The organism is Leclercia sp. LSNIH1 (genome assembly GCF_002902985.1).
Lineage (GTDB): Bacteria > Pseudomonadota > Gammaproteobacteria > Enterobacterales > Enterobacteriaceae > Enterobacter.
On the sequence record NZ_CP026167.1, the window covers coordinates 2741956 to 2969403 of the forward strand.

Below are 227448 nucleotides of genomic sequence, written 5' to 3' on the forward strand. Positions count from 1 at the left end.
TCCTGAGCGGTCTCTTCGTCGCGATTCAGCGCTTTAACTTCCTGCTGGGCCTGACGTTTGTCATCGTTACGACGACGGTTACGTTCGCGGCGCGGCTGCTGCTCATCACGTTGTCTGCCTTTATCAGACTCTTCGCTGACCGGCTGGCGAATTTCACGCTCTTCCGCGTTCTGCTGCGGCTTCTCGCGGCGGTTGCGACGGTTTTCGTCACGTCCTTCACGGCGCTCGCGACCTTCGCGGTTATCACGATTGTCACGGCTTTCGCTGCCTTCACGGCCTTCGTTGCTCTCTGAACGGTTATCGCGGCGCTCATTGCGGTCACGACGGTTGTTCTGACGCTTACGACGATCCGGGGAACGCTCCTGTTTCTCTTCTTTCTTCTCAACCGGTGCCGGGGCAGGCTGCGGCTCTTCACCCGCGAACATCTTCTTCAGCGCACTGAGGAAGCGGCTCAGCAGACCAGGCTGTTCAGCCGGTTGGCTCACTTCTGCCGCCGGTTTGGCTGCAGGTTTAGCCGCCACGGTCTCCTGCGCTGGCGCAGGCGGTGCTTCTGGCATCACAAACGCTGCCAGTGCAGGCTGTTCAGGCAGTTTACGCTCTGAGTACTCTTCCTCGGACGGCAGCGCCATCGCCTCTTCATGCAGCTTAGGCAGCATGTAGCTCAGGGTGGAGGTCTCTTCGCCTTTGCGCACGCGCAGCACGGAGTAGTGCGGGGTCTGCATCTGATCGTTAGGCACGATCACGCAGCGTACACCGCCCAGACGGGCTTCGATCGCACTTACCGCGGCACGTTTTTCGTTCAGCAGGTAGGAGGCAATCGGCACAGGCACAATGGCGTGAACTTCTTTGGTGTTCTCTTTCAGCGCCTCTTCTTCGATAAGACGCAGGATAGAGAGGGACAGCGATTCGTTGTCACGCACGGTGCCGGTACCGCTACAGCGTGGGCAGACGTGGTGGCTGGATTCACCCAGTGACGGGCTCAGACGCTGGCGGGACATCTCCAGCAGGCCAAAACGGGAAATATGGCTGATCTGGATACGTGCACGATCCTGACGCACCGCTTCACGCAGGCGGTTTTCCACCGCGCGCTGGTGACGTACCGGCGTCATGTCGATGAAGTCGATAACGATCAGGCCGCCCAGGTCACGCAGACGCAGCTGGCGGGCAATCTCATCGGCCGCTTCCAGGTTGGTGTTGAAGGCCGTCTCTTCGATATCGCCACCGCGGGTTGCACGGGCGGAGTTGATGTCGATGGCGGTCAGCGCTTCGGTGCTGTCGATAACGATAGAACCACCGGATGGCAGACGGACTTCACGCTGGAAGGCGGATTCAATCTGCGATTCAATCTGGTAGTGGCTGAACAGCGGGATCTCACCGGTGTACAGTTTGATTTTGCTGGTGAAATCGGGACGACCCAGCGCAGCGATATGCTGGCGGGCCAGCTCAAGCACTTTCGGGTTATCAATCAGAATTTCGCCAATGTCCTGACGCAGATAGTCGCGGAAGGCACGCACGATAACGTTGCTTTCCTGGTGGATCAGGAACGGAGCAGGGCGGCTTTCAGCGGCTTTCTGAATCGCTTCCCAGTGCTTCAGACGGAAGCCCAGGTCCCACTGCAGCGCTTCGGCAGATTTGCCCACGCCTGCGGTACGGACAATCAGACCCATGCCGTCTGGCAGCTCCAGGCTTGCCAGCGCCTCTTTCAGTTCGGTACGGTCGTCCCCTTCGATACGGCGAGAGATACCTCCCGCACGCGGGTTGTTTGGCATCAGCACGAGGTAGCTGCCTGCCAGGCTGATAAAGGTTGTCAGTGCAGCGCCTTTGTTGCCGCGCTCTTCTTTATCAATCTGGACAATAACTTCCTGACCTTCGCGCAGAACATCTTTGATGTTAGGACGGCCATGGGCATTATAGTTGGAAGGGAAGTACTCGCGAGCGATCTCTTTCAGCGGGAGGAAACCATGACGCTCGGCACCGTAATCGACAAATGCGGCTTCAAGGCTGGGTTCAATGCGGGTGATTTTGCCTTTGTAAATGTTCGCTTTTTTCTGTTCGTGTCCGGGACTTTCGATATCCAGATCGTACAGACGCTGCCCATCCACAAGGGCGACACGCAACTCTTCTTGCTGAGTTGCGTTGATTAACATTCTTTTCATCGTAACTTACTCATTATTCTTACATTGACGACTAAGCTGCGGGCAAGGTGACGCTTTCCGGGGTATGAACCGATGGCCTCGTGTCTATTCACGTCGCCAACCTCACGGTTGTCGCTCGCTTAAGAGGCGCAAAGTGTCGGTTGCCTGTATTTCATACGGAAATACAGCGCGATTATCAGGGGAATAGCCTGGGTAAAACTCTCCAGAGAAGATTCCATTTACCGGTAAGTACTGCAACCCGCAGCCCGCTAACTGTCTGAAAGATCAATACGTCTTACGCCATTGCTGCGTGGATGATCGGTCAGACAAAATTGGTCATTCCGTCGAGATCCTTACAAAACCCGGATTTAACGCGGAAAACAGCAGCATTATTCCATTGCTAACCGGGTTATAGCAAGATGACTTTTGCCAATTATCACCCGGTTACTCATAGTTTTTTCACTTCTCTCATACGATTGGTTTAATAACCATCAAATCGATTGCGTGAATGAAACAGTAACCGGGTAAAACTAAATATAAGCATAGAAAAATGAGTGGCGCTAATGGCTGCCGATAATTAGAATCGCCCCCCATGAAAACAGAGACTCCAGCCGTAAAAATGGTTGCCATTACCGATGATGAAGCGGGGCAACGTATCGACAACTTTTTGCGCACCCAACTGAAGGGTGTGCCAAAGAGTATGATTTATCGCATCTTGCGTAAGGGTGAGGTGCGTGTGAATAAGAAGCGCATCAAACCCGAGTACAAACTGGAAGCGGGTGATGAAGTGCGCATCCCGCCCGTGCGCGTAGCTGAGCGGGAAGAGGAGGCGGTGTCGCCGCATCTGAATAAAGTCGCCGCGCTGACGGAGGTGATCTTATATGAAGACGATCATATCCTGGTGCTCAACAAACCCTCCGGCATAGCCGTTCACGGCGGCAGCGGATTGAGCTTCGGCGTGATCGAAGGCCTACGCGCGCTGCGTCCCGAAGCCCGCTTCCTTGAACTGGTTCATCGCCTTGACCGCGACACCTCCGGCGTACTGCTGGTGGCGAAAAAGCGTTCGGCGCTGCGTTCGCTGCATGAACAGCTGCGTGAGAAGGGGATGCAGAAGGATTACCTCGCGCTGGTGCGCGGCCAGTGGCAGTCCCATGTCAAAGTGGTCCAGGCGCCGCTACTGAAAAACATTCTGCAAAGCGGTGAGCGTATCGTTCGCGTGAGTCAGGAAGGCAAACCGTCTGAAACCCGCTTCAAAGTCGAAGAGCGTTATGAATTCGCTACCCTGGTGCGCTGCAGTCCTGTGACCGGTCGTACTCATCAGATCCGTGTTCACACCCTGCATGCAGGTCACCCCATCGCCTTCGACGATCGCTATGGCGACCGTGAGTTTGATAAGCAGCTGGCGGGTACGGGCTTGTCTCGTCTGTTTCTGCATGCCGCCGCGCTGAAGTTTACCCATCCGGGTACCGGCGAGGTGATGCGTATCGAAGCGCCTATGGATGAGCATCTGAAGCGCTGCCTTAAAGTTCTGCGCGGTTAATTGCCGGGTGGCGCTGCGCTTACCCGGCCTGGGAAACCGTAGGCCCGTGCAAGCGTAGCGCCGCCGGGCGAAGCAGTAGGCTAGGCCATTAACGGGTTGTAATGCTCCCGACGCAGCATCTGGCACAGCGCAATCAGCGGTAATCCCACCAGCGTGTTCGGGTCGCGCCCGTCCAGCCTCTCAAACAATGCAATCCCCAGCCCTTCGCTCTTAAAGCTGCCCGCGCAGTTTAACGGACGCTCTTTACGGACGTAGTCATCAATCTCTTGTTCGCTGAGATGGCGGAAGTGCACGTCGAAGGGCTCACATTCCGTCTGCAAATGGCCTGTTGAGCTGTTATAGAGAGCAAGGCCGGTATAGAACGTGACGATATTGCCGCGGGCTTTCAACAGCTGCTGACGCGCCTTCTCTTCGGTATGCGGTTTACCCGTGATAGCGCCATCCAGGACGCAAACCTGATCGGAACCTATAATAAGATGGTCAGGAAATTGCGCTGCCAGGCTTTTTGCTTTTTCCTGCGCCAGACGTACCACCAGATGCCGTGGCGATTCACCGGGTTGTGGGCTTTCATTCACGTTCGGCGCGGCGCATTCAAAGGGTACGCCAAGCTTTTCCAGTAACACGCGGCGGTAGGGTGAAGTCGAGGCGAGAATAAGATTTGGCATATTTTTTTCACCAGATATAGCGTATCGATGCCAGCCATTTTAAACTACAGGCCGCAATGTGTGCGAATAATTGGCAAAAGGCAGCCTGAGGTTGCCTTTTTCTTTGACTCTATGACGTTACAAAGTTAATATGCGCGCCCTATGCAAAAGGTAAAATTACCCCTGACTCTTGATCCGGTTCGTACGGCTCAAAAACGCCTCGATTACGAAGGTATTTATACCCGTGACCAGGCTGAACGTATTGCCGAATCCGTAGTCAGTGTGGACAGTGATGTGGAATGCTCCATGTCGTTCGCTATCGATAACCAGCGCCTCGCCGTATTAACCGGTGATGCAAAGGTTTCGGTTACGCTCGAGTGTCAGCGTTGCGGGAAACCGTTCCCACTTCATGTTCACACAACATATTGTTTCAGTCCGGTTCGTTCAGACGAACAGGCTGAAGCACTCCCGGAAGCGTATGAGCCGATTGAGGTTAACGAATTCGGTGAAATCGATCTGCTGGCGTTAGTTGAAGATGAAATCATCCTCGCTCTGCCAGTGGTTCCGGTGCATGATTCTGAACACTGTGAAGTGTCCGAGGCGGACATGGTCTTTGGGGAACTGCCTGATGAAGCGCAAAAACCAAACCCATTTGCCGTATTAGCCAGCTTAAAGCGTAAGTAATTAAGGAGTAAGGTCCATGGCCGTACAACAGAATAAACCAACCCGTTCCAAACGTGGCATGCGTCGTTCCCATGACGCGCTGACCGCAGTTACCAGCCTGTCTGTAGACAAGACTTCTGGTGAAAAACACCTGCGTCACCACATCACTGCTGACGGTTTCTACCGCGGCCGCAAGGTTATCACTAAGTAATCACGCGTTTGCGTGATTAGGCTTAGTGAGGGTTTCCCCGTGCAAACGGGGATATACCGAACCAGGCTGCGACGATACCTTGACACGTCTAACCCTGGCGTTAGATGTCATGGGGGGCGATTTTGGCCCTTCCGTGACAGTGCCTGCAGCATTGCAGGCACTGAACTCTAATTCGCAACTCGCTCTCCTTTTAGTCGGTAATCCCGACGCTATCACGCCATTACTCGCAAAAGCTGACTTTGAACAACGTTCACGTCTGCAGATTATTCCTGCCCAGTCAGTTATTGCCAGTGATGTCCGGGCCTCACAGGCGATCCGCAGCAGCCGCGGAAGTTCAATGCGCATCGCGCTTGAACTGGTTAAAGAGGGCCGCGCACAAGCCTGCGTCAGCGCCGGCAATACCGGCGCGTTGATGGGGTTAGCAAAATTACTGCTCAAACCGATTGAAGGTATTGAGCGTCCCGCGCTGGTGACGGTACTGCCGCATCAGCAGAAGGGCAAAACGGTAGTGCTGGATTTAGGCGCGAACGTCGATTGCGACAGCGTTATGCTGGCGCAGTTTGCCGTCATGGGCTCGGTGCTGGCAGAGGAAGTGGTGGGGATTTCTCATCCCCGCGTTGCCTTATTAAATATTGGCGAAGAAGAGACCAAGGGTCTCGACAGCATCCGTGATGCAGCGGAGTGGCTAAAAAAAGAGCACTCCATCAACTATATTGGATATCTCGAAGCCAACGAATTATTGACCGGGAAGACGGATGTACTGGTGTGTGACGGCTTTACAGGAAACGTTACATTAAAAACCATGGAAGGGGTGGTGAGGATGTTTCTTTCTCTGCTTAAATCGCAGGGAGAGGGTAAAAAAAGGTCATGGTGGCTGATTTTATTAAAGCGTTGGTTACAAAAGAGCCTGGCGCGGCGATTCAGTCACCTCAACCCCGACCAGTATAATGGCGCCTGTCTGTTAGGATTGCGCGGCATTGTGATTAAGAGTCACGGTGCGGCCAATCAGCGAGCGTTTACCGTCGCCATTGAACAGGCAGTGCAGGCGGTGCAGCGACAAGTCCCACAGCGGATTGCCGCTCGCCTGGGATCTGTATTAGCAAAAAGTGACTGAGCGTACATGTATACGAAGATTTTAGGTACCGGCAGCTATCTGCCAAAGCAAGTGCGAACCAACGCCGATCTGGAAAAAATGGTAGATACGTCTGACGAGTGGATCGTCACACGTACAGGTATCCGCGAACGTCGTATTGCCGCGCCAGATGAAACAGTTTCCACCATGGGCTATGAAGCCGCCCAGCGCGCGCTGGAAATGGCGGGTGTCGATAAAGACGACATCGGTCTGATTATCGTTGCGACCACTTCCGCCACGCATGCCTTCCCAAGCGCTGCGTGCCAGGTGCAAAACATGCTGGGCATTAAAGGCTGCCCGGCGTTTGACGTTGCCGCTGCCTGCGCAGGCTTTACCTATGCGCTGAGCATTGCCGATCAATATGTAAAATCTGGCGCAGTGAAATATGCGCTGGTCATCGGCGCGGATGTTCTGGCTCGCACCTGCGATCCAAACGATCGCGGGACGATCATTATTTTTGGTGATGGTGCGGGGGCTGTCCTGTTAGGACAATCTGAAGAGCCGGGCATCATCTCAACGCATCTGCATGCTGACGGTCGCTACGGCGAACTGTTAACGCTGCCAAATGCGGATCGTGTCAACCCGGACAGCGCCATCTACCTGACTATGGCAGGTAACGAAGTCTTCAAAGTGGCAGTGACCGAACTGGCACACATCGTTGACGAGACGCTGGAAGCCAATAATCTGGAGCGTTCCGCTCTTGACTGGCTGGTGCCGCATCAGGCTAACCTGCGCATTATCAGCGCCACAGCCAAGAAACTCGGCATGTCGATGGATAACGTTGTGGTGACGCTGGATCGTCATGGCAATACGTCTGCAGCATCAGTACCGTGCGCGTTTGACGAAGCGGTGCGCGATGGACGAATTCAACGGGGCCAACTGGTCTTGCTCGAGGCCTTCGGTGGCGGTTTCACCTGGGGTTCTGCGCTGGTTCGTTTCTAGAAAGGATAAAAAAAATGACGCAATTTGCTTTTGTATTCCCCGGCCAGGGTTCTCAGGCCGTGGGAATGTTATCTGGATTGGCGGAGCAGTTTCCGGTAATCGAAGAGACTTTTCGTGAAGCTTCTGATGCGCTGGGCTACGACCTTTGGGCGCTGACCCAGCAAGGGCCAGCCGAAGAGCTGAATAAAACCTGGCAGACGCAGCCTGCGTTGCTGACCGCATCGGTCGCACTGTGGCGCGTATGGCAGCAGCAGGGTGGCAAAACGCCAGCGCTGTTGGCCGGTCACAGCCTGGGTGAGTATTCTGCGCTGGTTTGTGCGGGTGTGATTGCGTTTGCGGATGCTGTGCGTCTGGTTGAGATGCGCGGCAAATTCATGCAGGAAGCGGTGCCGGAAGGCACGGGCGGCATGTCAGCCATTATTGGTCTGGATGATGCTTCTATCGCAAAAGCGTGTGAAGAATCCGCAGAAGGCCAGGTCGTTTCACCGGTGAACTTCAACTCCCCGGGCCAGGTGGTTATCGCCGGCCATAAAGAGGCGGTTGAGCGTGCAGGCGCAGCCTGTAAAGCCGCGGGCGCCAAACGTGCGCTGCCGCTGCCGGTGAGCGTACCGTCCCACTGCGCGCTGATGAAGCCTGCTGCAGACAAGCTGGCCGTTGAGCTGGAAAAAATCACCTTCAGCGCACCGACCATTTCAGTGGTCAATAACGTTGATGTGCAATGTGAAACCGCGCCTGAGGCCATCCGCCACGCGCTGGTTCGCCAGCTCTACAGCCCGGTTCAGTGGACGAAAACCGTTGAATTTATGGCAGCGCAGGGCGTAGAGCATCTGTATGAAGTGGGCCCGGGTAAGGTCCTCACCGGTCTGACTAAACGTATTGTTGATACCCTGACTGCATCGGCGATTAACGAGCCTGAAGCACTGTCAGCGGCACTTGCGCAGTAAGAAGAGGAATACCATGAGTTTTGAAGGAAAAATCGCACTGGTCACCGGCGCAAGCCGTGGTATTGGTCGTGCTATCGCTGAAACCCTCGTCGCGCGTGGCGCGACAGTGATCGGCACCGCTACCAGCGAAAATGGCGCGCAGGCTATTAGTGACTATCTGGGAGCGAACGGTAAAGGTCTGATGTTGAATGTGACCGATCCGGCATCTATCGAATCTGTTCTGGGAAATATTCGCGCAGAATTTGGCGAAGTGGATATTCTGGTCAATAATGCCGGAATCACTCGTGACAACTTACTGATGCGAATGAAAGATGATGAGTGGAACGATATTATCGAAACCAACCTGTCATCTGTGTTCCGTCTGTCAAAAGCGGTAATGCGAGCTATGATGAAGAAGCGTCATGGGCGTATTATCACTGTCGGTTCTGTGGTTGGTACCATGGGAAATGCTGGTCAGGCAAACTACGCTGCGGCGAAAGCAGGCCTGATCGGTTTCAGTAAGTCGCTGGCGCGCGAAGTTGCGTCCCGCGGAATTACTGTAAACGTTGTTGCTCCGGGCTTTATTGAAACGGACATGACGCGTGCGCTGACCGATGAGCAGCGTGCGGGTACGCTGGCGGCAGTTCCAGCGGGTCGTTTAGGCGACCCTAAAGAAATCGCCAGCGCGGTTGCATTTTTAGCCTCTGACGAAGCGAGTTACATCACTGGTGAGACTCTCCACGTCAACGGCGGAATGTACATGGTTTAATCACGATCGAAAATATTTGCGTTATTGGGGGCATTGGCCTCAAAATAACGTAAAATCGTGGTAAGACCTGCCGGGATTTAGTTGCAAATTTTTCAACATTTTATACACTACGAAAACCATCGCGAAAGCGAGTTTTGATAGGAAATTTAAGAGTATGAGCACTATCGAAGAACGCGTTAAGAAAATTATCGGCGAACAGCTGGGCGTTAAGCAGGAAGAAGTGACCAACAATGCTTCTTTCGTTGAAGACCTGGGCGCAGATTCTCTTGACACCGTTGAGCTGGTAATGGCTCTGGAAGAAGAGTTTGATACTGAGATTCCGGACGAAGAAGCTGAGAAAATCACCACCGTTCAGGCTGCCATTGATTACATCAACGGTCACCAGGCGTAAGTGAACATCTCCAGGCGGTCATTCGACCGCCTGAGTTTTTTCTTTTGTAGTCCCTCGTTTTTCTTTTTTTATCCCTCCCTGGAGGACAAGCGTGTCTAAGCGTCGTGTAGTTGTGACCGGACTTGGCATGTTATCTCCTGTCGGCAATACCGTAGAGTCCACCTGGAAAGCTCTCCTTGCCGGTCAGAGTGGCATTAGCCTAATCGACCATTTCGATACTAGCGCCTATGCAACGAAATTTGCTGGCTTAGTAAAGGATTTTAACTGTGAAGAGATCATCTCGCGCAAAGAACAGCGCAAGATGGATGCCTTCATTCAATATGGAATTGTCGCTGGCGTTCAGGCCATGCAGGATTCTGGCCTTGAAATTACGGAAGAGAACGCAACCCGTATTGGCGCCGCTATTGGCTCCGGGATTGGCGGCCTTGGCTTAATTGAGGAAAACCATAGCTCTTTAGTCAATGGTGGTCCACGTAAGATTAGCCCGTTCTTCGTTCCGTCAACGATTGTTAACATGGTGGCAGGTCACCTGACCATCATGTATGGCCTGCGCGGTCCAAGCATTTCGATTGCAACTGCCTGTACGTCTGGTGTGCACAACATCGGCCAGGCGGCGCGTATGATTGCCTATGGCGATGCTGACGCGATGGTTGCTGGTGGGGCAGAAAAAGCCAGCACCCCATTGGGTGTAGGCGGTTTCGGTGCAGCGCGTGCGCTGTCTACCCGCAACGATAATCCTCAGGCGGCGAGCCGTCCGTGGGATAAAGACCGTGATGGTTTTGTGCTGGGTGACGGTGCCGGTATGGTCGTACTTGAAGAGTACGAGCATGCGAAGAAACGCGGCGCGAAAATTTATGCAGAAGTCGTTGGCTTCGGCATGAGCAGCGATGCCTATCACATGACCTCTCCGCCGGAGAATGGCGCAGGTGCTGCGCTGGCCATGGTTAACGCTATCCGTGATGCGGGTATCGAGCCGGGTCAGATTGGCTATGTGAACGCGCACGGTACTTCAACGCCTGCAGGCGATATCGCTGAAGCGCAGGCCGTTAAGTCTGTGTTTGGCGATGCAGCCCGCCGCGTCATGGTCAGCTCCACCAAATCCATGACCGGTCACCTGTTGGGTGCGGCGGGTGCAGTAGAGTCTATCTACTCCATCCTTGCGCTGCGCGACCAGGCTGTTCCGCCAACCATCAACCTGGATAATCCGGATGAAGGTTGCGATCTGGACTTCGTTCCGCACGAAGCGCGTCAGGTCAGCGGTATGGAGTACACCCTGTGTAACTCCTTCGGCTTTGGCGGCACCAACGGCTCTCTGATCTTTAAAAAGGTCTGACGCTAACCAGTCGTTAGTGCAGTAAAAAAAGGTCCGCTTGTCGGGCCTTTTTTATTCGGTTTTCTTCCCTTGTCCAGAGCCATCCTTCCTGCCAGACTATTCGACCATCTTAAAGGAGCCACCATGTTCTTGATAAATGGTATAAAGCAGGCACAGCTTCCGGCGAGTGACCGGGCGATTCAGTTTGGTGACGGCTGCTTCACGACGGCCCGCATTGTCGAAGGCAGGGTCTGTTTGCTTGAGGCACATCTGCAACGATTGCGGACGGCCTGTGAAAAACTGTTCATTCCCTTTGTCCAGTGGGCAGCGTTAGAAGATGAAATGACAGGCCAGGCGCAGGGTGTCGATCGGGGCGTATTAAAAGTCATTATTACCCGGGGAAGCGGCGGAAGAGGATACAGCGCGTCTGGCTGCCTGGATCCGGCTCGCATTCTGTCGGTATCAGCCTGGCCTGCCCATTACGATCGCTGGCGCAAGGAAGGCATTACCCTGGCATTAAGCCCGGTGAGGCTGGGACGTAATCCGCAGCTTGCGGGGATAAAACACCTCAACCGGCTTGAGCAAGTGCTGATTCGCTCCCATCTTGAACAGACCGACGCCGATGAAGCGCTGGTTCTTGACAGCGAAGGGTTCATTACGGAATGCTGTGCGGCGAATTTATTCTGGCGGCAGGGTAAGGATGTGTTTACCCCCTGTCTGGATCAGGCTGGCGTTAACGGCCTGATGCGGCAGTTTTGTCTGCGGCAACTGGCGCACTCCGGATTTCGCGTGGTCGAAGTGCAGGCGCGCGAGGCTGCGCTGACCGATGCTGACGAGATCGTCGTATGCAATGCGCTGATGCCTGTTGTGCCGGTGCGCCAGTATGGTTCTCACCATTTTACATCGCGTGAGTTGTACTCGTTTTTAGCCCCTCTGTGTGAGCAAACCAGATAGTCATGAAGAAAATGTTGCGCTTTATTCTCCTCGTCGTTGTCGTGCTGGGCATTGCCGCTGGCGTGGGGATGTGGAAAGTTCGCCAGCTGGCGGAGAGCAAAATCCTGATCGCCGACGAGACGGTATTTACCCTGAAACCCGGTACCGGACGGCTGGCGCTGGGTGAGCAGCTGTACGGCGACAAGATCATTAACCGCCCGCGGGTATTCCAGTGGTTATTACGCGTGCAGCCGGAGCTGTCGCATTTTAAAGCCGGTACGTACCGCTTTACGCCAGGAATGACTGTGAAGGAGATGCTGGAGCTGCTTGAAAGCGGTAAAGAGGCGCAGTTCCCGCTGCGTTTTGTCGAAGGGATGCGTCTTAGCGACTACCTGAAGCAGCTGCGCGATGCGCCCTACATCAAGCATACGTTGCCGGACGACAGCTATGCCGCCGTCGCCGAGGCCCTGAAATTTGAGCATCCTGACAGGATAGAGGGTTGGTTCTGGCCCGATACCTGGATGTACACCGCGGGCACCACCGATGTAGCACTCTTGCAGCGTGCGCATAAAAAGATGGTTGCAGCCGTGGATAAAGCCTGGGAAGGGCGGATGGAAAACCTGCCGTATAAAGATCAGAACCAGTTCGTGACCATGGCCTCTATCGTCGAGAAAGAGACGGCGGTCGCCAGCGAACGCGATCAGGTGGCCTCTGTGTTTATCAATCGTCTGCGTATCGGTATGCGGCTGCAGACTGACCCTACGGTGATTTACGGGATGGGTGAGAACTACAAGGGCAACATTTCGCGTAAAGATCTCGAAACCCCAACGGATTATAATACCTATGTCATTAGCGGATTACCCCCGGGGCCGATCGCCACGCCGGGTCAGGCATCGCTGAATGCCGCCGCGCATCCGGCCAAAACGCCGTATCTCTATTTCGTCGCTGACGGAAAGGGTGGACATACTTTTAACACCAATCTTGCCGGTCATAATCGTTCGGTCCAGGACTATCTGAAGGCACTTAAGGAAAAAAATGCGCAGTAACTACATCGTCATTGAGGGGCTGGAAGGCGCCGGGAAAACCACCGCACGCGATACGGTCGTCGAGACGCTAAAACAGTGCGGCATCGAAGAGATGATCTTCACCCGCGAACCGGGCGGCACACAGCTGGCGGAAAAACTGCGTAGTCTGGTGCTGGACATTAAATCGGTCGGCGATGAAGTCATTACGGATAAAGCCGAAGTCATGATGTTCTACGCCGCGCGTGTCCAGCTGGTCGAAACCGTCATCAAACCTGCGCTGGCGCGTGGGTGCTGGGTCATCGGCGACCGCCACGATCTCTCCACCCAGGCTTACCAGGGCGGTGGCCGCGGCATTGACCAGACGATGCTCGCCACGCTGCGCGATGCGGTGCTGGGGGATTTCCGCCCGAACCTGACGCTCTATCTCGACGTGACGCCAGAAGTGGGCCTGAAGCGCGCCCGCGCCCGTGGCGAACTGGATCGTATTGAGCAGGAGTCGCTGGACTTCTTCAACCGTACCCGCGCCCGCTATCTTGAGCTGGCCGCGCAGGACAGCACCATCCGCACCATCGACGCCACCCAGCCACTGGAAGCGGTGATGGACGCCATTCGTAAAACGGTCACCGAATGGCTGAAGGAACAACAGGCATGAAATGGTATCCATGGTTGCGCCCGCACTTAGAACAGCTGGTGAACAGCTATCAGTCCGGTCGGGGGCATCATGCGTTACTGATCCAGTCGCTGCCGGGAATGGGCGATGATGCGCTGATCTACGCTATCAGCCGTTTTCTGATGTGCCAGCAACCCCAGGGGCATAAAAGCTGTGGCCAGTGCCGCGGCTGTCAGTTGATGCAGGCGCAGACGCACCCGGATTATTACGCGCTTGAGCCAGAGAAGGGCAAAACGACGCTGGGTATTGATGCGGTTCGCGCGGTCAGCGAGAAGCTCTACGAGCGCGCGCGGCTTGGCGGGGCGAAAGTGGTCTGGGTCAAGGATGCCGCCCAGCTGACCGAAGCTGCGGCCAACGCGCTGTTAAAAACCCTGGAAGAGCCGCCGGAAAATACCTGGTTCCTGATGGCCTGCCGTGAGCCCGGACGGTTGCTGGCGACTCTCCGAAGCCGCTGTCGCTTGCATCATCTCAACGTGCCGCAGGAGGCGTGGGCTATCAGCTGGCTTGCGCGAGAAGTGACAACGTCACAAGAAGCGGCGCTCAGCGCGCTGCGTTTGTGCGGCGGCGCGCCTGCAGCCGCGCTGGCGCTGTTGCAGCCCAACGTCTGGGGACAACGCGAACAGCTTTGCCAGGCGCTTGGGGCTGTACCTGACAGTGGTGACTGGATGAGTCTGCTGTCGGTGCTCAATCATGAACAGGCGCCCGATCGTCTGCACTGGCTGGCGGCATTGTTGCTGGATGCCCTTAAAATTCAGCAGGGGGCGACCTTGATCAGCAATGCCGATGCCTGGCAGCTGGTAAACAGCCTCGCCCGGCGCCTGCCAGGAGTGGCATTACGGGCTATCCTTCATGACGTATGCCAGTGTCGCGAACAATTACTCAGCGTAACGGGGCTGAATCGGGAGCTTGTGCTGACCGACCTGTTACTCACTATCGAGCATTACCTGCAACCGGGCACAACGCTGCCTGTATCCCATCTCTGAGAGAGACATTATGTTTTTAGTCGACTCACACTGCCATCTTGATGGCCTGGATTATCAATCCCTGCATAAAAACGTCGATGACGTGCTGGAAAAAGCCGCAGCCCGCGATGTGAAATTTTGTCTGGCGGTCGCCACGACGTTACCGGGCTACCGCACCATGCGTGAGCTGGTGGGCGTGCGCGACAATGTCGTTTTCTCCTGCGGCGTGCATCCGCTGAACCAGGATGAGGCCTATGATGTCGAGGATTTACGCCGTCTGGCGGCGGAAGAGGGCGTCGTCGCGATGGGTGAAACCGGGCTGGACTATTTTTACACTCCGGAAACGAAAGCCCGTCAGCAGGAATCATTCCGCGATCATATCCGTATTGGCCGGGAGCTGAACAAGCCAGTGATTGTCCACACCCGCGATGCCCGTGCCGATACGCTGGCGATCCTGTCAGAAGAAAAGGTGACGGATTGTGGTGGCGTACTACACTGTTTCACTGAAGACAGAGAAACAGCGGGCAAACTGCTGGATTTGGGTTTTTATATCTCGTTTTCCGGGATCGTGACGTTCCGTAACGCAGAGCAGCTTCGCGACGCTGCGCGATACGTCCCGCTCGATCGCCTGCTAGTGGAGACAGATTCCCCTTATCTGGCACCGGTACCGCACCGCGGTAAAGAGAACCAACCCGCGATGGTACGGGATGTGGCCGAGTATATGGCCGTTTTGAAAGGCGTCGATGTTGAAGAACTGGCACGCATTACCACTCATAACTTCGCCAGTCTGTTTCACATTGACCCCTCCCGCCTGCAATCAGTATGATTCGTCAGTTTTTTTTGGGCTCGTAATTAATAGCTAAAGCGAGTAAAGTTCACCGCCCAAACAGGGGCGGTGAATGCGTTTCTGGTAACATTTAGACATCTATTTTGTAAAAATCTGAAAGTTTTTCAGGTAACGAACGCTGAAACGTGATAGCCGTCAAACAAAGATCCGCAGATTTATTTTACTCTGCGTAATAAATAAAGGGCGCTTAGATGTCCTGTCCACGGCACGGTTCTCCCCCCGGGCCAATGCGTGAAAACGTAAAAAAAGCACAAATACTCAGGAGCACTCTCAATTATGTTTAAGAATGCATTTGCTAACCTGCAGAAGGTCGGTAAATCGCTGATGCTGCCGGTATCCGTACTGCCTATCGCAGGTATTCTGCTGGGCGTCGGTTCTGCAAACTTCAGCTGGCTGCCAGCCGTAGTTTCTCATGTGATGGCGGAAGCAGGCGGTTCTGTTTTTGCTAATATGCCACTGATCTTCGCCATCGGCGTTGCGCTTGGCTTCACCAATAACGACGGCGTATCTGCGCTGGCCTCTGTCGTTGCCTACGGCATCATGGTTAAAACCATGGCTGTGGTTGCACCTCTGGTGCTGCACTTACCACCGGAAGAGATCGCTGCTAAACACCTGGCTGACACCGGGGTTCTGGGCGGTATCATCTCGGGTGCTATTGCGGCGTATATGTTTAACCGCTTCTATCGCATCAAGCTCCCTGAGTATCTGGGCTTCTTTGCCGGTAAGCGTTTTGTTCCAATCATCTCTGGCCTGGCGGCGATCTTCACGGGTGTGATCCTCTCCTTCATCTGGCCACCGATTGGTTCCGCTATCCAGACCTTCTCTCAGTGGGCGGCTTACCAGAACCCGGTTGTGGCGTTTGGTATCTACGGCTTCATCGAGCGTTGCCTGGTGCCGTTTGGTCTGCACCACATCTGGAACGTTCCTTTCCAGATGCAGATCGGCGAATTCACCAACGCTGCGGGTCAGGTCTTCCACGGCGATATCCCACGCTACATGGCAGGCGACCCAACCGCAGGCAAACTGTCTGGCGGCTTCCTGTTCAAAATGTACGGCCTGCCGGCTGCTGCGATTGCAATCTGGCACTCTGCTAAACCAGAGAACCGTGCAAAAGTGGGCGGTATCATGATCTCCGCAGCGCTGACCTCGTTCCTGACCGGTATCACCGAGCCGATCGAGTTCTCCTTCATGTTCGTTGCGCCGATCCTGTACATTATCCACGCGATTCTGGCTGGCCTGGCGTTCCCAATCTGTATCCTGCTGGGTATGCGTGACGGTACTTCCTTCTCGCACGGTCTGATCGACTTTATCGTCCTGTCCGGTAACAGCAGCAAACTGTGGCTGTTCCCAATCGTTGGTGCGGGCTACGCGGTGCTGTACTACACCATCTTCCGTGTGCTGATCAAAGCGCTGGACCTGAAAACACCAGGTCGTGAAGATGCAACAGAAGACAGCAAAGCGGGTGCGACCAGCGAAATGGCTCCGGCACTGGTTGCAGCCTTCGGCGGTAAAGAGAACATCACTAACCTGGACGCATGTATCACTCGTCTGCGTGTTAGCGTTGCCGATGTTGCGAAAGTTGACCAGCCGGGTCTGAAAAAACTGGGCGCAGCTGGCGTAGTTGTTGCAGGTTCCGGTGTACAGGCTATCTTCGGTACTAAATCCGATAACCTGAAAACCGAAATGGATGAGTACATCAGCAGCAACTAAGTTGTGACCTGGGGAGACTAAGGCAGCCGAATGGCTGCCTTTTTTATATCTGTAGTTTGTGGCATGCCGGGTGGCGCTACACTTACCCGGCCTACAAAGGCAACAACCGCACGAACCGTAGGCCGGGTAAGGCGCAGCCGCCACCCGGCGAACAGCGCGCACAAAAAAGGGAGCCATTTGGCTCCCTTAGACGCTGCATGCTTTATCAGAACTGATAGCTTGCGGTCAGGCTCACGTTACGCGGTTCGCCATAGACAATTTCGCCCTCAATGTTAGTGTCGTATGTCTTATCAAAGAGGTTATTCACATTACCCTGCAGGGAGAAGTTCTTTGTGACCTGATAACGGGTAAAGAGATCCACCAGCGCATAGCTGCCCTGCGATGCACGCCAGGTGCCATAAGGGGTGTCCTGATAGGTGTAGACGCTGTTTTGCCAGTTAACGCCGCCGCCAACGGTCAGCTCAGGCATCGCCGGCAGGCGGTAGCTGGTGAAGAGTTTCACCGTGGTCCGCGGCAGTTGCGGGTTTACCGCCTTGCCATCGTTATCTTCCGCCACGTAACGCGTTGCGCCAAAGGTCATCTGCCAGTTATCGGTCAGCGCGCCGTTGATTTCAAACTCCACGCCTTTACTCACGGTACCGTCTACGCTCTCGTAAGCTGTATCCGTTGCTCCCTGAATCGTCCGGCCGGTGCTTTGGCCCAGATTATCCTGCTCAATGCGGAAGACAGAGAGCGTGGTGGTCAGACGGCTGTTCATCCAGTCAGATTTCAGGCCCGCTTCGTAGTTATTCCCGGTGATCGGATCAAGATACTTGCCCGAGCTGTCGCGGTAGTTCTGCGGCTGGAAGATAGAGGTATAGCTGGCGTAGGCTGACCAGTTGTCATTGATGTCGTAGACCAGACCGGCATAAGGGGTGGTATGGTTCTTCTCCATGCCGTAGGTCAGGGTTTCAATGCTCCAGTTGGTATAACGGGCGCCAAGAATTAAATGCAGAGGATCGGCCAGGGAAATGCGCGTCGCGGCGTACAGCGATTTCATATTCGTGGTGTCATCCTGGGCCAGCGACTGCGATCCCCAGTTGGTTTCCGGGAAGTAACCGTTGTAGTCGTAGAAACTGCCGAACTCCTCCGGGTAGACGTTGGCCCACGAGTTAGTGTAGCGGTTCGTCTGACGGCTGAAGCTGCCGCCGATCATCATGGTGTGCTGGCGACCCAATAGCTCGTAGCCGCCGTCAGCGAAGAGATCCACTGCGTCTACTTTACGCTTGCCGCTGTTCCAGCCGGTGCCGCCAATGTAGCCGTAGTCCGGACCGTAGTTCACGTAAGGGCCTTCCAGCATACCGGTGCTTTTATTGACGTAAGCATCGAGATACATCGCTTTACTGTCGAATTTCGCCTCGGTATGGGTCGCATTCAACGTGGCCTGCCAGTTGTCGGCAAAGCGCTGCTTCAGCGTGAAGAAGACCTTGTTGAACTCTTTGTCGTTGTAAGCCCAGTCAGGTGAGGTGCTGTGCGCGCGATCGTAATGTCTGACGCTGCCATCGGTGTTCCAGCGCGGCAAACCACCCCACGTCTGGTTATTGATGTCGATACGCTGGTATTCGTAGCCTGCCGACAGTGAAGTGCTGGTGGCCAGGTCCGCGTCCAGGATCCCGGAGAAGAAGGTGCGCTTCTGATTGTAGTTGTCGAGCCAGGAGTCGCTGTCCTGATAACCCGCCACAATACGCGCCCGTAGGTTGCCATCTTCCGTCAGTGGACTTTGCATGTCCATCACGTAACGTTGCTTGTTCCAGCTGCCGTACTCTGCAGACAGGTTGCCTTTAAATTCACGGCTGGTGGCATGCTTGCGCACCATATTGATGGCCGCCGACGGGTTACCCGTCCCGGTCATCAGCCCGGTGGCGCCGCGCACGACTTCGACGCGTTCAAACAGCGCCATATCTGACTGGGAATCACCCAGATTCCAGCGCGACTCAAAATAGGTTGGGATGCCATCGACCATGTAGTTGTCGATTTCGAAACCACGGGAGTAATAGTTGCTGCGATCGGAGTCAGTCGTGCTTTTGCTGATCCCCATCGTGCTGTCCATCACTTCGCCCAGGGTCTGAAGCTGCTGGTCTTCCATACGTTGTTCGCTGACGATGGTGACCGACTGCGGGATGTCACGTTGGATCATCTGCATTTTGGTGCCCACGGACGTGGCTTTTACGCTGTAGTCCTGGCTGTCATCAGCGGAGGCGTCCGACTGAGAAGAACCATCAACAATGACGGTATCTTCGGTGGAGGCGGCGAAAGCGGTGGTTGGCATCAATGCCATAGCAATGCAGGCTGCCAGCAACGAAGGTGTTGCGACAGACCGGGATTGCCCTTCCCTGGATTGAATGGTGAAAGACATCATTAAACCCTTATGAACGGTGAATGGTGTGCATCAGTCCCGTATCGACGGACTGAAATCATTTTTCTAGGTATAAATTGCGCATGAAAATGCAAATGCGAAATATACGCATTCGATTTATCACTGTAAACAGATGTTGCGGCGGTAAGTGAAATAATGTTTCAGAGCGGGTGGAGGGGAGGTGGTTACTTCGCGAGCAGATCGGGCCGCACACGCAAAGAATTCATGGGATAAGGTTGAAAGGACAGGAGAAAGTCGCTCATACTCTTTAGTCTTGCCACAAAATATTGCGCCTGCACCGGGCGGGTTGTTTCCGGGCTCGTCGCCAGACTAATGAATAAGGAAAACCTCATGGCTGAAGAAACCATTTTCAGTAAAATTGTCCGCCGCGAGATCCCGGCAGATATCATCTATCAGGATGAACTGGTTACCGCTTTTCGCGACATCTCCCCCCAGGCGCCTACGCACATCCTCATTATTCCTAATATTCTGATTCCGACGGTTAATGACGTGAAAACTGAGCATGAACTGGCATTAGGCCGTATGCTGACAGTAGCAGCGAAAATTGCTGAGCAGGAAGGCATTGCCGAGGACGGTTACCGTTTGATCATGAACTGCAACCGCCACGGTGGTCAGGAAGTTTATCACATTCATATGCATCTGCTGGGCGGTCGTCCGCTGGGCCCGATGCTGGCGCATAAAGGTCTTTAAGATGCAAAGAGGATGGATGGCGGCGCTGGTGATAGCGTTGGCGGGATGCAGTTCGCAACCGTCGATTCCCGTTAATGACGATCAAACGCTGGTTATGGAGTCATCGGTGCTGGCGGCAGGGATTACCGCCGATCAGCCTTCGCTGTCGGTCAGCGAAATTCAACCGTCCGCCTCCTCTGTGCTGTTCAATGAAAGAGATGCGCCAGTTACCGTACACTACCGTTTTTTCTGGTATGACGCCCGCGGCCTGGAAATGCATCCACTTGAGGCGCCGCGCAGCGTAACCATTCCGGCAAAATCGTCGGTTAAGCTATATGGCAGCGCAAATTATCTGGGTGCGCATAAGGTCAGACTTTATTTATATCTCTGAGGGGTGAATTTTGATTAAACAGATCGGTCGTTACGCGCTTGTCACGGCTTTTGCACTGTTCCTGTCGGGCTGTATTAGCCGCACTGAGCAACCACCAGCACCGGTGGAAGAGGTCAAACCGGGCGTCGAGCAGCCGGTTCAGCCAACCCAGCCGGTTCCTGTTGTTCCTACCGTGCCGAGCGTTCCCGCGCAGCCTGGTCCGATAGAGCATCAGGAAGAGCCCGCCCAGCCTGCACCGCGTGAACGTCACTACGACTGGAACGGCGCAATGCAGCCTATGGTCGGTAAGATGCTCCAGGCGCAGGGCGTTAACGCAGGCAGCGTGCTGCTGGTGGACAGCGTCAACAACCGCACTAACGGCAGCCTGAATGCTGGTGAGGCGACCGAAACGCTGCGTAATGCGCTGGCCAATAACGGCAAATTTACGCTGGTGTCTGCGCAGCAGCTTGCTGTCGCCAAGCAGCAGTTGGGCCTTTCCCCGCAGGACAGCCTGGGCTCACGCAGTAAAGCCATCGGCATTGCCCGTAACGTGGGCGCGCAGTATGTGCTTTACTCCAGCGCAACCGGCAACGTCAATTCCCCGGCGCTGCAAATGCAGCTGATGCTGGTTCAGACAGGTGAGATTATCTGGTCGGGTAAAGGTGCAGTTCAGCAACAGTAACCTGACGCGCGACACGCTGCTGTCGCGCTATTTTCCGCAGTTTCGCATCGTCGCGCCGCCGTCCCATACCGGGTTGAGCGGCGCGAGCTGCATTATTGAGCATGCTGCGCGTCGTCTGGTGCTACGCCAGCGTCATGATGCCCTGGCAACGCCTGCTCATTTTCGCCGTCAGTACCATGCCCTGCGCCATCTTCCCGCCGACATTGCTCCTCAGCCGCACTTTTACAGTCCGGGCTGGATAGCGGTGGACTATCTGGCGGGGGAGGTCAAAACCAGGTTGCCCGCTGAACCCGCACTGGCCGGGATGCTGTATCATCTCCATCAACAGCCCGTGTTTGGCTGGCGTATCACCCTGATGCCGCTACTGGAGCAGTACTGGCTCCAGGCCTCGCCCACCCGGCGCACGCCGCTATGGCTGCGATGGCACAAACGTCTGCAAAAACGGGGGGAGCCGCGCCCACTGCGGCTGGCGCCGCTGCACATGGACGTTCATGCCGGTAATATCGTGCATACGGATGCCGGTATCCGGCTGCTGGACTGGGAGTACGCGGGTGACGGAGATGTGGCGCTGGAGCTGGCAAGCGTCTGGACGGACAGTGACGCAGAGCGTCAGCAGCTGCTCGCCGCTTACGCCCATGCTGCTCAGCTTGACCTGACGCAGTTGCAACGCCAGGTGAAGCGCTGGCGTCCCTGGGTACTGATGCTGATGGCAGGCTGGTTTGAGCTACGCTGGCAGCAATCACAAGATAAACAATTTATGACGCTGGCCGATGAGATCTGGCGCCAGTTAGAAACAACAGAATAAGGGAGGTTCGTGTGGGTCCGGTCATGTTGGATGTGGAAGGTTATGAGCTGGATGCGGAGGAGCGCGAAATTCTGGCGCACCCGCTGGTAGGCGGCTTGATCCTGTTTACGCGTAATTATTACGATCCGGCGCAGCTGCGCGAGCTGGTTCGCCAGATCCGGGAGGCCTCCCGTCACCGGCTGGTGGTGGCGGTGGATCAGGAGGGAGGCCGCGTGCAGCGATTCCGCGACGGCTTTACCCGTCTGCCCGCTGCCCAGTCGTTTGCCGCGCTGCTTGGGCTGGAAGAGGGGGGCAAGCTGGCGCAGGAGGCGGGCTGGCTGATGGCAAGCGAGATGATTGCCATGGATATTGATATCAGCTTTGCCCCGGTGCTGGACGTCGGCCATATCAGCGCCGCCATCGGTGAGCGTGCATACCATGACGAACCGCAGAAGGCGCTGCAAATGGCGACCCGCTTTATCGACGGCATGCACGAAGCCGGGATGAAAACCACGGGGAAACACTTTCCGGGTCATGGCGCCGTTACGGCAGATTCCCACAAAGAAACCCCGCGTGACCCACGGCCACAGGCGGAGATCCGCACCAGGGATATGTCGATTTTTAAATCGCTTATCAGCGACAATAAGCTTGATGCCATCATGCCCGCGCACGTGATCTATGCCGACGTCGATCCGCGTCCGGCCAGCGGCTCGCCGCACTGGCTAAAAACCGTCCTGCGCCAGGAACTCGGTTTTAATGGCGTGATTTTTTCCGACGATCTGTCGATGGAAGGGGCGGCGATCATGGGGAGCTACGCTGAACGCGGTCAGGCATCGCTGGATGCAGGTTGCGATATGATCCTGGTCTGCAATAATCGTAAAGGCGCAGTAAGCGTGTTAGATAACCTGTCGCCGATCAAGGCTGAACGTGTTACACAATTGTATCATAAAGGTTCTTTTAGCCGTCAGGAACTGCGGGATTCAGCACGCTGGAAAGCCGTCAATGCTCAACTTGAAGCGCTTCATGAGCGCTGGGAAGCGCATAAAGCGGGGCAATGATCCCTCCTGACAAGCGTAGTGTGACGAGGATACGATGATCATCTATTTGCACGGTTTTGATTCGAACAGTCCCGGGAATCACGAGAAGGTCCTGCAACTGCAGTTTATCGATCCGGATGTGCGGCTGATTAGCTACAGTACGCGCCATCCGAAACATGATATGCAGCATCTGCTGAAAGAAGTGGACAAGATGCTGCAGCTGAACGTTGACGAGCGCCCGTTGATCTGTGGTGTCGGTCTGGGAGGCTACTGGGCGGAGCGCATAGGGTTCTTGTGTGATATCCGCCAGGTGGTGTTCAACCCTAACCTGTTCCCGAACGAGAACATGGAAGGCAAGATCGACCGGCCGGAAGAGTACGTTGATATCGCCACCAAGTGCGTGAGCAACTTTCGCGAGAAGAACCGCGATCGCTGTCTGGTGATCCTCTCCCGCAACGATGAGGCGCTGAACAGCCCGCGAGCCGCGGAGCTGCTGCACCACTACTACGAAATTGTCTGGGATGAAGAGCAGACCCACAAGTTCAAAAATATCGCCCCTCATCTGCAGCGGATCAAAGCGTTCAAGACTTTAGGATAAGGCTCATTTTTTCAACTAAGCCCGGCCACGCAGGTGAGCCGGGCTTTCTTTTTGCTAAGCTTGGGTGAATTTTAAGCGGCAAAACTTGATGCATATCAATTTTGGTATGACCAATGCACCGAACATGTTATTCTCATGTCCATTGAACGGTTTCAGCGATGTAACCTGTTGTTAATTAAAGGTTATTTTCATAACTTTTAGTTAACAATTGGTTAATAATTTAGGGGGTCACGTTGACTACGCCATTGAAAAAGATAGTGATTGTGGGTGGTGGTGCTGGCGGTCTGGAACTGGCTACGCAGCTGGGTAAGAAGCTCGGACGCGGTAAAAAAGCCAAAGTTACGCTTGTCGATCGCAACCACAGCCACCTGTGGAAACCGCTGCTGCATGAAGTGGCGACCGGTTCTCTGGATGAGGGCGTTGACGCCCTGAGCTATCTGGCGCATGCACGCAACCACGGTTTCCAGTTCCAGCTGGGCTCGGTGATGGATATCAACCGTGAAAGCAAAACCATTACCCTGGCAGAGCTGCGCGATGAGAAGGGCGAGCTGCTGGTGCCGGAGCGCAAGCTGGCGTATGACACGCTGGTGATGGCGCTGGGCAGTACCTCCAACGACTTTAACACGCCGGGCGTGAAAGAGAACTGCATCTTCCTCGACAACCCGCACCAGGCGCGTCGTTTCCATCAGGAGATGCTGAACCTGTTCCTGAAATATTCCAATAACCTCGGCGCAAGCGGCAAGGTGAATATCGCTATCGTCGGCGGTGGCGCGACGGGCGTTGAGCTCTCTGCGGAGCTGCACAACGCGGTGAAACAGCTGCACAGCTATGGCTACAAAGGCTTAACCAACGACGCGCTGAACGTGACGCTGGTGGAAGCGGGCGAACGTATTCTGCCTGCGCTGCCGCCGCGTATCTCCGGCGCGGCGCACAACGAGCTGACCAAACTGGGCGTGCGTGTTCTGACTCAGACGATGGTCACCAGTGCCGATGAACAGGGTCTGAACACCAAAGATGGCGAACATATCAAAGCCGATCTGATGGTCTGGGCGGCAGGCATTAAAGCCCCTGATTTCATGAAAGAGATCGGTGGACTGGAGACCAACCGCATTAACCAGCTGGTGGTTGAGCCGACGCTGCAAACCACCCGCGACCCGGATATCTTTGCCATTGGCGACTGCGCCTCCTGTGCCCGTCCGGAAGGTGGGTTCGTGCCACCGCGCGCCCAGGCCGCACACCAGATGGCCAGCCTGGCGCTGCACAATATTCTGGCGCAGGCGAAGGGCAAGCCTCTGAAGAACTATGTCTATAAAGATCATGGTTCACTGGTGTCGCTCTCGAACTTCTCCACCGTCGGTAGCCTGATGGGTAACCTGATGCGCGGTTCGATGATGGTAGAAGGACGTATTGCCCGCTTCGTCTACATTTCGCTGTACCGTATGCACCAGATTGCGTTGCACGGCTATTTCAAAACCGGGCTGATGATGCTGGTAGGTAGCATCAACCGCGTCATCCGACCGCGACTGAAGCTGCACTAATGCCTTTGCCCCTTCGCTCTCGCGAAGGGGCTTTTTCAGCATATCGTTCTGTAAATCGCCCTCACAGGGTTAAGAGTCCTCCTAAACCGGCTCATTTTGCGCTTGTTCCCACATTTTTAATCCTTTCTCTGATTTGCCTGCACACACCTTTAGTCGCAGAATTGTTACCAATAGCAATACAAAGGAGAACGTCACATGAATAAATCCATGGTGGCAGGTATAGGGATTGGCGTGGTCGCCGCATTAGGTGTGGCGGCAGTTGCCAGTCTTAATGTTTTTGATCGTGGCCCACAATATGCGCAGGTGGTTTCGGCTACGCCTATTAAAGAGACGGTGAAAACACCGCGTCAGGAGTGCCGCAATGTGACCGTAACGCATCGCCGTCCTGTACAGGATGAAAACCGCATTGCCGGTTCTGTACTGGGTGCGGTGGCCGGTGGGGTGATTGGTCATCAGTTTGGCGGCGGACGGGGTAAAGATGTCGCGACGGTCGTGGGCGCACTGGGTGGCGGTTACGCGGGGAACCAGGCGCAGGGTGCCCTGCAGGAGCGTGATACCTACACCACCACCGAGCAGCGCTGTAAGACGGTCTATGACAAGTCAGAAAAAATGCTCGGCTACGATGTAACCTACAAAATTGGCGATCAGCAGGGCAAGATCCGTATGGATAAAGATCCCGGTACGCAGATCCCCCTTAATGGCGACGGTCAGCTGGTACTGAATAACAAAGCATAAAAAAATCTGTTCTCTGCATTTAGCTCCCCATTCGCTCAGGCTGGGGAGCTTTTTTTGCGCATAAAAAAGACCTTAACAGCGGGGCGACTTGCGCCAGAAGTAAGGTCTTTCCTGGAGATGCTGCTGGGTGACGGGGTCAAAGGTCGAATTCATTATACTGGCGCAGTAACATAAATCCCGTTATCAGGACGGAAAGAAAAGCAAATAAAACTGACCCACCACATAAAACCCAGAGACCGAATAACAATGTAATGCCTATTAACACCTTAAAAAAAGGTAACAGCAAAACCATTATATTCTCCTTCTGAATGTGAATAGCCAGAACGCCTTCACCATAACTAATGCAACTAATCATTAGCACATCAATAATCACTGGTTAAGCATAGCAAGCGGTGAAGCCGTGGTGATAGTTTTTAACTATCTTTCTACGAAGTATAGCGGAAGCTGCGGCGAGAAAAGGGGGAGCAGGGCGGCAGAGCGCCCTGAAAATCAGACTTTCAGCAGTTCAGGCCATAACCGCAGGGTTATCTGGGTGACAGTCAGCAGTTTTTCCAGGCTGGCCCCTTCGCGGGCACTGATGGACATACCCTGCAAAATGCAGCTCAGATATTGGGCAAGTTTCTTCGGATCGCACTGCGCCGGGATCTCACCGCGCTGCTGACGCTGCTGTAAAAACTGGCACAGCGTCTCTTCCTGCATGGCATGGCGAGATTTAACCGTATGGGCAATCTCTTCAGAAGAGGCTGCAAGCGTGGCCGACGTGTTAATCATAAAACATCCCGCAGGGGTCTCTTTGCTGGTAAAGCAGGTCGCCACCGCGGTGAAATAGTCTTCCAGCGCCCGTTCAACGGGCTTCTCCTCGCAAAACAGCTGCGCTTCATGGCGGGCGGCAAAACGGCTGATATAGCGATCCAGCACCGCCCGGAACAGCCCCTCTTTATTGGTAAATTCTGCATACAGCGTAGGCGCTTTCGCCCCCGTCGCGGCAACCAGGTCAGTCAGTGATGTGGCTTCATACCCATGCTGCCAGAACAGCGTCATGGCCTTGTCCAGCGCCGCTTCCCTGTCGAACACTTTTGGTCGGCCACGGCTTTTCTTTTCGCAACGCGTGTCATCGGTTGTCATGAGCCGTTGTACCTCTGTTGGATTGTTGAACGACCATTATAAAAATAATCCCTTTCCGCAGCCAGCGCCGCATGAATAAAAATTTATTCATCATATCAATATGAATTTAAACGCTTTTAAAATTATTTTAATGATCGTTATAAAAATAAATTGACGTGTGATGTAGATCACATCTATCATTTTGTTATCGATCGTTAAGTTAATGCTTACGACATCCCGTTCACTTGCAAAAGGTCCTTATCATGAAAAACGTAAAAACAATCATCGCCGCTGCAGTACTCAGCTCACTCTCATTTGCCAGCTTCGCTGCGGTTGAAGTTCAGTCTACCCCTGCCGATCAACAAAAGGTGGGCACCATCTCTGCGAACGCCGGGACTAACCTGAGCTCTCTTGAAAGCCAGTTAGCGCAAAAAGCGGATGAAATGGGGGCGAAATCTTTCCGTATTACTTCTGTAACCGGCCCGAACACCCTGCACGGTACTGCAGTGATCTACAAATAAGCATGGCTTAACCCTCATTAATGCCACTGCGAAAAAAAACGCTCTGCCTGTGCAGAGCGTTTTTTTATCTGTTAAGGCTACAGCGCCTGGGTAGCGGGGTGAGGCGTCACATCTACCGGCATACCCGAACGCGCTTCCATGGCGCGCTCCATAACGACCTCGTCAGCGCTGGCTTTAAAGCCCTGCTGCGCAGCATTCAGGACAATCGGTAGGGTCTGGGGATCGTCATTCAGCGCTTTCGACAGCGGCTGATGTACCTCCACCAGGCGCACGCCGCCAGGCTCTTCTGACACCTTAATCGGCGTGTTCATGATATTCACTTTGGTACCGGGCTGGACCACACGGAACAACGTCTCGATGTCATTGTCCCGCAGGCGAATACAGCCGGAGCTGACGCGCATGCCGATGCCAAAATCGGCGTTAGTGCCGTGCAGCAGATAGACCCCACCGTAGGCAGCCAGGCGAATGGCGTGATGACCCATCGGGTTATCCGGTCCGGCGGGGACCACCGCTGGCAGATCGATACCCTGGGCTTTATAGCGGGCGCGGATGTTGGCGGTTGGGGTCCAGGTCGGATTGGCGCGTTTGTCCGACACCGTGGTGACCATAGTTGGCGTCAGGGTATCGCCCCCCAGCTGGCCAATACCGATGGGGTAAACCGTGACCTCGTTTTTACCCGGCGGATAATAGTAGAGCCGCAGTTCAGCCAGGTTGATCACAATCCCTTCCCGCGGGGCATCGGGGAGGAGGGTCTGAAGCGGGATGGTCAGGACACTGCCTGCACGGGGGACGTAGGGATCGACGCCAGGGTTAGCCTGCAGCAGCGCCAGGAAACCGACGTTATATTTTTTGGCAATCGCCTCCAGCGAACCACCATCGTTTTCCACCACATGAAAACGATTTTCGCCCACCAGCCGACTACCCGCCGGGGGCAGGGGCCAGGTATTCGCCTGGGCGGGCAGGGCAAGCGCTACGGTCGCGAGGAGCGCAACCACCGATATCCAACGGGTAAAACGCGACGTTTTTATCATCACCAGAATCCATAGCAATAAAGATTATTATTATCTGAACGTTAATTGATAATTATGGCGAATGAGTGTGTCGGGAAGTCCAGGGGGATTGCAAAGAGTTGTAAATTGCGCAGGGAAAATCATGCCGGGCGACCCGATGGTAGCCCGGCACAGGGTCAGGCTACGGCATTCTCTTCAAGCTGACGCATAAAGTTACGTACCCAGTCCATGCGGGTTTTGCGCTCCGCCAGATCCTGGGTGAATTTCAGGCGCGTCGGTCCATCGAGCCGGAAGTGCTGGGGCTGTTTTTGCAGCAGGCCGATCAGCCACATCGGATCGACATGGTTCTTCTCGGCAAACTCAATCATGCCGCCTTTATCATTCCCCTCCAGCTTGCGGATCCCGAGCTTCTGCGCCTGCTGGCGTAAACGGGCGATATCCAGCAGGTTACGCGCTGCATCCGGCAGCAGGCCAAAGCGGTCGATCAGCTCCACTTTTATCTCTTCCAGACTGGCTTCGTCTTTGGCGCTGGCGATGCGTTTGTAAAACGACAGGCGGGTGTTAACGTCCGGGATAAAATCATCCGGCAGCAGGGACGGCATCCGCAGTTCCACTTCCGTTTGCTGGCTGGTGAGATCTTCCAGCGACGGCTCGCGCCCCGCCTTCAGGGCATCGACGGCGTTTTCCAGCAGCTCCATGTAGAGCGAGAAACCGATGGTTTCCATCGAGCCGCTCTGATCTTCCCCAAGCAGTTCGCCCGCGCCGCGGATCTCCAGGTCGTGAGTGGCCAGCGCAAAACCGGCGCCCAGATCTTCCAGCGAGGCGATGGCTTCGAGACGCTTCTGCGCATCGGGGGTCATCGCTTTCGGGTGTGGGGTCATCAGCCAGGCATAGGCCTGATGGTGCGAACGTCCGACACGGCCACGCAGCTGATGGAGCTGGGCCAGGCCAAAGTGATCCGCTCGCTCAATAATAATGGTATTGGCGGTAGGGATATCGATACCGGTTTCGATGATGGTGGTGCAAACCAGCACGTTAAAGCGCTGGTGATGGAAATCGTTCATCACCCGTTCCAGCTCGCGCTCGCGCATCTGCCCGTGGCCGATGGCAATACGCGCTTCCGGCACCAGCTCCGCCAGACGGTCGGCCGCTTTCTGGATATTCTCGACATCGTTATAGAGATAATAAACCTGGCCGCCGCGCAGCACTTCACGCAGGATCGCCTCGCGCACCACCAGGTTATCGTACTCACGGACAAAGGTCTTCACCGCCAGACGGCGGGCAGGCGGCGTGGCGATAATCGACAGATCGCGCATGCCGCTCATCGCCATATTTAACGTGCGCGGGATCGGCGTGGCGGTGAGGGTCAGGATATCGACATCGGCGCGCATCGCTTTGATGCGCTCCTTGTGGCGCACGCCGAAGCGGTGCTCTTCGTCGACAATCAAGAGCCCCAGATCTTTCCACTTCACGTCACTCTGCAGCAGTTTATGGGTACCGATCAGAATGTCGATCTTGCCCTCGCTTGCCTGCTCCAGGATCTGCGCCTGCTCTTTGGCGCTGCGAAAACGCGACATCATCTCGATGCGCACCGGCCAGTTGGCAAAGCGGTCGCGGAAGTTATCGTAATGCTGCTGCGCCAGCAGGGTAGTCGGCACCAGCACCGCCACCTGCTTGTTATTCTCCACCGCCAGGAAGGTGGCGCGCATCGCCACTTCGGTTTTACCGAAGCCCACATCGCCGCAGACCAGACGATCCATCGCCAGCGGCTGACACATGTCGCTCAGCACGGCGTTAATTGCCTGGGCCTGATCCGGGGTGGTTTCAAACGGGAAGCTGTCGCAGAAGAGCTGATACTGCTCTTTATCATGCTTGAAGGCGTAGCCCGCCTTCGCCGCGCGCTGGGCGTAGATATCCAGCAGCTCCGCGGCTACGTCGCGCACTTTCTCCGCCGCTTTTTGCCGCGCCCGCGCCCACGCATCGCCGCCGAGCTTGTGCAGCGGGGCATTCTCTTCCGCACCGCCCGCGTAGCGACTGATCAGGTGCAGGGACGACACCGGCACATAGAGTTTGGCGTCGTTGGCGTACAGCAGCATCAGGTATTCACCCTTGATGCCGCCCGCTTCCAGGGTGGTCATCCCGGCGTAACGGCCTACGCCATGCTCCAGATGGACAATCGGCTGGCCGGGATGCAGCTCCGCCAGGTTGCGGATCAGCGTGTCCGGGTTGATGGTGCGGCGGCTGTCCTGACGGCGGCGCGCCACGCGCTCACCCAGCAGATCGCTTTCGCAGATCAGCGCCAGATTATTGAGCGTATCAATAAATCCATGTTCGGCGGCGCCGATCATCAGGTAGCGTCCGTTGCCGCTGGCGTCGTCCAGGCGCAGGATCCGCTTCGGTGCGACCTTAATGCGGCCAAGCAGCTCGCCCAGCGCCTCACGGCGCCCTTCGCTTTCCACAGAGAAGATCACCGGGCCGGTAAAGGATTCGAGGAACTTACGCAGGTTATCCAGCGGCGATTTGTTCTGCGCCTGCACCGCAAGATCCGGCAGCGGCTGGTAGGCCAGGTTGGTATTGGCAGCTTTCTCCGGCAGGCTGTCGGTTTTGAGCTGCATGCGCGGCCAGCGTTTCAGCTCGCTGAACAGCTCATCGGTGCGCAGCCACAGCAGCTCGGGCTCCAGCAGCGGGCGCATCGGATCAACCCCCCGGTTTTCAAAGCGGGCGCGAGTTTCACTCTCGAAACGGCTGGCGCTGGTCTCCAGATCGCCGGTGTTGAGCACCAGCGTGTTGGCCGGGAAATAGCTGAACAGGGCTGGCAGCGGCTCGCTGAAGAACAGCGGCTGCCAGTATTCGATCCCTGACGGCAGGGTGCCTTTGCTCACCTGCTGGTAGATATGTTCGGCGTCGCGCTTGACGTCAAACTTATCGCGCCACTGGCTGCGGAAGAGCTCAATAGCGGTTTTGTCGGTCGGGAATTCGTGGGCCGGCAGCAGGTTGATGGCCTCCACTTCCTCCAGCGTGCGCTGGGTATCGGCATCAAACAGGCGCAGGCTGTCGATTTCGTCGTCGAAAAAGTCCAGACGATAAGGTTGTTCACTGCCCATAGGGTAGAGGTCGAGCAGCGCGCCGCGGGTGGCGTACTCCCCGTGCTCCATGACCTGATCGACATGGCGATAGCCCGCGCTGTCGAGCTGCACGCGCAGGCCGTCCCTCGAGAGGCGCTGGCCTTTTTTCATCACCAGCGCGTGGCCGTGCAGATAGCTGTGCGGGCAGACGCGCTGCATCAGGGTATTGACCGGCACAATCAGCACGCCGCGCTGCATGGAGGGCAGCTGATACAGCGTGGAGAGGCGCGAGGAGATGATCTCCTGGTGCGGCGAGAAGCTGTCGTAAGGCAGCGTCTCCCAGTCGGCAAGGCTGGTGACCAGCTGATCGGTGAACTGGCGGATCTCATCATGCAGACGCAGGGCGTTTTGCATGTCCGGCGCGACCAGTACCACCGGGCCCTGATGACGCTCTGCAATTTCCGCCACCAGCGTGGCGCAGGCTGCCCCGGTCAGTTCACCTAACTGGCGTTGGTCGCCCGCTTTGACGGGCAGGGAAAAACGATTTTGTTCAGGCATGGCTTTGTCAGGATCTCGTATGGGCATATCACTGATACACAATGTCTTTATTATCCTTGATCGTTTTACATTAGCAAACCGTAACCGCACGCAGCGCAAAGCCCCCCTCTCACAGGCGCGCTAGCGTGTCGCCTGAACCAGCGTCAGCCGGGCGGGTGGGGTAAAGAAAATATCACCGGCCAGCGCGCGGGAGAGGTTACGCGCCCCCAGCCCCACCAGGGTGCAGATCAGCAGGCTGGCAAACGGGTAGAAGAGCACCAGCGTCAGCTCTGCCCACACCGGCCAGGTACCGCCATTCAACTGGTGGATCATTAACAGGCTGACCCCTTCGATCAGAATGCGGTGGGTGGTGTAAATCGCAATGGTATTGGAGCCAACCACGTTCAGCACATTGTCAGGGCCCACGGCGAAGCGCTGCTCCAGGCGGTAGAACAGGGCCATAATCAGCAGGATCGACAGCAGCGACAGCGGCAGGGGAACCCCGACGAACCACAGCACGACGGAGACCACCCCGAACGCCGCTACCGCCAGCGCGTCACGGCGCCACACCCGGCTCTGCATCCAAGCCATCAGCTGCACGCCGTACCAGGCCCCGAGGCTGTAATAGATCATATTGCGCACCACGCTGTTCATCCCCCACCACGGCAGCGGCATAAAATTGATGGCGATGCTGGCGAGCGCCAGCAGCACGACCAGCGGCGTCCGCCAGCGGCTCAGCAGCTTGCAGAGCGTAAAATAGACCACCAGAGCGTAGAGATACCACAGGCTGGTGCTGGCAGTGAGCATGCCGGTGATAAAGCCGCTTAACGAGTCGGCATAGGCGGCGTTCGACGCGGTATTGAGATCCCGCTCCGGCGCCAGCCACGCATTGAGATGGGTCAACGCCTGCCACTGTAATACTCCCCACAGCGCCAGCACCCAGATAATGCTCCAGAGCCGTTTGTCCAGGCAGGTTTTCCAGTCGACCTCGTCAATGTAGCGCCGGACCAGATACCCCGAAAGAAAGAAGAACACCGGCATGCGGAACGGGGCGAGATAGAGATTGAACGTTACCCAACATTTGGCGAGCAGCACCGAAAGGGGAGCATGCAGCACCTCGAGATGGGGATAAAAGGTGATCACCGAGTGGTAAATCACCACCAGGCAGATGCAGAGTCCTTTTATCTGGTTAATCCATAGTGCTTTTTGTTTCATCGCGTTCCGGGTCCTGTTATTACCTTAATCGAGCGGGTAAGTGTGTTGCGCGGCGGGCGGGATGTAATGGGTAAGAGTCTGTATCCGGATGTTTTTCAGAAAAGCTGCAAACACCTGCGCGGGGCAGGTCGTCTTACGAAAGGGGGGTATTACGCTGATTTACCGCGCTTTTTCAGACAAATGATAAGCAAAGCTTACGGTTCCAGTCATTTACCCTTAGCGGATTCGCTTATATACTCGTGGGTCTGCTATCAGCAAACAGACGGATTTCATGTACCAACCTGTCGCACTATTCATAGGCTTACGTTATATGCGTGGGCGCGCCGCGGACCGCTTCGGTCGCTTCGTCTCCTGGCTTTCAACCATTGGCATTACGCTTGGCGTGATGGCGCTGGTGACGGTTCTCTCCGTCATGAACGGCTTTGAGCGTGAGCTGCAAAATAACATTCTGGGGCTGATGCCGCAGGCGATCCTCTCATCCAGCAGCGGGTCGGTGAATCCGCAGCAGCTGCCACAAAGCGCCGTCAAGCTCCAGGGCGTAAGCCGCGTGGCGCCGATCACCTCCGGTGACGTGGTGCTACAGAGCGCCCGCAGCGTGGCGGTCGGAGTGATGCTCGGCATCGACCCGGCGCAAAAGGATCCCCTGACGCCGTTTCTGGTTAACGTCAAACAGAGCGATCTGGCTCCCGGCCAGTACAACGTCATTCTCGGCGAACAGCTTGCCGGACAGCTGGGGGTCAATCGCGGCGATCAGCTACGGGTGATGGTGCCGTCTGCCAGCCAGTTTACCCCGATGGGGCGGCTCCCGAGCCAGCGCCTGTTTAATGTGATCGGCACCTTCGCCGCCAACAGCGAAGTGGACGGCTATCAGATGCTGGTCAATATCCAGGACGCGTCGCGCCTGATGCGTTACCCGCTCGGCAATATCACCGGCTGGCGTCTGTGGCTCAACGAGCCGCTGAAGGTCGATGTGTTAAGCCAGCAAACCCTGCCGGAAGGCACCCAATGGCAGGACTGGCGCGAACGTAAGGGCGAGCTGTTTCAGGCCGTGCGGATGGAAAAAAACATGATGGGCCTGCTCCTGAGCCTGATTGTGGCGGTTGCCGCCTTTAACATCATTACCTCGCTGGGCCTGATGGTGATGGAGAAGCAGGGCGAAGTGGCGATCCTGCAAACCCAGGGGCTGACGCCGCGACAGATCATGGCGGTCTTTATGGTGCAGGGCGCCAGCGCCGGGATTGTCGGCGCGCTGCTCGGCGCGCTGCTCGGTACGCTGCTTGCCAGCCAGCTCAATAATTTAATGCCGATTATCGGCGCGCTGCTCGACGGCGCGGCACTGCCGGTGGCCATTGAGCCGCTGCAGGTAGTGGGCATTGCGCTGGCTGCGATGGCCGTTGCCTTACTCTCCACGCTTTATCCTTCATGGCGCGCTGCCGCCACCCAACCCGCTGAGGCTTTACGTTATGAATAAGATCCTGTTGCAATGCGACAACCTGTGCAAACGCTATCAGGAAGGCACGGTGCAGACGGATGTCCTGCACAATGTCAGCTTCAGCGTCGGGGAAGGGGAGATGATGGCGATCGTCGGCACCTCCGGCTCCGGGAAAAGTACCCTGCTGCACCTGCTTGGCGGGCTGGATACGCCGACCTCCGGCGATGTGGTCTTCTCCGGCACGCCGCTGAGTTCGATGTCTTCGAGCGCGAAGGCCGATCTGCGTAACCGCGAGCTGGGCTTTATCTATCAGTTCCACCACCTGCTGCCGGACTTTACGGCGCTGGAAAACGTGGCGATGCCGCTGCTGATCGGCAAAAAGAAACCGGCTGAAATCAACGCCCGCGCCAGCGATATGCTGAAAGCGGTCGGGCTGGGCCACCGCGGTAATCATCGGCCATCCGAGCTCTCCGGCGGCGAGCGCCAGCGTGTGGCGATTGCCCGTGCGCTGGTAAATAATCCGCGCCTGGTGCTGGCGGATGAACCGACCGGTAACCTGGATGCCCGCAACGCCGACAGCATCTTCCAGCTTCTCGGCGAACTGAATGCCTCCCAGGGCACCGCCTTCCTGGTGGTGACGCACGATTTGCAGCTGGCAAAACGCATGTCCCGCCAGCTGGAGATGCGTGACGGTCGCCTGAATACCGAACTGACCCTGATGGGGGCAGATTGATGGCTTCACCGTTATCGTTACTCATCGGCCTGCGTTTTAGCCGGGGTCGCCGCCGCAGTGGCATGGTGTCGCTCATCTCGGTCATCTCCACCGTCGGTATCGCGCTGGGCGTGGCGGTACTGATTGTTGGCCTCAGCGCCATGAACGGCTTTGAGCGTGAGCTGAACAACCGCATTCTGGCAGTCGTGCCGCACGGCGAAATTGAGCCGGTTAACCAGCCGTGGAATAACTGGAACGACGCCCTGAATAAAGTGGAAAAGGTGCCGGGCATTGCCGCGGCTGCGCCCTATATCAATTTCACCGGACTGGTGGAGAGCGGCGCAAACCTGCGCGCTATCCAGGTGAAAGGGGTGAACCCGCGCCAGGAAGATAAGCTCAGCGCGCTGCCGCAGTTTATCCAGAAAGAGGCCTGGGCCAACTTTAAAGCTGGCGATCAGCAGATTATCCTCGGTAAGGGAGTGGCCGACGCGCTGAAAGTGAAGCAGGGCGACTGGGTGTCGATCATGATCCCGAACGCCAGCGCCGATCATAAGCTGCAGCAGCCGAAGCGCGTGCGTCTGCACGTGACCGGTATTTTGCAGCTAAGCGGTCAGCTCGATCACAGCTTTGCTATGGTGCCGCTGGAAGATGCGCGCCAGTATCTCGATATGGGCAGCAGCGTCACCGGGATCGCCATCAAGGTTAACGACGTCTTCAACGCCAACAAACTGGTGCGCGACGCCGGGGAAGTGACCGACAGCTATGTCTACATCAAGAGCTGGATCGGCACTTACGGGTATATGTATCGTGATATCCAGATGATCCGCGCCATTATGTACCTGGCGATGGTGCTGGTGATCGGCGTGGCCTGCTTTAACATCGTCTCTACCCTGGTGATGGCGGTGAAAGACAAGAGCGGCGACATCGCGGTGCTGCGCACCCTCGGCGCAAAAGATGGTCTTATTCGTGCCATCTTCGTCTGGTATGGTCTGCTGGCGGGGCTGCTGGGCAGCCTGTGCGGTGTGGTTATCGGGGTGGTGGTTTCATTGCAGCTGACGCCGATTATCAACGGTCTTGAGGCCCTGATCGGGCATCAGTTCCTGTCGGGCGATATCTATTTTATTGACTTCCTGCCGTCTGAATTGCACTGGCTGGATGTTTTTTATGTGCTGGTTACAGCACTTTTACTGAGTCTGCTGGCAAGCTGGTATCCGGCGCGTCGCGCAAGCCGAATTGATCCGGCGAGGGTATTAAGTGGCCAGTAATTACGTCATGATCCGGTGAGCGTTGCCGCCGGGTCAAAAGAGGAATGCACTATGTATTACGGATTTGATATTGGCGGCACCAAAATTGCCCTTGGCGTATTTGATACCAACCTGAAATTGCAGTGGGAAACCCGGGTTCCCACTCCCCACGAAAGCTACGATGAATTTTTAACCGCCATTGCCGCGCTGGTGGCCCAGGCCGATGAACGCTTCGGCGTGAAGGGCACGGTGGGCATAGGCATTCCGGGGATGCCGGAAACCGACGACGGTACGCTGTACGCCGCCAACGTCCCGGCGGCAAGCGGTAGGCCGCTGCGCGCCGACCTGACCCGCCTCCTTGAGCGTGACGTGCGCCTCGACAACGACGCTAACTGTTTTGCCCTCTCCGAAGCCTGGGACGATGAGTTCCAGCAATACCCCCTGGTGATGGGGCTGATCCTCGGCACCGGTGTCGGCGGCGGGATTGTGGTGAATGGCAAACCGGTGACCGGACGCAGCTATATCACCGGCGAGTTTGGTCATATTCGCCTGCCGGTGGATGCGCTGGAGGTGGTGGGGCGTGATTTCCCGCTCCTCCGCTGCGGTTGCGGCCAGCACGGCTGCATTGAGAACTACCTCTCCGGCCGTGGATTTGCATGGCTTTATGAACACTTCTATCATCAAAAACGTCAGGCTCCGGAAATCATTGCCCTGTGGGAGCAGGGAGATGAACAGGCTGTAGAGCACGTTGAGCGCTATCTCGATCTGCTGGCGGTCTGTCTGGGGAATATCCTGACCATTGTCGATCCTGACCTGCTGGTGATCGGCGGAGGATTATCGAACTTTACGGCCATCGCCGAACGGTTGTCCGGTCGGTTGCCGCGTCATTTGTTGCCGGTTGCCCGTGTCCCGCGCATTGAGCGCGCGCGACATGGCGATGCCGGAGGAATGCGCGGCGCCGCATTCCTCCATCTCACCCGCTAGCCATACGAGGTTTTTATGCTGTCGCGACGGTCACTTCGACTCAGCCGTTTTCGCAAAAACAAACGCCGCTTGCGTGAGCGCTTACGCCAGCGAATTTTCTTCCAGGATGTGGCAATGCCGGAATTGATGGAAAAACCAAGAGTACTGGTCCTGACCGGGGCGGGGATCTCCGCCGAGTCGGGCATTCGAACGTTTCGCGCGACCGACGGGCTGTGGGAAGAGCATCGGGTTGAAGATGTGGCGACGCCGGAAGGTTTTGCCCGTAACCCGCAGCTGGTGCAGGAATTCTACAATGCCCGCCGCCGTCAGTTGCAGTCGCCGGAGATCGCCCCTAATGCGGCGCATCTGGCGCTGGCTAAACTCGAAGAGGCGCTGGGGGATCGCTTCCTGCTGGTAACGCAGAATATTGATAACCTGCATGAGCGCGCGGGCAACCGCAACGTACTTCATATGCACGGTGAATTGCTGAAGGTGCGTTGCTCCAGCAGCGGCCAGGTCTTTAGCTGGACCGGCGATGTCACCTCCGATGACAAATGCCACTGCTGTCAGTTCCCGTCGCCGCTGCGCCCGCACGTGGTGTGGTTTGGCGAAATGCCGCTGGGAATGGACGAGATCTACAACGCCCTGGCGATGGCGGATCTGTTTATCGCCATTGGCACCTCGGGGCATGTCTATCCGGCGGCGGGATTTGTTCACGAAGCGAAGCTGCAGGGGGCGCATACGGTGGAGCTGAACCTTGAGCCGAGCCAGGTGGGCAGCGAGTTTGAAGAGAAAACCTACGGACTGGCGAGCGAAGTGGTGCCGCAGTTTGTGGATAAGCTTCTTAAGGGATTGTAAGTGGTTCACTGCGCGAAGAGCAGACGCTTTTCGCGCAAATTTCCAGGGAACGACAGGAACAGGTTATGGATAACCCGCTAATTGTATCGGCCATTATTTTTATTGTGGCGGTAGGGATAGGTCTGTGGAGCCAGTGTTGCCTGCCTCGCCTTTCTGACAGCAGAAATATCCTGTTCATTCTCTTTTTATACCTCGGCATTGTCTCCGCTGGCTCGTGTATATTTAACCTGGTATATCTTCTGTTTACCGGACAACTTGCGCATGGCGATGTGCAGCTGTTCGGCACGATTGTTACGCTGGTCGTGCTGTGGAAACCGCTAATGTATGTGATTGGCAAAATTGATGACGCGTTGCAAAAAATATCGGAGTAAATAGTTGAGCGGGGCGAATCAACGCCAGATTACCCGCAAAGCCCTGACGACAACGCAGGACCTTACGCAGTTAAAATAAATAATTAATCTATTGTTTATCTGTTGTTGATTCGCCCTGTGCCTCATCAGACCACGGCGTCTCCGGCAGCCTGCGCATAATTTTCCTCATTGCCAGAGCGTCCAGTAAAATGGTTGGCACCATAATAAAAGAAATGAGCCAGAAAAAAGGATTCCTGACGGGAAAAATGGTTGTCCATTTATCCTGTTCATTGACTCGCGACAACATCCGGCTGCTCAATCTCGTCACGCAATATTTAAAGGAGTAGTTATTTTCTATCGATATTAAATGAACGGGTGTCATCAGGCCATTCATATAGTTTCTGCACCACGCCCAGGATTCCGCATAACTCAAAAGAGTATCTGCGATATCGGTAGAGAAGCGAGAGACTTGATAAAATAAAGGCGCGTTATCATCGCCGATGATTATCCAGTTTTTTTTCCCGTCAGTCGAGGGTGCTTGCCACTTATACCATGTCCGGGAACCCGCGGTTCCGGAACCGTTACTAAAATGGGCTTCAATGTTCTTCCAGTCATAAATCAGCGTTTCGACAGGCCATTTCGCAAAGATATTACGCGTGGGACGATACGTTTGAACATACACCCGTTGGCGCTTGCGATTCAGCCTGACGATTAACGTTTTGGGGTGGGTAATGACGACACGCAGTGCGTGGATGCTGCTATAGAACATCAGGATGAGTATAATCTCAACCAGAATAAATATGGGAGAATACCCAATAATTGGGCCAATAAATAAAATAGATAACAGAAATGGGAATATGGTCAGAAGCGGCATCGTTACGCCAAGCCATTCGCTTCTGGGGACGTTTCTTATGATATTGCAATAAATATCATTGACGGCGACTACACCGAATAGGGGCGGCGCTTTTCTCTGCGTTTTTTTTGACATAATGAGTCCTTTTATGATGTTGCCTGTAATCCTTTAAATCAGGAAAATCAATGCCTATGTCTTGTTAATGGTAGTAAAAATAATGTCGATGCAGAAAAAAGAGAATAAAGAACGTTATTGTTCAGCTTCATATGTACTTATCCTTGTACCATTGAGTTATGCCGGGTCGAAACCCGGCATAGTATTGCATTAACGACCTGCCTTCAACTTCTGGTAATACTCTTCATACAGGCGGCTGGCGTCGCCCACATCGTTCTGCCACTCGCCTTTACTGATGGTCTGCGCATCCGGGTAGAGCGACTTGTCATTTGCAACGGTCGGGCTCAGCAGCTTGCGGGCGGCGAGGTTTGGCGTCGGGTAGCCGATGGTCTCTGCTACCTGTTTTGCCACATCCGGGCGCAGCAGGAAGTTAATCAGCTTCAGGGCACCGTCCACGTTTTTAGCATTGGCCGGAATAGCCAGGCTGTCCATCCAGAAGATCCCGCCCTCTGCAGGCCACACCACTTCCAGCGGCGTACCGGCCTGACGCGCGACGTATGCCGACCCGTTCCACACCATCCCCACGTTGACTTCCCCTTCCATATACGGGTTCGCCGGATTATCGGAGTTGAAGGCGGCCACGTTAGGCATCAGTTTTTGCAGCTCATGGTAAGCCGCTTCAATCTCTTTCGGATCGGTGGTGTTGCCAGAGTAGCCCAGCTTACGCAGCGCAATCTGGAACACTTCGCGGGCGTCGTCGGTCAGCAGCAATTCGCCTTTATAGTCTGGTTTCCACAGGTCGGCCCAGCTCGTCACCGATTTAGGATCCATCGCTTCGCTGTTGATCCCGATCGCCGTTGCGCCCCAGATGTACGGAATAGAGTAATCGTTATTCGGGTCAAACGGCTTGTTGAGCATCTCCGGATCGAGGTTTGAAAAATTGGTTAGCTTCGATTTGTCGATCTTCTGGATCATGCCCTCTTTGCGCATCTTGTCGACGAAATAGGTCGACGGGACCACCAGGTCGTAGGCGCCATCTTTATAGGTTTTGAGCTTGGCATACATGGTTTCATTCGACTCGTAGGTCGAGTAGATAACCTTGATGCCGGTCTCTTTAGTGAACTGCTCCAGCAGGCCTGGCGGCACATACTCGGTCCAGTTATAGAAATAGAGCGTTTTACTGTCGTCCGCGTGCGCAGCGCTAATACCCATTGCGAGAGCGCCTGCCGCGAGCAGGTGGCGTGACCATTTTTTCATTAATACGTCCCCTGAGATTTTGTTTTATCACGAGCAATAAGCTGACTGGCGATCACCAGAACCAGCGATAACATCAACAGTATGGTCGCCAGCGCGTTCACCTCCGGTGAGACGCCAACTTTCACCATCGAATAGATCTTCAACGGCAGAATTTCATAGCTCGGCCCGGTGACGAATGACGAAACCACCACGTCATCCATCGACAGGGTAAAGCTGAGCAGCCATCCCGCGGCCACGGCGGGCATCGCCAGCGGCAGGATAATTTTGCGCAGGATGGTCATCTCGCTGGCACCCAGATCTTTTGCCGCCTCCAGCATCCGCACGTCAAAGCCTTTCAGACGGGAGTAGACCGTCACCACCACAAACGGCAGGCAGAAGGTGATGTGTGAGAAGAGCAGGGACCAGAAGCCCAGCTGTACCCCCAGCAGCATAAAGAGCACCAGCAGCGAGATAGCCATTACGATGTCCGGAGACATCATCACCACAAACAGCATGCCGCTGACGAAGGGTTTACCGCGAAAGCGGTAGCGATAGAGCGCCACCGCCGTCAGGGAGCCAATCAGGGTGGCGAGGGTGGCCGAGAAGATCGCCATCGTCAGGGAGTGCTGCGCCGCCTGCAGCAGGCTGTCGTTATTCACCAGCAGGCTGTACCACTGGGTGGTAAAACCCTGCCAGTTAATGCCAAAGCGCGAGCTGTTAAAGGAGTTCACGATCAGGATAATGATCGGAATGTAGAGGTACGCATAAATCGCGGTCATAAAACCGCCGCGGAGTAGTCGACCGATCATTCAAGTTCCCCTTTACTGTTAAGCAGCCGCGACGCGCGCCAGTAGACCAGCAGCATCAGGCCCATCACCAGGGTCAGGGTGATACTGGTGGCCGAACCGAACGGCCAGTCGCGAATATTGAGGAACTGGCTCTTGATGACGTTACCGATCAGCAGGTTTTTAGCCCCGCCCATCAGGTCGGAGACGTAAAACAGCCCCATCGCCGGCAGCATCACCAGCAGGCAGCCGGCAATGATCCCTGGCATGGTCAGGGGGATAATAATGCGGATAAAGGTCTGGAGTTTGCTGGCGCCAAGATCCCTTGCCGCCTCCAGCAGGGGTTTATCCAGCTTCTCAATGCTGGAGTAGAGCGGCATCACCATAAACGGCAGCAGGATGTAGACCAGCCCCACAATCACCGCGCCGGGAGTGAACATGATGCGGATCGGGGTGTCAATGACGCCCAGCCACAGCAGAAACTCGTTCAGGTAGCCTTTGGTGCTGAGAAAGATCTTCAGGCCGTAGATGCGGATCAGCGAGTTGGTCCAGAAGGGCACAATCAGCAGGAACAGCAGCAGCGGTCGCACTTTCGTCGGCAGCTTCGCCAGGAACCAGGCAAAGGGATACCCCAGCACCAGGCAGGCGACGGTGGCTATCAGCGCCATATTGAGCGAATGGAGCAGGACCTGGAAATAGAGCGGGTCCAGCAGGCGCGCGTAATTTTCCAGCGTAAAGACCAGCGAGACAAAATGGGCGTCGTCACGGGTCAGGAAGCTGGTCGCGATGATCATCAGGTTGGGTAAAAAGACAAATAACACAAGCCAACCGACGATAGTGGCGATCACCACATTCTGGAATTTACTTGTGTTCTTCATCAGCCAGCACAACCTCCCAGCTTTCTACCCAGTTAATGACCATTTTTTGATTGAGCGAGTGGTCGAAATCGGGATCGTCTTCGTTAAAGAATTCGCTGACCATCACCATCTTGCCGTTTTCCAGCTCAACGACCGACTCAAGCGTCATGCCTTTGTAGTTTCGCTCGCGGATATAGCCGATTAGCCCTTCGACTTCGGTTTCGTCGTGGATCTCTTCAACGCGCAGATCTTCCGGACGCAGCAGGACGTTCAGCTGCTGTCCCGGCTCAACGGCAAAATTGACGAAGATGTTGCAGGCGCGGCCCTCGACGTTAGCCAGCACCCGCTGGTCGTCGAGTCGTTCAATAACGGTAGCATTGAAGATGTTGATTTCACCAATAAAGCTGGCGACAAACAGGTTTTTCGGCTCTTCGTAGATCTCGCGCGGCGTACCGTCCTGCTCGATTTTGCCCTCGCGCATCACCACGATGCGATCGGACATGGTCAATGCCTCTTCCTGGTCGTGGGTGACAAAAACAAAGGTGATCCCGAGCTTACGCTGCAGCGCCTTTAATTCGTTCTGCATCTGCTTGCGCAGCTTGTAGTCGAGTGCGGAAAGAGACTCATCCAGCAGCAGCAGGCGCGGTTTATTAACCACGGCACGGGCGATGGCGACACGCTGTTGCTGTCCACCCGAAAGCTGGTGCGGTTTACGCTGGGCGAACGCTTCAAGCTGAACCATGCGCAGGGCCTCGGTGACGCGTGGCGTGATTTCGCTGGCGGGCGTTTTTTGCATCCGCAGGCCAAAGGCGACGTTTTCGAAAACCGTCATGTGCGGGAAAAGTGCGTAACTTTGAAAGACGGTATTGACGTGGCGCTGTTCAGCAGGAACCAGGGTAATGTCCTGATTGTCCAGATGGATGTGACCGCGATCGACGTTATCCAGCCCGGCGATAAGGCGAAGCACTGTCGTTTTACCACAGCCTGAAGGGCCAAGTAGTGTAAGAAATTCGCCGTTGTTGATCGTTAAATCCAGGTCGGAAATGACGGTTTTTCCGTCAAAGCTTTTACGAATTCCGGCCAGTTGCACCAACGGTGACAGTGAAGCTGGTTGTGTATTCAATTTTTGATTCAGTCCCATATCGACGCTGCAAATGCTTATCGCAGCGGGGTTTGTGGTTAACCACCTTGGTGAAACGTAATGAGGGCGGACATTCTACGGGAAAGCGCTGCAATCGCCAATCCTTGTTACCCATTGATAAGCTACATTTATTAGCAAACGATGAGAGAACCGGAAATATTCTCGTTTACGGGATAAAAGTGACCTGACGCAATATTTGGGTTTTGCTGCTTACTGATAATGTTGTCACGAAAAGTGAGGGTGACTGCATGGATAAATTACTTGAGCGTTTTTTACAGTACGTATCGCTGGATACCCAATCTAAGCCGGGTGTCCGCCAGGTGCCAAGCACCGAAGGGCAGTGGAAGCTGTTGCAGCTGTTAAAAAGCCAACTGGAGGAGTTGGGGCTCGTTAACGTGACCTTAAGTGAAAAAGGGACGGTGATGGGCACGCTACCTGCGAATGTGAGCGGTGATATTCCTGCCATTGGTTTTATTTCCCATGTCGATACCTCACCGGATTTTAGCGGCAAAAACGTCAATCCGCAGATTGTTGAGAATTATCGGGGCGGTGATATCGCCCTTGGCGTCGGTGACGAAGTGCTGTCGCCGGTGATGTTCCCGGTATTACACCAGCTGCTCGGCCAGACCCTGATCACCACCGACGGCAAAACGCTGCTGGGGGCTGATGACAAAGCGGGTGTTGCCGAGATCATGACCGCGCTGGCGGTGCTGAAGAACAAAAACGTGCCGCACGGCGATATCCGCGTGGCCTTTACCCCCGATGAAGAGGTGGGCAAAGGGGCGAAGCATTTTGATGTTGAGGCGTTCGATGCCCGCTGGGCCTACACCGTCGATGGCGGCGGCGTGGGGGAGCTGGAGTTCGAGAACTTCAATGCGGCGTCGGTGAATATCCGCATCGTTGGCAACAATGTCCACCCAGGCACCGCGAAAGGGGTGATGGTGAACGCGCTGTCGCTGGCGGCCCGCATTCATGCTGAAGTTCCGGCGGATGAAAGCCCGGAAAAAACCGAAGGCTATGAGGGCTTCTACCATCTGACCAGCATCAAAGGGACGGTGGACCGCGCGGATATGCACTACATCATCCGTGATTTCAACCGCGAAGGGTTTGAAGCGCGCAAACGCAAGATGATGGATATCGCAAAGAAGGTGGGCAAAGGACTTCACCCGGACTGCTACATTGAGCTGGTCATCGAAGACAGCTATTACAATATGCATGAAAAGGTGATCGAGCATCCCTACATCCTTGAGGTGGCACAGCAGGCGATGCGCGACTGCGACGTCGAGCCGCAGCTCAAGCCGATCCGCGGCGGCACCGATGGCGCGCAGCTCTCCTTTATGGGGCTGCCGTGCCCGAATCTGTTCACCGGGGGCTATAACTACCACGGCAAGCATGAGTTCGTGACCCTGGAAGGAATGGAAAAAGCGGTGCAGGTGATTGTGCGGATTGCGGAGCTCACCGCAAAACAATAGTCGCCGTTTGACGCCTTACCCGGTCTACGCGTAGGCCGGGCAAACAACGTGCCGCCCGGCATTTCCACACATGAGGAGGGAACCTCATATGTCAAACTACCGTCGACATTATGTGCCAGGCGGAACCTGGTTTTTCACCGTTAACCTGCAAAACCGGCGCAGCGATCTGCTGACGCGACATATCGATACGCTTCGTGCGGCAACGCAAGGTGTTAAACGCCGCAAACCCTTTCTGATTAATGCCTGGGTGATCCTGCCGGAACATATGCACTGTATCTGGACGTTACCCGAAAATGACGCGGACTACTCCGGCCGCTGGCGAGACATCAAAAAGACCTTCACCCGCGTGCTGGGGATGCCAGGCATCTGGCAGCCACGCTTCTGGGAACATACCATCCGGGACGACAACGACCTGCGGCGACATACGGATTACATCCATATCAACCCGCTGAAACATGGCTATGTGACGCGCGTGAAAGCGTGGCCCTATTCCACCTTTCATCGTGATGTACGGGAAGGGATATACCCGGAAGATTGGGCTGGGGAGATAGAGGATTTTGACACCGGAGAGCGGCGATAAAAAGCCGGGTGGCGGCTACGCCTTACCCGGCCTACGGTTGCGATTTTGTAGACCCGGTAAGCGAAGCGCCACCGGGCATTGTCACAGACAACGTTGTAGGCCGGGCAAACGCAGTGCCGCCCGGCAACCCACTAACGTCTCAGTCCTCGAAGAACCAGTACCCGCTGTTCACCAGGGCGGCCATCATCGCGAGGAACGACGGATCGTCCAGCGCATCGCCGAAATGATCGGCAGTCAGCACCATATGGCTGGCAAGGGCCTCCAGCGCCGGACGGTGCGGGGAATCCAGCTGCTCGCCATTGACATACACCGCTTCGCCAATACGTAACACCCGCAATCCACCCAGACGCGCCAGCTTGTCGCCCTGCTGAAGGGCATCGTAGATTTCATCCGGCTGATACGGCGGCTCCGGCAAGGAGACGTCCAGCTCGTGTCGGGACTGGCTGATAAACTCCCCGAACCACTGGTTGAAATGTTCCGGCTGGTTGATCATCTCCAGCATCATTCCGCGCAGCTGATCCAGCTCCTGCGGCAGAATATCGGCCGGATGTTCGCGGGAAGGGACCGCCGGATCGCTGAAACGGTGGCTGCCCAGTTCGCGCTGCAGGACGTAATCGGCAAACCCGCTGATCATCTCGCGACCGCTTGGGGCGCGGAAACCAACCGAATAGTTCATTGAGTTCTCAAGGGAGTAACCCTCATGCGGGAAACCCGGTGGAATATAGAGAATATCGCCCGGCTCCAGCTCTTCGTCGATGATGCCAACAAACGGATCGACCTGCAGCAGGTCGGGGTGCGGGCAGTGCTGTTTCATCGGCACCTTTTCACCCACGCGCCAGCGGCGGCGGCCGGTACCCTGGATAATAAACACATCGTACTGATCCAGATGCGGGCCAACGCCGCCCCCGGGCACGGAGAAGGAGATCATCAGATCGTCCATCCGCCAGTCGGGCAGGGCGCGAAATGGCAGCATCAGGGCTGCGGCGGGCTGGTGCCAGTGGTTAACCGCCTGCACCAGTAACGACCAGTTGCTCTCACCCAGGTGGTCGTAGCTTTCAAACGGGCCGTGGCTCACCTGCCATTTACCGTCCTGATGGCTGACGAGACGACTGTCGACTTCGCTCTCCATGGCCAGGCCAGCCAGCTCATCGGGAGAGATCGGATCGACGAAATTGGTGATGCCGCGTTTCAGGACAACCGGACGTTTTTGCCAGTAACGTTCGATAAAGTCGGGCCAGTTAAGGGCTAATTGATAATCCATATTTATATTCCGCAGGCTTTTAATGACTCGGATTATAACGGAAGCTCGGCAGCCTGCGTGTGAGAATCACGCTTTTTTCACCCTGGCGTTTAACTATCGTCGCTTGTCAGATGCTGGCGACCAAAAATTACCTCCATTCGGGCACCGCCCAGCAGGCTGTCGCTGGTTTCGATTCTGCCGCCATACTGCTCCACAATGTCCCGGGCGACCGAAAGACCGACCCCCTGACCCGGGCGCAATGTGTCGGCGCGCTGGCCGCGATCGAAGACCTGGTCACGTTTGCCCTGAGGGATCCCGGGGCCATCATCCTCAACGATAATATGCAGCTGGTCCTCTCCCTGACGGGCAGAGACTTCAACGAACTCCAGGCAATATTTACAGGCGTTATCCAGCAAGTTGCCCATCACTTCCATAAAGTCATTTTTTTCGCCGACGAAACTGATTTCCGGGGAGATATCGAGAGTAATGTTCACCCCCTTGCGCTGGTAAACTTTGTTCAGCGCCGAGGTCAGACTGTCGAGCAGCGGGGCGACGGGGTGCAATTCCCTGCTCAGCAGGGTGCTGCCGGTGCGCATGCTGGCGCGGTGCAGGTAGTAACCAATCTGCTGCGAGATACGGCTGATCTGCTCCAGCATCACGGGTTCTGCTTCCTCGGCGCTCAGCTTCGCGCTGCGCAGGGATCGCATCGTGCTCTGCATGACCGCCAGCGGGGTTTTCAGGCTGTGGGTCAGATCGGTGAGGGTGGTGCGGTACTTATCGTAACGTTCGCGCTCGCTTTTCAGCAGACGGTTAAGATTGCGCACCAGACTGGTGAGTTCCCGGGTGGTGTTCGGGTCGAGTTTTTCACGGTGATGTTCTTCCAGCTCGCGCACCTCTTTCGCCAGCGACTCGATAGGGCGCAGGCTCCACCAGGCGGCCAGCCAGAGCAGGGGGATCACCAGCAGCAGGTTGGCGGCGAGCACGTAGACGAACCAGTTCCACACCATATAGGAGCGTTTAAGCTCAACCGGAATGGTGTCGATGACCACAATGGTCAACTGGGGCATCTGGAGGGTCGCGGGGTAGATATTTACCGCCACCGAGTGGGTCAGCTCGCTGTCGTCGTCATCCTCGCGGATCTCGGCCAGCTCCCGCTGCATGTTCCGATCGTTACCGACCAGCACGCTGGTGGCATCAACATTGGCTTCCAGCTCATGAAAGCCGTTGGCTCTTAACCACTCCGGGCGGATGCTTTTAATCAGCCACGGCACGTCGCGCTGGGCCCACAGCAGCTTGCCTTTTTCATCATAAATCAGCGACATGGTTGGGCTCTGGCGATCCAGATGCTCCGGCATATCGATGCTGATTTTATTGTCTTCCCATCTGGCGAGGGTATAGAAGAGATTGCTTTCGCCGCGCAGCAGGCGGAAGGTGGTTTTGTCGAAACTGACGCTGTAGCCCACCAGCGCGACCATGCCGTAGGCCAGGGAGAGCACCAGCACCACTACTGCTGTCGCCAGCAGGAATCGAAACCGCAGCGACAGCGGCAGAAAGTGACGAAACAGTTTTTTCATTTAACGTAATTCGAAAAGATAGCCCTGCCCGCGCACGGTGGTGATGACATCCTCCGGGTACTGCGCCTGAATTTTTTTACGCAGACGGCCCATCAGAACATCGATGGTATGGCTTTCGCGCAGCTCTGCATCAGGGTAGAGCTGGAGCATCAGGGAATCTTTGCTCACCACCTTGCCGCTGTTACGGATCAGCGTCTCCATAATGGTGTACTCAAAGGCCGTCAGCTTAATCACCTCGTCATTTATCGCCAGTTCGCGACGGGAGAGATCGACCTGAAACGGCGGAATGGAGATCACCTGCGAGGCCAGACCGCTGTTGCGGCGCATCAACGCCTGCATGCGGGCGGCAACCTCTTCAATATGGAAGGGTTTGGTGACGTAGTCATCGGCACCGGCGCTGAGCACTTCAACCTTATCCTGCCAGCCTTCGCGGGCGGTTAACACCAGCACCGGCAAAGAGACATCGTGGCTGCGCCAGCGGCGGATCAGCGACAGACCATCTTCATCAGGCAGACCCAGGTCAACGATGGCGATATCGGGCAGATGTTCATTGAGATAGTAATCGGCTTCTTTGGCATCTTCAGCATCATCCACCTGATGCCCCATTTCCTGAAGCTGAACTTTCAGGTGATGACGTAGCAACGCATTATCCTCAACAACCAGTACGCGCATCATCGCTTCTCCCTAATATGAATGGTCAGAGTAGTTTAACGCTGATTATGTAACTTGAAACCAGCGTCCTGAAATTAAATAACTTTTTTCATACTCCCATGCCCTTTGGGGCGTCCTGGGGGCATTGCTGTCGGCATCTGATTGTTTAGCATGTTGACCTGATCCTGGTTCATATCCCCAATCCACTTCGAGTAAACCTCATACACCATACGTGCATCTTCATGGCCCATCTGGCTGGCTATGAACGACGGGTTAGCTCCGGCCATCAACGTCCAGCAGGCATATGTATGCCGTGACTGATACGGATTTCTCTCGCGGATACTGGCAAGTTTAGTTCCTCGCTTCCAACCGTAGGCGATCGAGTTCTTTGAAATGTAGCCACCCTTCGATGACGAACTCGCTGACGGTGTAAAAACGAAGCGAAGATTTTGCTGCTCAGTTTTTCCAATCTCACGATGATGAAAGCGTATTTCCTGCCTGGGATTGGAACCACTAATTTCGAATTGCTCCTTCAGTGCATCAAGAGCTGGTCTCAGCAGTGTTATCGTTCTTATCCCGGCGTCTGTTTTGGGTGGTACAAATACCCGCTTATTCGTCAGGCTTCTGGAAACGTGGATTTCACCTTTTACCAAATCAATGTCTTCCCATGCCAGGGCGCACATTTCCCCCGGTCTCATCCCCGTATGCACTGCCACAATGATGATCAATGCCAGCTGTCGGGGGAGGGCTGCTATCATAGCCTGGTACTCATGAAGCAATAGTGGGTCGGGATCAGACTTAGATAATTTGAGCCTCGACACGCCTTCATAAGGTGCATGCAATATAAACTGGCTTCGGTTCGCGAGCTTAAGCATTTCTGATAAAACTGCCATCTGTTTATTAACCGTTGAGGGCGCACGGCCTTGCTTTGCCACATTTGGCGTTGCCGGGTTGATTATTGTTCCGGTCAACAGCTCCTTTCGATAATGTAGAATGTCGGCATGCTGAATATCAGCCAGGCGGGTATCTTCTCCCACTATTCGTTTAAGCGTATTAACAACCGATATAATTGAAATCAACGTTGCGCCAGATACCTCCAGTGCTTTGGTATCTGTAAAAAAATCACTCAATTCCCTAAAAGTGGTGACCTTTTTGGTCGTTATGAATTTCTTCAGCGCTTTGGATTCCGGGAAACGCTCCGCATAATTAAACGTTCCGAGTTGTATTTCGCTGGTTATAAGCGCGCGAAGGTTTCCTGCTTTTTTTATGTTCCCGTTCGTGACAGACCAGCCGCGCAACACTTCGCGGCAACGAATGCCGCGATAAGTGAAAGTGATCCTTATTTTTCCGCTATGAAGTTCAACACCTGTGGGAAAGTCCATCACGCTTCCTGTACTAATTGGTTAATCTTTGGAAGGTTGTACCAGAGCAGACCTTTAGAGTTATCAGTTTCCCCGAGAGCAGTAAGGCGCTTGAAGTGCACACCTTCGATCCATAAGTTCAACCGATAGCTTTTAATTTGCCTTTCGGACAAGCCGGTCTTTTCACTGAGTCGCGCTTCAACCATCCACTCTTCGCCGAAAATGATTTGCGACATACATAACTCCGATGCCGCCAGCTACAACATTAGCCGCTGCAGCTGGCTGTTAGTGAAAACGGATAATCAGTTTTGAGTCAGACGTTGCCAGATAGCCGAAACGTATTTGACCTGGTGACGGGCGTCCGCCAGAGCGTTGTGCTGATCACCCTCAAAAGGGATTTCATAGCGAGAGTTCAGCCCAACAGCTTTGCCCAGTTCGACGACGGTACGCACGTCCCTGTAGTTCCAGTGAGGGATCGGGAAGGGCGTGTCGGCCAGCTCGAATGCTGCCTCCAGAAGAGAACAATCAAACGAACTACCATTCCCCCAGAGCTGAACAGTCCTCGATCCGTTAGCCGCGTTTTCAGCAATGAAGTCGAGGAACTGCTCCAGCGCTTCTACCAAACCGACCGTGTCATCCACCACGATTGCAGATCGTGCTTCCGGCGATTGCTTCAGCCACCAGAGGATGGTGCTGGCGTCCGGCCTTGCTCCGAAGGACATCGATGATTCGAGGTTAATCACCTGGTAAAATTCAGCGCCGGTTTTCCCGCTGGACGGGGCAAAGAATACGGCCCCAATTGAAACGATCGGTGCGCCCGGCTTTTTGCCCATGGTTTCGAGATCCACCATCAGGTGCGTGAACATGGTTTTCGTGTTTGAGGTATCATGGCCCAGCTCTTCCAGCTCCTCTTTCAGACCCGATTCCATCGCTGCATAGGTTGCGTCCCCAGCCACGGCGCCACAGTCCGGGCAGCCACCACAGCCGGTGCAAACAGTCTCAGCTACGGCATCTGTTTGCGGATCAACTGCATCAGCGCTTTCGCCTGGTGGAACCGGGTTACCAGCTTCTCCTTCCGCCGGGTTAGTCTCTTCCATCTGCACATCGCTGGTGGTCTCCTCTGTAACCGGTGAACGGTCATCCTTTTCTGGTTGGTTTTCGTTCATCAGACCTTCGATGGAGAACATGCCGCCGCCGAGGTTCTCGACCTGCGGCTGGCTGGCTAACGCTGCTTTTTCCGCTTCAATCTTCTCGTTAATTTCTTTTTCCCAGCTAACCTCTGGGGTGTGGCGAGCCGCCGCCAGCACTTCTACGGTAGGATTCTCGTGGTCTGTTTCGGTCAGGTTTGCATGGATGTATCCAACAAGACGCCCCGGCTGCTTGTAGTACTCAGGGTGAGCACTACGGATCAGCGCAAAAATTGCAGCGCGGGAATAATCCAGAATACCGGGCGTTGCGCGCAAAGCTTCAGACCATTCTTTAAACGGACTGTCATTCGCTGCGACGATAGCCTTTGCCTGGCGGAAAACATCACTTGGAATGTCGTAAATATTGAAATCCGCTGACAGCGTTGCCAGCGCAATCTCAGTATCGAGCCCGTCAAAGTCGGGTTTGTAGTTAGGGTTGCGATCGGTTTTTCCACCGCTGCCCGACTGGGCCGCTGGCACCTCAAGTTCAACAGTTGGCACAGGCAGCGGCATCAACTCAGTTGCCGCGTTGAACTCAGCCGTCATCGTCTGGTTCACGAACTCAAGGTGAGCAGCAGGAGTCAAATGGATGTTCTCCGGCGCGATGCGCACCAGGTTGAAGATGGCTGTGCGGTTCACTGCCAGAATGCCAGGCTGATTGCGCAGAATTTTGCTCCACGATTTCCATGGCTCTTCTTTTTTCTCGATGATTTCTTTGGCGCGGCGCGCGATGCCGCCGGGGATTTCCCGATAGTTGAAATCCATCGGCAGCAGAGCGCAGGCAATCTCGGAATCGAGAGTGTCCAGTGTGTGATACGCGCCTTCTCCACGGTCTGTTACGTACCCGCCGTCGGCATTAGTGCCAGCGTCGGTGCGCTGCACGTGATTGATGCGGTTGCCGGCGGCCCATTCACGCGTCAGGATGCCGCGGTCGATATACGGGGTGGCTACCCAGGCCTTAGTGAACTGCAGAAGCAGGCCAAGCTCATGGCGTTTGTCCATGCTGAACACTTTCCGAATGGCGTTCGTGTAACGCCACAGGTCTTTGGTATCGAAAGCCTTAACTTCTGCAAAGTTTTCAGCGGCGAGCAGCAGGTCCTGGACATAACCATTGTCGGTATCCATTTCCAGCGCATGCAGCTCTGCATTCTCGCTGCGGGTGATGTGGTGGCGCAGTTCGTCCACCGTCAGTTGGGCCAGCAGCTGTTTGCGGAATGGCATTTTGCAAACAGGGTAGTGGGCTCCTCCGGTATCGTGTTCGCTGATCTGCAGGCCATGTTCATACAGGGGTTTAGGGGCCTTATCCCTGGCTGGAAGCTTGCCGCTCTTCCAGTCCTCAACCAGCTGATTGCGATCATCGGCGTTAATCCAGCCCGACATGAAGGCGGCCAGCAGCGCGGGTTCGTGTTCTTTGTCCTGCGGGAAAACGTCTTTGATGGCCTGCACCAGTTTCCACTCAGCATGCAGGCTGAGATCGCCAATATCAGCAACGTCATTTTTGGCCTGCAGCAGGTTCCGGAAGTAAGCATGGCCCAGATCGATCGCCAGTTCGTTGGCAACAATCTGCTGCTCCTGGCTGATCTCCGAAAGGTACTTGTCACCCAACAGATGGACGGCGAAGCGGACAGCCGGGGTGCGATTTTCAAGCAGGGAGGTGTTGTCGGCGACTGCTGTGTCAGTAGAAGTTACAGGCGCGGCAGGCAGATCTGCATCGCTGGTGACCACCGGGGAGGGGGTGGTTTCACCCTGAGTTGCGGCGCCGGGGATCACCTTCCAGGTGCGCTGGTCGTCGGCCAGGGTGTAGCGCTTGCAAAACTCAAAGCAAACAACGCCTTCTTCGGGCAGATCATCCACAACCGGCATGTCTGTACGGATCGGCTTGAGGTAGTCTTTCCCGCGGCCAGTTTCAATGCCTGCATCTTCGAGTGCAACATCCAGTGCAAGATTGGCGCGGGCTTCTGTTTTAAATGTCCCCCAGTAGACGGCGTCGGGTTTACCTGATTTCTGGGTCGCCTTAATATGATAAAAAAATTCCATCTTGGAGCCTCGTTTGGGTGTAAGATACCCAACAGCTAATGAGCGCTGCTTAGGTAGTGGTCATTGGTCAAAACTCGATTCCGGAAAGCTTTGGTCGGCTGACCGGGTACTTAACCCGCCTTGCGCGGGTTTTGTGCTTATTGGGCGCCGGGCTTATTCGCCAGCTGAGAGATAAGCACTCCATCAAGTGCATCAAGCACCGGGTCGAACGTGGTGTTCGACGGGATCTTGCTTACTGCACGGATGACTGCTGAAACTGAGATATCACCTTCACGAAGGCTATATCCGCCGCCTGGTCCTCTTTGTGAGGTGACCAGCTTGCCGCTGCGCAGCCGCTTAAAAATTTGCTCCAGGTAGGAAACCGAGAGCTTCATTTCTTTGCTCAGTGTGGCGAGGGGTACTGGCGTGCCGCAGTAAATTCTGTCCAGAACCGCAACAGCCTGGACAGACGCCATCACTCGTTTCATTCCAAATTCCATGGTCTATCCCTTCACCGGATCCCGGCCGTAGCCAGGGTTATCTTCAATGGCATCCTGCAGAACCTGAATCGCTTCGCCGTATGGAAGGGTCAGTGCCAGCTTAATCGCCGTTCCGAACGTCTCCGCTACCAGTTCAAACTTCTTCGCCAGGCGGTTCGCTTCCTCGGTCTGTTCCTCAACAGCCTCCATTTCAAACTGGTGCTCCTGCCAGACTTCATCCATAACGTCTTCTTCAACTTCACCGCGCAGCGCTTCTTTAACTTCAAGAACAGGCAGGATGCCAATTAACTCCTCTGCCGGTGCGCTGCTGAATCGCAATGCCAGTTCGTTCGCTGACATAAATCCTCCGGAAAAAAGGCCCGCCACGGGCGACGGGCAAAGAGAACTTTTCCAGTTTAACCAGAACAGGTCATCGACTCCTGTCTGGTTGAGATGGCGGGATTACCATCACGATGCCATGTGCACCTGGCATCAGGCTGGCAACAGCCATTGGTCGAAACTCGATTAAAAATGTAACGCTGGCTGTTGGTCGTCAGCCGATTTGTACGGGTAACACTGTCCTTTCGCGTGCTGCTCTGCGGCAGCTGCTTCACAAACCGCCTCGGTGTTATAAACGCCGAGCATGATGTCTGAACATTCCCCGGTGAGGGCGCAGACGGTAACGATTAAGGCGAAAAGCGAGGTCATGCGTTGAGCTCTGGATTACCTTTCTGCGCCATGAAGTAGCAGAACTTACGGATCAGGACTTCAACGATGTTGAGGCGAATAGCCTGCTGTTTAACGGGATTACGTGCGTAGTCGATCATGGTTATCTCCTTGTTGCCCTTTGCGTCTGGCCGACGGAACGGTAAAGCCTGCTGCGCGATAGTTTTTGTCATCTCATCCGGTGTTTCATATGCCGCCGGCAGCTACTACGTGGGCGTCCTGCCTGGATGACTGAATTTGTGAAATCATTATAGACACGTTACGTGTCTACATGTCAACACAAAAAGTGACAGCAATGGGCGTGCGAAAAGGAGACTTAGCAAAGACGCTAAGAGAGCTATAAAAAAACCGGCTCGAAGCCGGTTCAGAGAGGATTATTCTTCTGCAGGTTTGTATCTGCCTTGGAGGTACTTAGCGACGTAATCGTCAATTTCCCTGAGGCGCACTTCGAAGAGGTCAATCATTTTATCTTGTTCGGTAGAAGGAAGCTGATCAAACAGCAAAAGCAGGCGCCGTTGTTTTTCTGGCAATTCCTGACCTTTGTTCTGCTCATCTCCGAAAAGAATAAAACTAGGCGTGGTATCAAGGTATCTGGCAAGTGTAATGGCGTCATCCACACCAATATTCCTGAGCCCTCCCTCGTAGTTCCCTACTCTTGAGGCAGTAGACCAGCCGCACAGCTTAGACAGCTGCGCCTGGCTTAACTTCTTTCGTTCCCGAAGAGACTTGAGTCTCTCACCAATAATTTCAGCCATCGATTTCATTCCGAAATATTACCACGCTCTGTGGCTAGCGAGGTGACACATTCTGAGGTTGACCTTAGACACAAAACGTGTCTAATATGGCGCATAAAATCTGTGTAGGAGTTAACCGTGAACAACATTGCCTTTGAGCGTCAGAAATTAGGATTGTCGCAATCGCAGCTAGCCGAAGCTCTTGGCTGGGGGCGCTCGCGATTATCTAACTACGAAGCCGATCTTAGAGAGCCCGGGCTGTCTGAATGCAGAACCATCGTTGAAACACTTAACGCTTTAGGAGCGGAGTGCACTCTGGACAGTGTGTTTCCAAGCGATCCCGTCACCAAACAGGAAGGATAATCATGCAATCAGTAGCGTTTGAACATCTTAACCGACTGAAACCCGCTTCGCTGAAAACGGAAAATCAGTATGAACCTCGCCGCAGAGACAACCTACGGCGCCAGGCGATCCTGACAGCCGTTCGTGAGTGGGAGCTTACTCTGCCCGGCCAGGCGCAGGACATTGTTACGCAGCTGGTGGCCGAGCAGTGGGCAAAAGAGGGTGGGCGTGGGATCACTGTGAACAAACAGAACCTTTATCGCTACCTGAAAAACGAAACCAATTCCAGCAAGTACACGGCTTATGTCATGCAACTCGCGGACGCGATCAGCATGGCAATGCCGATTGAGATCGCCAGAAAACATGGCCTCCGTCAGGGTAAAACAGATTTCGAGCTGGTGGCCGACGCAATAAAAGAGTGCGGCGAGCATCACCAGGCGAAGTTACTGGGCCTGCCAACCAAGAAGCAGGCGAAAGAGGGCTTTGAAAACCTTCTTGCCAACGCAGCCCTGCTGCCAGGAGAACTGGCTGGCGTGGTGATTGCTCACCTGCAGGCTCTGGCTCCGCTATTTACGTAATCGAGTTTTGACCAATGACCAATAAATCATCCACGGCAGGAGAGCGGTAATGGCTGGAGACTGGATCAAGATGCGTGCTGATTTGCACACACACCCCAAAGTCGTCCGCATTGCGTCCGCTTTGGATGCGGACAGATTGCGCGTTGTCGGCGCACTTCATGCGACATGGTGTCTGTTTGATGCCCACTCAGTAGATGGAGAGCTAGAAGGTTACTCCCCAAAAACTCTGAACGACATGATCGGATTTGAAGGTTTCGCTCAGGCTCTTATCACTGTCGGCTGGCTTGAGTCGACTGATGTAAGTCTTTGTATGCCAAGATTTTCTGAGCATAACGGGCAGTCCGCAAAACGGCGTGCGCAGGAGGCAGACAGAAAACGAAATGTCCGCAAGTTGTCCGCATCGGATGCAGACAAAAAGCGGACCAGAGAAGAGAAGAGAAGAGAAGATCTAAACCCCTCTCTTAACGAGGGCGCGGAAGAAAAATCGGAAGAGGGTCAGCCCCCAGCGGAGTCAACTGCAGCCCGATACCTTGAGGGTCTGGATGAGCCGATCGGTAAATTCACCATGACCAGGGCGTGGCTGCCATCCAGAGATTTTCGCCAGCGCGCGGCGACGTGGGGAATAGCTTTGCCTGACCCTGATTACCTTGTCACTGAACTCGCTGAGTTCGCGTCGTACTGGGAGTCAGAGGGAAAGATTTTCACCCAGGTTCAGTGGGAGCAAAAATTCGCACGGCACATCGTGCTGGTGAGATCGAAAAAACAACCGGAAACCGGAGGTAACGAGAATGCAGGAGTTCGGAGAGAGCCTACAGCATCCAGGGCTGTTCAGCAGATTCAGTCAGCCCACGCAGAGTGGAGACGCCGCCATGGACTTGATGGCAACGGAAACGGCATGGCGCCTGTGGCAGGTCATGGGGGAAATATTCTCGAACCGGTGGACGCAGAAGAATGGGGCGGAGCCTTCAGCTCTCTGGATAGCCCAGATAGGTTCGATGACTGAAAAGCAAATCAAGCTGGTCTGCCAGCAGTGCATGGAGCGTTGTGCCGCTGGAAACACATGGCCGCCAGATCTCGCTGAGTTTGTATCGCTCGTTTCAGAGAGCGGCGCTAACCACTTCAACCTGACTTCGGAATGTGTGATGTCGGAATACCGCCGCTGGCGTAACGAGTCCTACCGGTACTCAGGCAGCGATAAATACCCATGGTCGCAACCAGTCCTGTATCACATCTGCGTTGAAATGCGCAGAACGGGCGTGGAGCGCCAGATGACAGAGGGGGAACTCAAAAAACTGGCAGAGAAGCTGTTAACAAAATGGAGCAAGCACATCAGTAACGGCCTTTCGGTACCGCCGATACGCCGCCAGCTTGCCGCACCGCAGCACCCGGCAGGGCCAACTCCGGCGCAGCTGCTGATGGAAGAGTACAAACGCCGCAAAGCGGCAGGGTTAACCAACTAAATCGAGTGATGACCAATGACCAAACCATTAACGATGAAAGACCAGGTGGCGATCTTTGTTCGCTACCAGCCGAACTGCGACATCAAGGACGTTGCAGAAGCCCTAGACATGGCAAGCACCACCGCCGGAAAGCACCTGCGTGCGCTGACGGATGAGGGCGTGCTTATCCGCAATCACAACGGAACGCAATACAGTTACACCGTGGCGCCAGGCGCAGAAATTCCTGACGAGGTGCTGCCATGCATGGAACAGAAGGGCGATCCGGCAAAAATTCTCGCTGCTGAAACGAAGGCTAAAGAGCTGGAGAGCAAAGGTCTCTGGCGCCGGGCCGCAACTGTCTACGCCGACATGATGGCGATCGCCTGCAGTTCGCTCGAGGTGGCCCGCTTCGCGCAGTGCCGGGAAAAGTGTCTGCGGCAAGCCAAAAGATAATGAAGGACTACTATTGACTTCACTATTACTTAGCTAAAATCACTAAGTGAAGTATCATGAAAAAAGCTCAGTGCGTAGTGAGACCGAATTCACGAACAGGCATTTTCATTTCGATTATTAATTTAAATAAAACGGCACTAAAAAATTTGATAAAATTTCAACCTGAGGATGAAGTTAAGTTGCCAATATATTAACTGCCCGTAATGATACAATGTCATGCTTAAGTTCAACTATAACGAACTTAAGCATGATATACTTATGAGAATGAAATTCTTGGTGTTGTTAACTATATGAAAGTTATAGATTTATTTTCTGGAGTGGGTGGGCTGAGCTTAGGTGCGGCGAGGGCTGGATTTGAGGTTTCCGCTGCTATTGAGATCGATGAGCATGCAATCGCAACTCACCACGTCAACTTTCCAAACTCACGCCATTTTATGGAAGATGTATCTTTAATAAATGGGCGAGAGTTGCTAAATAGTATTAATATTGATTCTTTGGAGTGTCTGATAGGAGGCCCTCCATGCCAAGGTTTCAGTAGTATCGGTAAAGGCGATATTGAAGACGTAAGGAATGAATTATACTTTCATTTTTTTAGAATTATTAGTGAAATTCAACCATTATGTTTTTTGGCTGAAAATGTTCCCGGCATTATGAATAATAAATACGATCCTATAAGGAGCAAAGCATTCAGTCTCATTGAAAATGATTATTATATATTGCCACCTTTAAAAGTGAAGGCATCAGATTATGGTGCTCCTACCACAAGGACTCGTATTTTTTTTATTGGCTATAAAAAAAGCTTAGGACCAGAACTATTAAGTGTTGAGCATTTCTTACCAAGACAGAATGTCAACCCTATTACTGTTAGAGAAGCGCTAGCAGGTATAGATTTCAATGTCGATTCAAATTGGCAAACTGAAAGTGAAGGTTGGAGAAAAATAAATACAGACTTCAATGGAACATTTTACACAAAATTGTGGGGGGATATTCCATTAGGTGTTGGTGACGAAGAGTCCTTGAGATTGCTTAAGGATAATATTGTCTCGGGGTTTATGGGTACCAAGCATAGCATTGAAATTGAGAAACGCTATGGTAATTTAAAGTTTGGGGAGATGGATCGGATATCCAAGTCGAAAAGACTTGATCCTAACGGTTTTTGTCCGACTCTTAGAGCGGGAACAGGCAAAGAAAAAGGAAGTTTTCAGGCTGTTAGACCAATACATCCCTATCAGTCACGGGTCATTAGTCCTAGGGAAGCTGCAAGATTACAAGGTTTCCCTGATTGGTTCAGATTTCATAATACCAAATGGCACAGTTTTAGGCAGATAGGTAACAGCGTATGCCCATTAGTTGCAGAAGCAATGCTGTTACCATTAGCAAATTTTTGTACTGTAAATAGTCAGAACTGCACCTTAGAAAACCAAGGTATAGCTCTTTGATATTCAATAAACGTCTTTAATTGGTTTATTGTTTTGGGTTCTGTCTCAGAGAGATAGAACCCCATAGCTGCTATGATTTCCTCGGGAGAACTATCAGGTAATTTTGATTCGATTTCAAATCTTTCTTTTAAAGACATGGTGGGAATACTAATGTTTCTAGGTTTTTCCCATGTTTTATCAATAAAAGGCCAATGATCCAAGCGGCTTTTCTTGAAAAAACGCCTAGTCTTTGATTCATCAGATTCTAATATAATTCCAGTTGCGGTTAACATGGTTTGGCCATCGGCGTAAATAAATGATGACAACGGCTGGATGAAAACATCGCTTCTTGTGGACAAACCTCTATGCATAGCCTTCCTTATAGCATGCAATAAAGTTGTAGGATATTGCTTTGTTTTTGTGTGATCCGGTTCAATTGGATACGGGGCATATCTGTCAAGAATAGAACTCAAATTCGCAGCCCTATACTCATGCGGTGTAGATGAATAAGGGGCATTGCTATCGCGGCCAAGAGTTTCAGAATGAGCATTTACCGTTACTTTTATAATATCAAAAGCGTTGAGTTTATTGCAAAGTAACTCGATTTCACCAAGTTGGTCATTCAGCATTGAAGGGAGAGTATAATCTAGCCACACAATATGCCGGGTACGTTTTTTAAAATTGTAGTTAGTTAAAAAGTTTTGACTGGTTTGAGGTTTAGAACCGATATCAATACAGGAATTAGGCATGTTAAATTTTTGCCGCTTATGGGTGTTTTCAACCAATTCAAGCGATATCATTTTATTGATTTTTAATACGCTGTGCATCACTTTAAAATCTTCAAGGAATGGACCCCCAAACCCGGCGTAGACATAATCTGATATGTTTTTACAGTTATTTACCTTAGTAAGTAGATCTATAAAGAGGTTTCGATCAACAGCTTTATTATGCCTAAGATGATAGGGTATGCTATTTCCATTACTCATTTTCTGATGCCTCTTTCAGCATTTTTTCAAATGTTTTACGTCCTACATCCACTGCCGGTATATTTACATCATCAAATAAATACTCTGCAACTTGGTTAAATTCATCTAATTCAACACTATATTTTATCATTTTCGTTTTGGTTGAAATTTTTGGCAACGGTAATGTAGGTTTATAAATCTTGCCACCAAATGGTTTCGGGTTGGTTTTGAGTTCTTTTTTTGGTATTAAGTCGATTAATTCACTCGATGTAGCAGGTAATGATTTGTTACTCATAGATTTAATAGTATTATTGCTATTACCGTAAGATTTCCATTTGTTGGTAAAATGAATAAAAGTTTTTAGACCATCGCGCATATAGTCTTTCACCGCTAAATATAAGTCAGAATTACCATCAATTCCTCTTTTAGTAGTGGTGACGGGCAATAAACTAGCATCATTGGAGGTAAATTTGACTACACCAGCAATACCGATGAACTGGGTATGGTAAGCAGGAACGCCGGCTTCACCCCAGCCTGTAAGTCGTGTTTTATCGGCATAAATCACTACACGATCATTACATATAACTGTCCATCCTGCCTTTTCGCTTGAAGTTTTTGATTCCAAATACTCTTCGTCTTCATTATCAGTTGTTAGATCTCGATAAAAACCAACAGAAAGCTCAATTTTTACGCCATTTTGCTCATTGGTATAGATATAGGGAGTTATGCCATCACCATTTTTGAAGGCACTCTCATTAAATAACAATGAAGTCAAGCTTGGTTTTATTTCTTGACCATTAAGACTGATTTTAAAACCTTTGTTTATTACTATCGCAAAATGGTTCGAAATAATGTTCATAAGATCTGATTGGAATACATGTTTATCGTCCAACAGCTTAGAAATACCATCCCTTATTTTAGTGATGTGTATTCTTGTACCATTTTGACTCAAGTCGGTTGATTTTCTTGTTAGTGGCAAATGCCAGTTGTGATCATCGCTTAGCCATTGAGGGGTTATTTCTACCTCATATTCATCCTGATCAGTTTTAGTTGATACAATTGAATGGGCTCCCATTTTGAACATGGCCCTTTTCATACCGATACCGTAAACACCTATGGTTGGAATGTTGCGTTCTTTACCAAAATTTGTGTTGCCAAGTCTGAAAGCCTCTTCCGCGGCGCGCTTCGCTGAAATACCACCGCAGTTATCTTCAATTATAAATGTATCTTTATCCATAGTAAGATTAGCAAAGAAACCATTGTATTTTTTATCATTATTGAGATTTTTTTCAGATATGGATCTCATTGCACCATCTAGACAGTTGTCAACAAGATCTAAAATTGCATCCGTTAGTTCGATATCTCTTGTTAGCATATCTACGAAGAATTTTTTTGCTGGTGAAGCATTTACAGGATTGGTATTCAATTAATTTCCCTTAATAAACAAATTATAACATTGCAAGAATAAAATACATTACTATCTATGTGACTTTTCATCCATATGTTTTTTTTGATATTAATGCAAGCATTTAGAGTGCCTTGCTGCAACTTATTGTTTGTAAAGGTTTTTATCCAATTTCAACCGTTTGGATTATGCCATTTGCTTGCCTATACAGAGAGGTATCTGACATACGCTTATTAACGTGGCTTAATCATGTTGCTTTAGGAAGTTTACATTAATAGCTTATGTGGTGTGAAATTTTCCTAGACATCAATTGGTTAAAAGACATACAAAAGCAACAAATACCGATATGACACGATATGTCACCGACGCCATATTCTTCAGAATTCTAATCAAACCTTAACCATCATTATTACCTCAATAAAAAGTGTAAAGTAGCTACAGCAAGATTTATTTCAACAAAAACAATAGCATGTGTTTTAGTTTGAATAAATTTTGTGTGATTTATCAACTAATCACAAGGTCATTTCACTGTTTATTCATACAGTGTTTTGTTGTATTGTTTAGACGCTACAGGAAAAAATGAATTTTTCTTCCGGCGAACCTATTAGGAAATTTGCGCCGTTTGTTATTTTGGCTCTGTGAACAGGATTTCTCCCCGCCGGGAGAGGGTATTTGTGGATAGCAAAGTGAGGGGGTTTCGTGAGTGATAGTGAGGCACAGCAAAAGGGTTGGTACGATTTGGTGCGTCGTGACGATGGACTGGTTATGGCGTCATATCAATATGGTCCTGAGGACCGCGTACTGTTTTACCGATACGGCGATAAATTTAGTTGTAGGCCTATGGCTCCTGATGAGCTGATCGGCGATTTATCGATGTTCACCCAGATGCTCGTCAAGGCAGGTTACCGCCCCTCATCCCTTTCTGATATAGTCACCTCGTCAGCCTGAACAACTGACAGCCTGCTGCGCCACTGGAGAGATACCATGGCGCAAAAACCTTCCAAACAAGCACTTAAACTGGTTCCTTCCGGATTCAGCGATTTCTTTTTGCCCGCGCTCGAACAGGTGACGGCATGAAGAAAACCAGCTTCATTCACACACAGCTCACAACGAAAGAAGTGGACGAACTCGAGGCCCGCTATCGCGCCAATGGCGTGCGCACAGTGCGAAGCCTTGATGTCGATCTCATCCACTGGACGCTCACCGCTTATCTGCCTCAGGCCAACAGAGCCCCGCGCCAGGATAAAACCTTCCAGCAAAAGCTCTGGAGGGAAGCGTGAAGACCTACAACATCACTCCGATGGGCAAACCCAGGATGACGCGCGCTGATAAGTGGAAGAAACGCCCGGAGGTTCTCCGGTACCGCGCGTTCTGCGATCACGTTCGGCTGCTGGGCGTCGAGCTACCGGAAGCAGGCGCACACATTACGTTTATCCTCCCGATGCCACAGAGCTGGAGCAAGAAGAAGCGCCAGGAGATGACGGGGAAACCCCATCAGCAGAAGCCAGACAAAGATAACCTCGAGAAAGCCCTGATGGATGCCATCTATGCGGATGACGCCCATATCTGGGATTCCCGCGTGACGAAGCGCTGGGGTGAGGTAGGGCAGATCATCATCGGGGAGATCGCCTGATGCGCGCCTTGCTGAAACCGGTTATTGCCCGGGAGCTGGGCGTTGTGCTGCTGAAGCCCGGCAGCGAGCTGATGCCCATGTTCATTTCAGGGCGCGTGCTGGTGGAGAGCCAGCCTGCCAGCATGGCCAGCTTTGAGACCGGGCGAGTTCCCGATCTGCGGCAACCGCTGGCGGCCAACCCGGCGCTGCGTCCGTTCTTCCTCCACGAAAAGGTGATCACCGCTGCTGGTGGGCTGGCTGGCCTGGAATACTGGTTATTGCGCCACGGCGGCGGCACCTGCCAGTACCAGCACAGCGATTACCACTATCACGAACTGACCACCATGCGGCACGAGCCCGGCGCGATCCTTCTCTGTGGCCACTGCGACAACCGGCTGCGCGAGCAGTACACCGAACGTCTGGCGGAGCTGGCGCGTCAGAACGTCATCGACTGGGTGCTGGATATCGCTCGTGTAGCGCTGGCGCTCGACAAAGCCCGTGAACTATCACTGGCTGAATTGTGCTGGTGGGCTGTTCGTGCCGCTGTCACCGACGCGCTGCCTGAATCCGTTGCCCGCGAGGCATTGCGCCTGCCGGCGGAGAAACAAACGTACCGTGAGAGCGAGATAGTACCGTCGGTACCGGCCACCAGCATCATCGCCGACAAGGCCCGCGCGCTACCTGCAGCACCTGCAGGCGCACCACCAGCCATTAAGCCAGTCGTGGGCGTACTGGTGGATCCCGAGTCCCCGCAGACCCTGATGAAGCGGCCAAAGCGGACCCGCTGGGACAAACCCAAATATCTGGCATGGGTTAAGACGCAGCCTTGCGAGTGCTGCGGCAGGCCGTCAGATGATCCACACCATCTAATCGGCTGGGGCCAGGGAGGCATGGGAACGAAGGCGCACGACAGTCTCGTGATCCCCCTGTGCCGCCAGCACCATACCGAACTACATAACGATCCGGTGAAATTCGAGCGTAAGCACGGTACTCAGCCGGAAATGATAATCAGAGTGCTGGACCGGGCCTTTGCGCTCGGCGTTCTGGCTTAAGGAGCAGTACAGGATGACACCACGTCAACGCCGCATTCATATCGAAGGTCTGGGTAAAGCAGCTGCAGCGCCGAGAAAAAGTTACCTTGGGAAGTTCACACCATTGAAGAGCGTCCAGTCTGCCTGGATCAAATCTCTGCTGACGGTCTGGGGAGAATGCGTCGGCGGGAAAACCCGTGCGCAATACCGCCTGGAGAACTGCAGCCAGTTCTGGTCTGAGGTCAAGCAATCGGAGTGGTCGGACAGTCAGCTATCGCGTATCACTGAGGCGCTGGGGCAGGCAAGGGAAGAGGGGTTCCGTGGCGTACAGGCAGCATTGCGCGCCCGGTCCATTCTGTGGCCGGTAACACTGTCTGAACTGATAGAAGAGAGCGAGCGCCATGATGATGCCGACTTTATCGAACAGATCATGCTGAACACCTTCGACCAGCGCGATCCGGTTTATGTGGTCGGCCTGCAGTTTTACACCACCCGCAAGAAGATATCTGACATCACCCGGGAGTTGCAGCACGTAGCCCCCTGGCTTACTGACGGAGAAGCGCGTAAGCGGGTGCGCTGGTGCCTTGAAATCTTCCAGGCGAAGGTATTTCTGGCTGTTCGCCGACAGATAGAAGCCGGTCAAAAGTGAGATGTATGTTAAATATTTTTCAAATAGAGTTGAAAACGGGCCAGAAAAATGAATAATCCATTCATGCTTGGCAGAGCTGCGCCACGATGGCAGCGTCGAAAAGCCTAAACAAACAAATCCTGAAACCTCGCTCCGGCGGGGTTTTTCCTTTTCTGAGGTCACCGTTTGGTGGCCTTTTCTATTTCAGGCTCCCGGAACCCCCATCACTCGTCTCGTCGTTAATTCATCCGGAGAGCCTGATCTCCCTCTGATATGGAAACCATATGTCCGAACCACTTTCCGGCAGCGCCACGGCGCATGCTGCGGTTACGACTGTCACCTTTGCTGGATTCTGGGCAAACACTGAGGCTGGCGTAATCCTTGGGGCGCTGGCCGGGGCGCTTATCTACGTTCTCACGTCCCACAACCTCAGCATTCTTGAACGTTGCCTGTACGGTGTTGCTGCCTTCATCTCTGGCATCCTCGGGGCGGCGACCGCCACACGGGTAATCAACAAGGTCATTGGTAATTTTGTGCCAGGCATCGACGGTGCGGGAATTCCTGAATCTCTCGGCGCCATGGTCTCGGCGGCATCGGCGATCACCATCGTTCTTGCCCTCAAAAAGCGCGCTGAGAAGAAGGCGGCTGAGGAGGGGAAATGATTCTGACTCCATTCGTACTGCTTCAACTGCATGCGGTGGTCGCATTGATTACGGGCCTGCTAATTGCTGGCTTCAACCGTGGCGACCGCAAGCATAAACGTCATTTCTCGGCGCTGGCATATCTGCTGGCGCTGGCGTTCTTCTCGATCCCCATCCGTATCTGGGTTGGTGATTACCTCTACATCGACCGCTCAGAGCTGGTGGTCAACATCGGGTTTCTGATTGTGATGCTCCTCTCCCGGGGGAACATCACAGGCAAAAGGAGCTGACAGTGAATCAACAGCAATTCGAAAAGGCAGCTGGTGTAAGTGCCGGGCTGGCTTCGCGCTGGTATCCGCATATCGATGCGGCAATGAAAGAGTTCGGCATCACCGCAGTTAACGATCGGGCCATGTTCATCGCGCAGCTGGGCCACGAATCGGCAGGCTTTACCTCGCTGGTGGAGAGCTTCAACTATTCGGTCGACGGCCTGAAGAAAACCTTCGGTAAACGCCTGACGCCTTACCAGTGCGAGATGCTGGGCCGGGTTGACGGTAAGCAGAACGCCCACCAGCCGCAGATTGCTAACCTGGTATACGGCGGCCGCATGGGGAACGTCTTCGAGGGCGACGGCTGGAAATATCGTGGCCGTGGTCTGCTGCAGATCACCGGGCGTGAGAACTACACCAAATGCGGCACTGCCTTGAAGCTGGATCTGGTGAGCACTCCTGAGCTGCTAGTGCAGGAACGACACGCTGCCCGGTCGGCGGCCTGGTTCTTTGCGTTACGCGGCTGCCTGCTGTATTCCGGCGACATCGTGCGGGTCACGCAGATCATCAACGGTGGGCAGAATGGGCTGGCTGACCGCAAAGTACGTTACAGCCGGGCGCTGGCGGCGCTGTCATGAAGCTGCGTTATGTTCTGCTGGCGCTGGTGGTCATTGTCTCGGTTACCGGGGCGCTCGCCTGGCGTTCTGGCTGGAGTGCGCACGCTGACCATATCAACGCGCTGGCGGCAAAGAAGAAGGAAAAAGCCGAGAAGGCCATCCAGCCGGTTGAAGAGAAAGCCGCCGTGGCCACCGCCGAGTCCAAAGTGATTTACCGAACCATTACCCGCGACGTGGTGAAATATGTTCAGTCTCCGGATCGTATTGTGTGCCAGTTTGACGATGATGCTGTGCAGCTGCGCCAGCGTGCAATCGACGCTGCCAACTCCATCAGCGGATTTGATGCAGGCGCCGTGCAGGGGAAGTAACGCTGGCACCAACAGCGATGACGATCTGCAGGCTGATATTGAAACCGCCCAATGCCTGCGCCAGCTGCGCCTTGACAAGTACCGCTGGCAGGCCTGGTACAACGCTGTGAAATGAATATCCGGACTCCCAATAGCAAAATACATATGTGGGTTGGCTTAAAAAATATCTTCATGCAAAAAAGCAGAGCAATATGCTATAGCGGAAGCATATATGCCAATATATGTTCCATCCTGCGGTATAAATACAACCATTCCTTTTTTTTGAGTTTTTATTTTTTTTTAACGTATAGACTCAACCCACCTTATCTGAATAGTCATTCAGACTGGTGTATCGGTTAGCATTCAGTCCTTGCTCTCCCGGGTGGCTCCGGAGCATCAAGACTTGAACGATGAGCGGTACTTATAAAGGCCATGCATTTGCATGGCCTTTTCTAAAAATTAGCGTTTAGCGATGTCAAAAACACGTTTGCCTTAAGACAGACGTATGACGGGATTGAGGCAAATCTATGAAAAAGGTTCTGGTCTTCTTTAATTCAAGCCCTGCAGAGGTCGTTGAGACTCTGGAGGGTGTTACTACGATTGCGAGAAATTATCCTGGTGGCGAAGAAATGCATTTGCCAATATCACTTGCAGGCATTCACTCAATTACGGGCGATCAGATTGAAATATATGTCGCTTCTGACAGGGAGCTTTCGCGTGATGAAGTTGTAAATGCAGTGAATAAATTTCTGTAAAGTAGTTGAAACCTGGCTTTAAAAAGAAATTTTGTGTTGCAAGCGAGCTTTTACGGAAATGAAACAGGTTGGTGAGAATATTTCCGCTAACATCAAACTATGGTGAATCCCCCTAAGCGGTGGGGCTAATTAACCTGATGACTCTTCTTCACTGGCGCTCATCGTGAAAGTCTGAAGCAGCGGGTCACGGGTGGTTAACCCAAAGGCTCACCGGGAGGCACCCGGCACCATATGCCAAAAGCCCCTGTAAAAATTCAGGGGCTTTTTTTTGCCATTATTATGCGCAGTGACATCATAACGTCGAAATTTAACCTTAAGGATGTGGCTTAACGAGAATAAAAAATTGCCCTCTTCTTGAGGGCAAACGAGTCTACTTACTGTTCGTTCTTATGATTGAACTACACAACGTGGTATCAGTGCTCTTTCCTCCTGTAGATCCCCCTGTTGTTACAGGAGCCCTACCTCTAACTCCTTTTAATGCTGGCAAATAAGCTGTCAACAACAAGCGACCGCCTCTGGCTTTAAGACTAATCTCAATCGCGTGTACCCGAAATCAGTATTGCTCAACACCCTCATTAAGCCATTGGCATTAGCTGGTGGTTTTTTATTGCCATCACCGTGGGAAGCCCCATCGTAATGGCTGTAGCGGATAAATCGGGAATATACCCTATCGGGGATAAAAACAAGCCTCGCCGTGTCGGGGCTTTTTTATGAACTCTTATAGGTAAATCAAAATGGCAAAGAACTATTATCAAGACGGCAATACGATGGACTGGCACAACGGGACAACAAAGGCTGTGTTGTCGGGTCAGCCGGTCATTGTCGGTGCGATTATCGGCATAGCCCAGCATGATGTTGCAGTGGACTCAGACGGTGAGTTGATGATGACCGGTGTGTTTGTATTGCCGAAGGTTGCAGGTGAGACATGGCAGCGTGGCGCTCGCCTCTGGCTGACGAAGGATGGCAAGCTAACCAGCAGCCAGAAGGACGGGACGGATGATAATGCCCTGGCTGGTACTGCATGGATCACCACCAATCCAAACGACCCAGAGGGGCGCGTCCGCCTTGGCTTCTGACACGAAAAAATGGCGTAAATGGACGTTTAGACGTCTAAATAATGCCATTTTGTCATTAAGTGATAATCATTATCGTTTGGGTCCTCCCGGAGGGGTGGCCTGCCACGAGGCGGCGGGCACGCGGAAAACGGCTAGTTTTCGTGATCCAGGGTCATCATCATCATGTGCATAACTGTATGATTTTTATCAATGCCATTTTGCAATGATGTCGAATCGTTCAAAAAGTGTTCACCATCATGGACCAGGAGCTCTCCACCCTGAAGCTGAATATCAATCAGCTGGCAGGGATCACCGGCGTTCATCGCCAGACCGTTGCCGCCAGGCTTAAGCAAGTCGAGCCTGCACTGGGCAGCAACAACAAACTCAAACTCTATCTCATCACCGATGTGCTGACCGAGCTGATGGCGCCCGTCGTCGCGTCCAGCGCCGAAGATATGACGCCCTCGGACAGGCTCGCCCACTGGAAAGCGGAAAACGAGCGGCTCAAATTCGAGCAGGATACCGGTCAGTTAATCCCGGCTGATGAGGTGGCCCGTGAATTTTCTGTCATGGCAAAAGCTGTGGTGCAGGTGCTGGAAACGCTGCCGGATATTCTGGAGCGTGACTGCGCGCTTAACCCCGCAGCTGTCAGCCGCGTGCAGAGTGTGATTGACGATCTTCGCGACCAGATTGCGCAGCGCGTGCTGGACGCAGAACCGGAGGAGGATGAGCCAGAGGAGGACTGATGGCGAAGCGGGCATCTGCCCGGGGGATCCGAAAGGATGTCCCTGGAATACTTCGTGCCCCACGCCGCATGCTGGTGGCCGATGCAGTCAGTAAATTTATGCGCGTGCCAATGGGTGCCGGTAACTCCGTTCCCTGGGATCCGAACCTGGCTCCGTATGTACTCGAGCCAATGAACTGCCTGGCGTCGCGCGAGTATGACGCAGTGGTGTTTGTCGGCCCGGCGCGAACCGGGAAGACGATTGGCCTGATTGATGGGTGGGTAGTTTATAACGTGGTCTGCGACCCGTCTGACATGCTGATCATTCAGATGACAGAGGAAAAGGCCCGCGAGCACTCGAAGAAACGACTGGATCGCACGTTCCGTTGCAGTCCGGAAGTGGCAACCCGTCTGAGTCCCCGCAGGAACGATAATAACGTTTACGACAGGACATTCAGGGCGGGTAACTATCTCAAGATAGGCTGGCCGTCGGTCAATATCATGTCCTCGTCGGATTACAAGTGCGTCGCCCTGACCGATTATGACCGCTTCCCGGAGGATATCGACGGGGAAGGTGATGCATTTTCCCTGGCCTCCAAGCGTACCACCACGTTTATGTCGTCCGGCATGACGCTGGTGGAGAGTTCCCCAGGCCGGGACATCCGCGATACGAAGTGGCGCCGGAGCTCGGCGCATGAAGCCCCGCCAACAACCGGCATTCTGTCACTGTACAACCGCGGCGACCGCCGGCGCTGGTACTGGCCATGTCCGCATTGTGGTGAGTTTTTCCAGCCTGAGATGACGGCGATGACCGGTTACCGGGAAATCAGCGATCCGGTAAAGGCCAGCGAAGCGGCCTGCATCCATTGCCCTTCCTGCTCCGGGGTGATCACCGCCGACCAGAAACGTTCCCTGAATATGAAAGGTGTCTGGCTGCGTGAGGATCAGCAGATCGACAGCAGCGGAACAATAACGGGCACCGGGCGGCGGTCGCGTATCGCATCGTTCTGGATGGAAGGCCCGGCAGCTGCATATCAGACCTGGGCCCAACTGGTTTACAAACTGCTGACCGCTGAACAGGAGTACGAGGCGACCGGCAGCGAAGAAACGCTGAAGACGGTCATTAACACCGACTGGGGACTCCCGTATCTCCCGCGCTCAAGTATTGAGCAACGCAAAGGTGACGAACTGCTGCAGCGCGCCGAACCGGTTGAACGGCGGCGCGTGCCTGCTGGCGTCAACTTCCTGGTGGCGACCGTCGATGTTCAGGGCGGTAAAAACCGGCGATTTGTGGTGCAGGTTGTTGGCTACGGCGCCCACGGCGAGCGGTGGGTGGTTGACCGGTACAACATCATGCAGTCGATGCGCACCACGCCCGATGGTGAAAGCTACCACATCGATCCTGCCAGCTACCCGGAGGACTGGGATCTGCTGCGCACCGATGTGCTGGAGAAAACCTGGGCGCTTGATGGCGAACCGGGCAAGCGAATGAGCCTCATGGCCATGGCCGTCGACTCCGGTGGTGAAGATGGCGTTACCGACAATGCCTATGAGTTCTGGCGGCGCTGTCGCCGTGACGGTCTGCAGCGCAAAGTCTGGCTTTTCAAGGGTGACAGCCAGACCCGGGCGAAGCTGATTACCAAAACCTACCCGGATAACACCGGGCGTTCTGCCCGGCGCGCGAAGGCGGCCGGTGATGTCCCTCTCTACCTTCTCCAGACCAACGCACTGAAAGACCGGATCAATAACGCGCTGTGGCGCGATGTGCCGGGGCCGAACTACGTGCATTTCCCTGACTGGCTGGGAGGGTGGTTTTACGACGAACTGACCTATGAGGAGCGATCAGCTGATGGGAAATGGACGAAGCCTGGTAAGGGGGCTAACGAAGCGTTTGACCTTATGGTTTACGCGCATGCCCTGGTCATTCTTCATGGTTACGAAAAAATTAAGTGGCCTGATGCGCCTGTGTGGGCGCGCCGGGAGAGTTATCTGGTGGTTGAGCCATCGCCAGACGCGCCTCCAGTGGCACCGCCGCCGGTTGCAAAACCGCCAGTATCAGAGCCAAAGGCTACGAAGCCAGCCCGTGAATCGGCATGGTCATCATCATCAGGAGGCTGGGTGTGAATCTCAATGATATTCAGGACATGGTCCGCCGTTATACCGAAGCGGAAATGGCGGTCCTGCAGGGCAAGTCCATCACGTTTAATGGTCAGCAGATGACCATGGAGAACCTGAGTGAGATCCGGAAGGGCCGCCAGGAGTGGGAGCGAAAAGAGGCTGCTGCCGCGGCTGCCGCAACGGGCAGGGGTGGCTCGTTTAAACTGGCGAGGTTCCCGCGATGAGCGCCCTGGATAATCTGATAGGCATGTTTTCCCCGGGCTGGAAAGCGGAGCGCCTGAAGTCGCGCCTGATGATCCAGGCATATGAGGCTGTCATTCCTACCCGGACGCACCGGGCAAAACGCGAAAACCGCTCCGCGAATCAGTTGACGCAATTCGGCGGGCGATCGCTGCGCGAACAAGCCCGGTGGCTCGACTGTAACCACGATCTGGTGATCGGCATCCTTGATAAACTCGAAGAGCGCATTGTGGGGGCAAAAGGCATCATCGTGGAGCCGCAGCCCCTGATGAGTAACGGGGGCATCGCTACTGACCTTGCTACACAGATCCGCGCCAAATGGACGGAGTGGTCCGTTTCTCCCGATGTTACCGGGCAGTTCACCCGACCAGTGCTTGAGCGCCTGATGTGCCGGACCTGGTTACGTGACGGCGAGGTGTTCGCGCAGCTGGTCAGTGGCACCGGGAACGGTCTGTCGCCTGTGGCAGACATTCCTTTCTGGATTGAGGCGCTGGAACCGGATTTTGTGCCGATGGAGCGGACAGAGCCGGGTCAGAAGTTGTGCCAGGGCATTTACCTGAATGACTGGGGCCGCCCGACCCGATACATGGTCTACAAAAACCTGCCGGCGGAAGGCATGCGCCAGGGAGATACCAAGGATATTCAGGCGGAGAACATGCTTCACCTGAAGTTCATGCGCCGCCTGCATCAAATCCGGGGTAACTCACTGCTTGCCGGGGTGCTGATGCGTCTTTCGGCGCTGAAGGAGTACGAGGACGCTGAACTGACTGCTGCCCGCATTGCAGCGGCACTGGGCATGTTCATCAAGAAAGGCGATGGTCAATCCTATCCGGAAGATAGTGCGCAGGGCTCCCGGGAGCTGAACATTGAACCCGGCATGCTGTTTGACGATCTCCGCCCGGGTGAAGACATCGGCATGATCAAGTCAGACCGACCAAATCCCAACCTCGAAACTTTCCGTAACGGGCAGCTCCGTGCTGTGGCTGCCGGTTCGCGCGGTAGCTTCTCCAGTATTGCCCGCAACTATGACGGGACATACAGTGCGCAGCGCCAGGAGCTGGTGGAGTCAACCGAAGGCTATTTCATTCTTCAGGACGCATTCATCGCTGCGATCACACGACCTATGTACCGGGCCTGGCTCAGGATGGCGATTGCTTCAGGCGAGATCACGGTCCCGAAAAATGTCGATAAAGCCACGCTCTTTAGCGCCGTGTTCTCCGGGCCCGTTATGCCCTGGATTGACCCGGTCAAAGAGGCGAACGCCTGGAAAATTCTGCTGCGTGGCGGTGCTGCGACAGAGAGTGAATGGGTGCGCGCCCGCGGCGCAAATCCTGATGATGTTAAGCGCCGCCGTAAGGCGGAGGTTGACGAGAACCGTAAACAGGGGCTGGTGTTTGATACCGACCCGGCAAATGACAAAGGAGACACTCGTGTCCAGGAAGAAAAACCGGGTAAAGAACCGCCCGAAAGCCCAGGCAAAAAATAGCTGGTTCCGTATGCAGGCCAGTTCGGAAAACGAAGCTGAGATCTATATCTACGACGAGATCGGCTACTGGGGGGTAACGGCGAAGCAGTTCGTCGCAAACCTTAAGGCGCTGGGCGACGTCACTCACATCAAACTGCATATCAACTCCCCTGGTGGCGATGTCTTTGACGGTATCGCCATTTTTAATGCCCTGAAATTCCACGGCGCGGCGATCACCGTTTATATCGACGGTCTGGCTGCCTCAATGGCATCAGTTATCGCCATGGTAGGAAACCCGGTCATCATGCCGGAAAACACCATGATGATGATCCACAAGCCGTGGGGTTTTGCGGGTGGTGATGCTGATGACATGCGCGACTATGCCGACCTGCTCGACAAAGTGGAGTCGGTGTTGATCCCGGCATACGCGCAGAAGACGGGCAAAAGCACCGAAGAAATTGCGGCAATGCTGGAGGATGAGACCTGGCTCTCCGGCACTGAATGTCTGGAGCTGGGCTTCGCTGACCAGGTCACACCATCCTTGCAGGCAATGGCCTGCATCCATTCGAAACGTATTGAGGAATTTGAAAAGATGCCAAACAGCATTCGCAACATGGTCACCCCGCCGCGCAATACCGCTACGCGCGAAACACAGCAGCCAACTGCCACCCAGCCGGCTCCGGCGGCAGGTGCCAGCGAAACAGATATCCGTGCGCAGGTTATTGCGGAGCAAAAGGCACGCGTGAACGGTATTCAGGATCTCTTCGCCATGTTCGGCGGAAAGCATCAGGAACTGCAGGCTAAATGTATTGCCGATCCAGAGTGCTCGGTCAGCCAGGCGAAAGATGTTCTTCTGGCAGAGCTCGGTAAAAATGCCACGCCGTCCAACACCACTACGCAGGGGCAGGCCCATGTGTATGCCGGGAACGGTAACTTTGTTGGCGACGGGATCCGCCAGGCGCTGATGGCGCGTGCCGGTTATGAAAATGTTGAGCGTGACAACGTCTATAACGGTATGACGCTGCGCGAATACGCCCGCATGTCCCTGACCGAGCGCGGCATCGGGGTCTCCAGTTACAACCCGATGCAGATGGTTGGTTTTGCGCTGACGCACAGCAACTCCGATTTTGGCAATATCCTGCTCGATGTCGCCAACAAAGCGCTGTTGCAGGGCTGGGATGAAGCGGCAGAGACCTTTGAACTCTGGACCAAAAAAGGCCAGCTGTCTGACTTCAAAACGGCGCATCGCGTCGGCATGGGCGGCTTCCCGTCCCTGCGTCAGGTGCGAGAGGGCGCGGAGTATAAGTACATCACGACGCAGGATAAGGGTGAAACCATCGCGCTGGCCACTTACGGTGAGATCTTCTCCATCACCCGCCAGGCCATTATCAACGATGACCTGAACCAGCTGACTGACGTTCCGATGAAGATGGGCCGCGCTGCGAAAGCGACAATCGGTGACCTGGTCTACGCCGTGCTGACCGGTAACGGGAAACTTTCAGATGGCAAGGCGCTCTTCCATGCTGACCATGCCAACCTTTCAGCTGGCGCCATCAGCGTTGACAGCCTGGATAAGGCCCGCCAGAACATGCGCAAGCAGAAAGAGGGCGAGCGCGCCCTGAACATTCGTCCGGCCTACATGCTGGTTCCGGTGGGTCTGGAAACATTAGCCAGCCAGACCATTAAGTCAGCAAGCGTGAAAGGGGCTGATATCAATGCCGGCGTGGTGAACCCGCTGCAGAACTTTGCCGAAGTGATCGCAGAAGCGCGTCTGGATGACGCCGACCCGGCGGCCTGGTATCTGGCTGCCGCACAGGGCACCGATACCATCGAAGTGGCGTACCTCAATGGCATTGATGCCCCGTACATCGACCAGCAGGAAGGTTTCACCACTGATGGTGTTGCGACGAAAGTCCGCATCGATGCCGGTGTGGCGCCGCTGGATTATCGCGGTCTGGCGAAATCATCCGGTAAGTAATCACCCCGACATTGAACCGGCCCGTAAGGGCTTTTTTTATATCTGCAACATGGCCCCGGCAGGGGCCATACGGAGAGCTCATGAAGAATTTCGTACAGGATGGTCACACTATCGATTTGACCAACTCGGGGTCGGCGGTGATCGCCAGTGGCACGCCGGTTGCCGTGGGGGATGTTCTGGCGATCGCTATCGCTGATATTGCCGTCGGCGAAACTGGTACGGGCCTCACCAGTGGCGTCGTTCAGTTGCCGAAGCTGGCGGCGGATGATATCGCCCAGGGCAAGACCGTGTACTTCAAAAGCGGGAAAGTGCAACTGGAGGCCACCGGCGCGACACCGGCCGGGAAAGCCTGGCAGGCTGCCGGTGCGAACGTCGCCGCCGTACTGGTTAAGCTCAATGGCTAACCCCTTCGACGCGATGGTGGCCCGTATGGACGCGGCCACCGTCAATCTGATGGCGGATAAGGTCACGATCAACGGTGCCAGTTTTGATGCTGTAGAAAGCCAGTTTGTCGCAGAAATGGGGCCGCTGGTGGGGGATGGCCTGTCACTGGTGGTGTTCTCCCCGGCAGTGTCGCCACGCAAAGGCGATGCCATTCACTGGAAAGGCCAGGACTACACCGTTACCCGTAAGCAGTTGTTCAACGGTAAGCCACAGATCTGGATTGAGTAATGGAGGCTCTATGTCCATTAAAGGGCTCGAACAGGCGATCGCTAACCTGGAAAGCATCAGCAAAACCGCTGTGCCACGTGCATCCTCTCAGGCGGTGAACCGTGTGGCCACCCGGGCCATCTCCCGCAGCACCCGTCAGGTTGCGAAGGAAACCCGGGTGCAGCGAAAACTCGTCAATCAGCGTGCACGCCTGAAGAAAGCCACGGTACGTAAACCGCAGGCCACTATTCGGGTCAACCGGGGCAACCTCCCGGCGATCAAGCTGGGCGTGGCCAGCGTGCGTCTTTCCCGGCGAAAACGTGACAAGGCCGGTGTCCGAAGCGTTCTGGTCATCGGGCGGTTTCGCTTCCCGGGCGGATTCATTCAGCAGCTCAAAAACGGGCGCTGGCATGTCCTGCGGAGAACCACCAAAAGCCGCTACCCGCTCGAGGTGGTGAGCATTCCTCTGGCAGCGCCACTGACTGAGGCCTTTAAACAGGAAAGCACCCGCCTGACTGCCACCGATCTTCCAAAAGAACTCTCAGCGGCTTTACGCAACCAACTGAGGATAATTCTGACCAAATGAAACATCCCCTGATCCGCCAGGCGGTGCTGGATGCCCTGAAAGCGGGCGTTACTGACCCTGTCACGTGGTCTGACGGCCGTCCCGCTGTACTTGAGTCCGAAGATCTCCCGGCTGTCGCCGTCTATATCACTGACGCGCAGTCCACGGAGGAATCAATCGACGAAGATATCTGGCGCGCCACGCTTCATATCGAGGTGTTCCTGAAAGCGAGCGAAACGGATACCGCGCTCGATACCTGGATGGAAAGCAAAATCTATCCACAGCTCAATGCACTCCCCGGCCTTACCCCCTTAATCGAAACCATGTCTGCTCAGGGCTATGACTATCAGCGAGATGACGAAATGGCGACGTGGGGATCGGCTGATCTCAAATACTCAATTTCATACGTAATGTGAGGTAATCATGCCAACTCCAAGCCCGCTTGAACCCGTAAAAGGTTCAGGCACAACGTTCTGGATTTACACAGGCACAGGCGATCCCTATGCCAACCCGACCAGCGACACTGACTGGACCCGCACTGCCAAAATCAAAGACCTGACGCCAGGTGAACTGACAGCCGAGTCTTATGACGACACCTACCTTGACGATCCGAACGCGGACTGGGCCAATACAGCGCAGGGGGAAAAGTCAGCCGGTGAGGCTAGTTTCACCCTGGCGTGGAAGCCGGGGGAATCAGGGCAGCAATCTCTGGTGGACTGGTTCTATAACGGCGATGTGCGCGCCTACAAAATTAAATACCCTAACGGGACGATTGACGTCTTTAAGGGTTGGGTAAGCAGCCTCGGTAAAACGATCCCGGCGAAAGAGGTCATCACCCGTAGCGTGAAGATCAGCAACAACGGCAAGCCATCGCTGGCAGAAGAAAGCCGTACCCCGGCCGTGGCCGTCACCGGTGTAACGCTCGACAAGTCTACCCTTGCGGTTGCTGTCGGCGCTAAAAACACAATCAATGTTACGGTCACGCCTTCCGGTGCTACTGATAAAACCTTCCGTGTAGCCTCGTCTGATCCGGCTAAAGCGACTGTAACCGCCAGCGGTAACGTACTGACTGTGACGGGTGTTGCTGCAGGTACTGCTGAAATTATCGTGATGATGAACGATGGTCTGAAAGTCGCGATCTGCCCTGTCACCGTTTCCTGACCGGCGGGGCGCTTGCCCCGTCATTTTTACTGGAGCATCCCATGAGTTTTCTGAAATCAGAGCCATTTACTTTTAACGGCAACACCATTGAGTTGTTTGAGCTGTCCGCGCTGCAACGTATCGAGCATTTGCAATACCTGGCGCTGGATGAGAAATCCCTGCCAAAAGACGAAGGGGAAGAGGGTTATCTACCGTTACGGGTTGCCAGCAATATCCGGCGTGGTGCCCGGCTGATCGCGATGTCACTGTGGCAGGGAGACACCTCAAAGAATGTTGATTCTCTGCACCATGAAGTTCTCTCCGGGTGGTCGCCAGCAATGATTGGTGCCGGAGAACACTTCGTTAAAAATCTCTCTGACATGCTGCCTCTACAGGAGCCAGAGCTGACCAGCGGTGAGGAAAACGAAGACCGCGCTGCTGTGGATGAGGAAGTGAGCGCGGAAAAGCGTTAGCCGGTGAGCTGAGTTTTGTGATGAAACTGGCGCGTGAGTTCCGGCGCCCGGACTGGCGCGCGATGCTTGCCGGCATGTCTTCGACTGAGCTGGCTGAGTGGGGGCGTTATTATGAGCAGCAGTATTTTGAAAACGATTTGCTGGATGCGCATTTCTGCCGGCTCAGTCATCTGGTTGTGTCTCTGATGTGCCCGGATACTGAACTAACCCCGCTTAATTTCAGCCTCCTGAACCCGCCTGAGCCGAAAAATTTACCGATGGATGATGATGTAATGATGTCTGTGGCGGAAAGCCTGGGAGGAGTGCGCTATGGCACAGTCAGTGGGTGATCTGGTCGTTAACCTTGACGTTGATTCGGCTAAATTTACCGAACAGGTGAATTACGTAAATAAGCAGCTGAAGGGGACGGGTAAAGCGGCCAACGATGCCGCCCTACAGGTTCAGCAGGCATTTTCGAAGCAGGAGCTGGCCGCAAAACGAGCCGGGATTTCTGTAGGCCAGTACAGTGCCGCGATGCGAACCCTACCTGCGCAGTTTACTGACATCGCGACGCAGCTGGCTGGTGGGCAAAGCCCCTGGCTCATCATGCTCCAGCAGGGCGGACAAATTAAGGACCAGTTTGGTGGTCTCCGGCCCATGTTCAGTGCTTTGCTGGGAACGATCTCACCAACCATGATCGGAGTCGGGGCACTCGCCGCTGGCACCGCAGCGCTGATGTATTCGTATTATCAGGGATCGAGCACGCTCTCAGAATTTAATAAAACGCTGACATTGACCGGTAATACTGCTGGTCTCACAGCTGTTCGCATGCAGACCATTGCAGCGGCCGGAGAAAAAGCGGGGCTTACATTTAACCAGACCAGTCAGGCGCTGACCGCGCTTGTAACTGCAGGCGTTCACGCGGGTGCAAACTTCGAAGAGCTTGCGATCTCGGTTGCGAAATTTACGGATGCATCCGGTCTGCCGGTCGATAAGGTGGCTGAAGCATTTGGGCGCATGGCCAATGATCCGGCGTCAGGGCTGCTGGCGATGGCGCAGCAGTTTCACAACGTCACGGCTGAGCAGGTTGCATATGTTGCCGCTCTGCAGCGCGCAGGGAATGAAGCAGGAGCACTGCAGGCGGCAAACGAAGCAGCAACGACCGGGTTCAACAAGCAGACTGCCAGCATCCGCGACAACATGGGCACGATTGAATCCGCCGCAGATTCCCTTAAAAAAGCATTCAAATCCATGTGGGATGCGGCACTGGATATCGGCAGGCCGGATACCTCTCAGGAAATGCTGAGTAAGGCAGAGGCGGCCTTTAAGCGGGCGGATGAAATCTGGAATTTGCGTAAGGGTGATCGTTATGTCAACGATGACGCGCGCGCCCGCTTCTGGAATGACCGTGAGACTGCCCGCCAGGCGCTGGACATGGCTCAGCAACAGGCCCGCAATTCTCAACTCGCCCAGGAAAATGCCAGTCGTGAGGCAGGACTGGAAGCCGATCGCCTCAAGTACGCACAACAGGCCCAGGCGAATTACAGCAAAACGCAGACGGCACTGGAGAAGTACACCGATCGCCAGAACGAACTGAATAAAGCGTTAAAAGAGGGGCGGATTCTCCAGGCTGATTACAACATCAATCTGGCCGCGGCGAAAAAAGAATATGAGGACTCGCTTAAGAAGCCGACGAAAACGAGGACGCCGGGCGGGACGAAACTTACCGACAATACCAGCGCTCAGACCATCGAGTTGCAAACCCAGCTGGAGGTATTACGCCAGCACTCTGTAATCAACGACAAAATCAGCCAGCAGCGCCAGCAACTATGGAAAGAGCAGGCCAGATTTACGGTTCTTGAGCAGGCCGCCAAAACCCGCAACTTAACAGATGATGAAAAATCCCTTCTCGCCAGCAAGGACAAGGTGCTCGCCCAGGCGGAAATCAATGCAAGGCTCGGCGATCAGATTGTTACCCAGGAGCGCCTCAATCGACTGCAGGATACCTCGCAGAAGTACGTAACTCAGATGAGCGAGAAAACACGGGCGCTGGCAGAAAGTGCGGGTATGAGCAGCCGCCAGACCCAGCGTCGCCTTGAGGAAGCGCAGCTGCTGCAGGGCTGGAAAAATGCAGGGGGTAATGAAGGGGATCAGCAGTACCAGAACGAACTGAATGCGCTCAGGAATTACTATGGTGAACAGGACGCCCTCCGCCAGAACTGGCAGGCTGGCGCCAAAACGGCCTGGGCTGACTATGTTGATTCTGCTGACGATGCCTACGGGCAGGTGAAATCGCTGGCCGCCGCCACGTTTGACGGAATCGGACAGAGCATGGCCGACATGCTTACGACCGGTAAAGGAAAATGGTCAGATTTCACAAAATCCATTCTGTCGATGATGGCGCAGATCCTCGTGAAGCAAGCCATGGTCGGGGTGGTTGACTCCGCCTCTACAGCTCTTGGTTTTGCCACTGGCGGATTTACGGGTTACGGCGGCAAAAACGACCCGGCCGGTATTGTCCACCGGGGGGAATTTGTCTTCACCAAAGAGGCGACCAGCCGGATCGGCGTCGGAAACCTGTATAGCCTGATGCGGGGATATGCCAGCGGTGGCCTTGTGGAAGGTGGTAAGGGCATCGCCACGCCTCTGGGGGTGAGTGTTTATGCTCCCGTCACGGTTACCCCTTCCCAACAGAGTTCGTCGTCAAGTCAGGCGAGTAGTGACGCAGCCGGCAGGGCCTATCAGCAGGTGGTTGACCGATCTATCCGGGAGGGGATCGCCCGGGAAAGCGAACCTGGCGGAATCATCTGGAATCTGAACAACGGGAGGCGCTAATGGCTATCGAGAAATTCTCCTGGCCCATTCAGTCGGCCAGTCAGCCAACCACGAAAAGCAAAGACACCATCCGGAAAGCCCAGTTTGGTGACGGGTACACGCAGGTCAGCGGATCGGGAATCAATGACGAGACGTTAACCTATGAATATTCCTTTACCGGAAGACCGGATAAAGGGCTGCAGATTTACGCTTTTCTCAGGCGGCACAAGACGAAGTCATTTTCTTTTCAGCCTCCGTTCGGAGAGCTGGCGCTGTGGCGTGTTGAAGCTGACAGCCTGCAGAAAGTGGTGAAGGGAAAAACCGTAATGTACATTTCAGCCACATTTGAACAGGCCTTTGCTCCATGAGTCTTAATCGTGATTATCAGAAACTGGAGCCGGGTAGTGAGGTCCGTCTCTTTGAAGTTGACGGTACCGGCTTTGGGGTATCAGACGTTATGCGTTTCCACTCCCACAATATTGCGCATACGCCAGCGGAAATTGAGGCAGCGGGCGGGGATGAGACCAGGCTACCCGCCAAATCCATCTGGTGGCAGGGACAGGAATATAAAGCCTGGCCCTGCCAGATTTCCGGCATAGAAGCGTCCACCAGTAGTGGCAACGCCAAGCCTAAGCTGTCGGTCGCTAACCTGGACAGTTCTATCACAGCCCTGTGCCTGGCTTACGACGATATGCTGCAGGCGAAAGTGACGATCCATGACACGCTGGCGCATTACCTGGATGCCAGAAACTATTCAGAAGGCAACCCAACAGCCGACCCAACCCAGGAAAAGCTGAAGATATTTTATATCGATGCGAAGAGCAGTGAGACCAACGAGGTGGTTGAGTTCATTCTGACAAGCCCAATGGACCTGCAGGGGCTGATGATCCCCACCCGGCAGCTACATTCTCTTTGTTCGTGGTGCATCCGTAATAAATATCGCTCAGGGGATGGATGTGATTATGCCGGTACCCTGTACTTCGATAAAAATAACAATCCGGTAAGCGATCCTTCACGCGATGAATGCAATGGGACGCTGACTGCCTGCCAGTTACGGCATGGTGCCGATAACGAGCTGCCTTTTGGCGGTTTCCCGGGAACCTCTCTTATCAGGAGCTGACATGCGACAAAAGACGCTTGATGCCATCCTGGCTCATGCAGCTGCGGAGTATCCTCGCGAATGTTGCGGGGTGATTGCACAGAAAAGCCGGGTGGAGCGCTATTATCCCTGCCGTAATCTGGCCGTAAATCCTGAGGAGCATTTTCACCTGTCACCAGAGGACTATGCCGCCGCCGAAGACTGGGGGACTGTAATAGCGGTTGTTCACAGCCATCCTGACGCCACCACCCAGCCAAGCGAACTGGATAAAGCCCAGTGCGATGCAACCCTTTTACCCTGGCATATTGTAAGCTGGCCGGAAGCAGACCTTCGTACCATCCAGCCCCGCGGTGAGCTGCCCCTGCTGGAGCGTCCGTTCGTGCTGGGGCATTTCGATTGCTGGGGGCTGGTAATGAGCTATTTCCGGCAAACCCACGGAATTGAACTGATGGATTATCGGGTGGACTATCCGTGGTGGGAGGATCAGTACCCTGAAAATTTTTATCAGGATTGCTGGTATGAATGCGGCTTCCGGGAGTTCAGCGGTGCTCCGCGCGCGGGAGACATGGTGATCATGCAGGTGCAGGCGAATAAGTGGAACCATGCGGGGATTCTGCTCGAAGGAAACATTCTACTTCATCACCTGTACGGCCATCTTAGCCAGCGTGTTCCTTATGGCGGCTACTGGCAGGAGAGAACGATGAAGGTATTACGTTATAAATCTCTGTGATAATATTTCTCCAAATCAAAAGGAGAATTGACATGAAACTGACGATTTTATTTCTGGTTGCATTTGGTTTAGTGGGGTGTAGTGCGAACTCCTTACAAAAAGGTGAGCCTGTTTATATGGCGTACTCTTCAAAAAATGCAGGCCAAATTAACAAGTGTTTGGCTCCGAAGTGGCAAAACCTTCATCCTCAAGCAAATAGTATTGAAACAGAAACCGGATATAAAATATCGGCGGCTGATGATTTGTTTGGTGTGCTATCTATGGCTCTAATAGATAACGATGACCGTGGCGGGTCCAGCGTTAAAGTATATGCAGCCAGTAAAGGAATTGGAAACCCTTGGGGTAACGCTGCTAAATCGTGTATTTGATTATTCTCACTAATTAAGTATTCGAAGCTGGATTAAATTTTAAAGGTTGTCTACTGTCTGGTAATAAATGACACCATTAATATGGCCCGAAAGGGCCTTTTTTATTGAGAGGTGATATGACAGATGTTTATTCTGAAAGAATGATTAGTATTGAGCTTTACGGGCCATTGGCGAAAATATTTGGTAAATCGCATAAGCGATTAGTTAAGTCTAAATCAGAAGCGATTCATTCAATTTGTAAGACCGTTGATGGTTTCGAGAAATATCTTAATACTAGCAAGTCTCGAGGTTTGACTTACGCCATATATGAAGGCAAAAAAAACATTGGTGTAAATGATCTCGACTTTCCAATAACTGAGGATGTAATACGCATTGTTCCAGTAGTTATTGGAAGTAAAAAAGCAGGCCTACTGCAAACTGTATTGGGCGCTGTATTGGTAGCCGTTGGGGCATTAGGTGCAACATTCGGTCAAGCATGGGGCGGAGCTGCCTGGGGGCCTGCTGCTATGAAAATTGGCGCGGCCATGATGCTTGGTGGGGTAGTGCAAATGCTTTCGCCGCAGCCTGCAGGTTTAGCCAGTAAACAAAGTGCAGATAACCGCGCATCGTATGCTTTTGGCGGCGTAACAAATACTGCCGCTCAGGGGTATCCGGTTCCCTTACTATATGGCCGCCGGCGCATCGGCGGAGCCATTATTTCCGCTGGGATCTACGTAGAAGACCAGCAATAAAAATAATCCTTCTTTCAGGCCACCGTCGGGTGGTTTTTTTATGGGCGCAATATGGCTACAGCAAACGCGATTAAAGGCCGCAAGGGCGGCAGCTCCAGCTCAAGAACACCGACCGAACAGCCTGATGATCTGCAGTCCGTAGCGAAGGCAAAGATCCTTGTTGCGCTGGGAGAGGGGGAGTTTGCAGGGCAGCTCACCGGAAAGAATATTTATCTGGACGGTACACCGCTGGAAAATGCAGACGGCTCTCAGAACTTCGGTGGCGTTACATGGGAGTTCCGCTCTGGAACGCAGGCGCAGAAATACATTCAGGGTATTCCCGGTACCGAAAACGAAATCAGTGTGGGCACCGAAGTTTCAAGTGCCAATGCCTGGACGCGCACCTTTACCAACGGCAAGCTGTCGGCCATTCGTCTGCGTTTGAAATGGCCCTCTCTCTTCAAACAGGAGAAGGACGGCGATCTGGTTGGTAACTCAGTAAATTACGCCATCGATCTGCAGACCAATGGCGGTACATGGCAGACGGTACTCAATACGAGCGTGACCGGTAAAACCACCTCAGGGTATGAGCGCAGCCATCGCATTGACCTACCGCAGTCGGGCAGCACCTGGACAATACGTATTCGAAAGCTTACCGCCGATGCGAACAGCGCGAAAAGCGGCGACACCATGGTGCTGCAGAGTTTTACTGAGGTGATCGACGCCAAGCTGCGATATCCGAACACCGCTCTGCTGTACATCGAATTCGACTCGAGCCAGTTCAACGGCTCGATCCCCCAGATATCATGTGAACCCCGCGGGCGTGTGATTCGCGTTCCTGATACTTACGACCCTGAAAACCGGACGTATACCGGGACATGGACCGGGGCGTTTAAGTGGGCCTGGACCGATAACCCCGCATGGGTTTTTTACGATCTGGTGGTCACTGAGCGTTTCGGTCTGGGAAACAGACTCACGGCGGCGAATATCGACAAATGGACGCTGTATCAGGTGGCCCAGTATTGCGATCAGATGGTACCGGATGGAAAGGGGGGAAGCGGAACCGAGCCACGCTATACCTGCAATGTCTATGTTCAGGACAGGAATGAAGCCTATACCGTGTTACGTGACTTCGCGGCCATCTTCCGCGGCATGACATACTGGGGCGGAGATCAGATTGTGGCGCTGGCGGATATGCCCCGGGATGTGGATTACAGCTATACCCGCGCTAACGTGATTGATGGGCGTTTTACTTACGCCAGCAGTACATCCAAAACGCGTTATACCAATGCACTGGTCTCATGGTCCGATCCGGACAACGCCTACGCTGATGCGATGGAGCCTGTATTTGAGCAGGCGCTGGTGGCGCGGTATGGGTTTAATCAGCTCGAAATGACAGCTATCGGATGCACCCGGCAGTCCGAGGCGAACCGGAAAGGGCGCTGGGGTATTCTGACCAATAACAAGGATCGCGTCGTTTCCTTTGATGTCGGACTGGACGGCAATATTCCTCAGCCCGGGTACGTCATTGCTGTGGCCGATGAATTGCTATCTGGCAAGGTGACTGGCGGTCGCGTCAGCGCAGTAAATGGCAGGGTCATAAAGCTTGATCGCGTCCCTGGCGCAGTTGCTGGCGACCGCCTAATCCTGAACCTGCCTTCCGGAGCATCTCAGGCACGCACTATCCAGTCGATTAACGCTCAGCAGGTAACAGTCACGACTGCTTACAGCGAAACGCCAGAACCTGAAGCTGTCTGGATTGTTGAATCGGATGCACTTTACGCTCAACAGTACCGTGTGGTCAGTGTTGCTGATAACAATGATGGGACATTCACCATCAGCGCGGCCGCGCATGATCCGGATAAATATGCGCGTATCGATACCGGAGCTATCATCGATGAGCGTCCGATCAGTGTGATACCGCCGGGCAACCAGGCGGCACCCACAAACATTACCATCGACAGCTATTCAGTGGTTCAGCAGGGGATCAGCGTTGAAACCATGCGCGCCAGCTGGACGGCTGTGCCAAACGCCATTGCTTATGAAGCGCAATGGCGCCGCAATGACGGGAACTGGGTAAATGTGCCGCGCAGCTCTACCACCTCGTTTGAAGTTGCGGCGATTTATGCCGGGCGATATCTGGTGCGCGTCCGCGCCATTAATGCCGCTGAAATTTCTTCGAAGTGGGCCACCTCCCTTGAAGTAACGTTAAAAGGGAAGGTCGGCGCGCCGCCGGTACCCATCAACTTTCGGACGACGCCATTATTATGGGGCGTGCAGCTGGACTGGGATTTTCCTGCAGATACAGCGGATACGTTGCAGACCGAGATTCAGTATTCCACGGACGCCGCCGGCACGAATGCGATGTTGCTTACGGATGTGCCTTATCCGCAGCACATGTATCAGCAGCTGGGCCTGAAAGCCGGGGTAGGGTTCTGGTACCGCGCGCGGCTTGTCGACCGCACCGGCAACCAGTCAGCCTGGACTGACTTCATCCAGGGTAGTAGCAGCTCGGTTGCCGCGGATTACCTGGTGGATATCGATAACCAGATCAAACAGACCGACGCCTACAAAAACGTCGTAAAAGAAATAACTGACCTGGGTGATGACCTTCAGTCAGCGCGCGATGACATCACCACAGTCACTACAGAGTCGGCGGCGACCAAAGCGGGGCTGGCGCAGGAGGTCACGGACCGTAAGAAAGCCATCACCGACGAGGCAACGGCGCGCGGGCAGGCGCTACTGACCGAGAAGAACGAGCGTCTGGCAGATATCAGCAACGTCAACCAGACGATTCAGACCAGCACCGAATCGCTGGCGCAGCAGATCGCCCAAGTGTCAGCCGGCACCGGTTCGCAGTTCGACCCGGCCAAAATCTGGTACTTCGATTCGACGACAGAGGGCTGGTCCGGGAACGGGACGCCGACCATTGTTGATGGCTGGCTGCGTCCGGCAAACCATGCCTCTGACCCCTGGGTCGCGTCGCCGGGGTCGCTGGGCATAACAGCTGCGGCGTATCGCTTTCTGAAGCTTCGTATCAAGAAAGTGGGTAATCCCGCCTGGGTAGGGGAAATTCGCTGGCGCAATACGGCTGGTTTCAACGACACCAACCGGTTCACCGTGGCGGAGCCCGCTTATAACTCTGACGGCGTCGCCACTCTTGAGTGTGACGATATCCCCTGGCTGGCCGACACGACGATTAACCAGATTCGACTGGACCTGTCCATCAAGCAGGATGCGACGAACTACTACCTGATCGACTGGGTGGCGCTCGGGCGGCCAACGCCGGGGGCCGGGATGGCCGCGCTGCAGCAGGAAACGACAGCTCGTGTTGCTGGCGACCAGGCGGAGGCCACGGCGCGCGAGACGCTGGCGACGCAGATCCGGGGCGGCTATACCGGAGACGACCCGTCAAAACTGGCTTCGGGGCTGCTGTATACCGAACGCCAGGCGCGCATCACCGCGCAGGAAGCGGAGGTGACAGCGCGAACTCAGCTGGAATCGACAGTAAACGCCAACAAAGCCAGCGTGACGCAGGAGCTGGCAACGCTGACGACGGAGCAGGAGGCGCAGGCCACTACGCTCTCGGGCCTGCAGACTACTGTTGGTAAAAACTCCGGCGATATTACGCGCATCGATAAAGCCGTCGCTGATAACAACAAGGCGCAGACCACCGCGCTGGCTGCGGTGAAGGCCACGACCGACCAGAACACGGCGGACATCAGCACGGAAACCACGGCCCGCACGGATGGTGACAGCGCGCTGGGTCGTCGTATCGACAGTCTGAAAGTTGATGTGGATGGCAATACCGCAAGCCGGGACGCCGGTATCATCGGTAACATCACCAACGCGCTTGCCAACTTCACCGCTTTCTCTGATCAGCGAGTCACGTTTGCTGTAGCCGACATGAAAGCGATGGCCGAGATCACCGACGTCCGGAAGACCTCTGCGGATGCCACAAGCGCCGTTGCGGAGCAGGTCACCTCGCTTAAGGCCACGGTTGAACAAAACGGCCAGACCAACGCTGCAGCCATTACGCGCATTGATAAAGCCGTTACGGATCTGGAGAGCGCCACCGCGACCAGTATTGAGCAGGTGACGGCTGCGATCGGCGATACCAATGCCAACGTCCAGACGACCAGCCAGGCTGTAGCTGACATCAACGGTAAGCTGAGCGCGCAGTGGGGCGTTAAAGTCCAGGTGGAGGCGAACGGCATCAAGCGCATCGCGGGTATCCAACTGGGCATTGATGCCACAGGCTCCTCTAACTTCCTCGTCAGCGCCGACACGTTCGCGGTTTATAATCCGACGACCACAGGACAGGAGTTGGTGTTCGCGGCGACCGGCGGCCAAATGTTCTTGCGATCGGTGTTTATCCAGGATGGTTCCATTGATAACGCCAAGATTGGCTACCAGATAAGTTCTAATGACTGGAACGATCTCGGCCCATGGGACCCGAACGGGCGCGGCTGGTGTATCCGCAAGGATGGATCGGCTTATTTTAATAGCGTGACAGTCAGAGGGACTGTTTATGCCACCAACGGGAGCTTCAAAGGAAGCATCGAGGCAACCAGCGGGAGCTTCAGGGGCACGGTAGAGGCTACGTCTTTCATAGGGGACGTGGCAAACGTAGGTATAGCGCCGGATGCCTACATATCAGGCGCTGGCGTAGCATCAAGTTCAATTACCTTTACCGACTCATCCTCCTCATCGCTGGATAAATCGGCTCTGCTTGAGGCAATGGTTTATGTCACATCTATCTCTGGCACAACGTCCGTAAATATCACCCTTAACATTAACGGGAATGTTCGTGATATGGGCTCTATCAGCGTGCCTGCCGGGACGGGAGGACTCTGGGTGACCGTGCGTCATGCGGTTCGCAATCTCACGGCCAGCGTGATTACAGGGACCATTTCTGTTGTTGGTAACGGGACGGCAAGTAAGCGAATTGCCGCTCCGACACTGACCATTACCCGGGGCACCGGCTCCTTCTCCTGATCCTCATAACCTCAGACCATCTAACCCAGCTCCGGCTGGGTTTTTCATTTTAAGGACATCATGAATGGCCACACTTGATGACGATTTAGCAAAAGCCGTCTCGGAAGGGTTTCGCCTGGCGCAAAGCAGTATCATCAACCAGGATCTGATTTTATCCGGGACAGGTGACGTCACCGTAACCCTGGCTGACGGCTCGAAAAAGACCGGACCCAGCTGGTCGAAGCTGATCGCTGCAGCGACCGCAGCTGGAACCAGCGCTGCCGCAGCCAAAACTTCCGAAACGAATGCCCTTGCTTCAAAAAACGCAGCTGCAACCAGCGCCACGAACGCGGCAACGTCTGAGGGTAACGCTCTCGCATCGAAGAACGCTGCCAAAACCAGCGAAACGAACGCGAAAACGTCTGAGACGAATGCCAAAACGTCGGAGACCAACGCAGCCGCCAGCGCCAGCAGTGCCGCAGCATCACTGGCCGCCGCGCAGTTGCTGACTTCTGTGCCCTATGAGGAAGCTCCATTCCCTGATGTGTGGGCACCGCTCAATGATGACCTGCGGCTGCTGGCCGGTTTCGCGCCTTATGACCGGTTGACGATTTCCGGCCAAGTGCTGGAACTGCCGACAAAGTCACTAACGTTTAGTCGGGCAACTACAGCGACTTATATTGATAAATCCGGGGTGCTTAGAATAGCAGCAATTAACGAGCCGCGTTTTGAGAAGGAGGGTTTATTAATTGAAGGGCAGAGCACTAATTTAGCGGTTTATTCATCACCGACTCAGGATTATTCCAGTTACTTTCGTAGTGGCGCAAACAATACACGAACGTTTAAACCCGAGGGTGGCGTTCTGCTTACCACATTAACGGATACAGGTACCTGGTGGGAGCAGAATATAAATGTGGCTAATTATGACCCAACAAAGCCAGCGTCCGTGTCCTGTTATTTAGAATTTCCCGCAGCAGCCAAGGTTAGAGTAATGCTAATGCGCTACTCCAGCGAGGGCGATATTGCGGCAGCATCCATCACAGCAGCGCCTGGTGTTAATAAAGTTTCAGTGCCTGTTCTGGGTGGGGCTGTAAACCAACGCCTGGGCTTGCGAATTACGGTTGATGCCGGAACACCCGTTAGCAGTGTGATTTTCATTGACCGTATGCAAATAGAGGGATCCGCTCAGGCGACATCTTACATTCCTACAAATGGATCAGCTGTAACCCGAGCAGCTGACGATTGCACCCTGCAACGCTCAGGTAATGATAACTACTTTGGGCCTGTTACTTTTGCAATGGAAATCCACTGCAACGGGAAAACGGTATCGGGTGCAGATGCTAACAGCCGTAGGGGGATTTTCAGCTATTACCCATCGTCCACCGAGTGGGTTTTCGCCTCGCTTAACTCTACCCAAGGCGCCGCAGGAAGGCCCATGTTTTGTTATGCAAGCCCCGCGCTGGTGGGGGGAGCAACTGAAATAGACGATGGGGCGATCCATAATATGGCGTTCGTCTCTGACACCGTAAATAAAAAGATATTCACAGACGGCGCGGTTATCACATCGGACACCATAACCAGACCGACGCCAGGGAATGTTGGCGCATCTAACTCCACGATTTATATCGGAAGGGGGGCAGGGTCGGCTGCCCCAGGTGTTCGAATGCTTAACGGACACATCCGTAATCTCCGCATCTGGCATCGCGTACTTACAGACAATCAAATTAAAGGACTCCGCTGATGAGAGATTTATATCTGCGATTTGCAGACGCTGACGAAATGCGCACGCAATTAATCGCGGCGGGCTTTATGGATGATAAAGAACAGGGCGGTTTATATCACCCTGACATCAGTCTCGATGTGATCGGCATTATAGCTGTCCCCACAGAGATTAAAAATCCGGAGGCAGAAAACGAAATCATTAAGTACGTCAACGAACCCGGGTATCACGCCAATTTGCGCGTGACAGACGACTCGCTGGAGCTGGCGTCATTAGACGCCTTCGCAGTCTTCCCTGACAACCCGAACCGGGTATGGGCATAAGGAGCACAACATGGCAAACAGAACAGACAGCATTAGCCTGGCCGCTGCGGACATCGCCGGGCTGAAGTCAGGTGCGCAGCGGGATGTCGGAACGTCCTCAGGAAACGTGATGGAGGTTGGCGCTTTTGGACTGGGCACCAGTAATCTGGTGAGCATCAGCCAGGGTGATCGCAAAGGGTTTGGCGCTTATAACGCCAAGATGCTGCTGGGCGGCATCGACAACAATACTGCAGTACTGGGCATGCCCTTTGATGCCTCAACCGCATTTCAGTTTTGCTTCCCGGCACGCCTGGATGTGCCGCCTGAGTTATACCTGAGATTGCTCAGTTCATCTCCAACATATGACGGGAAAATCTGTAAGGTATACACCGATTCCAATACCACCAGAGCAGCTGATGGCACGTTAAAGTCAGCATCTCCGATCGTCAAAGTTTATGCCGACGGCTCTTCGGAAACGAACTATGAATCTGAGGGCGTGACCGTAACGCGCCAGGGGGAAGGCGTTTATCTCATCACGGGCTGTCTCGGGCTTAATGCGGATGCGGCGTGGGGTGGTATTGATGGAGGGTTTGATATCCCCAAAGACCGCAATCGCCAGCCGCTGATCTGGCTGGATTACAAGGTAAACCCGGACGGTTCGGTGCTTGTGAAAACGTATCATAGGACTCACCCGGGCGCGCCGGAGTTCGCCCGTAACGAACGGGAAGGTTTTAACGAAGGTGACCCAATCGACATTCCAGCGGATCAGTATGTCTCCATCCGTGTGGAGATGCCGGTGGACAGCATCTGGAATCAGCGCCAGCTGGAGGCCGCGACTGCTATGGCTGAAGCACAATCTGATGAGGGTCATGACGTTCAGCCGTAATTATCAATAGGCGTTGCCGTATTGATCTGCACTACCTTTAAAACTACTGTATATAAAAACAGTAATAAGGAGTGCAGATCATGCCCCGCCGTTCCGACATTCACGCCGCATTTGTGGCCGCAATACAGCTAAACCCCAAGGGCTATCGGTGCTTACGCACAGAAGACTTTATCCGCGAACTGGCAAAGGTCCACTGGCATTTCAGCCGGGCCGACGCCAACGAGTGGATAGAGCGCTACCAGCCCGACTTCACCGACAAGACAACTGACGGAACCGACAATCACTACTGGATCCTGCGCAATATGGGGAGGGTTCACTAATGGGCTTTCCTTCACCGGCGGCGGATTACACCTCCCAGCGGATGACACCGGAACTGATCTGTGGCGTAGGCATCGATACCCGCATACTCGAAACTTCATCCGGGTACGCACTGATCGAGCCAGTTACCCGGTTAGTGCAGGGACAGACTCTGCTGATCCTCATTGGCGGTCGAACGCAGTTTGCGAAACTCAGGGGAAGGGCATTAATCACGGATGATGGCGAAGCGATTGAGGGGGAGGCCGCAGAGGAAGTGGAGGTTCTGGGGCGCGTGACGTTCTTCATCAACAGCACTGATGCTGATGACATTCCGGTGTGAGAAGTAGCGTGTTTTTGGGGGCGAAATTGGGGGCAAAAGTCATTTTGGGGCGTATTTTGGGGCGAGGAATTGACCAACATTGCCCGATATTGTCCATTACTGTTCTTTTGCAACTAACTGATTTTATGATAATTAAATGAATTTTCTGAAATTATAAAATCAGTTTCGTAGTTTAACGCTGATTATGTTGCGGAGGGGATAAACATTTCGTAAACCGGGGGAAAGGAACCCTCTTTCCGGGCGGAAAGAGGGTAAAAGCGTTATTTCAGCTCATCAACCATCGCGATAGCGCGACCGATGTAGTTTGCCGGGGTCATCGCTTTCAGACGGGTTTTCTCCTCTTCTGGCAGGGCCAGACCGTCGATAAACTGCTTCATGCCTTCGGCATCGACGCGCTTGCCGCGGGTCAGCTCTTTCAGTTTTTCGTACGGCTTCTCGATACCATAGCGACGCATTACGGTCTGGATTGGCTCCGCCAGTACTTCCCAGTTGTGATCCAGTTCGTCGAGCAGACGCTCGCGGTTCACTTCCAGCTTGCTCACGCCCTTCAGGGTGGATTGATAGGCGATCAGCGCGTAGCCAATGCCCACACCCAGGTTACGCAGCACGGTGGAGTCGGTCAGGTCGCGCTGCCAGCGGGAAACCGGCAGTTTGCTGGCCATGTGCTGCAGCAGCGCGTTTGCCAGGCCCAGGTTGCCTTCGGAGTTTTCGAAGTCGATTGGGTTGACCTTGTGCGGCATGGTGGATGAACCGATTTCGCCGGCGATGGTCTTCTGCTTGAAGTGGTTCAGGGCGATGTAACCCCAGATGTCGCGGTCGAAGTCGATCAGAATGGTGTTGAAGCGCGCGATGCAGTCAAACAGCTCGGCAATGTAGTCGTGCGGCTCAATCTGGGTGGTGTACGGGTTCCACTGGATCCCCAGAGAGGTGACAAACTCTTCGCTAAACTGGTGCCAGTCCACTTCCGGGTAGGCGGCGATGTGGGCGTTATAGTTACCCACGGCGCCGTTGATTTTACCGAGGATCTCCACCTGCTCAAGCTGGCGGTACTGACGCTCCATACGGTAGGCGACGTTCGCCATCTCTTTGCCGATGGTGGACGGGGTTGCAGGCTGGCCGTGGGTACGGGAGAGCAGCGGGATATCGCGATACTCCACCGCCAGGGCTTTCACCGCGTCGATGATTTTGCGCCAGTAAGGAAGTACGACTTCTTCACGCGCGGTAGAGAGCATCAGCGCGTGGGAGAGGTTATTGATATCTTCTGAGGTGCAGGCGAAGTGAATAAATTCTGATACCGCGTGCAGGGCCGGAACGCTTGCCACTTTCTCTTTCAGGAAATACTCAACCGCTTTCACGTCATGGTTGGTGGTGCGCTCAATGGTCTTAATGCGTGCGGCATCTTCTTCATTGAACTCTGCGACGATTTTATCGAGGTAATCGTTTGCCTGGCTGTCAAAAGCAGGAACTTCCTTGATTGCTGCCTGCGCGGCCAGCTTTTGCAGCCAGCGTACTTCAACCTGTACACGGAATTTCAGCAGACCATATTCGCTGAAGATCCCGCGCAGCGCGCTGACTTTATCGCCGTAGCGTCCATCGACAGGGGAAACGGCGGTCAGTGAGGATAATTCCATAATTCGCAACTCCGGGAGGTTAACAATGAGCAAGAATTTGTTTTGCCTGAGTGGTCAGGCGATTACGAGAAAACATGAGCTGCAGGCGGCCACCGCCGACCTGTTGCCACAGTACCGCGGCACGAATACCGGCGAGCAGGGAGGCGCGTACTTTGGCCTGCACCTGCGGGCTTTGCAATACGGCAGGGGAGCCGGTCACCTGGATACGCGGCCCCAGTGGGCTGATGACATCCACATAGATGCCCGCCATGGCGCTGAGTAAGGTATCGGACTGCAACTCGAAATGGTCCAGCTGGCGCTGCAGGCCGGTAATGCGCTCGCCGAGAGTATCCATCGCCCCTTTGGCGGCATTCAGCTTGCGCTCCAGCACCATCATGCTGAGGGTATAACGCGTCAGTTCGGCGTTGAGCCCCTGACGGTTGCTGGCATTTAACACGCCGAGCAAGGTTTCCAGACCGAGACGAAGATTCGCTTCGCTACCACCAAACACGCCGAGGGTGGAGCTGGGGTTCAGATCCACGACGCTGTTGAGCGAAACGTGCAGCGCGTCAGCATCGCAGTGACCCTGATGCGCCAGCTGTTGCACCAGACGGGCAGACTGGCAAATTCCTGCCAGCGCCAGGGTGATGTCATAATAGTTCTTCGCCACACTTGCTCCTTTCTGTGTGTTATCGCATTAAACCGCGGTCAGCGGCAGGCGTTGTTCGATGATACCGCCGCCAAGGCAGATTTCACCGCTGTAGAAGACAGCAGACTGACCCGGGGTCACGGCGGCGACCGGCTCGTCGAAACGCACCTCAATGCGTTCATCATCAAGCGCAGTCACGGTGCAGGGGATATCGGTCTGACGATAGCGGGTTTTCACCGTGCAGCGCAGCGTGCCTTTCAGCGGCTCGCGGTCGACCCAGTGCAGCTGTTGGGCAATCAGCCCGACGGACATCAGACGCGGATGGTCATGACCCTGGGCCACAATCAGAATATTGTTTTCAACATCTTTATCGACGACGTACCACGGATCTTCGCTACCCTCTTTGATACCGCCGATACCGAGGCCCTTACGCTGGCCCAGGGTGTGATACATCAGACCCTGGTGCTCGCCGATGGTATCGCCATCCACGGTCACGATCTTACCCGGCTGGGCAGGGAGATAGCGGCCCAGGAACTCACGGAATTTGCGCTCACCAATAAAGCAGATCCCGGTTGAGTCTTTTTTCTTCGCAGTAATCAGATCCAGCTCTTCGGCGATTTTACGCACTTCTGGTTTTTCCAGCTCGCCCACCGGGAACAGGCTTTGGGCAATCTGTTCGTGGCCGAGGGTATAGAGGAAGTAGCTCTGATCTTTGTTACCGTCGAGCCCGCGCAGCAGCTGGCTTTTGCCGTCGACATCCGCGCGGCGCACGTAGTGGCCGGTGGCGATGTAGTCAGCACCCAGATCTTCAGCGGCGAACTCGAGGAAGGCTTTAAATTTGATCTCTTTGTTGCACAGAATATCCGGGTTTGGCGTGCGGCCGGCTTTGTATTCAGCCAGGAAATGCTCGAACACGTTATCCCAGTATTCTGCGGCAAAATTGACGGTGTGCAGTTCAATGCCGAGCTTGTCGCATACCGCCTGGGCATCAGCCAGATCCGCGGCGGCGGTGCAGTATTCCTCGCCATCGTCCTCTTCCCAGTTCTTCATGAACAGGCCTTCAACCTTATAGCCCTGTTGCAGCAACAGCCAGGCAGAGACGGAAGAATCGACGCCGCCGGACATGCCGACGATCACTTTTTTTTGGCTTTCAGACATTGGAATACTCACGACATTGAACTTCAAGGCGGCGTATTCTATCACGCGCCCCCGGCATTGACACCCTCTGTAAACGGCCAGTTAAATTCGCCGATGGTCTCCAGCGGCAGACGCTGGCCGGTCAGGTAGCTGCGAATGCTCTCCGCAACCAGCGGGGAGCGCAGATGTGTTGCGTTAAGGATGGTGTCGGCATCCACCCACAGGCAACGATCGATGTCGCTGTCGTGCGGCTCAGTGGCGCACGTTTCGTTAAGCTCAATGGCGAACAAAAAACGGATAAACGGCGTTTTGTCCGGCGCGATCCATTGATGGAGGCGGATGAAATGCTGCGGCCTAGCATGAATGCCGGTCTCTTCCCACAGCTCACGCTGCGCCGCCTGGACCAGCGTCTCGTCGGCTTCCAGGTGGCCCGCAGGCTGGTTCCAGAGCGCTTTGCCGTTGATGGTCTCTTCCACCACCAAAAATTTGCCCTGGGCGTGGACAATTGTGGCCACTGTGACATGCGGTTTAAACATGAGGCTCTCCTTGTTCGGTAACGTCCCGCCACTCACCGTTGGCGAGGTTATCCAGCGTGTAACTGCCCATGGCGTAGCGGATCAGGCGCAGCGTCGGATGGCCGACATGCGCCGTCATGCGCCGTACCTGGCGGTTACGGCCTTCATAAAGGGTGACTTTGATCCACGAAACGGGAATCGATTTGCGCTCGCGGATCGGCGGATTGCGCGGCCAGAGCCACTCTGGCTCATTCACCAGCTCAATGCCTGCGGGCAGGGTAGGGCCGTCGTTCAGCGTAACGCCGTTACGCAACGCCGTTAACGCCGCGTCGTCCGGGACGCCTTCAACCTGCACATAGTAGATTTTGCCGGTGCGTTTGCCGGGCTGGGTGAGCCTGGCCTGGAGCTCGCCGTCGTTGGTGAGCACCATCAGCCCTTCGCTGTCGCGATCGAGTCGGCCTGCGGCATAGACCCCCTGAACGGGGATGTAATCCTTCAACGTGCTGCGTCCGGCTTCGTCGGTAAACTGCGGCAGGACATCGTAAGGTTTATTGAACAAAACGACGCGTGTTGGCGCGCGTTGCTTGCGCGGTCTGGACGCTTGTCGGGTGCTGAATCGTTCAACCCGGTGATTTCTAAAAGAAGTTTTCTGCATGGTATTTTCAGACGTTATCAATTGCCGCATTATAGCCTAATAACGAATGCCTTTCATGGCGCCAGACATTCAGGTACTATCGGTGGGCTCATTACAAATTATTAACATAAGATCAGTAACAACCAGAAGCGCTCGAAGGAGAGGTTAATGGAAAGCAAAGTAGTTGTTCCGGCGGAAGGTAAAAAGATCACCCTGCAAGACGGTAAGCTGAACGTTCCAAACAATCCGATTATCCCGTTCATCGAAGGTGACGGTATCGGTGTTGATGTAACCCCAGCGATGCTGAAAGTGGTGGATGCCGCTGTTGAGAAAGCCTATAAAGGCGAGCGTAAAATTTCCTGGATGGAAATTTACACCGGTGAAAAATCTACCCATGTTTACGGCCAGGACGTCTGGCTGCCAGCTGAAACGCTGGACCTGATTCGTGACTACCGCGTTGCCATCAAAGGCCCGCTGACTACCCCAGTTGGTGGCGGTATTCGCTCCCTGAACGTTGCTCTGCGTCAGGAACTCGACCTGTACGTCTGCCTGCGCCCGGTACGTTACTACCAGGGTACCCCAAGCCCGGTTAAACACCCAGAACTGACCGACATGGTTATCTTCCGTGAGAACTCCGAAGATATCTATGCGGGCATCGAGTGGAAAGCGGACTCCGCAGAAGCCGAAAAAGTAATCAAGTTCCTGCGCGAAGAGATGGGCGTGAAGAAAATTCGCTTCCCTGAACATTGCGGTATCGGCATCAAGCCGTGTTCCGAAGAAGGCACCAAGCGCCTGGTTCGTGCAGCGATTGAGTATGCAATCACCAACGACCGTGACTCTGTGACCATCGTTCACAAAGGCAACATCATGAAGTTCACAGAAGGTTCGTTCAAAGACTGGGGTTACCAGCTGGCGGCGGAAGAGTTCGGTGGCGAGCTGATCGACGGCGGCCCATGGCAGAAGATCAAGAACCCGAACACCGGCAAAGAGATCATCATTAAAGATGTCATCGCCGATGCGTTCCTGCAGCAGATCCTGCTGCGTCCGGCTGAATATGACGTTATCGCCTGTATGAACCTGAACGGTGACTACATCTCCGACGCCCTGGCGGCGCAGGTTGGCGGTATCGGTATCGCACCAGGCGCGAACATCGGTGACGAGTGCGCCCTGTTCGAAGCGACCCACGGTACCGCACCGAAGTATGCTGGCCAGGATAAAGTGAACCCAGGTTCTATCATCCTCTCCGCAGAAATGATGCTGCGTCACATGGAGTGGTTCGAAGCCGCAGACCTGATCGTTAAAGGTATGGAAGGCGCGATTAACGCCAAAACCGTAACGTATGACTTTGAACGTTTGATGGAAGGCGCTAAACTGCTGAAATGTTCGGAGTTTGGTGACGCGATCATCGAAAACATGTAATCCATATTCTGGGTTGTATGCGAACGGGAGCCTGAGGGTTCCCGTTTTTTATTATTAGCTTTCGAACGGTTATCAAAAATTTATCAAAACAAGTTATCAAAACCACAACGGATATGTCTTTTATGATGTTCTTTTTTTTGATGTTAGCAACAGTGGTAATGGCTACGGTGTACGGAAGTGCCATCCTAAATGGGACCTGGCCGTTCGAAGGAATGCAGTTAGCTGATACAGGGATTTTCGGTGATTCTTGGGGGGCATTTACTTCTATTTTTTCTGCTCTCGGCTTTTGCGGTGTTTTATGGACGATTAAATTACAAAGAGATGCTACTAAGCAGATTGAATTGGACTCAAGAAAGCGTGATAAGTCGGAACAGATTAGGGATTTCGAAAACTCTTTTTTTAATATGTTGAATATATTGCAAACAATCATCAAAGACATGCGCGTTGGTGATGATGGCAAAAAAATAAATAAAGAAGGGCGCTCAGTTTTTACTTACTATTACTCAAGATTTAAGAATGAATGTATCAAAAAAGAACCAATTGAGATAATTGCTTTTTTGGATAAAGCTGATTTTTCCTTAAAGAAAGAGATGGAAATGTTATCCAGATTTTATGGATATTATTTCAGAGGGCGCTCAGGTAATCTTTCTCATTATTATAGATTTATATATAACATGTTCAAGTTTATACATGAGTCAACTCTTAATAACTCAGAAAAGAAAAAATATGCTAACATCCTCAGAGCTCAAATTTCAAACTATGAGCTTTTGATGTTATGCTATAATGGTAACACTCGGCACGGCCTGAAGTTCAAAGAATATTTTAATGAGTATGCTGTTTTTGATAATTTACCTGTCGATAAGCTTGTAAGCGATGTACATGTTTTGTTTTATGATAAAAAAGCTTGGGGAGAAAACGAAGACGCATTATCAATATTTCGACAGGCTTTAAATAAAGGTTTAGAGTGAAATGTAGAGGGCATACTATATGTATGCCTTAGGTTTATACTGTTACTGCAATCCAATCTTTTCCACGGTCGTCATTGTATCTATCTGTCTGCTGCTGTGACTTGTGGCCGAGCAACTTTTTAGTGTCAATTCCCTGTTCCTTATAAAGACGTTCCGATAGCGATCGCTGCTCATGGAATGTCGCCGGCGTTCCTTCCCTCCAGTCGATCCCTGCCTTATCCCGGGCCTTACTAAAATTCATTGTGAGCGTGTTCGATTTAACTTGGGCACCACGCTCTGCTTGCGACGTTGCCCTGAAAAAATGGACTAGGTAAGGGCTAACCGCATAATCACGACAGCGGGATATAACATCCCGCAAACTCCAGTTGATGGCGTTCAGGCGGAGCGATAACGGGATCGCGATTTTGCTTCCTGTTTTCTCCTGAATAATGTGCAGCTGGTCATCCCAGACATCGCTAAATTTCATCCTCGAAATATCACCCAGGCGCTGACCGGTTACCAAAGCCAGCAACATAGCGTTACCCATATATTGGTGGTTGGCGTCTGCAATCTCGAATATCTGCTGCCATTCCTCAAGGCTAAGTCGTTGCCGGGTAATTCTGCGTCTGGGCTTTTTCGTCGCAGACGCAGGATCATACCCAGGGGGAACTTCCCCTGCGTGCTGAGCCTCTTTAAAAATATCAACCAGGACTGTTCGAACTACCTGGGCCATTCGCGGTTGGCCAGCTGTGACGTACACGTCAAGCAACTGGGCAATATCACGAACATCCACTGAAGGTAGCAGCTTCATTCCGACTCGCTCTCGCAGCAACGAAACAGGCTTATTTTTCTGTTTGAAAGTGTTCAGCTTGATATCGCCCGATGCCAGACGCTCTTCCTGAATTTTCCAGTATCGGTCGAGCCATGTTGAAACCGTGATTGCTTTGCCTTTGCTTGTGGCGATCCTGTCACTGATCGCCAAAATCTGCCGGGTTCTCTGTTCCGCTAGGCGCGCGTTAGCTTCAGTAGCGATCGCGATAGCTTCTGCCTCGTCGGTGCCGAGCGCATGGAACTTACCGGTGACGGGATGTTTATAGCGCCAGTAAACCTTATTCACCTTCCTGCTGTAGAGAGGGTAAAGGTTCGGTACAGAAACATTGTTTTTACGTGGTCGGGCTGCCATCAGCAAGAATCCTCTGAAGTATTGGCGAGTCAGTCTTTAGGATATTCGGCTTAGCCAGTTCGCCTACAAGTTCTGCATCTTCCCTTACCCGCCACTTGCGACCCTGTTTCATTGCTGGTGGGGAAAACAGATTTTGCTTAGCGTATCGGCGCAGAGTATTCAAAGCTGGTGGACTACTCCGGTATTTCTCTGCTGCCCATTCCTCAAGCGTGAGCATTTGCTTCATGGCTTATTCTCCACTTTACCGGCTGCACCCGGTCACTCTTTAAAAATACAGGTCCCGCAACCATTGCGGGCCCAGTCACAACAGTTACCACACATGTTTACTTTTTTGGTTGAGAACCCTCAATCAGAGAGGATGGTGTGCCGTGAACAGAGCAGGCATTAAGTACATTCGAGCATGCTCCACATCACTATCACCATATACGTTGTTTTTCAGCACCGTATTCTCTGCAACCAACGCTTCGACAATGTCACGAGTACGACAAAGTTCCATAACAGCAACCTGAACTGCATAGGCGAAGTTTGCAGAAGGGAAGTTACGATCAGCTTCAGCGTCGCGCTGCATAAGAACCGCAACGGCCATCAATTCATCCAGCTGTTCGCCGGTCATGGGTTTACTGGTTGTCATGATTCGCTTCTTGCTGAAGTTTATGCTGCTTAACAAAGTGGGCTACGGCTTTGGACTGGCTGGTAACGACACCGTTGAGGTTCACGTTCTTGCCGCGATAGATAGGTGCCGACCCGATCTCTTCGCCATCGAGTGAAACGTAAAGGATTTTCCCGCGTACCTCAGCGGAAGGGATTGGCTGAGACAGACGATATGTTTCACGGGCTTCAGCAATCGCTTTGTGTTCGTCGATAATGGACAGAGCTTCAGCCAGCGCTGCACCCTGGATGGTGAACACACCTTCTTCACTGATTTCAGCCTGGGCCATCAGCTCTACGAAACGACGTGCATTCTTAATGCTAATTTCTGGGGCTATAGCGCTGCGGGTAACTTTCTTTTTACCCTGAGCGGCCGCAACAGCTTTATCGTGCTGCAGCACCTTTCCAGCTTTTTCGCCGTACTCTTTTACGCGATCAACAGCAACATCAACTGAGACGGCCCCGGATTTAACTTCTTGCTGAACGTCATAATTCGCAGTGCTGAGAGTCAGTAACTTTTCAACGGTACCGACTGACTTATTGACCAGCTTCGCAATCTCGCTGGTGGTTTGGTTAAACGCGTTGTGCAGTTCCTGAATAACTGCAGCCTGCTCAATATCGGAAAGCGGAAGCTGATTATTGCTGGTCATGATCCGCGCCAGGCGCTGCACATCGTTACCGTTAAACGGCATGATGTGAATTCTGCCTACTGGCTTACCGGCTGCACGGCAACGATCATAGCAGCGGCGACGGCGGTGGCCTTCAACGACCCAAACACCACCTTCATCACGTGCGATAACTTCCAGCGGAGGAACAGAACCACCGTTCATCAGGTAGGTGAACAGTTCGTCGTCAGCCAGGATGGTGCGCTCATCGTCGTCGTAACGCTTGTTGAAACCCTCACGAACGTGGATATCGTCGAGGCTGATGAACATGCCAGTGTCGGTACGCTTGATAGTCCCGTCGCGGGACATCTGCTTGAATGAGTTAGCCATCAGAGCGCTACCTCGTTATTGAGGAAAATGACCACAGCAGGCAGTTCACGTAATTCTCGCTGCGCTTCCAGTAAATGCATATTGGTTGGTGTTTTGGTGTGACGTTCTTCGATACGGTCACACTCTTTGGCCCAGCTCGTTACGTCTTCACGGAGAGTGGAATTCTGTGTGGCCAGCTCTTTACGCTGTGCCATCGCTTCACAAAGAGCGATGCTGGTATAGTCCAGACGGTTAGCCAGTTCGGTCATGATCCCGCGATAAGCCGGGGGAAGGAGAGGGGTCGCTTTACGGGCAGCGTCGATCAACTGCTCTCTGGTCATGCGTGGTTGTAACTCGGTAACGGTATGTGCGTTCGTCATGGTTAGTTTCTCCGTTATATAAGCGTCCTGCACGACGCTGAATTTTGGTTGCATGAATCCCGCGCCTTACGGCGAGAGAAAATGATTTTGGTTCGCTTTAATAAGCACCCAAGGTAGGGCGCTTAATGAAGCGGACGACTGCCATCGCCGGTTAGTTCTCCACACAGCTGGAAGCGCACTCCAACGTTTCGCACCTGTCACCCATAACTGATGGATTAAGGAATGCGCTTTCATGTTGTATGCCTTTCTAATGAGTACATCAGGCTATGTGGATCCTGCTATTCCCCAACAATAAGGATTCGGTTAATCTGGTTATCCCCAACAATACTAAGAGTATCTACGATGATCGCTGAATTATCTGCGGCTATGGCCGCCCTAAAAGAAACTGCAGGACTTGCGAAATTGATTGGTGAGGCAAAAACTGATTCTGAAGTTAAGGCGGCCACGTTTGAACTTCAAAACAAACTACTGTCACTCCAGGCGGACTGCTTCACTCTGGGAGATGCAATACGTTCAAGAGATGATGAAGTCGCAAAACTCCAACAAAAACTTGCGAAATATGAGGATTTCAAAGCTCAGGTTGAAGGCTATGAACTCGAAAAGCTCGACACTGGTGCTTATGTATACTGTAAAAAAGTAAAATTTGGCTCAGAAGAAAACAAAATCTATTTATGCTCTCAGTGTTATAACAATCGTGTTTTTTCAATTTTACAGCCAAGTTCGCATACCTTTTACCATGGCGCTACTGAGCAGCATTTCTCACAGATTGAATGTCATGTTTGCAACTCTGTTTATGGACAAAGTCGAATTCATTTCTCAAATATAAATTACTCATCCAGTAATGGTTGGGACTAACCTGATTATTAAAGAGCAAGCGTCCAACTGGGTACTTTTTTATTGCCAGTGAATCATCCCCTTATTCATACGCATGGTGCGCCTACATCATGGGCATCCATCCTGCCCGTTCGCTTCCTTCACTCAAATCTAAAATAACTTAGATTAAAGGTCAAGCAGAAAACCTAAATTAGTTTAGATTTTCTGTTGGGATAATTACTTGCGGCGCATCATGCGGCGGTGTTCAACAACCACCCCAACGACATGAATCTTTTCTTTTGCAGAGTTGCGAATAGCGTAGTCTTCGTTTAATGGCACGAGTTCAAATATTTCTTCGCCAGTCTCACTGATACCGCGTGCCCGGTATTTCTTAAATGTAGCTTCATCACCGCCGTTCTTTGCGACCACGAAATCGCCGGGGCCGGGACGCAGCTCAGGATCTATGATGATTACATCGCCTTCGACAAAATCGGGTTCCATTGATTTTCCTTTAACCTTGAGGGCAAAGGTAGAATAAGAGTGAAACTCTGACGTCAAAATATACTCCACCGTTCCATCGAGATTTCTTGCGTCGCACTCAGGTGACCAGGCACCAGCCTGCACATAACTGATGATTGGGATTTGCTGAGCTGCTACTGGTGCTGGTCCTACGTTTGCTTCATCCTCTCGACCATATAAAAGAAACCCTTCAGTAACGCCGAGGTATTGTGCGAGTTTTGTAAGCGATTTACCGCCTGGAACATTCAAATCCCTTTCCCAGTATCCAATTGTTACATCAGAAACCCCAAGCGCTTTACCAAGTTGGCCCTGTGTTAGCTTTCGTTGTTTCCTTAATTCCTTTAACCGAGTACCAAGTGTTCCCACGATTCAAACCCTTAGAAATGAAAACCTAAGTAATCTTAGTTTTTATTGACCTAAAAAAGATTAGATAATAATATCTAAATATTCTTAGGAGGACATCATGACTACGACTGAACTTGAACAGCACTTCGGTTCGCCAAACAAGGCGGCTGAATTTTTTGGTGTATCGCCAGAAGCCTTTTATCAATGGCGTACTCGCCCTGGCCAACTGATCCCTAAAGGTCGCGCAGCAGAGGCTGCTGCACGCACTAAAGGGAAACTCAAATTCGACGCTTCGCTTTACCAAAAGCGTAATGAGAAAGCGGCATAGCAGAAACCACAGATTCGAGGAATTAACCGTGGGTAATCAACACTGGCAAGTAGAGAAACAACCTGCCTGGCTGGTGGCAGCCATTAAGCGAACTATTTCCAGTCTTCCTGGTGGTTATTCAGAAGCAGCTGAATGGCTGGGAGTTACTGAAGATGCGCTGTTTAACCGCCTGCGAAGTGGCGGTGATCAGATCTTCCCGATGGGGTGGGCAATGGTGTTACAGCAAGCCAGCAGTACAAAGTACATCGCTGAAGCAGTGTCCCGACAGTCGAACAGCGTGAACGTCCCGCTGGTGGATGTCGATGACGTGGAGAACGCAGACATCAACCAACGCCTAATGGAGTCCATTGAATGGATTGGTAAACATTCAACCTACATCCGTAAAGCAACAGCTGATGGTGTGATCGACGATGCTGAACGGGCGCAAATCGAAGAGAACAGTTATCAGGTCATGCAGAAATGGCAGGAACATTTAACGCTGCTGTATCGCGTTTTCTGTGCGCCAGAAAAGAATGACGCCCGCGAGTGTGCAGCTCCGGGCGCCTTGGCGTGTCGTATCAGTGGAGAAACTAACGCATGAACAGTTTAACGGTAAATCACCGCCTGCCGCAACTACGTGGCGTTCCAGTGCATGGGGCCTCGTCGTTTCGGTATGAGCGCATGGTATCAGGCCGCTGGGTTCCGTGTAACCACAGTCGGGCGATGGCAATCGTGGGGGTATGGCGTCGTAAAGCGGAGGTCTTATGCCAGAAGTTGACCACAAGTTCAGAGACCACTACGGCGTCCCGGTGCGGGTTATCCGGTGGGAGCCAGAGAGTCAACGCGTTATATACCTGCGCGAAGGCTACGACCATGAGTGCTTCAGCCCAATTGAGCAATTCCAGCGCAAATTTACAGAGTTAAAGGACTGCCATGAGCCTGTTAATGCCATCCCGGCCAATAGTGATAAACCCTGACCTTGCGTACAGCATTGGCCTCAATGAGGCGATTGCGTTGCAGCAGGTGAACTACTGGCTGAAAGAGACAAATTCCGGCCTGGAGCGCGACGGCGTGCGCTGGATCTACAACACCAATGAGCAGTGGCTGGAGCAGTTCCCGTTCTGGTCAGAGTCCACCCTGAAGCGCACTTTCACCCGCCTGAAGACTCTCGGCGTGCTCAAAATTGAGCAACTGAACAAGTTCCAGCGTGACATGACGAACTACTACACGATCAACTACGAAAGCGAGCTTTTAGACGAGGTCAAAGTGACTAAATCCATGAGTTCAAAATGCGCTCATCCATCAGGTCAAAATGAACCGATGGAACAGGTCAGTGTGAAACGCTCCATCGGGTCAAAACGAACCGCTGTCATCAGGTCAAAATGCACTGATGTTCTTACAGAGAATACAACAGAGAGTACTACAGAGAATAAAACCCTTTCTTGTCCGGTTGCGTCGCAACCCGACCGTGATGTGTTGATCACCGATCAGGCGAAACAGGTTTTGGTTCACCTGAACCAGGTCACCAACTCACGTTATCAGGTTTCAACCACCTCGCTGCAGAACATCCGTGCCCGTATTAGCGAAGGGTTCACCGTGGAAGAACTATCGCTGGTGGTGGATTACAGCAACGCCAAGTGGGGTGACGATCTGAAAATGTCCGACTATCTCCGGCCACAGACACTTTTCCAGCCTTCAAAGTTTCCTGGCTACCTGAAATCAGCGAACAGCTGGGATAAGGCTGGCCGACCGAAGCGCGTTAACGGCGAATGGGCTCGTGAAGATCCATTGTTCAAGTCAAGTTACAAAAACACTGACTACGGCCAAATTCCTGCAGGTTTCAGAGGGGCAAATTCATGAGCCTGATGAAAACACTCGAAATGTTCATCGCTGATAACCCTGGCTTAACCAGCCGTGAGATTGCTGATGCTTTCTCCAATTTCAGCATCGACTCTGTTCAGCGCACCGTTTGCCGGCTGCATGATTTCAACTTCACCACCCGCGAACTGGTTGGCTCTCACTACCGCTACTTCGCAGTGAATGCTTCAGCTGGATGTGGTCAGCCGACTCAGCGTATAGACACCGGAGCCTCCGATTTGATTAAGAACGCCAAAGCTCTGCAGGAAAAGGGTCTGTACCGCCGGGCAGCATCACTCTGGTTTGAGGCATTCCAGTGTTCAGACCTCCTCACCGAGCGCGAGCGTTGCCTGAAAGAACGCCAGCGTTGTCTGCGTCAGGCCAAGTCAACGGCAAAGCCAGAGGGTCAGTGGTTCCTGGCTGGTCAGTTCAATGGTGGCCACTGATGAAATACTCACTGATTTATGCCGATCCAGCCTGGGAGTACGGGAATACCATCAGCAACGGCGCTGCCACTAACCACTACGGGACCATGAAGCTTATCGACATGAAGCGCCTGCCTGTCTGGGATCTGGCTGCTGAGGATGCTGTTCTGGCTATGTGGTTCACCGGCACCCATACCCGCGAGGCCATCGAACTGGCTGAGGCGTGGGGATTTAAGGTCCGAACCATGAAGGGATTCACTTGGGTGAAGTTCAACCCTCTTGCAGAACAGCACATCAATAAAGCGCTGGCATCCGGCAATGTTGAGGACTTTTACGACTTCCTCGATTTGCTGAACGGTCAGACGAAGATGAACGGCGGCAACTACACCCGAGCCAACACCGAAGATCTTCTCATCGCCACCCGTGGTAAGGGGCTGGAAAGGCTGAGCGCCAGCGTGAAGCAGGTTATCTACAGCCCACTGGGTGAGCATAGCGCGAAACCGGAGGAGGCCCGCCTGCGTCTGGAGAGGCTTTACGGTGACGTTCCACGCATTGAACTGTTCAGTCGTTGCGGCGCACCTGGCTGGCATCACTGGGGTAATCAGGCCGAACGATCAGCGGTTCAGCTGGTTCCAGGAGTTGTGATGAATAGCGGCTATGCCAAAGGGGATGTTGTATGAATCAGTTAACAACACGACAGAGCGAGGTGCTCGATGCTATCAACCTCTACAAGGAGCGTACTGGGTTTCCCCCTACGTTATCAGAGCTTGCGGAGCTGATTGGATGCTCATCCGGTAACACAGCTGCAGGTCATGTGAAGTCACTACAGAAGAAGGGCTATATCTCCGTTGCGCCAGGCGCAGCTCGTGGAATAACAGTCTTAAAGAGCGAGTGGGATATGGATGCTGTATCGATCATCAAGTCGCTTGTGACGGGGGAGGAGGGCGCCAGAGAGTATGCAATCACCTGGCTTGAAGAACGTGGAGTGAAACCATGAAATTAACCCTGCCTTTCCCGCCGAGCGTAAATACTTACTGGCGCGCGCCAAACAGCGGCCCGCTTAAAGGTCGCCATCTTATCAGTGCACAGGGCAGGGCGTATCAGAGCGCAGCGTGTGTGGCTATTGTTGAGCAGCTTCGACGACTGCCAAAGCCCTCATCCGCCCCGGCCGCAGTTGAGATCCTTCTTTTCCCACCAGATGCGCGCCGCCGTGACATCGACAATTACAACAAAGCGTTGTTCGATGCGCTAATTCATGCCGGTGTTTGGGAAGACGATAGCCAGGTTAAACGCATGCTGGTGGAGTGGGGACCGCAGGTGCCGGGTGGAAAGGTTGAGATATCTATCTCCAGTCATGAGCTTAAGACGGAGTTGAGACCGTGAGGGCATTACTGACACCTGAGATTGCCCCCATTGCCGGGGTCGTGCTCTTTCGCCCCGGTAGCGAACTGATGTGGCTGTTCCGTCAGGGACGCGTTGTGATAGAAACTCCCGGCGAGCAGCTGGCAAACATGCCATCAGGAGCATTACCGCAATCCCATCAGCCGCTGGCCGAGGATGCCAGTTTGATGACTGTTTTCGAAAACCCCAGGGTGATTCAGCGCGCTGGTGGCCTGTCTGTTCTTGATGCCTGGCTGATGAAAAGACGCGAATGTCAGTGGCCTCATAACGACTGGCACGCGGACGACTTCACCATCATGCGGCACAAACCCGGCAGCATTCTCCTCTGCTGGGGATGTGATAACCAGCTGCGTGATCAATCCACTGAAAGGCTGGCAGGCATTGCCCATAAAAACCTGGTATCCTGGCTGTTGAAGGCCGTAAGCGGTCAACTTGGCTTCAGTGAGGACCACGTGCTTACGCTGCCGGAGTTCTGCTGGTGGCTAGTGAAGAACGGTCTGGCAGATGTTATCCCGGAAAGCATGGCCATTAAGGCCCTGAGGCTACAGCCAGAACTTATGCAATCGGTAATGCGCGAAAGTGACATTACTCCATCGTTACCAGCGACAGAACTGCTGCTGGAGAAAGCAAAAAAGATAGTGGCGGTGAAGGTTGATCCAGATACCCCTGAATCCTTCATGCTGAAACCCAAGCGCCGCCGCTGGGAAAATGAGAAGTATACCCGTTGGGTGAAGTCGCAGCAGTGCATGTGCTGTAACAACCCGGCAGACGATCCCCACCATCTGATAGGCCACGGGCAGGGTGGAATGGGTACAAAGGCGCATGACCTGTTTGTGATACCTCTGTGCAGAGAGCATCACGACGAGTTGCACGCTGGCCCTGTGGCATTTGAAGCGAAATACGGCGACCAGTTAACGCTGCTGTTTCGGTTTTTAGATCGTGCGCTGGCAATCGGCGTATTAGCATGAACAGTGGAGATAACATGCGCGATATGTATGAAGTTATGGATCTCTGGGGAGCTTGGGCATCTTCAGACAATAGCGGCGTTGACTGGCAACCCATTGCGGCAGGCTTCAAAGGTCTATTGCCTCATGGTAAGAAATCACGTCTTCAATGTGATGACGATGAGGGAATCATGATTGACGGTTGCGTGGCACGTTTGCGCAAATATAAGCCTGATGAGTATGAACTGATTATTGCTCATTTTGTAATCGGGATTTCTCTTCGAGCAATTGCAAGAAAACGTAAGTGTTCAGATGGAACTATAAGGAAGGAAATGCAAACCGCGTTAGGTTTTATAGAAGGAGTGCGTTCACTCATTCCGTAGGTTTATATTTTAAGAAAATTATTATTATACCGACTACGGTCGGTATCCAGCACAAGAAATAAAATAGGCATAATACTTTTTTTGAAAATCTCTCATTTTTATTGAGCTCTTCAGTTGCACGTGAGATGTCATTTTGAAGCTCTTTAGGATAATTTTTCAACTTCAAGAGAAATGGAGAAAAAACCATATCTCTGGAATGAATGATGCGTCTTAACTGTTTGCTTTGACTTAAAATAATCAAGTTTATTATAACAGAGGTAAAGATTACGCCAGAAAGTGCGACTAATTGCTCTGTTAAATTGTCAAGTTTCCATAATCCTACTGCGGCCAATAAGGAAATAGGTACCGCAAAAATTTTTGTTGTTAATTCATTAATGGTTTTAGCGGTTTTTTCTGCAAACTCAAGCTCAGCAGCAGCGACTTCTTTTCTCGATTTATGAAAGCTAAAACCACTTAGATAAACAGATAAATTGTTATCATAAGCGAGTCTTAATTCGGTCCAGTGCTTTATTAGTTGTTCAAAATCATATCCATTATCATTAACAAATTCCACCAGTGTGTTACGGAATATGCCACGTTTTTCAACATGATGATTTACATCATCTGCAGAAAAATCATCTTGAAGCTGTTCAACAATCGAACAGTCAACATCAGTGTAAGATAGCATTTCCTTTGTAATGACAGGTTGTAGGAGAGCAGATTTTGACCTTCCCTCAGACCCTTGAATGAAAACCAGGCGTGGCTCTCCATCAGTGGCTTTTTTATCATGGTAATGTGCTAATTTTGAAAGGGATTTTATCAGCTTACATATGTTTTCTACCTTTCGAATAGATGCAGGGACATTCGTATCTGCGGAGTGGTAGTCCTCATCGCATATATAGAAATCATCGGGGAAGTCACCATTTCGTACTGATGAAAATTTTATAAGCTCAGTCACAGATTGATGGAATCGATGAACACTATCTCTGGGTAATTTTACAGTTAATTCGATTTCTACCCAAGTGTCTGGCAGTTTTGTGTCCTGTATTTCGATGCCATCAATAAAGAATTCACCCTCAGCTATACATTGTTGAAAGTAATTGGCAGACATGAAATGAGTAAGAATAGTCTTGGCTTCTAAAGAATAAGACAGGGATAACGTCAAATGAAGACCATCAATAGCTGGTTTTCCAGCTAATCGATATAAATCAACAAGAGTTTTTAATGACGTATTATCCTTCATCCACATCACCTGTTGTTTGCTTTTCCTTTAATGCTAACTCTATAGCTTCTATGGCATTAATCGGAAGATTTGTAAATGTTAGTGATTTATTTGAAATATTATAGCAGATATCAGCATCAGCAGTCGTGCCAAGAAGTGCTTTTTCGAAATTGAAACTATAACCATCTCCCTTATATTTGACGTTAAGTATTTTGTTAAGCTCTGCACGACTTACATTGAACTCAACAGGGATGCGAAGCTCTTCACTATTAAGGTGACTAATTAAGTCGGAGGATAATTTTTCTCTAACTTCGTCGTCTACATAGGTCATGTGCTTAAATGCCATAGCAGAAATATCAGATAACTTAGCTGGTTGGATGTTTTTTGCTTGAGTTTCCAGATAATTTAGCACTTCATTTTTGAAGTCACGAGCATGCTTTTTTAGTTGGTCATGTTTCTTAAAGAACAGCATAACTTCATTTGGAAGGCTTTTTGTGGCTTTATTGGATGTAATGCCTTTATCACAGCCAAGCGATAAGATGAAATAACCCGAAGCTGCCTGCTGTCCGGTTGTACTGATAAAGCTTAAATAGCTTAGATCTTGTTTATCAATATCACTGGAATTCTGATAGTAATGGAATTTATCAAAATTAACTCTGGCTGCTTGGTTAATCTTTGTCAGATCCAGTTGTTCGAGAAGTTCTGGTTCCAGTTTCGCGCTTAGTTTTATCCCGTCTTTTTGCTTAATCATTGTTACTAAGAAGAAGTGAGTTCCATCCCGATGATAATCAGCAAAAACGATTACGCCACCTGAAGCCCATAGTTGTTTTTCTGCCTCGTCAGCTAATTTATTCATAACTTCAACAGTTAGATCTATGAACTGCTGAGGTGTGGGTTTTAAAGTACTAGTGTAACTTTCTATTGCATCTGGAACGGGACCGCGTTCAGTCAGTTCCTCTTTGAACACCCCATAATAAGCTGAATTACCTTTCTTACCATACAGTCCATTAATTTCATTAATCAATTTCAATACGATATGATTAGCGGGATCAAGAATCGTATCTCTAAATTTGATTTTATTTGCCGGATTGATGGGCTTCTTAGCTTCTTTTAAAAGTTCATGGACAATTACATAATTTAATGTGATATCTGTCACGTTAAAATTCCTTAAATGATTGTTTTGTTGTAGCTTACAAAAACGCTAACGCGTACGCAAAAAATATCTTAATCTGTTAAGGGTGGTTTATACGAAATCGACTTAAAACGATACCTAAGCCTCGCTCCGGCGGGGTTTTTTATTATTAATAAATAGTAAATAAAATGTATCTTTTAAGGTGCAAGCCACGTAGAGTGCGCGTGTGGTGAATCCCCCTCAGCGGTGGGGCGGCTAGGCAAAACGAGTCGGGTTTGTAAACGCGATTCTGTGGTCTAGCACAGGGTCACCGGGAGGCACCCGGCACCACAACCTCAGTATCATCTATTTCCAGGGCTGTCGATTGGCGGCCTTTTTGTTTTACATGATTCTGGTCTTCATAGTACCGCCGATCTTTTTCGTTCTTACCGAATAAATAAACAGATAAAGTTAGCTTTATTGCAGGAAAGCGATTAGGCTGCGTCTGTGGTGAATCCCCCTAAGCGGTGGGGCGACTAGACTGGGAGGTGAATGACGCGATTCTGTGGTCTAGCATAGAGTCACCGGGAGGCACCCGGCACTACAGTTCCATTACCACAGTTTTTAAGGCTGCCGATTGGCGGCCTTTTTGTTTTACCTGACCCTAACCTGCACAGCACTGCTGGTCTTTTTGTTCATACTGAATATATAAACAGATAAAAATAGCTTTATGGCAGAAAGAAGACTAGGCTGTGCCTGTGATGAATCCCCCTATGCGGCGGGGCGACTAGACTGGCAGGTGAGTAGAACGCGGTTCTGTGGTCTGGCGCAGGATCACCGGGAGGCACCCGGCATCACAACCAGTTCGCAACTACTTTTCCCTTATTTGAAAAGTCATATAATGCCGCTTTGATAAGTTCTATCAGAGTTTGAAGAGGGCGTTATGTATGAAAGAAGGCTTCTATTGGATACAGCACCAAGGGAAGATCCAAGTTGCTTATTACAGCAACGGCGAAACTGAAGACCTTGAAACGGGCCGAACCATAACAGGTATCTGGCATCTAACCCAAGGCGATGACATTTGCGATAACGGAGAAGCAGAAGTTTTAGAAGGTCCTTTGCCTCACCCGTAATATTGTCGGCCGGCTAGCTAATCGCTAAATCTTGTTATTATTCGAATTCGTTACCTGTATATGCCAGTTAGGCAAATTTGGAATAACGATATCTTCTATTGGCATAATCGCATTCAGGTAACCAGGCTTAATTTTCTGCTTACGACTGAAAGGAGCGAATTATGCCAATTAACCATGCTGAATGCATCGAGGCCTGCTACAAATGCGCGGCTGCCTGTGATTATTGTGCTGCTTCATGTCTGAAAGAAGAACAAGTGGATATGATGCGTGAGTGCATAAGACTCGATATGCAGTGCGCGAATATTTGTCGGCTCGCAGCGCAATTTATGACCTTTGATAGTGAATTTGCCAAATCGCTATGCCGGGTCTGCGCAGAAGTCTGTCAGAAATGCGGTGAAGAATGTGGGAAGCACGAAGCAGAACATTGTCAGAAATGCTCTGAAGCTTGCCTTCGTTGCGCAGAAGCGTGCCGCTCGATGGCTTAATGGAACTTGCTTCCAGTTTTCTGTTTGAGCATCGACACTTTAGAATTCTGACAAACTTTTGCTATTGTTAAGAGTCAGGTGAATCCCCCTGTGCGGCGGGGCAATCCAGTTAACTGCTAAGTGCAGATATGCTTGCGGCTCGTATAACTGGTAACGAGTCACCGGGAGGCACCCGGCACCTGTCTTAGTATCAATACCTGGGTTTAGTATTGCCTGCTTGCAAAAGCAGGCTTTTTTTATATGCGCTTCGTTAGTAGTGCTATTATTTAATCGTAACCAAGCCATAACCATTAACCGGAGCTCCTGACCGGTCAGTAATGCTGCTCGACACAGTTGCAATACGGATGGTGGCTGGGGAACATGCCTACCTACTTAGATTTAAACTCAGTTAGGCCCGCTGAAAATGCGGGCCTTTTTTTATCTCAGGCTCCCGGAACCCCCATCACTCGTCTTGTCGTTAATTCATCCGGAAAGCCTGAACCCTACCCAAACAACACCCGCATCCCAGCGAGGTGAGAGAAATGTCCCGTATGAGCAAACTTGTCACCGGAGTCGCCCTCGGCACCTCAGGAGGAACCATCCTGAACGGCGTCCTCACAAAACTGAGCCCTGACGAATGGAGCGCCATCGGCGTACTGGCTGGTATTGCCGGGATCATCGTTACAGGGCTCATTAACTGGTACTTCAAACGTAAAGTCGCCAATGCGCAGGTAAAGGCGCTTGAGAAGTACGGTCCAGCAGTCAAAGTCGGAGATGATTAAATGCCAATGCCCAGTAGCCTGCGTAACAAACTCATCGCCGCTGCTGGTGGCGGTGCAATGCTGATCGCCTCGCTGTTTCTCGGTGGGCAGGATGGTGTCGAAGGGCGGAAGTATGAAGCCTATAAAGACGTCGCCGGGGTGTGGACTGTCTGCGACGGCCATACAGGTCGGGATATCGTGAGAGGCAAGAAGTATACCGATCGCGAATGTGACCAGCTGCTATGGAAAGACCTCCAGCCAGCCAAGAGTACGGTAGACAATCTGGTCAAGGTACAGCTGGGCGAATATCAGCGCGCCGCCCTTTACAGCTTTGTCTTTAACGTTGGTTCTGATGCGTTCTCGAAGTCCACGCTACTGCGCAAGCTGAATAAAGGTGATCATGACGGAGCGTGCGACGAAATGCGGCGTTGGGTTTACGCTGGTGGCATGAAATGGAAAGGCCTTCAGAACCGGCGAGAGATGGAACGATCGATGTGCCTGGCGGAGAGCAGCAATGACTTTTGAATGGAAACCTCTGATTCTGTTTGCCGTGATGACGGTAGCCGGTGCTCTCGCGTTCTGGTTCTATGGCATAGCTCAAGACGAGCGTCAGCGCGCCGACACTGCCGAACACAGCCTGAAGCTTGCGAAAGATGTGATAAGCAATATGCAACAGCGTCAGCGCGACGTTGCAGCTCTGGATGCGAAATACACAAAGGAATTAGCCGATGCAAAAGCTGAAAATGATGCTCTGCAGCGCAAGCTTGATAATGGTGGCCGGGTGCTCGTCAAAGGCAAGTGTCCTGTGTCAGCCTCAACCGAAGCCAGCACCTCCGGCGTGGGCCATGATGCCACCATCGAACTCTCTGACGCTGCTGGACGAAACGTTCTCGGTATCCGAGCCGGGATTAAGCAAGACCAGTCAGCGTTAAGGGTGCTGCAGGAATACATCAATACGCAGTGCCTGAAGTAGCTGCTAGAAACTATACCCCATGTGAAGCTAACAAAAGAAAACCCTTATAAGCAGGAAATCCGGCCTGCTTATAAGGGTATGCAAATGCATATCGTTACCCTATTACCATAGTTGCTTCACTGAAATATCATTATGGGAACAGTCTTAGAAGCGAGGCTGCTTTATTCACTGACAAGTAAGTGGTTGCACTCATCAATTCAATTGGAAATGTTCGTTTAAATGAAGGAAGGATAAAACGTTGACGGGTTGCGATTGTGAGACGAGGTGTGATTCTAAAAACAAAAAAAGCCCCGGTGTGGGGCAACTTTGAGTCAAACTATTTTTCTTCTTATGTGCTTCTAGCTTTCGTAGCGCGGGGACAATAACACTTTCGTTAGAAATTGCAATTATTTTACAACTTTAAGTGATTTTTATCCATTCCTCTGGCTTACGCCTTGCTTTGAAAGTATCCCCCGGCAGTGGATGATAGCATTGATTTATCCACCTGAAGGTAACCGCGTGAAGCACTAACGCGCCAGATCGAAGCAGCTGAATGGCGGCAAATGCAAGCAATGGCCTTCTCCTGAATCTCTGATTACAGAACCGGCTGTATATCTGGTAAGGATTGATGAGATAAAATTATAGAGCGCGCCAATCCCGAACTGGCTATGGGTGACTACAGAACGATGAAATCTCCAGACATGAGCGCGACCAAAGCATGAGTATGGTTGCCATTACAGAGTACAGTTGATGATGAAAACGATAAAGACTTCACCTGATCTTCATGCATGATTCCAGTTTATCATGCTACCTTTCTGGGTTTGTCGCGTTAAATTATGCCAGCAGGCAGCACATCCCAGCACTTTTTCTTTTTAATGGATGCTTAACTTTTTTTTATGTATAGACTCAAATCACCTCTCCTGAGATGGTTATGAGGAAGGTGTATTGCTTGTATATGAAAGACAGTTCGCTTGGTGGCACCAAAGTAATATGGTCTGGAAGATAAGCAGTGCTAATAAAGGTCATGCAGTAACATGGTTTTTTTCTAAGTGTCAGCGTTTTTTTGAAGACAAAGCGAAAATTGCCTTAAAACAGACGCACGGGGATTGAGGCAAATCGATGAAAAAGGTTTTGGTCTTCTTTAACTCCCAACAGGTAGAAGTCGTAAATGTGCTTAAACCTGTAACAGCTATTATACGGAATTACCCAAACGGTGATGAAGTATCGTTAAAAATAATGCTTACCGGAATACATTCATTAACAGGTGATCACGTCGAGATTTGTGTTGCTTCCGATCGGGAGCTGACTAAAGAAGAAGTGATAAATGCAGTGAATAAATACCTTTGACTGTACGTAAGCGGCATCAAAAGTTATTTCAGTCTGTGAATGAGTGAGATGATATCAGAATCAACACTCTAAAAATTATGGTGTATCCCCCTCAGCGGCGGGGCTAAGTAACCTGAACGCTCTTCTTCACGGGCGCTCATCATGAAAGACTGAAGCAGCGAGTCACGGGTGGTTAACCCAGGACTCACCGGGAGGCACCCGGCACCATATGCCCAAAGCCCTTGTACAGTTACAGGGGCTTTTTATCGACTTCAACGTGAGCAGAACTAACATGGCGAAGTCGCTATATAATTGATTATGCAGGAAATTTCCTTGTGCATGCAGCGTCTGCAATATTGATGGTCTATAATTTATATACAGTTATGGTTAAGGACTGTTAATCAAAAACTGTCACCTTGCTGGAGAATGGAAACTGTAAATGAATCAGAAGAGGTTAAAATGAAAATTGAAGCTCTGACGCAAAAGGCTGAGGAAGACATTGCCGCTCTGATAGCCAAAAAAATTTCAGAACTAAGAAAAAAAACCGGAAAAGAAATTTCTGAAATTCAATTTGTTGCTCGCGAAACGATGACAGGCCTTGAAGGTTATGACATAAAAATTAAACTAATTTAATCTCACCTTCCAAACACAAGGTCGCAACAGCGGCCTTTTTTATTGCGCATCGCATGCGCATTAATGCAATTGACATCCATTATCGTTTGCGGGTCCTTTCTGGCATATCGGCTTGGTACGGGGCGGCGTCCGCGCAGATTCTCGCTATTTATGAAAATTTTCAGGTATTTGCCGTTTCCGTTCTTCTTCTGGCTATCTCGCTGTTTTTACTGAAAACACCCCTTCAAAAGAAAGGAAATGGTGAAGCCCAGGAAATGGTGATTTGGCGTCTGTCGTTTCCTTTCTCTGTTTTATGCAAGGAGTGAGCAATGGAGGTTAACAAAAAAATCTTATCCGAGATTTTCGGCGTCAGCGTTCGCACGATTCAGAACTGGCAGGATCAGGGGATGCCGGTAGCGCGTGGAGGCGGGAAGGGAAATGAGGTGCTGTATAATTCCGCCGCCGTTATCGAATGGTATTCAGCGCGTGACACTGCGATTGAAAATGAAAAATTACGGAAGGAGGTCGAAGACCTGCGGATTGCTTCAGAGTCTGACCTTCAGCCAGGAACGATTGAATATGAGCGGCACCGTCTCACCCGAGCACAGGCTGACGCTCAGGAACTTAAAAATGCAAAAGAGTCCGCTGAGGTGGTGGAGACCGCATTCTGCACGTTCGTGCTGTCGCGGATAGCCGGAGAAATTGCCAGTATTATCGATGGAGTGCCTCTGTCGGTTCAGCGGCGCTTCCCGGAACTGGAAAACCGACATATTGATTTCCTCAAGAAGGACGTCATTAAGGCCATGAACAAAGCAGCTGCGCTGGATGAAATGATACCGGGGTTGCTGAGTGAATATATCGAACAGTCAGGCTAAGGGGTTGCAGCACTCTGTGAGTGCGGGACTCCGTTCGCTTTTCCGGCCCGAGCCGCAGACAGCTGTTGAGTGGGCAGACGATAACTATTACCTCCCGAAAGAGTCTGCTTATCAGGAAGGGCGCTGGGAAACCTTACCCTTCCAGCGTGCGATCATGAATGCCATGGGCAACGACTATATCCGTGAAGTAAATGTCGTGAAATCTGCCCGTGTTGGCTACTCAAAAATGCTGCTCGGGGTTTACGCGTATTTCATCCAGCATAAGCAGCGAAATTCTCTGATCTGGTTGCCGACTGACGGCGATGCCGAAAACTTTATGAAGTCGCATGTCGAGCCGACAATCCGTGATATTCCCTCGCTCCTGTCCCTTGCTCCCTGGTATGGCAAGAAACACCGTGACAACACGCTCAGCATGAAACGTTTTTCAAACGGGCGTGGATTCTGGTGTCTGGGGGGGAAGGCCGCAAAAAACTATCGTGAGAAATCCGTCGATGTGGCGGGCTATGACGAACTGGCCGCCTTTGATGAAGACATTGAGAAAGAAGGTTCTCCAACTTTTCTGGGCGATAAGCGAATTGAAGGCTCGGTCTGGCCCAAGTCTATCCGTGGATCCACGCCAAAAGTCAGGGGCACCTGCCAGATTGAGCGTGCCGCGAAAGAGTCGCAGCACTTTTTGCGGTTCCACGTTCCTTGCCCGCATTGTGGTGAGGAGCAGTACCTGAAATTCGGCGATAAAGAGACGCCGTTCGGCTTCAAGTGGACGCCGGGTGAGCCTGCCAGTGTGTTTTACCTTTGCGAGCATAACGCCTGTGTGATTAAGCAGCAGGAGCTCGATTTTGCGCAGGCCCGTTACCTTTGCGGGGAGACGGGGATCTGGACGCGGGACGGCCTGTGCTGGTTTTCATCATCCGGTACCGAAATTGATCCACCTGACAGCGTCACTTTTCATATCTGGACCGCCTACAGTCCCTTCACGACGTGGGTGCAAATCGTCAAAGACTGGATCAAGACCAAAGGGGACACCGGCAAGCGCAAGACTTTCGTGAACACCACGCTTGGTGAGACATGGGAGCCGAAAATTGGCGACCGTCCCGATGCTGACGTAATGGCCGAACGTAAGGAGCACTTTGGCGCCGCGGTACCGGACCGGGTGGCCTACCTGACTGCCGGTATCGACTCCCAGCTTGACCGTTATGAAATGCGGGTCTGGGGCTGGGGGCCCGGCGAAGAAAGCTGGCTTATCGACAGGCAGATCATCATGGGCCGTCATGACGATGAAGCCACTCTGCTCAGGGTTGATGAGGCTATCAACCGGACATACACCCGGGAAAATGGGGTGCAAATGTCGGTTTCACGCATCTGCTGGGATATCGGCGGTATCGACCCGACCATCGTTTACAACCGCTCGAAAAAGCATGGCCTGTTCCGCCTGATACCCATTAAAGGGGCATCTGTCTACGGTAAACCCGTTGCCAGCATGCCGCGCAAACGCAACAAAAACGGTGTTTATCTCACGGAAGTGGGAACCGATACGGCAAAAGAGCAAATCTATAACCGTTTCACCCTCGTGCCAGAGGCCGGTGAACCCCTCGCCGGGGCAGTGCATTTCCCGAATAACCCTGAAATCTATGATTTAGCTGAAGCCCAGCAACTGACAGCTGAGGAGCAGGTCGAAAAGTGGGTGGACGGTAAGAAAAAGATCGTCTGGGACAGCAAAAAGCGACGAAATGAGGCGCTCGACTGCTTTGTCTACGCACTTGCAGCCCTGCGGATCAGCATTTCGCGATGGCAGCTTAATCTCGATTCTCTTCTGGCAAGTCTGCTGGAGGAAGACAGCGGGCGTAAAAATCACAAAACCCTGGCGGATTACGCCCGGGCATTATCCGGAGAAGAATAATGGCGACACAGGCTGACCTGGAGGCAGCACGCGCTGCATTACATGACCTCATGATGGGTAAACGGGTGGCAACGGTACAGAAAGATGGTCGAAGGGTGGAATTTACAGCTACCTCAGTCAGCGAGCTGAGAAAATACATTGCTGACCTTGAATCTCAGGTTGGCTCCACTTCACGGCGCCGGGGACCGGCAGGGTTTTATGTATGAAATTACCAGCTTTAGTGGGGCCGGACGGTAGAACATCCCTGCGCGAATATGCCGGGTATCACGGCGGTGGCGGCGGCTTTGGCGGCCAGTTGCGATCCTGGAATCCGCCCATCGAAAGTGCTGATGCGGCGCTCCTGCCTAATTTCTCACGTGGAAATGCCCGTGCTGACGATCTTGTACGAAATAACGGCTACGCAGCAAACGCCGTGCAACTTCACCAGGATCACATAGTCGGGTCATTTTTCAGACTGAGTTACTGCCCGAGCTGGCGTTATCTTGGCATTAAAGAAGAGGAGAGCCGCGCGTTTGCCAGGGAGGTGGAAGCCGCCTGGTATGAGTATGCTGAAGATGACTTTTGCGGAATTGATGCCGAGCGCAAGCGAACGTTTACGATGATGATCCGTGAGGGGGTCGCGACGCATGCATTCAACGGTGAGTTGTGCGTGCAGCCCACCTGGGACAGTGATTCAACGCGGCTTTTCCGCACGCAATTCAAAATGGTCAGCCCGAAGCGCGTGAGCAACCCGAATAACATGGGGGACACCCGGAACTGCCGTGCCGGTGTCAGCATAAACGATGCTGGTGCAGCGCTGGGCTATTACGTGAGTGAGGACGGTTACCCGGGCTGGATGGCACAGAAATGGACGTATATTCCCCGGGAACTGCCCGGGGGCAGACCATCGTTTATCCATGTGTTCGAGCCGCTCGAAGACGGGCAAACCCGCGGCGCTAACGTGTTTTACAGCGTGATGGAGCAGATGAAGATGCTCGACACCCTGCAAAACACGCAGCTGCAGAGTGCGATCGTGAAAGCGATGTATGCAGCCACCATCGAAAGCGAACTGGATACGCAGACGGCAATGGACTTTATCCTCGGCTCTGACAGTAAAGACCAGCAAAGCAAAATGACAGGGTGGCTCGGTGAGATGGCATCGTATTACACCGCGGCGCCGGTTCGGCTCGGTGGTGCCAAAGTCCCGCACCTGATGCCTGGTGATTCACTGAATCTGCAGTCAGCACAGGATACGGATAACGGTTATTCAACCTTTGAACAGTCACTGCTGCGCTATATCGCCGCCGGGCTGGGGGTGTCATACGAGCAGCTCTCGCGTAACTATTCCCAGATGAGTTACTCCACCGCACGCGCCAGCGCCAATGAATCCTGGGCGTTCTTTATGGGTCGCCGCAAGTTCGTCGCAGCCCGGCAGGCCTGTCAGATGTTTGTCTGCTGGCTGGAAGAGGCGATTGCTCGCCGGGTTGTCACGCTCCCATCCAAAGCCAGGTTCAGCTTCCATGAAGCGAGAACCTCATGGGGTAACGCAAACTGGATCGGTTCGGGGCGTATGGCTATTGATGGCCTGAAGGAGGTGCAGGAGGCTGTAATGCTGATCGAGGCCGGTCTCAGTACCTATGAGAAGGAGTGCGCTAAACGCGGGGATGACTATCAGGAAATATTTTCTCAGCAGGTACGTGAAACTATGGAGCGCCGGAGTGCGGGCCTAAAACCTCCGGCCTGGGCGGCAGCCGCTTTTGAATCCGGGCTGAAAAAATCAAACGAGGAGAATAAAGATGACGCCAGAGCTGCGTAATCTCCCGCATATTGCCAGCATGGCCTTTAATGAGCCGCTGATGCTTGAACCCGCCTATGCGCGGGTTTTCTTTTGCGCACTGGCAGGTCAGCTGGGGATCACCCGACTGACGGATACGGTGTCGGGCGCAACGCTCGGTGCCGAGCAGATTGCCGAGCCGCTGGCGCTATTTGGTGATGATGAGGAAATGGGACCCCGGACAGCGCGCAGTTACCAGATAACGAACGGCATCGCGGTGCTGCCCGTTTCCGGGACGCTGGTCAGTAAAACCCGGTCGCTGCAGCCTTACTCCGGCATGACGGGATACAACGGGATCATTGCCCGCCTGCAGCAGGCCATGAGCGATCCCGGCGTCGACGGCATTCTCCTCGATATGGATACGCCTGGCGGGATGGTGTCCGGTGCATTCGACTGCGCCGACATTATTGTGCGGATGCGCGATATCAAGCCTATCTGGGCGCTGGCAAACGATATGAACTGCAGCGCCGGGCAGCTTATCGCCAGCGCCGCTTCCCGCCGTCTGGTCACCCAGACCGCGCGTACGGGCTCAATCGGCGTGATGATGGCGCACAGCAACTACGGCGCTGCCCTGAAAACGCAGGGCGTCGAGGTGACCCTGATTTACAGCGGCGATCACAAGGTTGATGGCAATCCCTACGAAAAACTACCGAAAGACGTTCGCGATGATTTTCAGACGCGAATAGACGCCACGCGCCGGATGTTTGCCGAAAAGGTTGCTGCTTATACCGGCATGTCCGTTCAGTCCGTGCTGGATACCGAAGCGGCTGTATTTTCCGGTCAGGAATCGGTGGATGCCGGTCTGGCTGAAGAGCTGGTCAATAACACTGACGCGCTGAACGTGATGCGCGAGTCACTTAACAAACGAAAAACAATCTCCCCTGGAGGAAATATGGAAAAAGTAACCACCGCATCAGCTGCGGATGCAATTCAGGCCACCGCGTCAGCAGAACAGACAAATACCGTCGAAACCGCTGCTGCAGTTGTTGCTTCACCGGCAGAGGTCAGTGCCCGGGTCGCCGCAGCGGTGAGTGCCGAAAATGGCCGAATTATGGGGATCCTGAACTGCGAAGAGGCGAAAGGACGTGAGTCACAGGCGCGTGCACTGGCCGAAACGCCGGGTATGACGGTCGAAAGCGCACAGCGCATTCTGGCCGCTGCACCGCAAAGTGCCCAGGCGCGTTCCGATACGGCACTGGATCGCCTGATGGAAACAGCACCTGGTGCGTTGTCCTCAGGTAATGCATCTGCTGAAGCAGGTGAAGATTTGTTAAACACCCCCATTTAAGAGGCTCTTATGGCAACGACTGAAGTTTTTACCCATCAACAGCCGCTGGGCAACAGTGATCCGGCACATACTGCATATGCACCTGGTGAACTGACAGCATCCACCCCGGCAATGACCCCACTCATGCTGGATGCCGCTACGGGCAAGTTAACGGTCTGGGACGGTACTCACGCTGGCGCGGCATGCGGTATTCTGGCCGTAGCGGCAGACCAGAGCAGCGTGGAACTGGCATTTTATAAATCCGGCTCATTCCGCATTGAAGATGTTCTCTGGCCTTCAGCTGTGACCGATGAGCATATCAAACGTAACGCGTTCACCGGCACGGCCGTCAGCATCATCTGAATCCTTTCTTATCACTCACATTCATCCATAAAAGCCGCCTGCGCGGCTTTTTTTACGGGAAAAATCTATGTCGATTTATACTACTGCCCAGTTGCTGGCGGTCAATCAGAAGAAATTTAAGTTCGATCCGCTTTTCCTTCGCATCTTCTTCCGCGAAAGCTATCCCTTCAGCACTGAAAAAGTGTACCTGTCGCAAATCCCGGGCCTGGTGAACATGGCACTCTATGTCTCGCCTGTTATTTCCGGCAAGGTCATCCGCTCCCGCGGTGGCACAACCTCAGAATTTACGCCTGGCTATGTCAAGCCGAAGCATGAAGTAAACCCGCAGATGACCCTGCGTCGCCTGCCGGATGAAGATCCACAGAACCTGGCTGATCCTGCCTATCGCCGCCGCCGCATCATTCTGCAGAACATGAAAGATGAAGAGCTGGCGATTGCACAGGTAGAAGAAATGCAGGCCGTATCCGCCGTGCTCAGCGGTAAATATACCATGACCGGGGAGGCGTTTGAGCCGGTGGAGGTGGATATGCAACGCAGCGCCAGAAACAACATTGTTCAGGCGGGTGCTGCGGCCTGGTCCGCCCGGGACAAAGAAACCTATGATCCGACCGATGATATCGAGACGTATGCGGTGAATGCCAGTGGCGTGGTCAACATCATCGTGTTCGATCCAAAGGGCTGGTCACTGTTCCGCTCCTTCAAGGCCGTCAAAGACAAGCTGGATACCCGCCGCGGCTCTAACTCTGAGCTGGAAACCGCACTCAAGGATCTCGGTCAGGCGGTTTCCTACAAGGGTATGTATGGCGATGTGGCAATTGTCGTGTATGCCGGTCAGTACGTTGAAGGGGGCGTGCAGAAGAATTACCTGCCGGATAACACCATGGTACTGGGTAACACACAGGCGCGCGGTCTGCGGACCTATGGCTGTATCCAGGATGTGGACGCGCAGCGCGAGGGCATTAACGCCTCTGCTCGCTATCCAAAAAACTGGGTGCAGACCGGTGACCCGGCCCGTGAATTCACCATGATCCAGTCCGCGCCGCTGATGCTGCTGGCAGACGCGGACGAGTTTGTGTCCGTCAAACTCGCGTAACTTCCACCCGGTGGCCCTTCGGGGCCAATTTTTCGGAGTAGCTTCCATGACTGAAAAAGAGACACTCATCGCCCGGCTGAAAGAGCTGGGCAAAATGCTTGGCCGTGACGTAAATACCAGCGGCACCATCCAAGAGCTGTCGATGCGTATTGCTGAGCTTGAAGAGGAGCTGGATGGAGATGCCGGTTCGGTTGACGGTGAAAATGGAGAGGAGAATGCTTCCGGCAGCACCGGCAGCACCGACGGTGATATTGCTGACGCGGCGAAAGAAAAAAAGAAAGCGACCACAACCGATGACCGGATAACAGTAGAAACGCTGGCAACCCTGCATATTGACGCGCTGCATGCCACGCGTAACGAACCGGTCTCCATCGCTGAGCCCGGTGTGATCATTCGCGTATCCGAACAGGATGTAGACGAGCTGATCGCAAAGGGGCTGGCCAGAGAAGTCTGAAGGGGACCGCATGGCTGTTTTCGATAATCTCTTTGACGAGGCCATGTCGCGAGCGGATGGCGCTATCCGCAGTGTGATGGGCGCAGAGGCAAAGGTGATGTCAGGCGCTTTGTCAGGTGTCACCCTGATGGGCGTTTTCGATGATCCGGAGAATATTGGTTATGCCAGTGTGGGGATTCGGGTTGAAGGTACCAGTCCGACCCTGTTTGTGGAAACCGCCACTGTTCAGCAGCTGGAACGCATGGACACCCTGATGATTAACGGGCGGGCTTTCTGGGTTGAGCGAATTGGCCCTGACGATTGTGGATCCTGCCATATCTGGCTGGGTAACGGGAGCCCGCCCGCCGGTACCCGCCGTCGTTAAGGAGGCTGCATGTCCATTAAAGGCCTTGAGCAGGCGATAGAGAACCTCAACAGCATCAGCAAAACGGCCGTCCCGCGAGCGTCGGCACAGGCCGTTAACCGCGTGGCAAACCGGGCCGTCAGCCGCAGCGTGGCAGTCGTGTCGAAAGATACCCGGGTCCCGCGAAAACTGGTAAAGCAACGCGCCAGGCTGAGACGTGCGACGGTTAATAAACCCCGCGCGCTTATCCGTGTAAACCGTGGCAATTTACCGGCCATAAAACTGGGTACCGCCAGCGTGCGCCTTTCCCGCAGAAAACGGGATAAGAAAGGGGCCAACAGCGTGCTGCGCATAGGACCGTTCCGTTTCCCGGGCGGATTCATTCAGCAGCTTAAAAACGGTCGCTGGCACGTCATGAGGCGAACAGCAAAGCCCCGTTATCCGATCGAAGTGGTCAGCATTCCTCTGGCAGCCCCTTTAACCACGGCATTTAAAGCTGAGCTGCCGAAGCTCATGGACTCGGATATGCCCAAAGAGCTCCGGGCATCCCTTACAAACCAACTCAGGTTGATTCTGACAAAATGAAACACAGTGATATCCGACAGTTGATTCTTGACGCGCTGGAAAGCGCGATGGGTACTGACGCCATTTATTTTGACGGCAGGCCAGCAGTGCTCGAAGAGGGAGATTTCCCGGCCGTCGCCGTTTATCTCACCGACGCGGAGTACACCGGGGAAGAACTGGATGCCGATGTCTGGCAGGCCACTCTTCATGTAGAAGTCTTTCTTCCTGCCCAGGTGCCTGATTCGGAGCTGGATGAATGGATGGAAGCGCGTGTTTACCCGGTTCTGGCGGAGATCCCGGGGCTTGCATCCCTTATCACCAACATGGTGCAGCAGGGCTATGACTACCAGCGCGATGATGATATCGGACTCTGGAGTTCAGCCGATCTGAAATATTCCATCACCTACGAAATGTGAGGACGTTATGACCACACCTAACCCGCTGGCACCGACGAAAGGGGCCGGCACCACCCTCTGGATTTACACCGGAAGCGGCGATCCCTACGCCAGTCCCCTTTCGGATGTTAACTGGCTGCGTCTGGCAAAGATCAAGGATCTGCAGCCAGGCGAACTCACCGCCGAGTCAGAGGACGACACCTATATCGATGACGACAACGCCGACTGGGCTTCATCCATGCAGGGTCAGAAATCAGCAGGCGACACGAGTTTTACTCTGGCATGGCTGCCGGGTGAAAGCGGTCAGCAGGACCTGGTGAACTGGTTCGATGACGGCACGGTTAAAGGATACAAAATCAAGTACCCGAATGGCGCCGTCGATGTCTTTAAAGGCTGGGTGAGCAGCCTTGGAAAGACCGTTTCGGCTAAAGAAGTTATGACCCGAACGGCAAAGATCACCAATAACGGCAAACCCTCACTGGCAGAAGACAGCGGTACCGCGGTAATTGGCGTGACGGGTATCAGCCTGGATAAATCCACTGCAGCGGTTGCTGTCGGTGCGACCACGCAACTGGCAGTGACGGTCCTGCCAGCCAGCGCTTCAGATGCTTCCTTCCGCGTGGCGACTTCTGATCCGTCGAAAGCAACAGTGACGGTCAGTGGTTCAACGCTGACCGTCACCGGCGTGGCGGCGGGCACCGTTGAAATTATTGTCATGACCAATAGCGGTAACTTTGCGGCAATCTGCAAGGTGACCGTTTCCTGAATCCCGGGGCGTGAGCCCCGTACTCCGGAGTAAATATGTTTCTTAAAACTGAACTGCTCGAGCATAACGGCAGCAGCGTGACGCTGTACCAGCTGTCGGCGCTGCAGCGCATTGAACACCTTGAGTACCTGAAAAAGCTGGAAGCGGTTGAAGAAGGTGATTTCCAGACCGCTATCACTCTCACCGTGAAAAATGGTGCTTACCTGGTGGCATTGTCGCTCTGGCATGGTCATGCGCTGAAAGGTACGCTTCCTGAGGGGGCGCCAGCGGAAGTATCCAAAATTCAGGATGAAGTCCTGCAGACCTGGCCGACGGAGCTTATTGCAGAGGCGGATTTTAAGGTGAAGCTCCTCTCCGGCATGATTGAGCCGCAGTCAGAGGGCCCGGAGGGAGAGATTAGCGAACCTGCGGAACCTGTTACTGCGGAAAAGCCCTCGCCAGTGAGCTGACGTTTGTCCTGAAACTGGCGCGTGAGTTCGGTCGCCCTGACTGGCGCGCCATGCTTGCTGGCATGTCCTCTACGGAGTATGGCGACTGGAAAATCTTCTACCAGGATAACTTCTTTCATGATGCGCAGCTGGACGCCCACTTCTCCGGCCTGCTCTACACCATTTCAACCCTGTTTTTTGCCGATCCGGAGCTGACGCCTGCCAGCTTCAGCATTGTTTCACCTGCATCTGAATCCATTGAGGTAGCAGAGACGGACGACGATGCGCTGATGGCGAAGGCGGAAGGTATTTCTGGAGGTATACGCTATGGCCCAGACGGCAGTCGGTGATCTGGTCGTTAATCTTGACGTCAACTCGACGAAATTTAACGAGCAGATCAACTACGTCAAAAAAGAATTTAGGCAAACGGGGGACGCGGCGAACGATTCAGCTTTGCGGATCCAGCAGTCATTCAGCCGCCAGGAGAGCGCTGCCCGCAAGGCAGGCATCTCTGTCGGTCAGTATACCGCGGCGATGCGCATGCTCCCGGCGCAGTTTACTGATGTGGCAACGCAGCTGGCAGGTGGCCAGAACCCCTGGCTTATTTTGCTCCAGCAGGGTGGACAGGTAAAAGATTCCTTTGGCGGTGTTATTCCAACGTTTCGTGCGCTGTTGGGTTCTATCTCGCCAGTTATGCTTGGTATTGGTGCACTTTCGTCCGCGACGGGGGCGCTGTTATATACCTGGTATGCCGGCTCGTCCACATTATCCGATTTCAACAAAACACTGGTCCTCTCCGGTAACACTGCGGGGCTGACTGCCGATCGGATGCTCACGCTGGCGCGAAGCGGCCAGTCCGCCGGACTTACGTTTAATCAGACGAGCAAGGCACTGACGGAGCTGATCAACGCTGGAGTGCGTGCCGGTGCCCATTTTGATGACATGAGTCAGGCCGTGGCCCGCTTCACCGAAGCATCGGGTGTACCAGTCGATAAGGTTGCCGCTGCGTATGGCAAGCTGACAACTGACCCGACATCCGGGCTCATTGCAATGGCCCAGCAATTTCACAACGTCACCGCCGAGCAAATCGCACATGTTGCCCAGTTGCAGCGTGCCGGTGATGAAGCTGGGGCACTTAAGGCGGCAAACGACGTGGCCACCGCCGGATTCAACGATCAGACCAAATCCATTCGCGACAATATGGGGTCGATTGAAACTGCTGCCGATACGCTGAAACGCGCGTTTAAGTCGATGTGGGATGCGGCGCTTGATGTTGGTCGGCCTGATACCGCGCAGGAAATGGTGACAAAAGCAGAAGCCGCTTTCAAAAAGGCCGATGAAATCTGGAACCTGCGAAAGGATGACCGTTATGTAAATGATGAAGCACGTGCGCGGTTCTGGAATGACCGCGAAACGGCCAGGCTGGCGCTGGACATGGCGCAGCAGCAGGCGGGGATTTCCAGAGCGAACGAGGAGAATGCCTCCCGCGAAGCGGCTGCGGAATCTGATCGCCAGAAGTATGCTGCGCAGGCACAGGCAAACTATGCCAAAACGCAGACTGCACTGGAGAAATACACGGCCAGGCAGGGCGAGCTTAACAAGGCTCTGAAAGATGGGCGGATCCTGCAGGCGGATTACAACATCAACATGGCGGCGGCCAAAAAGGAGTATGAGGACTCCCTGAAAAAACCGACGAAAGGCAGGGTGCCCGGTGGCGCAAAACTCACCGACAGCACCAGTGCGCAGACACTGGAGCTGCAGACTCAGCTTGAGGTTTTGCGTCAGCACAGTGATATCAATGACACGATTAGCCAGCAGCGCCAGCAGTTGTGGAAAGCGCAGGCCAGATTCACGGTCCTTGAACAGGCTGCCAGAACCCGGGCGCTGACGGGTGATGAAAAGTCCCTGCTCGCCAGCAAGGATAAGGTGCTCGCGCAGGCTGAAATCAATGCAAAACTGGGTGACCAGATCGTCACGCAGGAACGTCTCAATCGACTGCAGGACACATCGCAAAAATACGTTACCCAGATGGGTGAGAAAACCCGGGCGCTGGTGGAAAGCGCGGGGATGAGCAGTCGTGCGGCACAGCGGCGCAATGAAGAGGCTCAGTTACTACAGGGCTGGAAAAACGGTGGCGGGTCTGAAAAAGATCAGGGCTACCAGAAAGAGCTGCAGGCGCTACAGGGATATTATCAGGAACAGGATAAAGTGCGCGGTGACTGGCTCTCTGGTGGAAAATCCGCCTGGGCTGATTACGCCGATTCTGCGGGTGACGCGTACGGCCAGATGAAAAATGTCGCGGCCAGTACCTTTGACGGAATGACGCAGAATCTTGCGGACATGCTGACCACCGGTAAAGCAAAGTGGGGTGACTTCACCCGCTCAACGCTTTCGATGCTGGCGCAAATCGCCCTTAAACAGGCGGGAGTAGGGATCGTGGGCGCTGTCAGTTCGGCTATCGGATTTGCCGGGGGCGGCTATACCGGATCGGGCGGTAAATATGAACCTGCCGGGGTGGTGCATCGCGGGGAGTTCGTTTTTACAAAAGAGGCGACCAGCCGGATCGGGGTGGGGAATCTGTACAGCATGATGCGCGGTTACGCGCCCGGCGGGCTGGTCGGTGGCGGCAGAATGCCCGCTGCGGCCACGGGAGGGATCAGCGTTTATGCACCGGTCAGCGTCAGTCAGCAGGGTGGTGGCGAGTCCAGCCAGGCAGACACCATCGGAACGGCGCGGCAGCTTCAGGGCATTGTTCAGCAGACCATCACTGACCGGCTTAAAAAGGAGATGGGGCCGGGGGGTGTACTTTACCCAAGGAGGTAGCAGTGACAGACACATTCAGCTGGCGCACCCGTAAATCAGCCCGGGGAACAGAAAGCGCCCGGACGCTTCAGTCCCAGTTTGGCGACGGGTATAAACAGGTCGCCGGAATGGGGCTCAATGACAGGTCCGAAGTCTGGGATCTTGACTGGACGGGAACACGAAACGAGGCCGCAGTGCTGCGTGCGTTCCTTATGTCGCACATCACAAAATCGTTCTGGTGGACGAACCCCTGGGGGGAGAAGAAGCTCTACCGGATGAGGGCTGATTCCTTCAGTGTTTCGTTCCCCTCCGGGAAAAAAGCGACTGTAGCGTTCACGTTCGAGCAGTCCTTTGCTCCCTGATTATCTTCAAAACCAGAATGACTGACCGCCTCCGGGCGGTTTTTTTATGGGGTGAATATGAGTTTCACGCAGGATATACAGCAGCTGGAGCCGGGCCAGCTAGTCCAGTTGGTTGAAATAGACGGCACCGAATTTGGCATGGATACCGTCCTGCGCTTCCATGCCCACAATATTGCTTCTGCAGGCTGGGCTGCATTCGCGGCTGACAACCTCCCTGCCATTATCTGGCAGGGTCAGCAGTACGACCCTTACCCTTACGAGCTGAAAGGCCTGGAGTTGTCCAGCACCGGGGCGCAGCCCACACCCACGCTTTCCGTGTCGAACGTCGGCAACTACGTGACTGCGCTGTGTCTCGAGTACGACGACCTGGCGAGGGCAAAGGTGAAGATCCACACCACGCTGGCGAAATATCTCGACGCGGCCAACTGGACAGCCGGCAACCCGAACGCCAGCCCGGCGGACGAGCGCGTGCAGCTTTTTTACGTCAACGCCAAAACCGCTGAAACGCGGGTGCAGGTCGACTTTGAACTGTGCTCACCCTTTGACATACAGAACCTGCAGTTGCCCACCCGGCAGATCACGCCAGTCTGTACCTGGTGCACGCGCGGCTGGTACCGCACCGGCACCGGATGTGACTACAACGGGAACCGCTATTTTCTTAAGGATGGCACCCCCACGGACAACCCGGCGCTGGATATGTGCGGCGGCCAGATGCAGGACTGCGAAGCGCGGTTCGGGACGGGTAACCCGCTGCCGTTCGGCGGCTTCCCGGCGGCAAACCTTCAGGGTAAATAACCATGCGAAAAAAACTGATGGAAGCGATCCGCGCCCACGTCGCCGCGGAATATCCGAACGAGGCCTGCGGCGTGGTGGTGCAGGCCGGGCGGGCGCAGCAGTACATTACGTGCCGCAATATTTCAGCAACGCCCACTGAGGCCTTCACGATCTCGCCAGAGGATAAGCTGGCAGCGTCGGAGCAGGGCGAAATCATTATGGTTATCCACTCCCACCCGGATGTGGTCCAGCTTGTGCCGTCCGAAATGGACAGGGTGCAGTGCGACTGGTCCGGGGTGGAATGGGGCATCATGAGCTGGCCGGACGGTGATTTCTGCACGCTGGCACCCCGTGAGGACCGGGACTACGCCGGGCGGCGCTGGGTACTGGGCTTTGCTGACTGCTGGGCGCTGATCCGTGAGTGGTACCAGCGCGAGCACGGCATTACCCTGGGCGATTACTCGGTACCGTACGAGTGGTGGGAGCAGGGCGAAAATCGCTACGACGATAACTGGGAGGCGGAGGGCTTTATCCAGGTGGACCCCACTGATATGCGTCACGGCGATATGATCATGATGCGCATACAGGCGTCGGTAACCAACCACGCGGCCATTTACCTCGGTCGCCACGAGTACCAGGACAATATCATGCTGCATCATAATTTCGGCAACCTGTCTGCCCGGGTGCCGTACGGCAAATATTACCGCGACCGCACCGTTCGTGTGGTCCGACACAGGGAGCTGATGAATGCTGAAAACACTGATTCTTGAAGGCCGTATGGCGAAAAAGTTCGGGCGCGAACACCAGTTTCACGTTGAGGATCTGCGCGAGATGCTGCGCGCCATGTCCAGCCAGGTCCCGGGCTTTAAACGCTACCTGTCAGAAGGACATATGCAGGGGATCCGCTTTGCCTTCTTCAATGGTAAAAACAACATCGGTCTTGATGAATTCGACATGACCCGCAGTGGCACGGTGTACCGGATTTCGGCCATTACCGAAGGTTCAAAGCGCGGCGGTGTGCTGCAGATCGTTATCGGGGCGGTGGCTCTCGTGGCCGCGTATTTTACCGCGGGTGCCTCGCTGACGGCGATAGGTCTGAGCACGGCTGCCGCAACTGCGACAACAACGGCCCTTACGGGTCTCGGCCTGTCGATGATGCTGGGCGGAGTGGTGCAGTTGCTTACCCCACAGCCGAAATACAACGTCGGTGCCTCGTCCAGCACGGACAACAAACCCAACTACGCCTTTGGCGCGCCGGTGAATACCGTGGCTGTGGGTTATCCGGTACCTGTGTTTTTTGGTGAGCGCGAGATCGGCGGGGCCGTCATCAGCGCGGGGATCTTCTCCAGCGACCAGCAGTGAAATTTATTGTCAGCTACAGGTCACCTCCGGGTGGCTTTTTTTATGGGTGAAATATGCGACTTCCCGAAGATGAAACCCTTATTCAGGGACGTAAAGGCGGTGGCGCTAAACAGCACACTCCTGTTGAGGATCCGGATGACCTGCTGTCGACAGCAAAATTAAAAATGCTGCTGGCGATCGCTGAAGGTGAAATTCAGGGTGAGCTGACGGCACAGAACATCTTCCTTAACGACACCCCGCTGGCGAACGCCGACGGCAGCTACAACTTCACCGGCGTGAAGTGGGATTTTCGCCCGGGCACTCAGGATCAGGACTACATTCAGGGATTGCCTGAGGTCGACAACGAAATGTCGGCCAACGTGACCGTCACCACCACCGCGTCGTGGACACGCCAGTTCTCAAACCTGATGCTGGATGCCGTGCGTATTAAGCTGAGCCTGCCCGTCCAGTACACCTATAAAGACAACGGCGATATGGTCGGCACGGTCACGGAGTACGCCGTTGATCTCTCGACTGATGGTGCTGCCTGGCAGACGGTGGTTAACGGCAAATTCGACGGAAAGACAACCACGGAATACCAGCGCGACATCCGCATTGACCTGCCAGCAGCAACCACCGGCTGGGCGGTGCGGGTACGTCGCATCACACCTGATTCAGTGGGTAATTCAAAACTGATAAACGCCTTCAAGGTGTTCTCGTTCGCTGAGGTGATCGACAGCAAGTTACGCTATCCCAATACAGCGCTGCTATATATCGAGGTCGATGCCAGCCAGTTTACCAGTGGCGCGCCGAAGGTGACCTGCAGGCCGAAGGGCAAACTGGTACATGTCCCGGACTCCTACGACCCGGTTACGCGCACCTACAGCGGCACCTGGTCCGGTGGCTTCAAAATGGCCTACACCAACAACCCGGCCTGGGTATTTTACGATCTGGTGCTGGATGAGATTTACGGCATGGGCACCCGCATCGATGCAGGCATGATCGATAAGTGGGAGCTGTACGCCATTGCGCAGTACTGCGATCAGAAGGTATCGAACGGGGCGGGTGGGACCGAGCCGCGCTTCACCTGCAATGTCTACATCCAGAGCCAGCAGGACGCCTACACCGTTCTCAGCGATCTGGCGGCGATATTCCGCGGGATTACCTTCTGGGGCAACGACCAGATTTACGTGCGCGCGGATGTGCCACAGGATGAAGTGGATTTTACCTACCATGCCTCGAACGTGATCGACGGGTTGTTTACCTACGGCGGCGGCAGCTACAAAAACCGCTACTCGTCTGCCCTAGTGTCGTGGTCTGATCCTCAGAACCATTACAGCGACACGGTTGAGAGTGTCTACGATTCCGACCTGGTGAAGCGGTACAGGGTCAACCAGATGTCGATGACGGCGATTGGCTGCACATCCCAGAGCGAAGCGCACCGCCGGGGCCGCTGGGCGCTGCTGTCTAATGCGCGCGACGGAACGGTGTCATTTGGCGTGGGACTGGACGGTTATATTCCCCTGCCCGCAGAAATTATCGGTATCGCGGATCCGTTCCGTGCCGGCAAACAGAACGGCGGGCGTATCCGGGCGGTGAGCGGGCGTAATGTCACGCTTGATCGTCCTGCTGACTATGCCGCTGGCGACCGCCTGGTGGTCAACCTGCCGGACGGCAAGGCGCAGACGCGGACAATCGCGTCCGTCAGCGCAGACAAACAGACGGTGACGGTCACCACCCCCTTCAGGCTGCCGCCTGAGTCCGGTGCAGTGTGGGCCATCGACAGCGATAACCTGGCTATCCAGTATTTTCGCGTGACATCCATCCGGGCTAACGACGACAGCAACGGTGGTTTCACGATCACCGCGGTCCAGCATGACCCGAATAAATACCGCTATATCGATGACGGCGTGCGCATCACCCCGGCACCGGTCACCGTCACGCCGGTAAGTGTTCTGCCGGCACCGAAAAACATTACCCTCACTGAAACCGACCACATTGAGCAGGGACTTACCGTTGCCACCATGAATGTGTCCTGGAACAGGGTGGATGGCGCTATCCGGTACCAGGCGCAGTGGCGCAAGGATAATGGCGACTGGATAAACGTGCCGGTGAGCAGCGCCCAGGGATTTACCGTGCAGGGGATTTACACCGGGAGTTATGACGTGCGGGTGCGTGCGCTTAACGCTCAGGATTCAGGCTCTCCGTGGGGCTACGCCGATACGACTTACCTCACGGGCAAAACCGGCAAACCTGGCACGCCGCAGAGCCTGCTGGCGAGCGACGATGTCGTCTGGGCTATCGACATCACCTGGGCTTTCCCGGATGGCTCAGGTGATACGGCATACACCGAGATTCAGCGCACCACCACCGAAGACAAAGCTAACCCGCAATTACTGGCGCTGGTGCCGTATCCGGCCACGCATTACCAGCATGGCCCGATGCGGGCGGGCGTCAGTCAGTGGTACCGCGCCCGTCTGGTGGATCGTATCGGCAACACCGGCGACTGGACGACTTGGGCGGCAGGGCAGTCCAGCTCGAACGCCGGTGATTATCTCGACATGATCGGCGACACGCTTGAACAGACCGAGGGCTATAAAAACCTCGTGTCGGATATTGCCGATCTCAGCGACGATATTCAGTCAGCGCGCGACGACATCACCGCAGTTACGACAGAGTCGGCGGCAACCAAAGCAGGCCTGGCACAGGAGGTCACGGACCGTAAAAAAGCCATCACCGACGAAGCGGCAGCACGTGGCCAGGCGTTGCTGACCGAAAAGAACGCGCGCGTCGCGGATATCAGTAACGTCAATCAGACGATCCAGACAACCACCGAATCACTGGCGCAGCAGATTGGGCAGATTTCTGCAGGTACCGGCTCGCAGTTCGATCCGGCCAAAATCTGGTACTTCGATTCGACAGTAGAGGGCTGGACCGGGAACGGGACACCGACGATTGTTGACGGCTGGATACGCCCGGCGAACCATGCTACCGATCCGTGGGTGGCGTCTCCCGGCTCACTGGGTGTTAACTCGTCGTCCTATCGCTTCGTTAAAATGCGCATCAGGAAGTTCGGGGCGCCGGGCTGGGCGGGGCAGCTGCGGTGGCGGGGTACCGGTGGCTTCAACGACACCAATATGGTCACCGTCGCCGAGCCTGCTTATGACGCGAACGGGATCGCCACGCTGGAGTTCGACAATATCCCCTGGCTTACTGAAGCCACGATGAATCAGTTCAGGCTGGATCTGTCCACTAAGCAGGATGCGACGAACTACTTCCTGATTGACTGGGTGGCGCTCGGACGGCCTACCCCCGGCGCGGGTATGGCGGCGCTGCAGCAGGAAACGACAGCCCGTGTCGCTGGTGACCAGGCTGAAGCCACCGCGCGCGAGACGCTGGCGACGCAGATCCGGGGAGGTTATACCGGTGATGACCCGTCGAAGCTGGCCTCGGGCCTGCTCTACACCGAACGCCAGGCGCGCATCACGGCGCAGGAAGCGGAGGTGACAGCCCGGACGGCGCTGGAAGCGACCGTTAACGCCAACAAAGCCAGCGTGACGCAGGAGCTGGCAACGCTGACGACGGAGCAGGAGGCGCAGGCCACCACGCTGTCGGGCCTGCAGACTACCGTCGGGAAAAATACCGGCGATATCACGCGTATCGATAAAGCCGTCGCTGATAACAACAAGGCTCAGACTACCGCGTTGGCTGCTGTAAAAGCCACAACAGACCAGAACACGGCTGAAATCAGCACGGAAACCACGGCCCGTACGGATGCAGACAGTGCGCTGGGGCGTCGTATCGACAGCCTGAAAGTGGATGTGGACGGTAATACTGCCAGCCGCGACGCCGGTGTTGTCGGTAGTGTCAGTAACGCGCTCGCCAACTTCATGGCGTTCTCTGATCAGCGCGTCACGTTTGCCGTTGCCGAAACGAAAACGATGGCCGAGATCACCGAGACCCGGAAGACCGCCGCGGATGCCACAAGCGCTGTTGCTGAGCAGGTCACGACGCTTAAGGCCACGGTTGAGCAAAACGGCCAGACTAACGCCGCAGCCATCACGCGCATTGATAAAGCCGTTACTGATTTATCAAGCGCAACGGCCATCAGTATTCAGCAGGTCACGGCTGCAATTGGCGATACCAATGCCAGTGTGCAGACGACCAGCCAAGCTGTTGCTGATATCAACGGCAAGCTCTCCGCGCAGTGGGGCGTTAAAGTCCAGGTGGAAGCGAACGGTGTCAAACGCATCGCGGGTATTCAGCTGGGCATTGACGGTACAGGGGCCTCAAACTTCCTGATTTCTGCCGATACCTTCGCGGTTTATAACCCGACGACGAACGGGCAGGAGCTGGTGTTTGCTTCGACCGGCGGCCAGATGTTCATGCGTTCGGTGTTCATCCAGGACGGTTCCATCGACAACGGCAAGATTGGCAATTATATCCAGTCCAGCAACTGGGACGGGACTGGTAATGTCGGCTGGCATATCAATAAATCCGGGTATGCCACGTTTAACGGCGTGACCGTTCGCGGGACGATTTATGCCACCGACGGGAGTTTCAGAGGCAGGGTTGAGGCGACCAGCGGGAGCTTCAGGGGCACGGTTGAAGCGACATCTTTCATTGGAGATGTCGCCAACACAGGGGTGTATCCCGACTCCAGCAACCGGTCTAACAATGCCGTTTCTACCAGTGTAGCCATGGCATACACCGACTCCAGCAATAACGGGCTGAATAAAAACGCCGTCGTGGAGGCGTTGATATATGTCAGAGGGACTACAGGCGCGGTCGGGAGTACAGTTAACATAACTATCGCGGGTAACGTTCGCACGTTCACTTTTGACGTTCCTGTTGGTGGGCTTTGGTTCACTGCACGTCATGCTGCGACTGGGTTGACCGGGCAACGTATCGACGCAAGCATTTTCGTTTCTTCCAGTAATGCAACCGTGGCAATTTATGCGCCAACTATCACTGTGACCCGCGGTACCGGCTCCTTCTCCTGATCCCTACAACCTCAGACCATCCAACCCAGCTCCGGCTGGGTTTTTCATTTTAAGGACATCACGAATGGCCACACTTGATGACGATTTAGCAAAAGCCGTCTCGGAAGGGTTTCGCCTGGCGCAAAGCAGTATCATCAACCAGGATCTGATTTTATCCGGGACAGGTGACGTCACCGTAACCCTGGCTGACGGCTCGAAAAAGACCGGACCCAGCTGGTCGAAGCTGATCGCTGCAGCGACCGCAGCTGGAACCAGCGCTGCCGCAGCCAAAACTTCCGAAACGAATGCCCTTGCTTCAAAAAACGCAGCTGCAACCAGCGCCACGAACGCGGCAACGACTGAGGGTAACGCTCTCGCATCGAAGAACGCTGCCAAAACCAGCGAAACGAACGCGAAAACGTCTGAGACGAATGCCAAAACGTCGGAGACCAACGCAGCCGCCAGCGCCAGCAGTGCCGCAGCATCACTGGCCGCCGCGCAGTTGCTGACTTCTGTGCCCTATGAGGAAGCTCCATTCCCTGATGTGTGGGCACCGCTCAATGATGACCTGCGGCTGCTGGCCGGTTTCGCGCCTTATGACCGGTTGACGATTTCCGGCCAAGTGCTGGAACTGCCGACAAAGTCACTAACGTTTAGTCGGGCAACTACAGCGACTTATATTGATAAATCCGGGGTGCTTAGAATAGCAGCAATTAACGAGCCGCGTTTTGAGAAGGAGGGTTTATTAATTGAAGGGCAGAGCACTAATTTAGCGGTTTATTCATCACCGACTCAGGATTATTCCAGTTACTTTCGTAGTGGCGCAAACAATACACGAACGTTTAAACCCGAGGGTGGCGTTCTGCTTACCACATTAACGGATACAGGTACCTGGTGGGAGCAGAATATAAATGTGGCTAATTATGACCCAACAAAGCCAGCGTCCGTGTCCTGTTATTTAGAATTTCCCGCAGCAGCCAAGGTTAGAGTAATGCTAATGCGCTACTCCAGCGAGGGCGATATTGCGGCAGCATCCATCACAGCAGCGCCTGGTGTTAATAAAGTTTCAGTGCCTGTTCTGGGTGGGGCTGTAAACCAACGCCTGGGCTTGCGAATTACGGTTGATGCCGGAACACCCGTTAGCAGTGTGATTTTCATTGACCGTATGCAAATAGAGGGATCCGCTCAGGCGACATCTTACATTCCTACAAATGGATCAGCTGTAACCCGAGCAGCTGACGATTGCACCCTGCAACGCTCAGGTAATGATAACTACTTTGAGCCTGTTACTTTTGCAATGGAAATCCACTGCAACGGGAAAACGGTATCGGGTGCAGATGCTAACAGCCGTAGGGGGATTTTCAGCTATTACCCATCGTCCACCGAGTGGGTTTTCGCCTCGCTTAACTCTACCCAAGGCGCCGCAGGAAGGCCCATGTTTTGTTATGCAAGCCCCGCGCTGGTGGGGGGAGCAACTGAAATAGACGATGGGGCGATCCATAATATGGCGTTCGTCTCTGACACCGTAAATAAAAAGATATTCACAGACGGCGCGGTTATCACATCGGACATCATAACCAGACCGACGCCAGGGAATGTTGGCGCATCTAACTCCACGATTTATATCGGAAGGGGGGCAGGGTCGGCTGCCCCAGGTGTTCGAATGCTTAACGGGCACATTCGCAACTTCCGTATCTGGCATCGTGTATTAACCCCTAATCAAATTAATGGGCTTCGCTAATGAGAGACTTATATCTGCGCTTTACTAACCCTAGCGAAATGCGCACGCAATTAATCAAGGCGGGGTTTGTGTTTGATGAGGAACAGGGCAGTTTCTATCACAAGGGTATAAGTCTTGATATCATCGGAATTATTGCAGTCCCGTCTGGAATTAATAATGCCGGTGAAGAAAACGAATATATCCAATACATCAACCTTCCCGGGTATCACGCCAATTTGCGCGTAACAGACGATTCGCTGGAGCTGGCATCGTTAGACGCCTTCGCAGTCTTCCCTGACAGCCCATACCGGGTATGGGCATAAGGAGATAAAAAATGGCAAACAGAATAGATACGGTTGAATTAAGCAGGGCCATTGCTGCCTGGACATCCACCATCAATGACGCGTCTCTGCCGGGGGTCGGGAGTACGGTTTATGGCGGATACATGAAGTCACAGTACACTGTGAACAACGTCGAGAAGATGTACGCCCAGCTCCAGGCCGTAAAACGCATTGAATGGGACTACGCAATCGCCAGATTAACGGTGATGCAGGCAGCAGGCGGTACGGATACGGCCCAGAACAACTACTTTGACTTTATGTCTAACGGCAACGTTCAGTTCGGGGGTAAGCTGGTGGTGGGTGCCCCCGCCGTAAACTCGTGGTGGAACGCTGCCCAGCCGCATTACTCGGCCTATTATGCCCAGACGGCGACTGACACCCCAGGTAATGGGGCCATCGGCGGGTTATCGTGGGGCTACCGTCACAGTGGGGGGTACGACCTCCGGTCTATGTGGGGTAACGTGGGTAACGGGACAGTGTCGTGGGCCAACACGTCTCTTACCCAGTTCGGCGACAGTGGAGCCAAGATACGATACTGGTACTTCACACCCGCCAACGGCGACCTGGTCACCTCAACCAGCGGGGATGGCGGCTTTGTGGGCAACTATACGTATCAGAAGGCCGCAACCTCAGATGCGACGTTGAAACACGATATTGCATATGACGACGGAAAGGCCTCTTACGAAAACATCAGGAAGCTGAAACCCTGTACGTTCGTGTATAACGGCGATTACTTAGAGCGTGTGCGCCGGGGGATCATAGCCCAGGACGCTTTGCGGGATATCGACAGCGAGTATGTGAAGCTGGTTCCTGCGGCGCCTGAATTTGACGAAGAGGGAAATCGTTGTGATAAAGATGACACACTGGCTTTGGATAACAACGTCGTCATGATGGATACGGCGCTGGCGCTGCATCACGCGATTGCCAAAATCGAAACACTGATCGCGCAGGTCGCGCAGTTGCAGGCTGAGGTTCAGGCGCTGAAAGCATAACGGCAGCCGGATGTTCAGATGTAATTATCATTAGCCGCATTCTCGATCACTCTGAAGTAGAGAAAAAAAGCCCGTACGGGAACGGGCACAAATCTCTTAGTTTTGTTATCAACCCCGCGCTCATGACGCAGGTCGTTAACATATCGGCAGCATCAGCCATTACTTTAGGTAGGTAGCATCAACACTTCGTTTAAAATCATCTACCTTTAATGAAGGTGAATCCCCCTTTGCGGCGGGGCAATCCAGTTAACTGCTAAGTGCAGATATGCTTGCGGCCCGTATAACTGGTAACGAGTCACCGGGAGGCACCCGGCACCTGTATCAGAGTAAGCTGTTTGTGTGTGCTGATTTCATTTGCCTGCCTAATCAGCAGGCTTTTTTTTACGGCCTGGATGGGGAGTCCCGGATGGCAAGTGTTGCGTTTTTAGCTGTTTGGTTTGTGCTGAACGTGTCAGGTCTTATCAGTCTTTTGAGAACGTTATTAAATATCTGGTGCGATCAGGAGCAAGTCTAAATACCGCTTAAAATGATGTCTGGTCCGACCATGGTTACCGGAACATTGAGGAATATTAAACTATCGTTTAGCTAAAAGGATGAGGTGTATTGGATCAGCTAACAGCCTGGAGGCATCATACCTGCTATGAAATTCATCTGTCCTATTTGCAGAAGCAACCGGTTCTTTTACACTTCCTTCAATCCCGTGCTAAACCTGCCACACGGCGCGGTATGTTCCGTATGCGGAACCCGACTTACTACGCGCTCCATTCGTCCAACGCCACGTAGAAGACGCTGGCCTAAACAGGTGGTTTAAGCCCCTGCTGACACGAAGCGGGCTCCGGCCACCGCTACAGCCCTCTGGGCCTTACAGAGCTCAATTTTATACCGGAAGTTCTGGTATACCCGCTTGGTCAATTCGGCAGAATAGCTGGATATTCAGCAGTAATTATCAATAGGCGCTGCCGCATTGATCTGCACTCTCTTTAAAACTACTGTATATAAAAACAGTAAAAGGAGTGCAGATCATGCCCCGCCGTCACGACATTCACGCCGCATTTGTGGCCGCAATACAGCAAAACCCTAATGGCTACCAGTGTTTACGCACAGATGACTTTATTGAAGAACTGGCGAAGTTACACTGGCATTTCAGCCAGGCCGATGCCAACGACTGGATAGAGCGATACCAGGAGTGCTTCGTCGACAAGACGCCGGACAACAGCGAGAACAGGCTCTGGATGCTCCGCAACATGGGGAGGGTTCTCTGATGGGATTCCCTTCACCGGCAGGCGACTACGTAGAGCAGCGGTTAACTCCGGAGCGTATCTGCGGGATCGGCATGGACAGCCGCATCCTCGAAACCTCTTCTGGCTTTGCGGTCATCGAGCCGTGCACCAGGTTGGTACAGAATCAGGTTCTGCTGATTTTGTCGGGCGGCCGCACGCAGTTTGCCAGGGTCATGGGCAGAGCGCTGATTTGTGATGATGGCGAGGCGATCGAGGGCGAAGCTGCGGAGGAGGTCGAGATTATGGGGCGGGTTACATTCTTCATCAACAGTACAGACGAGGGTGGCAGGCCGGTGTAAGGTGCCGCTCATATATGCCCGGTCAAGAGCCAAACGATGGATCCTCATACGAAGCAGCGACTATTTTACTTATTTTACATGACTTTCACAGAATAGTTCGAGACCTATGTCTTTAAAGCTTAAACTGAATGATGATATTGTGATTAAGATATTTTCGACAATGGTATCTGCGGATCGGTAGGACTTAACCTAAATTAAAATGTGTCAATGTACACGTTCGCATTTACTTTTAACGATAATTAATAGCATTGCACTTCTCTGAGGGTTGTTACAGAAATGGAAGAACTTAAATCAAATTCAGTTTCAGGTCGCGATTATAATCCCGTCTACGCATCTGCCTCTTCGGGCGATGTTGACGCCCAAATTAAACTCGGAAAAATGTACCGTGACGGCGAGGGAGTTGAAAAGGACGGTAAAAAGGCCGTTGAGTGGCTGACAAGAGCTGCAGAACAGGGTAGGTCAGATGCCCATTACCTTTTAGGCGACATATATGCTTCGGGTAACGGAGTCCCTCTGAGCTATTCAAAAGCCCTGGAGTGGTTCAAATTTCCGTTAGATCAGGGCGACTCGGATACTCAGGTTTACGTAGGGTGGCTACACGAAAAAGGATTTGGGGTCCTTAAAGATAATTCAAAAGCCGCAGAATATTACGCTCTTGCCGCAGAACAGGGTAATAGCACTGCCCAACATAATCTTGGAAACTTTTACGAGCAAGGACTTGGGGTGCCCAAAGATGAGAATAAGGCATTCGAATACTATTCATTGTCAGCGCAACAAGGGGATAGCGATAGCCAGGCGAAATTGGGGGCGATGTACATTGCACGTCATGACTATGAAAAAGGCAAAGACTATCTTCGCATGGCTGGTGAAAATGGCAACCAAAGGGCTCTCGAAACGCTAAAGAAAATTGAAGCGGTTCAAGAAAAACACAGAATCGAAGACAGTGTCAGGAAAATCACTTGTCCTTTCTGCGGGAAAAAAAGTGTTTGGAAGGCAAAATTTTGCCACGGCTGCACAGCCCGGATTACGTACGAACCTATAAGAGAATATGAATGGATAGGTATAGGTCTCGGTATTATTTTCGCTGTAGTTGGTATTGCAATCGATCCGAATCATATCGGCATGGTACTATTCTATGCCTTCATTATATGGTGGCTATCCATCATGCTCGGTAAATTTTTTGGTAAACAAAGAGCCATGTTCAGCAAAGACTAAGTCTTCGGCCTCACAAATCGATTTTATTTTTCTCTGATTTGAGTAGTGAGTTGCAGGCTGGCAAAATTTCTGAAGTAAAATTTGTTGCTCGAAGACAACAAGTAAAAACTTACTGAGCATAAACGTGCGCCACGTTTTTCGTCGTCACTGTTCCGGCGAAAAATGGTTCCAGCCGTGGAGAACTCCCTCCACGGCTACTTTTCAGAAAATATCGTGACGCCTTAACAAAGAAAATTTCTCGAATGGTCGCTCGCCCTCATGACAAAAATGGAGCGAGACAAACTTTTATTTGCTGATGTGTATTTTTTGCCCACTTCTGGCACCAAACGCCCTACCGTGGGCGCTACAGTTACAGACCTAATCCGCAACCATTCACATATCGATCTCTTCAAACATCATTTCTAAAATGCGATTCAGCTTTTCAAGGTAGCTTTTACTGGCATCTCTGTATAAGCCGTTCGCTTGCATCGATTTGTCCGGCTGTCGAACGCAATTCGCTAAGCACAGGGGTAAGGCGTTAATCACGGGTGATGGTGAAGCGATTGAGGGAGAGGCTGCAGAAGAGGTCGAGGTGATGGGGCGTGTTACGTCCTTCATCAATAGCGCAGACGCTGATGAGCTTCCTGTGTAAGAAGCGGTGCGTAGCTAGATATCATATGATCTTCCCTAATGAGTTTTAACGTCCGATCTGAGCAGTCTGCGGGCATTATTGTCAGTATTGTGTATGAAAAAATGGGCGGCAGGTTAGCTGATATGAAAATCGCCACGCTGTTAACGTGGCGACTGAAAGCTTGTGCTACCCGTTGTCTCTCTCGTCTAGGGCTTTACGGTATCTTGCTCGCTCGACTTCATCCAGATTTGGATCTGACAACACAGATCTGCCTTTGATGGCTAAATCCGTATCTATTTCTGTCCGGGTAGCATAAGCCTTAGATACATTTCCGTTTGGATATGCAGCACCTTTAGTCGATGGCCCACCAAGACCTCGGGCGAAAGCTAATGAAAGAACAGCCACAGCCAATAATACTGCTATCAACGGATAAAAAAACGTAGGTGAGACCTGTTCCAAAAACAATCGCAGCCTTACGAATGGAATAATCGAACATAGAATAAGAGCGGCACTTGCGAGAGACCATGACTTCAGTCTATTCCCTTCACGTCTGAGTATAGAGGCAAGACAAATCACACCTGCGATTACTAAAATGGTGAACGTGATAATCAACGTCAAGTCAACGTGGTTAGAAATCCAATACACGGAATTTCCCACTGAGTAAATAATTGAAAGGAGGACTAATGGGACCAATTGTATAATATTCTTTCTGACGACAAAGTACAGCACTAATACAGGGATAGCGTTGATGATGCTGCCTATTAATATAGGCATGAAAGGTATAGGCATATTGAACCTCGAGAAAGTTATTTGAAAATATATTATGAAGTGACTCAGGGTGCGAATGACTAAATCTAGCATACCATTAACATTCTCAACTGCTACCACTGAAGCACAACCACTGTCAGCCTAGACAAACCGGTATTATTGCGCAGGTCTGTGGTATTTATCTTAGTAAGAACTGAATCAGTTCAACAAAGATATACGACGTCGCTGCGATTTGTATTGCCCGGAATCCTTCAGCTGAAAAGCGCTATTCATGGCATTCTCTGGAACCACCTTCTTCAAGGCAGGTTTAGAGTGTATTTGTTTCTTTGTCCTGAATTCATCCATTCCCCTCAGGACGAGATTAAGAATTATGATGGGTTTCTGAAGTATGGGATTATCCACAAAGAGTGACTACGATCCGCTCGCTGATAAAGGTAGAATAGATGAATAACTTTTACGTAACTACTACTAAATGTAGTGGTAACGTTCATTTTTGTCCTATTCGGACTTTGAAATGATTCTGTAAATATCCCTGCAAAACGAACCATCAACTTTTAGGGAGTCTCTGACACTTCCGCTTCTGGCACATAACAGACCAATAATTGTAAGTGGGCAAGGCACATTTAGCCTCGATAAGCGGTTATCAAAACTCTATACTAATATCGTAAAAACAAAGGGTTATAAAGCAGGCCAATGAAGCCATAAAAAAAGATATTACGATATCATTGTATTTTAAATCAATGGGTTGCAAGGTTTGTGTGGAACTACTGCTGCGTCACATGGAATGGTTCGAAGCCGCAGACCTGATCGTTAAAGGTATGGAAGGCGCGATCAACAACAAGACCGTGACCTATGACTTCGAACGTCTGATGGAAGGCGCTAAGCTGCTGAAATGTTCAGAGTTTGGTGACGCGATCATCGAAAACATGTAATCCGGATTTCGGGTTGTATGTGAACGGGAGCCTGATGGCTCCCGTTTTTTATTAGCATTCTTGCGCTGCTGCGGATGCCCTACCTTCTTACTCCCTCTTTGTCTCTTTTATTGATGCCATGAATGGCTAATATCGCAACGTCCGGACAGACGTGCTGATGCACATCCGTCGTCGCGGCTATGTTTGATATTTTAATAACAAACACAGGCTTACCCGAACATCGCAAAAAAGGAGATATGCATGAAGCGTCCAAACTGGTTTCAGATTTCTGCTGAGGGTGGAAAGGCTATGGGAGCACTTCATCATTACGCTACTACCGGGACAGATTTGCCTGCCGATCTGATTCATCTGGTTTTTTTACGTGTTTCACAGATTAACGGTTGTGCGCACTGCATTGATATACATACGCGCGACCTTATCAAAAGCGGCATGTCCGTCGAAAAATTGGTCCTGGTGCCGGTGTGGCGAGAAGCGACCTACCTTTTCTCGGATGTGGAGCAAGCTGCGCTTGCATGGGCAGAAGAAGTGACCCTTATCAGTGAAACACACGCTTCTGATGAAGCCTATTCCGCAGCGCTTGCTCTATTTGGTGAAAAAAATCTGGTTGAACTGACCATTGTGATTGCCACCATGAATGCCATCAATCGGATGGGCATCAGTTTCCGCATGAAGCCGCTCGCTAAAGCATGAAATCATACCCGTTGGTTTAGTTTCACTTTGTGCGTACAGCAGATCTTAAGCCAGACCGCAGAGGGCTCAAATAAATGAGCCCTGAATTGAGCTTGAGGCCGATAAATCCCGGTTATTTTAATTTGAAACCGCGCTGCATGACCGTTTCGCGTAAATTGATTCGCCCGCCGAGATAATCCATGCTGGTCGCGGAATCAACGACGGAGCCGGTCCAGGTTTTGTCGCGCATATTCTGGCGACGACGAAATGCCTGATATGCATTTTCATAGCCTTCAAGATAGGTGCGATAGCGATCCTGTTGGTAGCGATTGTAATGGAGCACCATTGGCTGAGCCGGTCGCGGGCGAATGCTGCTGGTTCTGGCTCTGTCGGGCCACCCGGTTGCCATGCCAAACGTGACAAAGCTGTACTCAGGCAGGTTGATGATTTCCGCCACCTCTTTGGCAATATTACGCATCACCCCGAGATAGACTATTCCTAAGCCTATGGATTCCGCTGCAACGGCAGCGTTCTGGGCGGCAAGGGCGGCATCAATCGATGCCATCAGGAAAGAGTCGAGGTAGTCGAGCACAACAGGCTCTTTACCGGCATCTTTTGTTATTCCTGCCCCTCGCGACAGATCTGCCACCCAGAGGAGCAGGGCGGGTGCTTCCTCAATCCACGGGATACGATCCACGGGCACTGAACGTGCTACGGTATCTGAAATACGCTGTTTAAGCGCCGGGTCCGTAACGGCTACCAGGCTCCACTGATTCAGGGCAGAGGAGTTTGAGGCTGATTGCGCTGCAGCGACCATGGTCTCTATTGCCCCATCCGGGAGAGGTTCAGGCAAAAATGTCCTGACAGATTTATGGCCCAGCAGGGCTTCGACCTGCGGCGTCCAGATAATGTTGTCTGGTTTGGGTTGCTCAACACCGTATCGGGCTTCCAGCAACGCCTGTTGTTTTGCAGTAACGTCAGTCATGGTTTTACTCTCCTTCGGCAAATTTCATGACCGCAGGATAGCGGGAGTTGCCACACGGATAAGCCCCCCATTTACGACTTCAGTTTCCATATGTGTGCACAATCAGATGGCATACTTTAAAATAGAGTCATGGATCATCTGTTAGCTATACGTATATTCCAGCGCATCGTAGAGACGCGCTCTTTCACAAAGGCCGCAGCACACCTGGATTTGCCGCGCTCCACTGTCAGTAAGAATCTCAAATTATTAGAGGAACATATAGGCACAAAGCTGATACAGCGCACGACACGTACTGTCACCTTAACGACCGAGGGGGCCGAGTATTACAGAAGGATCAGTAAGCTCGTCACTAAACTCGATGAAACCGAAGGCGCCATTCGGGATATGGGCGCCGCCGCGAAAGGAAGGCTGCGCATCGATCTTCACTCCTCGCTGGCGAATTTTGTCCTGATGCCGGTACTCGAAGAGTTTCGTGAACGCTATCCCCATATACAGCTGGCGCTTGGGGTGGGCGATCGCCCGGTTAATCTTATAGAGGAAGGTGTAGACTGCGTCATTCGCGCAGGTGAGCTGACGGATTCTTCTCTGATTGCGCGAACGCTGTATAAAGATCTCTTAATTACCTGTGCAAGCCCCGGCTACCTGAAACAGTATGGCGTGCCCAAAAAACTGACTGACCTTGAAAATGGACATAAAATCGTCGGCTATTTCAGTGCTGCAACCGGTGAGGCCTGGCCTCTGCGTTTCATGAGCAGGGGAGGCGAAAAACAGTTGGCAGCATTTGATATCGCCGCGAATGATAGTGCCGCGCTGATAAGTATGCTTGTCCACGGCATGGGCATAGGGCAAACACATGCTTCCGTAAGCCGTCGCTTTATAGCATCGGGTGAACTTGTTCCTGTTCTTGAAGAGGTTACGCACAGACAATTTCCTGTCTCTATTATTTTCCCGCCAACAAAGCCGTTAAATGGCCGATTGAGAATATTCATCGACTGGATGATTGAGAGATTTTCTGGAAATAGTACCTGGTAGGAAGCCGATGGGTGCCCGTTTTTTATGGTTACGCAGGAGGAATAATGCTTGATGAGACAGCGCTTCGCCGCATTGCCGCAGGTGAACTCTTGGCGGCAACACCAGCAGAGCTTGCCGCCGAACTTCTGACTATCCGTCAGGAGAACGCCCGCCTGAAGCAGCTTCTCGCAACCGAAGTGAAGCTCCCTTATGTCAGCGCCAGCCCGGTGTGTGATATCGAGGCCGGATACGCGGCAGGCGTCACCGACTGTAAAGAGGCGATACGTCGGGCAGGATTTTTAATCGAAGGGGATGATTAAAAGATGAAACCCGACGGATGCCGGGCCTGCTCACGTTAAAACCAGTTAAATTTGTCCGAGAGTATAAGCAACAAGGAACTGGCACAAACAAGGTTAATACAAATCACGAATCTGCTGGAAACATTCATGTTATCAATACCATTATGGCTGTACTGGGATTGTGCTAATAAGCGTAATCGCAAATCCCAGAACGTCAAATCGCAGGATAACAGGCAAAAAAAAGCCCACGAAACGTGGGCAAGTAATACTGGAAGCAATGTGAGCAATGTCGTACTGAATACCTGAGTGATTTGCTCAACTATTCAGTATTGAGAAAGATAATGTTTCTCATTAACGATTACAACCCCATCTTTTGTGTGGGACGCCGTTTGTGGACTTAATCTTAAAATATTCACGTGATGGCTATCACAAACTTGCATTTCTGAATCCTGTGCTAAGCTTTCTGTGTACTTGATTTGACGACAAAAACCATACAGAGAGGAAAGCAGTTATGGGAATCATATCCTGGATTATCTTTGGGCTTATTGCAGGTATTCTGGCGAAGTGGATCATGCCGGGCAAAGATGGCGGTGGGTTCATCGTTACGGTCATTCTGGGCATCATCGGTGCCGTAGTGGGTGGCTGGATCAGTACCCTGTTCGGATTCGGCAGAGTCGATGGCTTTAACTTCGGCAGCTTTATGGTTGCAGTAATTGGTGCGCTGGTGGTGCTGTTTATTTACCGTAAGGTAAGAAGCTAACCCGACACACTTCAGAAAAAAGACCGCCAATAGGCGGTCTTTTTCCGCGATTCGCCACCAGCCTAACTGGCTTCCGGCCACGGCCACAATGGCGACAATCAGCATAATAATCGTCGTTTTTCTCATTTATCCCCCAGGCGCAGCGTAGCCGCCGATAAAAAACCACGTTAAAAACACCACCGCCGTGATAAAAATCACGATCGGGAACAGAATACCAAGCCGCATGCTATCACCTGTCCTGAAATACAAAACCCGTCGAGTGTACGGGGTTAATCGATATTGAGAAAGGGCGTTTTCCGTTTCCCTTTTTTATCGCTGTACATGGCGGCGTCGGCTACCCGCAGTGCGCTATCTGCATCCAGTCTGGCAGGATCCACCTCAATCACCCCCAGGCTGGCGCCCGGGTAGACCAGATGCACATCCCCCAGCCAGTACTCCCCGGCGATCTGTGCGCTCAGCTGTCTCTTCAGCACCGTCAGCGACGTCTGCTCGCCGCTTTCGCTATCATGACTCAGGCAGGCCACCAGGAACTCGTCGCCACCCAGCCTGCCGACGATATCATCCTCGTCGCGTCCTTCATTCAACCGTTTACCCACTTCCACCAGGAACCGATCGCCAGCCTCATGGCCAAAGCGATCGTTAATAAGTTTGAAATTATCCAGATCGATATAGGCGATAATGGCATTGCGGTTCAGATGACGCGCCAGCGAGAAGAGGGTGGTGAGATTTTCAAAAATCGCGCGACGGTTAGGCAGCCCGGTCAGGGCATCGGTATAGGACCAGGTAATCAGGGCGGCGTTAGCTTCACGCAACTGCCGGACAAGCGACTCTTTCTCAATGTACTGGGCGATGAGCCCGGCGAAGAGCTTTAAGACCTGCTCGCCGCGTTCGCTCAACGGTTGTTTATGGGTGCTGGTGGCGCAGAGGGTGCCATAGAGCGAACCATCCGTCAGATGAACCGGTATGCTCACGTAGGTGGTGATACCCAGCGCTTTTGCCGCGTCGCAGTCTGCAAAGCGTTCGGGGACGTTATCGCTATAGAAGCAGTCGGAATCGATCGCCCGTTTGCACAGCGTGTCGCCCCAGGGAACGCTGAGCCCTTCCGGGATTTGCATCTGTTTGCTGTTTCTGGCGTAGAGAATATGCTGCAGACGGGCGTTGATATCAATTTTGGTAAGGTAGGTGGACTCCATGTCCGTCACTATCTCAAGCATTTCGAGCAGCTGACGCACCAGGCCCTCAAGTGATTGCTCAGTGCTGAGCGTTTCTGAAACACGGGCAAGAATAATATCCGACATGACGCTGCTCAACTCCCCTTACAGATGATCTCTGTACCTGTCTGATTTGCTCAAAGATTGACGGCGGATAGTAAAACATGAATTAACAACATTTCATATATTCAGGCGAGGAAGGGCACATTCTGGCAGGAAAAAGCCCCGGCGCAGGGCCGGGGAAAATAACAGCTTGATTACGGAATGATGTTCTCTGGTCTTTGCGAGAACGATGGCACTATAGCGAGGAAAGATGTCGGCAGAATGAAGAAATCATGGAGAAAGATTAACCGCCTCCCCTGGTGACAGGGCAGACCGGCTGGGATAAACTTTGCTAAGATAATTCTTAAACTCTCTGTATCCAGCACGAGGAAGTATGTTCCAGTTAAATCCGGGCAGCCTGGCGATGGTTATCGGCGCCCGCACGCCAGCAGGTCGTCGCAATATTGGTAAATCTGTGGAGCTGTTTAGCCTCTGTCAGCCGGGGCAGCGTTTTTTAAACCCGGTCAACGGCGTGGTGACCGAGCTGCCGCGAGGGGCAGAACGTCCCCTGTGGCTGGTGACCGGTGATGTCTGGTCGGTGGATAACCAGCACGGTTTTGCCTTTGTTCGCCCGGAACACCTGATGCCGCTCACTCCTGAAGAGGCGCCTGAAACTCTCGACGCGCTGATGCTGGACTGAATTACAGCTTACGCAGCCAGTCGGCTAACACCAGCGCGTGATTTTGCTCCCGGTCTTTCGCGCCGTAGAGCAGCGTCACGGGCTGGTTGTCTGCCAGACGGGCAATGCGCCGCCCCTCATCTTCCTGCAAGGCCAGCTCCTGACGATAATGTTTGCTGAAGCTGGCGAAATCGATGGTCTCACTGTGAAAGTCCTTGCGCAGTGCATTGGAAGGCGCCAGCGTTTTACACCACTCATCGCACGCTAACGCCTCCTTTTTCATGCCCCGCGGCCAGAGTCGATCCACCAGGATACGGTAGCCATCGTCCTGGCTTGCCTCGTCATACAGTCGTTTGCACTGAATCATTCTCTTGCTCCTTAATCCGGGTGACGCGGTGCTGGCGGTCACGATCGTAACGCTATCACAGGTTGGCTTTCCGCTTTTGCCCACTTATTTTAAGGTGTTGTGATATCAACGAAAGATCGGTAGTCTGACGCGCCTTATGTTATCTGATATTTATCTGGCATAAGGATCACTGTATGGAACTCTCTGCCCTAAAAGATACCCTCCGAATTGCGCTGGTCGGCGACTACAATCATGACGTGCCGGCTCACCAGGCGATTCCTCTCGCCATTGATGATGCCGCCGCGGTGCTGGATATTACCGCCGACTACGACTGGCTGGCCACCACCGAATTAACCAGCCCGGAAGACCTGGTCGGCTACGACGCGATCTGGCTGGTTCCTGCAAGTCCCTATAAAAATGCTGACGCTGCGTTCATTGCGGCGCGGTATGCCCGGGAGAACAGCGTGCCGTTTCTGGGCACCTGCGGCGGATTCCAGCATGCGCTCATTGAATATGCGCGTAACGTTCTTGGCTGGCAGGATGCCGCCCACGCAGAAACCGATACCGCAGGGCGAATGGTCATTGCCCCCCTGACCTGCTCGCTGGTGGAGGTCGCCGATACCATTGAACTACGCGCTAACACCCTGATCGCTAAAGCCTATGGTCAGGAGGAGATCGAGGAAGAATATCGCTGCAATTATGGCGTTTCGCCTGAATTTGCGCAGGAGCTGGAGAAGGGCGATATGCGCGTCACCGGCTGGGACGCGCAGGGGGAGATCCGTGCCGTAGAGTTGGTCACCCATCCATTCTTTGTGGCGACGCTGTTCCAGCACGAGCGCGCTGCCCTTGCAGGGCGTCCTGCGCCGCTGGTGCAGGCGCTGCTTCGCGCGGCACAGAGTTACTGAATAAAGGGCTTAGCCGGGTGTGATCTCCCGGTCACGCCCGGCAAGGATCCCGCACACGGCCATGATGACTGACACCAGCGCACAGGCCAGCAGCGGGATCCGCCAGTCGCCGTTGGTATCATGGATTTTACCCATCAGCGGCGGGCCACAGGCGGCAAGCAGATAGCCGACCGATTGCGCCATCCCGGAAAGGGCTGCCGCCTGATGGGCCGAACTGGCGCGCAGGCCAATAAACGTCAGGCCGAGGATCATCGTCGCACCGGAGCCAAAGCCAAAAATCAGCGTCCACATCACCGCCATCGCTGGCATAAACCACAGCCCGGCAGCACTTACCGCACACATCATCGCCGCCAGTCCGGCGATACCGCGCTGATCTTTCAGGCGAAGCAGGATCAGCGGCACGACAATTCCCGGTGCCGCGGTCGCCAGCTGTAACAGCCCGTGCAGGGAACCCGCCTCGGTTTCGCTGTATCCGTGACTCTGCAGGATCGCCGGAAGCCAGCCAATAATCACATAGTAAATCAGCGAGTTAATCCCCAGAAACAGCGTCACCTGCCAGGCCAGTGCGGAACGCCAGATACCCCGGCTGTGCAGGGCGCGGGCGCCGCTCAGGGAGCCGGCAGGGCGCTGACGCCATTGCGGGAGCCACAGCAGCAGGGCCAGCAGAGGAAATACCATCAGCATTAACAGCGCGCCGTGCCAGCCCGCGCCGCTCAGGGCAACCGGCACCACCAGCGCCGAGCCCAGCGCGGCGGCAGCTCCCATGGTCAGGGAGTACGCCCCGGTAAGTTTCGCCACCTGGCCGGGGAAATCGCGTTTGATCAGCCCCGGGAGCAGGACGTTGCCCAGCGCAATACCGCAGCCAATGATGGCGGTGCCGCCAAACAGCAATGCCGAAGAGGGAAGTGAACGCAGGGCAATCCCGGCGATGATCAGCAGCAGGGCGATAAACAGGCTGCGCTCCATCCCGATGCGCCGGGCGAGGCCGGCCGCCAGCGGCGAAATCAGCGCAAAGGCCAGCAGGGGAAGGGTGGTAAGCAGTCCGGTCTGGGCGGTGGTCAGGGCATAATCTGTACGAATAGCATCCAGCAGCGGCGCTGCACCGGTAAAGGTCACCCGCAGTGAGGTGGCAATCATCAGGATCCCGGCAATCAACAGCGCTCGCTGTTTGCCGGTAGCAGAAAGGGCAAGGGTCATGGGAATCTCTTACGTCGAAATGAGGCTACAGGATACGCATTTTCACCGTGGTTGAAATCAAGCTAAAATGACAGATTATCGCTAATATCGGACAAAATGATGCCTGGACTCGGCCTTGCGGGATACGATCCCGACAGCCAGCACGATCCTGCGGTGGCGTTTCATGTGCGCGTGGTGGAAGACGAGCAGCGCATTCCGTTCCACCAGCACCGCAAAGGTCAGCTGATCCTCGCCCTGCACGGAGCCATTACCTGCGAGGTGGAAAATGCCATGTGGATGGTGCCCCCGCAGTTCGCCGTCTGGATCCCCGGCCTGCTGCCGCACAGCAATAAGGCCACGCCCAGCGCCCGCCTCTGCTTTTTGTTTATTGAACCCGGCGCGGTATCGATGCCGGACCGCTGCTGCACCCTGAAAATTTCACCTCTGGTGCGGGAGTTGATCCTGACCCTGGCGGAGCGCAGCCCCGCTGAGCAGGAGCCTGCCACCCGGCGGCTGGTGCAGGTGCTGTTTGATGAGCTGCCCCGACAGCCCCAGGAGCAGCTGCAGCTCCCTGTATCCACGCACCCCAAAATCCGCCTGATGAGTGACACCATGGCCGAATCGCCTGCCGCCTGGCAGACGCTGCACCAGTGGGCGCGCCATTTTGCGATGAGTGAGCGCAATCTCGCCCGGCTGGTGGTCAGCGAAACCGGGCTCAGCTTTCGCCGCTGGCGGCATCAGCTCCAGCTGATTGTCGCCCTGCAAGGGCTCATTAGCGGGCAGTCGGTGCAGCAGGTGGCGCAAAACCTGGGTTATGACTCCACCACGGCATTTATCACGATGTTCAAAAAAGGGCTGGGCCAGACCCCGGCCCGGTATGTCGCCAGCCTCGCTACGACTTCCCGATAAACAACGACACCAGCCCGGCGGCGATCAACGGGCCGACCGGGACGCCGCGGAAGAGCGCCACGCCTAACACCGTACCCACCAGCAGGCCCGCGACCAGCGTGGGCTGGGAGCTCATCAGCGTAACGCCGCGACCACCAAGCCAGGAGACAAATACCCCCACGGCAATGGCGATCAACGATTTCCAGTTCATAAAGGCATGGATAAGCGTGGAAGCCGGTAAAGTGCCGCTGGCGATGGGGGCCATCACCCCGATGGTCAGGATGATGATCCCCACCGTCAGCCCCTGTTTTTCAATCCACGGGAAAAAACCGCTAAGCGGCGTCACGCGAACGATGATCAGAACCAGAATTGATATTGCGACCGTGGTGTTATGGCTGATAAAGCCCAGCGCGGCCAGGCCCAGAAGAATGAGCAGGGTAGGGTCAAACATAGGGTATTCCTTGCCAAAATAGAAAAGTAAGCCTGCTTACTTTACGTGCTCGCGTGCCGGTAAAAAGGATTTTGTGCAAAAAAGAGTGTGATTTGGGCGATTGCCTGAAGTGGAGAGACGGTGCGGGTTAACGCCACGGACAGGCGGTTCAGCCGGGAAAAAATGGCGTTATTTTGAATATTCGCTGCTGGCGTTGAGTATCAGCAAAACCAACAACATGACAATTTTCAACTTTTTTCTACCGCTCTTATTCTCCTCACGCAACGTTGTTCCGGTTTACCCCCTTCGGCAAACTTTATGTAGTTTATGTGCCTGCTCGTTAAGCGCTTTCGTTATCGAAAGGATTCGGTTTCGCAGCGGTACACCACGCCACTCTTCAATCAGGCACAGCAATGAAAAAATTTACGTTTCCCCCCCATCCTCTGGCTCTGGCACTGCTCACCGCCTTTTCCGGCGCAGCGCTTGCCGCGGGGACTATCAGCACAGCACCGGTGAACGATCAGGATGTGATCACCGTGACGGCACCGGTTCTTTCTCCACTTGAAGTGGTCACGTCGCCCAAAACCCCGCGCCAGCCGGTGCCGGCCAGCGACGGCTCGGATTACCTCAAAACCATCCCCGGCTTTAGCCAGATCCGTAATGGCGGCAGCAATGGCGATCCGGTATTTCGCGGCATGTTTGGCTCACGTCTGCGCCTGCTGACCAACGACAGCGAAATGCTCGGCGCCTGTCCGGCGCGAATGGATGCGCCAAGCTCGTACATCTCGCCGGAAAGCTACGATCTGCTGACGGTCACCAAAGGGCCGGAAACCGTACTCTGGGGGCCGGGGAACTCCGCCGGGACGGTACGCTTCGAACGTGAACCGCCCCGTTTTGACAGCGCCGGCATCAAGGGCGACGCCAGCTTTCTCGCCGCTTCGAATGACCGCTTCGATGAAAATGCCGATGTCAGCTTCGGTAACGACACGGGCTATGTACGCCTCAACGGCAATAAATCGAAAGCGGGCGACTACAAAGACGGTAACGGCGATCGCGTGGCCTCGAAATGGGACAAGTGGAACACCGATCTGGCCATCGGCTGGACACCGGATGCGGATACGTTACTGGAACTCACCGCCGGTCCAAGCTATGCCGGGCGCGGCATGGACGGATCCCAGTTCAAGCGCGAAAGCCTGGGCCTGCGCTTTAAGAAAGAGAATATCGGCGACATTTTCGATTCCCTGGAGATGAGTGCCTATTACAACTACGCCAACCACATCATGGACAACTACTCCATGCGCTCCCCCGGCACCCCGGACTCCGGCTCCATGAACGGCATGCCGATGGGATCGATGGATATGTCGATGCCGATGGAAAAACAGGTCGATCGTCGCACCGTCGGCGGCAGGATGTTGGGGACCTGGCTATGGTCAGATTTCCAGCTGCAAAGCGGGCTGGATATGCAGACCAACACCCATCGCAGCAACGAAGATGATGAGGACAAAGGCTGGCAGGAAGATGCACGTTTTCACGATTATGGCGCGTTCGGCGAGCTGACGTGGAATGCGACCGATCTGAGTAAAGTGATTGGCGGCGCGCGTCTGGATAAGGTCGAAGTGGATAACTATACCGGCATCGGCAGCGACAGCCGCGAGGATACCCTTCCGGCGGGCTTCCTGCGCGTGGAGCATAATCTGGGCGCGGCACCGGCGATGGTCTACGCCGGGCTCGGTTATACCGAACGATTCCCCGATTACTGGGAGCTTTTTTCGCCCACCTATGGCCCGGACGGCACCTCGGATGTCTTTGATAATCTCAAACCAGAGCAAACCACCCAGCTTGACGTCGGCGCCCAGTATAAAGGCGAGCGTACCACCGGGTGGATCTCCGCCTATGTCGGGCGCATCAACGACTTTATTCTGTTTAGCTACGATCCGGACGATTCCCACGTCAGCCAGGCCGACAACGTGGATGCCACCATTATGGGTGGGGAGATGGGCGCCTCCTGGCAGCTGAGCGATCAGTGGAAAACCGACGCTACCCTTAACTACTCCTGGGGGGAGAACACGGACGACCACCAGCCGCTGCCGCAAATGCCGCCGCTGGAGGCTCGTCTTGGCCTCACGTGGGAGCAGGGCGACTGGAGTTCAACCGGCCTGCTGCGCATGGTGAGCCCGCAGCATCGGGTGGCGATGAACGAAGGTAACGTGGTCGGCAAAGATTTCGATCAGAGCGCTGGCTTTGCCATTCTCTCCGCCAACGCGGCATGGAAGGTGAATAACTACCTGAAGCTGAGCAGTGGGGTCGATAACCTGCTGGACAAAAACTACAGCGAACATCTTAACCTGGCGGGGAACAGCAGCTTTGGCTACTCCTCCGACACGCCGGTCAATGAACCGGGTCGGACCGTGTGGGCAAAAATGAACGTTACGTTCTGACAGAAAGCTAACGTAAAACCGCCGGTCAATGACCGGCGGTGGCGTTAACTGTTGCTGGTGGCAGATTGCTTATGGAAAAGCTCTCTGAATACCGGATAGATATCGTCCTGGTCGCGAATGTGCTGCATCGCGAAGTTCTCAAACGTGCTTTGCAGATGTTCATACTCACGCCACAGCGTCTGGTGAGCGCGGCGGGTGATCTCAATATAGCTGTAGTAACGCACAACCGGCAGCAGTTTTTTCGCCAGAATTTCATGGCACAGCGGCGAATCGTCTGCCCAGTTATCACCGTCCGACGCCTGAGCAGCATAGATGTTCCACTGCGCCGGGTCGTAACGCTCTTTCACCACCTCATCCATCAGCTTCAGGGCACTGGAAACGATAGTCCCCCCCGTCTCCTGTGAGTAGAAGAACTCATGCTCATCCACCTCCTTGGCCTGGGTGTGATGGCGAATATAGACCACTTCCACGTTCTTATAGGTTCGGCTCAGGAAGAGATAGAGCAGAATATAAAAGCGCTTGGCCATATCTTTGGTAGCCTGATCCATCGAGCCGGAAACGTCCATCAGGCAGAACATCACCGCCTGGCTTGAAGGCTCAGGACGCTTTTCATAGTTCTTGTAACGCAGGTCAAAGGTGTCGATAAACGGCACGCGCTCGATTTTGGCGCGCAGTTCGGCGATCTCTTTGCGTAAACGCTCCTCTTCCAGCAGCTGCGCTGGCTCGCTTTTCGCCACAATATCCAGGCTTGCTTCCAGCTCGCGCAGTTCACGCCGTTTGCCCGCGGTCATGGCGGTACGGCGCGCCAGTGAGTTCTGCAGCGAACGCACCACGCTGATATTTGCCGGCACGCCGTTGGCGGTAAAACCGGCCCGGTGGGTTTTGTATTCGTTCAACTGACGATGCTGGTTCTTCTTCAGATTCGGCAGGGCCAAATCCTCAAACAGCAGATCCAGGTACTCATCCTTGGAGATCTGAAACACAAATTCGTCCTGACCTTCACCGTCCTGGCTGGCCTGGCCCTGACCACTGCCGCCTCCACCGCCGCCCCCCTGTGGACGTTCAATACGGTCATTCTGGACAAAATGGTCATTACCGGGATGAACGCGATGGCGCAAACCACCGCGCCCCTGATGGAACATCGGTTCGCTAATATCATCCGTCGGGATAGAGACGGACTCCCCACTGTCTACGTCGGTCACCGAACGCTTGTTAATGGCCTCGGAGATCGACTGTTTGATTTGCGCTTTATAACGACGCAAGAAGCGCTGGCGATTCACCGTGCTCTTGTTTTTGCCGTTAAGACGCCGGTCAATAAACCAGGTCATATGCCCCCCGTACTGCATTTGACAACTTTCAGTGCCCGTAAGTGCCGGACAGCGCTGACGCTTATCCGGCCTACGGAACATTGTTGTAGGCCCGGCAAACCACACGCCGCCGGGCTTTTTGGGCTGTTAAGATGACTTACGCACGCGCAGGTACCATTCGCAGAGCAGGCGAACCTGTTTGCGGGTGTAACCTTTCTCCATCATGCGGTCGACAAAATCGTCGTGCTTTTTCTGCTCGTCGGTTGAGGTTTTGGCATTGAACGAAATGACCGGCAACAGCTCCTCGGTATTGGAGAACATTTTCTTCTCAATAACGGTGCGCAGTTTTTCGTAGCTGGTCCAGTTTGGATTCCGTCCGCTGAAGTTCGCTCTGGCGCGCAGCACGAAGTTGACGATCTCGTTACGGAAGTCTTTCGGGTTACTGATCCCGGCAGGCTTCTCGATTTTTTCCAGTTCCGCATTCAGTGACTCGCGGTCAAACAGCTGGCCGGTATCCGGGTCGCGGTACTCCTGATCCTGGATCCAGAAATCGGCATAGGTGACGTAGCGGTCAAAAATGTTCTGTCCATACTCGGAGTAAGATTCCAGATAGGCGGTCTGGATCTCTTTGCCAATAAACTCGGCGTATTTCGGGATCAGATAGCCTTTCAGGAACTCCAGGTAACGTTCAGCCTGTTCCTGCGGGAACTGTTCACGTTCAATCTGCTGCTCCAGCACGTAGAAGAGGTGTACCGGGTTAGCGGCCACTTCGGTGTGGTCAAAGTTGAACACACGGGAGAGGATTTTGAACGCGAAACGCGTGGAGAGACCGTTCATCCCTTCATCGACACCGGCGTAGTCACGATACTCCTGATAGGATTTCGCTTTCGGGTCGGTATCTTTCAGGCTTTCACCGTCGTAAACACGCATTTTCGAGTAAATGCTGGAGTTTTCTGGCTCTTTCAGGCGCGACAGGATTGAGAAGCGCGACAGCGTCTCCAGGGTTCCCGGGGCGCAAGGGGCATGAACCAGCTCACTGTGGTTAAGCAGTTTTTCGTAAATCTTGATCTCTTCGGAGATCCGCAGGCAGTAAGGCACTTTGACAATGTAAACACGGTCAAGGAACGCCTCGTTGTTTTTATTGTTTCTGAACTGAACCCATTCAGATTCGTTGGAGTGCGCCAGGATAATGCCGTTAAACGGCAGGGCGGAAATACCTTCCGTCCCGTTGTAGTTACCTTCCTGGGTTGCCGTCAACAGTGGATGCAGCACCTTAATCGGCGCTTTAAACATCTCGACGAACTCCATAATCCCCTGGTTGGCGCGGCACAGCGCACCGGAATAGCCGTATGCGTCAGGATCGTTTTGCGCGTGGTTTTCCAGTTTACGGATATCCACTTTACCGACCAGAGCAGAGATATCCTGGTTGTTCTCATCACCCGGTTCAGTTTTGGCAATCGCAATCTGCTCCAGAATGGATGGCCATACTTTTACCACACGGAATTTAGTGATATCACCGCCAAATTCGTGCAGGCGTTTCGCTGCCCACGGCGACATGATCGTCCCGAGATAGCGGCGAGGGATGCCGTACTCTTTATCCAGTATCTGCGCATCTTCCTGCGGGTTAAACAGGCACAGCGGATGGTCGTTCACCGGGCTGCGTTCACCGTTGGCGCTCAGGACGTAGATCGGTACGCGCTGCATCAACGATTTCAGCCTCTCGGCCAGCGAGGATTTACCGCCGCCAACGGGACCCAACAGATACAAAATCTGCTTCTTCTCTTCCAGACCCTGAGCAGCATGTTTCAGATAAGAGACAATCTGCTCGATGGCATCTTCCATGCCGTAAAATTCTTCAAACGCAGGATATCGGGCGACGACCCGATTCGAAAACAGACGGGAAAGCCGTGGCTCCTGGGCGGTATCAACCATATTTGGCTCACCGATAGCCATCAATAGTCGTTCCGCCGCATTGGCATAAGCACTGCGATCTTGCCGGCAGATGGTAAGAAACTCCTGCAGTGTGAACTCTTCGTCCTTGGCAGCTTCATAACGCTGGCGATAGTGATCGAATATATTCATGGCATGCCGTCCTTTCGTTTTTTAGCACAGGAAAAGAGCCGTTCATATGAATAGTAGAGGCTCCCGGAAGCGGGATCCGTTGCACCTCACTGCCAGAGCAGCAACCCGTGTGCCAGGTCGGGCGGCTGAAACTGCGGGGTGATCAGGTATTCAGCTTCTTAAAATTAAGCGTAGATGGCATTTGCAAAACTTGCATGTATGCCAAAACTAATTTCAATGACATATCAATAACTCATCCAAAAAAATAGCCAAATCTTAAACGTCAAACACACTTATTTCACTGAACGGTAATGCGCGTGACAGCGTTTCGTCATCTGCCGCAAACAAAATATTCTGTTAATCAAATTGATTAGCAGACAAAAAATTTTGAGCAATGGGGGAGATGACGGTTACACTTCACTCGCTGATTATTTGACTACAGGAAAGAATGGATTGTGACCAAACTCAAACTTCTGGCACTGGGGATTATCGTTGCCACCTCAGTAAGTACAGCATACGCGGAGAATCAGTGGTCAATTGGTGCTGGTGTCGGCGTAATCAATAGCCCTTATAAACAGTACGATCGTGATTTCTACCCGGTTCCGGTTATCACCTATGAAGGTGATAACTTCTGGTTCCGTGGGCTGGGCGGTGGCTACTATCTGTGGAACGACCAGACCGACAAACTCTCCATCATGGCTTATTACGACCCGACGCACTTCAAGCCGGGCGACAGTGACAACCGTCAGCTGCGCCAGCTGGACAAGCGTAAAAGCACCATGATGGCGGGGATTTCCTGGGTACATAACACGCAGTACGGTTTCCTGCGTACCGCGCTGGCAGGCGACACGCTCGACAACAGTAACGGTTATATCTGGGATCTGGCGTGGTTGTATCGCTATAACAACGGTGGTCTGACCCTGACACCGGGTATCGGTATGGAGTACAACAGCGACAACTACAACGACTACTATTATGGCGTTTCCCGTAACGAAGCACGACGCAGCGGCCTGCGCAGCTACGATGCAGACGACAGCTGGCAACCGTACCTGGAGCTGACGGCCAGCTATAAATTCGCCACGGACTGGAACGTCTACGGTACCGGCCGCTATACCCGTCTCAGCGATGAGGTGAAAGACAGCCCGATGGTTGATAAATCGTGGACCGGTCTGATGTCGGTGGGTGTGACCTACAGTTTCTGATTGTGCATTTGTACTGCGCAATTTGTGCATCATAACGGGGCCCTCGGGCCCCGTTTGTTTTAGGGTGGTGCAGACAAACAGGAGCGTATTATGAGCGAAAAAACCGTCAACTTTGGCGACAACAGGGTGCTTCCGGCCATCGGTCAGGGCACCTGGTATATGGGTGAAAAGGCAAGCCAGCGCCGCCAGGAGAGCGATGCCTTACGGGCAGGCATTGAGCGGGGGCTGACCCTGATCGATACCGCCGAGATGTATGCCGAGGGCGGTGCGGAAGAGGTGGTTGGCGAGGCAATCAAAGGCCAGCGCGATAAGGTCTTTCTGGTCTCCAAAGTCTACCCGTGGAATGCCGGTGGCAAAAAAGGGATTGCCGCCTGCGAAGCCAGCCTGCGCCGTCTGGGCACCGATCATATTGACCTCTATCTGCTGCACTGGCGGGGAAATTATTCTCTGGCAGAGACTGTCGAACTGATGGAGACGCTGCAACAGCAGGGCAAAATTGGCCGCTGGGGCGTCTCGAACCTTGATTATGCGGATATGCAGGAGCTGGGACAGGTGCCGGGCGGGCAGGCCTGTGCCACCGATCAGGTGCTCTACCATCTGGCCTCACGCGGGATCGAATATGATCTGTTGCCCTGGTGCCAGCAGCAGTCGATGCCGGTGATGGCCTATTGCCCGCTGGCGCAGGCCGGGCGACTGCGCGCCGGGCTGATGAGTCACCCGGTGGTCAATGCGATTGCCAGAGATTACAACGCCACGGCGGCCCAGGTGCTGCTGGCGTGGGTGATCGGTCACCCCGGGGTGATGGCGATCCCGAAGGCGTCATCAATCATGCATGTGGAAGAGAACGCGGGCGCGCTGGGCATTACCCTCTCAGCAGAGGCGTTACAGAAGCTGGATGCCGCCTTCCCGGCGCCGAAAAACAAAACGGCATTAGACGTGGTGTGAAGTGTGCGTCATGCCCTCTCAGCATGGAGAGGGCAAGGGCAGGGCATTAACGCTTCACAATGTGAATGGTCTGTCCCAGACGGGTCGGTTTCTCTTCCGTCGCTTTTTGCGGTTCGCTGACGCAGGCGGTCTCTACGCAGACAAAGGTTTTATAACCGTCATCCGGCATATCGCCCATGCTGACTGACAGCGCCGGGCCAGGGTTCCAGCCAACCACGTTGCTGTGGTGGTGATGAATTACTTCAATGGCGCGGTTCAGGGAGGTATCTTCGATAACGCTGCACGCTTCCGGGTTCAGATAGACGCGGTCGGTACGATCCGGGAAGGTTTGCGCGCCGTCGGTCAGTCGGCCTTCTTTCGCATTATCCACTTTGTCGATAAAGGTATCGCCAAGGCCGTTCACGGTGACGGCAGCGATATCGCCGACGTTGAAGTAAGTGTGCAGGGCGGAAGTGGTTTCAAATTCACCGTGCGCTTCCAGTTCGATCTCGCAGGTTTTACCCAGCTTAAAGCGGGCATAGAGAGTGAAGTCGTGCGGCCAGAGTTTGCGCGTTTCGTCATCGCTCTGCAGTTCAAAGGTTAACACCACACCGGACTCATCTTCGTTGTGGGCTTTCAGCGTCCACGGCAGGTTGCGGGCAAAACCGTGCGACGGCAGACCCTCCTGCGCCGCCGGGCCAAACCACGGCCAGCAGATTGGTACACCGCCGCGAATAGCGGCCCCTTTTTTGAAAGAGGTGTTATCGCTTAGCCACAGCGCTTCCATTTCACCTTCCGGCTGCCAGGAGAGCAGGTGCGCGCCGTGCAGGGCAACAGAAGCCTGAACCTGCGGATGGTCAACTACGATCACTTCAACATCGTCAATCTGACGGCGGGAAAGCACAGGAGTAAGCTGTTCGACTACCGGAAGTGCAAAAATTGTTTTAATCATTACGCAATCCTCTGTCTTTAAAGCAAAAAAAAGGCGACCAGGGGTCGCCTTTTTGGATCAATTTCTCATCTCACTTATTTGGAGATGTGAGCGATCAGGTCCAGAACTTTGTTAGAGTAGCCGGTTTCGTTGTCGTACCAGGAAACCAGTTTCACGAAGTTGTCGTTCAGTGCGATACCTGCTTTAGCATCGAACACGGAAGTGCACACTTCGCCGTTGAAATCGGTAGAAACAACGTCGTCTTCGGTGTAACCCAGAACGCCTTTCATTGGGCCTTCAGAAGCCGCTTTGATTGCTTTCTTGATTTCTTCGTAGCTTGCTGCTTTTTCCAGACGAACGGTCAGGTCAACAACAGATACGTTTGGAGTTGGAACGCGGAACGCCATACCAGTCAGTTTGCCGTTCAGTTCTGGCAGAACTTTACCTACAGCTTTAGCTGCGCCGGTAGAAGATGGGATGATGTTCTGAGCTGCGCCGCGGCCGCCGCGCCAGTCTTTGTGAGACGGGCCGTCAACGGTTTTCTGAGTCGCGGTGGTTGCGTGAACAGTAGTCATCAGACCTTCGACGATGCCGAAGTTGTCGTTGATAACTTTTGCCAGCGGTGCAAGGCAGTTGGTGGTGCAGGATGCGTTAGAAACGATGTCCTGGCCAGCGTAAGTTTCGAAGTTAGCACCACGAACGAACATTGGGGTGTTGTCTTTGGAAGGACCGGTCAGAACAACTTTTTTCGCGCCAGCGGTGATGTGCTTACGCGCAGTTTCGTCGGTCAGGAAGATACCGGTTGCTTCAGCAACAACGTCAACACCGATTTCGTTCCATTTCAGGTTAGCTGGGTCTTTTTCAGCAGTAACACGGATGGTTTTGCCATTAACAACCAGGTGGCCGTCTTTCACTTCAACGGTGCCGTTGAAACGACCGTGAGTTGAGTCGTACTTCAGCATGTATGCCATGTACTCAGCGTCTAACAGATCGTTGATGCCAACGATTTCGATGTCAGAACGTTCCTGCGCAGCACGGAAAACAATACGGCCGATACGGCCAAAACCGTTGATACCTACTTTGATAGTCATATATTCCACCAGCTATTTGTTAGTGAATAAAAGGTTGCGTGTAAAATTACAAAAACCTTACGCAGCGTCAAGCGGAATCGTGTCAATCATTGCGACAAATCAATCCTTAGCATTAGCTTTGCTCGATTGACCTACCTCACATTCCCTTGGAGCTTGCACCCATATGGGGCCTGCGCACGGAATTTTAAAGGGCTGCCCACATAAAAACGTGGAGTAGATCACATTTGTCTGACCGCCTCTGCGCAACGAGTAAGTTTAGATCAAAAGTACATACTTCAGTGTTAATGTTTTGTTAGAATCGACAGTAAAAGTTGTCTGTTTCAACTGCGAGATGTAAGCCTATGTCGAATCAACATAACTCCGATGAACTGAAAAAAAACCTCACCGAAATGCAGTTCTACGTGACGCAAAATCACGGGACGGAACCGCCATTCACCGGGCGTCTGCTGCATAACAAAAGGGACGGTGTTTACCACTGCCTGGTCTGTGACGCTGCGCTGTTTAACTCCCAGAGTAAATACGATTCTGGCTGTGGTTGGCCAAGCTTCTATGAACCGGTCAGTGAAGAGGCTATTCACTATCTGAAGGACCTCAGCCACGGTATGGAGCGCATCGAGATCCGCTGCGGAAACTGTGACGCCCATCTCGGTCACGTCTTCCCGGATGGCCCACAGCCGACAGGCGAGCGTTTTTGCGTCAATTCCGCCTCCTTAAGCTTCACCGACGACGAGAATGGCGACCAGACGAAAGGCTGAAAAATCGATTCAGCAAATTATTCCTTCGGAGCCCGATTTAACATGAATATTGAAGAGATGATCAATGGCATGACGCCGGAAGTGTATCAGCGTCTGGTCACGGCGGTAGAGCTGGGCAAATGGGCCGATGGCGTGGCCCTGACCCCGGAGCAGAAAGAGAATTGCCTGCAACTGGTGATGCTCTGGCAGGCGCGCAATAACACCGAAGCGCAGCATATGACCATCGACACCCAGGGCCAGATGGTGATGAAAAGCAAACAGCAGCTGAAGGAAGATTTTGGTATTGCACCGAAGCCGATTGCGACGCTGAAGGTCCAGTAATCAGAACCATTGCAGCCCGGTGATGGCTCACCGGGCCTGTTTAACCCTACGGGTGTTTTATCCCCAGCGACTCGGCCAGCTGCTTTGCCAGCTGGTTGTTATCATCCGCCCCGTACTCCCAGAACATGGCCCCGGCCAGACCTTTCTCTTTGATATACTCGGCTTTGATCGCCACCGAGCGCGGATTTTCATACGACAGGGCAAACAGCGGATTGCCGTTATCGGACTTCACCGACAGCCACGGCACTTTCGCCTCATCGTCCCACTGTTCGGTAAACCGTTTCTGCGGATCGTTTAAAAACGTCTTCACAATGTCGTTGTATTTCACGTAGGTATCTTTGGTCAGATCGTAGCCCAGTGATTTGAACAGGGCGATCTGCTGTGCGCTGAAGTAGGGCTGGGTCGCGGGATTTTTCTGCGCGTCCGGTTTGCTCCAGTCGATACCCGGCTCGACGGCACGTTTCGGCACGCGACCATAGAAGCCGATACCAAGATTCATCTGCTGCGGCTTCAGCCCGGCGGCCAGATAGTTGTTCACCACAAAGTCGACGCTATATTTATCCGCGGCGGCAACGGTCGGCCAGGCGCTGGAGTCATACAGATTGGCGTTAAAATACTGGGTGCCATACGCCATGTCGTAGGTCATCAGGTTGATGTAATCGAGCAGGGGCGCCACTGCCTTCACGTCCACCCAGCTTTTTGGGCTCTCGGCGTTGGCGCCCACCGCGATGGTCACCAGTTTTTTATGTCCGAACGCGGTACGCAGTTCTTTCAGCAGGGCGGTAAAGTTAGCCCGGTCTTCTGGCTTGCTGGCGACCAGCCCCCATGCGCCGTTAACCGGGAACTCCCAGTCGAGATCGATCCCGTCGAGGCCATATTTCTCTACGATCGCCTGAGCTGAGCGGATAAACACCGCGCGGGTCTCCGGGGTGGATGCCGCGCCCGAGAAGCCACGAGCCCCCCAGCCGCCGACAGAGAGGAGCACCTTAAGGGCAGGGTTCTGTTTACGCAGGACAGGGAGCAAAGCCAGATCGGCTTCAACCTTAGGAGATAACCAGATTTGATGCAGTCTGGCCGGGTCTTTTAAGGCCGGATTGGTTTCGTCTTTCTCGTCGTTATAGATCAGGCCAAAGGAGTAGTTCAGGTGGGTGATCTGGCGCACGTCCAGTTTATTGATATCCCCGCCCGGCCCGGCAGTGACGTCGCCGCCACCGTTAAAATAGCCGACGGACATCAGCGAACTGGCGGAAGCAATGGATGCGCAGAGCAGGGGTAAAGCTGCCAGCAAGGGCAAACGTTTCATAGCAATTCCTCTTCAATTTTGACGGTAAAAAAAGCACGCCACGTAAGGGCGTGGCGAAAAAAGTGCCAAAAAAGAATAACATTGCCGTCTCGCTGAGAGTGCGAGGCAGTTCACTTTATGAGACTTAATGAGAATTATGCCCGGTGGCGCTGCGCTTGCACGGGCCTACGGTTGGCGGGGTTTTGCCCGGCGGCGCTGCGCTTGCACGGGCCTACGGGTGACGGGGTTTTGCCCGGCGGCGCTGCGCTTGCACGGGCCTGGGGGTTTTGTAGGCCGGGTAAGGCGTAGCCGCCACCCGGCACAAGGCTATCAGGCCTGCGTCTCCTGCCAGTCCGCCAGCGTATACAGCGTCGCACCTTCCGCCGCCATATCCATAAACGCCTGGGCGCTGTCCTGGCGCTGAATATTCACCCCGCGACAACCGTCGGTAATGACGTTCACCCGGTAACCCAGCTGCAAAGCATCCAGCACGGTAAATTTCACGCAGTAGTCCGTCGCCAGCCCCATCACAATCAGCTCCACAATTTCGTGATGGCGCAGCCACTGATCCAGCCCCGTTTTTTGCCGGTGCCCATTGTCGAAAAAGGCGCTGTAGCTGTCGATGTCAGGGTTTTCACCCTTCTGGAACACCGCGTCAATGGCTTTGCTGTTAAGCAGGGGATGCAGCTCTGCGCCTTCGGTATGCTGCACGCAGTGATCGGGCCAGAAGGTCTGCGGCAGGCCGTCCAGTTCGCCCTCGGTAAAGGGCTCAACGTCATGCTGGCTGGCAAAACTGCCGTGATCCGCCGGGTGCCAGTCCTGGCTGGCAACCACCGCTTCACCGCGCGCCTTACACCACGCAATCAATTCGTTGGCGACGTCTACCGTACTGTCGCCTTCGGCCACCGCCAGCGCGCCGCCCGCGCAAAAATCATTCTGTAAATCGACCAGTAACAGGGCTCGTTGCTTCATAGGAACTCCTTATTCGTCTGGCGTCAGTTCGCCACGCAGGTTTTGCATCATCGCGGTGCGGATCGCCTGCACATCCAGATCCTGACTGAGTAAGTAGTGAAGTTTAGTCAGCGTGGCCTCGACCGTCATATCGAATCCGCTCACTACCCCCGCTTGCGCCAGGGCGTTACCGGTGGCGTAGCCGCCCATATTTACTTTACCGGACATACACTGGGTCAGGTTCACCACCACAATCCCACGGCTGCTCGCCTCCTGAAGTTCTTTCAGGAACTCGCCGTTCTGCGGGGCGTTACCCACGCCGTAGGAGCGCAGGATCAGCGCTTTCACCGGCTGACGGAGGAAGTTACGTACCACCTCGGCGGAGATACCGGGGTAGATCGTCACCACGCCAATGGGCTGCGGGGTGATCGGATGGACCACCAGCTCGCCGGAGGTGTGCGGCGCCGGAGGCGTACCGAGGCGGCGAATATGAATACCCGCTTCCAGCAGTGGCGTGAGGTTCGGTGAGGCAAAGGCGTCAAAGCCGTCGGCGTGGGCCTTGGTGGTGCGGTTTCCGCGGTAGAGCCGGTTATTGAAGAACAGGCTCACTTCGTTGATCGGGAAATTGGCCGCCACGTAGAGGGAGTTAAGCAGGTTGATCTGCCCGTCGGAACGCAACTCCGCAAGCGGGATCTGCGACCCGGTGACGATCACCGGCTTACTGAGGTTTTCCAGCATAAAAGAGAGCGCCGAGGCGGTAAACGCCATGGTGTCGGTGCCGTGCAGGATCACAAAGCCGTCGTAGTCGTCGTAATGCGCTTTAATGTCGTCGGCGATGTGCTGCCAGTCTTCCGGGGTCATGTCGGAAGAGTCCATCAGCGGATCATATTCGTGAATGGTGAAGTCCGGCATCTCCGGGCGATGGAATTCAGGCATTAATGCCAGCTGGCGCTGCAGATGGCCAGATACCGGGATGTAGCCATTTTCCGAACGCTGCATACCGATGGTACCGCCGGTATAGGCCACATAAATTGATTTCTTTTGCATGATGTAAGGTTCGTTTGCTTCAAAGAAAAATCCCCTCTTCGAAGAAGAGGGGATGGGATTTAACGTACGTTAGCGCAGGTGAGGCAGAACGCGTAGCGGTTTTGCGGATCGTTGAAGGCGGCCAGCTTGTCGCCCTCGGCTTTGACCGCTTTCGCCGCCGTGGCGACCGGAGCGGGCAGGTAAGCCTGCAGCGCGTCTGGCAGCATGGCTTTTACCGAGCCGGAGACGCTGTCCATCACGAGATCCATGAAGGTCGGCTCATCCTGATAGAAATCGACGTGCCACTGCTTCAGCTTCGCCAGTTCAGCGGCTTTGGCGACGGCATCATCGAAGTCGCCCAGGTTATCCACCAGACCGTTGCTCTTCGCATCCTGACCTGTCCAGACGTGACCCTGGGCAATCTGGTCGATCTGTTCCGGGGTTCGCTTACGGGAGTCGGCCACCAGGGTGATGAAGCGCTTGTAGCCATTCTCAATGCTGAGCTGCATCATCTGCGACACTTCCGGCGGTAACGCTTTGGTTACGGCAATGTCGGCCAGCGGCGACGTGGCGACGCCATCGGTATGCACCCCCAGATAGTCGAGGCTGTTTTCAACGGTGTTAATCACCCCGAAGATGCCAATCGAGCCGGTAAGGGTGCTCGGGTTCGCCACGATGTAGTTCGCCGGGGTGGAGATCCAGTAGCCCCCGGAGGCCGCCATGCCGCCCATGGAGACCACCACCGGTTTCCCGGCGGCGCGCGCGGCTGCCAGCTCAGCGCGGATCACTTCCGATGCGCTGACGCTGCCGCCCGGGCTGTTAACCCGCAGCACAATCGCTTTCACTTTCGGGTCGAGGCGCGCGTCGCGGATTTGTGCGGCAGTGGTATCACCCCCGACGTTGCCCGGCGTCTCTTCGCCATCCATGATCGCGCCGTTCGCGAAGACCACGGCGATGCTGTCCCCGGTATCGGCACGTTTTTTCGCCTGATAATCATAGAAGCTGATGGCGCTGTAGTTCTTCTCCTCTTTGCTCCAGCCGAACTGTTTGGTCAGGGACTTTTCAATTTCGGCGCTTGAGCCCAGGGCATCCACAAGCTTGTTATCCAGCGCATATTTCGCGGTATCGCCATCAACCTTACGCAGCCCATCCAGCACGCCCTGGGCGCCCGGGAAGACCTGCCCGGCGGTGATCTGGCGGTTAGCGGCCACGGTACTGAGGTAGTTCTGCCACAGTTCGCCAATCCAGCGGCTGTCCGCTTCACGGGCGGCAGGGGACATATCGTCGCGGATAAACGGCTCAACGGCAGATTTATAGGTCCCGACGCGGAAGACGTGGGTGGTGACCTTCAGCTTATCGAGCAGCGATTTGTAATAGAGGCCGTTAGTGGCAAAACCATGCAGATCGACGGCGCCCTGCGGCGAGAGCCACACTTTATTGGCAAAGCTCGCCAGATAGTACTGCCCCTGGCTGTAGTTATCGCCCACCGCAATCACCGGTTTGCCGCTGTCGCGAAATTCCCGCAGCGCTTTACCGATATACTGCATCGAAGGCTGATCCGCCCCGGCAAAGTTCTTCAGATCCAGCACGATGCCGGTGATGTTGCGATCGTCCTTCGCCTGACGGATGGCGTCGACGATATCGAACAGTGAGTTTTCCTGCAGACGGTCACCGCTGGCACCAAACAGCTGGCGGCCCAGCACGCCAAGGCGATTGCTGGTGGACGGTTTATCCACCACCACGCCGGCGATATCCAGCAGCAGCGCGCCACGCCCGGCGCTCTGACTCTGGCTGGAGGCGCTGAGGTGCATCCAGACACCGACGCAAACTATCACAAACAGGATGAAAAAGAGGTTCATCACCAGGTTGCGGACGAAATTGAGCAGTCGCCACGTCCATTTAAAAAAGCCGGCAAACAGTCGCCAGAGGGTTCGCATGTATTCTCCCTGTCCAGATAATTACCTATTCCGTCGCTACTGGACGGCGTTGTCGGGCTATCGTAATGACCCGACCGTCACTTGTCAGCAGGAATCGCCTGCTACGCTGTAACAAAATCTGCCGTCGTGTTAATTTTGAGTAAATTTCAAGACAGGAGTTAACCCAATGGATGCACTCGAACTGCTTGTTAACCGTCGTAGCGCAGCGCGTCTGGCGGAGCCCGCGCCAGCAGGCGAACAGCTGGAGAATATTCTTCGCGCCGGAATGCGCGCCCCGGATCACGGTACCTTGCAGCCGTGGCACTTCTTTATCATCGAAGGGGAAGGGCGCGAGCGCTTCAGCACCCTGCTGGAGAAGGGCGCTGTTGCCGCCGGGCAGGATGAAAAAGCGATTGAGAAAGCCCGTAACGCACCGTTCCGCGCCCCGATGATCATCGCCGTGGTCGCTAAATGCCAGCCGCAGCACAAAGTGACGGTGTGGGAGCAGGAGATGTCCGCGGGCTGCGCGGTCATGGCGATGCAGATGGCGGCAGTCGCCCAGGGCTATAACGGTATCTGGCGTAGCGGCGCACTGACCGACAGCCCGGTCGTGCGGGAAGGCCTCGACTGCGGCGCAGATGATAAAATCGTCGGTTTCCTCTATCTGGGCACCCCGCAGCTTAAAGCCTCCACCACCGTTTCCGTGCCTGACACCGCGCCTTTTATCACCCGTTTCTGATTAATGGCATAAAACTGTCTGGATCCTGAGCAAGTGCAGCAGAATTCAGACAGTCATACTTATCACTTAATGGAATGAGCGCTAACATAGTGCAATTGTAATGAAAGGAGATTGTCATGAGCGAGCAAGCTATTCGTTTAACGCAATACAGCCATGGAGCCGGTTGCGGTTGTAAAATTTCCCCCAAAGTGCTGGAAACCATTCTGCACAGCGAGCAGGCGAAGTTTATCGACCCGAACCTGCTTGTTGGCAATGAAACCCGCGATGATGCTGCCGTCTACGATCTGGGTAACGGCACCAGCATTATCAGCACCACCGATTTCTTTATGCCGATCGTCGACAATCCCTACGATTTCGGGCGCATTGCGGCCACGAACGCCATCAGCGACATTTTTGCAATGGGCGGCAAGCCGATCATGGCGATTGCGATCCTTGGCTGGCCGATTAACACCCTGGCCCCGGAGATCGCCCGCGAGGTGATCGAGGGTGGGCGTTTCGCCTGCCAGCAGGCGGGGATCGCCCTGGCGGGTGGCCACTCCATTGATGCCCCGGAGCCGATTTTTGGCCTGGCGGTGACCGGCGTGGTGCCAACGGAGCGCGTCAAGCGTAACAGCACCGCGGAAGCCGGCTGCAAGCTGTTCCTCACCAAGCCGCTGGGCATTGGCGTGCTCACCACCGCCGAGAAAAAATCGCTGCTGTTGCCTGAGCACAAAGGGCTGGCAACAGAGGTGATGTGCCAGATGAACCTTGCCGGTGCTGCCTTTGCCGACATCGAGGGGGTGAAGGCGATGACCGACGTCACCGGTTTTGGCCTGCTGGGCCACCTGAGCGAAGTGTGCCAGGGCGCAGGCGTTCAGGCGCAGGTCTGGTATCACGAGGTACCGAAGCTGCCGGGCGTGGAAGCCTACATTGCGCAAGGCGCGGTCCCGGGCGGCACGCAGCGTAACTTCGCCAGCTACGGCCATCTGATGGGCGAGATGCCTGCCGAGTGGCGCGATCTGCTGTGCGACCCGCAGACCTCCGGCGGCCTGCTGCTGGCCGTGACGCCAGACGCCGAAGAGGCAGTGCGCGCGACCGCCGCCGAGTTCGGTATTACCCTGACCGCCATTGGCGAGCTGGTGACCGCCCGCGGTGGCCGTCCGATGATTGAGATCCGTTAATTCAATGCGGTTATTTATTGCCGAAAAACCCAGCCTCGCCCGGGCGATTGCGGACGTATTACCCAAGCCGCATCGCAAGGGTGACGGCTACATTGAGTGCGGAAACGGGCAGGTGGTCACCTGGTGTATCGGCCACCTGCTGGAGCAGGCCCAGCCGGATGCCTACGACAGCCGCTATGCGCGCTGGAATCTTAACGATCTGCCCATCGTGCCGGAGAAGTGGCAGCTGCAGCCGCGCCCGTCGGTCACCAAACAGCTCAACGTCATTAAGCGGTTGCTGAACGAGGCATCCGAGGTGATCCACGCCGGTGACCCGGACAGGGAAGGGCAGCTGCTGGTGGACGAGGTGCTGGATTACCTGAGTCTGGCGCCGGAAAAACGCCAGCAGGTGCAGCGCTGTCTGATTAACGACCTCAACCCGCAGGCGGTAGAGCGGGCCATCACCCGTCTGCGCGCCAACAGCGAGTTTGTTCCGCTGTGCGTGTCGGCGCTGGCCCGCGCCCGCGCCGACTGGCTCTACGGCATCAACATGACCCGCGCCTATACCATCCTCGGGCGCAACGCGGGTTACCAGGGGGTGCTCTCCGTTGGCCGGGTGCAAACGCCGGTGCTGGGGCTGGTGGTGCGTCGCGACGAAGAGATCGAGAACTTTGTCGCCAAAGACTTCTTCGAGGTGAAAGCCCATATTGTCACCCCGAAGGATGAACGCTTTACCGCAGTCTGGCAGCCGAGTGAGGCCTGTGAACCCTACCAGGATGAAGAGGGACGCCTGCTGCATCGTCCGCTGGCCGATCACGTGGTGACCCGCATCCAGGGCCAGCCCGCCGTCGTCACCAGCTATAACGATAAACGGGAATCAGAACCCGCGCCGCTGCCGTTCTCCCTCTCTGCTTTGCAGATCGAGGCGGCAAAACGCTACGGCCTGAGCGCGCAAAACGTACTCGATATCTGCCAGAAGCTGTACGAGACGCACAAACTCATTACCTACCCGCGTTCCGACAGCCGCTACCTGCCGGAAGAGCATTTCGCCGGGCGCCACGCGGTGCTGAACGCCATTGCCGTACACGCCCCCGATCTCGTTCCACAGCCGGTGGTCAACCCGGATACCCGCAACCGCTGCTGGGACGATAAAAAGGTGGATGCCCACCACGCCATCATCCCCACCGCGCGCAGCAGTTCCGTCAACCTGACGGATAACGAATCGAAGATCTATACCCTCGTGGCCCGCCAGTATCTGATGCAATTCTGCCCCGATGCGGTGTTCCGCAAGTGCGTCATTGAGCTGGAGATCGCCAAAGGCAAGTTTATTGCCAAGGCGCGTTTTCTGGCGGAAGCAGGGTGGCGCACGCTGCTGGGCAATAAAGAGCGGGATGAGGAGAACGACGGTACGCCGTTGCCGGTGGTGAAAAAAGAGGATGAATTGCTGTGCGAGAAGGGCGAAGTGGTGGAGCGACAGACCCAGCCGCCGCGGCACTTTACCGACGCCACGCTGCTCTCCGCGATGACCGGTATCGCCCGCTTTGTGCAGGATAAAGATCTGAAGAAGATCCTCCGCGCCACTGACGGCCTGGGAACCGAAGCGACCCGCGCCGGGATCATTGAGCTGCTGTTCAAACGCGGTTTTCTGCACAAGAAAGGGCGTTATATCCACTCGACGGATGCCGGAAGGGCGCTGATCCACTCCCTGCCGGAGATGGCCGCGAGGCCAGACATGACCGCCCACTGGGAGTCGGTGCTGACTCAGATCAGCGAAAAGCAGTGTCGCTACCAGGACTTTATGCAGCCACTGGTGGGTACGCTGTTCGATCTGATCAACCAGGCGCGAAATACGTCGGTGAGGGATTTTCGCGGCATGGTGGCACCGGGCGGCGACAAGAAGAAAAAGTTTAAGAAGAAGAGTGCGGCGTAAAAAATTGCCGGGTGGCGCTGCGCTTACCCGGCCTACGGTTCGTACTTTTGTAGGCCGGGTAAGGCGTAGCCGCCACCCGGCACAGCCACAAAATCAGATCACACCCTGACCCATCATCGCATCGGCGACCTTCACAAACCCGGCGATGTTCGCGCCGCGAACGTAGTTGGTCTGTTTCTCTTCCCCACCGTACTCGACGCAGGCGTGGTGAATATCCAGCATGATATGGTGCAGACGCGCATCCACTTTCTCCGCCTTCCAGCCCATGCGAGCGGCGTTTTGCGCCATCTCGAGGCCAGAGGTCGCCACGCCGCCTGCGTTAGCCGCTTTACCCGGGGCAAACAGCACGTTCGCTTCCAGGAACAGGTCGGTGGCTTCAATGGTGGTGGGCATGTTGGCCCCTTCAGCTACCGCTTTCACGCCGTTGGCGATAAGCTGGCGCGCGGCATCAACATCCAGTTCGTTCTGGGTGGCGCACGGCAGGGCGATATCCACCGGCACTGACCACGGCTGTTTGCCTTCAAGGTAGGTCAGACCGAATTCACGGGCATAGTCGGCCACGCGACCGTCGCGGCTGGCTTTGATTTCGCACAGGCGCGCCAGTTTTTCGGTTGTAAAGCCCGCTTCATCCACCACGGTGCCGCTGGAGTCGGAGGCGGTGATGACGCGTGCGCCGAACTGCATCGCTTTTTCGATAGCGTACTGAGCCACGTTGCCGGAGCCGGATACGGCGACACGCATGCCCTCAAAGCTCATCCCATGACGCTTCAGCATCGCTTCAGTGAAATAGACCAGACCGTAACCGGTGGCTTCCGGGCGGATCAGGCTGCCGCCGAAGGAGAGGCCTTTCCCGGTAAAGACGCAGGCGCTGTTGTTGGAGAGTTTTTTCATCATCCCGGCCATAAAGCCCACTTCGCGTCCGCCAACCCCGATATCGCCAGCCGGTACGTCGGTGTCGGCGCCCAGGTGACGATAGAGTTCCGTCATCAGCGCCTGGCAGAAACGCATCACTTCACCTTCGCTTTTGCCTTTCGGATCAAAATCGCTGCCGCCTTTGCCGCCGCCCATCGGCAGGGTGGTCAGGGCATTTTTAAAGGTCTGTTCAAAGCCGAGGAACTTCAGAATCGACAGGTTTACCGACGGATGGAAACGCATGCCCCCCTTGAACGGGCCGATCGCCGAGTTGAACTGTACGCGCCAGGCACGGTTAACCTGTACCTGGTTGCGGTCATCAACCCAGACCACGCGGAACTGGATCACGCGTTCAGGTTCAACCAGGCGCTCAAGCAGGGACATCTGACGATAGCGGGGATTTTGTTCCAGGAATGGCCAGAGGGTGGTCATTACTTCGCGGACGGCCTGAGCAAATTCGCTCTGGTGCGGGTCACGCTGCTGAACACGATTCAGAAAGGAGTCAAGGGAGCAAGCCTGGTCCATAACTATAAGTTCCTCTAATATATTGGGATTATTTAATTTGTAACAAATATCTTCGTGATGTTGTGTTTTTCGACTATACCACCCGACAGGCTTTGTGACGCAAGCTAAATTTCGTCCTCAAGTTAAATTCATTAAACGCGCCGGGTCATAATAAAAAACGATGACCGAAGGGGGGATTAAAGCTTCGCGCTGTTTTTACCGTTATAGTGAATATCAGGACATAACAGGAAGAAGCGTCGATGAAGCGTATTGTGATGGCTGTTTTGCTTGGGGTTTTCGCGGCTGGCAGTCAGGCCGATCAGCGGTTTGGAACCGGGGTGGATGTGAATATCCCGCCGGAGATCTTCAGCTCCAGCGGTCAGCGTCCACCGCCGTGTAACCAGTGCTGTATCTATCAGGATCAGAACTATTCAGAAGGGGCGGTGGTAAAAGCCGAGGGGGTATTGTTGCAGTGCCAGCGCGAACCTAACGCCCTGAGTACGAATCCGCTGGTGTGGCGTCGCGTAAGAGAATAAACGCCTGTAACAAAGGGATATCTGCCGGGGCGAGGTCGTAATCCAGCGCCTCGTGCGGTGAACACCATACCAGCTGGCTGTGATAGCGCGCTTCCGGCGTGCCGGTGAATTCCGCGACGTGCCAGGCGTGTAGGTTAATCAGTCGCTGGGACACTTCCCGTTGATGGCTGGCGATATACTCTGCGGGGCAGGCCTCAATGCCCAACTCCTCGCGCAGTTCACGCACTAATGCCGCGGGCTGGGTTTCCCCCGCCTCCACTTTTCCCCCGGCAAACTCCCACAGACCGGGCTGATCCGCATGCAGCGGGCGTTGCGCCAGTAAAATTTTGCCATCCCGTTCGAGAATAGCGCAGACAACATCGAGTGTTTTTAGCATGGTCGTCAATAATGAATAAAAGAAAAAGAGTTAGGATCTGCGCACTTAACACGCCAGGAGCATCCTGTGAACGAGAGACCACCCGTCTGGGTTAAACCCATCGAATCCATTCCCACCATTCTAACGCCTGTCGCGGCAATGCAGAAAAAACATTATGGCGCAGTGCTTAATCCGCTGCGCTGGTGGGGAAGAATGCCCCGGCTGTTCTGGCTGGTAGCGCTGTTTGTAGGCTTTCTGGAACGCAAAAAATCGCCCCTTGAGCCGGTACTGCGTTCGCTGCTGATGACCCGCGTCTCGCAGATCTGCCACTGCGCCTTTTGCATCGATGCCAACGCGCTGCGCCTGGCGGAACGCAGCGGCGGGCTGGATAAGGTGCAGGCCGTCGCGACATGGCGCGACAGCAGCCTGTTCAGCGATAAGGAGCGCGCCGCGCTGGCCTATGCGGAAGCCGTTACCGCCACGCCGCCGGTGGTGGATGAGGCCACCAAAGCGGCGCTGCGCCAGTACTTCAATGACGAGGCGATTACCGAGATGACGGCGCTGATTGGTTTTCAGAATTTATCCGCCCGCTTTAACGCGGCGCTGGATATCCCCTCCCAGGGGTTGTGCGCGATAAGAGGAGAAAAACAGGATGCTTGACCGCCACCTTCATCCGCGCATCAAGCCGCTGCTCAACCGGCTGGTCGCAACCCTGGATAAACCGGGCATCACCCCGGACGGTATTACGCTGATGGGCTTTGCCATCGGGGTACTGGCGCTGCCGTTTCTGGCGCTGGGCTGGTACCTGGCGGCGCTGGTGGCCATTGCGCTGAACCGCTTGCTCGATGGGCTGGACGGCGCGCTGGCCCGGCGGCGCGGGCTGAGCGATGCCGGAGGCTTTCTCGATATCTCCCTTGATTTCCTCTTCTATGCCCTGGTGCCCTTTGGCTTTGCCCTGGCGGATCCGGTTAACAATGCGCTGCCTGCCGCCTGGCTGCTGTTTGCCTTTATCGGCACCGGGAGCAGTTTTCTGGCGTTTGCTGCCCTGGCCGCGAAGCATGAGATAGACAATCCAGGCTATGCCCACAAGTCGTTTTACTATCTGGGTGGCCTGACGGAGGGGACGGAAACGCTGCTGCTGTTCGTGCTCTTTTGCCTGTTCCCGGCGCATTTCGGGTGGCTGGCGTGGGTGTTTGGCGCGTTGTGCTGGCTCACCACCACAACGCGCATCTGGAGCGGGTATCTGACGCTGAAGGAGGTTCAGCGCCAGCCGTGATCACCGCGAGCTGTCTGGCCCGCGTTCCCCAGCCACTACCGGGTTCTGCGGGTTGCTGCTCCACTCATACCAGCCGCCGTCATAGACGCCGATATGTTTCCAGCCCATCGCCCGGGCATACATAAAGGTTTCTGATGCCCGCCAGCCGGTGCCGCAGTAGAAGGCCACCTGCTGATCCGGCAGAATGTTCCACTGCTTCCACATCCTGGCGATATCATCCGCGCTGCGCATGGTGCCGTCCGGGTTATGGAAATCCTCCATATGGGTCGAGTCGCTTCCGGCGTGGCCCCAGCGGGCGCCCTGGATCTCCCCTTTAGGTTTGATGTAGCTGTAGCCGCTGGTGACACCGGTAAACTCCGGCCACGAGCGAACGCTCACCAGCGAAGCGTCCTGACGATGCAGCAGGCCGCGGGCCTGTTCGGTGCTCAGCATCAGCTGCGGCTGACCGGGGATCGGCGCGCCAAAGTCGGCGGCGGGTTTGACATCGTCGGGCGTGCCGCGCTCGACCGGCAGCTTCGCGTCATCCCACGCTTTCCAGCCGCCGTCCAGCAGGCGTACATCTTTCACGCCGGCATACAGCATGATCTGCGCCACGCGCGCGGCGGCGTAGACATCGCGTCCGTAGAGGATCACTGTGGTGTCATGGCGGATGCCGTGTTTCGCCAGCATCGCCTTCAGATCGGCATCAGAGACCTTGTTCCACAGCGGCTCGCTTTCCACTTCGTTGGTGTCGATATAGTCCGCGCCGGGAATGTGGCTCAACAGATAAAATTTCGGCGCACCCCAGGCGGCCTCAATCACTTTCCACTCGCCGGCAGGGGCGGCAGGGACCGTTTTTCCCTGCTGGAGCTGATGCAGCCACTGGGGATAGACCAGCTGTTCGAAATGGGCGAGACGCTGCAGGCGAGACGAGGTTTGCAGGGCATCACCGAGCAGGGTGATGTGGCTGAAGCCTGCCTCAGTCAGCCGCGCCTTCACGGCCTGGTTATCGCTCTCGCTGCCATATAATGCGATGGGGGTGGTCAGCGTCAGTTGATGCCGCATGGCCCAGGCTTTCAGCTGCGCCTCAGACATGGCACCCAGCCAGCTGGCAGAGAGGTTAAGAGCCGAAGGCTCATGTCCGGATGGGCCGTTCAGCCTCTGGGGCCAGCCGTTGTAAAAGGCGCTGATGCGGGTATCGATCACCGCGCCTTTCTGCTGCTGAAGCTCTTTGAGCGTGAGGGAAGGCGCCATATCAGCGGCAAAAGAGAAGAAAGAGGCGAGACCTAACGCGGCGGTCAGCGCGGTCAGTTGAGAAACACGTTTCATCGAAATGCCCGTCGTAAGAAAAAAGAGCGGTGATTGTGGCAATCCTCCCGACAAAAAACGTTGCGTTTGCGCAGGTTGCCATGGGATTCATTGCCACTTCTCCATCGCCAGCACCCGACCCGCAGCAGGGATATCCTCTTCATCGTGGGTCACCTGAACGACGGGAATGCGCCGGGCGCGCACTTCGGCAAATACCCAGCGGCGAAACTGGTCGCGCAGCGTTTTATCCAGTCGGCTAAAGGGTTCATCAAGCAGCAGCGCCTGGGGCCGGGCCAGCAGGGCGCGCAGCAGGCTGACCCGGGCGCGCTGCCCGCCGGACAGCGTGGCGGGATCGCGCTGAAAAAAACCGGGCAAATCGGCGGCATCCAGCGCCGCGATTACCTGCTGTTTACGCTGCTCCCCTTTGATGGACGCCGGAAGCGCCAGCAGCAAATTCTGTCCGACGCTGAAATGATCAAAAAGCAGTGCATCCTGAAACAGCAGACCCAGGCCGCGCTGTTCGGTGGGCAGCGTGTCGCAGCGACGGGCGTTGATCCACAGCTCCCCTTCGGCGCGAAAATCAGCGGGCAGGGCACCTACCATCCAGGCAAACAGCGACGATTTGCCGCTGCCGGAAGGGCCCATCAGGGTGAGAATTTCGCCGGGCACCACCGAAAAACTGACGTTGTGCAGCAGCGCCGTCTGACGCAGAGAGAGCGAAACATCCTTGACCACAAGCATTAACGTAACCCCTGTCGAAAACGGCCAACCAGCCGGGAAAGCAAAATGCAGGCGGCGAAAATCAGCATCGGCAGCAGCAGTTGCCAGAGCGCCTGGGCTGCCAGCACCGCGCTACTGCCGCCGCTGCTAAGCGCCACCGCGTCGGTGGTGAGGGTGGCAAACCGTCCGCTACCCAGCCACAGGGTGGGCAGATACTGCGCCACGCTGACGGAAAAGCCGACGGCAAACGCCGTCAGTGCCGGGCGGATCATCTGCGGGCATTTGATCAGCCAGAAAATTTTAAGCGATCCCCAGCCGAGGGTGCGAGCTGTCAGGATCAGGCGCGGATCGAGCCTGCGCCACGCCGGTTGCATCACCAGCAGCATCCACGGCAGCACCCACAGTAAATGTCCCCACAGCACGGCGACAAACTGCCCGTCCAGCTGCAACAGCAGCGCCAGCCGGTACTGCCCGGCCACCAGCGGCAGGGCGGGAAGGGCCAGCGGCAGCCAGACCCAAAATACCCCGCTCTGCGGGCCCCATTCGAGCCAGAGCAGGATCATCCCCAGCGCTATCCCCGCTGAGAGCAGCCCCAGCGTCAGACTCACCCCGGCCGTCTCCCGCGAAACGCTGGCATTGCCCGCCACCAGAACCAGCACCGCGATGCTGGCGATCCCGGCCAGGGGGAGCAGCAGGCCGCAGGCGCGCCCCAGAAGCAGCGGACGCGGCATCGGGCGCTCCCCGGAGATGGCCGGAATGGTGGTTCGCCAGCGCCGCCAGCTGATAAATATTGCGATGGCAATCAGCTCCAGCAGCAGAAGCAGGATCACGCAGACCAGCATTCCCTTCGCCTGCTGGACGCTGTCCCCCTGCGTCAGCCACTGCCACGCCAGCACCGCCAGGGTGGGGGGATTACCCGGCCCGAGGATCAGGGCCACATCCACCACCGACAGCGACCAGGCGATCACCGCCAGCATCACAGCCCCCAGCGCATGCGCAATGGCGGGCAGGATCAGCCAGCGCAGCGCCTGCCAGCGTCCGTAACCCAGCGATCGCAGGATCGTCACCTTTTGCGCCAGCTCTTTTTCCGGCAGCGAGGCGTAAATCGCCCAGACCACAAAGGCGCTCTCCTTGACGGCGAGGGTCAGCCCCAGCCCGATCCCGTAGCGATCCACTATCGGTGAACAGAGAGAACAGAGGCGGTAGAGTTCTCCCCCTTCGGCAAATATCAGCAGCACGCTGACGGCAAACGCCACGTGGGGGATCGCCAGCAGCCACGGCAGATGGTTGCACAGGCGTCGCCAGCGGCTGCCGGGCCACAGCGCGGCCACCACCGCCAGGGCCAGCATTAGCGCCCCGGCGGCGGCAATCAGAGTGGAAACCAGCGTGGCGGCCAGCGCCTGCGGGATCTGCGGATCGGCGGCCAGCGCCCGCCAGTTCTCAAGGGAGATGATCGGGGGCAGCAGCAGGCCGAAGGCGGGCAGCAGCGGCAGGTACACCGCCGCCATCAGCAGCCAGGCAAGCCCGCTTAGTGGGTGCCGTAACGACGCAGCCATTCCTGCTCCAGCGCGTTCACCCAGGCGGCATGTGGTTCAGCGAGCGTTGGCGGAAGCTCAGCCGGCATAAACTGGCGCAATTTATCCGCCGCTGCCGCCGGGAGTTTTTGAGGATCCAGCACAGTGGGATCGCCCCAGTTAGCCGGGTCCGCCTTGCGGATCTGTGCCTGCGGCGAGAGCAGGAAATTCGCGACGACTTTCGCCCCCGCGCTGGCGGAGGCGTTGGCCGGGATCGCCACAAAATGTACGTTGCCGATCATCCCCTGTTGAAAACCAAAGCTGTAGCTGTCTGCGGGCAGCGCTTTGCTGGCCACTTTCTGCCGGGCGTGGGCCGGGTTAAAGGTGATCGACAGGTTTAAATTGCCGCTGGCCAGCAGGGCATCCATCCGCGCCGGTGAAGGCGGGAAGTCTTTGCCCTCGCGCCACAGGTACGGATGTAGTTTATCGAGATAAGTCCAGAGCGGCGCGGTCACCCGGGCAAAGGTGGCGCTGTCCGGCGGCTGTTTCAGCGCCTCCGGCTGGGGGGTTTGCGTCAGCAGAAGCTGTTCCAGAAACGCGGTGCCGGTAAAGTCGGGCGGGCGCGGATAGGTGATGGTGCCGGGATGTTGCGTGGCGTACGCCAACAGCGCCTGCGGGTCAGCCAGCGGCTGCGGCAGGCTCTTGCGGCTGGCGATAAAGGTCAGCTGGGCGCTGCCCCACGGAGACTCGGCTCCCTCGGTCGGGATGGCAAAATCTTCCGTCACTGGTTTCGCGGTATCCACATAGCGCCAGTCAGGCAGCATTTGCGCCCAGCCGGTCTGCAACAGCCCGGCGGTTTTGAGGGTGCGGAAGTTCTCGCCGTTGACCCACAGTAGATCTACCGAACCGTTGGTTTTGCGCCCGGCGCTGGCCTCGGTCTGGATGCGCTTCACCGCGTCGGCGGCATCCGCCAGACGGACAATCTTCAGGTTTATGGCGTAGTGGCTTTTCATCTCCCCGCTCACCCAGTCCAGGTAGCGGTTCACCGCCTCATCGCCGCCCCAGGCGTTAAACCAGACGGTCTGGCCCTGGGCCTCCTCTTTGATTTTCTGCCAGCCGTCATCGGCCAGCGCGTGTCCTGCCATCAGCAGGCCCGTTAACAACATGCAAAAACGCACACGGCGCATAGTGCCTCTCTGTTATGAAGAAGTGCGGGAAAAGCGGGCGAACAGCCAGCGGGTGATAAGCGGCAGCAGCCCCAGTAGCGTAAAGGCAATGACCACGCCGGATGAAAGGATATCACGCAGCGCGGCGATCTGCCCCAGCTGGTGTCCGGCATTAAGATAGACGATTGCCCCTGGCAGCATGCCGAGCTGACTGACCCACCAGTAGCGCCACAATCCGATCGGGGCGATCCCGGCCAGCAGGTTGACCATAAAGAACGGGAACAGCGGCATCAGGCGCAGGGCAAAGAGGTAGAACGCCCCGTCCCGCGAGACACCTTCGTTAACCGTGCGCATTGGCCCGGCAAAACGGCGCTGCACCCAGTCCCGCAGCAGGTAGCGGCTGCTCAGCATCGCCAGCGTGGCCCCCAGCGTCGAGGCGAACGACACCAGCAGGATCCCCGGCCACAGGCCAAACAGCGCCCCGCCGAGCAGGGTTAACACCGCGGCGCCCGGCAGCGACAGGGTAGTGACCAGCACATAGAGAAGGAAAAAGAGTATGGCGCTTTTCAGCGGCGCCTGCTGGCAGTATAGCTGCAGGGCCTGATGCTGCGCCTGAAGGTTTTCCAGCGTCAGCGTGCCGGGCGGCAGTAGCCTAAAAAGAAGGGTAAAAGCGCCCAGAAGGGCGCAAATAAGCAGAACTTTACCGGGACGTACAGCCATTTATTTCACGTCGAAGGTCGCCCAGACTGGGGCATGGTCGGACGGTTTTTCCATGCTACGGATCTCATAGTCGATCCCGGTTTCGATGCAGCGCTCCGCCAGCGGGCTGCTTGCCAGCAGCAGGTCAATGCGCAGGCCGCGGTTATCATCAAAACCTTTAGAGCGGTAGTCAAACCACGAGAAGCGATCGTGGGTTTCCGGGTTGGCGTTGCGGAAGGTATCCACCAGACCCCAGCCCAGCAGACGCCCCATCCACTCGCGCTCTTCCGGCAGGAAAGAACATTTCCCGCCGCGCAGCCAGCGCTTACGGCTCTCTTCCCCGATACCGATGTCCAGATCGGTCGGGCTGATGTTCATATCGCCCATGATCAGCACCGGATGATCTTTTTGCAGCTCCGTTTCCAGCAATGACTGCAGATCCTGGTAGAACTTCTCTTTGGCCGGGAATTTCAGCGGATGGTCGCGGCTCTCGCCCTGGGGAAAGTAACCGTTGATCACGGTGACATTACCCAGCGGGGAGGGCACTTCCGCCATGATGATACGGCGCTGGGACTCTTCGTTATCCCCCGGGAAACCGCGACGTACCGAGACAGGCGCCGCTTTGGTCAGCAGGGCCACGCCGTAGTGACCTTTCTGGCCGTGATAAAAGACGTTGTAACCCAGTTTTGCCACCTCTTCGAGGGGGAACATATCGTCGTGAACTTTTGTCTCCTGCAGGCCAATGACGTCAGGCTGATGTTTTTCAACGATAGCCTGGAGTTGATGAGGGCGGGCGCGCAGGCCGTTGATATTAAAAGAGACAAATTTCATAGTCGCTGCCAGTGCAAGGTGAATAGTGCAAGGATGGTAGCAGAATTTCCTCCCGCTGACTGCCGCCGCTGCGTATGTTCCACCCATTACTGCAACAGATCCTGCCGATAGTGCAATTTCTGCACCGTTCTGGCGCGTTACGCCCTCCGATGGCGCACAAAAGCTACACAAATTTCGCGAGCGATCACAATTCCAGAATTATATTTGGCCTATGCATAATATTTCTGTTTTTCCTTCGGTAAAGCTGCGCTTGTTGTAAAAATATTCACTTTTTATGCAATAACAGTGAATAACTCCATGTTGTAACCTGTTGATATTTCGTTACCCCCTCCCGTTTATGCATTTTTATCGCTGGCTGGCACGAACGCTGCAATCTACATTCACAGGGCAAACACATAAATATTTAACATTTTATCAACCTTTTATTTACCGGATGAGGTCGCTATGTCTCTGTCAATTACGCGTGAAAACTTTGATGAATGGATGATGCCGGTTTACGCCCCGGCGGCTTTTATTCCGGTACGGGGAGAGGGCTCGCGCCTGTGGGATCAGCAGGGCAAAGAGTATATCGACTTTGCTGGGGGCATTGCGGTTAACGCCCTGGGACATGCCCATCCGGCGCTGCGTCAGGCGCTGAACGACCAGGCGGCAAAGTTCTGGCATACCGGGAATGGCTACACCAACGAGCCCGCGCTGCGCCTGGCGAAAAAACTGATCGACGCCACCTTTGCGGAAAAAGTGTTCTTCTGTAACTCAGGCGCTGAGGCCAACGAAGCGGCACTGAAGCTGGCGCGTAAATATGCCCACGACAATTTTGGCAGCCACAAAAGCGGCATCGTCGCCTTCAAAAATGCCTTCCACGGCCGCACCCTGTTTACCGTCAGCGCGGGCGGGCAACCCTCTTACTCCCAGGATTTCGCGCCGCTGCCGCCGGATATCCGCCACGCGGTCTATAACGATCTGCAGTCCGCCAGCGAGCTGATAGATGAGTCCACCTGCGCGGTGATCGTCGAGCCGATGCAGGGCGAAGGCGGCGTTGTGCCTGCCGACAAAGCGTTCCTGCAGGGGCTGCGCGAGCTGTGCGATCGCCACAACGCGGTGCTGATTTTCGATGAAGTCCAGACCGGCGTCGGCCGCACCGGTGAGCTCTATGCCTATATGCACTACGGCGTGACGCCGGATGTGCTCTCCACCGCCAAAGCGCTGGGCGGCGGCTTCCCGGTCGGGGCAATGCTCACCACCGATAAATTTGCCCGGGTGATGACCGTCGGCACCCACGGTACCACCTACGGCGGCAACCCGCTGGCATCGGCGGTGGCCGGTCAGGTGCTGGATATCATCAACACGCCGGAAGTACTGAACGGCGTGAAGCAGCGTCACGACTGGTTTGTTGAGCGTCTTCAGGCCATCAACAGCAAAACCGGCCTGTTTAAAGAGATTCGCGGCCTGGGGCTGCTGATTGGCTGCGTGCTCACGGATGAATTCGCCGGAAAAGCTAAACTCATTTCACAGGAAGCGGCAAAAGCGGGCGTGATGGTGTTGATCGCCGGGGCTAACGTGGTGCGCTTCGCGCCTGCGCTGGTTGTCAGCGAAGAAGAGGTGCGGACCGGGTTAGATCGCTTTGCGCTGGCCTGCGAACAGGTGAAGTCCGGGGTGTCATCATGATGGTCATCCGTCCCATTGAGCGCGGGGATCTCTCCGCCCTCATGCAGCTTGCCGGTAAGACGGGAGGCGGGCTGACCTCGCTTCCCGTTGACGAAAACACGCTCTCGGCGCGCATTGAGCGCTCCATCGAGACCTGGCAAGGGACGCTGCCGAAAGGCGAACAGGGCTACGTGTTTGTGCTGGAAGATACCGTTACCGGCACCGTGGCGGGGATCTGCGCCATTGAGGTGGCGGTAGGCCTGAACGATCCCTGGTATAACTACCGAGTGGGCACCCTGGTGCATGCCTCGAAAGAGCTGAACGTCTACAACGCACTGCCCACGCTGTTTCTCAGTAACGATCACACCGGCAGCAGCGAGCTCTGCTCTCTGTTTCTCGACCCGGAGTGGCGCAAAGAGGGCAACGGCTATCTGCTCTCCAAATCGCGCTTTCTGTTTATGGCCGCCTTCCGCGATCGCTTTAACGAAAAAGTGGTTGCCGAGATGCGCGGCGTCATCGACGAAACAGGCTTCTCGCCGTTCTGGAAAAGCCTGGGCGAGCGCTTCTTCTCCATGGAGTTCAGCAAGGCGGACTACCTGTGCGGCACCGGGCAGAAAGCTTTTATCGCCGAGTTGATGCCAAAACATCCCATCTACACCCATTTCCTCAGCCCCGAGGCGCAGGCGGTAATTGGCGAGGTCCATCCGCATACCGCGCCGGCCCGCGCGGTGCTGGAAAAAGAGGGCTTCCGCTACCGTAACTATGTCGACATCTTCGACGGCGGCCCGACGCTGGAGTGTGATATCGACCGGGTGCGGGCGATCCGCAAAAGCCGTCTGGTGGAGGTGGCCGAGGGGCAGCCCGCGCCGGGTGAGTTTCCGGCCTGCCTGGTGGCGAACGAACAATATGACAGCTATCGCGCCACGCTGATCCGCGTGGACCCCGAATGTGAACGTCTGGTGCTGACCGCAGCGCAACTGGATGCCCTGAAATGTTGCGCTGGCGATCGTATTCGCATGGTGCGTCTGTGCCCCGAGGAGAAAACGGTATGAACTTATGGATTAACGGTGACTGGGTAACCGGCGAAGGTGAACTTCGCAGCAAACATAACCCGGTGGGGCAGGAGAGATTATGGCAAGGGGCGGATGCCAGCCCCGGGCAGGTTGAGCAGGCGTGCCGCGCCGCGCGCGCCGCGTTCCCCGGCTGGGCGAAGCTGCCGTTCAGCGCTCGTCAGGCGATCGTGGAGAAATTTGCCACCCTGCTGGAGGCAAATAAGCAGGAGCTGACCCGCGTTATTGCCAGCGAAACCGGAAAACCGCGCTGGGAGGCGGCGACCGAAATTACCGCCATGATCAACAAGGTCGCCATTTCAATTAAGGCGTACCACACCCGCACCGGCGAGCAGCGTACCGAGATGGCGGACGGGGCCGCTACGCTGCGCCATCGTCCGCACGGCGTGCTGGCGGTGTTTGGCCCCTATAACTTCCCCGGCCATCTGCCGAATGGCCACATCGTGCCCGCCCTGCTGGCGGGTAACACGGTGATCTTCAAGCCGAGCGAGCTAACGCCCTGGAGCGGCGAAGCGGTGGTCAAACTGTGGGAGCAGGCCGGGCTGCCGCCGGGGGTGCTCAACCTGGTCCAGGGCGGGCGCGAAACCGGTCAGGCGCTGAGTGCGCTGAGCGATATTGACGGGCTGCTCTTTACCGGCAGCGCCGGAACCGGCTATCAGCTGCACCGCCAGCTGGCCGGGCAACCGGAGAAAATTCTCGCCCTTGAGATGGGCGGCAATAATGCGCTGATCGTTGACGATCCGGCAGATATCGATGCCGCGGTCCACCTGACCATCCAGTCAGCATTTATTACCGCCGGGCAGCGTTGCACCTGCGCCCGCCGTCTGCTGGTGAAACGCGGCGCTGAAGGGGATGCATTCCTGGCCCGTCTGGTTGAGGTGAGCGGGCGGCTGCTGCCTGGCGAGTGGGATGCCAGCGAGCAGCCGTTTATCGGCGGGCTGATTTCCGAACAGGCGGCAAAAAATGTCTATCACGCCTGGCGGGAACATGTCGCCCGCGGCGGCCAGTCGCTGCTGGAGCCACGGCTGGTGAAGGCGGGAACCTCTTTATTAACCCCGGCAATCGTCGAGATGACTGGCGTGAGCGGTGTGCCGGACGAAGAGGTCTTTGGTCCGCTGCTCTGCGTCTGGCGCTATGACGATTTTGACCAGGCCATCGCGATGGCAAATGCCACACGCTACGGCCTGTCGTGCGGGCTGATCTCCCCGGATCGTGAGAAATTTGACCAGCTGCTGCTGGAGGCGCGCGCCGGGATTGTGAACTGGAATAAACCGCTCACCGGCGCGGCCAGTACCGCCCCGTTTGGCGGGGTGGGCGCCTCCGGTAACCATCGTGCCAGCGCCTGGTATGCGGCGGATTACTGCGCCTGGCCGATGGCGAGCCTGGAGACGCCGGCCATCGTCCTGCCGGAGCAGCTGAATCCGGGCCTCGATTTTACACGGGAGAAGCGTCATGAAAGCGCGTGAAGTTAACTTCGACGGGCTGGTGGGGTTAACCCACCACTATGCCGGGCTGTCGTTCGGCAATGAGGCCTCCACAAAACACCGCTTTCAGATCTCCAACCCGCGGCTGGCGGCAAAGCAGGGGTTGTTAAAAATGAAGGCGCTGGCGGATGCGGGTTTTCCTCAGGCGGTGATCCCGCCGCAGGAGCGGCCTAACGTCGCCGTCCTGCGCCAGCTCGGGTTTACCGGCAGCGACGAGCAGGTGGTGGAGAAAGCGGGCACCCAAATGCCGCAGCTGCTCTCTGCCGCCAGTTCGGCCTCCTCCATGTGGGTTGCCAACGCCGCGACGGTGGCCCCCTCCGCAGATACCCTCGACGGAAAAGTGCATCTGACGGTGGCGAACCTGAACAACAAGTTCCACCGCGCCAGTGAAGCTGGTACCACGGAACAGGTGCTGCGGGCTATTTTTCGCGATGAGTCCCGGTTCAGTGTCCATACAGCGCTGCCGCAAGTGGCGATGTTCGGCGACGAAGGGGCGGCCAACCATAACCGTCTTGGCGGCGATTATGGCGAGCCGGGTTTGCAACTGTTTGTCTATGGTCGTGATGAGGGAACAGGTCCCGCGCCTGCCCGTTACCCGGCCCGTCAGACTCTGGCCGCAAGCCAGGCCGTTGCCCGCCTGAATCAGGTCAATCCGGGCCAACTGATGTTTGCCCAGCAAAACCCGCTGGTGATCGACCAGGGGGTGTTCCATAACGACGTGATTGCGGTCTCGAACCGCCAGGTGCTGTTCTGCCACGAGCAGGCGTTTGTTCACCAGTCAGCGCTGCTGCACGCCCTGGGCGATCGCGTGCCCGGATTTATGCCGATTGAGGTGCCGACGGAAGCCGTTTCGGTGCAGGATGCGGTGGCAACCTATCTCTTTAACAGCCAGCTGCTGAGCCGTGACGACGGCAGCATGATGCTGGTGCTACCCCAGGAGTCGCAGAACCATCCTGGCGTCTGGCGCTATCTGAATCAGCTGGTGGCCGAGGATAACCCCATCAGCGAGCTGCGGGTGTTCGATCTGCGCGAAAGCATGGCCAACGGCGGCGGTCCGGCCTGTCTGCGCCTGCGCGTGGTGCTCACCCCTGAGGAGCAGCGGGCGGTTAACCCGGCGGTGATGATGAACGATACCCTGTTCAACACCCTTAATGACTGGGTGGATCGCTACTATCGCGATCGGTTGACCCAGGCCGACCTGGTCGATCCGCAGCTTTTACGGGAAGGACGCGAAGCGCTGGATGCCCTGACCCGCATTCTGCAACTGGGCTCCGTCTACCCGTTCCAGCAATAAAGGAGGCGTTATGGAAAATTTTCTGGCGCTGACCATGGCGAATGAAACGCCCGCCCGACGGGAGGGCAAAGGGGCTTCGTTTCACTGGCGCTGGCTGGCACGCGGCGTGCTGGAGCTCATCCCGGAGGCAGACAGCGAGCGAGCCCTGGTGCTCTCTGCCGGGATACACGGCAACGAAACGGCGCCGGTGGAGATTGTCGACCTGCTGGTCAGGGCGCTCTTTCGCGGCGAACTCTCGCTGCGCTGCCGTCTGCTGATTATCCACGGGAATCCTCCGGCGCTGCGAGCCGGCAAGCGCTACCTGACCTGCGATATCAATCGCCTGTTCAGCGGGCGCGGGACGCAGTTCCCGGCCTGCGAGGAGACCGAACGGGCGGCGCTGCTGGAGGATCTGTTAGCGGCCTTTTACCGGCAGGCGGGTTCCGATCGCTGGCATCTGGATCTGCATACCGCCATCCGCGCCTCGTATCATGAGCGCTTTGGCGTGCTGCCCCAGCGCAATCAGCCCTGGGATGAGGCGTTTATTCAGTGGCTGGCGGATGCCGGGCTGGAGGCGCTGGTCTTTCATCAGGCACCCGGCGGTACCTTCACCCATTTCACCTGCGAACGCTTTGGGGCGCTGGCCTGCACCCTGGAGCTGGGAAAAGCGCTGCCGTTCGGGCATAACGATTTAACGCGTTTTGCCACCACCCATCAGGCGCTGCGCGCGTTGCTGTGTGGTGAGGTATCGACGTCCCATGCCGGGCCCGTGGCGCAGTATCGGGTGGTGCAACAGATCACCCGCCGCAGCGAGGCCTTTGTGCTGCACATGGCGAGTCATACCCTGAACTTTACGCCGTTCCGCCAGGGGGTATTGTTGGCAGAGGATGGCGAAGAACGCTATGAAGTACAAAAGCCAACCGAGTATGTTCTTTTCCCGAACCCCGCCGTGGCCTTTGGTTTGCGCGCCGGGCTGATGCTGGAAAAAGTTGCCTGAAAATTACCTGACCCCATCTGCGTAACGCGGTGGGGTTGTTTATTTTCTCAGCCATTTCACTCGACTGCCGTTTTATTACGGATTATTCCTGGTTGTTTGCTTTATTATTAATCTGTTTGTCGGTATACTTCTCCACAATCTCTTTAAAATCATCTGCATGCATATTTTTGTTTCAACTCTCCACGCTTTATCCTTATTTTCTCCATATTTGACGATAATTTGTTTTTTACACTTTCACTGTTTTACCGTTGCTCTGACTAATTGACGATAAACCCCGTAAAGTTAATCTCGTCAACACGGCATAGCGCCGAAGAATAACTGAAAGGAAGGACAAAATTATGCGTAAATTAACTGCACTGTTTGTTGCCTCTACCCTGGCTCTGGGCGCTACCAGCGCGGCGTTCGCCGCTGATACCGCCACCACCACCACGGCTGCACCGACCGAAGGCAAAATGATGCATCACAAAGGTAAGCCGGGCATGCATCACGACATGATGTTTAAAGACCTGAACCTGACGGATGCGCAGAAAGAGCAGATCCGCGACATCATGAAAAGCCAGCGTGACCAGATGAAGCGTCCGCCGGTAGAAGAGCGCCGCGCAATGCATGACATCATCGCCAGCGACGCCTTCGATAAAGCGAAGGCCGAAGCGCAGGTTGATAAGATGGCTGAGCAGCATAAAGCCCGCATGCTGGCGCACATGGAAACCCAAAACAAGATTTACAACATCCTTACCCCGGAACAGAAAAAGCAGTTTAATGCCAATTTTGAGAAGCGTCTGACAGAACGTTCCGCGGCGAAAGGTAAAATGACCACCTCAGCCGAATAATCGGTTCAGCTATTCAAGACCGCCGGAGTCTTGTCCACTCAAGCAGATTTGCTGTGGGCAGGTCCGGCGGTTTTTTCTTTTCCAGCCTCTTGCCAGCCGCCGCCATCCCGGTATTCTCCTGTTATCGATTTGCAGAATGTGTTTGAAATTTCTGACGTTACTTTTTTTGTCGTCAGACTAAGGCCCACTCGCACATCTGCCGATACTGTTCTGCAGCGACCTAACGATAACAAACAAAAAGCGACCGCCCTGGGCGGGGTGCTTTGGCGTGTATTGCGCCATTTGGAGTGGTGATGGAATTCTTCGATATCCGCAAAATGCCGGTTAACCTCTGGCGCAACGGCGCGGGAGAGACGCGCGAAATATGTTGTTTCCCTCCTGCAACCCGGGACTTTAACTGGCGCGCCAGTATTGCCTCCCTTGCCAGCAACGGTGATTTTTCTGTTTCCCCCGGTGTTGATCGGGTGATCACCCTGCTGGAAGGGGGAGAAGTGCATCTGGATGGTGGAAAGGCGTTTAATCACACGCTGCGGCGTCATCAACCCTTCAGCTTTGCCGGAGAACTGCCGGTCAAGGCGCAGCTGCTGGAAGGGCAGATGTCGATGGACTTTAACATTATGACCCGCCGGGATTGCTGCCGGGCTAAGGTGCGGGTGGCGGATCGCACCTTCACGACATTCGCGTCACGCGGCGGCGTGGTGTTTGTGCTGGGCGGCGCCTGGCAGCTGGGTGATAAACTGCTGACCGCCGATCAGGGGGCGTACTGGCATGAGGGCGACCATACCCTGCGATTGCTTAAGGACGAGGGCACCCTGCTGTTCAGCGAGATTTTCTGGCTTCCGGGCCACTGAGCGGAATGATCTCATACTTGCCCGCCAGCAGCGGCTTGCAGAGTATTTTATACCCATCCTGATCAAAACCGGCGGGCGTGCGCAGCAGTTCCGCCGCCTCGTCCAGGCTTTCGACCGCGCCCAGCCAGAGCCAGTTATGGATAATGTGGTAGTGGGTCATCTCCGGGCGCGACTCTTTCAGCGCCACGGCGCAGTCCCACGGCCAGCAGGTGACGCCTATCGCCTGCAACCCTTCAACCAGCCGCTGCTGATGCTCCTCCACGCTCTCTTTCCCGCAGCACGCCCCTGCACAACGCTTCAGGGCGGAGCGGAAACAGGCCCGCCCGCGGCTTAACGACTCCAGCCCCAGCAGGCCGTAACAGAGCTGTCGCTCGTCGGCCAGCGTCTGTAAGGTTTGCAGCGCCGCCCGGCGGTTAGCGAACAGGCCATACAGGTTCGGGGTATGCGAAAAATCGACCTCGCGGGCATAGACGATCTGCGGTTTACCCTCGGTGATCTGCAGCGAGCAGAGCTGGCGGTTGCGACGTAATCGTTTATTGAACAGCGGCTGCTGCTCCTTGATTAAACGCGCTTCCAGCAGCAGGGCGCCCAGCTCGCCCGCGGTTTGCGTCCAGGTGATGCGCCGGGACTGGCGCAGCATAGCGGCTTCGTCCGGCGTGCGCAGATGCGACAGCACCCGGCTGCGGATATTGACGCTCTTGCCGATATAAAGCGGCATGGCATCGCTTTCGCCATGAAAGAAGTAGACGCCTGGCTGCCTGGGAAGTGCCTCAAGCCACGGGCGCAGATGTTCGGGATATTCATAGATTGCTGCCGCTTCAAATTCAAGCCGCGGTGCCGATTGACGCCTGCTCACAACATACTCCTGATACTGTTCAGGCATACAGTGTAGCAGCAGTGGTGCGGTTAAAAAAGAGGCGGCATAAGCCGCCCCGTCAGATTACGCTTTCCAGAAGTCGTCAAACACCGTGATCGGCGGGCGACGTTTGTGCTCGGTCTTCAGGTACCAGCCTTCGATAATGCGGGCGGTGCCTTCGTCCAGCGTCTTACCTTCCAGATAATCATCAATATTTTCATAGGTCACGCCCAGCGCAGCTTCGTCAGGCAGGGAAGGGCGATCGTCTTCCAGATCTGCGGTAGGGGCTTTTTTATACAGATGCTCCGGACAGCCCAGCGCGGCCAGCAGCTGTTTGCCCTGGCGCTTGTTGAGACGAAACAGCGGATTAATGTCGGTACCGCCATCGCCATATTTGGTGAAGAAGCCGGTAAGGGCTTCTGCCGCATGGTCTGTCCCCACTACTACGCCGCTGGTCATCCCGGCGATGCTGTACTGCGCCTTCATGCGCTCGCGGGCTTTTTCGTTACCGCGGACGAAATCGCTCAGCTCAATGCCCGCCTCGCGCAGCGCTTTTTCGCTGGCCAGCACCGCTTCTTTAATATTGACGGTCAGCACGCGATCGGGCTGGATGAACGCGATGGCATCCTGACAATCCTGCTCGTCGAACTGCACACCGTAGGGCAGGCGCACCGCGATAAACTGCAGGTCGTTATTCCCCGTTTCGGCACGCAGTTCGTTGATCGCCATCTGGGCGAGCTTCCCGGCGAGCGTAGAGTCCTGACCGCCGCTGATGCCCAGCACCAGCGTTTTCAGAAACGGGAAGCGGGTTAAGTAGGATTTCAAAAAATCGACGCTACGGCGAATCTCTTCTTCCGCGTTGATAGTGGGTTTTGCACCCAGTGCCTGGATAATCTCTTGTTGCAGAGCCATCTAGCCCCTCCGTTACACAAATTTGCCTGATGAATGTACTGTTAAAGCTAACCTGTGATGGGTAAAACGACAAGGATCACAAATTTGAATGGAGCGAAATAGAGCGATTTAGCAGGTTTTTTTTGTTTTGCCGGAATTTTCCGAAAAAACTTTGCCGTCACGCTTGAGGTTGAAAAATGTGGTTTTCTATTCCAGGCTTACTTAACACGCTGATAAACAAGAGGACGGAATATGAACAAGAACGTAGCAGGAATGTTAGGCGCAGCGGCTGTACTGACTTTACTGGCGGGCTGTACCGCTTATGACCGCACAACCGATCAGTTTAAAGAGCCTGTGGTCAAAGATGTTAAGAAAGGGATGAGCCGCGCTCAGGTCGAGCAGCTGGCCGGTAAGCCATCCTCTGAAGTGACGATGATCCACGCTCGCGGTACCTGTCAGACCTATATCCTGGGTCAACGGGATGGTAAAACCGAAACCTATTTTGTTGCATTAGATGACACAGGTCACGTTATGAACTCTGGCTACCAGACCTGCGCGGAATATGACACCGATCCGCAGGCACCTAAAGCCTGATAACCCTTTTGCCTGAGCAGATCCAAACCGGCCAACTGGCCGGTTTTTCTTTTTCCCCCCTATAATCTTATTTCTTATCGCGAATTATTTGCCTGAAATGTGAAGGTTGTCATAACCGCAGGTCAATGAGAGACAATTCCAAAACATCCTGGATTACCACAGCCTTTTCGCTTGCCGTATACTCATCCCATCAGACCAGCCTGCGAGAAGAACGCCCGGTAACGGTGCTGAAGTCGCAGCTAACGCGGTGGCTATATAAGAGGGAAGTCATTATGGAAAAGAAACATATCTATCTGTTTTGCTCAGCAGGCATGTCAACGTCACTGCTGGTGACAAAGATGCGCGCGCAGGCCGAGAAGTACGAAGTTCCGGTTATCATTGAAGCCTTCCCGGAAACGCTGGCAGGCGAAAAAGGCACCAGTGCCGATGTGGTACTGCTGGGGCCGCAAATTGCCTATATGTTGCCAGAAATTCAGCGTCTGTTACCGAATAAACCGGTTGAAGTGATCGACTCTGCCCTGTACGGCAAAGTGGATGGTTTGGGTGTTCTTAAAGCTGCAGTAGCGGCGATTAAAAAAGCTGCTAATTAATTTAATTTTTATTTTTCCCGTCAAAGAGCAATTTCACACATTTACGCCGCAATATTATTGCGGCATTTAAGGGTATTTTCTATGAGTAGATTTATTGCTGCGCTTGAAAAGGTACTCCTTCCTTTTGCAGTTAAAATAGGAAAGCAACCGCATGTCAACGCCATTAAAAACGGTTTTATTAAAGTAATGCCGTTAACACTGGCCGGGGCCATGTTCGTTTTAATTAACAACGTTTTTCTTAGCTTCGGTGATGGTTCATTTTTCTATTCATTAGGCGTGCGTTTAGATCCCTCAACTATTGAAACATTAAATGGTTTCAAGGCCATCGGCGGCAATGTGTACAACGGTACGCTGGGTATTATGTCGCTGATGGCACCTTTCTTTATCGGGATGGCGCTGGCAGAAGAGCGTAAAGTCGACTCACTGGCCGCCGGTTTATTATCTGTCGCTGCGTTTATGACCGTCACCCCTTACAGCGTGGGCGAAGCCTACGCAGTGGGCGCCAACTGGCTGGGCGGGGCAAACATCATCTCCGGCATTGTGATCGGTCTGGTGGTGGCGGAGATGTTCACCTTTATTATTCGACGCAACTGGGTGATTCGCTTACCGGACAGCGTTCCGGCATCGGTATCGCGCTCGTTCTCGGCGCTGATCCCCGGCTTCATTATTCTCTCCATCATGGGGACTATCGCCTGGGCGCTCTCACACTGGGGCACCAACTTCCACCAGATCATCATGGACACCATCTCCACACCGCTGGCATCCATGGGAGGCGTGGTAGGCTGGGCTTACGTGATTTTCACCTCCCTGCTTTGGTTCTTCGGTGTTCACGGCTCTCTGGCGCTGGCTGCGCTGGACAGCGGCATCATGACCCCATGGGCGCTGGAAAACGTGGCGCTCTACCAGCAGTACGGCTCCGTTGACGCAGCGCTGGCGGCCGGTAAAACCTTCCACGTGTGGGCGAAACCGATGCTGGACTCCTACATCTTCCTGGGCGGTACCGGGGCAACGCTGGGCCTGATCATCGCGGTATTTATCACCTCCCGTCGTGCGGATCATCGTCAGGTGGCGAAGCTGGCCCTGCCGTCAGGCATCTTCCAGATTAACGAGCCCATCCTGTTCGGTCTGCCGATTATCATGAACCCGGTGATGTTTATTCCGTTCGTCCTGGTGCAGCCGCTGCTGGCGGCCATTACCCTGACGGCTTACTACCTGGGCATCATCCCGCCGGTCACTAACATTGCACCGTGGACCATGCCAGCCGGTCTGGGCGCCTTCTTCAACACCAACGGCAGCGTAGCGGCCTTCCTGTTGGCGATATTTAACCTGGGTGTGGCAACCCTGCTCTATATGCCATTCGTTGCCATCGCCAATAAAGCCCAGACCACCATTGATGAAGAAGAGAGCGAAGAGGATATCGCCCTCGCACTGAAATTCTGATGTCGTATGACGCGGGGCGACCCGCGTCACTACAGGAGAGAAAACATGTTTGATTTAGAGAATGTAGTTGCAGAAGCGGAAGAGGTCGCAGAGAACGATCTTGAAGAAGTGGTGATGGGGCTTATCATCAACTCCGGTCAGGCGCGCAGCCTGGCGTACGCGGCGCTGAAAAAAGCCAAGCAGGGCGATTTCGACACCGCGAAAGAGATGATGGCCCAGTCGCGCACCGCGCTCAATGAAGCGCACCTGGTGCAAACAAAACTGATCGAAAGCGATCAGGGTGAAGGTAAAATGAAGGTCAGCCTGGTGCTGGTACATGCTCAGGACCATCTGATGACCTCCATGCTGGCGCGTGAGCTGGTGGCGGAACTCATCGAACTTCACGAGAAAATGCAGTAGATCAGACTGATAGCAGGAGGTCAGCGCCATGGAAATCACTACCGCCCGGGAACAACAGCTGTTTAATGGTAAAAATTTTCATGTGTTTATCTACAACAAGGTGGAGAGCATCAGCGGTCTGCATCAGCATGACTACTATGAGTTCACCATCGTGCTGACCGGCCGCTATTTCCAGGAGATCAACGGCAAGCGGGTGCTGCTGGAGCGTGGGGATTTTGTTTTTATCCCGATGGGTTCTCACCATCAGAGCTTTTACGATTTTGGTGCCACGCGCATTCTCAACGTCGGCATCAGTAAACGCTTCTTCGAAACCCACTACTCGCCGCTGCTGCCGTTCTGCTTTGTTGCATCGCAGGTTTATCACGTTAAAAGTGAATTCCTGAACTGGATCGATACCGTTATTGCCTCACTCAACTTCCGCGACAATGAATTCGATGAATTTATTGAAACGGTGACCTTTTACGTCGTCAATCGGCTACGCCATTATCGCGAAGAGCAGCAGGCAACCGACGATATTCCGCAATGGCTGCGCACGACCGTTGAAATGATGCATGACAAGCTGCGTTTTGGTGAAAACGCGCTGGAAAATATGGTGGCGCTGTCGGGAAAATCCCAGGAATACCTGACCCGTGCCACCCAGCGTTATTACCAGAAAACGCCGATGCAGATTATTAATGAAATACGGATCAATTTCGCCAGAAAACAGCTGGAAATCACCAACTATTCGGTGACGGATATTGCTTACGAATCCGGTTATAGCAGTCCGAGTCTGTTTATTAAAACCTTTAAGAAATTGACCTCATTTACCCCTAACAGCTACCGGAAAAACCTCACAGTTATTAATTAACGTCCGGCGGGTTTACCGCCGGGAATATCGATTAACAGGCTTGCCCAATATAAATGGGACGGGATCGCTATACTTAAAAAGCGGATCTCCAGGGAGAATATTATGCAAAAGAAACTTAAAGTAGTGACCATCGGCGGCGGAAGCAGCTACACCCCGGAATTACTGGAAGGCTTCCTTAAGCGTTATCATGAACTGCCGGTCAGCGAATTGTGGCTGGTTGACGTGGCCGAGGGCCAGGAGAAGCTCGATATTATTTTCGACCTGTGCCAGCGTATGGTGAAAAAAGCGGGTGTGCCGATGACCGTGCATAAAACCCTCGACCGTCGTCAGGCGCTGAAAGATGCCGATTTCGTGACGACGCAGCTGCGTGTCGGCCAGCTGAAAGCGCGCGAGCTGGATGAGCGTATCCCGCTGAGCTACGGCTATCTGGGCCAGGAGACCAACGGTGCAGGCGGCCTGTTCAAAGGGCTGCGCACCATTCCGGTGGTGTTCGACATCATTAAAGATGTACAGGAGATCTGCCCCCAGGCATGGGTGATTAACTTCACCAACCCGGCCGGGATGGTCACCGAAGCGGTCTATCGCCATACCGGGTTCAAACGCTTCATTGGGGTCTGCAATATTCCTATCGGCATGAAGATGTTTATTCACGACGTGCTGGCCCTGACCGACAACGACGACCTCTCTATCGACCTGTTTGGCCTGAACCACATGGTCTTTATCAAGGATGTCCTGGTCAACGGCAAATCACGTTTCCCGGAGCTGCTGGATGGCGTTGCCAGCGGCACTCTGAAAGCAAGTTCGGTGAAGAACATCTTTGACCTGCCGTTTAGCGAAGGGCTGATCCGCTCCCTGAATCTGCTGCCATGCTCCTATCTGCTCTACTACTTCAAGCTGAAAGAGATGCTGGCGATCGAGATGGGCGAATACTACAAAGGCGGTGCCCGCGCGCAGGTGGTGCAGAAGGTGGAAAAACAGCTGTTCGAGCTCTATAAGAACCCGGATCTGGACGTGAAGCCGAAAGAGCTGGAGCAGCGCGGCGGAGCATACTACTCCGATGCGGCCTGCGAAGTGATCAACGCTATCTACAACGACAAGCAGGCGGAACACTACGTCAACGTGCCGCACCACGGCCACATCGATAACATCCCGGCGGACTGGGCGGTGGAGATGACCTGCATCCTGGGCCGTGACGGGGCGAAGCCACATCCGCGACTGACCCATTTCGATGACAAAGTGATGGGCCTCATCCACACCATCAAGGGCTTTGAAGTGGCGGCAAGCCAGGCGGCCATCAGCGGCGAGCTGAACGACGTGCTGCTGGCGCTGAACCTGAGCCCGCTGGTGCACTCCGATCGTGATGCCGAGAAGCTGGCGCGGGATCTGATCCTGGCCCATGAAAAATGGCTGCCGAACTTCGCCGCCACGATCGATAAACTGAAAAGCGAGCAGCACTAAGAGGGATCGCTATGGAATATCTGCTGATCGTCAATGCCGATGATTTTGGCCTCTCAAAAGGGCAGAACTACGGCATCGTGGAAGCCTGTCGGCACGGCGTGGTGACCTCCACCACCGCGATGGTGAACGGTGAAGCCATTGAGCACGCCGCGGCGCTCAGCCGGGATCTGCCCGATCTGGGCGTGGGCATGCACTTTGTTCTGACCCTTGGTATGCCGCTGACCGCTATGCCAGGGCTGACCCGGGAGGGGGTGTTGGGCAAATGGATCTGGGAGAGGGCAGAGGAGGGGACGTTACCCCTGGAGGAGATCGCCCGCGAACTGGACTGTCAGTTCAATCGCTTCGTCGATCTCTTCGGGCGCGAACCGACCCATATCGACAGCCATCATCACGTGCATATGATCCCGGCCATCTTCCCGCTGGTGGCCGAGTTTGCCCGCCGCAAAGGGGTGGCGCTGCGTGTGGATCGTCAGGCCGACATGCCCGGCGAAATGGGGGGCGATCTGCCGCCCACGACGGACGGTTTCAGTAGCGCATTTTATGGCGATGAAATCAGTGAAGCGCTGTTTTTAAGCGTACTGGACAGGTCCGTACAGCAGGGAGAGCGGTCGCTGGAGGTGATGGCGCATCCGGCCTTTATCGACAATACGATCCGTAAAAGCGCTTACTGCTGGCCACGACTGACGGAGATGGAGGTGCTGACCTCGACGTCGCTGAAGTATGTGATTGCCGAACGCGGGTATCGTCTGGGAACGTTCGGGGATCTGTGAGGAAATGCCGGGTGGCGGCTTCGCCTTACCCGGCCTACAACTTCAATGGAACCTTGCGCCGGGTTTTATCCGGTTAGCAAATTACACGGAACCGTAGACCGGGTAAGCGCAAGCGCCACCCGGCTTTTTTACGCAGGTATTTGGTCAATCTTACTGCTGCGCGACCATACCCGGTGCGCCGCCATCAGCAACGTCAGTTCATCCATAAATGTACCCGCAGCCGTATCGCCTTCGACGATACCCTCTTCGCCCTGATCTGCCACCTTCAGCAGCGGCTTAAACTGACGGGCATCGCCAGCCAGCGCAATCGGCTTGAGATGCTTGTACGCTTCCAGAAGATAATAAGCAGCGTCGCCGTTATTCAGCAGGCTCTGAATATCGCCGCACGGCACGACGACCGCATCGACGGTCAACGACGGTGAACCGGCGAAGGTGGCCGCCACTGGCAGTACCGAGCCGTCATCGGCGGTGACTTCACCCATGCGCGAATAGAGCAGTTTGGCATGGACGCCTTTGGCCTTGAGCGCCTGGAGCACCGCCAGCACGTCGCTGGCCCGTGGAGTATCGTTCAGCAATACCGCCACCACACGGCCTTTGATATCGCCGCCAGGAACTGCATACAGGCTGAGGGAGGGATCCTTTTGTACGCCGTTCACATCCTGCGGCGGAGCCAGGTTACGCTGCTCGTCGGTAAGGGTGATGCCCAGATTGTCCGCCACCTTCTGGGCCAGCGTGATATCAATATGGGCCAGCTGATCGACCACCCGCTCGCGGATATAGGCCCGCACCACTTTGCTCAGCTCAAAGCTGAAGGCGCCCACGATATGATCCTGCTCAACGGGCGTCTGGCTCTGCCAGAACAGGCGCGGATGGGCATAGTATTCACCGAAAGAGGGGCTACGCTCGCGGATCTTCGATCCCTCCACGCGCTCCTGATAGGACTCGAATCCGCCCCGTTTTGGCCCCGGCGGCGTTTCGCGCGGCCAGTTGTCGTTGATCGAGTTTGGCTCGTAGTTCGCCGGATTGGTGTCGATCTCCATGCGGTGCATCCCGTCCCGCTGGAAATTATGGTACGGGCAGGTTGGTCGGTTGATTGGGATCTCGTGGAAGTTAGGCCCGCCCAGACGACTGATTTGCGTATCGGTATAGGAGAACAGACGACCCTGCAGTAATGGGTCGTTGGTGAAGTCCATCCCGGGGACAATATGCCCTGGGTGGAACGCGGCCTGCTCGTTTTCGGCAAAGAAGTTGTCCGGGTTACGATTGAGCACCATTTTGCCCACCAGCTGAACCGGCACCAGCTCTTCGGGAATGAGCTTGGTCGGATCGAGGATATCAAAATCAAACTTGAACTCGTCCTCTTCCGGGATCAGCTGGAAACCGAGCTCAAATTCCGGGAAGTCGCCCGCTTCAATGGATTCCCACAGATCGCGGCGATGGAAGTCTGGATCGCGCCCGGTGAGCTTTTGCGCCTCATCCCATACCAGAGAGGCTTTACCGGCGACCGGTTTCCAGTGGAAGCGCACAAAGGTGGCTTTGCCTTCGGCGTTAATCAGCCGGAAGGTATGAATGCCAAAGCCCTCCATGGTGCGGTAGCTGCGCGGAATGCCGCGGTCGGACATCGCCCACATCACGTTATGCAGGGTTTCCGGCTGCAGCGACACGTAATCCCAGAAGGTATCGTGTGCGCTCTGGCCCTGGGGAATAGCCCAGTGAGGTTCCGGTTTTACGGCGTGAACAAAATCGGGGAACTTGTGTGCGTCCTGAATAAAGAAGATCGGTGTGTTGTTGCCCACCAGATCAAAAACGCCTTCATCAGTGTAAAACTTGGTGGCGAAACCGCGAATATCGCGCACCGTGTCGGCGGAACCTGCCCCGCCCTGTACCGTGGAAAAGCGTACAAAAACCGGCGTGATTTTATCCGGATCCGACAGGAAATCGGCTTTAGTAATCTCTTTCAGGCTTTTGTAAGGCTGGAAATAGCCATGTGCGGCGGAGCCGCGGGCGTGTACGATGCGCTCCGGGATACGTTCATGGTCAAAGTGGGTGATCTTCTCCCGCAGGATAAAGTCTTCCAGCAGGGTGGGGCCGCGCGTACCGGCACGAAGGGAGTTCTGATCGTCACTGATACGCACGCCCTGGTTGGTGGTCAACGGGAAGTTTTCCCCCCCTTTGCGAACCCCCTCCAGCGCATTCAGTTTCTGGTTGCCGGTATCAGGTGCCTTCATGCTGCCGGGGGCCGTCGGCTCCTGGCCTGGCGGAGTAGGGACTGGACTTGCGCGGTGAGAACCGTCTGCCGGGGCCAGCGAGTCCATTCCGGGTTTCGCTTCGCTGGCATCGTGAAGCGGGGATTGTTCAGGTTTATGGGTCTTATCATTTTGCGACATTGCACTCGTCTCCTTTTCATTGCTGAAATGCGGCCGTTTTTGCGTCAAAACTCAATAACTATAGAACATTACGGGTTATAAACCGGGTGAAAGGCCGATCTAAGGTCAGAGCTTATGTTGCATAAGACACGTGAGGCGCGACGCAGGAGGGGCAATCGGCTATGATAAGAATTTGCTGATTTTTATGTATGTTTAGTGAAACTGCTGCTTATGAAACCTCTTCGCCAACAAAACCGCCCTGTGATCAGTTACCAGCCTCGCGTTGAACCTGCGCCGCCAGAACATGCCACCAAAATGGATGGCTTTCGTGACGTCTGGCTGTTACGCGGCAAATATGTGGCCTTTGTGCTGATCGGGGAGCGTTTTCGTCGTTCTCCAGCTTTTACCGTACCGGAATCAGCCCAGCGCTGGGCGCTACAGGTCCGTCAGGATGAAGAGGTTGAGGATTAACAGAGATAAAAAAACCGCCGTCATTACGGAAGGCGGTTTTTTTTAACTCAGAAGGCGATTAACGGTGCGCGAGCTCCGCGTCATCTTCACTTGCCAGGATAGTTTTGTCGGTCTGCTTCAGCCACTGGCTGGTCAGCGTCCCGGCGGTCATGGAGCCGCTGACGTTCAGTGCGGTACGCCCCATGTCGATCAATGGTTCAACGGAGATCAGCAGAGCCACCAGCGTTACCGGGAGACCCATCGCAGGCAGAACAATCAGTGCCGCGAAGGTTGCGCCGCCGCCCACACCGGCCACACCGGCAGAGCTCACGGTGACAATCCCCACCAGGGTCGCAATCCATACCGGATCCAGCGGGTTAATCCCAACCGTTGGGGCAACCATCACCGCCAGCATGGCAGGGTAGAGACCCGCACAACCGTTCTGGCCAATCGTTGCACCGAAGGAGGCAGAGAAGCTGGCAATCGATTCCGGCACGCCCAGACGACGGGTCTGCGCTTCCACGTTCAGTGGAATGGAGGCGGCGCTGGAGCGGCTGGTAAAGGCGAAGGTCAGTACCGGCCACACTTTGCGGAAGTATTTCAGCGGGCTGACGCCGTTTACGCTGAGCAGAATGGCGTGAACCACAAACATAATGCCCAGACCGAGATACGAGGCCACCACGAAACTACCCAGCTTAATGATGTCCTGGAGGTTCGAGCCCGCAACCACTTTGGTCATCAGCGCCAGAACGCCATACGGGGTCAGCTGCATCACCAGACGCACCAGCTTCATCACCCAGCTCTGCAGGGTATCGATGGCGGTCAGTACGCGCTGGCCTTTCGGCGCATCATCTTTCAGCAGCTTCAGGGCAGCTACGCCCAGGAAGGCGGCAAAAATTACCACGCTGATGATAGACGTCGGGTTGGCACCGGTCAGATCGGCAAACGGGTTTTTCGGGATAAAGGAGAGCAGCATCTGCGGAACGGTGAGATCCGCCACTTTACCCGCATAGTTGGTCTCGATGGCGGTCAGGCGCGCGGTCTCCGCGGTGCCCTGCACCAGGCCTTCTGCCGTCAGGCCAAACAGGTTGGTGACCAGCACACCGACCAGCGCCGCGATAAGCGTAGTAAACAGCAGCGTACCGATGGTCAGAAAGCTGATTTTCCCCAGCTGGGAGGCGTTATGCAGACGGGCAACCGCGCTCAGAATAGAGGCGAAGACCAGCGGCATGACGATCATCTGCAGCAGCTGGACGTAGCCGTTGCCGACAATGTTAAACCACTGAATAGACTCTTTCAGTACCGGATTGCTGGAACCGTAAATGGCCTGCAGCGCCAGGCCAAAGACCACGCCCATGACCAGACCGACCAGCACTTTTTTAGCCAGGCTCCACTGTTTATGACGCGCCTGCGCCAGCAACAGCAGTAGGCCGACGAACACCATAATGTTCGCGATTAATGGAAAATTCATCCCCGTTCTCCTGATTTAATATCAGATCGGTATCAGTCCGACCTTGTTGGCGCAAGGTTAGCAGAAGTGTGATCCAGTCGCTTATATCCAAATGGAATGGGTTATGCCAAAACGGTTAAGTTTGTCCAGTTACTGCTCACTTTGCAGATGAATAAAGCGGTTGAACTGAAATTGCAGCGAATTGATCATGTGCGAAGACCAGCGCACGGCACCGTTTTCAGGCAGCGTCTGAGGCATCCAGACGGCCCAGGCAAACAGGGCCATGCACAGCGCACGCTCCAGCTGGTTACCTTTTTGCGGGCGGAGGATAGGCAAACGAAAACGCCAGCGGCAGGGCCAGAGGAGGGGAACCCCTGCCGGGGTGAGCATGTCGGCCAGGATATGGCTCAGGTAACCCAGCACCATTCCCTGAATGGCGTCTGCGGGGATAAGCCAGCTGTCGGGCACTTTTAAATAGAAGAGGGTCAGGGCGGCGAACACCGCCAGCAGGCTGTGGGTAAACCCACGATGGCCGCAGGCGCGGGCAATGGGTTTGGAGATCCACTTCAGCCGCTGCCCGAGCAGCGACTTAGGATGATCGATATCCGGTAACAGGCAGGTCAAAACCGCCGATGGCACAATATGCCACCAGTCACCCTGCGCCAGCACCGGTGTAAGCTCAGCGTTCTTGGCAAACACTGCGCAGGCGAGAGAAAAAAGCAGATGACCTTCCGCCGTCATGATAAAACCCACTAAACTGTCGATGCATCCAGTATAGGGATTTTATACAGTATACGGAAGTAGTGACGGTGTAACTCTTTGTCACAAAGCTGTTAACGCGCCAGCCAGCCACCATCGACGGCAAGGGTATAACCGTTCACATAGTCCGAGGCGGAAGAGGCCAGAAATACCGCCGGACCCTGGAGATCGTCCGGCTTGCCCCAGCGACCCGCCGGAATACGGTCGAGGATCTCTTTGCTGCGCTGTTCGTCGTCGCGTAGCTGCTGGGTGTTGTTGGTCGCCATGTACCCCGGGGCGATGGCATTTACGTTAATACCATGTTGTGCCCACTCGTTGGCTAGCAGCCGGGTGAGCCCCAGCACGCCGCTTTTTGACGCGGTATAAGAGGGAACGCGGATCCCCCCCTGGAAGGAGAGCATGGAAGCGATATTGATAATTTTGCCCCCTTGCCCCTGGGCAATAAACTGGCGGGCCACGGCCTTAGAGAGGAAAAAGACCGACTTCAGGTTGAGGTTCATCACCTCATCCCAGTCTTTCTCACTGAAGGTCAACGCATCTTCCCGGCGAATGGTTCCGGCGTTATTCACCAGGATATCGACCCGCCCCATGCCGGTCACCGCCTGTTCAACCAGACTTTCAATGGCATCCTGCTTGCTGAGGTCGGCCTGAATAGCCAGAAACCGGCGCCCCAGCGCTTTCACGCCTGCGGCGGTCTCTTCCGGAACGCGGCGATTGACGCTGACAATATCGCATCCAGCCTGGGCCAGACCCAGCGCCATGCCCTGGCCGAGGCCGGTATCACAGCCGGTAACGATGGCAACTTTTCCTGAAAGATTAAAGGCATCCAGTATCATACAGACCTCAGTGTGTAGGGGGGTATAGTTGTTCTGAGGTAAGCATAGAATCAGCTATCAGGAAGATCAAATTAAAATGAAATAGCGTTTCAAAAATTTTTAAGGCGGTCATGTTTGCGGGCAACAGGGGGCTGCCCGCCAGTGACCATTACCCGCGCAGATGCGCCACGGTAAGCGCCTGCAGGGAGGTCAGTTTGACATCGGCCAGTGCGTAACGCGCGTCGTGCTGGTTCTCTTCCGCAGGAACAACAATTGAGCGCATCCGGGCCGCTTTACTGGCAATCATGCCATTTACCGAGTCTTCCAGCGCCACGCAGGCGGTCGGGTCGACGCCCAGTTTCGCAGCGCAATCCATATAGACCTGCGGATGCGGCTTGCTGTACGGGAGCTTTTCTGCCGAGGCCAGCGCGTCGAAGCTGTCGCGCAGATCGAACATGATCAGCACCTTCTCCAGCATATGCAGCGGCGAGGCGGAGGCCAGACCGACCTTCAGTCCCTGCTCTTTACAGAGTAATACGGCCTCACGCGCGCCTTTGAGTAAGGGACGGGTCTCTTCCACCAGCGTAATGGCGCGGTTGATAATGCGATCGGTCACTTCATCCCGGCCTGGACCTACCCACGGCTGGTGGGCGTACCAGAGATCAACCACCATATCGATGCGCAGGCCGAGGGTATCCGGCAGCTCGTGACGGCGGCTGATATCCACACCCAGGCTCGCCATTACATCCAGTTCAGCCCGATCCCACAGCGGCTCAGAATCAATCAGTAATCCATCCATATCAAAAATGGCAGCAACAATTTGACGTGGCGTCGACATGCAACCTCTCCTTTCGTTGGTTTTAGCAGCGGTAAGCGCTACCTCACCCTGGCAATTTAGCATATCGCCAGTAAAGAGCGGGCGAAAATGAGATCCAGCAGGTAAACTTAGCCACAAAGGATGTAATTTCATAATGAGGAACCAATGACATATCAACAAGCTGGTCGCGTTGCGATACTGAAACAGATCGCCGGATGGGTGATTTTTATCCCATCAGTTATCTCGACCATTATTTCTGTTCTGAAATTTATCTATGACCACAGCGAGAAGCAGGCCGGGATTAATGCCGTGATGCTTGATTTTGCCCATGTCATGATTGAGATGATGCGGTTCAATACCCCATTCCTGAACTTTTTCTGGTACAACTCGCCCACGCCTGATTTTCGGCAGGGGATGAACATCGCGTTCTGGATTATTTTTGCCCTGATCTTTATTGCCCTCGCGCTGCAGGCCTCGGGAGCGCGGATGCGCCGCCAGACGCGCATGATCCGCGAAGGGTTGGAGGCGCAGCTGATTCTGGAGAAAGCGAGAGGGGAGGAGGGCTTGACCCGTGAGCAGATCGAATCACGTATTGTGGTACCGAATAACACTATTTTCCTGCAAATATTCACGCTCTACGTGCTGCCCGTGCTGATGATCGTCGCCGGGTATTTCCTGTTTTCGCTGCTCGGCCTGATCTAAGCGTTCGCTGCCGGGCGCTGAAGCCCGGCAGCCTGCGCGTTATGCCGCCAGTACCCGCTCCAGCGCTCGCTGCGCATTCACCATATGCTCCCCACCAAACAGAATGGCGCGGTTCATCAGCGTATAGAGCTGATACACCGGTTGCCTTTCCAGAAAATCTGCCGGCAGCGGTGATATCGACTGGTAGCCGTCGTAAATTTGCGGCGGCTGTTCAGGATGGAGCGGCAGCATGGCGAGATCGCACTCTCTGTCTCCCCAGTAACAGGCCGGGTCGAAGATGTAGGGGCCGTTCGGCCCCAGCGCGCAGTTGTCCGACCATAAATCGCCATGCAGCAGCGAAGGCTGCGGCTGGTGCGAGGCCAGGCGCTGCTGAATATGATCGACAATGGCGTCAATATTGCCGAACGCCAGCCCTTTTTCCGCTGCCAGCTCCAGCTGCCAGCCGATGCGCTGTTCGGCAAAGAAGGTTGACCAGCGTCGCTGCCAGGCGTTGGGTTGTGGCGTGGTGGAGAGGTCATTGTCAAAATCGAGGCCAAACTGTGGTTGCTCGCTCCACTGATGCAGGCGGGCGATTTGCTGCCCCAGAATAAAGGCATTATGCGCGTCGAGCGGGCGGGGAGGGAGATAGTCCATCACCAGGAAACTGTAGTCACGATCGCTACCGACGGCCCGGACTGTAGGAACAGATACGGTTTTGCTGCGGGAGAGCAGTTCCAGCTGATCGGCTTCTGCTGTGAATATCGGTAACAGTTCACGTTCGTCACATTTTACGAAGAGATCGAGGCCTGCATAGCGCAGATGCCACGCGGCGTGGATTTCGCCTCCTGGCAGCTCATTACGCAGTTCAATTTCACCTTCGCCCAACTGTTCACTCAAAAGATGACTGATAGCCTGCCACATGATCGCTCTCCCATGTTGTCTGCCAGATCATAAAGTTAGCGTGAAACTATGGTAAAAAAATACGAGCTAACGCACAGTTGGGCCGTTTGGTTGGCCCTCGGGCATTTATTGTTGCTCTTTTTGCCAGTTTTCCCAGCGCGTGACTTCAACCTGCGGCTCTTTCCCGGTTGCGCTCTCAACCAGCCCCGACGCCAGCGCCTTCACCTCGTCTTCACCCAGCGGGGTAACCAGACCATAAGTATGGGTGCCCAGCTCATGCAGCGTGCCCTCATCGTCAGTCATGGTCAGTAAAAAACCTCCGCGGGTGAGGTTGTTGTTCATTTCGTTGAGCTCGGTCAGCGTATCTTCATGCACTTTAATGGTTACCACGTAGCGCGCGATCTCTCCACTACTCATCATTCACCTCGTTGTTATCCCGAAATTTTTTAGCATAGTCGATTCATGCTATTTGTCGCCCTCGCCGGCTAACCGGGAGGGCTGTCATTACGCATTTGCCAGATACTTGAATATTTTTTGCGTGTCTTCCAGCGAGCAGAGTCGGGTGCCGTGATTGATGGTCGCCGCGCTGCCTGCTGCCACCCCGTACTGGGTCATCTCCCGTAAGGATGCGCCCTGCGCCAGTTTCAGGGTCATGGCGCCGACCATGCTGTCACCTGCGCCGACGGTGCTCTGGCTTTTCATCGGCGGCGGTACCACTTGTACCGAGCCGGTTTCATCAACGGCCAGCGCCCCCTGCGGTCCCAGGGAGACGACGACCCGCCGCGCTTTGCCGCTTTTCACTAACTCCTCGGCGGCCTTACGCACATCGTCTGGCTGGCTGAGGTCACGATTGACCAGCGCGCTCAGCTCTTTCTGGTTAGGTTTTACCAGCTCAATATTGCCAAGCGTCAGCGCGGCGCTGAGCGCCTCCCCGGAGCTATCGACAATGCAGCGAATGCCGTTCTGCTGGGCAGCGCGGATCAGCTGCGTCAGTTTTTCGGTTTTCACACCGGGTGGCAGACTGCCGCTGATAACCAGCAATGCGCCGCTTTCGATGGCCAGCACTTTCTCTTCAAGCTGGCGAAACTCATCTTCGCTTAATGTCGCACCAGGCATCACAAAGCGGTATTGCTCGTTAGAGGATTCAACGTGAACATGCAGGTTTTGCCGGGTCCAGTCCCGGGCCTCAACCGTATCGACGGCAACCTGCTCGTCGGCAAGGAGTGAGACGAGATGTTCGCCCGTCGCACCGCCCGCGGGGAAGATGGCTGTGGCTTTTCCGCCAAGGTGCGTAATAGCGCGGGCGACGTTAATGCCGCCGCCGCCGGGCTCAAAGACCGGCACGCTGCAGCGGAGTTTACCTTCAGGATAGATTTGTGCCGTCAGGGTAGCGCTGTCCAGGGAAGGGGAGAGCGTCAACGTAAAAATACGATCCATGCTTATCTCCTGTAAGTGAGGTTTGCATTAAGCCTGGCACCGAACCCACAGAAGCGAAAGAAATAACAATATGATTTCTAATATAAATATCTTTACGTAACGTGACTGTTTTTTATAAATATTAGAGGGCTTTGAGATCGTTCTTATTCCAAAAATGAAACAAGAAATCATTGCTATGTTATTTGAGCCTTTTTATAATTTGTTACCTTTCCAAGGATCCCATGGCATTGATCCGCAAGAAAGTTTCCGGGACCGTAATGGTCTCTTTTTTTGTTGTACGGACTCTTTATAAATGAAGCTCTTAAAGACAGTACCCGCTGCGATGATGTTAGCGGGAGGTCTGCTTGCGTCAATGAATGCAGCAGCCGATGATTCCGTTTTTACTGTCATGGATGATCCCTCCACTGCACAGAAACCCTTCGAAGGCAACCTTAACGCAGGTTATCTGGCGCAATCGGGCAATACGAAAAGCTCCTCCCTGACCGCAGACACCACCCTGACCTGGTACGGCAATACTACCGCCTGGTCGCTGTGGGGTAACGCAAGTAACACCTCTTCTAACGATGAGCGTTCTTCCGAGAAATATGCGGTAGGTGGGCGTAGCCGTTTCAATGTGACCGACTATGACTATCTGTTTGGCCAGGCAAGCTGGTTAACCGATCGCTATAACGGCTATCGTGAGCGTGACGTTGCGACCGCCGGTTACGGTCGGCAGTTCCTGAACGGTCCGGTACACAGCTTCCGCTTTGAATTTGGTCCAGGCGTACGTTATGACGAATACACTGACGGCGACACGGAAACTCAGCCGCTGGGCTACGCGTCCGGAACTTATGCATGGCAGATGACCGATAACGCGAAATTCAGCCAGGGCGTTTCTGTCTTTGGCGCTGACGACACCACCGTCAACTCCGAAACCGCGCTTAACGTGGCAATCAACGCCCATTTCGGGCTGAAAGTTGCATACAATGTGACCTGGAACTCCGAGCCGCCAGCGTCTGCGCCGGAACACACCGATCGTAGAACCACCGTCTCTCTGGGCTACAAAATGTAATTATCGCGGGCCAAGAATATATTGGCCCGTTTTTAATTTTTGTGCTGATAAATAATAAACACTGTTTTAGAATATAGCGGCAGCCGATATCTCCATATTCTCTCCATAATTCCTCGCTTCGTTAACTATTCAGTTTATTTGACACGAATTGATAAATATTTTGACTATGCAAAAGTGTGATCCAGATCTAAACTATGAACACAGGCTAGATATTGCCTTAAGTTGGTCTGTATTAATTCAGTAAGAGAAAAACATTATGAATAAAATCGTAACTGCATCTGCAGCATTGGTGCTTTCTGCACTGTCATTCGGCGCATTTGCCGCTGACGCTGTATATAACTCTGCCAGTGACACCTCTACACAAATCGGCATTACCAAAGCCTCTGATGTAGAAGCCGGATCAAACATCGCCCCGGGTTCGCAATCTACCGGGCAGTCCATGGATGACGCATTCGACGTGCATAAACTGGTCGCCGGGGAATGGTCCTGATCGATTTGTCAGATTATCTCCATTCATTTACGGGCTGTTATTGCCACTAAAAAAACCGGATTTTGATGTACCGGTTTTTTATTTTTGTCATTTTTGTAAAGTTATATAGAACGCGGTTTTATATTCGCGCCATTATTACCTACAAGACGCGAAATACCGTTATAGCGTAGGGGAAGGCGATACGATTAACCCCAAAGCATTGCCGCCCAGCGTAATAACAGCATGGCAACGCAGATGGCGATTAACACAATCACCATCTTCCAGTGTTTTTTTGTAAAGCGTTTCGTTGGCATCCGATCATCCTTGTTCATTGATTCATGGAGTTTACCAAAGAACAAAGATAATTGCGCTTCACCGGGATGCTACATCCTCAGGCGCCTGCAACAACACGCGTCAAAACCAGTGAAACTTATCTGCCAGAATGACGAGTAAGGCGGTGGCAGAAAGAATGTTCAGGATAACGACTGTTTTGCTGGATACGTTCATAATTTGCCCCATGGAATGTTGAAGGACCTTTTCAAGAATAGCTTAGCAGCCCGCTATTGCGAGCAGCTGTCTGAAATTCCACGTCAAACTCATGCAAAAGTACTAACGCGTTCATTCTGCCTGTAAAGGGTGTTTTCACCCTTTTGTTAGTGTTACCATCTTCGGGCTGATCGTAAATTGTCATTTATCTGATTTCGATCCTGTGCATGGTTGCGGGCCAATTTGACGATTGTTGGTCAGATGGTTTTGCAATCCACTGTAAATTAAAGATTATTTTCTTTGCATATGCTCTTATGTGTGGGGCATCACTGCAAATAAGGATATAAAATGCCTGTTATTACTCTTCCTGATGGCAGCCAACGCCATTTTGACCGCGCCGTCAGCCCAATGGATGTTGCGCTGGATATCGGCCCGGGACTGGCGAAAGCCACTATTGCTGGCCGCGTAGATGGTGAGCTGGTTGATGCTTCCGATTTAATTGAAAACGATGCGAAGCTGTCGATCATCACCGCGAAAGACGAAGAAGGTCTGGAGATCATTCGTCACTCCTGCGCACACCTGCTCGGTCATGCGATCAAACAGCTGTGGCCTCACACCAAAATGGCTATCGGCCCGGTTATCGACAACGGCTTCTACTATGACGTTGACCTTGACCACACCCTGACCCAGGAAGATATCGAAGCCCTCGAAAAGCGTATGCACGAGCTGGCTGAGAGCAACTATGACGTCATTAAGAAGAAAGTGAGCTGGCACGAAGCGCGTGAAACCTTCGTGAAGCGTGGTGAAACCTACAAAGTCACTATTCTTGATGAAAACATTGCCCATGATGATAAGCCTGGCTTGTATCATCATGAAGAATATGTCGACATGTGCCGTGGACCGCACGTGCCGAACATGCGTTTCTGCCATCACTTCAAGCTGATGAAGACCGCAGGCGCTTACTGGCGTGGCGACAGCAACAATAAGATGCTGCAACGCATTTACGGTACCGCCTGGGCCGACAAAAAAGCCCTGAACGCGTACCTGCAGCGTCTGGAAGAAGCGGCGAAGCGTGACCACCGTAAAATCGGTAAACAGCTCGACCTGTATCACATGCAGGAAGAGGCGCCGGGTATGGTGTTCTGGCATAACGATGGCTGGACTATCTTCCGCGAACTGGAGACGTTCGTACGCTCCAAGCTGAAAGAGTACCAGTATCAGGAAGTGAAAGGCCCGTTCATGATGGACCGTGTGCTGTGGGAAAAAACCGGCCACTGGGACAACTACAAAGATGCAATGTTCACCACCTCTTCTGAGAACCGTGAATACTGCATTAAGCCGATGAACTGTCCGGGTCACGTTCAGATCTTCAACCAGGGTCTGAAATCCTACCGCGACCTGCCGCTGCGTATGGCGGAGTTCGGTAGCTGCCACCGTAACGAGCCATCAGGCGCGCTGCATGGCCTGATGCGTGTTCGTGGCTTTACGCAGGATGACGCGCATATCTTCTGTACTGAAGATCAGGTGCGTGATGAAGTTAACGCCTGTATTCGTATGGTCTACGATATGTACAGCACCTTTGGCTTCGAGAAGATCGTGGTCAAACTCTCAACTCGTCCTGAAAAACGTATCGGCAGTGACGAGACCTGGGATCGTGCTGAGGCGGACCTGGCCGTCGCGCTGGAAGAGAACGGTATCCCGTTTGAATACCAGCTGGGCGAAGGCGCATTTTACGGTCCGAAAATTGAATTTACCCTGTATGACTGCCTCGATCGTGCATGGCAATGCGGTACTGTACAGCTGGACTTCTCCCTGCCGCAGCGTTTAAGCGCCTCTTACGTTGGCGAAGACAACGAGCGTCAGGTTCCGGTAATGATTCACCGTGCGATTCTCGGTTCTCTGGAGCGCTTCATCGGCATCCTGACCGAAGAGTTCGCTGGCTTCTTCCCAACCTGGCTTGCGCCGGTGCAGGTAGTGGTGATGAACATTACCGATTCTCAGGCTGATTACGTTAAAGAATTGACGCAGAAACTACAAAATGCGGGCATTCGCGTAAAAGCAGACTTGAGAAATGAGAAGATTGGCTTTAAAATCCGCGAGCACACTTTACGTCGTGTCCCGTATATGTTGGTCTGTGGTGATAAAGAGGTGGAAGCAGGCAAAGTTGCCGTTCGCACCCGCCGTGGTAAAGACCTGGGCAGCCTGGACGTAAGTGAAGTGATTGAGAAGCTGCAACAAGAGATTCGCAGCCGCAGTCTTCAACAACTGGAGGAATAAGGTATTAAAGGCGGAAAACGAGTTCAAACGGCACGTCCGAATCGTATCAATGGCGAGATTCGCGCCCAGGAAGTTCGCTTAACAGGTCTGGAAGGCGAGCAGCTGGGGATTGTGAGTCTGAGAGAAGCAATCGAAAAGGCTGAAGAAGCTGGAGTAGATTTAGTTGAAATCAGCCCTAACGCCGAACCGCCAGTTTGTCGTATCATGGACTACGGCAAGTTCCTTTATGAAAAGAGTAAGTCTTCTAAGGAACAGAAGAAGAAGCAAAAAGTTATCCAGGTTAAGGAAATTAAATTCCGTCCTGGTACCGACGATGGCGATTATCAGGTAAAACTCCGCAGCCTGATTCGCTTTCTGGAAGATGGCGATAAGGCCAAGATCACGCTGCGTTTCCGCGGTCGTGAGATGGCCCACCAACAGATCGGTATGGAAGTGCTTAACCGCGTCCGTGACGATCTGAGTGAACTGGCAGTAGTCGAATCCTTCCCTACGAAGATCGAAGGCCGCCAGATGATCATGGTGCTCGCTCCTAAGAAGAAACAGTAAGGCCTTCAAGTAGCAATTCCTGTGGAGCCGACAGGCTTCGCAGGTTTTGTTCGCCTGCGTTTCGTTTATTTAACAATGCGAAGTGGAAGTTATTAAAATGCCAAAAATTAAGACCGTACGCGGTGCTGCTAAGCGCTTCAAAAAAACCGGTAAAGGTGGTTTTAAGCACAAGCACGCTAACCTGCGTCACATTCTGACTAAGAAAGCTACCAAGCGTAAACGTCACCTGCGTCCAAAAGCCATGGTTTCTAAAGGCGATCTGGGCCTGGTAATCGCGTGCCTGCCGTACGCATAAGTCGTTAACGTTTAACTTTTTTAACTTAGAATAGATACAGGAGAGCACACATGGCTCGCGTAAAACGTGGTGTAATTGCACGTGCACGTCACAAGAAAATTTTGAAACAAGCTAAAGGCTACTACGGTGCGCGTTCACGCGTATACCGCGTTGCCTTCCAGGCTGTTATCAAAGCAGGTCAGTACGCTTACCGTGACCGTCGTCAGCGTAAGCGTCAGTTCCGTCAACTGTGGATTGCGCGTATCAACGCAGCAGCACGTCAGAACGGTATTTCTTACAGCAAATTCATCAACGGCCTGAAAAAAGCCTCTGTTGAAATCGACCGTAAGATCCTGGCTGACATCGCAGTATTCGACAAAGTAGCGTTCACCGCTCTGGTCGAAAAAGCGAAAGCAGCTCTGGCATAAGCCAGTTGAAAGGGGGAGCTCTGCTCCCTCTTTTCGTTTCAACAGCATCAAAACATTGACAATTTTCTGGCGACCCTTTTCAATAGGGCGACAGGTCCCATACCACACAAGGTAACGCAAGCATGAATGCTGCTATTTTCCGCTTCTTCTTTTACTTTAGCACCTGACATCAGGAGGCTAGCGCGTGAAAGACGAAACGGAAAACAGCGCCAGAAAGCCTCCTGATGGAGGCTTTTTTCGTATCTGCCGCTTGTAAATATCGCTACATAACGAGGAAAACCATGTCACATCTCGCAGAGCTGGTTGCCAGTGCAACGGCCGCCATTAACCAGGCCTCAGATGTTGCCGCGTTAGACAATGTCCGCGTGGAATATCTGGGCAAGAAAGGGCAATTGACCCTTCAAATGACTACCCTGCGTGAATTGCCGCCAGAAGAGCGCCCGGCTGCAGGTGCGGTAATTAACGAAGCCAAAGAGCAGGTTCAGCAGGCGCTGAACGAGCGTAAAAACGCGCTGGAAAGCGCTGCGCTGAATGCGCGTCTGGCTGCAGAAACCATCGACGTCTCCCTGCCGGGTCGTCGTATTGAAAACGGTGGTCTGCATCCGGTCACGCGAACTATCGACCGCATTGAAAGTTTCTTCGGTGAGCTCGGCTTTACCGTGGCGACCGGCCCGGAAATCGAAGACGATTACCATAACTTCGATGCCCTGAATATCCCAGGCCATCACCCGGCACGTGCTGACCACGACACTTTCTGGTTCGATGCTACCCGTCTGCTGCGTACCCAGACCTCTGGCGTACAGATCCGTACCATGAAAGAGAAGCAGCCGCCAATCCGCATTATCGCGCCGGGCCGCGTTTATCGTAACGACTACGACCAGACCCACACCCCGATGTTCCATCAGATGGAAGGGCTGATCGTGGATAAAAACATCAGCTTTACCAACCTGAAAGGTACTCTGCACGACTTCCTGAGCAACTTCTTTGAAGAAGATCTGCAGATCCGTTTCCGTCCTTCCTACTTCCCGTTCACTGAACCTTCTGCCGAAGTTGACGTGATGGGTAAAAACGGCAAATGGCTGGAAGTGCTGGGCTGCGGCATGGTGCACCCGAATGTCCTGCGTAACGTCGGCATCGATCCGGAAGTTTACTCCGGCTTTGCGTTCGGTATGGGGATGGAGCGTCTGACCATGCTGCGTTATGGCGTGACCGACTTACGCGCTTTCTTCGAAAACGATTTGCGTTTCCTCAAACAGTTTAAATAAGGGCAGGACAGAACAATGAAATTCAGTGAACTGTGGTTACGCGAATGGGTAAACACCGCGCTCGACAGCGAGGCGCTCTCTAACCAGATCACCATGGCAGGCCTGGAAGTGGACGGCGTTGAGCCGGTTGCAGGTGCGTTTAATGGCGTGGTTGTGGGTGAAGTGGTGGAGTGCGGCCAGCACCCGAATGCAGACAAACTGCGTGTCACCAAAGTGAACGTGGGCGGCGAACGCCTGCTGGATATCGTCTGCGGCGCGCCAAACTGCCGTCAGGGCCTGAAGGTAGCCGTGGCCACCGTTGGGGCGGTACTGCCTGGCGATTTCAAAATTAAAGCGGCGAAACTGCGCGGCGAGCCGTCTGAAGGCATGCTGTGCTCTTACTCTGAGCTGGGTATTTCTGACGACCACTCTGGCATCATTGAGCTGCCAGCAGATGCCCCGATCGGTACCGACCTGTGCGAATACCTGAAGCTCGATGACAACACCATCGAAATCAGCGTGACGCCGAACCGTGCCGACTGCTTAGGCATTATCGGCGTTGCGCGCGACGTCGCTGTGCTGAACCAGACCGAACTGAACGTGCCAGAGATTGCACCGGTTGCTGCCACCATCAACGATACGGTATCGATTCAGGTTGACGCACCAGAGGCCTGTCCGCGCTACCTTGGCCGTGTGGTTAAAGGCATTAACGTTAAGGCGCCTACTCCGCTGTGGATGAAAGAGAAGCTGCGCCGCTGCGGCATCCGCTCCATCGATGCCGTGGTTGATGTGACCAACTACGTTCTGCTGGAGCTGGGTCAGCCAATGCACGCGTTCGATAAAGATCGCATTGAAGGCGGCATTGTGGTTCGTATGGCGAAAGAGGGCGAGACCCTGGTTCTGCTCGACGGCAGCGAAGCCAAACTCAATGCCGACACGCTGGTGATTGCCGACCATGGCCAGGCGCTGGCGATGGGCGGGATCTTTGGCGGCGACCACTCCGGCGTGAACGATGAAACCCAGAACGTGCTGCTGGAATGCGCCTTCTTCAGCCCGCTCTCCATTACCGGTCGCGCACGTCGTCACGGCCTGCATACCGACGCTTCTCACCGCTATGAGCGCGGCGTCGATCCGGCGCTGCAGTACAAAGCGATGGAGCGCGCTACCCGCCTGCTGATCGACATCTGCGGTGGCGAAGCCGGTCCAGTTATTGACGTGACCAGCGAGGCGCATCTGCCGAAGCCTGCGACCATCACCCTGCGCCGCAGCAAACTGGATCGCCTGATTGGCCACCACATTGCCGATGCGCAGGTGAGCGACATTCTGCGTCGTCTGGGCTGTGAAGTAACCGAAGGCCAGGACCAGTGGACAGCCGTTGCGCCAAGCTGGCGTTTCGATATGGAGATCGAAGAAGATCTGGTGGAAGAGGTGGCCCGCGTTTACGGCTACAACAATATTCCTGATGAGCCGGTACAGGCTGGCCTGGTGATGGGCTCCCACCGTGAAGCTGACCTCTCTCTGAAGCGTGTGAAGACCATGCTGATCGATAAAGGCTACCAGGAAGTGATCACCTACAGCTTCGTTGACCCTAAAGTGCAGCAGCTGATCCACCTGGGCCAGGAAGCGTTGATCCTGCCAAGCCCAATCTCCAGCGAGATGTCCGCGATGCGCCTGTCGCTGCTGACCGGCCTGCTGACTACCATCGTCTACAACCAGAACCGTCAGCAGAGCCGCGTACGCATTTTCGAAACCGGTCTGCGCTTTGTGCCGGACACTCAGGCGAACCTGGGTATCCGTCAGGATCTGATGCTGGCGGGCGCTATCTGCGGCAACCGCTATGAAGAGCACTGGGATCTCAGTAAAAACAGCGTTGATTATTACGATCTGAAAGGCGATCTGGAAGCTGTACTGGAACTTACCGGTAAATTGTCTGAAATTGAGTTCCGTGCTGAAGCTATTCCTGCGCTGCATCCGGGGCAAAGTGCCGCGATTTATCTGAAAGGTGAACGCGTTGGTTTCATTGGTGTTGTGCATCCGGAACTGGAACGCAAACTCGATCTCAATGGCCGTACACTGGCGTTTGAGCTGGAGTGGAACAAGGTCGCAGACCGCGTCATTCCTCAGGCTCAGGAGATTTCTCGCTTCCCGGCAAACCGTCGTGATATCGCCGTTGTCGTGGCTGAAAATGTGCCTGCCGCAGATATTTTGGCCGAATGTAAGAAAGTTGGCGTAAATCAGGTAGTTGGCGTAAACTTATTTGACGTGTACCGCGGCAAGGGCGTGGCAGAGGGCTTTAAGAGCCTGGCTATCAGCCTGATCCTTCAGGATACCAGCCGTACACTCGAAGAAGAGGAGATTGCCGCTACCGTTGCCAAATGTGTAGAGGCATTAAAAGAGCGATTCCAGGCATCATTGAGGGATTGAACCTATGGCGCTTACAAAAGCTGAAATGTCCGAATATCTGTTTGATAAGCTTGGGCTTAGCAAACGGGATGCCAAAGAGCTGGTTGAGCTGTTTTTCGAAGAGATCCGTCGCGCTCTGGAAAACGGTGAGCAGGTGAAACTCTCCGGCTTTGGTAACTTTGATTTGCGCGACAAGAATCAACGTCCGGGTCGTAACCCGAAGACGGGTGAGGATATTCCCATTACGGCTCGCCGCGTGGTGACCTTCAGACCCGGCCAGAAGTTAAAAAGCCGTGTCGAAAACGCTTCACCCAAAGCAGAGTGAGATGATCTAACTAAAAAGGCCGCGAAAGCGGCCTTTTTTCTTTGCGCTGCTTTAAACCCACCGTAAAATTAACTACATCTTTTTCCCGCAAAATGATTCCAATGTCTGAATTTGCCCGTCTGCAATACCGTTCCGATCTGCGTAAAGTGCTCTTACTGCTGCTGGCGCTGATCACCGCGCTAGGGCTGAGCCTCTGTGCGGGCGAGCAATGGATCGGGCCGCAGTCGTGGTTTACGCCGCAGGGGGAGCTCTTTATCTGGCAAATCCGCCTGCCGCGCACGCTGGCCGTGGTGCTGGTGGGCGCTGCGCTGGCGCTAAGCGGGACAATTATGCAGGCGCTGTTTGATAACCCGCTGGCGGAGCCTGGCCTGTTGGGCGTTTCGAACGGGGCGGGTGTCGGGTTGATTGCCGCTGTGATGCTGGGTGGGGGAGCCCTGTCAGGAGGGGAACTGAGCCTCTGCGCTATTGCCGGGGCACTCATCATTACCCTTATTCTGTTGCGCTTTGCCCGTCGTCATCTCTCAGTGAGCCGTCTGTTGCTTGCCGGGGTGGCGCTGGGCATCATCTGTAGCGCCCTGATGACCTGGGCGGTCTATTTTTCTACCTCATTTGATTTGCGCCAGCTGATGTACTGGATGATGGGCGGCTTCGGTGGCGTGAATTGGGAACAGGGCTGGCTAATGTTGCTGCTGGTGCCTGCCATCGTCTGGGGCTGCTTTCAGGCCGCGCCGCTGAACATCCTGGTGCTGGGCGAAGTTTCTGCTCGCCAACTGGGACTGCCGCTAACCTTCTGGCGCAACATCCTGGTGATCGCCATCGGCTGGATGGTGGGGGTGAGTGTGGCGCTGTCTGGGGCCATCGGCTTTATCGGCCTCGTTATCCCCCATATGCTGCGTCTGTGCGGGATTACCGACCATCGCTTGCTGCTGCCTGCTGCGGCCGTGACAGGCGGCGCTACGCTGCTTATTGCCGACATCATTGCGCGTCTGGCTCTGACCGCGGCAGAGTTGCCGATTGGTGTTGTCACCGCTACGCTGGGAGCACCGGTATTTATCTGGCTATTATTAAAAGCGGGCCGCTAAGGCTGCCACTCTGAACATCAACCTGAGGGTATGTTATGCCGAACGATATTCTGAACACCGAAGTGACGACCATTGATGGAGAAAAGACCACTCTGGAAAGCTACAAAGGCAAAGTGCTGCTGGTGGTTAACGTGGCCTCTAAATGCGGTTTGACGTCCCAGTATGAGCAACTGGAAGCGATGCAAAAGGCGCGGGAAAAAGAGGGGTTCAGCGTGCTGGGCTTCCCTTGCAATCAGTTCCTCGGCCAGGAGCCAGGCAGCGAAGAAGAGATCAAAACATTCTGCAGCACAACCTATGGCGTGACCTTCCCGATGTTCAGTAAAGTGGATGTTAACGGTGAGAACCGCCATCCGGTTTATCAGAAGCTGATTGCGGCAGCACCGACCGCCGTGGCGCCAGAGGGCAGCGGTTTTTATGAACGTATGGCCAGCAAAGGCCGCGCGCCGCTCTCACCGGAGGACATCCTGTGGAACTTTGAGAAGTTCCTGATCGGTCGCGACGGGCAGGTGATCCAGCGCTTTTCACCGGATATGACGCCAGACGATCCGGCCATCACCTCTGCGGTTGAAAAGGCGCTGGCCAGCTAATGACCGTCCTGATGCAGCTCAGCGCCGTAGCGGTGAAAGGGCGGCTGGGCCCGCTCGATAGCACCGTCAATGGTGGGGAGATCGTTCATCTTGTCGGGCCGAACGGTGCCGGGAAAAGCACGCTGCTCTCCCGTATGGCGGGTTTAACCGGTGGTGAAGGGAACATTACCTTACTGGGGGAACCCCTTTCGCGCTGGTCTCCCGCCTCGCTGGCCTGCCGCAGGGCATATCTGGCACAGCAGCAAACTGCGCCGTTCGCTATGCCGGTCTGGCACTATCTGACGCTGCATCAGCATACCAACCCGCAAAAGGGGCTGTTAAGTGACGTGGCAGCGATGCTGGGTATTGAAGATAAGCTGTCCCGAAACGTCAGTCAGCTTTCGGGGGGAGAGTGGCAGCGTGTGCGGCTGGCAGCGGTGATCCTGCAAATCCATCCCCAGGGCAATCCCCACGGTCAACTGCTGCTGCTGGATGAACCCATGACCAGTCTCGATGTGGCCCAGCAGGTAGCGCTCGACAGAGCATTGAGCGCACTTTCACAGCAGGGGGTTGCGGTAGTCATGAGCAGCCACGATCTCAACCATACGCTACGCCACGCGCATCGCGTCTGGCTGCTGAAGCGGGGGCAACTCATTGCCAGCGGGGCGCGTGACAGCGTGCTGACGCCGCCGAATCTGGCGAAAGCGTATGAGATGTCTTTCCGCCGCCTGGACATCGAAGGTCACAGAATGATCATTTCGACGTCACAGGAATAACCGCTTGTTGCACAGCGACATATTCACAGGCTAAATTACAGAAAATTCAAAAAATCAGAGGATTCGTCGGGAATGCGATTCTGTTTTCTCCTGGTAGCCGCGCTATTCCTTGCAGGATGCAGCAGCCATCGCGCACCGCCGCCCAACGCGCGGCTGTCTGATTCTATCGCCGTAATTGCCGGTCTTAACGATCAACTCCATAGCTGGGGAGGCACGCCTTATCGTTACGGCGGCATGACCCGTGGTGGGGTGGATTGCTCAGGGTTTGTCCTGCTGACGTTTCGCGACAAGTTTGCTCTGCAGTTGCCGCGAGAAACGCGCCAGCAGGCAACTATAGGCACCGAAATTGATAAAGACGATCTGTTACCGGGCGATCTGGTGTTCTTCAAAACCGGCTCCGGAGAGAGCGGCCTGCATGTCGGAATCTACGATACCGATAATCAATTTATACATGCCTCGACCAGCCGCGGTGTAATGCGTTCGTCTCTCAACAACGTTTACTGGCGCAAAAATTTCTGGCAAGCCCGGCGTATTTAACCCCGTCGCGCCAGGCGGGCGCGACGCAGCATAATTTTTAAATGAAATTCGTTTTAAGGCTTAATTTACCGGGAGGCCAGAGGTCTGAATTAATTTGATGCAATTCTGGTAGTTAAGCTAAACTGGCTATTAAGCAGCAACCAGGATAAGATTATTTCAGGGCTAAGGAAAATCCGAAAATTAAAAGGAACGAATGAAATTATTCCTATTAAAACCCATAAGGTTGAATTGCTTCAGCACATGTTTCAGGATGTCATGTATCGTCTTTAAATCAGGACGGATGCCATGATTGTGATGCTGGATATTGCGTACCAAACAGAATTTTTATTAGTCCCTGCGCGCCATGACTCAGGAGCGCTTAAAGGACTTGAAATAAACGTCAACTTTGTTGGCGTTAACAACCAGGTGCGCATACCTACCGAGCTGGTGCGGCCTATGCTAACCCCTGTACAGGAGTTGATGCTGTTTCAGAAGCAGCTCGCCTTGCTTGAAACCTGCAAGCTCTTTTTTATTCAGCAACAGCTCATCGCCTGGATAAATATCTCCCCGGTTATCGTTGAATACCTGTTAACAGAAGACGAAGGTGTTTCAATATGTGAACGATATCCATGGCTGGAGTTCACCATTTATGAGAACTACCCTGACCTTAATAAAGGTAATTTAAATAACACGCTAATGAATTTTGCGCTGCGCTTTCCGCTGGTGTTGGGTAATTTCGGAACCGGGGATGCGTCAACCAAAGCCATTTTTGATGGCATGTTTAAACGCGTGGCGCTGGATAAAAATTTCATTCAGAATCATCTTACTGAAAATACCTTCGATCCTTTTTTACGGGCTATCTTTGCCCAGGTATCGCCGTACTGTCAGTCGCTGATGGTGGCGGGCGTTAATGATGAGATCGCCTTGCAACGGCTGTCGGTTTACGGCTTCAGTGCCATGCAGGGCAACCTCTGGCCTGCCGTTCCCCTTGAGCGGATCACGTCCCTGGTGCAGTGATAACCTTGGTCTTAACCGGTGTTTAACATCTGACAAACCCACTACACTAAAAGCAGGAGGACCTATGACCCTGTCTTTTACCGCGCACTGGCATGATGAACTACCCGGTTTTTACACGGCCCTGAAACCCACGCCCCTGAACAATGCCCGTCTAATCTGGCATAACACGGCGCTGGCAGACGAACTGGCAATCCCGGCCTCGCTCTTTCGCCCTGAACAGGGCGCTGGCGTCTTTGGCGGCGAAACGCTGCTGCCGGGCATGCAGCCGCTGGCGCAAGTCTACAGCGGGCACCAGTTCGGCGTCTGGGCCGGACAACTGGGTGACGGGCGGGGGATCCTGCTTGGCGAACAGCAGCTTGCCAATGGCCAAACGATGGACTGGCACCTGAAAGGGGCCGGGCTCACGCCATACTCGCGTATGGGCGACGGTCGCGCCGTGCTGCGCTCCACCATCCGCGAAAGCCTGGCTTCCGAGGCGATGCATGCCCTGGGCATTCCCACTACCCGCGCACTGTCGATTGTCACCAGCGATACCCCCGTCGCGCGTGAAACGATGGAGCAGGGGGCCATGCTGATCCGTGTTGCCCAGAGCCATGCCCGTTTCGGCCATTTTGAACACTTCTACTATCGCCGCGAGCCGGAAAAAGTCCGCCAGCTGGCAGATTTTGTTATTCGTCACTACTGGCCGCAGTGGCAGGACGAGGCCGATAAGTACATTCTCTGGTTCCGCGACGTGGTGGCGCGTACCGCATCCCTGATCGCCAGCTGGCAGACGGTGGGCTTTGCTCACGGGGTAATGAATACCGATAACATGTCGATTCTCGGGCTGACTATCGATTATGGCCCATACGGTTTCCTCGATGACTATCAGCCGGGTTATATCTGCAACCACTCCGACTATCAGGGGCGTTACAGCTTTGATAACCAGCCTGCTGTCGGGCTGTGGAACCTGCAGCGTCTGGCCCAGTCTCTGTCGCCGTTTATTGACGTTGAGGCGCTCAACGACGCGCTGGATGGCTATCAGGAGGTGCTCCTGCAGCAATACGGCAAACTGATGCGCCGCAAGCTGGGGCTGATGACCGAGGAGAAGGGCGATAACACCATCCTGAATAACCTGTTTGCGCTGATGGCCCGGGAAGGCAGCGACTACACCCGCACCTTCCGCATGCTGGGGCAAACCGAGCAGCAGAGCCCCGCTTCGCCGCTACGCGATGAGTTTATCGACCGTCAGGCCTTTGATGACTGGTTTGCGTCTTACCGCGCGCGCCTGCAGCAGGAGAACGTTGCCGACGATGTGCGTCAGGCCCAAATGAATGCCGTCAACCCGGCGATGGTGCTGCGTAACTGGCTGGCGCAGCGGGCGATCGAGCAGGCCGAAAAAGGCGATTACGCTGAGCTTCACCGCCTGCATGAGGCCCTGCGGACGCCGTTTGCTGACCGTAACGATGACTATATCAGCCGCCCGCCAGACTGGGGCAAGCGGCTTGAGGTGAGTTGCTCAAGCTAACGCGTGAGAATACCGGCTGCGGTAGCGAAGGGATTATTTTGTGAGGATGAGTTTTCCGGCATGTGTCTGGCGCAACAGGTAGTGCTGACCATGATGCTCAATGATGACGCGTCCCTCTTCGCCCAGCAGCTGTTTACTGTCGATACGGCGATCGGTCGCCTCCGGAGCTGGCGCGGTTTTGTCTTCATGACGGGTAAGCGTTGCTGCACTGTTATCCATAGGTGACATATAATTTTTTTAAAATAGCAATCAATGTAACATTGATAAGCATTATCGATAAACTGACCGGTCCAGCAACTCTTTTTGTGAGAAAAGGTGAGAGGCTTGAGAGATGCGACCTGAAAAAAAGCCCGGTGGTGCTTAACTTACCGGGCCTACGGTAGGGGTTTGTAGGCCGGGTAAGGCGTAGCCGCCACCCGGCGCAGGTGCTAAAAGCGTGAGTCCACCGCCGCCGCCAGTTTATCCAGCAGCACTTCAGTATCTTCCCAGCTCAGGCAAGGATCGGTGATTGACTGTCCGTAAGTAACAGGCTGGCCGACCACCACTTTTTGCGTACCTTCTCGCAGGAAACTTTCGGCCATCACCCCGGCAATGGCGCTGGAGCCGTTGCGGATCTGCTGGCAAACCTCGTCGCAGACGTCGAGCTGGCGACGGTGCTGCTTCTGGCAGTTACCGTGGCTGAAATCCACCACCAGCTGTTCCGGCAGGTCGAACTCGCGCAAGGTATCGCAGGCTTCCGCGATATCCTGGGGATGATAGTTTGGCTGTTTGCCGCCGCGCATAATGATATGGCCGTAGGGGTTGCCGCTGGTCTGATAGATGGTCATCTGACCGTTCTTGTCCGGCGACAGGAACATATGGCTGGCGCGGGCGGCGCGGATGGCATCTACCGCGATGCGGGTATTGCCGTCGGTGCCGTTTTTAAAGCCCACCGGGCAGGAGAGCGCCGAGGCCATTTCACGGTGGATCTGGCTTTCGGTGGTACGGGCGCCAATCGCCCCCCAGCTGATGAGATCGGCAATAAACTGCCCGGTCACCATATCGAGAAATTCAGTGGCGGTAGGCACGCCAAGTTCGTTGACCTGCAATAGCAGTTTACGTGCCAGCTGGATGCCGTGATTGACCCGGTAGCTGCCGTTTAAATCGGGGTCCGAGATCAGCCCCTTCCAGCCTACCACCGTGCGCGGTTTCTCAAAGTAGGTACGCATCACGATCTCCAGTCGTGACTGGTGTTTATCCCGGAGTCCTTTCAGGCGCTGGGCGTAGTCCATCGCTGCGTCGAGGTCGTGAATAGAGCAGGGACCGACAATCACCAGCAGGCGGCGATCGTCCCCATTAAGGATTTTTTCAATACGTTTTCGTGACGTTGTCACGTGTTCGGCTACTGTCGCAGAAACAGGGTACCGCTGGGCCAGCTCTGCTGGCGTCACCAGGCTATCGATACGCGCTGTGCGCAGTTCATCGGTTTTATTCATGGTATTTCTCA

242 protein-coding genes, 6 pseudogenes and 1 other annotated feature (1 of these 249 only partly in view) are annotated in these 227448 nt (G+C 54.3%); of the genes and pseudogenes, 172 read left to right on the top strand and 76 right to left on the bottom strand.

Annotated features, from left to right (window positions below):
* On the bottom strand, nt 1-2156 hold the 5' portion of the coding sequence (gene rne, locus C2U54_RS13530; RefSeq protein WP_103179086.1) for a ribonuclease E. The gene continues 1060 nt to the left of window position 1, outside the view; 2156 of the gene's 3216 nt are visible here — the first part of the coding sequence; it begins with the start codon at nt 2154-2156; its stop codon lies beyond the left edge, outside the window.
* Nucleotides 2157-2727: 571 nt separating this feature from the next.
* Between rne and rluC the strand changes: the two genes are divergently transcribed.
* Entirely contained in the window at nt 2728-3675 is a 948-nt protein-coding gene (rluC, locus tag C2U54_RS13540; protein WP_103179087.1) for a 23S rRNA pseudouridine(955/2504/2580) synthase RluC, read from the top strand.
* A gap of 80 nt (nt 3676-3755) precedes the next feature.
* Here the strand turns inward: rluC and C2U54_RS13545 are convergent, their stop codons facing one another.
* Complete coding sequence (locus C2U54_RS13545; RefSeq protein ID WP_103179088.1) at nt 3756-4340, bottom strand: Maf family protein; 585 nt, start codon at nt 4338-4340, stop codon at nt 3756-3758.
* A 141-nt stretch (nt 4341-4481) separates the two neighbouring features.
* Here C2U54_RS13545 and yceD point away from each other — a divergent pair, with 141 nt between their 5' ends.
* The 14 genes from yceD (at nt 4482) to ptsG (ending at nt 16809) form a co-directional block, all read left to right on the top strand.
* Nucleotides 4482-5003 carry a 23S rRNA accumulation protein YceD gene (yceD, locus tag C2U54_RS13550; protein ID WP_103179089.1) on the top strand — a complete coding sequence of 174 codons (522 nt, stop codon included), beginning with the start codon at nt 4482-4484 and terminating at the stop codon, nt 5001-5003.
* Nucleotides 5004-5019: 16 nt separating this feature from the next.
* A complete protein-coding gene (gene rpmF, locus C2U54_RS13555) occupies nt 5020-5193 on the top strand; it encodes a 50S ribosomal protein L32 (RefSeq protein WP_003857964.1) in 174 nt (57 codons plus the stop codon).
* A gap of 79 nt (nt 5194-5272) precedes the next feature.
* Nucleotides 5273-6307 (top strand): phosphate acyltransferase PlsX, encoded by a 1035-nt coding sequence (gene plsX, locus C2U54_RS13560; RefSeq protein ID WP_201304714.1) that lies wholly within the window; start codon nt 5273-5275, stop codon nt 6305-6307.
* A gap of 6 nt (nt 6308-6313) precedes the next feature.
* Nucleotides 6314-7267 (top strand): beta-ketoacyl-ACP synthase III, encoded by a 954-nt coding sequence (locus C2U54_RS13565; RefSeq protein ID WP_103179091.1) that lies wholly within the window; start codon nt 6314-6316, stop codon nt 7265-7267.
* A 14-nt stretch (nt 7268-7281) separates the two neighbouring features.
* Nucleotides 7282-8211 carry an ACP S-malonyltransferase gene (gene fabD, locus C2U54_RS13570; protein WP_103179092.1) on the top strand — a complete coding sequence of 310 codons (930 nt, stop codon included), beginning with the start codon at nt 7282-7284 and terminating at the stop codon, nt 8209-8211.
* A 13-nt stretch (nt 8212-8224) separates the two neighbouring features.
* The gene (fabG, locus tag C2U54_RS13575) at nt 8225-8959 is read left to right on the top strand and encodes a 3-oxoacyl-ACP reductase FabG (RefSeq protein WP_103179093.1); all 735 of its coding nucleotides are present in this window, start codon (nt 8225-8227) and stop codon (nt 8957-8959) included.
* A gap of 154 nt (nt 8960-9113) precedes the next feature.
* Nucleotides 9114-9350, top strand: a complete 237-nt coding sequence (acpP, locus tag C2U54_RS13580) for an acyl carrier protein (protein ID WP_000103754.1) — start codon at nt 9114-9116, stop codon at nt 9348-9350.
* Between the two features lie 91 nt (nt 9351-9441).
* Nucleotides 9442-10683, top strand: coding sequence for a beta-ketoacyl-ACP synthase II (gene fabF / locus C2U54_RS13585; RefSeq protein ID WP_103179094.1), 1242 nt, complete (start codon nt 9442-9444; stop codon nt 10681-10683).
* A gap of 123 nt (nt 10684-10806) precedes the next feature.
* Nucleotides 10807-11616 (top strand): aminodeoxychorismate lyase, encoded by an 810-nt coding sequence (pabC, locus tag C2U54_RS13590; RefSeq protein ID WP_103179095.1) that lies wholly within the window; start codon nt 10807-10809, stop codon nt 11614-11616.
* 2 nt (nt 11617-11618) lie between these two features.
* Nucleotides 11619-12641 carry a cell division protein YceG gene (gene yceG / locus C2U54_RS13595; protein ID WP_103179096.1) on the top strand — a complete coding sequence of 341 codons (1023 nt, stop codon included), beginning with the start codon at nt 11619-11621 and terminating at the stop codon, nt 12639-12641.
* Complete coding sequence (gene tmk / locus C2U54_RS13600; RefSeq protein WP_103179097.1) at nt 12631-13272, top strand: dTMP kinase; 642 nt, start codon at nt 12631-12633, stop codon at nt 13270-13272. Before yceG ends, tmk begins: the two co-directional genes overlap by 11 nt.
* Entirely contained in the window at nt 13269-14273 is a 1005-nt protein-coding gene (gene holB / locus C2U54_RS13605) for a DNA polymerase III subunit delta' (protein ID WP_103179098.1), read from the top strand. The genes tmk and holB overlap by 4 nt, the downstream gene beginning before the upstream one ends.
* 10 nt (nt 14274-14283) lie before the next feature.
* Complete coding sequence (locus tag C2U54_RS13610; RefSeq protein ID WP_103179099.1) at nt 14284-15078, top strand: metal-dependent hydrolase; 795 nt, start codon at nt 14284-14286, stop codon at nt 15076-15078.
* Between the two features lie 297 nt (nt 15079-15375).
* Nucleotides 15376-16809: a PTS glucose transporter subunit IIBC gene (ptsG, locus tag C2U54_RS13615; protein WP_103179100.1), complete on the top strand. Its 1434-nt coding sequence runs from the start codon at nt 15376-15378 to the stop codon at nt 16807-16809.
* 205 nt (nt 16810-17014) lie between these two features.
* Here the strand turns inward: ptsG and fhuE are convergent, their stop codons facing one another.
* Entirely contained in the window at nt 17015-19204 is a 2190-nt protein-coding gene (fhuE, locus tag C2U54_RS13625) for a ferric-rhodotorulic acid/ferric-coprogen receptor FhuE (RefSeq protein WP_103179102.1), read from the bottom strand.
* Nucleotides 19205-19555: 351 nt separating this feature from the next.
* Between fhuE and hinT the strand changes: the two genes are divergently transcribed.
* The 8 genes from hinT (at nt 19556) to C2U54_RS13665 (ending at nt 25638) form a co-directional block, all read left to right on the top strand.
* Entirely contained in the window at nt 19556-19915 is a 360-nt protein-coding gene (hinT, locus tag C2U54_RS13630; protein ID WP_139156331.1) for a purine nucleoside phosphoramidase, read from the top strand.
* 1 nt (nt 19916) lies between these two features.
* Nucleotides 19917-20285, top strand: coding sequence for a YcfL family protein (locus C2U54_RS13635; RefSeq protein ID WP_103179104.1), 369 nt, complete (start codon nt 19917-19919; stop codon nt 20283-20285).
* Nucleotides 20286-20295: 10 nt separating this feature from the next.
* On the top strand, nt 20296-20946 hold the full coding sequence (gene lpoB, locus C2U54_RS13640) for a penicillin-binding protein activator LpoB (RefSeq protein ID WP_103179105.1): 651 nt from the start codon (nt 20296-20298) through the stop codon (nt 20944-20946).
* Nucleotides 20927-21751, top strand: a complete 825-nt coding sequence (gene thiK / locus C2U54_RS13645; RefSeq protein WP_103179106.1) for a thiamine kinase — start codon at nt 20927-20929, stop codon at nt 21749-21751. The genes lpoB and thiK overlap by 20 nt, the downstream gene beginning before the upstream one ends.
* A gap of 11 nt (nt 21752-21762) precedes the next feature.
* Nucleotides 21763-22788 carry a beta-N-acetylhexosaminidase gene (nagZ, locus tag C2U54_RS13650; protein ID WP_103179107.1) on the top strand — a complete coding sequence of 342 codons (1026 nt, stop codon included), beginning with the start codon at nt 21763-21765 and terminating at the stop codon, nt 22786-22788.
* A 34-nt stretch (nt 22789-22822) separates the two neighbouring features.
* Nucleotides 22823-23365, top strand: a complete 543-nt coding sequence (gene ycfP / locus C2U54_RS13655; RefSeq protein ID WP_103179108.1) for an alpha/beta hydrolase YcfP — start codon at nt 22823-22825, stop codon at nt 23363-23365.
* 233 nt (nt 23366-23598) lie between these two features.
* The gene (locus C2U54_RS13660) at nt 23599-24903 is read left to right on the top strand and encodes an NAD(P)/FAD-dependent oxidoreductase (protein WP_103179109.1); all 1305 of its coding nucleotides are present in this window, start codon (nt 23599-23601) and stop codon (nt 24901-24903) included.
* A gap of 195 nt (nt 24904-25098) precedes the next feature.
* Nucleotides 25099-25638 (top strand): glycine zipper 2TM domain-containing protein, encoded by a 540-nt coding sequence (locus tag C2U54_RS13665; protein WP_103179110.1) that lies wholly within the window; start codon nt 25099-25101, stop codon nt 25636-25638.
* A gap of 489 nt (nt 25639-26127) precedes the next feature.
* Here C2U54_RS13665 and C2U54_RS13670 read toward each other — a convergent pair whose 3' ends face one another.
* A complete protein-coding gene (locus C2U54_RS13670; RefSeq protein ID WP_103179111.1) occupies nt 26128-26763 on the bottom strand; it encodes a TetR/AcrR family transcriptional regulator in 636 nt (211 codons plus the stop codon).
* Nucleotides 26764-27005: 242 nt separating this feature from the next.
* Here C2U54_RS13670 and bhsA point away from each other — a divergent pair, with 242 nt between their 5' ends.
* Nucleotides 27006-27263, top strand: coding sequence for a multiple stress resistance protein BhsA (gene bhsA, locus C2U54_RS13675; RefSeq protein ID WP_103179112.1), 258 nt, complete (start codon nt 27006-27008; stop codon nt 27261-27263).
* 77 nt (nt 27264-27340) lie between these two features.
* Here bhsA and ldtC read toward each other — a convergent pair whose 3' ends face one another.
* From ldtC to C2U54_RS13690, 3 genes are all read right to left on the bottom strand, one after another.
* Nucleotides 27341-28297 (bottom strand): L,D-transpeptidase LdtC, encoded by a 957-nt coding sequence (ldtC, locus tag C2U54_RS13680; protein ID WP_139156332.1) that lies wholly within the window; start codon nt 28295-28297, stop codon nt 27341-27343.
* Between the two features lie 152 nt (nt 28298-28449).
* Nucleotides 28450-31896 carry a transcription-repair coupling factor gene (gene mfd, locus C2U54_RS13685; RefSeq protein ID WP_103179114.1) on the bottom strand — a complete coding sequence of 1149 codons (3447 nt, stop codon included), beginning with the start codon at nt 31894-31896 and terminating at the stop codon, nt 28450-28452.
* Nucleotides 31897-32016: 120 nt separating this feature from the next.
* Nucleotides 32017-33090 (bottom strand): acyltransferase family protein, encoded by a 1074-nt coding sequence (locus C2U54_RS13690; RefSeq protein ID WP_103179115.1) that lies wholly within the window; start codon nt 33088-33090, stop codon nt 32017-32019.
* 271 nt (nt 33091-33361) lie between these two features.
* On the opposite strand from C2U54_RS13690, the gene lolC reads away from it, so the two are divergent.
* The 6 genes from lolC (at nt 33362) to C2U54_RS13720 (ending at nt 38670) form a co-directional block, all read left to right on the top strand.
* The gene (gene lolC, locus C2U54_RS13695) at nt 33362-34561 is read left to right on the top strand and encodes a lipoprotein-releasing ABC transporter permease subunit LolC (RefSeq protein ID WP_103179116.1); all 1200 of its coding nucleotides are present in this window, start codon (nt 33362-33364) and stop codon (nt 34559-34561) included.
* A complete protein-coding gene (gene lolD, locus C2U54_RS13700; protein ID WP_103179117.1) occupies nt 34554-35255 on the top strand; it encodes a lipoprotein-releasing ABC transporter ATP-binding protein LolD in 702 nt (233 codons plus the stop codon). The genes lolC and lolD overlap by 8 nt, the downstream gene beginning before the upstream one ends.
* Nucleotides 35255-36499 (top strand): lipoprotein-releasing ABC transporter permease subunit LolE, encoded by a 1245-nt coding sequence (lolE, locus tag C2U54_RS13705; RefSeq protein WP_103179118.1) that lies wholly within the window; start codon nt 35255-35257, stop codon nt 36497-36499. The genes lolD and lolE overlap by 1 nt, the downstream gene beginning before the upstream one ends.
* A gap of 51 nt (nt 36500-36550) precedes the next feature.
* Nucleotides 36551-37462 (top strand): N-acetylglucosamine kinase, encoded by a 912-nt coding sequence (gene nagK, locus C2U54_RS13710; RefSeq protein WP_103179119.1) that lies wholly within the window; start codon nt 36551-36553, stop codon nt 37460-37462.
* 15 nt (nt 37463-37477) lie between these two features.
* The gene (gene cobB / locus C2U54_RS13715) at nt 37478-38299 is read left to right on the top strand and encodes a Sir2 family NAD+-dependent deacetylase (protein ID WP_103179120.1); all 822 of its coding nucleotides are present in this window, start codon (nt 37478-37480) and stop codon (nt 38297-38299) included.
* 65 nt (nt 38300-38364) lie between these two features.
* Nucleotides 38365-38670 (top strand): hypothetical protein, encoded by a 306-nt coding sequence (locus C2U54_RS13720; RefSeq protein ID WP_103179121.1) that lies wholly within the window; start codon nt 38365-38367, stop codon nt 38668-38670.
* Nucleotides 38671-38758: 88 nt separating this feature from the next.
* Here the strand turns inward: C2U54_RS13720 and C2U54_RS13725 are convergent, their stop codons facing one another.
* The 5 genes from C2U54_RS13725 to potA form a co-directional block, all read right to left on the bottom strand.
* Nucleotides 38759-39637, bottom strand: a complete 879-nt coding sequence (locus tag C2U54_RS13725; RefSeq protein ID WP_103179122.1) for a DUF6708 domain-containing protein — start codon at nt 39635-39637, stop codon at nt 38759-38761.
* 189 nt (nt 39638-39826) lie between these two features.
* Entirely contained in the window at nt 39827-40873 is a 1047-nt protein-coding gene (potD, locus tag C2U54_RS13730) for a spermidine/putrescine ABC transporter substrate-binding protein PotD (RefSeq protein ID WP_103179123.1), read from the bottom strand.
* The gene (gene potC, locus C2U54_RS13735; RefSeq protein WP_103179124.1) at nt 40873-41661 is read right to left on the bottom strand and encodes a spermidine/putrescine ABC transporter permease PotC; all 789 of its coding nucleotides are present in this window, start codon (nt 41659-41661) and stop codon (nt 40873-40875) included. The genes potD and potC overlap by 1 nt, the downstream gene beginning before the upstream one ends.
* Entirely contained in the window at nt 41658-42515 is an 858-nt protein-coding gene (gene potB, locus C2U54_RS13740; protein WP_103179125.1) for a spermidine/putrescine ABC transporter permease PotB, read from the bottom strand. Before potB ends, potC begins: the two co-directional genes overlap by 4 nt.
* Nucleotides 42499-43635, bottom strand: a complete 1137-nt coding sequence (potA, locus tag C2U54_RS13745; RefSeq protein ID WP_103179126.1) for a spermidine/putrescine ABC transporter ATP-binding protein PotA — start codon at nt 43633-43635, stop codon at nt 42499-42501. Before potA ends, potB begins: the two co-directional genes overlap by 17 nt.
* Before the next feature lie 248 nt (nt 43636-43883).
* Between potA and pepT the strand changes: the two genes are divergently transcribed.
* Nucleotides 43884-45107 (top strand): peptidase T, encoded by a 1224-nt coding sequence (gene pepT / locus C2U54_RS13755; protein WP_103179128.1) that lies wholly within the window; start codon nt 43884-43886, stop codon nt 45105-45107.
* Between the two features lie 88 nt (nt 45108-45195).
* Entirely contained in the window at nt 45196-45687 is a 492-nt protein-coding gene (locus tag C2U54_RS13760; RefSeq protein WP_103179129.1) for an REP-associated tyrosine transposase, read from the top strand.
* A gap of 139 nt (nt 45688-45826) precedes the next feature.
* Here the strand turns inward: C2U54_RS13760 and C2U54_RS13770 are convergent, their stop codons facing one another.
* The 11 genes from C2U54_RS13770 to C2U54_RS13815 form a co-directional block, all read right to left on the bottom strand.
* Nucleotides 45827-46948 (bottom strand): ribosomal protein uL16 3-hydroxylase, encoded by a 1122-nt coding sequence (locus tag C2U54_RS13770; RefSeq protein WP_103179130.1) that lies wholly within the window; start codon nt 46946-46948, stop codon nt 45827-45829.
* 89 nt (nt 46949-47037) lie between these two features.
* Nucleotides 47038-48501, bottom strand: coding sequence for a two-component system sensor histidine kinase PhoQ (gene phoQ / locus C2U54_RS13775; RefSeq protein WP_103179131.1), 1464 nt, complete (start codon nt 48499-48501; stop codon nt 47038-47040).
* A complete protein-coding gene (gene phoP / locus C2U54_RS13780) occupies nt 48502-49173 on the bottom strand; it encodes a two-component system response regulator PhoP (RefSeq protein WP_039028964.1) in 672 nt (223 codons plus the stop codon).
* A gap of 74 nt (nt 49174-49247) precedes the next feature.
* Nucleotides 49248-50534, bottom strand: coding sequence for an Arm DNA-binding domain-containing protein (locus C2U54_RS13785; RefSeq protein ID WP_103179132.1), 1287 nt, complete (start codon nt 50532-50534; stop codon nt 49248-49250).
* A complete protein-coding gene (xisR, locus tag C2U54_RS13790) occupies nt 50534-50749 on the bottom strand; it encodes an excisionase family protein (protein WP_103179133.1) in 216 nt (71 codons plus the stop codon). Before xisR ends, C2U54_RS13785 begins: the two co-directional genes overlap by 1 nt.
* Nucleotides 50750-50815: 66 nt before the next feature.
* Nucleotides 50816-53737: an exonuclease gene (locus C2U54_RS13795; RefSeq protein WP_103179134.1), complete on the bottom strand. Its 2922-nt coding sequence runs from the start codon at nt 53735-53737 to the stop codon at nt 50816-50818.
* Between the two features lie 137 nt (nt 53738-53874).
* Nucleotides 53875-54216: an Rrf2 family transcriptional regulator gene (locus C2U54_RS13800; RefSeq protein WP_199184432.1), complete on the bottom strand. Its 342-nt coding sequence runs from the start codon at nt 54214-54216 to the stop codon at nt 53875-53877.
* A gap of 3 nt (nt 54217-54219) precedes the next feature.
* Nucleotides 54220-54555, bottom strand: coding sequence for a hypothetical protein (locus C2U54_RS13805; protein ID WP_103179135.1), 336 nt, complete (start codon nt 54553-54555; stop codon nt 54220-54222).
* Nucleotides 54556-54720: 165 nt separating this feature from the next.
* A complete protein-coding gene (locus C2U54_RS13810) occupies nt 54721-54903 on the bottom strand; it encodes a DUF1482 family protein (RefSeq protein ID WP_103179136.1) in 183 nt (60 codons plus the stop codon).
* The gene (locus C2U54_RS27230) at nt 54900-55094 is read right to left on the bottom strand and encodes a hypothetical protein (RefSeq protein ID WP_139156333.1); all 195 of its coding nucleotides are present in this window, start codon (nt 55092-55094) and stop codon (nt 54900-54902) included. The genes C2U54_RS13810 and C2U54_RS27230 overlap by 4 nt, the downstream gene beginning before the upstream one ends.
* 201 nt (nt 55095-55295) lie before the next feature.
* Complete coding sequence (locus C2U54_RS13815; protein ID WP_103179137.1) at nt 55296-55685, bottom strand: helix-turn-helix domain-containing protein; 390 nt, start codon at nt 55683-55685, stop codon at nt 55296-55298.
* Between the two features lie 108 nt (nt 55686-55793).
* Here C2U54_RS13815 and C2U54_RS13820 point away from each other — a divergent pair, with 108 nt between their 5' ends.
* From C2U54_RS13820 to C2U54_RS13845, 6 genes are all read left to right on the top strand, one after another.
* Nucleotides 55794-56018 carry a helix-turn-helix domain-containing protein gene (locus C2U54_RS13820; RefSeq protein WP_103179138.1) on the top strand — a complete coding sequence of 75 codons (225 nt, stop codon included), beginning with the start codon at nt 55794-55796 and terminating at the stop codon, nt 56016-56018.
* A 2-nt stretch (nt 56019-56020) separates the two neighbouring features.
* A complete protein-coding gene (locus tag C2U54_RS13825; RefSeq protein WP_103179139.1) occupies nt 56021-56575 on the top strand; it encodes a toxin YdaT family protein in 555 nt (184 codons plus the stop codon).
* A gap of 49 nt (nt 56576-56624) precedes the next feature.
* Complete coding sequence (locus C2U54_RS27465; RefSeq protein ID WP_233210501.1) at nt 56625-57578, top strand: DnaT-like ssDNA-binding domain-containing protein; 954 nt, start codon at nt 56625-56627, stop codon at nt 57576-57578.
* Nucleotides 57490-58035, top strand: a complete 546-nt coding sequence (locus C2U54_RS13835) for a replication protein P (protein WP_233210500.1) — start codon at nt 57490-57492, stop codon at nt 58033-58035. Before C2U54_RS27465 ends, C2U54_RS13835 begins: the two co-directional genes overlap by 89 nt.
* Nucleotides 58036-58050: 15 nt before the next feature.
* Nucleotides 58051-58467 carry a PerC family transcriptional regulator gene (locus tag C2U54_RS13840; protein WP_103179141.1) on the top strand — a complete coding sequence of 139 codons (417 nt, stop codon included), beginning with the start codon at nt 58051-58053 and terminating at the stop codon, nt 58465-58467.
* A gap of 290 nt (nt 58468-58757) precedes the next feature.
* Entirely contained in the window at nt 58758-59906 is a 1149-nt protein-coding gene (locus tag C2U54_RS13845) for a DNA cytosine methyltransferase (protein WP_103179142.1), read from the top strand.
* On the opposite strand, the gene C2U54_RS27235 is transcribed toward C2U54_RS13845, so the two are convergent.
* Nucleotides 59867-60871, bottom strand: coding sequence for an O-methyltransferase (locus tag C2U54_RS27235; RefSeq protein ID WP_103791335.1), 1005 nt, complete (start codon nt 60869-60871; stop codon nt 59867-59869). The genes C2U54_RS13845 and C2U54_RS27235 overlap by 40 nt on opposite strands.
* The gene (locus tag C2U54_RS13850; RefSeq protein ID WP_103179143.1) at nt 60864-62276 is read right to left on the bottom strand and encodes an ATP-binding protein; all 1413 of its coding nucleotides are present in this window, start codon (nt 62274-62276) and stop codon (nt 60864-60866) included. The genes C2U54_RS27235 and C2U54_RS13850 overlap by 8 nt, the downstream gene beginning before the upstream one ends.
* A 678-nt stretch (nt 62277-62954) precedes the next feature.
* Here C2U54_RS13850 and C2U54_RS13855 point away from each other — a divergent pair.
* The 35 genes and pseudogenes from C2U54_RS13855 (at nt 62955) to C2U54_RS14025 (ending at nt 92786) form a co-directional block, all read left to right on the top strand.
* Nucleotides 62955-63203: a hypothetical protein gene (locus C2U54_RS13855; protein WP_103179144.1), complete on the top strand. Its 249-nt coding sequence runs from the start codon at nt 62955-62957 to the stop codon at nt 63201-63203.
* A gap of 125 nt (nt 63204-63328) precedes the next feature.
* Nucleotides 63329-63535 (top strand): hypothetical protein, encoded by a 207-nt coding sequence (locus C2U54_RS13860; RefSeq protein ID WP_103179145.1) that lies wholly within the window; start codon nt 63329-63331, stop codon nt 63533-63535.
* Nucleotides 63532-63888 carry a RusA family crossover junction endodeoxyribonuclease gene (locus tag C2U54_RS13865; RefSeq protein ID WP_168192011.1) on the top strand — a complete coding sequence of 119 codons (357 nt, stop codon included), beginning with the start codon at nt 63532-63534 and terminating at the stop codon, nt 63886-63888. The genes C2U54_RS13860 and C2U54_RS13865 overlap by 4 nt, the downstream gene beginning before the upstream one ends.
* Nucleotides 63888-64919 (top strand): DUF968 domain-containing protein, encoded by a 1032-nt coding sequence (locus C2U54_RS13870; protein WP_103179146.1) that lies wholly within the window; start codon nt 63888-63890, stop codon nt 64917-64919. Before C2U54_RS13865 ends, C2U54_RS13870 begins: the two co-directional genes overlap by 1 nt.
* Before the next feature lie 13 nt (nt 64920-64932).
* Nucleotides 64933-65547 carry a hypothetical protein gene (locus C2U54_RS13875; protein WP_103179147.1) on the top strand — a complete coding sequence of 205 codons (615 nt, stop codon included), beginning with the start codon at nt 64933-64935 and terminating at the stop codon, nt 65545-65547.
* A 263-nt stretch (nt 65548-65810) separates the two neighbouring features.
* Complete coding sequence (locus tag C2U54_RS13880) at nt 65811-66188, top strand: putative holin (protein ID WP_103179148.1); 378 nt, start codon at nt 65811-65813, stop codon at nt 66186-66188.
* Complete coding sequence (locus C2U54_RS13885) at nt 66185-66457, top strand: phage holin family protein (RefSeq protein ID WP_103179149.1); 273 nt, start codon at nt 66185-66187, stop codon at nt 66455-66457. Before C2U54_RS13880 ends, C2U54_RS13885 begins: the two co-directional genes overlap by 4 nt.
* 2 nt (nt 66458-66459) lie before the next feature.
* Nucleotides 66460-67074 carry a glycoside hydrolase family 19 protein gene (locus tag C2U54_RS13890; RefSeq protein WP_103179150.1) on the top strand — a complete coding sequence of 205 codons (615 nt, stop codon included), beginning with the start codon at nt 66460-66462 and terminating at the stop codon, nt 67072-67074.
* Nucleotides 67071-67421, top strand: a complete 351-nt coding sequence (locus C2U54_RS13895) for a hypothetical protein (RefSeq protein WP_103179151.1) — start codon at nt 67071-67073, stop codon at nt 67419-67421. The genes C2U54_RS13890 and C2U54_RS13895 overlap by 4 nt, the downstream gene beginning before the upstream one ends.
* 506 nt (nt 67422-67927) lie before the next feature.
* Nucleotides 67928-68155, top strand: a complete 228-nt coding sequence (locus C2U54_RS13900; RefSeq protein ID WP_103179152.1) for a hypothetical protein — start codon at nt 67928-67930, stop codon at nt 68153-68155.
* A 734-nt stretch (nt 68156-68889) separates the two neighbouring features.
* Nucleotides 68890-69231: a DUF2190 family protein gene (locus C2U54_RS13905; protein WP_103179153.1), complete on the top strand. Its 342-nt coding sequence runs from the start codon at nt 68890-68892 to the stop codon at nt 69229-69231.
* A 236-nt stretch (nt 69232-69467) separates the two neighbouring features.
* Nucleotides 69468-69956, top strand: a complete 489-nt coding sequence (locus tag C2U54_RS13910; RefSeq protein WP_103179154.1) for a DUF1441 family protein — start codon at nt 69468-69470, stop codon at nt 69954-69956.
* Entirely contained in the window at nt 69956-72058 is a 2103-nt protein-coding gene (locus C2U54_RS13915; RefSeq protein ID WP_103179155.1) for a phage terminase large subunit family protein, read from the top strand. The genes C2U54_RS13910 and C2U54_RS13915 overlap by 1 nt, the downstream gene beginning before the upstream one ends.
* Nucleotides 72055-72276: a hypothetical protein gene (locus C2U54_RS13920; RefSeq protein ID WP_103179156.1), complete on the top strand. Its 222-nt coding sequence runs from the start codon at nt 72055-72057 to the stop codon at nt 72274-72276. Before C2U54_RS13915 ends, C2U54_RS13920 begins: the two co-directional genes overlap by 4 nt.
* Entirely contained in the window at nt 72273-73778 is a 1506-nt protein-coding gene (locus C2U54_RS13925; RefSeq protein WP_103179157.1) for a phage portal protein, read from the top strand. The genes C2U54_RS13920 and C2U54_RS13925 overlap by 4 nt, the downstream gene beginning before the upstream one ends.
* Entirely contained in the window at nt 73705-75735 is a 2031-nt protein-coding gene (locus tag C2U54_RS13930; RefSeq protein WP_210406388.1) for a ClpP-like prohead protease/major capsid protein fusion protein, read from the top strand. The genes C2U54_RS13925 and C2U54_RS13930 overlap by 74 nt, the downstream gene beginning before the upstream one ends.
* A gap of 80 nt (nt 75736-75815) precedes the next feature.
* A complete protein-coding gene (locus tag C2U54_RS13935; RefSeq protein ID WP_103179159.1) occupies nt 75816-76139 on the top strand; it encodes a DUF2190 family protein in 324 nt (107 codons plus the stop codon).
* Nucleotides 76132-76407, top strand: coding sequence for an ATP-binding protein (locus C2U54_RS13940; protein WP_103179160.1), 276 nt, complete (start codon nt 76132-76134; stop codon nt 76405-76407). The genes C2U54_RS13935 and C2U54_RS13940 overlap by 8 nt, the downstream gene beginning before the upstream one ends.
* A 10-nt stretch (nt 76408-76417) precedes the next feature.
* Nucleotides 76418-76972 carry a phage tail protein gene (locus tag C2U54_RS13945; RefSeq protein WP_103179161.1) on the top strand — a complete coding sequence of 185 codons (555 nt, stop codon included), beginning with the start codon at nt 76418-76420 and terminating at the stop codon, nt 76970-76972.
* A complete protein-coding gene (gpU, locus tag C2U54_RS13950) occupies nt 76969-77367 on the top strand; it encodes a phage tail terminator protein (protein WP_103179162.1) in 399 nt (132 codons plus the stop codon). Before C2U54_RS13945 ends, gpU begins: the two co-directional genes overlap by 4 nt.
* Before the next feature lie 7 nt (nt 77368-77374).
* Nucleotides 77375-78112 carry a phage tail protein gene (locus C2U54_RS13955; protein WP_103179163.1) on the top strand — a complete coding sequence of 246 codons (738 nt, stop codon included), beginning with the start codon at nt 77375-77377 and terminating at the stop codon, nt 78110-78112.
* Between the two features lie 41 nt (nt 78113-78153).
* Nucleotides 78154-78564, top strand: a complete 411-nt coding sequence (gpG, locus tag C2U54_RS13960; RefSeq protein WP_103179164.1) for a phage tail assembly chaperone G — start codon at nt 78154-78156, stop codon at nt 78562-78564.
* A gap of 20 nt (nt 78565-78584) precedes the next feature.
* Nucleotides 78585-78893, top strand: coding sequence for a phage tail assembly protein T (locus tag C2U54_RS13965; protein ID WP_103179165.1), 309 nt, complete (start codon nt 78585-78587; stop codon nt 78891-78893).
* Entirely contained in the window at nt 78874-81378 is a 2505-nt protein-coding gene (locus C2U54_RS13970) for a phage tail tape measure protein (RefSeq protein WP_103179166.1), read from the top strand. Before C2U54_RS13965 ends, C2U54_RS13970 begins: the two co-directional genes overlap by 20 nt.
* Entirely contained in the window at nt 81378-81725 is a 348-nt protein-coding gene (locus tag C2U54_RS13975) for a phage tail protein (RefSeq protein WP_103179167.1), read from the top strand. The genes C2U54_RS13970 and C2U54_RS13975 overlap by 1 nt, the downstream gene beginning before the upstream one ends.
* Entirely contained in the window at nt 81722-82477 is a 756-nt protein-coding gene (locus C2U54_RS13980) for a phage minor tail protein L (protein WP_103179168.1), read from the top strand. Before C2U54_RS13975 ends, C2U54_RS13980 begins: the two co-directional genes overlap by 4 nt.
* A gap of 1 nt (nt 82478) precedes the next feature.
* Nucleotides 82479-83186, top strand: a complete 708-nt coding sequence (locus tag C2U54_RS13985) for a C40 family peptidase (RefSeq protein ID WP_103179169.1) — start codon at nt 82479-82481, stop codon at nt 83184-83186.
* 32 nt (nt 83187-83218) lie between these two features.
* A complete protein-coding gene (locus tag C2U54_RS13990) occupies nt 83219-83554 on the top strand; it encodes a hypothetical protein (protein WP_103181069.1) in 336 nt (111 codons plus the stop codon).
* Nucleotides 83555-83670: 116 nt separating this feature from the next.
* On the top strand, nt 83671-84285 hold the full coding sequence (locus C2U54_RS13995) for a tail assembly protein (RefSeq protein WP_233210499.1): 615 nt from the start codon (nt 83671-83673) through the stop codon (nt 84283-84285).
* A 51-nt stretch (nt 84286-84336) separates the two neighbouring features.
* A pseudogene (locus C2U54_RS14000) lies at nt 84337-88752 on the top strand (phage tail protein); the annotation flags it as partial.
* Between the two features lie 574 nt (nt 88753-89326).
* Entirely contained in the window at nt 89327-90982 is a 1656-nt protein-coding gene (locus C2U54_RS14005; RefSeq protein WP_103179171.1) for a phage head spike fiber domain-containing protein, read from the top strand.
* The gene (locus C2U54_RS14010) at nt 90982-91284 is read left to right on the top strand and encodes a hypothetical protein (RefSeq protein WP_103179172.1); all 303 of its coding nucleotides are present in this window, start codon (nt 90982-90984) and stop codon (nt 91282-91284) included. Before C2U54_RS14005 ends, C2U54_RS14010 begins: the two co-directional genes overlap by 1 nt.
* A gap of 10 nt (nt 91285-91294) precedes the next feature.
* Nucleotides 91295-92149: a phage tail fiber protein gene (locus C2U54_RS14015; protein ID WP_233210515.1), complete on the top strand. Its 855-nt coding sequence runs from the start codon at nt 91295-91297 to the stop codon at nt 92147-92149.
* Between the two features lie 80 nt (nt 92150-92229).
* Nucleotides 92230-92469, top strand: a complete 240-nt coding sequence (locus tag C2U54_RS14020; protein WP_103179173.1) for a hypothetical protein — start codon at nt 92230-92232, stop codon at nt 92467-92469.
* Nucleotides 92469-92786: a hypothetical protein gene (locus C2U54_RS14025; protein ID WP_103179174.1), complete on the top strand. Its 318-nt coding sequence runs from the start codon at nt 92469-92471 to the stop codon at nt 92784-92786. The genes C2U54_RS14020 and C2U54_RS14025 overlap by 1 nt, the downstream gene beginning before the upstream one ends.
* Before the next feature lie 260 nt (nt 92787-93046).
* Here C2U54_RS14025 and purB read toward each other — a convergent pair whose 3' ends face one another.
* Genes purB through rluE form a run of 5 tightly spaced genes read right to left on the bottom strand, consistent with a single transcriptional unit; the run spans nt 93047 to nt 97382 of the window.
* Nucleotides 93047-94417, bottom strand: coding sequence for an adenylosuccinate lyase (purB, locus tag C2U54_RS14030; RefSeq protein WP_103179175.1), 1371 nt, complete (start codon nt 94415-94417; stop codon nt 93047-93049).
* 19 nt (nt 94418-94436) lie between these two features.
* Nucleotides 94437-95066: a high frequency lysogenization protein HflD gene (hflD, locus tag C2U54_RS14035; protein ID WP_103179176.1), complete on the bottom strand. Its 630-nt coding sequence runs from the start codon at nt 95064-95066 to the stop codon at nt 94437-94439.
* 27 nt (nt 95067-95093) lie between these two features.
* Complete coding sequence (gene mnmA, locus C2U54_RS14040) at nt 95094-96203, bottom strand: tRNA 2-thiouridine(34) synthase MnmA (RefSeq protein WP_139156335.1); 1110 nt, start codon at nt 96201-96203, stop codon at nt 95094-95096.
* 41 nt (nt 96204-96244) lie between these two features.
* Nucleotides 96245-96718 (bottom strand): NUDIX domain-containing protein, encoded by a 474-nt coding sequence (locus C2U54_RS14045; RefSeq protein ID WP_103179178.1) that lies wholly within the window; start codon nt 96716-96718, stop codon nt 96245-96247.
* Nucleotides 96711-97382, bottom strand: a complete 672-nt coding sequence (gene rluE, locus C2U54_RS14050; RefSeq protein ID WP_103179179.1) for a 23S rRNA pseudouridine(2457) synthase RluE — start codon at nt 97380-97382, stop codon at nt 96711-96713. The genes C2U54_RS14045 and rluE overlap by 8 nt, the downstream gene beginning before the upstream one ends.
* Nucleotides 97383-97499: 117 nt before the next feature.
* On the opposite strand from rluE, the gene icd reads away from it, so the two are divergent.
* Together icd and C2U54_RS14060 are read left to right on the top strand one after the other, a co-directional pair.
* Nucleotides 97500-98750, top strand: a complete 1251-nt coding sequence (gene icd / locus C2U54_RS14055; protein ID WP_103179180.1) for an NADP-dependent isocitrate dehydrogenase — start codon at nt 97500-97502, stop codon at nt 98748-98750.
* A 113-nt stretch (nt 98751-98863) separates the two neighbouring features.
* Nucleotides 98864-99718 carry a putative phage abortive infection protein gene (locus tag C2U54_RS14060; RefSeq protein ID WP_103179181.1) on the top strand — a complete coding sequence of 285 codons (855 nt, stop codon included), beginning with the start codon at nt 98864-98866 and terminating at the stop codon, nt 99716-99718.
* Between the two features lie 34 nt (nt 99719-99752).
* On the opposite strand, the gene C2U54_RS14065 is transcribed toward C2U54_RS14060, so the two are convergent.
* The 5 genes from C2U54_RS14065 to C2U54_RS14085 form a co-directional block, all read right to left on the bottom strand.
* A complete protein-coding gene (locus C2U54_RS14065) occupies nt 99753-100880 on the bottom strand; it encodes a site-specific integrase (RefSeq protein ID WP_103179182.1) in 1128 nt (375 codons plus the stop codon).
* Nucleotides 100861-101106 carry an excisionase gene (locus C2U54_RS14070; protein ID WP_103179183.1) on the bottom strand — a complete coding sequence of 82 codons (246 nt, stop codon included), beginning with the start codon at nt 101104-101106 and terminating at the stop codon, nt 100861-100863. Before C2U54_RS14070 ends, C2U54_RS14065 begins: the two co-directional genes overlap by 20 nt.
* A 123-nt stretch (nt 101107-101229) precedes the next feature.
* Nucleotides 101230-101511 (bottom strand): hypothetical protein, encoded by a 282-nt coding sequence (locus C2U54_RS14075; RefSeq protein ID WP_103179184.1) that lies wholly within the window; start codon nt 101509-101511, stop codon nt 101230-101232.
* On the bottom strand, nt 101498-102523 hold the full coding sequence (locus C2U54_RS14080) for a chromosome partitioning protein ParB (protein ID WP_168192012.1): 1026 nt from the start codon (nt 102521-102523) through the stop codon (nt 101498-101500). Before C2U54_RS14080 ends, C2U54_RS14075 begins: the two co-directional genes overlap by 14 nt.
* The gene (locus C2U54_RS14085; protein ID WP_233210516.1) at nt 102523-102882 is read right to left on the bottom strand and encodes a hypothetical protein; all 360 of its coding nucleotides are present in this window, start codon (nt 102880-102882) and stop codon (nt 102523-102525) included. The genes C2U54_RS14080 and C2U54_RS14085 overlap by 1 nt, the downstream gene beginning before the upstream one ends.
* A gap of 342 nt (nt 102883-103224) precedes the next feature.
* On the opposite strand from C2U54_RS14085, the gene C2U54_RS14090 reads away from it, so the two are divergent.
* Nucleotides 103225-103737: a hypothetical protein gene (locus C2U54_RS14090; protein WP_103179187.1), complete on the top strand. Its 513-nt coding sequence runs from the start codon at nt 103225-103227 to the stop codon at nt 103735-103737.
* Between the two features lie 195 nt (nt 103738-103932).
* Here the strand turns inward: C2U54_RS14090 and C2U54_RS14095 are convergent, their stop codons facing one another.
* The gene (locus tag C2U54_RS14095) at nt 103933-104580 is read right to left on the bottom strand and encodes a LexA family protein (RefSeq protein WP_103179188.1); all 648 of its coding nucleotides are present in this window, start codon (nt 104578-104580) and stop codon (nt 103933-103935) included.
* A gap of 97 nt (nt 104581-104677) precedes the next feature.
* On the opposite strand from C2U54_RS14095, the gene C2U54_RS14100 reads away from it, so the two are divergent.
* The 10 genes from C2U54_RS14100 (at nt 104678) to C2U54_RS14145 (ending at nt 109876) form a co-directional block, all read left to right on the top strand.
* Nucleotides 104678-104887, top strand: a complete 210-nt coding sequence (locus C2U54_RS14100) for a Cro/CI family transcriptional regulator (protein WP_103179189.1) — start codon at nt 104678-104680, stop codon at nt 104885-104887.
* Between the two features lie 28 nt (nt 104888-104915).
* Nucleotides 104916-105467 (top strand): YmfL family putative regulatory protein, encoded by a 552-nt coding sequence (locus tag C2U54_RS14105; protein ID WP_103179190.1) that lies wholly within the window; start codon nt 104916-104918, stop codon nt 105465-105467.
* 163 nt (nt 105468-105630) lie between these two features.
* On the top strand, nt 105631-105843 hold the full coding sequence (locus C2U54_RS14110; RefSeq protein WP_103179191.1) for a DUF4222 domain-containing protein: 213 nt from the start codon (nt 105631-105633) through the stop codon (nt 105841-105843).
* The gene (locus C2U54_RS14115; RefSeq protein ID WP_103179192.1) at nt 105800-106726 is read left to right on the top strand and encodes a conserved phage C-terminal domain-containing protein; all 927 of its coding nucleotides are present in this window, start codon (nt 105800-105802) and stop codon (nt 106724-106726) included. The genes C2U54_RS14110 and C2U54_RS14115 overlap by 44 nt, the downstream gene beginning before the upstream one ends.
* Nucleotides 106723-107169 (top strand): PerC family transcriptional regulator, encoded by a 447-nt coding sequence (locus C2U54_RS14120; RefSeq protein WP_103179193.1) that lies wholly within the window; start codon nt 106723-106725, stop codon nt 107167-107169. The genes C2U54_RS14115 and C2U54_RS14120 overlap by 4 nt, the downstream gene beginning before the upstream one ends.
* The gene (locus tag C2U54_RS14125) at nt 107169-107828 is read left to right on the top strand and encodes an MT-A70 family methyltransferase (RefSeq protein WP_103179194.1); all 660 of its coding nucleotides are present in this window, start codon (nt 107169-107171) and stop codon (nt 107826-107828) included. Before C2U54_RS14120 ends, C2U54_RS14125 begins: the two co-directional genes overlap by 1 nt.
* Entirely contained in the window at nt 107825-108145 is a 321-nt protein-coding gene (locus tag C2U54_RS14130) for a LexA family transcriptional regulator (RefSeq protein WP_103179195.1), read from the top strand. The genes C2U54_RS14125 and C2U54_RS14130 overlap by 4 nt, the downstream gene beginning before the upstream one ends.
* The gene (locus C2U54_RS14135) at nt 108142-108531 is read left to right on the top strand and encodes a RusA family crossover junction endodeoxyribonuclease (RefSeq protein WP_103179196.1); all 390 of its coding nucleotides are present in this window, start codon (nt 108142-108144) and stop codon (nt 108529-108531) included. The genes C2U54_RS14130 and C2U54_RS14135 overlap by 4 nt, the downstream gene beginning before the upstream one ends.
* The gene (locus C2U54_RS14140) at nt 108528-109517 is read left to right on the top strand and encodes a DUF968 domain-containing protein (RefSeq protein WP_103179197.1); all 990 of its coding nucleotides are present in this window, start codon (nt 108528-108530) and stop codon (nt 109515-109517) included. The genes C2U54_RS14135 and C2U54_RS14140 overlap by 4 nt, the downstream gene beginning before the upstream one ends.
* A 14-nt stretch (nt 109518-109531) precedes the next feature.
* Nucleotides 109532-109876: an antiterminator Q family protein gene (locus C2U54_RS14145; RefSeq protein WP_103179198.1), complete on the top strand. Its 345-nt coding sequence runs from the start codon at nt 109532-109534 to the stop codon at nt 109874-109876.
* Here the strand turns inward: C2U54_RS14145 and C2U54_RS14150 are convergent.
* On the bottom strand, nt 109866-111098 hold the full coding sequence (locus tag C2U54_RS14150; protein WP_103179199.1) for a hypothetical protein: 1233 nt from the start codon (nt 111096-111098) through the stop codon (nt 109866-109868). The two genes, C2U54_RS14145 and C2U54_RS14150, sit on opposite strands and share 11 nt — an antisense overlap.
* Entirely contained in the window at nt 111088-112233 is a 1146-nt protein-coding gene (locus C2U54_RS14155; RefSeq protein ID WP_103179200.1) for a nucleoid-associated protein, read from the bottom strand. Before C2U54_RS14155 ends, C2U54_RS14150 begins: the two co-directional genes overlap by 11 nt.
* A gap of 902 nt (nt 112234-113135) precedes the next feature.
* Here C2U54_RS14155 and C2U54_RS14160 point away from each other — a divergent pair.
* The 35 genes and pseudogenes from C2U54_RS14160 to C2U54_RS14335 all read left to right on the top strand — a co-directional run bounded on the left by C2U54_RS14160 (nt 113136) and on the right by C2U54_RS14335 (nt 143802).
* On the top strand, nt 113136-113321 hold the full coding sequence (locus C2U54_RS14160) for a hypothetical protein (RefSeq protein WP_103179201.1): 186 nt from the start codon (nt 113136-113138) through the stop codon (nt 113319-113321).
* Nucleotides 113322-113482: 161 nt separating this feature from the next.
* Nucleotides 113483-113806 (top strand): four-helix bundle copper-binding protein, encoded by a 324-nt coding sequence (locus C2U54_RS14165; RefSeq protein WP_103179202.1) that lies wholly within the window; start codon nt 113483-113485, stop codon nt 113804-113806.
* Between the two features lie 521 nt (nt 113807-114327).
* Nucleotides 114328-114567 carry a class II holin family protein gene (locus C2U54_RS14175; RefSeq protein ID WP_103179204.1) on the top strand — a complete coding sequence of 80 codons (240 nt, stop codon included), beginning with the start codon at nt 114328-114330 and terminating at the stop codon, nt 114565-114567.
* On the top strand, nt 114568-115071 hold the full coding sequence (locus C2U54_RS14180; protein WP_103179205.1) for a lysozyme: 504 nt from the start codon (nt 114568-114570) through the stop codon (nt 115069-115071). It abuts the gene before it with no gap.
* Nucleotides 115061-115519 (top strand): lysis protein, encoded by a 459-nt coding sequence (locus C2U54_RS14185; protein WP_103179206.1) that lies wholly within the window; start codon nt 115061-115063, stop codon nt 115517-115519. The genes C2U54_RS14180 and C2U54_RS14185 overlap by 11 nt, the downstream gene beginning before the upstream one ends.
* Before the next feature lie 1098 nt (nt 115520-116617).
* On the top strand, nt 116618-116845 hold the full coding sequence (locus C2U54_RS14190) for a hypothetical protein (RefSeq protein ID WP_103179207.1): 228 nt from the start codon (nt 116618-116620) through the stop codon (nt 116843-116845).
* 438 nt (nt 116846-117283) lie between these two features.
* Nucleotides 117284-117457, top strand: coding sequence for a GnsA/GnsB family addiction module toxin (locus C2U54_RS14195; RefSeq protein WP_103181072.1), 174 nt, complete (start codon nt 117284-117286; stop codon nt 117455-117457).
* Between the two features lie 53 nt (nt 117458-117510).
* Nucleotides 117511-117762, top strand: coding sequence for a hypothetical protein (locus C2U54_RS27470; protein ID WP_103179208.1), 252 nt, complete (start codon nt 117511-117513; stop codon nt 117760-117762).
* Nucleotides 117763-117765: 3 nt separating this feature from the next.
* The gene (locus C2U54_RS14205) at nt 117766-118311 is read left to right on the top strand and encodes a terminase small subunit (protein WP_103179209.1); all 546 of its coding nucleotides are present in this window, start codon (nt 117766-117768) and stop codon (nt 118309-118311) included.
* Nucleotides 118286-120208 carry a phage terminase large subunit family protein gene (locus tag C2U54_RS14210; protein WP_103179210.1) on the top strand — a complete coding sequence of 641 codons (1923 nt, stop codon included), beginning with the start codon at nt 118286-118288 and terminating at the stop codon, nt 120206-120208. The genes C2U54_RS14205 and C2U54_RS14210 overlap by 26 nt, the downstream gene beginning before the upstream one ends.
* A complete protein-coding gene (locus tag C2U54_RS14215; RefSeq protein WP_103179211.1) occupies nt 120208-120414 on the top strand; it encodes a phage head-tail joining protein in 207 nt (68 codons plus the stop codon). The genes C2U54_RS14210 and C2U54_RS14215 overlap by 1 nt, the downstream gene beginning before the upstream one ends.
* The gene (locus tag C2U54_RS14220) at nt 120411-122003 is read left to right on the top strand and encodes a phage portal protein (RefSeq protein ID WP_103179212.1); all 1593 of its coding nucleotides are present in this window, start codon (nt 120411-120413) and stop codon (nt 122001-122003) included. The genes C2U54_RS14215 and C2U54_RS14220 overlap by 4 nt, the downstream gene beginning before the upstream one ends.
* Entirely contained in the window at nt 121984-123309 is a 1326-nt protein-coding gene (locus C2U54_RS14225) for a S49 family peptidase (RefSeq protein ID WP_103179213.1), read from the top strand. The genes C2U54_RS14220 and C2U54_RS14225 overlap by 20 nt, the downstream gene beginning before the upstream one ends.
* A 9-nt stretch (nt 123310-123318) precedes the next feature.
* Nucleotides 123319-123651: a head decoration protein gene (locus tag C2U54_RS14230; protein WP_103179214.1), complete on the top strand. Its 333-nt coding sequence runs from the start codon at nt 123319-123321 to the stop codon at nt 123649-123651.
* A 67-nt stretch (nt 123652-123718) separates the two neighbouring features.
* Nucleotides 123719-124744 (top strand): major capsid protein, encoded by a 1026-nt coding sequence (locus C2U54_RS14235; protein ID WP_103179215.1) that lies wholly within the window; start codon nt 123719-123721, stop codon nt 124742-124744.
* A 46-nt stretch (nt 124745-124790) separates the two neighbouring features.
* Nucleotides 124791-125198 carry a DNA-packaging protein FI gene (gene gpFI, locus C2U54_RS14240; protein ID WP_103179216.1) on the top strand — a complete coding sequence of 136 codons (408 nt, stop codon included), beginning with the start codon at nt 124791-124793 and terminating at the stop codon, nt 125196-125198.
* A gap of 10 nt (nt 125199-125208) precedes the next feature.
* A complete protein-coding gene (locus C2U54_RS14245) occupies nt 125209-125562 on the top strand; it encodes a head-tail joining protein (protein WP_103179217.1) in 354 nt (117 codons plus the stop codon).
* A 9-nt stretch (nt 125563-125571) separates the two neighbouring features.
* Nucleotides 125572-126126, top strand: coding sequence for a phage tail protein (locus C2U54_RS14250; protein ID WP_103179218.1), 555 nt, complete (start codon nt 125572-125574; stop codon nt 126124-126126).
* Nucleotides 126123-126521, top strand: coding sequence for a phage minor tail U family protein (locus tag C2U54_RS14255; RefSeq protein ID WP_103179219.1), 399 nt, complete (start codon nt 126123-126125; stop codon nt 126519-126521). The genes C2U54_RS14250 and C2U54_RS14255 overlap by 4 nt, the downstream gene beginning before the upstream one ends.
* 7 nt (nt 126522-126528) lie before the next feature.
* Nucleotides 126529-127266: a phage tail protein gene (locus C2U54_RS14260; RefSeq protein WP_103179220.1), complete on the top strand. Its 738-nt coding sequence runs from the start codon at nt 126529-126531 to the stop codon at nt 127264-127266.
* Between the two features lie 35 nt (nt 127267-127301).
* The gene (gpG, locus tag C2U54_RS14265) at nt 127302-127715 is read left to right on the top strand and encodes a phage tail assembly chaperone G (RefSeq protein ID WP_103179221.1); all 414 of its coding nucleotides are present in this window, start codon (nt 127302-127304) and stop codon (nt 127713-127715) included.
* Nucleotides 127712-128038: pseudogene (locus C2U54_RS14270) on the top strand (phage tail assembly protein T); the annotation flags it as partial. The gene gpG (C2U54_RS14265) and the pseudogene C2U54_RS14270, both read left to right, overlap by 4 nt.
* The gene (locus C2U54_RS14275) at nt 128022-130517 is read left to right on the top strand and encodes a phage tail tape measure protein (RefSeq protein ID WP_103179223.1); all 2496 of its coding nucleotides are present in this window, start codon (nt 128022-128024) and stop codon (nt 130515-130517) included. The pseudogene C2U54_RS14270 and the gene C2U54_RS14275, both read left to right, overlap by 17 nt.
* A 2-nt stretch (nt 130518-130519) precedes the next feature.
* Nucleotides 130520-130858, top strand: a complete 339-nt coding sequence (locus tag C2U54_RS14280) for a phage tail protein (RefSeq protein WP_103179224.1) — start codon at nt 130520-130522, stop codon at nt 130856-130858.
* A gap of 57 nt (nt 130859-130915) precedes the next feature.
* Nucleotides 130916-131653, top strand: coding sequence for a phage minor tail protein L (locus C2U54_RS14285; protein WP_103179225.1), 738 nt, complete (start codon nt 130916-130918; stop codon nt 131651-131653).
* A 2-nt stretch (nt 131654-131655) separates the two neighbouring features.
* Nucleotides 131656-132402, top strand: a complete 747-nt coding sequence (locus C2U54_RS14290) for a C40 family peptidase (protein WP_103179226.1) — start codon at nt 131656-131658, stop codon at nt 132400-132402.
* Nucleotides 132380-132994, top strand: coding sequence for a tail assembly protein (locus C2U54_RS14295; RefSeq protein WP_103179227.1), 615 nt, complete (start codon nt 132380-132382; stop codon nt 132992-132994). Before C2U54_RS14290 ends, C2U54_RS14295 begins: the two co-directional genes overlap by 23 nt.
* A 53-nt stretch (nt 132995-133047) precedes the next feature.
* A pseudogene (locus C2U54_RS28095) lies at nt 133048-135520 on the top strand (host specificity protein J); the annotation flags it as partial.
* A 1667-nt stretch (nt 135521-137187) separates the two neighbouring features.
* A pseudogene (locus tag C2U54_RS28100) lies at nt 137188-137976 on the top strand (phage tail tip fiber protein); the annotation flags it as partial.
* Between the two features lie 64 nt (nt 137977-138040).
* Entirely contained in the window at nt 138041-139696 is a 1656-nt protein-coding gene (locus C2U54_RS14305; RefSeq protein WP_103179229.1) for a phage head spike fiber domain-containing protein, read from the top strand.
* Nucleotides 139696-139998, top strand: coding sequence for a hypothetical protein (locus tag C2U54_RS14310; protein ID WP_103179230.1), 303 nt, complete (start codon nt 139696-139698; stop codon nt 139996-139998). Before C2U54_RS14305 ends, C2U54_RS14310 begins: the two co-directional genes overlap by 1 nt.
* Before the next feature lie 11 nt (nt 139999-140009).
* Nucleotides 140010-141008, top strand: a complete 999-nt coding sequence (locus C2U54_RS14315) for a tail fiber domain-containing protein (RefSeq protein WP_103179231.1) — start codon at nt 140010-140012, stop codon at nt 141006-141008.
* A gap of 1022 nt (nt 141009-142030) precedes the next feature.
* On the top strand, nt 142031-142270 hold the full coding sequence (locus tag C2U54_RS14325; protein WP_103179233.1) for a hypothetical protein: 240 nt from the start codon (nt 142031-142033) through the stop codon (nt 142268-142270).
* Nucleotides 142270-142587: a hypothetical protein gene (locus C2U54_RS14330; protein WP_103179234.1), complete on the top strand. Its 318-nt coding sequence runs from the start codon at nt 142270-142272 to the stop codon at nt 142585-142587. Before C2U54_RS14325 ends, C2U54_RS14330 begins: the two co-directional genes overlap by 1 nt.
* A 276-nt stretch (nt 142588-142863) precedes the next feature.
* The gene (locus C2U54_RS14335; protein WP_103179235.1) at nt 142864-143802 is read left to right on the top strand and encodes an SEL1-like repeat protein; all 939 of its coding nucleotides are present in this window, start codon (nt 142864-142866) and stop codon (nt 143800-143802) included.
* A gap of 372 nt (nt 143803-144174) precedes the next feature.
* On the opposite strand, the pseudogene C2U54_RS27725 reads toward C2U54_RS14335, so the two are convergent.
* Nucleotides 144175-144276 (bottom strand): annotated as a pseudogene (locus tag C2U54_RS27725) (DinI family protein); the annotation flags it as partial.
* A gap of 1665 nt (nt 144277-145941) precedes the next feature.
* On the opposite strand from C2U54_RS27725, the pseudogene C2U54_RS14350 reads away from it, so the two are divergent.
* Nucleotides 145942-146112, top strand: a pseudogene (locus C2U54_RS14350) (isocitrate/isopropylmalate family dehydrogenase); the annotation flags it as partial.
* Nucleotides 146113-146352: 240 nt separating this feature from the next.
* A complete protein-coding gene (locus C2U54_RS14355; RefSeq protein WP_103179238.1) occupies nt 146353-146802 on the top strand; it encodes a carboxymuconolactone decarboxylase family protein in 450 nt (149 codons plus the stop codon).
* A 112-nt stretch (nt 146803-146914) separates the two neighbouring features.
* On the opposite strand, the gene C2U54_RS14360 is transcribed toward C2U54_RS14355, so the two are convergent.
* The gene (locus C2U54_RS14360; RefSeq protein ID WP_103179239.1) at nt 146915-147766 is read right to left on the bottom strand and encodes a nitroreductase family protein; all 852 of its coding nucleotides are present in this window, start codon (nt 147764-147766) and stop codon (nt 146915-146917) included.
* Nucleotides 147767-147895: 129 nt separating this feature from the next.
* On the opposite strand from C2U54_RS14360, the gene C2U54_RS14365 reads away from it, so the two are divergent.
* Nucleotides 147896-148798: a LysR family transcriptional regulator gene (locus C2U54_RS14365; protein ID WP_103179240.1), complete on the top strand. Its 903-nt coding sequence runs from the start codon at nt 147896-147898 to the stop codon at nt 148796-148798.
* Nucleotides 148799-148842: 44 nt separating this feature from the next.
* Entirely contained in the window at nt 148843-149097 is a 255-nt protein-coding gene (locus C2U54_RS14370) for a hypothetical protein (protein ID WP_103179241.1), read from the top strand.
* A gap of 35 nt (nt 149098-149132) precedes the next feature.
* Here the strand turns inward: C2U54_RS14370 and yncL (C2U54_RS28105) are convergent, their stop codons facing one another.
* A complete protein-coding gene (yncL, locus tag C2U54_RS28105; RefSeq protein ID WP_071886459.1) occupies nt 149133-149225 on the bottom strand; it encodes a stress response membrane protein YncL in 93 nt (30 codons plus the stop codon).
* Nucleotides 149226-149587: 362 nt separating this feature from the next.
* Here yncL (C2U54_RS28105) and C2U54_RS14375 point away from each other — a divergent pair, with 362 nt between their 5' ends.
* Nucleotides 149588-149836 carry a GlsB/YeaQ/YmgE family stress response membrane protein gene (locus tag C2U54_RS14375; protein ID WP_032617669.1) on the top strand — a complete coding sequence of 83 codons (249 nt, stop codon included), beginning with the start codon at nt 149588-149590 and terminating at the stop codon, nt 149834-149836.
* 126 nt (nt 149837-149962) lie between these two features.
* On the opposite strand, the gene C2U54_RS14380 is transcribed toward C2U54_RS14375, so the two are convergent.
* Both C2U54_RS14380 and C2U54_RS14385 read right to left on the bottom strand, forming a co-directional pair.
* Nucleotides 149963-150061 (bottom strand): YoaK family small membrane protein, encoded by a 99-nt coding sequence (locus C2U54_RS14380; RefSeq protein ID WP_103179242.1) that lies wholly within the window; start codon nt 150059-150061, stop codon nt 149963-149965.
* 44 nt (nt 150062-150105) lie between these two features.
* Nucleotides 150106-151134 carry a sensor domain-containing diguanylate cyclase gene (locus C2U54_RS14385; RefSeq protein WP_103179243.1) on the bottom strand — a complete coding sequence of 343 codons (1029 nt, stop codon included), beginning with the start codon at nt 151132-151134 and terminating at the stop codon, nt 150106-150108.
* Between the two features lie 349 nt (nt 151135-151483).
* On the opposite strand from C2U54_RS14385, the gene C2U54_RS14390 reads away from it, so the two are divergent.
* Nucleotides 151484-151789, top strand: coding sequence for a hypothetical protein (locus tag C2U54_RS14390; protein ID WP_103179244.1), 306 nt, complete (start codon nt 151484-151486; stop codon nt 151787-151789).
* 1 nt (nt 151790) lies between these two features.
* Here the strand turns inward: C2U54_RS14390 and C2U54_RS14395 are convergent, their stop codons facing one another.
* Complete coding sequence (locus C2U54_RS14395; RefSeq protein WP_103179245.1) at nt 151791-152135, bottom strand: DUF488 domain-containing protein; 345 nt, start codon at nt 152133-152135, stop codon at nt 151791-151793.
* A gap of 173 nt (nt 152136-152308) precedes the next feature.
* Here C2U54_RS14395 and C2U54_RS14400 point away from each other — a divergent pair, with 173 nt between their 5' ends.
* Nucleotides 152309-153019 (top strand): CTP synthase C-terminal region-related (seleno)protein, encoded by a 711-nt coding sequence (locus C2U54_RS14400; RefSeq protein WP_103179246.1) that lies wholly within the window; start codon nt 152309-152311, stop codon nt 153017-153019.
* 9 nt (nt 153020-153028) lie between these two features.
* Here the strand turns inward: C2U54_RS14400 and C2U54_RS14405 are convergent, their stop codons facing one another.
* Nucleotides 153029-154216, bottom strand: coding sequence for a CynX/NimT family MFS transporter (locus C2U54_RS14405; RefSeq protein WP_103179247.1), 1188 nt, complete (start codon nt 154214-154216; stop codon nt 153029-153031).
* Between the two features lie 96 nt (nt 154217-154312).
* On the opposite strand from C2U54_RS14405, the gene C2U54_RS14410 reads away from it, so the two are divergent.
* Nucleotides 154313-155104, top strand: coding sequence for an AraC family transcriptional regulator (locus C2U54_RS14410; protein WP_103179248.1), 792 nt, complete (start codon nt 154313-154315; stop codon nt 155102-155104).
* On the opposite strand, the gene C2U54_RS14415 is transcribed toward C2U54_RS14410, so the two are convergent.
* Nucleotides 155088-155534, bottom strand: a complete 447-nt coding sequence (locus tag C2U54_RS14415; protein WP_103179249.1) for a DUF441 domain-containing protein — start codon at nt 155532-155534, stop codon at nt 155088-155090. The two genes, C2U54_RS14410 and C2U54_RS14415, sit on opposite strands and share 17 nt — an antisense overlap.
* Before the next feature lie 392 nt (nt 155535-155926).
* On the opposite strand from C2U54_RS14415, the gene C2U54_RS14420 reads away from it, so the two are divergent.
* Nucleotides 155927-157951 (top strand): TonB-dependent copper receptor, encoded by a 2025-nt coding sequence (locus C2U54_RS14420; protein WP_103179250.1) that lies wholly within the window; start codon nt 155927-155929, stop codon nt 157949-157951.
* A 44-nt stretch (nt 157952-157995) separates the two neighbouring features.
* Here C2U54_RS14420 and C2U54_RS14425 read toward each other — a convergent pair whose 3' ends face one another.
* On the bottom strand, nt 157996-159279 hold the full coding sequence (locus tag C2U54_RS14425) for a YeaH/YhbH family protein (RefSeq protein ID WP_103181073.1): 1284 nt from the start codon (nt 159277-159279) through the stop codon (nt 157996-157998).
* 126 nt (nt 159280-159405) lie between these two features.
* Nucleotides 159406-161340 (bottom strand): protein kinase YeaG, encoded by a 1935-nt coding sequence (gene yeaG / locus C2U54_RS14430; protein ID WP_103179251.1) that lies wholly within the window; start codon nt 161338-161340, stop codon nt 159406-159408.
* Nucleotides 161341-161774: 434 nt separating this feature from the next.
* Here yeaG and C2U54_RS14435 point away from each other — a divergent pair, with 434 nt between their 5' ends.
* Together C2U54_RS14435 and C2U54_RS14440 are read left to right on the top strand one after the other, a co-directional pair.
* A complete protein-coding gene (locus tag C2U54_RS14435) occupies nt 161775-162521 on the top strand; it encodes a MipA/OmpV family protein (protein WP_103179252.1) in 747 nt (248 codons plus the stop codon).
* A gap of 90 nt (nt 162522-162611) precedes the next feature.
* Nucleotides 162612-163466, top strand: coding sequence for an aldo/keto reductase (locus tag C2U54_RS14440; RefSeq protein ID WP_103179253.1), 855 nt, complete (start codon nt 162612-162614; stop codon nt 163464-163466).
* Between the two features lie 46 nt (nt 163467-163512).
* Here C2U54_RS14440 and C2U54_RS14445 read toward each other — a convergent pair whose 3' ends face one another.
* Together C2U54_RS14445 and gapA are read right to left on the bottom strand one after the other, a co-directional pair.
* Nucleotides 163513-164397, bottom strand: a complete 885-nt coding sequence (locus C2U54_RS14445; protein WP_103179254.1) for a D-hexose-6-phosphate mutarotase — start codon at nt 164395-164397, stop codon at nt 163513-163515.
* A 74-nt stretch (nt 164398-164471) separates the two neighbouring features.
* On the bottom strand, nt 164472-165467 hold the full coding sequence (gene gapA, locus C2U54_RS14450; protein WP_103179255.1) for a glyceraldehyde-3-phosphate dehydrogenase: 996 nt from the start codon (nt 165465-165467) through the stop codon (nt 164472-164474).
* Between the two features lie 341 nt (nt 165468-165808).
* On the opposite strand from gapA, the gene msrB reads away from it, so the two are divergent.
* Together msrB and C2U54_RS14460 are read left to right on the top strand one after the other, a co-directional pair.
* Nucleotides 165809-166222: a peptide-methionine (R)-S-oxide reductase MsrB gene (gene msrB / locus C2U54_RS14455; protein ID WP_103179256.1), complete on the top strand. Its 414-nt coding sequence runs from the start codon at nt 165809-165811 to the stop codon at nt 166220-166222.
* 42 nt (nt 166223-166264) lie between these two features.
* Nucleotides 166265-166543 (top strand): YeaC family protein, encoded by a 279-nt coding sequence (locus C2U54_RS14460; RefSeq protein WP_103179257.1) that lies wholly within the window; start codon nt 166265-166267, stop codon nt 166541-166543.
* 46 nt (nt 166544-166589) lie between these two features.
* On the opposite strand, the gene C2U54_RS14465 is transcribed toward C2U54_RS14460, so the two are convergent.
* The 4 genes from C2U54_RS14465 to sppA all read right to left on the bottom strand — a co-directional run bounded on the left by C2U54_RS14465 (nt 166590) and on the right by sppA (nt 171739).
* Nucleotides 166590-167846: a glycoside hydrolase family 18 protein gene (locus C2U54_RS14465; protein ID WP_103179258.1), complete on the bottom strand. Its 1257-nt coding sequence runs from the start codon at nt 167844-167846 to the stop codon at nt 166590-166592.
* A gap of 309 nt (nt 167847-168155) precedes the next feature.
* Nucleotides 168156-168797 carry a bifunctional nicotinamidase/pyrazinamidase gene (gene pncA / locus C2U54_RS14470; RefSeq protein WP_103179259.1) on the bottom strand — a complete coding sequence of 214 codons (642 nt, stop codon included), beginning with the start codon at nt 168795-168797 and terminating at the stop codon, nt 168156-168158.
* A 9-nt stretch (nt 168798-168806) separates the two neighbouring features.
* Complete coding sequence (gene ansA / locus C2U54_RS14475; RefSeq protein WP_103179260.1) at nt 168807-169823, bottom strand: asparaginase; 1017 nt, start codon at nt 169821-169823, stop codon at nt 168807-168809.
* 59 nt (nt 169824-169882) lie between these two features.
* Nucleotides 169883-171739, bottom strand: a complete 1857-nt coding sequence (gene sppA, locus C2U54_RS14480; RefSeq protein WP_103179261.1) for a signal peptide peptidase SppA — start codon at nt 171737-171739, stop codon at nt 169883-169885.
* Between the two features lie 166 nt (nt 171740-171905).
* Here sppA and C2U54_RS14490 point away from each other — a divergent pair, with 166 nt between their 5' ends.
* The 3 genes from C2U54_RS14490 to C2U54_RS14500 all read left to right on the top strand — a co-directional run bounded on the left by C2U54_RS14490 (nt 171906) and on the right by C2U54_RS14500 (nt 175526).
* Complete coding sequence (locus C2U54_RS14490; protein ID WP_103179262.1) at nt 171906-172457, top strand: NAD(P)H nitroreductase; 552 nt, start codon at nt 171906-171908, stop codon at nt 172455-172457.
* 116 nt (nt 172458-172573) lie between these two features.
* Nucleotides 172574-173617 (top strand): selenide, water dikinase SelD, encoded by a 1044-nt coding sequence (selD, locus tag C2U54_RS14495; protein ID WP_103179263.1) that lies wholly within the window; start codon nt 172574-172576, stop codon nt 173615-173617.
* Between the two features lie 4 nt (nt 173618-173621).
* Nucleotides 173622-175526: a DNA topoisomerase III gene (locus tag C2U54_RS14500; RefSeq protein WP_103179264.1), complete on the top strand. Its 1905-nt coding sequence runs from the start codon at nt 173622-173624 to the stop codon at nt 175524-175526.
* Nucleotides 175527-175619: 93 nt separating this feature from the next.
* Here C2U54_RS14500 and gdhA read toward each other — a convergent pair whose 3' ends face one another.
* Nucleotides 175620-176963 (bottom strand): NADP-specific glutamate dehydrogenase, encoded by a 1344-nt coding sequence (gdhA, locus tag C2U54_RS14505; RefSeq protein WP_103179265.1) that lies wholly within the window; start codon nt 176961-176963, stop codon nt 175620-175622.
* Nucleotides 176964-177202: 239 nt separating this feature from the next.
* On the opposite strand from gdhA, the gene C2U54_RS14510 reads away from it, so the two are divergent.
* Entirely contained in the window at nt 177203-177478 is a 276-nt protein-coding gene (locus C2U54_RS14510) for a YnjH family protein (protein WP_103179266.1), read from the top strand.
* On the opposite strand, the gene C2U54_RS14515 is transcribed toward C2U54_RS14510, so the two are convergent.
* Nucleotides 177429-177854: a pyrimidine (deoxy)nucleoside triphosphate diphosphatase gene (locus C2U54_RS14515; protein ID WP_103179267.1), complete on the bottom strand. Its 426-nt coding sequence runs from the start codon at nt 177852-177854 to the stop codon at nt 177429-177431. The genes C2U54_RS14510 and C2U54_RS14515 overlap by 50 nt on opposite strands.
* Nucleotides 177855-177992: 138 nt before the next feature.
* On the opposite strand from C2U54_RS14515, the gene C2U54_RS14520 reads away from it, so the two are divergent.
* Both C2U54_RS14520 and C2U54_RS14525 read left to right on the top strand, forming a co-directional pair.
* Complete coding sequence (locus C2U54_RS14520) at nt 177993-178493, top strand: carboxymuconolactone decarboxylase family protein (protein WP_103181074.1); 501 nt, start codon at nt 177993-177995, stop codon at nt 178491-178493.
* A complete protein-coding gene (locus tag C2U54_RS14525) occupies nt 178486-179109 on the top strand; it encodes a CDP-alcohol phosphatidyltransferase family protein (protein WP_103179268.1) in 624 nt (207 codons plus the stop codon). The genes C2U54_RS14520 and C2U54_RS14525 overlap by 8 nt, the downstream gene beginning before the upstream one ends.
* On the opposite strand, the gene C2U54_RS14530 is transcribed toward C2U54_RS14525, so the two are convergent.
* From C2U54_RS14530 to xthA, 6 genes are all read right to left on the bottom strand, one after another.
* On the bottom strand, nt 179110-180417 hold the full coding sequence (locus C2U54_RS14530; protein ID WP_103179269.1) for a sulfurtransferase: 1308 nt from the start codon (nt 180415-180417) through the stop codon (nt 179110-179112). It abuts the gene before it with no gap.
* A gap of 87 nt (nt 180418-180504) precedes the next feature.
* On the bottom strand, nt 180505-181137 hold the full coding sequence (locus tag C2U54_RS14535; RefSeq protein ID WP_103179270.1) for an ATP-binding cassette domain-containing protein: 633 nt from the start codon (nt 181135-181137) through the stop codon (nt 180505-180507).
* The gene (locus tag C2U54_RS14540; protein ID WP_103179271.1) at nt 181137-182672 is read right to left on the bottom strand and encodes a thiamine ABC transporter permease; all 1536 of its coding nucleotides are present in this window, start codon (nt 182670-182672) and stop codon (nt 181137-181139) included. Before C2U54_RS14540 ends, C2U54_RS14535 begins: the two co-directional genes overlap by 1 nt.
* A complete protein-coding gene (locus C2U54_RS14545; RefSeq protein ID WP_371816552.1) occupies nt 182645-183808 on the bottom strand; it encodes an ABC transporter substrate-binding protein in 1164 nt (387 codons plus the stop codon). The genes C2U54_RS14540 and C2U54_RS14545 overlap by 28 nt, the downstream gene beginning before the upstream one ends.
* A 21-nt stretch (nt 183809-183829) precedes the next feature.
* Entirely contained in the window at nt 183830-184516 is a 687-nt protein-coding gene (locus C2U54_RS14550; RefSeq protein WP_103179273.1) for a TVP38/TMEM64 family protein, read from the bottom strand.
* On the bottom strand, nt 184517-185326 hold the full coding sequence (xthA, locus tag C2U54_RS14555; protein ID WP_103179274.1) for an exodeoxyribonuclease III: 810 nt from the start codon (nt 185324-185326) through the stop codon (nt 184517-184519).
* A 444-nt stretch (nt 185327-185770) separates the two neighbouring features.
* Between xthA and astC the strand changes: the two genes are divergently transcribed.
* The 7 genes from astC to ves all read left to right on the top strand — a co-directional run bounded on the left by astC (nt 185771) and on the right by ves (nt 193475).
* The gene (astC, locus tag C2U54_RS14560) at nt 185771-186991 is read left to right on the top strand and encodes a succinylornithine/acetylornithine transaminase (protein ID WP_103179275.1); all 1221 of its coding nucleotides are present in this window, start codon (nt 185771-185773) and stop codon (nt 186989-186991) included.
* Nucleotides 186988-188022, top strand: coding sequence for an arginine N-succinyltransferase (astA, locus tag C2U54_RS14565; protein WP_103179276.1), 1035 nt, complete (start codon nt 186988-186990; stop codon nt 188020-188022). The genes astC and astA overlap by 4 nt, the downstream gene beginning before the upstream one ends.
* Nucleotides 188019-189506 (top strand): succinylglutamate-semialdehyde dehydrogenase, encoded by a 1488-nt coding sequence (gene astD / locus C2U54_RS14570; protein WP_103179277.1) that lies wholly within the window; start codon nt 188019-188021, stop codon nt 189504-189506. Before astA ends, astD begins: the two co-directional genes overlap by 4 nt.
* A complete protein-coding gene (astB, locus tag C2U54_RS14575; protein WP_103179278.1) occupies nt 189493-190818 on the top strand; it encodes an N-succinylarginine dihydrolase in 1326 nt (441 codons plus the stop codon). Before astD ends, astB begins: the two co-directional genes overlap by 14 nt.
* Before the next feature lie 10 nt (nt 190819-190828).
* Nucleotides 190829-191794, top strand: a complete 966-nt coding sequence (gene astE / locus C2U54_RS14580; protein ID WP_103179279.1) for a succinylglutamate desuccinylase — start codon at nt 190829-190831, stop codon at nt 191792-191794.
* A gap of 338 nt (nt 191795-192132) precedes the next feature.
* Nucleotides 192133-192624, top strand: coding sequence for an ATP-independent periplasmic protein-refolding chaperone Spy (gene spy / locus C2U54_RS14585; RefSeq protein WP_103179280.1), 492 nt, complete (start codon nt 192133-192135; stop codon nt 192622-192624).
* A gap of 293 nt (nt 192625-192917) precedes the next feature.
* Nucleotides 192918-193475, top strand: coding sequence for an environmental stress-induced protein Ves (gene ves / locus C2U54_RS14590; protein ID WP_103179281.1), 558 nt, complete (start codon nt 192918-192920; stop codon nt 193473-193475).
* Here ves and cho read toward each other — a convergent pair.
* Nucleotides 193444-194331 (bottom strand): excinuclease Cho, encoded by an 888-nt coding sequence (gene cho, locus C2U54_RS14595; RefSeq protein ID WP_168192013.1) that lies wholly within the window; start codon nt 194329-194331, stop codon nt 193444-193446. The two genes, ves and cho, sit on opposite strands and share 32 nt — an antisense overlap.
* Nucleotides 194332-194415: 84 nt before the next feature.
* The gene (nadE, locus tag C2U54_RS14600; protein WP_103179283.1) at nt 194416-195243 is read right to left on the bottom strand and encodes an ammonia-dependent NAD(+) synthetase; all 828 of its coding nucleotides are present in this window, start codon (nt 195241-195243) and stop codon (nt 194416-194418) included.
* 231 nt (nt 195244-195474) lie between these two features.
* Here nadE and osmE point away from each other — a divergent pair, with 231 nt between their 5' ends.
* The 7 genes from osmE (at nt 195475) to chbG (ending at nt 201320) form a co-directional block, all read left to right on the top strand.
* Nucleotides 195475-195816 (top strand): osmotically-inducible lipoprotein OsmE, encoded by a 342-nt coding sequence (gene osmE / locus C2U54_RS14605; RefSeq protein ID WP_103179284.1) that lies wholly within the window; start codon nt 195475-195477, stop codon nt 195814-195816.
* Nucleotides 195817-196088: 272 nt separating this feature from the next.
* The gene (gene chbB, locus C2U54_RS14610) at nt 196089-196406 is read left to right on the top strand and encodes a PTS N,N'-diacetylchitobiose transporter subunit IIB (RefSeq protein WP_103179285.1); all 318 of its coding nucleotides are present in this window, start codon (nt 196089-196091) and stop codon (nt 196404-196406) included.
* 81 nt (nt 196407-196487) lie between these two features.
* Nucleotides 196488-197846, top strand: coding sequence for a PTS N,N'-diacetylchitobiose transporter subunit IIC (chbC, locus tag C2U54_RS14615; protein ID WP_103179286.1), 1359 nt, complete (start codon nt 196488-196490; stop codon nt 197844-197846).
* A 45-nt stretch (nt 197847-197891) separates the two neighbouring features.
* A complete protein-coding gene (gene chbA, locus C2U54_RS14620; RefSeq protein WP_103179287.1) occupies nt 197892-198245 on the top strand; it encodes a PTS N,N'-diacetylchitobiose transporter subunit IIA in 354 nt (117 codons plus the stop codon).
* Between the two features lie 28 nt (nt 198246-198273).
* Nucleotides 198274-199092, top strand: a complete 819-nt coding sequence (chbR, locus tag C2U54_RS14625; RefSeq protein ID WP_103179288.1) for a transcriptional regulator ChbR — start codon at nt 198274-198276, stop codon at nt 199090-199092.
* A 102-nt stretch (nt 199093-199194) separates the two neighbouring features.
* Entirely contained in the window at nt 199195-200550 is a 1356-nt protein-coding gene (locus C2U54_RS14630) for a 6-phospho-beta-glucosidase (RefSeq protein ID WP_103179289.1), read from the top strand.
* Between the two features lie 11 nt (nt 200551-200561).
* Complete coding sequence (gene chbG / locus C2U54_RS14635) at nt 200562-201320, top strand: chitin disaccharide deacetylase (protein ID WP_103179290.1); 759 nt, start codon at nt 200562-200564, stop codon at nt 201318-201320.
* Nucleotides 201321-201448: 128 nt separating this feature from the next.
* Here chbG and katE read toward each other — a convergent pair whose 3' ends face one another.
* Nucleotides 201449-203707: a catalase HPII gene (katE, locus tag C2U54_RS14640; RefSeq protein ID WP_103179291.1), complete on the bottom strand. Its 2259-nt coding sequence runs from the start codon at nt 203705-203707 to the stop codon at nt 201449-201451.
* 210 nt (nt 203708-203917) lie between these two features.
* Here katE and cedA point away from each other — a divergent pair, with 210 nt between their 5' ends.
* Nucleotides 203918-204157 carry a cell division activator CedA gene (gene cedA, locus C2U54_RS14645; protein ID WP_231604252.1) on the top strand — a complete coding sequence of 80 codons (240 nt, stop codon included), beginning with the start codon at nt 203918-203920 and terminating at the stop codon, nt 204155-204157.
* 58 nt (nt 204158-204215) lie between these two features.
* Here the strand turns inward: cedA and C2U54_RS14650 are convergent, their stop codons facing one another.
* The 4 genes from C2U54_RS14650 to hxpB form a co-directional block, all read right to left on the bottom strand.
* Nucleotides 204216-205607 carry an L-cystine transporter gene (locus C2U54_RS14650; RefSeq protein ID WP_103179293.1) on the bottom strand — a complete coding sequence of 464 codons (1392 nt, stop codon included), beginning with the start codon at nt 205605-205607 and terminating at the stop codon, nt 204216-204218.
* Nucleotides 205608-205736: 129 nt separating this feature from the next.
* Nucleotides 205737-206327, bottom strand: a complete 591-nt coding sequence (locus C2U54_RS14655; RefSeq protein WP_103179294.1) for a metal-dependent hydrolase — start codon at nt 206325-206327, stop codon at nt 205737-205739.
* A gap of 92 nt (nt 206328-206419) precedes the next feature.
* Nucleotides 206420-207181, bottom strand: coding sequence for a 2-dehydro-3-deoxy-D-gluconate 5-dehydrogenase KduD (kduD, locus tag C2U54_RS14660; protein WP_103179295.1), 762 nt, complete (start codon nt 207179-207181; stop codon nt 206420-206422).
* Between the two features lie 148 nt (nt 207182-207329).
* Entirely contained in the window at nt 207330-207998 is a 669-nt protein-coding gene (hxpB, locus tag C2U54_RS14665; RefSeq protein WP_103179296.1) for a hexitol phosphatase HxpB, read from the bottom strand.
* Nucleotides 207999-208142: 144 nt separating this feature from the next.
* Here hxpB and C2U54_RS14670 point away from each other — a divergent pair, with 144 nt between their 5' ends.
* Nucleotides 208143-208679: a YniB family protein gene (locus C2U54_RS14670; protein ID WP_103179297.1), complete on the top strand. Its 537-nt coding sequence runs from the start codon at nt 208143-208145 to the stop codon at nt 208677-208679.
* A gap of 39 nt (nt 208680-208718) precedes the next feature.
* On the opposite strand, the gene C2U54_RS14675 is transcribed toward C2U54_RS14670, so the two are convergent.
* From C2U54_RS14675 to pfkB, 3 genes are all read right to left on the bottom strand, one after another.
* The gene (locus tag C2U54_RS14675; RefSeq protein WP_103179298.1) at nt 208719-209579 is read right to left on the bottom strand and encodes a fructosamine kinase family protein; all 861 of its coding nucleotides are present in this window, start codon (nt 209577-209579) and stop codon (nt 208719-208721) included.
* Between the two features lie 105 nt (nt 209580-209684).
* On the bottom strand, nt 209685-209975 hold the full coding sequence (gene ghoS / locus C2U54_RS14680; RefSeq protein WP_103179299.1) for a type V toxin-antitoxin system endoribonuclease antitoxin GhoS: 291 nt from the start codon (nt 209973-209975) through the stop codon (nt 209685-209687).
* Between the two features lie 87 nt (nt 209976-210062).
* Nucleotides 210063-210995 (bottom strand): 6-phosphofructokinase II, encoded by a 933-nt coding sequence (gene pfkB, locus C2U54_RS14685; RefSeq protein ID WP_103179300.1) that lies wholly within the window; start codon nt 210993-210995, stop codon nt 210063-210065.
* A gap of 292 nt (nt 210996-211287) precedes the next feature.
* Here pfkB and C2U54_RS14690 point away from each other — a divergent pair, with 292 nt between their 5' ends.
* Nucleotides 211288-212046, top strand: a complete 759-nt coding sequence (locus C2U54_RS14690) for a DUF481 domain-containing protein (protein ID WP_103179301.1) — start codon at nt 211288-211290, stop codon at nt 212044-212046.
* Between the two features lie 256 nt (nt 212047-212302).
* Complete coding sequence (locus tag C2U54_RS14695; protein WP_103179302.1) at nt 212303-212536, top strand: hypothetical protein; 234 nt, start codon at nt 212303-212305, stop codon at nt 212534-212536.
* A gap of 185 nt (nt 212537-212721) precedes the next feature.
* Here the strand turns inward: C2U54_RS14695 and yniD are convergent, their stop codons facing one another.
* On the bottom strand, nt 212722-212829 hold the full coding sequence (yniD, locus tag C2U54_RS14700; protein ID WP_103179303.1) for a small membrane protein YniD: 108 nt from the start codon (nt 212827-212829) through the stop codon (nt 212722-212724).
* A gap of 100 nt (nt 212830-212929) precedes the next feature.
* Nucleotides 212930-213034: a stress response membrane protein YncL gene (yncL, locus tag C2U54_RS14705; protein ID WP_309236337.1), complete on the bottom strand. Its 105-nt coding sequence runs from the start codon at nt 213032-213034 to the stop codon at nt 212930-212932.
* A 315-nt stretch (nt 213035-213349) separates the two neighbouring features.
* On the opposite strand from yncL (C2U54_RS14705), the gene thrS reads away from it, so the two are divergent.
* The 14 genes from thrS (at nt 213350) to selO (ending at nt 225962) form a co-directional block, all read left to right on the top strand.
* A complete protein-coding gene (gene thrS, locus C2U54_RS14710) occupies nt 213350-215278 on the top strand; it encodes a threonine--tRNA ligase (RefSeq protein WP_103179305.1) in 1929 nt (642 codons plus the stop codon).
* Between the two features lie 3 nt (nt 215279-215281).
* Nucleotides 215282-215824: a translation initiation factor IF-3 gene (gene infC, locus C2U54_RS14715; protein ID WP_023616141.1), complete on the top strand. Its 543-nt coding sequence runs from the start codon at nt 215282-215284 to the stop codon at nt 215822-215824.
* Between the two features lie 97 nt (nt 215825-215921).
* Entirely contained in the window at nt 215922-216119 is a 198-nt protein-coding gene (gene rpmI / locus C2U54_RS14720) for a 50S ribosomal protein L35 (protein WP_001124225.1), read from the top strand.
* A gap of 50 nt (nt 216120-216169) precedes the next feature.
* A complete protein-coding gene (gene rplT / locus C2U54_RS14725) occupies nt 216170-216526 on the top strand; it encodes a 50S ribosomal protein L20 (protein WP_000124850.1) in 357 nt (118 codons plus the stop codon).
* Nucleotides 216527-216643: 117 nt separating this feature from the next.
* Nucleotides 216644-216767 (top strand) — a sequence feature (Phe leader region).
* Nucleotides 216649-216693 carry a pheST operon leader peptide PheM gene (pheM, locus tag C2U54_RS14730; RefSeq protein WP_001386830.1) on the top strand — a complete coding sequence of 15 codons (45 nt, stop codon included), beginning with the start codon at nt 216649-216651 and terminating at the stop codon, nt 216691-216693. (Overlaps the previous feature by 45 nt.)
* Before the next feature lie 40 nt (nt 216768-216807).
* A complete protein-coding gene (gene pheS / locus C2U54_RS14735) occupies nt 216808-217791 on the top strand; it encodes a phenylalanine--tRNA ligase subunit alpha (protein WP_103179306.1) in 984 nt (327 codons plus the stop codon).
* A gap of 15 nt (nt 217792-217806) precedes the next feature.
* A complete protein-coding gene (gene pheT / locus C2U54_RS14740; RefSeq protein WP_103179307.1) occupies nt 217807-220194 on the top strand; it encodes a phenylalanine--tRNA ligase subunit beta in 2388 nt (795 codons plus the stop codon).
* A gap of 4 nt (nt 220195-220198) precedes the next feature.
* Nucleotides 220199-220498 (top strand): integration host factor subunit alpha, encoded by a 300-nt coding sequence (ihfA, locus tag C2U54_RS14745; protein ID WP_006820203.1) that lies wholly within the window; start codon nt 220199-220201, stop codon nt 220496-220498.
* Between the two features lie 101 nt (nt 220499-220599).
* The gene (gene btuC, locus C2U54_RS14750; protein ID WP_103179308.1) at nt 220600-221580 is read left to right on the top strand and encodes a vitamin B12 ABC transporter permease BtuC; all 981 of its coding nucleotides are present in this window, start codon (nt 220600-220602) and stop codon (nt 221578-221580) included.
* A 35-nt stretch (nt 221581-221615) separates the two neighbouring features.
* Complete coding sequence (locus tag C2U54_RS14755) at nt 221616-222167, top strand: glutathione peroxidase (protein WP_103179309.1); 552 nt, start codon at nt 221616-221618, stop codon at nt 222165-222167.
* Nucleotides 222167-222922 (top strand): vitamin B12 ABC transporter ATP-binding protein BtuD, encoded by a 756-nt coding sequence (gene btuD, locus C2U54_RS14760; RefSeq protein WP_103179310.1) that lies wholly within the window; start codon nt 222167-222169, stop codon nt 222920-222922. Before C2U54_RS14755 ends, btuD begins: the two co-directional genes overlap by 1 nt.
* 72 nt (nt 222923-222994) lie before the next feature.
* Nucleotides 222995-223459: an NlpC/P60 family protein gene (locus C2U54_RS14765; RefSeq protein ID WP_103179311.1), complete on the top strand. Its 465-nt coding sequence runs from the start codon at nt 222995-222997 to the stop codon at nt 223457-223459.
* Between the two features lie 285 nt (nt 223460-223744).
* Complete coding sequence (locus tag C2U54_RS14770; RefSeq protein WP_103179312.1) at nt 223745-224455, top strand: EAL domain-containing protein; 711 nt, start codon at nt 223745-223747, stop codon at nt 224453-224455.
* Between the two features lie 64 nt (nt 224456-224519).
* The gene (gene selO / locus C2U54_RS14775) at nt 224520-225962 is read left to right on the top strand and encodes a protein adenylyltransferase SelO (protein ID WP_103179313.1); all 1443 of its coding nucleotides are present in this window, start codon (nt 224520-224522) and stop codon (nt 225960-225962) included.
* A 33-nt stretch (nt 225963-225995) separates the two neighbouring features.
* Here the strand turns inward: selO and hemP are convergent, their stop codons facing one another.
* Both hemP and aroH read right to left on the bottom strand, forming a co-directional pair.
* Nucleotides 225996-226190, bottom strand: a complete 195-nt coding sequence (gene hemP, locus C2U54_RS14780) for a hemin uptake protein HemP (protein WP_103179314.1) — start codon at nt 226188-226190, stop codon at nt 225996-225998.
* 200 nt (nt 226191-226390) lie between these two features.
* The gene (gene aroH, locus C2U54_RS14785; RefSeq protein WP_103181075.1) at nt 226391-227437 is read right to left on the bottom strand and encodes a 3-deoxy-7-phosphoheptulonate synthase AroH; all 1047 of its coding nucleotides are present in this window, start codon (nt 227435-227437) and stop codon (nt 226391-226393) included.
* Between the last annotated feature and the right edge of the window lie 11 nt (nt 227438-227448).

Coding starts and splice junctions, on each gene's coding strand:
- ves (WP_103179281.1), top strand. CDS start 192,918: ATGGAATTCTTCGATATCCGCAAAATGCCGGTTAACCTCTGGCGCAAC.
- pheT (WP_103179307.1), top strand. CDS start 217,807: ATGAAATTCAGTGAACTGTGGTTACGCGAATGGGTAAACACCGCGCTC.
- C2U54_RS13870 (WP_103179146.1), top strand. CDS start 63,888: ATGCGCGCCTTGCTGAAACCGGTTATTGCCCGGGAGCTGGGCGTTGTG.
- C2U54_RS14185 (WP_103179206.1), top strand. CDS start 115,061: ATGACTTTTGAATGGAAACCTCTGATTCTGTTTGCCGTGATGACGGTA.
- C2U54_RS27235 (WP_103791335.1), bottom strand. CDS start 60,871: ATGAGTAATGGAAATAGCATACCCTATCATCTTAGGCATAATAAAGCT.
- C2U54_RS14510 (WP_103179266.1), top strand. CDS start 177,203: ATGAAGCGTATTGTGATGGCTGTTTTGCTTGGGGTTTTCGCGGCTGGC.
- ghoS (WP_103179299.1), bottom strand. CDS start 209,975: ATGAGTAGTGGAGAGATCGCGCGCTACGTGGTAACCATTAAAGTGCAT.
- C2U54_RS14225 (WP_103179213.1), top strand. CDS start 121,984: ATGACGCCAGAGCTGCGTAATCTCCCGCATATTGCCAGCATGGCCTTT.
- C2U54_RS14500 (WP_103179264.1), top strand. CDS start 173,622: ATGCGGTTATTTATTGCCGAAAAACCCAGCCTCGCCCGGGCGATTGCG.
- C2U54_RS14335 (WP_103179235.1), top strand. CDS start 142,864: ATGGAAGAACTTAAATCAAATTCAGTTTCAGGTCGCGATTATAATCCC.
- C2U54_RS13665 (WP_103179110.1), top strand. CDS start 25,099: ATGAATAAATCCATGGTGGCAGGTATAGGGATTGGCGTGGTCGCCGCA.
- chbC (WP_103179286.1), top strand. CDS start 196,488: ATGAGTAGATTTATTGCTGCGCTTGAAAAGGTACTCCTTCCTTTTGCA.
- C2U54_RS14460 (WP_103179257.1), top strand. CDS start 166,265: ATGAATATTGAAGAGATGATCAATGGCATGACGCCGGAAGTGTATCAG.
- yncL (WP_071886459.1), bottom strand. CDS start 149,225: ATGAATGTTTCCAGCAGATTCGTGATTTGTATTAACCTTGTTTGTGCC.
- gpG (WP_103179164.1), top strand. CDS start 78,154: ATGAGTTTTCTGAAATCAGAGCCATTTACTTTTAACGGCAACACCATT.
- nadE (WP_103179283.1), bottom strand. CDS start 195,243: ATGGCTCTGCAACAAGAGATTATCCAGGCACTGGGTGCAAAACCCACT.
- C2U54_RS14405 (WP_103179247.1), bottom strand. CDS start 154,216: ATGACCCTTGCCCTTTCTGCTACCGGCAAACAGCGAGCGCTGTTGATT.
- astA (WP_103179276.1), top strand. CDS start 186,988: ATGATGGTCATCCGTCCCATTGAGCGCGGGGATCTCTCCGCCCTCATG.
- C2U54_RS13900 (WP_103179152.1), top strand. CDS start 67,928: ATGAAAAAGGTTCTGGTCTTCTTTAATTCAAGCCCTGCAGAGGTCGTT.
- C2U54_RS14115 (WP_103179192.1), top strand. CDS start 105,800: ATGAGCCTGTTAATGCCATCCCGGCCAATAGTGATAAACCCTGACCTT.
- C2U54_RS13825 (WP_103179139.1), top strand. CDS start 56,021: ATGCAATCAGTAGCGTTTGAACATCTTAACCGACTGAAACCCGCTTCG.
- C2U54_RS13690 (WP_103179115.1), bottom strand. CDS start 33,090: ATGAAACAAAAAGCACTATGGATTAACCAGATAAAAGGACTCTGCATC.
- msrB (WP_103179256.1), top strand. CDS start 165,809: ATGTCGAATCAACATAACTCCGATGAACTGAAAAAAAACCTCACCGAA.
- C2U54_RS13635 (WP_103179104.1), top strand. CDS start 19,917: ATGCAAAGAGGATGGATGGCGGCGCTGGTGATAGCGTTGGCGGGATGC.
- chbB (WP_103179285.1), top strand. CDS start 196,089: ATGGAAAAGAAACATATCTATCTGTTTTGCTCAGCAGGCATGTCAACG.
- C2U54_RS13720 (WP_103179121.1), top strand. CDS start 38,365: ATGGATAACCCGCTAATTGTATCGGCCATTATTTTTATTGTGGCGGTA.
- gpU (WP_103179162.1), top strand. CDS start 76,969: ATGAAACATCCCCTGATCCGCCAGGCGGTGCTGGATGCCCTGAAAGCG.
- mnmA (WP_139156335.1), bottom strand. CDS start 96,203: ATGTCTGAAAGCCAAAAAAAAGTGATCGTCGGCATGTCCGGCGGCGTC.
- C2U54_RS13995 (WP_233210499.1), top strand. CDS start 83,671: ATGACAGATGTTTATTCTGAAAGAATGATTAGTATTGAGCTTTACGGG.
- C2U54_RS14550 (WP_103179273.1), bottom strand. CDS start 184,516: ATGGCTGTACGTCCCGGTAAAGTTCTGCTTATTTGCGCCCTTCTGGGC.
- astE (WP_103179279.1), top strand. CDS start 190,829: ATGGAAAATTTTCTGGCGCTGACCATGGCGAATGAAACGCCCGCCCGA.
- C2U54_RS13610 (WP_103179099.1), top strand. CDS start 14,284: ATGTTTTTAGTCGACTCACACTGCCATCTTGATGGCCTGGATTATCAA.
- C2U54_RS13810 (WP_103179136.1), bottom strand. CDS start 54,903: ATGACCTCGCTTTTCGCCTTAATCGTTACCGTCTGCGCCCTCACCGGG.
- purB (WP_103179175.1), bottom strand. CDS start 94,417: ATGGAATTATCCTCACTGACCGCCGTTTCCCCTGTCGATGGACGCTAC.
- C2U54_RS13860 (WP_103179145.1), top strand. CDS start 63,329: ATGAAGAAAACCAGCTTCATTCACACACAGCTCACAACGAAAGAAGTG.
- bhsA (WP_103179112.1), top strand. CDS start 27,006: ATGAAAAACGTAAAAACAATCATCGCCGCTGCAGTACTCAGCTCACTC.
- chbG (WP_103179290.1), top strand. CDS start 200,562: ATGGAATATCTGCTGATCGTCAATGCCGATGATTTTGGCCTCTCAAAA.
- aroH (WP_103181075.1), bottom strand. CDS start 227,437: ATGAATAAAACCGATGAACTGCGCACAGCGCGTATCGATAGCCTGGTG.
- C2U54_RS14650 (WP_103179293.1), bottom strand. CDS start 205,607: ATGAATTTTCCATTAATCGCGAACATTATGGTGTTCGTCGGCCTACTG.
- C2U54_RS14020 (WP_103179173.1), top strand. CDS start 92,230: ATGCCCCGCCGTTCCGACATTCACGCCGCATTTGTGGCCGCAATACAG.
- C2U54_RS14205 (WP_103179209.1), top strand. CDS start 117,766: ATGGAGGTTAACAAAAAAATCTTATCCGAGATTTTCGGCGTCAGCGTT.
- C2U54_RS14370 (WP_103179241.1), top strand. CDS start 148,843: ATGCTTGATGAGACAGCGCTTCGCCGCATTGCCGCAGGTGAACTCTTG.
- lolE (WP_103179118.1), top strand. CDS start 35,255: ATGGCTTCACCGTTATCGTTACTCATCGGCCTGCGTTTTAGCCGGGGT.
- C2U54_RS14630 (WP_103179289.1), top strand. CDS start 199,195: ATGCAAAAGAAACTTAAAGTAGTGACCATCGGCGGCGGAAGCAGCTAC.
- yncL (WP_309236337.1), bottom strand. CDS start 213,034: ATGGGGCAAATTATGAACGTATCCAGCAAAACAGTCGTTATCCTGAAC.
- C2U54_RS14180 (WP_103179205.1), top strand. CDS start 114,568: ATGCCAATGCCCAGTAGCCTGCGTAACAAACTCATCGCCGCTGCTGGT.
- C2U54_RS14005 (WP_103179171.1), top strand. CDS start 89,327: ATGGCCACACTTGATGACGATTTAGCAAAAGCCGTCTCGGAAGGGTTT.
- C2U54_RS13565 (WP_103179091.1), top strand. CDS start 6,314: ATGTATACGAAGATTTTAGGTACCGGCAGCTATCTGCCAAAGCAAGTG.
- C2U54_RS27470 (WP_103179208.1), top strand. CDS start 117,511: ATGCGCATTAATGCAATTGACATCCATTATCGTTTGCGGGTCCTTTCT.
- selD (WP_103179263.1), top strand. CDS start 172,574: ATGAGCGAGCAAGCTATTCGTTTAACGCAATACAGCCATGGAGCCGGT.
- C2U54_RS14120 (WP_103179193.1), top strand. CDS start 106,723: ATGAGCCTGATGAAAACACTCGAAATGTTCATCGCTGATAACCCTGGC.
- ansA (WP_103179260.1), bottom strand. CDS start 169,823: ATGCAAAAGAAATCAATTTATGTGGCCTATACCGGCGGTACCATCGGT.
- potD (WP_103179123.1), bottom strand. CDS start 40,873: ATGAAAAAATGGTCACGCCACCTGCTCGCGGCAGGCGCTCTCGCAATG.
- lolD (WP_103179117.1), top strand. CDS start 34,554: ATGAATAAGATCCTGTTGCAATGCGACAACCTGTGCAAACGCTATCAG.
- cobB (WP_103179120.1), top strand. CDS start 37,478: ATGCTGTCGCGACGGTCACTTCGACTCAGCCGTTTTCGCAAAAACAAA.
- C2U54_RS14440 (WP_103179253.1), top strand. CDS start 162,612: ATGAGCGAAAAAACCGTCAACTTTGGCGACAACAGGGTGCTTCCGGCC.
- yceD (WP_103179089.1), top strand. CDS start 4,482: ATGCAAAAGGTAAAATTACCCCTGACTCTTGATCCGGTTCGTACGGCT.
- C2U54_RS14360 (WP_103179239.1), bottom strand. CDS start 147,766: ATGACTGACGTTACTGCAAAACAACAGGCGTTGCTGGAAGCCCGATAC.
- thrS (WP_103179305.1), top strand. CDS start 213,350: ATGCCTGTTATTACTCTTCCTGATGGCAGCCAACGCCATTTTGACCGC.
- C2U54_RS13725 (WP_103179122.1), bottom strand. CDS start 39,637: ATGTCAAAAAAAACGCAGAGAAAAGCGCCGCCCCTATTCGGTGTAGTC.
- C2U54_RS13965 (WP_103179165.1), top strand. CDS start 78,585: ATGAAACTGGCGCGTGAGTTCCGGCGCCCGGACTGGCGCGCGATGCTT.
- C2U54_RS13545 (WP_103179088.1), bottom strand. CDS start 4,340: ATGCCAAATCTTATTCTCGCCTCGACTTCACCCTACCGCCGCGTGTTA.
- C2U54_RS14150 (WP_103179199.1), bottom strand. CDS start 111,098: ATGAAGGATAATACGTCATTAAAAACTCTTGTTGATTTATATCGATTA.
- gpG (WP_103179221.1), top strand. CDS start 127,302: ATGTTTCTTAAAACTGAACTGCTCGAGCATAACGGCAGCAGCGTGACG.
- C2U54_RS14540 (WP_103179271.1), bottom strand. CDS start 182,672: ATGGCTGCGTCGTTACGGCACCCACTAAGCGGGCTTGCCTGGCTGCTG.
- C2U54_RS14365 (WP_103179240.1), top strand. CDS start 147,896: ATGGATCATCTGTTAGCTATACGTATATTCCAGCGCATCGTAGAGACG.
- C2U54_RS14675 (WP_103179298.1), bottom strand. CDS start 209,579: ATGTGGCAGGCTATCAGTCATCTTTTGAGTGAACAGTTGGGCGAAGGT.
- C2U54_RS13910 (WP_103179154.1), top strand. CDS start 69,468: ATGGACCAGGAGCTCTCCACCCTGAAGCTGAATATCAATCAGCTGGCA.
- C2U54_RS13955 (WP_103179163.1), top strand. CDS start 77,375: ATGCCAACTCCAAGCCCGCTTGAACCCGTAAAAGGTTCAGGCACAACG.
- xthA (WP_103179274.1), bottom strand. CDS start 185,326: ATGAAATTTGTCTCTTTTAATATCAACGGCCTGCGCGCCCGCCCTCAT.
- C2U54_RS13945 (WP_103179161.1), top strand. CDS start 76,418: ATGTCCATTAAAGGGCTCGAACAGGCGATCGCTAACCTGGAAAGCATC.
- cedA (WP_231604252.1), top strand. CDS start 203,918: ATGAAACCTCTTCGCCAACAAAACCGCCCTGTGATCAGTTACCAGCCT.
- astD (WP_103179277.1), top strand. CDS start 188,019: ATGAACTTATGGATTAACGGTGACTGGGTAACCGGCGAAGGTGAACTT.
- C2U54_RS14535 (WP_103179270.1), bottom strand. CDS start 181,137: ATGCTTGTGGTCAAGGATGTTTCGCTCTCTCTGCGTCAGACGGCGCTG.
- C2U54_RS13835 (WP_233210500.1), top strand. CDS start 57,490: ATGGGGGAAATATTCTCGAACCGGTGGACGCAGAAGAATGGGGCGGAG.
- C2U54_RS14755 (WP_103179309.1), top strand. CDS start 221,616: ATGCCGAACGATATTCTGAACACCGAAGTGACGACCATTGATGGAGAA.
- C2U54_RS14080 (WP_168192012.1), bottom strand. CDS start 102,523: ATGGCTAACTCATTCAAGCAGATGTCCCGCGACGGGACTATCAAGCGT.
- acpP (WP_000103754.1), top strand. CDS start 9,114: ATGAGCACTATCGAAGAACGCGTTAAGAAAATTATCGGCGAACAGCTG.
- C2U54_RS14445 (WP_103179254.1), bottom strand. CDS start 164,397: ATGATTAAAACAATTTTTGCACTTCCGGTAGTCGAACAGCTTACTCCT.
- C2U54_RS13925 (WP_103179157.1), top strand. CDS start 72,273: ATGAGCGCCCTGGATAATCTGATAGGCATGTTTTCCCCGGGCTGGAAA.
- fabD (WP_103179092.1), top strand. CDS start 7,282: ATGACGCAATTTGCTTTTGTATTCCCCGGCCAGGGTTCTCAGGCCGTG.
- pfkB (WP_103179300.1), bottom strand. CDS start 210,995: ATGGATCGTATTTTTACGTTGACGCTCTCCCCTTCCCTGGACAGCGCT.
- C2U54_RS13930 (WP_210406388.1), top strand. CDS start 73,705: ATGACAAAGGAGACACTCGTGTCCAGGAAGAAAAACCGGGTAAAGAAC.
- C2U54_RS14295 (WP_103179227.1), top strand. CDS start 132,380: ATGCTGAAAACACTGATTCTTGAAGGCCGTATGGCGAAAAAGTTCGGG.
- C2U54_RS14235 (WP_103179215.1), top strand. CDS start 123,719: ATGTCGATTTATACTACTGCCCAGTTGCTGGCGGTCAATCAGAAGAAA.
- C2U54_RS14130 (WP_103179195.1), top strand. CDS start 107,825: ATGAATCAGTTAACAACACGACAGAGCGAGGTGCTCGATGCTATCAAC.
- C2U54_RS13840 (WP_103179141.1), top strand. CDS start 58,051: ATGACCAAACCATTAACGATGAAAGACCAGGTGGCGATCTTTGTTCGC.
- C2U54_RS13815 (WP_103179137.1), bottom strand. CDS start 55,685: ATGAAATCGATGGCTGAAATTATTGGTGAGAGACTCAAGTCTCTTCGG.
- C2U54_RS14160 (WP_103179201.1), top strand. CDS start 113,136: ATGAAAGAAGGCTTCTATTGGATACAGCACCAAGGGAAGATCCAAGTT.
- C2U54_RS14525 (WP_103179268.1), top strand. CDS start 178,486: ATGCTTGACCGCCACCTTCATCCGCGCATCAAGCCGCTGCTCAACCGG.
- C2U54_RS13915 (WP_103179155.1), top strand. CDS start 69,956: ATGGCGAAGCGGGCATCTGCCCGGGGGATCCGAAAGGATGTCCCTGGA.
- astB (WP_103179278.1), top strand. CDS start 189,493: ATGAAAGCGCGTGAAGTTAACTTCGACGGGCTGGTGGGGTTAACCCAC.
- astC (WP_103179275.1), top strand. CDS start 185,771: ATGTCTCTGTCAATTACGCGTGAAAACTTTGATGAATGGATGATGCCG.
- yniD (WP_103179303.1), bottom strand. CDS start 212,829: ATGCCAACGAAACGCTTTACAAAAAAACACTGGAAGATGGTGATTGTG.
- C2U54_RS14070 (WP_103179183.1), bottom strand. CDS start 101,106: ATGAAGCAAATGCTCACGCTTGAGGAATGGGCAGCAGAGAAATACCGG.
- C2U54_RS14215 (WP_103179211.1), top strand. CDS start 120,208: ATGGCGACACAGGCTGACCTGGAGGCAGCACGCGCTGCATTACATGAC.
- C2U54_RS14770 (WP_103179312.1), top strand. CDS start 223,745: ATGATTGTGATGCTGGATATTGCGTACCAAACAGAATTTTTATTAGTC.
- C2U54_RS14415 (WP_103179249.1), bottom strand. CDS start 155,534: ATGTTTGACCCTACCCTGCTCATTCTTCTGGGCCTGGCCGCGCTGGGC.
- hxpB (WP_103179296.1), bottom strand. CDS start 207,998: ATGTCGACGCCACGTCAAATTGTTGCTGCCATTTTTGATATGGATGGA.
- C2U54_RS13885 (WP_103179149.1), top strand. CDS start 66,185: ATGATTCTGACTCCATTCGTACTGCTTCAACTGCATGCGGTGGTCGCA.
- C2U54_RS14285 (WP_103179225.1), top strand. CDS start 130,916: ATGAGTTTCACGCAGGATATACAGCAGCTGGAGCCGGGCCAGCTAGTC.
- C2U54_RS14420 (WP_103179250.1), top strand. CDS start 155,927: ATGAAAAAATTTACGTTTCCCCCCCATCCTCTGGCTCTGGCACTGCTC.
- C2U54_RS13980 (WP_103179168.1), top strand. CDS start 81,722: ATGAGTCTTAATCGTGATTATCAGAAACTGGAGCCGGGTAGTGAGGTC.
- C2U54_RS14255 (WP_103179219.1), top strand. CDS start 126,123: ATGAAACACAGTGATATCCGACAGTTGATTCTTGACGCGCTGGAAAGC.
- C2U54_RS14490 (WP_103179262.1), top strand. CDS start 171,906: ATGGATGCACTCGAACTGCTTGTTAACCGTCGTAGCGCAGCGCGTCTG.
- C2U54_RS27465 (WP_233210501.1), top strand. CDS start 56,625: ATGGCTGGAGACTGGATCAAGATGCGTGCTGATTTGCACACACACCCC.
- C2U54_RS14195 (WP_103181072.1), top strand. CDS start 117,284: ATGAAAATTGAAGCTCTGACGCAAAAGGCTGAGGAAGACATTGCCGCT.
- C2U54_RS13985 (WP_103179169.1), top strand. CDS start 82,479: ATGCGACAAAAGACGCTTGATGCCATCCTGGCTCATGCAGCTGCGGAG.
- selO (WP_103179313.1), top strand. CDS start 224,520: ATGACCCTGTCTTTTACCGCGCACTGGCATGATGAACTACCCGGTTTT.
- xisR (WP_103179133.1), bottom strand. CDS start 50,749: ATGTCGCAAATCATTTTCGGCGAAGAGTGGATGGTTGAAGCGCGACTC.
- C2U54_RS14390 (WP_103179244.1), top strand. CDS start 151,484: ATGTTCCAGTTAAATCCGGGCAGCCTGGCGATGGTTATCGGCGCCCGC.
- hinT (WP_139156331.1), top strand. CDS start 19,556: ATGGCTGAAGAAACCATTTTCAGTAAAATTGTCCGCCGCGAGATCCCG.
- ycfP (WP_103179108.1), top strand. CDS start 22,823: ATGATCATCTATTTGCACGGTTTTGATTCGAACAGTCCCGGGAATCAC.
- C2U54_RS14395 (WP_103179245.1), bottom strand. CDS start 152,135: ATGATTCAGTGCAAACGACTGTATGACGAGGCAAGCCAGGACGATGGC.
- C2U54_RS13760 (WP_103179129.1), top strand. CDS start 45,196: ATGTCAAACTACCGTCGACATTATGTGCCAGGCGGAACCTGGTTTTTC.
- pncA (WP_103179259.1), bottom strand. CDS start 168,797: ATGAAGCAACGAGCCCTGTTACTGGTCGATTTACAGAATGATTTTTGC.
- phoQ (WP_103179131.1), bottom strand. CDS start 48,501: ATGAAAAAACTGTTTCGTCACTTTCTGCCGCTGTCGCTGCGGTTTCGA.
- C2U54_RS14655 (WP_103179294.1), bottom strand. CDS start 206,327: ATGACGGCGGAAGGTCATCTGCTTTTTTCTCTCGCCTGCGCAGTGTTT.
- C2U54_RS14065 (WP_103179182.1), bottom strand. CDS start 100,880: ATGGCAGCCCGACCACGTAAAAACAATGTTTCTGTACCGAACCTTTAC.
- C2U54_RS14375 (WP_032617669.1), top strand. CDS start 149,588: ATGGGAATCATATCCTGGATTATCTTTGGGCTTATTGCAGGTATTCTG.
- C2U54_RS13805 (WP_103179135.1), bottom strand. CDS start 54,555: ATGTCAGCGAACGAACTGGCATTGCGATTCAGCAGCGCACCGGCAGAG.
- spy (WP_103179280.1), top strand. CDS start 192,133: ATGCGTAAATTAACTGCACTGTTTGTTGCCTCTACCCTGGCTCTGGGC.
- pheS (WP_103179306.1), top strand. CDS start 216,808: ATGTCACATCTCGCAGAGCTGGTTGCCAGTGCAACGGCCGCCATTAAC.
- C2U54_RS14045 (WP_103179178.1), bottom strand. CDS start 96,718: ATGTTTAAACCGCATGTCACAGTGGCCACAATTGTCCACGCCCAGGGC.
- C2U54_RS14165 (WP_103179202.1), top strand. CDS start 113,483: ATGCCAATTAACCATGCTGAATGCATCGAGGCCTGCTACAAATGCGCG.
- C2U54_RS14135 (WP_103179196.1), top strand. CDS start 108,142: ATGAAATTAACCCTGCCTTTCCCGCCGAGCGTAAATACTTACTGGCGC.
- rpmI (WP_001124225.1), top strand. CDS start 215,922: ATGCCAAAAATTAAGACCGTACGCGGTGCTGCTAAGCGCTTCAAAAAA.
- yeaG (WP_103179251.1), bottom strand. CDS start 161,340: ATGAATATATTCGATCACTATCGCCAGCGTTATGAAGCTGCCAAGGAC.
- C2U54_RS14220 (WP_103179212.1), top strand. CDS start 120,411: ATGAAATTACCAGCTTTAGTGGGGCCGGACGGTAGAACATCCCTGCGC.
- C2U54_RS14410 (WP_103179248.1), top strand. CDS start 154,313: ATGATGCCTGGACTCGGCCTTGCGGGATACGATCCCGACAGCCAGCAC.
- C2U54_RS14315 (WP_103179231.1), top strand. CDS start 140,010: ATGGCAAACAGAATAGATACGGTTGAATTAAGCAGGGCCATTGCTGCC.
- C2U54_RS13895 (WP_103179151.1), top strand. CDS start 67,071: ATGAAGCTGCGTTATGTTCTGCTGGCGCTGGTGGTCATTGTCTCGGTT.
- rplT (WP_000124850.1), top strand. CDS start 216,170: ATGGCTCGCGTAAAACGTGGTGTAATTGCACGTGCACGTCACAAGAAA.
- fabG (WP_103179093.1), top strand. CDS start 8,225: ATGAGTTTTGAAGGAAAAATCGCACTGGTCACCGGCGCAAGCCGTGGT.
- C2U54_RS14110 (WP_103179191.1), top strand. CDS start 105,631: ATGCCAGAAGTTGACCACAAGTTCAGAGACCACTACGGCGTCCCGGTG.
- C2U54_RS13795 (WP_103179134.1), bottom strand. CDS start 53,737: ATGGAATTTTTTTATCATATTAAGGCGACCCAGAAATCAGGTAAACCC.
- C2U54_RS14100 (WP_103179189.1), top strand. CDS start 104,678: ATGACTACGACTGAACTTGAACAGCACTTCGGTTCGCCAAACAAGGCG.
- C2U54_RS13970 (WP_103179166.1), top strand. CDS start 78,874: ATGGCACAGTCAGTGGGTGATCTGGTCGTTAACCTTGACGTTGATTCG.
- C2U54_RS14690 (WP_103179301.1), top strand. CDS start 211,288: ATGAAGCTCTTAAAGACAGTACCCGCTGCGATGATGTTAGCGGGAGGT.
- C2U54_RS14400 (WP_103179246.1), top strand. CDS start 152,309: ATGGAACTCTCTGCCCTAAAAGATACCCTCCGAATTGCGCTGGTCGGC.
- C2U54_RS14515 (WP_103179267.1), bottom strand. CDS start 177,854: ATGCTAAAAACACTCGATGTTGTCTGCGCTATTCTCGAACGGGATGGC.
- C2U54_RS14075 (WP_103179184.1), bottom strand. CDS start 101,511: ATGACAACCAGTAAACCCATGACCGGCGAACAGCTGGATGAATTGATG.
- chbR (WP_103179288.1), top strand. CDS start 198,274: ATGGAAATCACTACCGCCCGGGAACAACAGCTGTTTAATGGTAAAAAT.
- C2U54_RS14380 (WP_103179242.1), bottom strand. CDS start 150,061: ATGCGGCTTGGTATTCTGTTCCCGATCGTGATTTTTATCACGGCGGTG.
- C2U54_RS14025 (WP_103179174.1), top strand. CDS start 92,469: ATGGGCTTTCCTTCACCGGCGGCGGATTACACCTCCCAGCGGATGACA.
- C2U54_RS14305 (WP_103179229.1), top strand. CDS start 138,041: ATGGCCACACTTGATGACGATTTAGCAAAAGCCGTCTCGGAAGGGTTT.
- C2U54_RS13905 (WP_103179153.1), top strand. CDS start 68,890: ATGGCAAAGAACTATTATCAAGACGGCAATACGATGGACTGGCACAAC.
- C2U54_RS14085 (WP_233210516.1), bottom strand. CDS start 102,882: ATGACGAACGCACATACCGTTACCGAGTTACAACCACGCATGACCAGA.
- C2U54_RS14385 (WP_103179243.1), bottom strand. CDS start 151,134: ATGTCGGATATTATTCTTGCCCGTGTTTCAGAAACGCTCAGCACTGAG.
- phoP (WP_039028964.1), bottom strand. CDS start 49,173: ATGCGCGTACTGGTTGTTGAGGATAATGCGTTGCTACGTCATCACCTG.
- C2U54_RS14145 (WP_103179198.1), top strand. CDS start 109,532: ATGCGCGATATGTATGAAGTTATGGATCTCTGGGGAGCTTGGGCATCT.
- fhuE (WP_103179102.1), bottom strand. CDS start 19,204: ATGTCTTTCACCATTCAATCCAGGGAAGGGCAATCCCGGTCTGTCGCA.
- C2U54_RS13935 (WP_103179159.1), top strand. CDS start 75,816: ATGAAGAATTTCGTACAGGATGGTCACACTATCGATTTGACCAACTCG.
- tmk (WP_103179097.1), top strand. CDS start 12,631: ATGCGCAGTAACTACATCGTCATTGAGGGGCTGGAAGGCGCCGGGAAA.
- C2U54_RS14090 (WP_103179187.1), top strand. CDS start 103,225: ATGATCGCTGAATTATCTGCGGCTATGGCCGCCCTAAAAGAAACTGCA.
- gapA (WP_103179255.1), bottom strand. CDS start 165,467: ATGACTATCAAAGTAGGTATCAACGGTTTTGGCCGTATCGGCCGTATT.
- C2U54_RS14695 (WP_103179302.1), top strand. CDS start 212,303: ATGAATAAAATCGTAACTGCATCTGCAGCATTGGTGCTTTCTGCACTG.
- C2U54_RS14520 (WP_103181074.1), top strand. CDS start 177,993: ATGCAGAAAAAACATTATGGCGCAGTGCTTAATCCGCTGCGCTGGTGG.
- C2U54_RS14670 (WP_103179297.1), top strand. CDS start 208,143: ATGACATATCAACAAGCTGGTCGCGTTGCGATACTGAAACAGATCGCC.
- C2U54_RS14230 (WP_103179214.1), top strand. CDS start 123,319: ATGGCAACGACTGAAGTTTTTACCCATCAACAGCCGCTGGGCAACAGT.
- C2U54_RS14530 (WP_103179269.1), bottom strand. CDS start 180,417: ATGAAACGTGTTTCTCAACTGACCGCGCTGACCGCCGCGTTAGGTCTC.
- sppA (WP_103179261.1), bottom strand. CDS start 171,739: ATGCGAACCCTCTGGCGACTGTTTGCCGGCTTTTTTAAATGGACGTGG.
- gdhA (WP_103179265.1), bottom strand. CDS start 176,963: ATGGACCAGGCTTGCTCCCTTGACTCCTTTCTGAATCGTGTTCAGCAG.
- rluE (WP_103179179.1), bottom strand. CDS start 97,382: ATGCGGCAATTGATAACGTCTGAAAATACCATGCAGAAAACTTCTTTT.
- C2U54_RS13875 (WP_103179147.1), top strand. CDS start 64,933: ATGACACCACGTCAACGCCGCATTCATATCGAAGGTCTGGGTAAAGCA.
- C2U54_RS14355 (WP_103179238.1), top strand. CDS start 146,353: ATGAAGCGTCCAAACTGGTTTCAGATTTCTGCTGAGGGTGGAAAGGCT.
- hemP (WP_103179314.1), bottom strand. CDS start 226,190: ATGTCACCTATGGATAACAGTGCAGCAACGCTTACCCGTCATGAAGAC.
- potB (WP_103179125.1), bottom strand. CDS start 42,515: ATGAAGAACACAAGTAAATTCCAGAATGTGGTGATCGCCACTATCGTC.
- C2U54_RS14190 (WP_103179207.1), top strand. CDS start 116,618: ATGAAAAAGGTTTTGGTCTTCTTTAACTCCCAACAGGTAGAAGTCGTA.
- C2U54_RS13975 (WP_103179167.1), top strand. CDS start 81,378: ATGGCTATCGAGAAATTCTCCTGGCCCATTCAGTCGGCCAGTCAGCCA.
- potC (WP_103179124.1), bottom strand. CDS start 41,661: ATGATCGGTCGACTACTCCGCGGCGGTTTTATGACCGCGATTTATGCG.
- C2U54_RS13845 (WP_103179142.1), top strand. CDS start 58,758: ATGAAAGTTATAGATTTATTTTCTGGAGTGGGTGGGCTGAGCTTAGGT.
- C2U54_RS13880 (WP_103179148.1), top strand. CDS start 65,811: ATGTCCGAACCACTTTCCGGCAGCGCCACGGCGCATGCTGCGGTTACG.
- C2U54_RS14245 (WP_103179217.1), top strand. CDS start 125,209: ATGGCTGTTTTCGATAATCTCTTTGACGAGGCCATGTCGCGAGCGGAT.
- C2U54_RS13990 (WP_103181069.1), top strand. CDS start 83,219: ATGAAACTGACGATTTTATTTCTGGTTGCATTTGGTTTAGTGGGGTGT.
- C2U54_RS14765 (WP_103179311.1), top strand. CDS start 222,995: ATGCGATTCTGTTTTCTCCTGGTAGCCGCGCTATTCCTTGCAGGATGC.
- potA (WP_103179126.1), bottom strand. CDS start 43,635: ATGGGACTGAATCAAAAATTGAATACACAACCAGCTTCACTGTCACCG.
- C2U54_RS14275 (WP_103179223.1), top strand. CDS start 128,022: ATGGCCCAGACGGCAGTCGGTGATCTGGTCGTTAATCTTGACGTCAAC.
- katE (WP_103179291.1), bottom strand. CDS start 203,707: ATGTCGCAAAATGATAAGACCCATAAACCTGAACAATCCCCGCTTCAC.
- C2U54_RS27230 (WP_139156333.1), bottom strand. CDS start 55,094: ATGACAAAAACTATCGCGCAGCAGGCTTTACCGTTCCGTCGGCCAGAC.
- rluC (WP_103179087.1), top strand. CDS start 2,728: ATGAAAACAGAGACTCCAGCCGTAAAAATGGTTGCCATTACCGATGAT.
- ihfA (WP_006820203.1), top strand. CDS start 220,199: ATGGCGCTTACAAAAGCTGAAATGTCCGAATATCTGTTTGATAAGCTT.
- C2U54_RS13940 (WP_103179160.1), top strand. CDS start 76,132: ATGGCTAACCCCTTCGACGCGATGGTGGCCCGTATGGACGCGGCCACC.
- rpmF (WP_003857964.1), top strand. CDS start 5,020: ATGGCCGTACAACAGAATAAACCAACCCGTTCCAAACGTGGCATGCGT.
- nagK (WP_103179119.1), top strand. CDS start 36,551: ATGTATTACGGATTTGATATTGGCGGCACCAAAATTGCCCTTGGCGTA.
- C2U54_RS14310 (WP_103179230.1), top strand. CDS start 139,696: ATGAGAGACTTATATCTGCGCTTTACTAACCCTAGCGAAATGCGCACG.
- C2U54_RS14290 (WP_103179226.1), top strand. CDS start 131,656: ATGCGAAAAAAACTGATGGAAGCGATCCGCGCCCACGTCGCCGCGGAA.
- pepT (WP_103179128.1), top strand. CDS start 43,884: ATGGATAAATTACTTGAGCGTTTTTTACAGTACGTATCGCTGGATACC.
- gpFI (WP_103179216.1), top strand. CDS start 124,791: ATGACTGAAAAAGAGACACTCATCGCCCGGCTGAAAGAGCTGGGCAAA.
- kduD (WP_103179295.1), bottom strand. CDS start 207,181: ATGATACTGGATGCCTTTAATCTTTCAGGAAAAGTTGCCATCGTTACC.
- C2U54_RS13800 (WP_199184432.1), bottom strand. CDS start 54,216: ATGGAATTTGGAATGAAACGAGTGATGGCGTCTGTCCAGGCTGTTGCG.
- btuC (WP_103179308.1), top strand. CDS start 220,600: ATGTCTGAATTTGCCCGTCTGCAATACCGTTCCGATCTGCGTAAAGTG.
- C2U54_RS14010 (WP_103179172.1), top strand. CDS start 90,982: ATGAGAGATTTATATCTGCGATTTGCAGACGCTGACGAAATGCGCACG.
- C2U54_RS14125 (WP_103179194.1), top strand. CDS start 107,169: ATGAAATACTCACTGATTTATGCCGATCCAGCCTGGGAGTACGGGAAT.
- C2U54_RS14060 (WP_103179181.1), top strand. CDS start 98,864: ATGTCTTTTATGATGTTCTTTTTTTTGATGTTAGCAACAGTGGTAATG.
- chbA (WP_103179287.1), top strand. CDS start 197,892: ATGTTTGATTTAGAGAATGTAGTTGCAGAAGCGGAAGAGGTCGCAGAG.
- C2U54_RS14015 (WP_233210515.1), top strand. CDS start 91,295: ATGGCAAACAGAACAGACAGCATTAGCCTGGCCGCTGCGGACATCGCC.
- C2U54_RS14175 (WP_103179204.1), top strand. CDS start 114,328: ATGTCCCGTATGAGCAAACTTGTCACCGGAGTCGCCCTCGGCACCTCA.
- C2U54_RS14260 (WP_103179220.1), top strand. CDS start 126,529: ATGACCACACCTAACCCGCTGGCACCGACGAAAGGGGCCGGCACCACC.
- icd (WP_103179180.1), top strand. CDS start 97,500: ATGGAAAGCAAAGTAGTTGTTCCGGCGGAAGGTAAAAAGATCACCCTG.
- C2U54_RS13770 (WP_103179130.1), bottom strand. CDS start 46,948: ATGGATTATCAATTAGCCCTTAACTGGCCCGACTTTATCGAACGTTAC.
- C2U54_RS13785 (WP_103179132.1), bottom strand. CDS start 50,534: ATGGACTTTCCCACAGGTGTTGAACTTCATAGCGGAAAAATAAGGATC.
- yceG (WP_103179096.1), top strand. CDS start 11,619: ATGAAGAAAATGTTGCGCTTTATTCTCCTCGTCGTTGTCGTGCTGGGC.
- C2U54_RS14325 (WP_103179233.1), top strand. CDS start 142,031: ATGCCCCGCCGTCACGACATTCACGCCGCATTTGTGGCCGCAATACAG.
- osmE (WP_103179284.1), top strand. CDS start 195,475: ATGAACAAGAACGTAGCAGGAATGTTAGGCGCAGCGGCTGTACTGACT.
- lolC (WP_103179116.1), top strand. CDS start 33,362: ATGTACCAACCTGTCGCACTATTCATAGGCTTACGTTATATGCGTGGG.
- btuD (WP_103179310.1), top strand. CDS start 222,167: ATGACCGTCCTGATGCAGCTCAGCGCCGTAGCGGTGAAAGGGCGGCTG.
- C2U54_RS14425 (WP_103181073.1), bottom strand. CDS start 159,279: ATGACCTGGTTTATTGACCGGCGTCTTAACGGCAAAAACAAGAGCACG.
- C2U54_RS14330 (WP_103179234.1), top strand. CDS start 142,270: ATGGGATTCCCTTCACCGGCAGGCGACTACGTAGAGCAGCGGTTAACT.
- pabC (WP_103179095.1), top strand. CDS start 10,807: ATGTTCTTGATAAATGGTATAAAGCAGGCACAGCTTCCGGCGAGTGAC.
- C2U54_RS14250 (WP_103179218.1), top strand. CDS start 125,572: ATGTCCATTAAAGGCCTTGAGCAGGCGATAGAGAACCTCAACAGCATC.
- mfd (WP_103179114.1), bottom strand. CDS start 31,896: ATGCCTGAACAAAATCGTTTTTCCCTGCCCGTCAAAGCGGGCGACCAA.
- holB (WP_103179098.1), top strand. CDS start 13,269: ATGAAATGGTATCCATGGTTGCGCCCGCACTTAGAACAGCTGGTGAAC.
- C2U54_RS13670 (WP_103179111.1), bottom strand. CDS start 26,763: ATGACAACCGATGACACGCGTTGCGAAAAGAAAAGCCGTGGCCGACCA.
- ptsG (WP_103179100.1), top strand. CDS start 15,376: ATGTTTAAGAATGCATTTGCTAACCTGCAGAAGGTCGGTAAATCGCTG.
- C2U54_RS14465 (WP_103179258.1), bottom strand. CDS start 167,846: ATGAAACGTTTGCCCTTGCTGGCAGCTTTACCCCTGCTCTGCGCATCC.